Source organism: Streptomyces sp. CB00316, assembly GCF_001905595.1.
Lineage (GTDB): Bacteria > Actinomycetota > Actinomycetes > Streptomycetales > Streptomycetaceae > Streptomyces.
In genome coordinates this window covers 570931-792869 of sequence record NZ_LIXI01000005.1, presented here as the reverse complement: position 1 = coordinate 792869, position 221939 = coordinate 570931, and the positions used below count along the sequence as shown (strand labels likewise).

The 221939-nt window shown below is 71.0% G+C and carries 211 protein-coding genes, 1 tRNA gene and 3 pseudogenes (1 of these 215 running past the window's edge); 124 read left to right on the top strand and 91 right to left on the bottom strand.

Features of this window, described 5'->3' with window-relative positions; translation table 11 throughout:
* Positions 1 to 184: 184 nt before the first annotated feature.
* The 10 genes from rfbA (at position 185) to AMK21_RS18210 (ending at position 8906) form a co-directional block, all read left to right on the top strand.
* Positions 185 to 1057 carry a glucose-1-phosphate thymidylyltransferase RfbA gene (rfbA, locus tag AMK21_RS18255; RefSeq protein ID WP_073879213.1) on the top strand — a complete coding sequence of 291 codons (873 nt, stop codon included), beginning with the start codon at positions 185 to 187 and terminating at the stop codon, positions 1055 to 1057.
* Positions 1058 to 1078: 21 nt separating this feature from the next.
* Positions 1079 to 2053: a dTDP-glucose 4,6-dehydratase gene (gene rfbB, locus AMK21_RS18250; RefSeq protein ID WP_073879124.1), complete on the top strand. Its 975-nt coding sequence runs from the start codon at positions 1079 to 1081 to the stop codon at positions 2051 to 2053.
* A 32-nt stretch (positions 2054 to 2085) separates the two neighbouring features.
* A complete protein-coding gene (locus AMK21_RS18245; protein ID WP_073879123.1) occupies positions 2086 to 2349 on the top strand; it encodes a hypothetical protein in 264 nt (87 codons plus the stop codon).
* An 89-nt stretch (positions 2350 to 2438) separates the two neighbouring features.
* Entirely contained in the window at positions 2439 to 3713 is a 1275-nt protein-coding gene (locus tag AMK21_RS18240) for an activator-dependent family glycosyltransferase (protein WP_073879122.1), read from the top strand.
* 57 nt (positions 3714 to 3770) lie between these two features.
* The gene (locus AMK21_RS18235) at positions 3771 to 5030 is read left to right on the top strand and encodes a beta-ketoacyl-[acyl-carrier-protein] synthase family protein (protein WP_073879121.1); all 1260 of its coding nucleotides are present in this window, start codon (positions 3771 to 3773) and stop codon (positions 5028 to 5030) included.
* A gap of 103 nt (positions 5031 to 5133) precedes the next feature.
* Positions 5134 to 5529: a GntR family transcriptional regulator gene (locus AMK21_RS18230; RefSeq protein WP_073879119.1), complete on the top strand. Its 396-nt coding sequence runs from the start codon at positions 5134 to 5136 to the stop codon at positions 5527 to 5529.
* Positions 5526 to 6413 (top strand): ATP-binding cassette domain-containing protein, encoded by an 888-nt coding sequence (locus AMK21_RS18225; RefSeq protein ID WP_073879117.1) that lies wholly within the window; start codon positions 5526 to 5528, stop codon positions 6411 to 6413. Before AMK21_RS18230 ends, AMK21_RS18225 begins: the two co-directional genes overlap by 4 nt.
* Positions 6410 to 7126, top strand: coding sequence for a hypothetical protein (locus tag AMK21_RS18220; RefSeq protein WP_073879115.1), 717 nt, complete (start codon positions 6410 to 6412; stop codon positions 7124 to 7126). Before AMK21_RS18225 ends, AMK21_RS18220 begins: the two co-directional genes overlap by 4 nt.
* A gap of 110 nt (positions 7127 to 7236) precedes the next feature.
* On the top strand, positions 7237 to 8157 hold the full coding sequence (locus tag AMK21_RS18215) for an ABC transporter ATP-binding protein (RefSeq protein ID WP_374194624.1): 921 nt from the start codon (positions 7237 to 7239) through the stop codon (positions 8155 to 8157).
* Positions 8154 to 8906, top strand: coding sequence for an ABC transporter permease (locus AMK21_RS18210; protein WP_073879111.1), 753 nt, complete (start codon positions 8154 to 8156; stop codon positions 8904 to 8906). Before AMK21_RS18215 ends, AMK21_RS18210 begins: the two co-directional genes overlap by 4 nt.
* Before the next feature lie 80 nt (positions 8907 to 8986).
* Here the strand turns inward: AMK21_RS18210 and AMK21_RS18205 are convergent, their stop codons facing one another.
* Entirely contained in the window at positions 8987 to 10213 is a 1227-nt protein-coding gene (locus AMK21_RS18205) for a class I SAM-dependent methyltransferase (RefSeq protein ID WP_073879109.1), read from the bottom strand.
* A gap of 716 nt (positions 10214 to 10929) precedes the next feature.
* On the bottom strand, positions 10930 to 11118 hold the full coding sequence (locus tag AMK21_RS36105) for a hypothetical protein (RefSeq protein WP_234421965.1): 189 nt from the start codon (positions 11116 to 11118) through the stop codon (positions 10930 to 10932).
* A gap of 420 nt (positions 11119 to 11538) precedes the next feature.
* Here AMK21_RS36105 and AMK21_RS18190 point away from each other — a divergent pair, with 420 nt between their 5' ends.
* Positions 11539 to 12318, top strand: a complete 780-nt coding sequence (locus tag AMK21_RS18190; protein WP_073879107.1) for an RNA polymerase sigma factor — start codon at positions 11539 to 11541, stop codon at positions 12316 to 12318.
* On the top strand, positions 12297 to 13448 hold the full coding sequence (locus AMK21_RS18185) for a hypothetical protein (protein WP_420712513.1): 1152 nt from the start codon (positions 12297 to 12299) through the stop codon (positions 13446 to 13448). Before AMK21_RS18190 ends, AMK21_RS18185 begins: the two co-directional genes overlap by 22 nt.
* A gap of 212 nt (positions 13449 to 13660) precedes the next feature.
* Here AMK21_RS18185 and AMK21_RS18180 read toward each other — a convergent pair whose 3' ends face one another.
* Positions 13661 to 14653 carry a L,D-transpeptidase family protein gene (locus AMK21_RS18180; protein WP_079181190.1) on the bottom strand — a complete coding sequence of 331 codons (993 nt, stop codon included), beginning with the start codon at positions 14651 to 14653 and terminating at the stop codon, positions 13661 to 13663.
* Positions 14654 to 14859: 206 nt separating this feature from the next.
* Between AMK21_RS18180 and leuE the strand changes: the two genes are divergently transcribed.
* Positions 14860 to 15519, top strand: coding sequence for a leucine efflux protein LeuE (gene leuE / locus AMK21_RS18175; protein WP_073879101.1), 660 nt, complete (start codon positions 14860 to 14862; stop codon positions 15517 to 15519).
* Positions 15520 to 15637: 118 nt separating this feature from the next.
* On the opposite strand, the gene AMK21_RS18170 is transcribed toward leuE, so the two are convergent.
* Entirely contained in the window at positions 15638 to 16804 is a 1167-nt protein-coding gene (locus tag AMK21_RS18170; RefSeq protein ID WP_079181189.1) for an acyltransferase family protein, read from the bottom strand.
* Positions 16805 to 17054: 250 nt separating this feature from the next.
* On the opposite strand from AMK21_RS18170, the gene AMK21_RS18165 reads away from it, so the two are divergent.
* Together AMK21_RS18165 and AMK21_RS18160 are read left to right on the top strand one after the other, a co-directional pair.
* Positions 17055 to 18623: a hypothetical protein gene (locus AMK21_RS18165; RefSeq protein ID WP_073879099.1), complete on the top strand. Its 1569-nt coding sequence runs from the start codon at positions 17055 to 17057 to the stop codon at positions 18621 to 18623.
* A complete protein-coding gene (locus AMK21_RS18160) occupies positions 18620 to 20947 on the top strand; it encodes a glycosyltransferase (protein WP_073879098.1) in 2328 nt (775 codons plus the stop codon). Before AMK21_RS18165 ends, AMK21_RS18160 begins: the two co-directional genes overlap by 4 nt.
* A gap of 82 nt (positions 20948 to 21029) precedes the next feature.
* Here AMK21_RS18160 and AMK21_RS18155 read toward each other — a convergent pair whose 3' ends face one another.
* Positions 21030 to 22403 (bottom strand): polysialyltransferase family glycosyltransferase, encoded by a 1374-nt coding sequence (locus AMK21_RS18155; protein WP_073879096.1) that lies wholly within the window; start codon positions 22401 to 22403, stop codon positions 21030 to 21032.
* The gene (locus AMK21_RS18150) at positions 22400 to 23383 is read right to left on the bottom strand and encodes a glycosyltransferase family 2 protein (RefSeq protein ID WP_073879210.1); all 984 of its coding nucleotides are present in this window, start codon (positions 23381 to 23383) and stop codon (positions 22400 to 22402) included. Before AMK21_RS18150 ends, AMK21_RS18155 begins: the two co-directional genes overlap by 4 nt.
* 583 nt (positions 23384 to 23966) lie before the next feature.
* Here AMK21_RS18150 and AMK21_RS18145 point away from each other — a divergent pair.
* From AMK21_RS18145 to AMK21_RS18095, 11 genes are all read left to right on the top strand, one after another.
* Positions 23967 to 25349: a DUF6716 putative glycosyltransferase gene (locus AMK21_RS18145; protein ID WP_073879094.1), complete on the top strand. Its 1383-nt coding sequence runs from the start codon at positions 23967 to 23969 to the stop codon at positions 25347 to 25349.
* A 20-nt stretch (positions 25350 to 25369) separates the two neighbouring features.
* Positions 25370 to 26602: an acylneuraminate cytidylyltransferase gene (locus AMK21_RS18140; RefSeq protein WP_073879092.1), complete on the top strand. Its 1233-nt coding sequence runs from the start codon at positions 25370 to 25372 to the stop codon at positions 26600 to 26602.
* Between the two features lie 12 nt (positions 26603 to 26614).
* A complete protein-coding gene (locus AMK21_RS18135) occupies positions 26615 to 27550 on the top strand; it encodes an N-acetylneuraminate synthase family protein (RefSeq protein ID WP_073879090.1) in 936 nt (311 codons plus the stop codon).
* A gap of 10 nt (positions 27551 to 27560) precedes the next feature.
* Positions 27561 to 28595, top strand: a complete 1035-nt coding sequence (locus AMK21_RS18130; protein ID WP_073879088.1) for a hypothetical protein — start codon at positions 27561 to 27563, stop codon at positions 28593 to 28595.
* 177 nt (positions 28596 to 28772) lie between these two features.
* Positions 28773 to 30008 carry an amidohydrolase gene (locus AMK21_RS18125; RefSeq protein ID WP_073879086.1) on the top strand — a complete coding sequence of 412 codons (1236 nt, stop codon included), beginning with the start codon at positions 28773 to 28775 and terminating at the stop codon, positions 30006 to 30008.
* 174 nt (positions 30009 to 30182) lie between these two features.
* Entirely contained in the window at positions 30183 to 31226 is a 1044-nt protein-coding gene (locus tag AMK21_RS18120; RefSeq protein ID WP_073879084.1) for a BMP family lipoprotein, read from the top strand.
* 297 nt (positions 31227 to 31523) lie between these two features.
* Positions 31524 to 33107 (top strand): ABC transporter ATP-binding protein, encoded by a 1584-nt coding sequence (locus AMK21_RS18115; RefSeq protein ID WP_079181196.1) that lies wholly within the window; start codon positions 31524 to 31526, stop codon positions 33105 to 33107.
* Complete coding sequence (locus tag AMK21_RS18110; protein ID WP_073879080.1) at positions 33104 to 34219, top strand: ABC transporter permease; 1116 nt, start codon at positions 33104 to 33106, stop codon at positions 34217 to 34219. Before AMK21_RS18115 ends, AMK21_RS18110 begins: the two co-directional genes overlap by 4 nt.
* A complete protein-coding gene (locus tag AMK21_RS18105) occupies positions 34216 to 35478 on the top strand; it encodes an ABC transporter permease (protein ID WP_073879078.1) in 1263 nt (420 codons plus the stop codon). Before AMK21_RS18110 ends, AMK21_RS18105 begins: the two co-directional genes overlap by 4 nt.
* The gene (locus AMK21_RS18100; RefSeq protein WP_073879076.1) at positions 35475 to 35897 is read left to right on the top strand and encodes a cytidine deaminase; all 423 of its coding nucleotides are present in this window, start codon (positions 35475 to 35477) and stop codon (positions 35895 to 35897) included. Before AMK21_RS18105 ends, AMK21_RS18100 begins: the two co-directional genes overlap by 4 nt.
* 115 nt (positions 35898 to 36012) lie before the next feature.
* On the top strand, positions 36013 to 37290 hold the full coding sequence (locus AMK21_RS18095; protein ID WP_073879074.1) for a thymidine phosphorylase: 1278 nt from the start codon (positions 36013 to 36015) through the stop codon (positions 37288 to 37290).
* A gap of 97 nt (positions 37291 to 37387) precedes the next feature.
* On the opposite strand, the gene AMK21_RS18090 is transcribed toward AMK21_RS18095, so the two are convergent.
* Positions 37388 to 40729 carry a S8 family peptidase gene (locus AMK21_RS18090; protein ID WP_079181188.1) on the bottom strand — a complete coding sequence of 1114 codons (3342 nt, stop codon included), beginning with the start codon at positions 40727 to 40729 and terminating at the stop codon, positions 37388 to 37390.
* A 150-nt stretch (positions 40730 to 40879) separates the two neighbouring features.
* Here AMK21_RS18090 and AMK21_RS18085 point away from each other — a divergent pair, with 150 nt between their 5' ends.
* Entirely contained in the window at positions 40880 to 41248 is a 369-nt protein-coding gene (locus AMK21_RS18085) for an STAS domain-containing protein (RefSeq protein WP_073879072.1), read from the top strand.
* A 35-nt stretch (positions 41249 to 41283) separates the two neighbouring features.
* On the opposite strand, the gene AMK21_RS18080 is transcribed toward AMK21_RS18085, so the two are convergent.
* From AMK21_RS18080 to AMK21_RS18070, 3 genes are all read right to left on the bottom strand, one after another.
* A complete protein-coding gene (locus AMK21_RS18080; protein WP_073879070.1) occupies positions 41284 to 42321 on the bottom strand; it encodes a sigma-70 family RNA polymerase sigma factor in 1038 nt (345 codons plus the stop codon).
* A gap of 110 nt (positions 42322 to 42431) precedes the next feature.
* Positions 42432 to 43148 (bottom strand): L,D-transpeptidase family protein, encoded by a 717-nt coding sequence (locus AMK21_RS18075; RefSeq protein WP_073879068.1) that lies wholly within the window; start codon positions 43146 to 43148, stop codon positions 42432 to 42434.
* A 147-nt stretch (positions 43149 to 43295) separates the two neighbouring features.
* Entirely contained in the window at positions 43296 to 44606 is a 1311-nt protein-coding gene (locus AMK21_RS18070) for an MFS transporter (protein ID WP_073879066.1), read from the bottom strand.
* Between the two features lie 62 nt (positions 44607 to 44668).
* Here AMK21_RS18070 and AMK21_RS18065 point away from each other — a divergent pair, with 62 nt between their 5' ends.
* A complete protein-coding gene (locus AMK21_RS18065; RefSeq protein WP_073879064.1) occupies positions 44669 to 45622 on the top strand; it encodes a LysR family transcriptional regulator in 954 nt (317 codons plus the stop codon).
* Between the two features lie 107 nt (positions 45623 to 45729).
* Here the strand turns inward: AMK21_RS18065 and AMK21_RS18060 are convergent, their stop codons facing one another.
* Positions 45730 to 46491 (bottom strand): dienelactone hydrolase family protein, encoded by a 762-nt coding sequence (locus AMK21_RS18060; protein WP_073879062.1) that lies wholly within the window; start codon positions 46489 to 46491, stop codon positions 45730 to 45732.
* Positions 46492 to 46604: 113 nt separating this feature from the next.
* On the opposite strand from AMK21_RS18060, the gene AMK21_RS18055 reads away from it, so the two are divergent.
* Positions 46605 to 47759 (top strand): adenosine deaminase, encoded by a 1155-nt coding sequence (locus AMK21_RS18055; RefSeq protein WP_073879060.1) that lies wholly within the window; start codon positions 46605 to 46607, stop codon positions 47757 to 47759.
* Positions 47760 to 47893: 134 nt separating this feature from the next.
* Positions 47894 to 48196, top strand: coding sequence for a hypothetical protein (locus tag AMK21_RS18050; protein WP_073879058.1), 303 nt, complete (start codon positions 47894 to 47896; stop codon positions 48194 to 48196).
* Positions 48197 to 48320: 124 nt separating this feature from the next.
* On the opposite strand, the gene AMK21_RS18045 is transcribed toward AMK21_RS18050, so the two are convergent.
* The 5 genes from AMK21_RS18045 to afsQ1 all read right to left on the bottom strand — a co-directional run bounded on the left by AMK21_RS18045 (position 48321) and on the right by afsQ1 (position 52107).
* Complete coding sequence (locus AMK21_RS18045) at positions 48321 to 48527, bottom strand: PspC domain-containing protein (RefSeq protein ID WP_073879056.1); 207 nt, start codon at positions 48525 to 48527, stop codon at positions 48321 to 48323.
* A 94-nt stretch (positions 48528 to 48621) separates the two neighbouring features.
* Positions 48622 to 49194 (bottom strand): VanZ family protein, encoded by a 573-nt coding sequence (locus AMK21_RS18040; protein ID WP_073879055.1) that lies wholly within the window; start codon positions 49192 to 49194, stop codon positions 48622 to 48624.
* Between the two features lie 65 nt (positions 49195 to 49259).
* A complete protein-coding gene (locus AMK21_RS18035) occupies positions 49260 to 49895 on the bottom strand; it encodes a hypothetical protein (protein ID WP_073879053.1) in 636 nt (211 codons plus the stop codon).
* Positions 49892 to 51433, bottom strand: a complete 1542-nt coding sequence (locus AMK21_RS18030; protein ID WP_073879051.1) for a sensor histidine kinase — start codon at positions 51431 to 51433, stop codon at positions 49892 to 49894. The genes AMK21_RS18035 and AMK21_RS18030 overlap by 4 nt, the downstream gene beginning before the upstream one ends.
* Positions 51430 to 52107 carry a two-component system response regulator AfsQ1 gene (gene afsQ1 / locus AMK21_RS18025; protein ID WP_078533099.1) on the bottom strand — a complete coding sequence of 226 codons (678 nt, stop codon included), beginning with the start codon at positions 52105 to 52107 and terminating at the stop codon, positions 51430 to 51432. The genes AMK21_RS18030 and afsQ1 overlap by 4 nt, the downstream gene beginning before the upstream one ends.
* A 224-nt stretch (positions 52108 to 52331) precedes the next feature.
* Here afsQ1 and AMK21_RS18020 point away from each other — a divergent pair, with 224 nt between their 5' ends.
* From AMK21_RS18020 to AMK21_RS18005, 4 genes are all read left to right on the top strand, one after another.
* A complete protein-coding gene (locus AMK21_RS18020) occupies positions 52332 to 53123 on the top strand; it encodes a SigE family RNA polymerase sigma factor (protein WP_073879049.1) in 792 nt (263 codons plus the stop codon).
* A gap of 298 nt (positions 53124 to 53421) precedes the next feature.
* Entirely contained in the window at positions 53422 to 53934 is a 513-nt protein-coding gene (locus tag AMK21_RS18015) for a hypothetical protein (protein WP_374194622.1), read from the top strand.
* Positions 53935 to 54017: 83 nt separating this feature from the next.
* Positions 54018 to 56285 (top strand): hypothetical protein, encoded by a 2268-nt coding sequence (locus AMK21_RS18010; RefSeq protein ID WP_073879045.1) that lies wholly within the window; start codon positions 54018 to 54020, stop codon positions 56283 to 56285.
* Between the two features lie 61 nt (positions 56286 to 56346).
* Positions 56347 to 57360 (top strand): hypothetical protein, encoded by a 1014-nt coding sequence (locus tag AMK21_RS18005; protein ID WP_073879043.1) that lies wholly within the window; start codon positions 56347 to 56349, stop codon positions 57358 to 57360.
* 9 nt (positions 57361 to 57369) lie between these two features.
* Here the strand turns inward: AMK21_RS18005 and AMK21_RS18000 are convergent, their stop codons facing one another.
* Complete coding sequence (locus AMK21_RS18000; RefSeq protein WP_073879206.1) at positions 57370 to 58080, bottom strand: uridine kinase; 711 nt, start codon at positions 58078 to 58080, stop codon at positions 57370 to 57372.
* Positions 58081 to 58140: 60 nt separating this feature from the next.
* Here AMK21_RS18000 and AMK21_RS17995 point away from each other — a divergent pair, with 60 nt between their 5' ends.
* Entirely contained in the window at positions 58141 to 58563 is a 423-nt protein-coding gene (locus AMK21_RS17995) for a hypothetical protein (protein WP_073879041.1), read from the top strand.
* 72 nt (positions 58564 to 58635) lie between these two features.
* On the opposite strand, the gene AMK21_RS17990 is transcribed toward AMK21_RS17995, so the two are convergent.
* From AMK21_RS17990 to deoC, 3 genes are read right to left on the bottom strand one after another with little or no spacing between them, the layout of a single operon-like run.
* Positions 58636 to 59553 (bottom strand): aldehyde dehydrogenase family protein, encoded by a 918-nt coding sequence (locus AMK21_RS17990; RefSeq protein ID WP_073879039.1) that lies wholly within the window; start codon positions 59551 to 59553, stop codon positions 58636 to 58638.
* On the bottom strand, positions 59543 to 60982 hold the full coding sequence (locus tag AMK21_RS17985; RefSeq protein WP_073879037.1) for an aldehyde dehydrogenase family protein: 1440 nt from the start codon (positions 60980 to 60982) through the stop codon (positions 59543 to 59545). Before AMK21_RS17985 ends, AMK21_RS17990 begins: the two co-directional genes overlap by 11 nt.
* Before the next feature lie 6 nt (positions 60983 to 60988).
* Positions 60989 to 61936, bottom strand: a complete 948-nt coding sequence (gene deoC / locus AMK21_RS17980; RefSeq protein WP_073879205.1) for a deoxyribose-phosphate aldolase — start codon at positions 61934 to 61936, stop codon at positions 60989 to 60991.
* A 128-nt stretch (positions 61937 to 62064) separates the two neighbouring features.
* On the opposite strand from deoC, the gene AMK21_RS17975 reads away from it, so the two are divergent.
* Positions 62065 to 62709 carry a PH domain-containing protein gene (locus AMK21_RS17975; RefSeq protein ID WP_073879035.1) on the top strand — a complete coding sequence of 215 codons (645 nt, stop codon included), beginning with the start codon at positions 62065 to 62067 and terminating at the stop codon, positions 62707 to 62709.
* 78 nt (positions 62710 to 62787) lie between these two features.
* Here AMK21_RS17975 and AMK21_RS17970 read toward each other — a convergent pair whose 3' ends face one another.
* The 3 genes from AMK21_RS17970 to AMK21_RS17960 all read right to left on the bottom strand — a co-directional run bounded on the left by AMK21_RS17970 (position 62788) and on the right by AMK21_RS17960 (position 65896).
* A complete protein-coding gene (locus AMK21_RS17970; RefSeq protein WP_073879033.1) occupies positions 62788 to 64428 on the bottom strand; it encodes a phospho-sugar mutase in 1641 nt (546 codons plus the stop codon).
* Positions 64429 to 64529: 101 nt separating this feature from the next.
* Entirely contained in the window at positions 64530 to 65354 is an 825-nt protein-coding gene (locus tag AMK21_RS17965) for a purine-nucleoside phosphorylase (RefSeq protein WP_073879031.1), read from the bottom strand.
* A gap of 104 nt (positions 65355 to 65458) precedes the next feature.
* Positions 65459 to 65896, bottom strand: a complete 438-nt coding sequence (locus tag AMK21_RS17960) for a gamma-glutamylcyclotransferase (protein WP_015610940.1) — start codon at positions 65894 to 65896, stop codon at positions 65459 to 65461.
* 320 nt (positions 65897 to 66216) lie between these two features.
* Here AMK21_RS17960 and AMK21_RS17955 point away from each other — a divergent pair, with 320 nt between their 5' ends.
* Complete coding sequence (locus tag AMK21_RS17955; RefSeq protein WP_073879029.1) at positions 66217 to 67656, top strand: NAD(P)H-quinone dehydrogenase; 1440 nt, start codon at positions 66217 to 66219, stop codon at positions 67654 to 67656.
* Positions 67657 to 67862: 206 nt separating this feature from the next.
* Complete coding sequence (locus AMK21_RS17950) at positions 67863 to 68837, top strand: DeoR/GlpR family DNA-binding transcription regulator (RefSeq protein WP_073879027.1); 975 nt, start codon at positions 67863 to 67865, stop codon at positions 68835 to 68837.
* A 94-nt stretch (positions 68838 to 68931) separates the two neighbouring features.
* Here the strand turns inward: AMK21_RS17950 and AMK21_RS17945 are convergent, their stop codons facing one another.
* The gene (locus tag AMK21_RS17945; RefSeq protein ID WP_073879025.1) at positions 68932 to 69528 is read right to left on the bottom strand and encodes a TetR/AcrR family transcriptional regulator; all 597 of its coding nucleotides are present in this window, start codon (positions 69526 to 69528) and stop codon (positions 68932 to 68934) included.
* Positions 69529 to 69658: 130 nt separating this feature from the next.
* A complete protein-coding gene (locus tag AMK21_RS17940; RefSeq protein WP_073879023.1) occupies positions 69659 to 71413 on the bottom strand; it encodes an acetyl/propionyl/methylcrotonyl-CoA carboxylase subunit alpha in 1755 nt (584 codons plus the stop codon).
* A gap of 354 nt (positions 71414 to 71767) precedes the next feature.
* On the opposite strand from AMK21_RS17940, the gene AMK21_RS17935 reads away from it, so the two are divergent.
* Positions 71768 to 72205 (top strand): hypothetical protein, encoded by a 438-nt coding sequence (locus tag AMK21_RS17935; RefSeq protein WP_073879204.1) that lies wholly within the window; start codon positions 71768 to 71770, stop codon positions 72203 to 72205.
* A 27-nt stretch (positions 72206 to 72232) separates the two neighbouring features.
* On the opposite strand, the gene AMK21_RS17930 is transcribed toward AMK21_RS17935, so the two are convergent.
* The 4 genes from AMK21_RS17930 to AMK21_RS17920 all read right to left on the bottom strand — a co-directional run bounded on the left by AMK21_RS17930 (position 72233) and on the right by AMK21_RS17920 (position 74922).
* Positions 72233 to 72844, bottom strand: a complete 612-nt coding sequence (locus AMK21_RS17930; protein ID WP_073879021.1) for a nucleoside triphosphate pyrophosphatase — start codon at positions 72842 to 72844, stop codon at positions 72233 to 72235.
* A gap of 54 nt (positions 72845 to 72898) precedes the next feature.
* Positions 72899 to 73027, bottom strand: a complete 129-nt coding sequence (gene mmpB / locus AMK21_RS36665) for a morphogenic membrane protein MmpB (RefSeq protein ID WP_267893921.1) — start codon at positions 73025 to 73027, stop codon at positions 72899 to 72901.
* A 77-nt stretch (positions 73028 to 73104) separates the two neighbouring features.
* The gene (locus AMK21_RS17925; protein ID WP_073879019.1) at positions 73105 to 73311 is read right to left on the bottom strand and encodes an acyl-CoA carboxylase epsilon subunit; all 207 of its coding nucleotides are present in this window, start codon (positions 73309 to 73311) and stop codon (positions 73105 to 73107) included.
* A gap of 30 nt (positions 73312 to 73341) precedes the next feature.
* The gene (locus tag AMK21_RS17920; protein ID WP_073879017.1) at positions 73342 to 74922 is read right to left on the bottom strand and encodes an acyl-CoA carboxylase subunit beta; all 1581 of its coding nucleotides are present in this window, start codon (positions 74920 to 74922) and stop codon (positions 73342 to 73344) included.
* 208 nt (positions 74923 to 75130) lie between these two features.
* Here AMK21_RS17920 and AMK21_RS17915 point away from each other — a divergent pair, with 208 nt between their 5' ends.
* The 5 genes from AMK21_RS17915 to hutH all read left to right on the top strand — a co-directional run bounded on the left by AMK21_RS17915 (position 75131) and on the right by hutH (position 81265).
* Complete coding sequence (locus tag AMK21_RS17915; RefSeq protein WP_073879015.1) at positions 75131 to 76003, top strand: biotin--[acetyl-CoA-carboxylase] ligase; 873 nt, start codon at positions 75131 to 75133, stop codon at positions 76001 to 76003.
* A gap of 240 nt (positions 76004 to 76243) precedes the next feature.
* Positions 76244 to 77443, top strand: a complete 1200-nt coding sequence (locus AMK21_RS17910; RefSeq protein WP_073879013.1) for an adenylate/guanylate cyclase domain-containing protein — start codon at positions 76244 to 76246, stop codon at positions 77441 to 77443.
* A gap of 124 nt (positions 77444 to 77567) precedes the next feature.
* Positions 77568 to 78380: an enoyl-CoA hydratase/isomerase family protein gene (locus tag AMK21_RS17905; RefSeq protein WP_073879011.1), complete on the top strand. Its 813-nt coding sequence runs from the start codon at positions 77568 to 77570 to the stop codon at positions 78378 to 78380.
* 94 nt (positions 78381 to 78474) lie between these two features.
* Positions 78475 to 79629 (top strand): diguanylate cyclase domain-containing protein, encoded by a 1155-nt coding sequence (locus AMK21_RS17900; protein ID WP_073879010.1) that lies wholly within the window; start codon positions 78475 to 78477, stop codon positions 79627 to 79629.
* 76 nt (positions 79630 to 79705) lie between these two features.
* Positions 79706 to 81265, top strand: a complete 1560-nt coding sequence (gene hutH / locus AMK21_RS17895) for a histidine ammonia-lyase (protein WP_073879008.1) — start codon at positions 79706 to 79708, stop codon at positions 81263 to 81265.
* Between the two features lie 69 nt (positions 81266 to 81334).
* On the opposite strand, the gene AMK21_RS17890 is transcribed toward hutH, so the two are convergent.
* Positions 81335 to 81652 carry a hypothetical protein gene (locus AMK21_RS17890; RefSeq protein ID WP_073879006.1) on the bottom strand — a complete coding sequence of 106 codons (318 nt, stop codon included), beginning with the start codon at positions 81650 to 81652 and terminating at the stop codon, positions 81335 to 81337.
* 153 nt (positions 81653 to 81805) lie between these two features.
* Between AMK21_RS17890 and AMK21_RS17885 the strand changes: the two genes are divergently transcribed.
* Both AMK21_RS17885 and AMK21_RS17880 read left to right on the top strand, forming a co-directional pair.
* Positions 81806 to 82210, top strand: a complete 405-nt coding sequence (locus tag AMK21_RS17885) for a hypothetical protein (RefSeq protein WP_073879203.1) — start codon at positions 81806 to 81808, stop codon at positions 82208 to 82210.
* 236 nt (positions 82211 to 82446) lie between these two features.
* Positions 82447 to 83715 (top strand): L,D-transpeptidase, encoded by a 1269-nt coding sequence (locus tag AMK21_RS17880; RefSeq protein WP_073879004.1) that lies wholly within the window; start codon positions 82447 to 82449, stop codon positions 83713 to 83715.
* Here the strand turns inward: AMK21_RS17880 and AMK21_RS17875 are convergent.
* From AMK21_RS17875 to AMK21_RS17860, 4 genes and pseudogenes are all read right to left on the bottom strand, one after another.
* Entirely contained in the window at positions 83663 to 84382 is a 720-nt protein-coding gene (locus tag AMK21_RS17875; protein WP_234421964.1) for an ATP-binding protein, read from the bottom strand. The two genes, AMK21_RS17880 and AMK21_RS17875, sit on opposite strands and share 53 nt — an antisense overlap.
* On the bottom strand, positions 84379 to 84585 hold the full coding sequence (locus AMK21_RS36100) for a hypothetical protein (RefSeq protein ID WP_073879002.1): 207 nt from the start codon (positions 84583 to 84585) through the stop codon (positions 84379 to 84381). The genes AMK21_RS17875 and AMK21_RS36100 overlap by 4 nt, the downstream gene beginning before the upstream one ends.
* Positions 84545 to 84811: pseudogene (locus AMK21_RS17865) on the bottom strand (helix-turn-helix domain-containing protein); the annotation flags it as partial. The gene AMK21_RS36100 and the pseudogene AMK21_RS17865, both read right to left, overlap by 41 nt.
* Positions 84808 to 85410 carry an RBBP9/YdeN family alpha/beta hydrolase gene (locus AMK21_RS17860; RefSeq protein ID WP_073879000.1) on the bottom strand — a complete coding sequence of 201 codons (603 nt, stop codon included), beginning with the start codon at positions 85408 to 85410 and terminating at the stop codon, positions 84808 to 84810. The gene AMK21_RS17860 and the pseudogene AMK21_RS17865, both read right to left, overlap by 4 nt.
* A gap of 55 nt (positions 85411 to 85465) precedes the next feature.
* On the opposite strand from AMK21_RS17860, the gene AMK21_RS17855 reads away from it, so the two are divergent.
* Together AMK21_RS17855 and AMK21_RS17850 are read left to right on the top strand one after the other, a co-directional pair.
* A complete protein-coding gene (locus AMK21_RS17855; protein WP_073878998.1) occupies positions 85466 to 85816 on the top strand; it encodes a MerR family transcriptional regulator in 351 nt (116 codons plus the stop codon).
* Between the two features lie 899 nt (positions 85817 to 86715).
* The gene (locus AMK21_RS17850) at positions 86716 to 87129 is read left to right on the top strand and encodes a DUF1330 domain-containing protein (protein ID WP_073879202.1); all 414 of its coding nucleotides are present in this window, start codon (positions 86716 to 86718) and stop codon (positions 87127 to 87129) included.
* Here the strand turns inward: AMK21_RS17850 and AMK21_RS17845 are convergent.
* Positions 87072 to 87581 (bottom strand): RDD family protein, encoded by a 510-nt coding sequence (locus tag AMK21_RS17845; protein ID WP_073879201.1) that lies wholly within the window; start codon positions 87579 to 87581, stop codon positions 87072 to 87074. The genes AMK21_RS17850 and AMK21_RS17845 overlap by 58 nt on opposite strands.
* A 263-nt stretch (positions 87582 to 87844) precedes the next feature.
* Here AMK21_RS17845 and AMK21_RS17840 point away from each other — a divergent pair, with 263 nt between their 5' ends.
* From AMK21_RS17840 to AMK21_RS17825, 4 genes are all read left to right on the top strand, one after another.
* Positions 87845 to 88198, top strand: coding sequence for a hypothetical protein (locus AMK21_RS17840; protein ID WP_073878996.1), 354 nt, complete (start codon positions 87845 to 87847; stop codon positions 88196 to 88198).
* A 150-nt stretch (positions 88199 to 88348) separates the two neighbouring features.
* Entirely contained in the window at positions 88349 to 89740 is a 1392-nt protein-coding gene (gene gdhA / locus AMK21_RS17835) for an NADP-specific glutamate dehydrogenase (protein ID WP_073878994.1), read from the top strand.
* A 161-nt stretch (positions 89741 to 89901) separates the two neighbouring features.
* Positions 89902 to 90297, top strand: coding sequence for a helix-turn-helix domain-containing protein (locus AMK21_RS17830; protein WP_073878992.1), 396 nt, complete (start codon positions 89902 to 89904; stop codon positions 90295 to 90297).
* A gap of 36 nt (positions 90298 to 90333) precedes the next feature.
* On the top strand, positions 90334 to 91095 hold the full coding sequence (locus AMK21_RS17825; RefSeq protein ID WP_073878990.1) for an isocitrate lyase/PEP mutase family protein: 762 nt from the start codon (positions 90334 to 90336) through the stop codon (positions 91093 to 91095).
* Positions 91096 to 91132: 37 nt separating this feature from the next.
* Here AMK21_RS17825 and AMK21_RS17820 read toward each other — a convergent pair whose 3' ends face one another.
* On the bottom strand, positions 91133 to 91567 hold the full coding sequence (locus AMK21_RS17820; protein ID WP_073879200.1) for a VOC family protein: 435 nt from the start codon (positions 91565 to 91567) through the stop codon (positions 91133 to 91135).
* Positions 91568 to 91665: 98 nt separating this feature from the next.
* Complete coding sequence (locus AMK21_RS17815; protein WP_073878988.1) at positions 91666 to 92148, bottom strand: alpha/beta fold hydrolase; 483 nt, start codon at positions 92146 to 92148, stop codon at positions 91666 to 91668.
* Positions 92149 to 92244: 96 nt separating this feature from the next.
* Between AMK21_RS17815 and AMK21_RS17810 the strand changes: the two genes are divergently transcribed.
* Positions 92245 to 92961 carry a TetR/AcrR family transcriptional regulator gene (locus tag AMK21_RS17810; protein ID WP_073878986.1) on the top strand — a complete coding sequence of 239 codons (717 nt, stop codon included), beginning with the start codon at positions 92245 to 92247 and terminating at the stop codon, positions 92959 to 92961.
* A gap of 44 nt (positions 92962 to 93005) precedes the next feature.
* On the opposite strand, the gene msrA is transcribed toward AMK21_RS17810, so the two are convergent.
* Positions 93006 to 93671 carry a peptide-methionine (S)-S-oxide reductase MsrA gene (gene msrA / locus AMK21_RS17805; RefSeq protein ID WP_073878984.1) on the bottom strand — a complete coding sequence of 222 codons (666 nt, stop codon included), beginning with the start codon at positions 93669 to 93671 and terminating at the stop codon, positions 93006 to 93008.
* Positions 93672 to 93759: 88 nt separating this feature from the next.
* Positions 93760 to 94863, bottom strand: coding sequence for a hypothetical protein (locus AMK21_RS17800; RefSeq protein WP_073878983.1), 1104 nt, complete (start codon positions 94861 to 94863; stop codon positions 93760 to 93762).
* 66 nt (positions 94864 to 94929) lie between these two features.
* Here AMK21_RS17800 and AMK21_RS17795 point away from each other — a divergent pair, with 66 nt between their 5' ends.
* Positions 94930 to 96075 carry a cystathionine gamma-synthase gene (locus AMK21_RS17795; protein ID WP_073878981.1) on the top strand — a complete coding sequence of 382 codons (1146 nt, stop codon included), beginning with the start codon at positions 94930 to 94932 and terminating at the stop codon, positions 96073 to 96075.
* A gap of 61 nt (positions 96076 to 96136) precedes the next feature.
* On the opposite strand, the gene AMK21_RS17790 is transcribed toward AMK21_RS17795, so the two are convergent.
* The 10 genes from AMK21_RS17790 to AMK21_RS17745 all read right to left on the bottom strand — a co-directional run bounded on the left by AMK21_RS17790 (position 96137) and on the right by AMK21_RS17745 (position 103630).
* The gene (locus tag AMK21_RS17790; protein ID WP_073878980.1) at positions 96137 to 96328 is read right to left on the bottom strand and encodes a DUF1059 domain-containing protein; all 192 of its coding nucleotides are present in this window, start codon (positions 96326 to 96328) and stop codon (positions 96137 to 96139) included.
* Positions 96329 to 96398: 70 nt separating this feature from the next.
* Positions 96399 to 96611 carry a hypothetical protein gene (locus AMK21_RS17785; RefSeq protein ID WP_079181195.1) on the bottom strand — a complete coding sequence of 71 codons (213 nt, stop codon included), beginning with the start codon at positions 96609 to 96611 and terminating at the stop codon, positions 96399 to 96401.
* 44 nt (positions 96612 to 96655) lie between these two features.
* The gene (locus AMK21_RS17780) at positions 96656 to 97171 is read right to left on the bottom strand and encodes an RNA polymerase (RefSeq protein ID WP_073878977.1); all 516 of its coding nucleotides are present in this window, start codon (positions 97169 to 97171) and stop codon (positions 96656 to 96658) included.
* Positions 97172 to 97240: 69 nt separating this feature from the next.
* On the bottom strand, positions 97241 to 98869 hold the full coding sequence (locus tag AMK21_RS17775) for a fused response regulator/phosphatase (RefSeq protein WP_073878975.1): 1629 nt from the start codon (positions 98867 to 98869) through the stop codon (positions 97241 to 97243).
* Positions 98866 to 100263: a sensor histidine kinase gene (locus tag AMK21_RS17770; RefSeq protein WP_073878973.1), complete on the bottom strand. Its 1398-nt coding sequence runs from the start codon at positions 100261 to 100263 to the stop codon at positions 98866 to 98868. The genes AMK21_RS17775 and AMK21_RS17770 overlap by 4 nt, the downstream gene beginning before the upstream one ends.
* Positions 100260 to 101345 carry an ATP-binding SpoIIE family protein phosphatase gene (locus AMK21_RS17765; RefSeq protein WP_073878971.1) on the bottom strand — a complete coding sequence of 362 codons (1086 nt, stop codon included), beginning with the start codon at positions 101343 to 101345 and terminating at the stop codon, positions 100260 to 100262. Before AMK21_RS17765 ends, AMK21_RS17770 begins: the two co-directional genes overlap by 4 nt.
* Positions 101342 to 101764 carry an anti-sigma regulatory factor gene (locus AMK21_RS17760; protein WP_073878969.1) on the bottom strand — a complete coding sequence of 141 codons (423 nt, stop codon included), beginning with the start codon at positions 101762 to 101764 and terminating at the stop codon, positions 101342 to 101344. Before AMK21_RS17760 ends, AMK21_RS17765 begins: the two co-directional genes overlap by 4 nt.
* Positions 101761 to 102135, bottom strand: coding sequence for an STAS domain-containing protein (locus AMK21_RS17755; RefSeq protein WP_073878967.1), 375 nt, complete (start codon positions 102133 to 102135; stop codon positions 101761 to 101763). Before AMK21_RS17755 ends, AMK21_RS17760 begins: the two co-directional genes overlap by 4 nt.
* Entirely contained in the window at positions 102132 to 102983 is an 852-nt protein-coding gene (locus tag AMK21_RS17750; protein WP_073878965.1) for an STAS domain-containing protein, read from the bottom strand. The genes AMK21_RS17755 and AMK21_RS17750 overlap by 4 nt, the downstream gene beginning before the upstream one ends.
* Before the next feature lie 116 nt (positions 102984 to 103099).
* Positions 103100 to 103630: a MarR family winged helix-turn-helix transcriptional regulator gene (locus AMK21_RS17745; RefSeq protein ID WP_073878963.1), complete on the bottom strand. Its 531-nt coding sequence runs from the start codon at positions 103628 to 103630 to the stop codon at positions 103100 to 103102.
* A 157-nt stretch (positions 103631 to 103787) separates the two neighbouring features.
* Between AMK21_RS17745 and ilvA the strand changes: the two genes are divergently transcribed.
* From ilvA to AMK21_RS17730, 3 genes are all read left to right on the top strand, one after another.
* A complete protein-coding gene (ilvA, locus tag AMK21_RS17740) occupies positions 103788 to 105017 on the top strand; it encodes a threonine ammonia-lyase (RefSeq protein ID WP_073878961.1) in 1230 nt (409 codons plus the stop codon).
* A 125-nt stretch (positions 105018 to 105142) separates the two neighbouring features.
* Entirely contained in the window at positions 105143 to 106126 is a 984-nt protein-coding gene (locus AMK21_RS17735; protein ID WP_073878959.1) for an ATP-binding cassette domain-containing protein, read from the top strand.
* Complete coding sequence (locus AMK21_RS17730) at positions 106123 to 106986, top strand: ABC transporter permease (protein WP_073878957.1); 864 nt, start codon at positions 106123 to 106125, stop codon at positions 106984 to 106986. The genes AMK21_RS17735 and AMK21_RS17730 overlap by 4 nt, the downstream gene beginning before the upstream one ends.
* A gap of 99 nt (positions 106987 to 107085) precedes the next feature.
* Here AMK21_RS17730 and greA read toward each other — a convergent pair whose 3' ends face one another.
* Both greA and AMK21_RS17720 read right to left on the bottom strand, forming a co-directional pair.
* A complete protein-coding gene (greA, locus tag AMK21_RS17725; RefSeq protein ID WP_073878955.1) occupies positions 107086 to 107583 on the bottom strand; it encodes a transcription elongation factor GreA in 498 nt (165 codons plus the stop codon).
* Positions 107584 to 107784: 201 nt separating this feature from the next.
* Positions 107785 to 108201 (bottom strand): DUF4307 domain-containing protein, encoded by a 417-nt coding sequence (locus AMK21_RS17720; protein ID WP_073878953.1) that lies wholly within the window; start codon positions 108199 to 108201, stop codon positions 107785 to 107787.
* Between the two features lie 122 nt (positions 108202 to 108323).
* Between AMK21_RS17720 and mca the strand changes: the two genes are divergently transcribed.
* Complete coding sequence (gene mca, locus AMK21_RS17715; protein WP_073878951.1) at positions 108324 to 109205, top strand: mycothiol conjugate amidase Mca; 882 nt, start codon at positions 108324 to 108326, stop codon at positions 109203 to 109205.
* A gap of 1 nt (position 109206) precedes the next feature.
* Entirely contained in the window at positions 109207 to 109443 is a 237-nt protein-coding gene (locus AMK21_RS17710; protein ID WP_073878949.1) for a hypothetical protein, read from the top strand.
* 80 nt (positions 109444 to 109523) lie between these two features.
* Here the strand turns inward: AMK21_RS17710 and AMK21_RS17705 are convergent.
* Positions 109524 to 109754, bottom strand: a pseudogene (locus AMK21_RS17705) (hypothetical protein); the annotation flags it as partial.
* A 706-nt stretch (positions 109755 to 110460) separates the two neighbouring features.
* Here AMK21_RS17705 and AMK21_RS17700 point away from each other — a divergent pair.
* The 3 genes from AMK21_RS17700 to AMK21_RS17695 all read left to right on the top strand — a co-directional run bounded on the left by AMK21_RS17700 (position 110461) and on the right by AMK21_RS17695 (position 112519).
* Complete coding sequence (locus AMK21_RS17700) at positions 110461 to 111093, top strand: ScbR family autoregulator-binding transcription factor (protein ID WP_073878947.1); 633 nt, start codon at positions 110461 to 110463, stop codon at positions 111091 to 111093.
* Positions 111094 to 111248: 155 nt separating this feature from the next.
* Positions 111249 to 111336, top strand: a tRNA-Gln gene (locus tag AMK21_RS35125).
* Between the two features lie 100 nt (positions 111337 to 111436).
* A complete protein-coding gene (locus AMK21_RS17695) occupies positions 111437 to 112519 on the top strand; it encodes a ferritin-like domain-containing protein (RefSeq protein ID WP_073878945.1) in 1083 nt (360 codons plus the stop codon).
* 255 nt (positions 112520 to 112774) lie between these two features.
* Here AMK21_RS17695 and AMK21_RS17690 read toward each other — a convergent pair whose 3' ends face one another.
* The gene (locus AMK21_RS17690) at positions 112775 to 114280 is read right to left on the bottom strand and encodes an MmgE/PrpD family protein (RefSeq protein ID WP_073878943.1); all 1506 of its coding nucleotides are present in this window, start codon (positions 114278 to 114280) and stop codon (positions 112775 to 112777) included.
* A 434-nt stretch (positions 114281 to 114714) separates the two neighbouring features.
* Between AMK21_RS17690 and AMK21_RS17685 the strand changes: the two genes are divergently transcribed.
* The 6 genes from AMK21_RS17685 (at position 114715) to AMK21_RS17660 (ending at position 121326) form a co-directional block, all read left to right on the top strand.
* Positions 114715 to 115626 carry a class I SAM-dependent methyltransferase gene (locus tag AMK21_RS17685; protein ID WP_158070722.1) on the top strand — a complete coding sequence of 304 codons (912 nt, stop codon included), beginning with the start codon at positions 114715 to 114717 and terminating at the stop codon, positions 115624 to 115626.
* Positions 115616 to 116617, top strand: a complete 1002-nt coding sequence (locus AMK21_RS17680) for a diacylglycerol/lipid kinase family protein (protein WP_073878941.1) — start codon at positions 115616 to 115618, stop codon at positions 116615 to 116617. Before AMK21_RS17685 ends, AMK21_RS17680 begins: the two co-directional genes overlap by 11 nt.
* Positions 116614 to 118107: an MmgE/PrpD family protein gene (locus AMK21_RS17675; protein ID WP_073878940.1), complete on the top strand. Its 1494-nt coding sequence runs from the start codon at positions 116614 to 116616 to the stop codon at positions 118105 to 118107. The genes AMK21_RS17680 and AMK21_RS17675 overlap by 4 nt, the downstream gene beginning before the upstream one ends.
* 107 nt (positions 118108 to 118214) lie before the next feature.
* The gene (locus tag AMK21_RS17670) at positions 118215 to 119675 is read left to right on the top strand and encodes a DHA2 family efflux MFS transporter permease subunit (protein WP_073878938.1); all 1461 of its coding nucleotides are present in this window, start codon (positions 118215 to 118217) and stop codon (positions 119673 to 119675) included.
* Between the two features lie 97 nt (positions 119676 to 119772).
* Positions 119773 to 120474, top strand: a complete 702-nt coding sequence (locus AMK21_RS17665; protein WP_073878937.1) for an SGNH/GDSL hydrolase family protein — start codon at positions 119773 to 119775, stop codon at positions 120472 to 120474.
* 159 nt (positions 120475 to 120633) lie between these two features.
* Entirely contained in the window at positions 120634 to 121326 is a 693-nt protein-coding gene (locus AMK21_RS17660; RefSeq protein WP_234421963.1) for an SGNH/GDSL hydrolase family protein, read from the top strand.
* 111 nt (positions 121327 to 121437) lie between these two features.
* Here the strand turns inward: AMK21_RS17660 and AMK21_RS17655 are convergent, their stop codons facing one another.
* Entirely contained in the window at positions 121438 to 122073 is a 636-nt protein-coding gene (locus tag AMK21_RS17655; protein WP_073878935.1) for a TetR/AcrR family transcriptional regulator, read from the bottom strand.
* A 121-nt stretch (positions 122074 to 122194) separates the two neighbouring features.
* Positions 122195 to 122947, bottom strand: coding sequence for a ScbR family autoregulator-binding transcription factor (locus AMK21_RS17650; RefSeq protein ID WP_073878933.1), 753 nt, complete (start codon positions 122945 to 122947; stop codon positions 122195 to 122197).
* Between the two features lie 411 nt (positions 122948 to 123358).
* Between AMK21_RS17650 and AMK21_RS17645 the strand changes: the two genes are divergently transcribed.
* A complete protein-coding gene (locus tag AMK21_RS17645) occupies positions 123359 to 124132 on the top strand; it encodes an AfsR/SARP family transcriptional regulator (protein ID WP_073878931.1) in 774 nt (257 codons plus the stop codon).
* Positions 124133 to 124514: 382 nt separating this feature from the next.
* Here the strand turns inward: AMK21_RS17645 and AMK21_RS17640 are convergent, their stop codons facing one another.
* The gene (locus AMK21_RS17640) at positions 124515 to 125528 is read right to left on the bottom strand and encodes a bifunctional lysylphosphatidylglycerol flippase/synthetase MprF (protein WP_107429937.1); all 1014 of its coding nucleotides are present in this window, start codon (positions 125526 to 125528) and stop codon (positions 124515 to 124517) included.
* A gap of 299 nt (positions 125529 to 125827) precedes the next feature.
* Here AMK21_RS17640 and AMK21_RS17635 point away from each other — a divergent pair, with 299 nt between their 5' ends.
* Genes AMK21_RS17635 through fabI form a run of 14 tightly spaced genes read left to right on the top strand, consistent with a single transcriptional unit; the run spans position 125828 to position 137839 of the window.
* A complete protein-coding gene (locus AMK21_RS17635; protein WP_234421962.1) occupies positions 125828 to 127384 on the top strand; it encodes an aldehyde dehydrogenase family protein in 1557 nt (518 codons plus the stop codon).
* A gap of 34 nt (positions 127385 to 127418) precedes the next feature.
* Entirely contained in the window at positions 127419 to 128561 is a 1143-nt protein-coding gene (locus tag AMK21_RS17630; protein ID WP_073878929.1) for an acyl-CoA dehydrogenase family protein, read from the top strand.
* 11 nt (positions 128562 to 128572) lie between these two features.
* Positions 128573 to 129865: an aspartate aminotransferase family protein gene (locus AMK21_RS17625; protein ID WP_073878927.1), complete on the top strand. Its 1293-nt coding sequence runs from the start codon at positions 128573 to 128575 to the stop codon at positions 129863 to 129865.
* Positions 129858 to 130373 (top strand): type II toxin-antitoxin system RatA family toxin, encoded by a 516-nt coding sequence (locus AMK21_RS17620; protein ID WP_073878925.1) that lies wholly within the window; start codon positions 129858 to 129860, stop codon positions 130371 to 130373. The genes AMK21_RS17625 and AMK21_RS17620 overlap by 8 nt, the downstream gene beginning before the upstream one ends.
* Positions 130374 to 130376: 3 nt before the next feature.
* Positions 130377 to 130859 carry a hypothetical protein gene (locus AMK21_RS17615; protein ID WP_073878923.1) on the top strand — a complete coding sequence of 161 codons (483 nt, stop codon included), beginning with the start codon at positions 130377 to 130379 and terminating at the stop codon, positions 130857 to 130859.
* Complete coding sequence (locus tag AMK21_RS17610) at positions 130856 to 131419, top strand: flavin reductase family protein (RefSeq protein ID WP_073878921.1); 564 nt, start codon at positions 130856 to 130858, stop codon at positions 131417 to 131419. Before AMK21_RS17615 ends, AMK21_RS17610 begins: the two co-directional genes overlap by 4 nt.
* A complete protein-coding gene (locus tag AMK21_RS17605) occupies positions 131419 to 132378 on the top strand; it encodes a VlmB-like protein (RefSeq protein ID WP_073878919.1) in 960 nt (319 codons plus the stop codon). The genes AMK21_RS17610 and AMK21_RS17605 overlap by 1 nt, the downstream gene beginning before the upstream one ends.
* Positions 132375 to 133451, top strand: coding sequence for a fatty acid desaturase family protein (locus AMK21_RS17600; RefSeq protein WP_073878917.1), 1077 nt, complete (start codon positions 132375 to 132377; stop codon positions 133449 to 133451). The genes AMK21_RS17605 and AMK21_RS17600 overlap by 4 nt, the downstream gene beginning before the upstream one ends.
* Positions 133451 to 134470 carry a beta-ketoacyl-ACP synthase III gene (locus AMK21_RS17595; RefSeq protein WP_073878915.1) on the top strand — a complete coding sequence of 340 codons (1020 nt, stop codon included), beginning with the start codon at positions 133451 to 133453 and terminating at the stop codon, positions 134468 to 134470. Before AMK21_RS17600 ends, AMK21_RS17595 begins: the two co-directional genes overlap by 1 nt.
* A 45-nt stretch (positions 134471 to 134515) precedes the next feature.
* A complete protein-coding gene (locus AMK21_RS17590) occupies positions 134516 to 134755 on the top strand; it encodes an acyl carrier protein (protein WP_073878913.1) in 240 nt (79 codons plus the stop codon).
* Positions 134755 to 135993 carry a beta-ketoacyl-[acyl-carrier-protein] synthase family protein gene (locus tag AMK21_RS17585; RefSeq protein ID WP_073878911.1) on the top strand — a complete coding sequence of 413 codons (1239 nt, stop codon included), beginning with the start codon at positions 134755 to 134757 and terminating at the stop codon, positions 135991 to 135993. Before AMK21_RS17590 ends, AMK21_RS17585 begins: the two co-directional genes overlap by 1 nt.
* A gap of 30 nt (positions 135994 to 136023) precedes the next feature.
* Complete coding sequence (gene fdxA, locus AMK21_RS17580; RefSeq protein WP_073878909.1) at positions 136024 to 136350, top strand: ferredoxin; 327 nt, start codon at positions 136024 to 136026, stop codon at positions 136348 to 136350.
* Positions 136350 to 137069, top strand: a complete 720-nt coding sequence (gene fabG / locus AMK21_RS17575) for a 3-oxoacyl-[acyl-carrier-protein] reductase (RefSeq protein ID WP_073878903.1) — start codon at positions 136350 to 136352, stop codon at positions 137067 to 137069. The genes fdxA and fabG overlap by 1 nt, the downstream gene beginning before the upstream one ends.
* Positions 137069 to 137839 carry an enoyl-ACP reductase FabI gene (fabI, locus tag AMK21_RS17570; protein ID WP_073878901.1) on the top strand — a complete coding sequence of 257 codons (771 nt, stop codon included), beginning with the start codon at positions 137069 to 137071 and terminating at the stop codon, positions 137837 to 137839. Before fabG ends, fabI begins: the two co-directional genes overlap by 1 nt.
* A gap of 254 nt (positions 137840 to 138093) precedes the next feature.
* On the opposite strand, the gene AMK21_RS17565 is transcribed toward fabI, so the two are convergent.
* From AMK21_RS17565 to AMK21_RS17555, 3 genes are read right to left on the bottom strand one after another with little or no spacing between them, the layout of a single operon-like run.
* Positions 138094 to 138609, bottom strand: a complete 516-nt coding sequence (locus AMK21_RS17565) for an RNA polymerase sigma factor (RefSeq protein ID WP_073878900.1) — start codon at positions 138607 to 138609, stop codon at positions 138094 to 138096.
* Positions 138603 to 140852: a molybdopterin-dependent oxidoreductase gene (locus AMK21_RS17560; protein ID WP_073878898.1), complete on the bottom strand. Its 2250-nt coding sequence runs from the start codon at positions 140850 to 140852 to the stop codon at positions 138603 to 138605. The genes AMK21_RS17565 and AMK21_RS17560 overlap by 7 nt, the downstream gene beginning before the upstream one ends.
* Complete coding sequence (locus AMK21_RS17555) at positions 140846 to 142069, bottom strand: cytochrome P450 (protein ID WP_079181184.1); 1224 nt, start codon at positions 142067 to 142069, stop codon at positions 140846 to 140848. Before AMK21_RS17555 ends, AMK21_RS17560 begins: the two co-directional genes overlap by 7 nt.
* Positions 142070 to 142512: 443 nt before the next feature.
* Between AMK21_RS17555 and AMK21_RS17550 the strand changes: the two genes are divergently transcribed.
* The 4 genes from AMK21_RS17550 to AMK21_RS17535 all read left to right on the top strand — a co-directional run bounded on the left by AMK21_RS17550 (position 142513) and on the right by AMK21_RS17535 (position 147080).
* Positions 142513 to 144057: an acyl-CoA carboxylase subunit beta gene (locus AMK21_RS17550; RefSeq protein WP_073878896.1), complete on the top strand. Its 1545-nt coding sequence runs from the start codon at positions 142513 to 142515 to the stop codon at positions 144055 to 144057.
* A gap of 138 nt (positions 144058 to 144195) precedes the next feature.
* Positions 144196 to 144621: carboxyl transferase domain-containing protein (locus tag AMK21_RS17545; RefSeq protein ID WP_324613907.1), on the top strand; the 426-nt coding region annotated here is incomplete at its 5' end.
* 72 nt (positions 144622 to 144693) lie between these two features.
* Positions 144694 to 144897 (top strand): acyl-CoA carboxylase subunit epsilon, encoded by a 204-nt coding sequence (locus tag AMK21_RS17540; RefSeq protein ID WP_073878894.1) that lies wholly within the window; start codon positions 144694 to 144696, stop codon positions 144895 to 144897.
* A 164-nt stretch (positions 144898 to 145061) separates the two neighbouring features.
* On the top strand, positions 145062 to 147080 hold the full coding sequence (locus tag AMK21_RS17535; RefSeq protein WP_073878892.1) for a thioredoxin domain-containing protein: 2019 nt from the start codon (positions 145062 to 145064) through the stop codon (positions 147078 to 147080).
* A gap of 67 nt (positions 147081 to 147147) precedes the next feature.
* Here AMK21_RS17535 and trhA read toward each other — a convergent pair whose 3' ends face one another.
* Positions 147148 to 147852: a PAQR family membrane homeostasis protein TrhA gene (trhA, locus tag AMK21_RS17530; protein ID WP_073878890.1), complete on the bottom strand. Its 705-nt coding sequence runs from the start codon at positions 147850 to 147852 to the stop codon at positions 147148 to 147150.
* 209 nt (positions 147853 to 148061) lie between these two features.
* Between trhA and AMK21_RS17525 the strand changes: the two genes are divergently transcribed.
* Entirely contained in the window at positions 148062 to 149897 is a 1836-nt protein-coding gene (locus AMK21_RS17525) for a phosphoenolpyruvate carboxykinase (GTP) (RefSeq protein ID WP_073878888.1), read from the top strand.
* A 217-nt stretch (positions 149898 to 150114) separates the two neighbouring features.
* Here the strand turns inward: AMK21_RS17525 and AMK21_RS33745 are convergent, their stop codons facing one another.
* From AMK21_RS33745 to AMK21_RS17495, 6 genes are all read right to left on the bottom strand, one after another.
* Positions 150115 to 150819 (bottom strand): NPCBM/NEW2 domain-containing protein, encoded by a 705-nt coding sequence (locus AMK21_RS33745; RefSeq protein ID WP_234421969.1) that lies wholly within the window; start codon positions 150817 to 150819, stop codon positions 150115 to 150117.
* Positions 150820 to 151027: 208 nt separating this feature from the next.
* On the bottom strand, positions 151028 to 151423 hold the full coding sequence (locus tag AMK21_RS17515; protein ID WP_073878884.1) for a hypothetical protein: 396 nt from the start codon (positions 151421 to 151423) through the stop codon (positions 151028 to 151030).
* Positions 151424 to 151516: 93 nt separating this feature from the next.
* The gene (locus AMK21_RS17510; RefSeq protein ID WP_073878882.1) at positions 151517 to 152728 is read right to left on the bottom strand and encodes a pyridoxal phosphate-dependent aminotransferase; all 1212 of its coding nucleotides are present in this window, start codon (positions 152726 to 152728) and stop codon (positions 151517 to 151519) included.
* A gap of 272 nt (positions 152729 to 153000) precedes the next feature.
* On the bottom strand, positions 153001 to 153816 hold the full coding sequence (locus AMK21_RS17505; RefSeq protein ID WP_073878880.1) for an arylamine N-acetyltransferase family protein: 816 nt from the start codon (positions 153814 to 153816) through the stop codon (positions 153001 to 153003).
* Positions 153817 to 153851: 35 nt separating this feature from the next.
* Positions 153852 to 155471 (bottom strand): N-acyl-D-amino-acid deacylase family protein, encoded by a 1620-nt coding sequence (locus AMK21_RS17500; RefSeq protein ID WP_073878878.1) that lies wholly within the window; start codon positions 155469 to 155471, stop codon positions 153852 to 153854.
* Positions 155472 to 155505: 34 nt separating this feature from the next.
* On the bottom strand, positions 155506 to 156849 hold the full coding sequence (locus tag AMK21_RS17495) for an alanine racemase (RefSeq protein ID WP_420712512.1): 1344 nt from the start codon (positions 156847 to 156849) through the stop codon (positions 155506 to 155508).
* A 91-nt stretch (positions 156850 to 156940) separates the two neighbouring features.
* On the opposite strand from AMK21_RS17495, the gene AMK21_RS17490 reads away from it, so the two are divergent.
* Genes AMK21_RS17490 through AMK21_RS17480 form a run of 3 tightly spaced genes read left to right on the top strand, consistent with a single transcriptional unit; the run spans position 156941 to position 159294 of the window.
* Positions 156941 to 158122, top strand: coding sequence for a sugar kinase (locus tag AMK21_RS17490; RefSeq protein WP_073878874.1), 1182 nt, complete (start codon positions 156941 to 156943; stop codon positions 158120 to 158122).
* On the top strand, positions 158119 to 158877 hold the full coding sequence (locus tag AMK21_RS17485; protein ID WP_073878872.1) for an IclR family transcriptional regulator: 759 nt from the start codon (positions 158119 to 158121) through the stop codon (positions 158875 to 158877). The genes AMK21_RS17490 and AMK21_RS17485 overlap by 4 nt, the downstream gene beginning before the upstream one ends.
* A gap of 6 nt (positions 158878 to 158883) precedes the next feature.
* Positions 158884 to 159294, top strand: coding sequence for a RidA family protein (locus AMK21_RS17480; RefSeq protein WP_030561417.1), 411 nt, complete (start codon positions 158884 to 158886; stop codon positions 159292 to 159294).
* Positions 159295 to 159626: 332 nt separating this feature from the next.
* Here AMK21_RS17480 and AMK21_RS17475 read toward each other — a convergent pair whose 3' ends face one another.
* Positions 159627 to 160730: a class I SAM-dependent methyltransferase gene (locus AMK21_RS17475; protein WP_073878871.1), complete on the bottom strand. Its 1104-nt coding sequence runs from the start codon at positions 160728 to 160730 to the stop codon at positions 159627 to 159629.
* A 159-nt stretch (positions 160731 to 160889) separates the two neighbouring features.
* On the opposite strand from AMK21_RS17475, the gene AMK21_RS17470 reads away from it, so the two are divergent.
* The gene (locus AMK21_RS17470) at positions 160890 to 162191 is read left to right on the top strand and encodes an Nramp family divalent metal transporter (RefSeq protein WP_073878869.1); all 1302 of its coding nucleotides are present in this window, start codon (positions 160890 to 160892) and stop codon (positions 162189 to 162191) included.
* Positions 162192 to 162263: 72 nt separating this feature from the next.
* On the opposite strand, the gene AMK21_RS17465 is transcribed toward AMK21_RS17470, so the two are convergent.
* Complete coding sequence (locus AMK21_RS17465; RefSeq protein WP_079181182.1) at positions 162264 to 163994, bottom strand: chitinase; 1731 nt, start codon at positions 163992 to 163994, stop codon at positions 162264 to 162266.
* Between the two features lie 673 nt (positions 163995 to 164667).
* Between AMK21_RS17465 and AMK21_RS17460 the strand changes: the two genes are divergently transcribed.
* From AMK21_RS17460 to AMK21_RS17395, 14 genes are all read left to right on the top strand, one after another.
* Positions 164668 to 165534, top strand: coding sequence for a hypothetical protein (locus AMK21_RS17460; RefSeq protein WP_199863217.1), 867 nt, complete (start codon positions 164668 to 164670; stop codon positions 165532 to 165534).
* Between the two features lie 104 nt (positions 165535 to 165638).
* Positions 165639 to 166355, top strand: a complete 717-nt coding sequence (gene cpaB, locus AMK21_RS17455) for a Flp pilus assembly protein CpaB (RefSeq protein ID WP_073878865.1) — start codon at positions 165639 to 165641, stop codon at positions 166353 to 166355.
* Positions 166356 to 166363: 8 nt separating this feature from the next.
* Positions 166364 to 167665: an AAA family ATPase gene (locus tag AMK21_RS17450; protein WP_073878863.1), complete on the top strand. Its 1302-nt coding sequence runs from the start codon at positions 166364 to 166366 to the stop codon at positions 167663 to 167665.
* Positions 167666 to 167668: 3 nt separating this feature from the next.
* On the top strand, positions 167669 to 168121 hold the full coding sequence (locus tag AMK21_RS17445) for a TadE family protein (protein ID WP_073878861.1): 453 nt from the start codon (positions 167669 to 167671) through the stop codon (positions 168119 to 168121).
* A 3-nt stretch (positions 168122 to 168124) separates the two neighbouring features.
* Positions 168125 to 168535, top strand: coding sequence for a TadE/TadG family type IV pilus assembly protein (locus tag AMK21_RS17440; RefSeq protein WP_073878859.1), 411 nt, complete (start codon positions 168125 to 168127; stop codon positions 168533 to 168535).
* A gap of 75 nt (positions 168536 to 168610) precedes the next feature.
* The gene (locus AMK21_RS17435) at positions 168611 to 169948 is read left to right on the top strand and encodes a CpaF family protein (RefSeq protein ID WP_073878857.1); all 1338 of its coding nucleotides are present in this window, start codon (positions 168611 to 168613) and stop codon (positions 169946 to 169948) included.
* Between the two features lie 10 nt (positions 169949 to 169958).
* A complete protein-coding gene (locus AMK21_RS17430) occupies positions 169959 to 170903 on the top strand; it encodes a type II secretion system F family protein (protein ID WP_073878855.1) in 945 nt (314 codons plus the stop codon).
* A gap of 23 nt (positions 170904 to 170926) precedes the next feature.
* Complete coding sequence (locus tag AMK21_RS17425) at positions 170927 to 171814, top strand: DUF5936 domain-containing protein (RefSeq protein ID WP_073878853.1); 888 nt, start codon at positions 170927 to 170929, stop codon at positions 171812 to 171814.
* 84 nt (positions 171815 to 171898) lie between these two features.
* A complete protein-coding gene (locus AMK21_RS17420; protein WP_073878852.1) occupies positions 171899 to 173290 on the top strand; it encodes a sensor histidine kinase in 1392 nt (463 codons plus the stop codon).
* Positions 173291 to 173334: 44 nt separating this feature from the next.
* Entirely contained in the window at positions 173335 to 174213 is an 879-nt protein-coding gene (locus AMK21_RS17415; protein WP_073878850.1) for a response regulator transcription factor, read from the top strand.
* 204 nt (positions 174214 to 174417) lie between these two features.
* Positions 174418 to 174648, top strand: coding sequence for a hypothetical protein (locus AMK21_RS17410; RefSeq protein WP_073878848.1), 231 nt, complete (start codon positions 174418 to 174420; stop codon positions 174646 to 174648).
* A complete protein-coding gene (locus AMK21_RS17405) occupies positions 174648 to 175256 on the top strand; it encodes a pilus assembly protein TadG-related protein (RefSeq protein WP_073878846.1) in 609 nt (202 codons plus the stop codon). The genes AMK21_RS17410 and AMK21_RS17405 overlap by 1 nt, the downstream gene beginning before the upstream one ends.
* Before the next feature lie 29 nt (positions 175257 to 175285).
* Positions 175286 to 175906 (top strand): hypothetical protein, encoded by a 621-nt coding sequence (locus AMK21_RS17400; RefSeq protein ID WP_073878844.1) that lies wholly within the window; start codon positions 175286 to 175288, stop codon positions 175904 to 175906.
* A gap of 8 nt (positions 175907 to 175914) precedes the next feature.
* Positions 175915 to 176556, top strand: a complete 642-nt coding sequence (locus AMK21_RS17395; protein ID WP_073879189.1) for an OmpA family protein — start codon at positions 175915 to 175917, stop codon at positions 176554 to 176556.
* Between the two features lie 496 nt (positions 176557 to 177052).
* On the opposite strand, the gene AMK21_RS17385 is transcribed toward AMK21_RS17395, so the two are convergent.
* Entirely contained in the window at positions 177053 to 177652 is a 600-nt protein-coding gene (locus tag AMK21_RS17385) for a hypothetical protein (RefSeq protein WP_073878840.1), read from the bottom strand.
* A gap of 33 nt (positions 177653 to 177685) precedes the next feature.
* Positions 177686 to 179743 (bottom strand): hypothetical protein, encoded by a 2058-nt coding sequence (locus AMK21_RS17380; RefSeq protein ID WP_079181180.1) that lies wholly within the window; start codon positions 179741 to 179743, stop codon positions 177686 to 177688.
* Positions 179744 to 180026: 283 nt separating this feature from the next.
* Here AMK21_RS17380 and AMK21_RS17375 point away from each other — a divergent pair.
* From AMK21_RS17375 to AMK21_RS17365, 3 genes and pseudogenes are all read left to right on the top strand, one after another.
* Positions 180027 to 180620, top strand: a pseudogene (locus AMK21_RS17375) (hypothetical protein).
* A 97-nt stretch (positions 180621 to 180717) separates the two neighbouring features.
* Entirely contained in the window at positions 180718 to 181137 is a 420-nt protein-coding gene (locus tag AMK21_RS17370; RefSeq protein ID WP_234421961.1) for a hypothetical protein, read from the top strand.
* Positions 181138 to 181215: 78 nt separating this feature from the next.
* Complete coding sequence (locus AMK21_RS17365) at positions 181216 to 182415, top strand: hypothetical protein (protein ID WP_073878836.1); 1200 nt, start codon at positions 181216 to 181218, stop codon at positions 182413 to 182415.
* 3 nt (positions 182416 to 182418) lie between these two features.
* Here AMK21_RS17365 and AMK21_RS17360 read toward each other — a convergent pair whose 3' ends face one another.
* Positions 182419 to 182817, bottom strand: coding sequence for a DUF192 domain-containing protein (locus AMK21_RS17360; RefSeq protein WP_073878834.1), 399 nt, complete (start codon positions 182815 to 182817; stop codon positions 182419 to 182421).
* A gap of 124 nt (positions 182818 to 182941) precedes the next feature.
* Between AMK21_RS17360 and AMK21_RS17355 the strand changes: the two genes are divergently transcribed.
* The 3 genes from AMK21_RS17355 (at position 182942) to AMK21_RS17345 (ending at position 185238) form a co-directional block, all read left to right on the top strand.
* A complete protein-coding gene (locus AMK21_RS17355; RefSeq protein WP_073878832.1) occupies positions 182942 to 183766 on the top strand; it encodes a prepilin peptidase in 825 nt (274 codons plus the stop codon).
* 82 nt (positions 183767 to 183848) lie between these two features.
* Entirely contained in the window at positions 183849 to 184667 is an 819-nt protein-coding gene (locus tag AMK21_RS17350) for a class I SAM-dependent methyltransferase (RefSeq protein WP_073878830.1), read from the top strand.
* 127 nt (positions 184668 to 184794) lie between these two features.
* The gene (locus AMK21_RS17345) at positions 184795 to 185238 is read left to right on the top strand and encodes a hypothetical protein (protein WP_073878828.1); all 444 of its coding nucleotides are present in this window, start codon (positions 184795 to 184797) and stop codon (positions 185236 to 185238) included.
* Positions 185239 to 185306: 68 nt separating this feature from the next.
* Here AMK21_RS17345 and AMK21_RS17340 read toward each other — a convergent pair whose 3' ends face one another.
* Complete coding sequence (locus tag AMK21_RS17340) at positions 185307 to 186473, bottom strand: winged helix DNA-binding domain-containing protein (protein ID WP_073878826.1); 1167 nt, start codon at positions 186471 to 186473, stop codon at positions 185307 to 185309.
* Between the two features lie 357 nt (positions 186474 to 186830).
* The gene (gene mgrA / locus AMK21_RS17335) at positions 186831 to 187880 is read right to left on the bottom strand and encodes an L-glyceraldehyde 3-phosphate reductase (RefSeq protein ID WP_073878824.1); all 1050 of its coding nucleotides are present in this window, start codon (positions 187878 to 187880) and stop codon (positions 186831 to 186833) included.
* A gap of 222 nt (positions 187881 to 188102) precedes the next feature.
* On the opposite strand from mgrA, the gene AMK21_RS17330 reads away from it, so the two are divergent.
* From AMK21_RS17330 to AMK21_RS17315, 4 genes are all read left to right on the top strand, one after another.
* Positions 188103 to 188864 (top strand): isoprenyl transferase, encoded by a 762-nt coding sequence (locus AMK21_RS17330; protein ID WP_030561350.1) that lies wholly within the window; start codon positions 188103 to 188105, stop codon positions 188862 to 188864.
* Positions 188865 to 189232: 368 nt separating this feature from the next.
* On the top strand, positions 189233 to 190555 hold the full coding sequence (locus AMK21_RS17325) for a PhoH family protein (RefSeq protein WP_073878822.1): 1323 nt from the start codon (positions 189233 to 189235) through the stop codon (positions 190553 to 190555).
* 389 nt (positions 190556 to 190944) lie between these two features.
* Positions 190945 to 191667, top strand: a complete 723-nt coding sequence (locus AMK21_RS17320; protein ID WP_073878820.1) for a transglycosylase SLT domain-containing protein — start codon at positions 190945 to 190947, stop codon at positions 191665 to 191667.
* Between the two features lie 120 nt (positions 191668 to 191787).
* Positions 191788 to 193158 carry an AI-2E family transporter gene (locus AMK21_RS17315; protein WP_073878818.1) on the top strand — a complete coding sequence of 457 codons (1371 nt, stop codon included), beginning with the start codon at positions 191788 to 191790 and terminating at the stop codon, positions 193156 to 193158.
* Between the two features lie 81 nt (positions 193159 to 193239).
* On the opposite strand, the gene AMK21_RS17310 is transcribed toward AMK21_RS17315, so the two are convergent.
* Entirely contained in the window at positions 193240 to 193773 is a 534-nt protein-coding gene (locus AMK21_RS17310) for an alkyl hydroperoxide reductase (protein WP_073878816.1), read from the bottom strand.
* 10 nt (positions 193774 to 193783) lie between these two features.
* Positions 193784 to 194338 (bottom strand): peroxiredoxin, encoded by a 555-nt coding sequence (locus AMK21_RS17305; RefSeq protein ID WP_007452441.1) that lies wholly within the window; start codon positions 194336 to 194338, stop codon positions 193784 to 193786.
* A 134-nt stretch (positions 194339 to 194472) separates the two neighbouring features.
* On the opposite strand from AMK21_RS17305, the gene AMK21_RS17300 reads away from it, so the two are divergent.
* The gene (locus AMK21_RS17300) at positions 194473 to 195462 is read left to right on the top strand and encodes a hydrogen peroxide-inducible genes activator (protein WP_073878814.1); all 990 of its coding nucleotides are present in this window, start codon (positions 194473 to 194475) and stop codon (positions 195460 to 195462) included.
* Between the two features lie 59 nt (positions 195463 to 195521).
* On the opposite strand, the gene AMK21_RS17295 is transcribed toward AMK21_RS17300, so the two are convergent.
* From AMK21_RS17295 to AMK21_RS17275, 5 genes are all read right to left on the bottom strand, one after another.
* Complete coding sequence (locus AMK21_RS17295) at positions 195522 to 197924, bottom strand: ABC transporter permease (RefSeq protein ID WP_073878812.1); 2403 nt, start codon at positions 197922 to 197924, stop codon at positions 195522 to 195524.
* Positions 197921 to 198607, bottom strand: coding sequence for an ABC transporter ATP-binding protein (locus AMK21_RS17290; RefSeq protein WP_073878810.1), 687 nt, complete (start codon positions 198605 to 198607; stop codon positions 197921 to 197923). The genes AMK21_RS17295 and AMK21_RS17290 overlap by 4 nt, the downstream gene beginning before the upstream one ends.
* Complete coding sequence (locus tag AMK21_RS17285; protein ID WP_073878808.1) at positions 198604 to 199128, bottom strand: PadR family transcriptional regulator; 525 nt, start codon at positions 199126 to 199128, stop codon at positions 198604 to 198606. The genes AMK21_RS17290 and AMK21_RS17285 overlap by 4 nt, the downstream gene beginning before the upstream one ends.
* A 75-nt stretch (positions 199129 to 199203) precedes the next feature.
* Positions 199204 to 199479 (bottom strand): hypothetical protein, encoded by a 276-nt coding sequence (locus AMK21_RS17280; RefSeq protein WP_073878806.1) that lies wholly within the window; start codon positions 199477 to 199479, stop codon positions 199204 to 199206.
* A complete protein-coding gene (locus AMK21_RS17275) occupies positions 199476 to 200447 on the bottom strand; it encodes an SPFH domain-containing protein (protein WP_073878804.1) in 972 nt (323 codons plus the stop codon). Before AMK21_RS17275 ends, AMK21_RS17280 begins: the two co-directional genes overlap by 4 nt.
* 240 nt (positions 200448 to 200687) lie before the next feature.
* On the opposite strand from AMK21_RS17275, the gene AMK21_RS17270 reads away from it, so the two are divergent.
* Positions 200688 to 202928 carry a transglycosylase domain-containing protein gene (locus AMK21_RS17270; protein ID WP_073878802.1) on the top strand — a complete coding sequence of 747 codons (2241 nt, stop codon included), beginning with the start codon at positions 200688 to 200690 and terminating at the stop codon, positions 202926 to 202928.
* A 62-nt stretch (positions 202929 to 202990) separates the two neighbouring features.
* Here the strand turns inward: AMK21_RS17270 and AMK21_RS17265 are convergent, their stop codons facing one another.
* The 3 genes from AMK21_RS17265 to AMK21_RS17255 form a co-directional block, all read right to left on the bottom strand.
* Positions 202991 to 204892 carry a SpoIIE family protein phosphatase gene (locus AMK21_RS17265; RefSeq protein WP_073878800.1) on the bottom strand — a complete coding sequence of 634 codons (1902 nt, stop codon included), beginning with the start codon at positions 204890 to 204892 and terminating at the stop codon, positions 202991 to 202993.
* A 366-nt stretch (positions 204893 to 205258) separates the two neighbouring features.
* Positions 205259 to 205945, bottom strand: coding sequence for a DUF402 domain-containing protein (locus AMK21_RS17260; protein ID WP_073878798.1), 687 nt, complete (start codon positions 205943 to 205945; stop codon positions 205259 to 205261).
* A 116-nt stretch (positions 205946 to 206061) separates the two neighbouring features.
* Positions 206062 to 207477: a class II fumarate hydratase gene (locus tag AMK21_RS17255; protein ID WP_073878796.1), complete on the bottom strand. Its 1416-nt coding sequence runs from the start codon at positions 207475 to 207477 to the stop codon at positions 206062 to 206064.
* A gap of 107 nt (positions 207478 to 207584) precedes the next feature.
* Between AMK21_RS17255 and AMK21_RS17250 the strand changes: the two genes are divergently transcribed.
* Entirely contained in the window at positions 207585 to 209150 is a 1566-nt protein-coding gene (locus AMK21_RS17250; RefSeq protein ID WP_073878794.1) for a ricin-type beta-trefoil lectin domain protein, read from the top strand.
* A gap of 51 nt (positions 209151 to 209201) precedes the next feature.
* Here the strand turns inward: AMK21_RS17250 and AMK21_RS17245 are convergent, their stop codons facing one another.
* Positions 209202 to 210506: a M18 family aminopeptidase gene (locus AMK21_RS17245; RefSeq protein WP_073878792.1), complete on the bottom strand. Its 1305-nt coding sequence runs from the start codon at positions 210504 to 210506 to the stop codon at positions 209202 to 209204.
* A 524-nt stretch (positions 210507 to 211030) separates the two neighbouring features.
* On the bottom strand, positions 211031 to 212701 hold the full coding sequence (locus AMK21_RS17240; RefSeq protein ID WP_073878790.1) for a fumarate hydratase: 1671 nt from the start codon (positions 212699 to 212701) through the stop codon (positions 211031 to 211033).
* A 189-nt stretch (positions 212702 to 212890) separates the two neighbouring features.
* Here AMK21_RS17240 and AMK21_RS17235 point away from each other — a divergent pair, with 189 nt between their 5' ends.
* Positions 212891 to 213598, top strand: a complete 708-nt coding sequence (locus tag AMK21_RS17235) for a DUF1707 SHOCT-like domain-containing protein (RefSeq protein WP_073878788.1) — start codon at positions 212891 to 212893, stop codon at positions 213596 to 213598.
* A gap of 175 nt (positions 213599 to 213773) precedes the next feature.
* Positions 213774 to 214145 carry a WhiB family transcriptional regulator gene (locus AMK21_RS17230; RefSeq protein WP_015611061.1) on the top strand — a complete coding sequence of 124 codons (372 nt, stop codon included), beginning with the start codon at positions 213774 to 213776 and terminating at the stop codon, positions 214143 to 214145.
* A 65-nt stretch (positions 214146 to 214210) separates the two neighbouring features.
* On the opposite strand, the gene glpX is transcribed toward AMK21_RS17230, so the two are convergent.
* A complete protein-coding gene (glpX, locus tag AMK21_RS17225) occupies positions 214211 to 215242 on the bottom strand; it encodes a class II fructose-bisphosphatase (RefSeq protein ID WP_073878785.1) in 1032 nt (343 codons plus the stop codon).
* A gap of 184 nt (positions 215243 to 215426) precedes the next feature.
* Here glpX and AMK21_RS17220 point away from each other — a divergent pair, with 184 nt between their 5' ends.
* Complete coding sequence (locus AMK21_RS17220) at positions 215427 to 216023, top strand: DUF4245 domain-containing protein (RefSeq protein WP_073878783.1); 597 nt, start codon at positions 215427 to 215429, stop codon at positions 216021 to 216023.
* Positions 216024 to 216114: 91 nt separating this feature from the next.
* Here the strand turns inward: AMK21_RS17220 and AMK21_RS17215 are convergent, their stop codons facing one another.
* The 4 genes from AMK21_RS17215 to AMK21_RS17200 all read right to left on the bottom strand — a co-directional run bounded on the left by AMK21_RS17215 (position 216115) and on the right by AMK21_RS17200 (position 219870).
* Positions 216115 to 216705, bottom strand: coding sequence for a malonic semialdehyde reductase (locus AMK21_RS17215; protein WP_073878781.1), 591 nt, complete (start codon positions 216703 to 216705; stop codon positions 216115 to 216117).
* A 127-nt stretch (positions 216706 to 216832) separates the two neighbouring features.
* On the bottom strand, positions 216833 to 217090 hold the full coding sequence (locus tag AMK21_RS17210) for an exodeoxyribonuclease VII small subunit (protein WP_073878779.1): 258 nt from the start codon (positions 217088 to 217090) through the stop codon (positions 216833 to 216835).
* Between the two features lie 59 nt (positions 217091 to 217149).
* Positions 217150 to 218367 (bottom strand): exodeoxyribonuclease VII large subunit, encoded by a 1218-nt coding sequence (gene xseA / locus AMK21_RS17205; protein WP_073878777.1) that lies wholly within the window; start codon positions 218365 to 218367, stop codon positions 217150 to 217152.
* A gap of 93 nt (positions 218368 to 218460) precedes the next feature.
* Positions 218461 to 219870 (bottom strand): APC family permease, encoded by a 1410-nt coding sequence (locus AMK21_RS17200; protein WP_073878775.1) that lies wholly within the window; start codon positions 219868 to 219870, stop codon positions 218461 to 218463.
* Positions 219871 to 219959: 89 nt separating this feature from the next.
* Here AMK21_RS17200 and AMK21_RS17195 point away from each other — a divergent pair, with 89 nt between their 5' ends.
* Both AMK21_RS17195 and ppgK read left to right on the top strand, forming a co-directional pair.
* Positions 219960 to 221000, top strand: coding sequence for a 4-hydroxy-3-methylbut-2-enyl diphosphate reductase (locus AMK21_RS17195; protein ID WP_374198581.1), 1041 nt, complete (start codon positions 219960 to 219962; stop codon positions 220998 to 221000).
* A 46-nt stretch (positions 221001 to 221046) separates the two neighbouring features.
* Positions 221047 to 221784 carry a polyphosphate--glucose phosphotransferase gene (gene ppgK, locus AMK21_RS17190; RefSeq protein WP_073878772.1) on the top strand — a complete coding sequence of 246 codons (738 nt, stop codon included), beginning with the start codon at positions 221047 to 221049 and terminating at the stop codon, positions 221782 to 221784.
* 9 nt (positions 221785 to 221793) lie between these two features.
* Here ppgK and AMK21_RS17185 read toward each other — a convergent pair whose 3' ends face one another.
* Positions 221794 to 221939 carry the final stretch of a DUF6542 domain-containing protein gene (locus AMK21_RS17185; protein ID WP_107429941.1) on the bottom strand. 454 nt of this gene lie beyond the right edge of the window, so 146 of the gene's 600 nt are visible here — the last part of the coding sequence; its start codon lies off the right edge, out of view; the stop codon is at positions 221794 to 221796.

Below are 221939 nucleotides of genomic sequence, written 5' to 3'. Positions count from 1 at the left end.
CATGACCGGCAGCCACCAGCGCCCACGCCAGCGGGACCATGCTGTAGAAATGCGTGCGCACCGCATAGGCGGTGAAAAGTACGCGCATGCCGACCTCCTCGAATATGTGCATCGATGTTGACTCCAGGGCCGTCAATGGGGTCAACCTATGGGGAGACGTATATTATGCGTGAAGGGGTTGGCCGTGAAGGGAATAGTCCTCGCCGGGGGCACCGGCAGTCGCCTGATGCCCATCACTTCCGGAATTTCGAAACAGCTTCTTCCGATCTACGACAAGCCGATGATCTATTATCCGCTCTCCGTGCTGATGCTGGCGGGGATCAAGGACATCCTGATCATCACGGCGCCTGAATCGATGGGCCCGATTTCCCGTCTGATTGGGGACGGGCACCGTTGGGGAATCAACATCGGTTACGCCGAGCAATCGGAGCCGAGGGGAATAGCGGATGCCTACATCGTGGGTGCCGACTTCGTCCGGGACGAACCCTCTGCGCTGATTCTGGGAGACAATCTTTTCCACGGCGCCGGCTTCCAGGAGCTGCTGCGCGAATGTCGGAGGATGTCCCGGGGCTGTACGCTCTTCGGCTACCCCGTCGCCGATCCGGAGCGCTATGCCGTCGGTGAGGTCGACCGCGAGGGAAAACTGATCGGCATCGAGGAGAAGCCCACGCACCCGCGTTCCCGTAATGCCATCACGGGGCTGTACTTCTACGACAGCGACGTGGTGGAGGTGGCCCGTGGGCTGCGGCCCTCCGCCCGCGGCGAGCTGGAGATCACCGACGTCAACCGCGCCTATCTGGAGGCGGGAGCCGTGCGCCTCGTCGAGCTGGGACGCGGCTTCACCTGGCTCGACACGGGCACCTACCGGTCGCTGCTCGACGCCGGCCAGTACGTCCAGGTGCTGATGGACCGCCAGGGGGTGCGGGTCGCCTGCCTGGAGGAGATCGCGCTGCGCATGGGCTACATCACGGCCGACGAGTGCCATGCGCTCGGCGCCGCCATGCCCCAGGCCGGCTACGGGCGCTACGTGATGGAGACGGCGAAGGCGCTCGCGTGAGGCGCCGGAAAGGGTGACACCGTGAGAATACTGGTCACAGGCGGTGCCGGATTCATCGGCTCGCATTTCGTCCGATGCCTGCTGGGGGGCGGGTATCCCGGGCTCGAGGACGCACGGGTCACCGTGCTGGACAAACTCACCTACGCGGGTGGCCGACACAACCTCGATCCGTTCCTGGACGATCCGCGGCTGCGCTTCCTGCGGGGGGACGTATGCGACGGAGAAGCCGTGCGCGAGGCCCTGCGCGACTGTTCCGTCGTGGTGCACTTCGCCGCCGAGTCGCACGTGGACCGCTCCGTCGCGGACGCCGAGGCCTTCGTGCGGACGAACGTCCTGGGCACTCAGGTGCTGCTCCAGGCGGCTACGGAGGCGGAGCTGGACAGCTTCGTCATGGTCTCCACCGACGAGGTGTACGGCTCCATCGAATCGGGCTCCTGGGACGAGGACTTCCCGCTCCGCCCCAACTCGCCGTACTCGGCGTCGAAGGCGTCCGCCGAACTCCTCGCCCGGTCGTTCCACCACACCCACGGGCTGCCGGTCCGTATCGCCCGGCCGTCCAACACCTACGGTCCGCGACAGTTTCCCGAAAAGGTCATTCCGTTGTTCGTCACCCGATTGCTGGACGGCCGGAAAATCCCTCTGTACGGTGACGGCTCCCATGTGCGGGAATGGATTCACGTGGACGACCACTGCCGGGCGCTCGCGCTGATAGCTGTCAACGGCAGGCCGGGCGAGGCGTACAACATCGGTGGGGGCAAGGAGATATCGAACCTGGAACTCACCGGAATGCTGCTGGAACTGTCCTCGGCGGACTGGTCGAGCGTTCTCCGGGTCGCCGACCGAAAAGGGCACGACTTCCGCTACTCGGTCGATCCCGGGAAAATCTGTGGAGAACTCGGCTTCACTCCCTCCGTCGACATCGTCGAAGGGATGGCCGACACTGTGCGCTGGTATGCGGAGAATCGGCACTGGTGGGAACCGCTGGTGCGGAACTGATCACCCGAAAGTCAGGAAAAGGGAGCGCGGCAATGGACGTCGTACTGGACGAGGCATCGGTCAAGGCGGAGATCCGCACCTTCATCGAGCGCTACTACGCACAGGATCGGGACGCCGATTCGGTCAAGATGAGTGACCTCGACTCCTTCACTCTCATTCAGCTGTTGCTGCACATCGAGGACGCCCTCGACATAGTGGTGCTGGAGGAGCTGCACAACTTCCGCGGCGGCGGATTCGACGAATTCTCCGCCTTCGTCGTGGAGGTGGGTACGCAGAAGCCGGTGCACACCCCCTAGGCCGGCCCTCGTCCGGGCCGTTCTCGTTCCGGCTGTCCCGCCGGCGGGACAGCGTCCCCGCTCCTCTGCCGTCGGAGGTCTGTTCGCCCATGCGCGTGCTGTTCGCCCTCTATGCCGAGAAGACCCATCTGTACATCCAAGTGCCCCTGGCCCGTGCTCTGGTGGCTGCCGGTCATGAGGTGCGGGTGGCGTCCCAGCCCGAGTTGGTTCCGGAGATCACCCGTGCGGGGCTGACGGCGGTGCCGGTGGGCCGCGACCACGGCATGGGCCGTCTGCTGGCGATGCGCCCCGAGTGGAAGTCCCGGTTCGGCGGTGCCTCCTTGCCTCCGTTCGATGTTGCGGGTGCGGCGGAGGGGGAGGTGGATCTCGGGTATCTGCGGTCGGGGTACGAGGAGGTGGTGCCCTGGTGGTTCCGGCTGGTGAACGATCCGATGGCGGATGATCTGGTGGAGTTGTGCCGGTCGTGGGAGCCGGATCTGGTGGTGTGGGAGCCGGGGACGTTCGTGGGGGCGGTGGCGGCCCGGGTGTGTGGTGCGGCGCATGCCCGGATGACGTGGGGGGTGGATTTCTTCGGTTGGACGCGTGAGCGGTTCCTGCGGTTGCGGGCGTCGGAGGCGCAAGGGCCCGGTCCTGATCCGCTGGGTGAGTGGCTGGCGGGGCTGGCGGGCCGGTACGGGGTGGATTTCGACGAGGAGCTGACCGAGGGCCAGTTCACCCTGGACCAGTTGCCCGAGCCGTTCCGGCTGGAGACCTCGATCCCTTACGTGCCGGTGCGGTACGGGATCTACAACGGCCCCTCGGTGGTGCCCCGGTGGTTGTGGGAGCGGCCTGGGAGGCCCCGGATCGGTTTCACGCTCGGGCTTTCCGCGGTGGAGCGTCTGGCGGGCTACGCCGTCTCGGTGCCGGAGGTCGTGGAGTCGCTGGCCGCGCTGGATGTCGAGGTCGTGGCGGCGGTCCGGGGCTGGGAGGGGCCGGTGCCCCCGAACGTGCGGGTCACCGACTTCGTCCCGCTGGCCGCGCTCGTCCCCTCGTGCGCGGCGGTCGTGCACCACGGCGGGTTCGGCACGATCGGGACCACCGCACTCCACGCCACTCCCCAGCTCTCCCTGCCCGATCAGATGGACGCCATATGGCTAGCCCAGGGCGTGAGCTCCTACGGGGCGGGGATCGATCTTCCGGTGGAGGGGGTGTCGGGTGACGCGGTCGCGGCGGGGGTGCGGCGGCTGCTGGACGAGCCGTCGTTCACCGCCGGCGCGCGGCGTCTGCGGGAGGACCTGCACGCGATGCCCTCGCCGGCCGACGCCGTCCCCCGCCTCGTCGAACTCACCGAACACCACCGCCGAGGCCCGGTCGTCGCGGCCTGAGCCGACAGGAACCGCAGAGACGTGACCCGGCAGAGACCGGCAGAGAGGGGACAAGACATGAACGGTGTCCGGACGGACACGTCGCAGGACCGGCGCGTGGTGGTCACCGGCCGCGGAGCGGTCACACCGCTCGGGCCGAACTGGGCAGGCACCTGGGAGGGGCTGCTCGCGGGCCGGAGCGGAGTGGGCAAGGTCACCGGGTTCGAGGTCGACGACCTGCCCGTGCGCATCGGAGCGGAGGTGCGCGGCTTCGACCCTCTCGCCCACGTGGAGCGGCCCATCGTGCGACGTACCGACTGGACGATCCAGGCGGTGATCGCGGCAGCCCGCATGGCACTGGCGGAAGCCGGCTTGGAGGTGGACGACGTGCTCGCCCCGCGTGTCGGGGTCGCGGTCGGGTCGATCATCGGCTCCTCCCGCATCGCGTCTCGCAACGCGGCGGCGATGTCGGCGGAGGGCTACGGGGGAGTCAGCCCTCATGTCTTCCCGACGATGGGCGTCAGTGCGGCTGCCGAGGTCTGCCTCGCCGTCGGCGCCCGCGGTCCCTCCGCCGAGATGGTCGCCGCCTGCGCGACGGGCACCGTGTGCATCGGCGAGGCCGCGCGCTGGATCCGCGAGGGCCGCGCGGACGTGGCCGTCGCCGGGGGCATGGACGCCTTCGACAGGCTGGAGCTGGCCGCCGCGGCCCGCGCCCGGGTGCTGTCCCGCCGCACGGGCGACCCCGCTGGGGCATCCCGGCCCTTCGACCGGGACCGTGACGGGTTCGTCATGGGTGCCGGGGCCGGCGTGCTCGTTCTGGAGAGCGCGGAGCACGCCGTGAGGCGCGGTGCGCGGATCAGGGCCGAGATCGCGGGGTACGCGACCACGACCGACGCCCACCACCTGACGGCCCCCGCGCCCGACGGGGCGCAGATGGACCGGGCCATGCGGGAGTCGCTGGAGGCGGCCCGGGTGACCACCGCCGAGGTCGACTACATCAACGCCCACGGCACCGGGACGCTGCTGAACGACACGAGTGAGATGCGAGCCGTCCAGCGGGTCTACGGGGACCGGGCCGCACGTGTGCCGATCAGCTCCACCAAGAGCATGACGGGCCACCTGCTCGCGGCGGGCGGCGCCGTGGAGGCCGCGGTGATCAGCGAGGTCCTGGGCGCGGGGCTGGTGCCGCCGACCATCAACTGCGACGACCCCGAGTTTCCCGGCATCAACTTCGTTCCCCACAAAACTCAGGAGCACCAGGTACGGGTGGCGGTCAGCCATTCGTTCGGCTTCGGCGGCCACAACGCGGTGCTGGTCATGCGTCGATGGAACGCGTGAGCGAGCAGGAGGCCGACCGAGGGCGGTCCACTTGACAGAACGACCACCCTGGCTCTTAAGGTTCATTAGTCGAGTAGTGAACCAGAGGGGTAGGGAGGGTGGCATGTTCGACGAGAGATCACCGATCTACCTCCAGGTCGCCGACCGGGTACGTGCCGACATCGTCAGCGGCGCGTTGAACGGCGACCAGCCGGTCACGTCCACCACGCAGTACGCCACGTTCCACCGCATCAACCCGGCGACCGTCGCCAAGGCGTACCAGCAGCTCGTGGACGAGGGCCTGCTCTACAAGAAGAGGGGGATCGGCATGTTCGTCGCACCGGCCGCCCGGTCGGTCCTGTTGGGGCAGCGACGGGAGCGCTTCTTCACCGAAGTGGTCGACGCGATGGTCGACGAGGCGCGGACCATCGGGGTACCGCTCACCGAGGTCATCGACAGGCTGCGGCAGGCCGCGGTCGCCGACGAGGTGTACGGCACCGCGGGCCGGGCCGAGCGATGAGTGCCGCGGTCTCGGTCCGGAACCTGCGGCTCACCGTCGGCCGCCGCGTGGTCCTGGACGACCTCTCCCTGCACCTGGGCGGGGGCCGGATCTACGGCCTGATCGGCCGCAACGGCTCGGGCAAGAGCAGCCTGATGTCCGTTCTGGCAGGGCTGCGCCGTCCGGATTCGGGCAGTGTACGGATCGGGGGTGTGCCCGTCTTCGAGAACGAGGCCGCAGTCGGCAACGTCTGCCTGGTGCGCGGCCGGTTCCACTTTCCCGACGAGCTCGGCCGGGTGCGGGACGCGCTCCGCTTCGCCGCCGCGCTGCGGCCCGGCTGGGACACCGACTACGCGCGACACCTGACCGAACGCTTCCGCTTAGATGTGGACAAGCGCATACGGGCCCTCTCGGAGGGCGAGCGCGCCGCGGTCGGCGTCATCGCGGGACTGGCCTCCCAGGCACCGGTGACCATGTTCGACGAGGCGCACGCCGTCATGGACGTCCCGGCCCGGCACATCTTCTACGACGAGCTGCTCGCCAACTACATGGCGCATCCGCGCACCGTCATCGTCTCGACCCACCTGGTGGAGGAGCTGGGCTCCGTCTTCGAGGAGGTCGTGATGATCGACGGGGGAAAGCTGGTGGCACGCGGCGAGACGGAGGCGCTCCGAGCGCAGGGCTGTCAGGTCACCGGGCCCGCGGACCTGGTGGATTCCTTCGTCCAGGGGCTCCAGGTCCTCGACGAGCGGCTGCTCGGCTACACCAAGTCGGTGGTCGTCTTCGGCGAGTTGGGCGCCGACCGGCACGCCCGGGCCTGGGCCATGAACCTGGATCTGGGGCCCATCGGTCTGCAGGACCTCTTCAGCCACCTCATCCGCGACTTGGGGGAGGGCCGCCGATGAACACCGCTCCCGCATCGCTATGGCGTGGGACGGCTCTGCGCCTGCTGCTGCGCTACTGGGTGCGCGTCAGCTGTGTGGCGTGGTGCGTGCTGAGCGTGGTGGTCCTCGCCATGACCAGCGCGTCCGCGCTGCTGACCGAGCACGGGCCGGGCACCGATGGCGTGCTGCCGTCGTACGACGCCTGGGCCCGGACGTACTGCCTGGTGATCGGCGCCCACCTGACGTGGAGCAGCCTCCCGCTGTACGTGGCCAACTCCATGACCCGGCGGGCGTTCAGCCGGCAGGCGCTGGTGTTCGCGGTCGCCATCACGGGTTTCACCGCCGTGCTGTTCACCGTCAGCCTCGGCCTGGAGATCACCGTCTACGCCGCTGCCGGCCGGCCGCACGACTGGGGGATCGGTGCGCTGCCCTCGTATCTCCTGGAGAGCTGGCTGGTGCACCTGGTGTGGCTGGTGGGCGGGGCGTTCGCCGCCGCGTGTGTGTACCGGTTCTCCACCAGGGGGCTGCTGGTGGTGCCGTTCGTCACCCTGTTGATCTTTCCCGGAGACATCCTGCTGGGCCGCGGGACCGCCGCCCTGGGAACCCTGCCGGCCTTCGCCGAACAGCTGGCCATGGGGTGGGCGGTCCTGGGCCTCCTGGGCATCGTCGCCGTGGGGACGGTGCTGACCTGGCATCTGGTGCGCGACGTCCCCATCCGCCCTCCGACCAGATGACCCCTCGTCACGGCCCGGTGGATGGCGGACGGGCCGCGAACGCGTACGCGAAACGACCGAGACCGAGACCGAGAACGAGTAAGGAGACCGAGGCGATGGCCCTCATCGAAGTGGCCGGACTGAAGAAGTCCTACGGTGCGACCCAGGCCGTCAGGGGAGTGGACTTCGAGGTGGAGGAGGGAGAGATCTTCGGCATTCTGGGTCCGAACGGTGCGGGCAAGACCACCACGGTCGAGTGTGTCGCAGGCATCCGCACGCCCGATGCGGGCCGGATCAGTGTCCTCGGTCTCGACCCCCGCACCGATCGGGCGGAACTGCGGCAGGTGCTCGGCGTTCAGTTGCAGGAGAGCAGGCTGCCCGAGCGCCTGCGTGTGGGTGAGGCACTGGACCTCTTCGCGTCCTTCTACCGCCGACCGGCGGACCAGGGACGACTGCTGCACGACTTCGGCCTGCAGGACAAACGCAGAACGCCCGTCAAGGCGCTTTCCGGGGGCCAGCAACAGCGCCTGTCGATCGCCCTGGCCCTGGTGGGCAGTCCCAAGGTCGCCGTGTTGGACGAGCTGACCACCGGGCTTGATCCGCGGGGCCGCCGGGACACCTGGCAAGTGATCGAGCAGGTCCGTGACCGTGGTGTCACGGTGGTGCTGGTCACCCACTTCATGGAGGAGGCCGAGCGTCTGTGCGACCGGATCGCCCTCATCGACCAGGGCCGGATCGCCGCCCTCGACACCCCGGCCGCTCTCATCTCCGGTGTCTCGGGCGACCAGCGGCTGCGCTTTCGCAGCGCCGATGCCGTTGACCAGGCCGCCCTGTCGGAATTGGACGAGGTGGTCGGCGTCATCGTCGAAGGCCGGACGGTGACGGTCACCGGTAGCGGCGACGTGACCGGTGCGGTGGAGGCCGAACTGCGACGTCAGGGCGTGAGCACCGAGGGGATCCGGGCCGAGGCCACGACCCTTGAGGACGCCTATCTCAGCCTTACCGGCCGATCGCTCGGAGCCCACGCGGACAGCGAAGGAGCGGACGCATGAGCACTGCCAACGGATTCCTCCGACTGACCAGGATGCAAGCCGTCCTCGACCTGCGTGACGGTGCCCAACTGCTGCTGCCGCTCGGTCTGCCGCTGCTGATCCTGACGATGAACGCCATGGGGGACTCCGCGACCCGGCCCTCCCGGGACCACAGCGGGCGGACGTTCCTGGACGTCACGCTGATGCCGATGACCCTGCTCATGATCGTCAGCATGCTCGCGCTGATCTTCCTGCCGACGAACATGGCGCAGTCCCGCCAGCTCGGAGTGCTGCGGCGCCTCTCGGTCACCCCGGTCAGGCCCATCGCCCTGCTCGTCGCGCAGACGGTGACCAACCTGCTGACCTCCGTGCTGGGTATCGCCGTGGCCCTGCTGGTCGGAGCAGTGGCGTTCGACGCCGGAATGCCGGAGGACGTCCTGTCCTCCCTGATGGTCTTCGTACTGGTGGCTTTCGCCGTGTACGGGCTCGGGCTGCTGGTGGCCGCTCTGGCGCCGTCGCCCAACGTGGTGGTCGCGGCGGGGTTCGTGCTGTTCTTCGGCATGATGGCCATCGGGGGAGGCCTGGGCGACCCCGACAGCCTGCCGGCCGCCCTGCGGAGCGTGGGGGAGTATCTGCCCTACGGCGCGGGTCTCAACGCGTTGGGGGCGGCATGGGCCGGGGCGACACCCGAGCTGGCTCACCTGGCGAGCCTGCTGGTGGCGGGCGTGGCCGGTTCGGCGGTGGCCGCTGTGGCCTTCCGCTGGGAGTGAGCGCTCAACCGGGGAGCGGGCGGTGCGGTGCGGAGCCTCGTCCTGGCCCCGCGCCCGCGCCCGCCCCCGGGGCGCCGCAGTCACACCACGTGGACGTGGGGAACGTATCCGATCCACTGCCCGCCCGCCGCGCGGAACTCCTCCTCGTTCGCCATGATCTCCTCGGCGTGGTTCCAGGCGAAGAGCACCGCGTAGTCCGGGTACGGGGAGCGGAACTGCTCAGGGGGCATGACCGGGATGTGCGAGCCCGGGGTGAGGCGGCCCTGTTTGGCCGGGGTGCTGTCGCTGACGTACGAGAGCAGCTCCTCCCCGATTCCGCAGTAGTTCAGAACGGTGGCGCTCTTGGCCGTCGCCCCGTAGCCGACCACGTGCTTCCCTTCGTCCCGCAGCCGGCGCAGCAGGGAGACCAGTTCGTCCCTGCGGCTCTCCACGGCTGAGGCGAACCGCTCCAGAGTGGCGAACTCGGTCAGCCCCTGGGCTTCTTCCTCTGCGAGCATCCGCGCCACTTCCGCGGACGGCTGACGCGCACCGGCCCGGGCCAGGGTGTAGCGGACCTCGCCCCCGTGCACCGGCAGTCTCTCGGCGTCGACGAGTTCGAGACCGTGCCGGGCGGCCATCGTGCGCACCGAACGCAGGGTGAAGAAGTAGAAGTGCTCGTCGTAGATCTGGTCGAACGAGGTGCGTGCCACGATGTCGGCGAAGTAGGGGTCTTCGAAGACGAAGACACCATTCGGAGCCAACAGGGTGTGGACGCCGCGCAGAATCGAGTCCATATAGGGAATGTGGCAGAGGGTGTTGGCCGCGTAGATGACGTCGGCCGGGCCGTCGCCGGTGAGGATTTCGGTCGCCGTGGATTCTTCGAAGAAGTCCTTCCGGACCTGGATGCCACTGGCCGCAGCAACGTCCGCGACACTGCCTGAGGGTTCGACGCCCAGATGCCGGACCCCGGCTCCGGCGATCGTCTTCAGCATGACTCCGTCATTGCATCCCAGTTCCACGATGAAGGGATCGGGGCCGTTGAGTTCGGTTTCGAGGAATCTGCGGGCGACCTGGGTGAAATGCTCCTGCATCACACGGGAACCGGAGGAGTGGTAGGGGTACTCCGCGTTGAACATCTGATCCCGCGGAACCTCCTCCATCAGCTGCACCATCGTGCACGCCTCGCACATCCCCACGGCGAGTCGGTAGAAGAACTCCGGCTCGGTGGAGGTCGGCGCGACGAAGCGGTCGGAAAGCGGCTGCCTGCCGAAATCGAAGAACTCCCGGACTTCCCCGCCGCATATCTGGCACAAGGGCTTCTGCTGCATTCTGGTCTCCTCATCGGATAGACGGTTCGACGGATTGGGCGGCCCGACCCGGGTGCTCGCACTGAGGAAGTACATCGTTGCCCCGTGAAAAAGGGGTCTTTGTCGTACCGGAGGCTCTGAACCTGCGCTTCGGGGAGCTGGCCGGTGATTTCCGTGCCGGGCAGGATGGGCGCTGTGCTCGGCCGATGGGAAATCTGGGATCGGCGGCGAGTTTATACCGAATCCAGGATCGCCACTACAGGTTGCCGCAATTCCACTCGTCGGCCGCCCGCTCGTTCACGTTCCCGAGGTAAATGCCCTGAGCCCGGGCGGCGAGCCCACCGGCTCATCGCCACGACCGGCCCGCACGCTCTCCGGCACGAGCAGCAGGGGAACTCCGAGGGGACCGGGACCTGCGGCCCGTAGCAGGACCTGCCGGCCCATTCCGCCAAGATCAACGCCGCGCGGCGGCTGGGCTACGACCTCACTGCCCACCGCGCCCAGCAGATCAGCCTGGACATGCTGGAGTGGGCGGACACGGTACTTGCCATGGACGCCTCCGTTCTCGCCACCTTCCGGGCCCTCTGCAGTCCGGAGAACGAGAACAAACTCCGCCTCCACCCTGGCGACCGGGACGTGCCCGCCCAGATGGGCCAGCACGACGCTGCGTTCCACGAGCGCCGTGTGCTCATTGAAGCTGGCACCGTGCTCCACGTAGCCCACTGCGGGCCGCGCTGTTACTGGGCCGCTGCGGAAAGGATCACGTCCACGAGCCTTCCCGCGGCGACCGTGCGCCCTGACCGCTGCGGCCATCGTGGCCCGGCGCTCCAAGTCGTCGACGAGGGGCCGACCGCCTCGCGCAGCTGCCCGCCGGTGACCTCGCCGAGGAGGGCGACCGCCGCACCGGACTCCTCCAGCTCACGCAACGACGGAACACGGCTGGATCGGGTGAGCGCTGGAAAGTGCTGGTCACTGGGGTATCTGGCGTCCGAGAACGCGCTCACCCAGAAGAATGCGCTGACGCGTTGGTTACGTCGTTGGTCACAGAGGGGTTGGCTGGTCCACAAAGCGCCTGGTCAAGGGACCATATGTTGGAGCGACGACCGGGGCCGCCACCCCCCACAGGAGAGGCCCCGGCCGTCTTCCACGGGGTCGCAGCACGACCCCGTACTCATCTCAGCGCCGCGACTGCGTTTTCTGTCACACCGCCCCGAGGGCCGCGCATCGTTGCGACTTGTACAAGTCATGGACGCGACCCCCGCCGACCACGTAGCGTGCTGAGTCGCGCAGAGTGGCGCAGCAGTGGTGACCAGCTGCGATTGAGGACAGCGGGGCGGGTTGAGGGAGTGCTGGGGGACGACGCGGAGCTGACCGCCGCGGTGCTCGCGGCACAGGACGGGGACGAGGACGCCTTCCGTGCTGTGTACCGCGCTGTGCAGCCACGGCTGTTGGGCTACATACGGACGCTGGTGGGGGAGCCGGACGCCGAGGACGTGGCGTCCGAGGCCTGGCTCCAGATAGCGCGCGACCTCGACCGGTTCAGCGGGGACGCCGACCGCTTCCGGGGCTGGGCGGCCCGGATCGCCCGTAACCGCTCGCTCGACCATCTGCGGATGCGCAGCCGCCGCCCCGCGATCGGCGGCGACGAGACGGAGCTGACCGGCAGGCCCGCCGAGTCCGACACCGCGGGCGACGCCATGGAGGCGCTGGACACGGACCGCACGATGTCCCTCATAGCCCAGCTCCCGCGGGACCAGGCCGAGGCCGTCGTGCTGCGCGTGGTCGTCGGTCTCGACGCGAAGAGCGCCGCCGAGACCCTCGGCAAGCGCCCCGGCGCCGTACGGACCGCCGCCCACCGCGGCCTCAAGCGGCTCGCCGAACTCCTCGGTGCCGACCACCCGGACTCGCCCCTCCCCGCCGGTACGCCGGCTCCGGGCGGTGGCCCCGAAGGACCGGACCGGTCCTCGGCCCAGGGTTCCGGGAGCGACGCAGGTCAGGGCCAGGGAGGCGCCTCGGGGCTCGGTGCCGTACCCTCTCAGCGCCCCGGTAGGGGCGGTCCGGCAGCGCCGGCCGGGGTCACTCCCGGTGTGACGCATTCGCGACCGTGGACGCAGAGGGACATGTGATGGCCGACGAGCACTACGAGTGGCTCGACAAGGACGCGGCGGAGAGACTGCTCCGCGGCGAGCCGGTCGTACCCCTCGGCGACCAGGCCCGTGACGACGCCCTCCGGCTCGCCGAAGCACTCGGCGCGGCCCGTGCCGCCCGCCGTACCCCGGCGGGTGAACTCCCGGGCGAGGACGCGGTGCTCACCGCGTTCCGGCAGGCCACCCGCGCCGGCGGCGCACTCCCCGGGCAGCGCGGCACGCTGCGCTCCGTCCGCATCGCCGCCGCCCCCGCCGCGCCTCTGCGCCGCCCGCGCTGGAGCCGCCCGGTCCGCTTCGGCCTGGCCGTATCGCTCGCGGGGTGCGCGCTCGGCGGGGTGGCGGTCGCCGCCGGTACGGGGGTCTTCCCGGGCCCCTTCGGCGGTCTGGGCTCGCCCGCGCCCGCAGCCTCCGTATCCGCGGCGACCCCGGAACCCCTGGGGTCCGGGCTGCCCGCCGACGGCCCGTCCGCCGAGGCCCTGCCCTCCCCGCCCGACGACCCCGCACCGGTCTCCTCGCCCGGGAGCAGGCGGCCCGGCGCGTCCGAGGAGCCGACGGGAGTCGAGCCCGGCGGAACCGTACCCGAACCGGACGATGACCGCACCGGCGGCCGGAACCGTCCGGGCGGACCGGAGGGTTCCGGCGGATCAGGCGAATCGGGCGGCGGGGCCGGGCGCGAGGACGCCTCCAAGGATCCGGCGGGACGCGATGACCGCCCCGGTGGCGCCGGCGGCCAGGGCGACCAGGACGGCAACTGGCACGAGAAGTCGACCAAGGCCTGCAAGGCCTTCCGTGACGGCGCCCTCGACGAGCGGAGCCGGCGCCACCTGATCCAGCTGGCCAAGGGTGAGGAGAACCTGAAGCGCTTCTGCGACCGGCTCCTCGGCGGGGGCGGCTCCGGCGGGTCCGACGGCGGGGGCTCCTCCGGCGGCGGTGGGGACGACGACGGACCGGGCGACGGCGGCTCGCTGCCGCCCGTCTCCTTCGAGCCCGCCCCGCCCGCCCCGGACGGTGAGCGCCGGTCCGATGTCGGCGTACGGGCGGAGGCCGCGGTTCCGCTACGGCCGGCGACCCCCGCTCCGACCGCCCCGGCCGCCGTACTCACCCGCTGACCTGCGCCTTTTCCGTCCGCGTAAAGGTGCGCCGCCGACAAGTGTGACGTTTTTCGGGCGCCGGGCGCAGTACAGAGTGAGCCGACTGGTCATCGGCAGCGCGACGAGCCGGGGTTCCCCCCGTACCTTCGGCTCAGCGCATCGGCGCGGGCGGGACACGTTCCCCCGGTCCCGCCCGCGCCCTCTCCCACCCGAAGGTCCCGCACCCGGCCTCACCAGTAGATGACGACCTTGTCGCCGTTCTTCACCTGGTCGAAGAGGGCCGCGACCTTCGCCTTGTCCCGGACGTTCACGCAGCCGTGCGAGGCGCCGCCGTAGCCGTTGGCCGCGAAGTCGGCGGAGTAGTGCACGGCCTGGCCACCGCTGAAGAACAGGGCGTACGGCATCGGCGTGTCGTACAGCGTCGACACATGGTCCCGGGACTTCCAGTACACCGGGAACTCGCCCTCCCTGGTGGGCGTGTACTCCGAGCCGAAGCGCACGTCCATCGCGGAGACGACGCGGCCGTCGATCATCCACGCCAGGGTCCGGCTCTCCTTGCTGATGCAGAGCACCCGGCCGGTCAGGCACCGCTTGTCCGGCTTGGCGACTGGCCGCTCGGTCGGCGGGTCCAACTCGTCGGCCGTCGGCGTACGGGTCATGGCCAGCAGCTTCCGCCAGGTGACCGCGTCGGTGGAGCCGGTCGCCTCCGTGCCCCGCTTGACCTGGAAGGACCGGACGGCCTCGGCGGTGACCGTGCCGTAGTAGCCGGTGGGGGTGCGCCCGAAATGCCCGATCTGCCGCAATCTGGCCTGGAGCTCGCGTACTTGCGCCCCCTCGGAGCCGGCCCGCAGGAGGACCCGGGGAGTGGGGGCGGTGCTGGGCGCGGGGGAGGAGGGCGTGGGCGGTGGCGTGGTGACCGGTTCCGTGGGCGGGGGCGGAGCCGACGGGCTCGCGGGCGGGGTGGTGGCGGCCGGTACGTGGGTGGCGCCCCCGGTCGCACCCCTCCCGTCGTCGGTGGGCGAGGGCGCGGGCGGTGCGGTGGTCGCCCGGGCCGACGGCTGTCGCAGTGCGTCCGCTCCGGGGTCCTGCGGCCCGCACCCCACCGCCAGGGTGGCCATCGCGAGCACCCCGGCGGCGGCCACGGTGGCCGCCCGCCCGGAGCGCCTGCCGCCGCCCTCAATCCCGTACGCGCCGCTCGCCGCACCCACGTTGCTGTCCGCCATCCCCGCCATCCCCCCAGGCCGTGTCCGGCCGCCCGCCGTCCGATAGATCCGATGCGTCACCGGTGCTTCCCCTGACGGGATGCCCGTCGTGCCCGGTGGTCGAATCCTGCGCACGACGCTAGTGGCCCCAGGTCACGGCAGGACGGCCGAAAGGTCACGACGAGACGGCTGGGCGAGGTGGCGTACGGATGTGCGAAACTCCGTCCATGCTGGGTGTCACCGACCTTCCGACCTACCTCGCGGGCCTGCTGCTGATCGTTCTCCTGCCGGGCCCGAACTCGCTGTACGTGCTCTCCGTCGCCGCCCGGCGCGGTGTACGCACCGGGTACAAGGCCGCCGCGGGCGTCTGGACCGGGGACGCCGTCCTGATGACGCTCTCCGCGCTCGGCGCCGCGTCCCTGCTTCAGACCACGCCCCTGCTGTTCGCCCTCGTCAAGTACGCGGGCGCCGGCTATCTGACCTGGCTGGCGATCGGCATGCTGCGGGCGGCGGTGTCCCTGTGGCGCGAGCGGCACCAGCGCACCGCCGAACTGGCGGAGGCGGCCGAGACTCCCGCCGCGGGGGCGGAGAACCCTTACCGGCGGGCGCTGGTGGTGAGCCTGATCAACCCGAAGGCGATCCTGTTCCTGATCTCGTTCTTCGTGCAGTTCGTGGACCCCGGGTACGCCTACCCGGCGCTGTCGTTCCTGCTGCTGGGCACGCTGCTCCAGCTCGCCAGCTTCCTGTACCTCTCGGCGCTGATATTCGGCGGCACCCGCCTGGCCGCCGCCTTCCGTCGCCGCAAGAGGCTCTCGGCGGGGGCGACCTCGGCGGCGGGCGTGCTGTTCCTGGGGTTCGCGGCGAAGCTCTCGCTCAGCAGCGTCTAGAAGGCTCGGCGTTCACGCCACCTGACGTGCCGTCGCCCTCGGTGGCCCGCTGTCGGCGACCTGTCGTCGGCGCCGAGCCGTCGGCGCCCCTCGCCAGAGGCCCATCGGCGGCGGCTCGTCATCGGCGGCCAGCCGTCAAGGTCTTCCGCAGCAGCGGCGTGAAGCGTTGTTCCACATACCGGTGCAGCAACCACGCCAGCCCCAGCATCGCCGCCACGGTCAGCGTGAACGTGGCCCACGACGGCACGCCCAGGCCTTGGTGCAGGCCACCCACCACGACCCAGCCCAGGTGCTCGTGGACCAGGTAGAACGGGTAGGTGAGCGCTCCGGCAACCGTCAGCCACGGCCAGTCGATCCGGTTCAGGGCGCCCAGCGCGACGGCCGCGACGGCGGCGAACCCGGCCGTGACGATCAGGATGATCACCCCCGACGAACGGTCGGAGAAAGCGCCCGGGCCGCCCGGGCGCCACAGCTCGGCCACCGCGTAGTGCTGGCCCAGCAGCCAGCTGACCGCGACGATGCCCCAGGCCAGCCCGTCGCGGCGGTCCCGGTGGACCAGGTAGAGCCCGATGCCGCCGATGAAGTACGGGGCGTGCCGCGGCATCAGCAGCACGTCGAGGAAGGGTTCCCCCGAGGCCCGCGCGAGCGCCGCCGCCAGCGTCCACCCGGCGCAGAACAGCACCACCCGGCGCCGGTTCACCCCCGGCAGCACCACGCACAGGGCGAACAGCGCGTAGAACCGGACCTCGGCCCACAGCGTCCAGCACACCCCCAGCACCCGGTCGACGCCCAACGGCTGCTGCAGCAGTGTCAGGTTCAGCAGCGCGTCGCTGGGGGAGACCGCCTCGTAACCGACCACCGGCAGCGCGAACACCACGGTGACCAGCACGACCGCCGCCCAGTACGCCGGCAGCAGCCGCGAGGCGCGCGAGGCGAAGAACGCGAGCGGGGTGCGCCCCCATCCACTCATGCAGATCACGAAGCCGCTGATCACGAAGAAGATCTGCACCCCGAGGCAGCCGTAAGCCAGCCAGCCGTGGGCCGTGGGGAACTGCACGGCGGGCGAACTGCCCCAGGCCTCGGTGATCTCACCGCCGCGGCCCCCGTAGTGGTAACCGGCCACCATCAGCGCGGCGAGCAGCCGTAGCCCGTCCAGGGCGCGCAGCCGGAACTTCGGCCGGGGCACCGCCGTACGCGGCCGCTTCCCGGGCCCGGGGCCGTTCGGGCCGCGGGCAGGTGGGGCGGGCAGGGCCGCCGTCCTCGTCTCCTGCGGTGTGGTGGTCAAAGCCGCTCCCCTCTCCCAGCCGTCGTGCCGCGCCAGCGTAGAGCTGACGAGGGGTGCGGAACGCCCGGGAAGCGCGCCGTTTCCCGGCCCGACAGAGGGAGTTCATCCTTCGGTCGTCCAGGTTTCCTACGGTGACGCAGAACCGACAATCACTGCGCGGAACCTCACTCCGGGTCACCCCGGATGGAGCCCCGCCCCCGCGCGAGACCGAAGCCCCCTCCCCCCACGGGCACCAGACGCTTGGAGCGCCATGACGACAGCCCGCACCCGCTGGCCACGGCAACGTGACGCGGAGGCTCCGACAACCTCCGGAGAGCCGGTGGCCACCGCCCGGGTGGACGCCGTGGACCTGGAGACCTGCCTGAGTGCCTGTGCCGCGCACAGCACCAAGCTCGTCGCGAGCCTGGACCGGCGGCGCAACGCCCTGGCCGAGGCGCTCCGCAACTTCCTCGCCACCCATGCCGCGACCGTCCCGGCGACCTCGGGCACCAGTCCGCTGCCGCTGCTGCGGCGCCCGGCCAAGGCGTCGGCCAGCTCCGCGATGCTGCTCGGCGACGCGCTGATGGACCCGCTGCTCGCGGTCGGGAACAAGGCCCTGGAGTGCGGTTACGAGGACGAGACGAAGCTCGCCCTGATGGTCGCCGACACCGTGCTCACCCAGCGCAAGCGCTCTCGGGCCGGCTGGCGGCTGCGCGCCCGTGTGCTGGAGGCCATGGGCGCCGAGAGCGCCGCGGTCGCCGCGTTCGAGCGCTACCTCGAACTCACCGAGGAGGACGGCTTCGGCGTTGCCTCCAAGCTGGCCGGGCTCCGCGAGGGCGCCCGGCTCCAGGCGGAGCTGGTGCAGCGGCTCGCCGTCGGCTGCCCCGAGGCCCGGGAGTTCGCCGACGGCTCCGCCACCGACTCCTGGGCACAGGGCCTGGAGCTGCACGCCCGGGGCGCTTGGGACGAGGCCCGGCCGCTGCTGATCGGCACGCTGCTCGGCCAGATCGCGGCCGACGCCCCGGTGCGCGAGATCCAGCAGACGGTCGCGCACTACCTCGGCCTCCTCCGTGAGGAGGCCGGTGTCGTGGGCAGCGGGAGCGCGCCCATGGCCGGCCGGGCGCCCGCGGGCCCCGGCGACCCGTCCGCCCTCGCCGAGCTCACCGCCCTCACCACGCTCTACGCGGAGCAGCGCAGGGCCCGGATGCGCGGACCGGTCGACGACCCCACCTTCGGCGGCGTCCAGTGGCTCACCCTGGGTGAGTTCCGCAACCGAATCGCCGGGAAGTCGATCTGCCTGATCGCCAACTCCCAGCGGGTGGGCGACAGTTCGCTGGGCAAGGAGATCGACGACTACGACCTGGTGGTCCGCTTCAACTCGTACCGGATCGACCCGGTGGCCACTGGCCGGCGCACGGACATCCACGTCAGCATCCACAAGCACGGGTTCAACTGGGACCAGCACGTGGACACCCGGCTGATCTTCGGCGGCATCTCCGGCGACTGGAAGCACTCGCTGCGCAACCGGCTGGTCCCGGGCGCGCAGACCTACCTGGGGGACGAATCCCTGCGCTGGCCGGTGCGCGGCATAGGGCGCCTCGGCCGGGATGTGTGGCCGTCGATCCCCACCAGCGGCTTCAACATGCTCTGGCTGCTGGACTTCCTGGACGTGAGCCCTCGCCTCGACCTGATCGGCTTCGACTTCTACGAGAGCGGCGCCTACCGGCTGCCCGCGGCGATGCGGATGCCCATCACGTCCGTGCACGAGTACACCAGCGAGAAGGCGTGGGTCATGGAACGGGCCCAGAGCGTCACCGACACGAGGATCCGACTGCGATGACGATGCCCACCACCTCCACCGCCGCCCCCGTGGCGCCCGCGAACGCGCTGACCGGGAAGCGCCGCATCGCCTTCGCCAGCTTCGTGGACGAGAACTACCTACCCGGCTTTCTGACCCTGCTGCGCAGCCTCGCCCTGTCCAACCCGAACGTCTGCGAGGACTTCCTCGTCCTGCACGACGGCCTGCGTCCCGCCTCCGTCGCGAAGATACGCGCCCTGCACCCGCGCACCGACTTCCGCCGGGTGGACGCCGACCACTACGACTCGTACGCCAAGGGCGACCAGGACAACTACCTGGTGCGCAAGGCCTACTTCATCCTCGATGTGTTCCGGGTCCGCGACTACGACACCGTGATCACCCTGGACACCGACATGGTCGTCCTGGACGACCTGGGCGAGCTGCTGCGGCTGCGCGAGGGCCTGGCCGCCGTCCCGCAGTTCTTCTACGGCCAGCACAAGCTGAACAGCGGGCTGCTGGTCATCCAGCGCGAGTACCTGACCGACGCCTTCTGCGCCGAGCTGGACAGGGTCGGCCGGGCCGGTTCGTACGAGCTGGACAAGCACGACCAGGGCATTCTGAACGCCGTGCTGGACGGCGACTTCGTCCATCTGGACGCCCGCTACAACTTCGTCAAGCGGCGGCTCTCCGGCGACCTCCCGGTACCCGACGAAACGGCGATCCTGCACTTCACGGGCCGCCACAAGCCCTGGCAGGGCGGTGAGGCCGGCTACTCCGCGGCCGAGGCCCGCTGGCACGAGTACAACCTGTCCGACGCCGAGTTCCACGCCGCCTACCTCGCGGCAGGCGGCACCAAGCACCACGACCTGCTGGTCCACTACGGCACCCCCCACGTCAGGCGCACTGCCGACGTGGAGAGCGCCCGCAAGGTGGCCGCCGCCCACATCCTGGCCGGCGAGTACCAGGAGGCCGTCGACCTGCTCTCCCCGCTGCGCATCCCGGTCGAGGAGTCCTGGCCGCACGAGGTCCTCGGGCACGCCCTGATGAGCGTGTCCCGGTACGAGGAGGCCCGTGCCCAGTTGCTGCTGGCGGCCTCCGCGCCCAACCGGGCCGCGACCGCCTACGGACGGCTCGCCCAGATCGCCTGGATCCACGGCGACGACGAGGGCGCGTCCCGCCTCGCGCTCCAGGGGCTCGGCGTCGACCCGACGCACCGGGCGAACCGGTTGATGCACCTGCGCACCACAGGCCTCACCCCGCCCGTCGAGGGCCCCGCCTCCGGGCAGCTCGCCCATGTCGCCTTCTACATGGAGCGCCAGGGCAACGCGGGCGACAAACTGCTGCCCGAGAGCGTACGGCTGGCCTTCGGCCAGGACACCGGACCCGACCGCTGGCACTCGGTCCACGCCCACCGGCTCTTCGACGAGGCGGCCCTGGAGCGGGTCAACGCCCGGCGGGGTCTGGTCATCGGCGGCGGCGGACTCTTCATCCCCGACACCGCGCCGAACGGCAACAGCGGCTGGCAGTGGAACGTCTCCGACGAGCTGCTCGGGCGGATCGACGTCCCCGTCATGGTGTACGCGGTCGGCTTCAACGCCTTCGACGGCCAGGCGTACGGACACGGTCGCACGCGGTTCCTGTCCAGCCTGCGCAAGCTGGTGGAGACCTCCGCCTTCTTCGGGCTGCGCAACCACGGCTCGATCGAGAAGGTCCGGGAGCTGCTGCCGCCGGAGCTCCAGGACAAGGTCCGCTTCCAGCCCTGCCCGACCACAGTCACCCGGCAGCTGGTCGACGGCTGGCGCGATCCGGCCGAGCGCGAGAACACCATCCTGGTCAACGCCGCCTACGACCGGGCCGGCCTGCGCTTCGGCCATGACTACGGGCACTTCCTCGGCGAGATGGCCACCGCGATCACCGCGCTCGGCGAGCAGGCCGAGGTGAAGTGTGTGGCGCACTCGCTGGACGACGAGCGGATCGCGTTCGACCTGCGGCGCGAGCACGGCATCTCGCTGCCGGTCATCCCGATGTACGACTTCGACAACGACTCCATACGTGACGTCTACGCCCGGACGAAGCTGGTCATCGGCATGCGGGGACACGCGGGGATGATCCCGTTCGGCTGCGGCACGCCGATCATCAGCCTGATCTCGCATCCCAAGATGGCCTACTTCCTGGCCGACATCGAGCGACCCGAGTGGGGCATCTCCGTCCACGACCGCCACCTCGGCGCCCGCCTCACGGAACGGGCGACCGCGCTGCTGGCCGACCACGCGGCGTCCGTCGCCGATGTGCACGGCCGCCAGCAGGAGCTGTGGAAGGTCACCGAGGCCAATGCCGCGGACCTCCGGGTGATCGTGGGCCGGTAGCCCGCACGGCACGACGGTGGGGCGGGTCCGGAAACCGGGCCCGCCCCACCGTCGTGTCACCCGCCGTGCCGCGGGCGAGGAACTACCGCCGGGCCGCCCGCCGCAACGCCCGCGCCCGCCGGACCGCCCTGCGTACCGCCGCATTGCGCGGCAGGAACGAGAACTGGGCCGGCACCCCGCCCGGCAGCCCCAGCGATGTCAGCCGGCGCCGCTTGAAGTACCGCCAGGTCACCGGCGTGAGCCGGGTGGAGAGATACCGTTCCGCCGCCGGCCGCAGCCCAGGGTGCATCCTCGGCTGCATCGCGAACCCGACCGCCGTCACCAGCGCGGAGACCTCCCGCTCGGCGTCGTCCGCGGGCCGCTGCTCCTCGATCGCGGCCCGGTCGCCCAGCTCCGGCAGCAGCGCGTCCACCAAGGTGACCGGCACCCGGTTGCTGTTCTCGTACGGGGCGAGCCGTTCCAGCAGCCGCTCCGTACCGACCCGGGCGACCGGCAGCCCGTAGAACGCCGAGGCGGTGAGCAGCGCCGTCGAGAAGCAGCCCACCACCAGGGCCGGCCGCATCCGCTCGTAGAGCACCTCGGCGAGCACCGGAGCCCGCAGTATCCCGGTGTCCAGCACGGTCAGTTCCGCACCGAGCCGTGCCGCCTCCGCCTCCATCGACCGCGACCACTGGGCCGGGGCCGTCGGGTGCGGCTTGAACACCAGCCGGGTGTGGCCGAGGGTGACCGCACCCCGCATCATCCGCAGGTGCAGCTCCTCCTCCTCCGCGGCGGAGATCAGCCCCAGCGTGGACAGGTACTGCCCGAGCAGCAGGGCCGGTGCCTCGACGGACGGCAGCTCGGTGGGGGCCTGGGCCAGCTCGCCGAGCACCTTCAGGAAGCCCTCGGTCTCCACGACCAGCGGCTCCACACCGAACTCGGTCAGCAGCAGCGGCTTCAGCCCAGGCACCAGATCGAGGTGCAGCAGCCGCCGCACCCGCGTCCCGACCAGCGGATCGAGCTTGTTGCGGGTGGGCCCGTAGCTCATCAGCCCGTCGGCGTACACATCGATCGGGGCGCCGGTGAAGATTTCGGTGATGGCCATCGCCGGGTTGACCTGGATCGACTCGACGGCGAGCTCGACATCGTCCTCGCCCAGCTCCCAGGCCAGCCGCAGATGCCGCTCCCACAGGGGTACGTCGTCCGGGCGGGGGGACCAGCCGCTGGGGTGGAATGGGGCGATGGTCTCGTTCCAGGAGATCACGTCGTCGAACCGGCCGCGCAGCCGCTCGAAGCCCGGCATCGCGTCGAGGGCCGGGGTTGTTTCCGGGATGGCCGCGTTGTTGCAGACCACCAGTATCCGGCGGTCGGCCGGGCCGAAACAGCCGGTGTCCAGGGCGGCGGCGAGCGTGGCCGCGCCGTAGAGCGTGGATGCGGTGAAGAGCTGCGTGGTGCGGCGGGCGGGGGCGGTGCTCATGCCGTCGTCGCCTCCTTCGCGGCGACGGGCCTGCGCCGCAGCCGACGCAGGGACGTGGCGCGCATCACGTCCATCGAGTCGAGGACCTCGTCCAGCACGGCCTGCGGCATACGACCGAGCGCCTGCGAACTCTGTGACTTCAGCATGCGGGCCACCGCCGGTTCGAACCTCTCGATCGAGCTCATGTGATGGGAGATGATGGCGCAGTACGTGCGCACCGCCTTGGGCAGCAGCGCGTCGGCCTCGGGGTCCTCGGCCGTCTCCCGGACGACCTGGTCGAACGACCGGATGAAGTCGAGCTGGCGGACGTCACCGATCTGGGTCAGCGAGGAAGCCACCCCCCGCCGGTAGAAGATGCCCAGCGTGCTGAGCACCGCGAAGGACTCCGCCCGGCGATGCAGCCGCCAGATCCACGGCCGGTCCTCCGCCGTGCGCAGCCCGTCGGTGAAGTGCAGCAGCCCGCGGTCCAGCAGCCTGCGGTGGTAGAGGCCGGCCCAGGCGTACGGGTAGTCCACCGAGGTGGTCCGGTCGGCGGGCAGGATGGCCGTGCGCGGGTCGGTCACGGTGTCGCGCCTGCCGTGCGGGACGCGGTGGACCGTACGGTTGGCGCGCTCGACCTGGACATGATCGGTACGGACGAAGTCGCAGCCCAGGGCCTCGGTCCGGGCGAGCACCTCGGCGAAGTGACCGGGAGCGACCCAGTCGTCGCCGTCCAGGAAGGCGATGTACTGTCCGCGCGCTGCGTCGAGCCCGGTGTTGCGGGCCGCGGCCAGCCCCCCGTTCCGCTCGTGCCTGTGCACGACCGCCCCAGGGATGTCGCCCTCGGCGCGGCGAAGGACGTCCGCGGTCCCGTCGGTCGAGCAGTCGTCGACAAGGATGAACTCGAAGTCCTCACGGATATTGGCTCGAAGACTCCTGAGGGTGTCTGGCGCATATGTCTGCACGTTGAAGAACGGCACGATGACGGAGAGCTTAACCACGCGCATGACGCTAGGGCGGGCGGCGGCACGGATCTTGTCCCTGGCGGGTAATGCAGGTGAACGACGGCGGTCGAGGCGGTGAACCGGTGCTCCGGGTGCTCCGGGTGTTTCGGAGAGGAATCACCTGGAGCACCCGGGTTCCCGCTGGTGCCGGCCGCCCGGATCAGCTGCACGTCACCCGGGTCCACTGCTCCGTTCATACGGGGCATGGCGATTTCTCTCCGCTCAGCGGAATGGCGTTCATTTCGGGCCCGATTTCCGGGACCGCCGTGGAGAAGGGCAGTGCGATCGCGTGCGGACAAGGAGTTGATGAGCGATCGCCGACGCCTGGAACCTCCATGAACCCGCAGCTACGCCAGGTGAGTTGACCTGGAACGGGCCGCCTCGCCCCCTCCGGCTCTCCGTCCGCTTCCCTTCTCGCCCCACGGCGGGTGAACGGTGAATGGAATAGAGGTGAACCACCCGTCACAGAAGCGCTTTCGATGGATCCGGCCTGCCGAATCCCCAAGAGGCGGCTCGCTGTTAACCATTTGTTGCCGTCCCGTTGGGCCGCGCATCGAAATGGCTTCCTAACTTCTAGGACGTGCCCCCACGTACCAGCAGTACGGCCGATCCGGCCCGAACCCCCGCCGAGCCCCGCCCGGTTCTGCGGGTCGCCGTCCTCGCCGACTCCGACACCCGGTGGAAATGGGGCGCGCTCACCGCGCGCCGCCTGACCGCCGAGGCGGACGAGCGGGGCGCGCGCCCCGTAGAGGTCAGCGGGCTGCTGCTGCGCGGCCGGGCCACCCCGACGCCCCGCCAGCTCGCGGAGGTCGGCGAGGTCGGGATCGAGGCCGGGCGGGTCCGCGAGGTCACCGCGGTCGAGTTCCTGCACACCGTGCGCGACGAGGGTTACGACGTCGTCGTCCTCGCCCTCGTCGGCGGCGGCGTCCAGGCCATGCTGCACGGGCTGGCCGCACTGAACCTGGAGCGCCGCCCCGTCATCGTCACCGGATACGTCGGCGTCGTCTACGAGAAGCTCGCCGACGGCCTCCTGCTCCGCCACGGCGCGGACGTCGTCCTCGCCAACTCGGCCCATGACGCGGAGCGTTTCCGCGCGGTCTACGAGGGCGTGGGCGCCGACGCGTCGGCCGTCACGGAGGCCGCGCTGCCCTTCCTCGGCGGAGCCCCGTACCGCGCCGAAGAGGGCCGCGACACCGTGGTGTTCGCCGCCCAGCCCTCCGTACCGGCCTCCCGCGCCGACCGTACGTACCTGCTCCGCCGGCTCGTCGAGCACGCCCGGCTGCACCCCCGCCGCGAGGTGCTGCTCAAGCTGCGCTCCAAGCCCGGCGAGCACACCACGCACGTCGAGGAACTGCCCTACCAGAAGCTCGCGCAGAAGGTGCCCGGCGGGCTGCCGCCCAACTTCCGCCTGGTGTACGGGCACATGGGCGAGGTCCTGGACCGCACCGACCTCCTGGTCACCGTCTCCTCCACCGCGGCCCTGGAGTCCCTGCACCGCCGCATCCCGACCGCGATCCTCACCGATCTCGGTGTACGCGAACCCCTCGGCAACCACCACTTCGTCGGCTCCGGGCTCCTCACCTCCTGGGACCGGCTCGACGGCGGGTGCCGGCCGCGCCCCGACGGACAGTGGCTGGCCGGCCAGGGCGTCGCCGCCGACGGCTCGTACGGCACCGCCTACGACACCGCCCGCGCCAAGGTCACCGCACTGCTGGACGGCGGCCAACTCCCGCCCCCGGCCCCCTACTACACCCCCGCCACCGCCCCCGGCTACCTCCCCGGCATCCTCGCCCGCCACCACCTGGCCCCCGACGGCACGCCCCTGCCCGGCGCCGCCGCGCCGCAGGAGACCGGCCGGGTCCGGGGCGCGGTGCGGGAGACCGTCCGCAACGCGGCGCGCGGCGCCTACCGGCACGGCGTCCAGCGCGTCGCCCCGGTGATCCGCCGGATGGGGGAGCTGTGACCACCACCTCAGGAGCCTCGATGACACCGACCGTGCTCGCCGTGATCCCCGCCCGCGGCGGATCCAAGGGCGTCCCCGCCAAGAACCTCGCCGAGGTCGGCTCCATCCCGCTGGTGGCCCGCGCCGTCCGCGCGGCACTCGGCGCCCCCGAGGTCACCGACGTCGTCGTCACCACCGACGACGCGGCCATCGCCCGGGCCGCCCGCACCGCCGCGGCCGACCTCGGCGCCGCCGACCGGCTGCACTGCGTGGAGCGCCCCGCCGCCATCGCGGGCGACACCGCCACCAGCGAGGCGGCCGTCCTGCACGCCCTGGACGTCTACGAGGCCGAGCGCGCCCGGAGCGTCGACGTGGTCCTCCTCGTCCAGTGCACCAGCCCGTTCGTCTCCCGCGAGGACATCGACGGGGTGGCCCGGGCGGTGGCCCACGAGGGCGCCGACACGGCCGTCACCGTCGCCCCGTTCCACGGGTTCGTCTGGCGCGACGGGGCCGCGGTCGAGGAGGGCACGTACGGCGTCAACCACGACAAGTCCGTACGCCCCCGCCGCCAGGACCGCCCCCAGGACTACCTGGAGACCGGAGCCGCCTACGCGATGGACGCGGCGGGCTTCCGCACCCACCGCCACCGCTTCTTCGGCCACACCGCCCTGGTGGCCACCGACCCGGCCCGGGTGCTGGAGATCGACGACCCGCACGACCTGGCCCGCGCCCGCGCGCTCGCCCCGCTCCTGGACCCCTCGCCGCTGCCCTCCCTCGCGGACGTGGACGCGGTCGTCCTGGACTTCGACGGCACCCAGACCGACGACCGGGTCATGGTCGACTCCGACGGCCGCGAGACGGTCGCCGTCCACCGGGGCGACGGGCTCGGCATCGCCGCCCTGCGCAAGGCCGGCGTGCCCCTGCTGATCCTCTCCACCGAGCAGAACCCGGTCGTCGCCGCCCGCGCCCGCAAGCTCCAGGTACCCGTCCTGCACGGGATCGACCGCAAGGACGAGGCGCTCAAGCAGTGGTGCGGCGAGCAGGACATCGCCCCCGACCGCGTCCTCTACGTCGGCAACGACGTCAACGACCTGGGCTGCTTCGCCCTCGCGGGCTGGCCCGTGGCGGTCGGCAGCGCCCACGACTCGGTACGTGCCGCGGCGCGCGCCGTCACGACCGCCCCCGGCGGCTACGGCGCCATCCGCGAGATCGCGGCCTGGCTGCTGGGCCCCACCCTCACGACCACCCCTGCCCCCGCTGTCCCCACCACGTAAGGAAGCACCACCATGACCAGCACCTCCCGCCTGCGCACGTTCGGCACCCGTACCGCCGGACCCGGCAACCCCGTCTACATCACCGGCGAGATCGGCATCAACCACAACGGCGACCTCGGCAACGCCCTCGCCCTGATCGACGCGGCCGCCGAAGCCGGTTGCGACGCGGTCAAGTTCCAGAAGCGCACCCCGGAGATCTGCACCCCGCGCGACCAGTGGGACATCGAGCGCGACACCCCCTGGGGCCGGATGACGTACATCGACTACCGCCACCGCGTCGAGTTCGGCGAGGACGAGTACCGCGCCATCTCCGAGCACTGCGCCGAGCGCGGCATCGACTGGTTCGCCTCCCCGTGGGACACCGAGGCCGTCGCCTTCCTGGAGAAGTTCGACGTTCCCGCCCACAAGGTGGCCTCCGCGTCCCTCACCGACGACGAGCTGCTCCGCGCCCTGCGCGCCACCGGCCGCACGGTCATCCTCTCCACCGGCATGTCGACGCCGAAGCAGATCCGCCACGCGGTCGAGGTGCTCGGCAGCGACAACATCCTGCTCTGCCACGCCACCTCGACGTACCCGGCCAAGGCCGAGGAGCTCAACCTGCGGGTCATCAACACCCTCCAGCAGGAGTACCCCAACGTCCCGATCGGCTACAGCGGCCACGAGACCGGCCTCCAGACCACCCTGGCCGCCGTCGCCCTCGGCGCCACCTTCGTCGAGCGCCACATCACCCTGGACCGCGCCATGTGGGGCTCCGACCAGGCCGCCTCCGTCGAGCCGCAGGGCCTGACCCGCCTGGTCCGCGACATCCGCACCATCGAGGCCTCCCTCGGCGACGGCGTCAAGAAGGTGTACGAGTCCGAGCTCGGCCCGATGAAGAAGCTCCGCCGGGTCGCGGGCGTCGTCGCCGAGACCGGGAACGCGCCGGCACCCGAGCCGGTCGCGGTCTGAGCGCCGACCGGTGAACCTCGCCTTCGTCGAGAGCCCGGTCCAGCTCCTGAACGTCCTGGAGTGGACCTACGCCATGGGGGGAGACGACCCGGCCGCCACCACGGTCGTCGTCCTCCCCCCGGTCGACCCGATGTCGCGCGGCCAGCTGCGCAGGATGGCGGAGCTGGCCCGCGACGAGGGCGTCACCGTCCGCTGGCAGGAGGCGCGCGGGGACTCCGGCGCGCCTCTCAAGGCCCTGCGTGCCCTGGCCGGGCTGGTCAGGCGGGCGGATCACATCGTGATCGGCGACCCGTTCTCCCGCTATGTGCAGCTCCTGTTGACCCTGGTCCGCGCCGAGCGCCTCACGGTGGTCGACGACGGCACGGCGACCATGGAGTTCGTCACCCAGCTGGCCCGGGGCGAGCGGCTGACCCGCTGGCACCGCAAGGGCCGCGGCGGCCCCCGCGAGCTGATCCTGGCCCCGGTCACGGCCACCGCGCGGCGCCGCTTCACCCCGACGGCCCGGCGCGCGGTGGAGGTCTTCACCGCGATGCCGGTCGAGCCCCCGAAGGGCGTCGCTGTCACCGCCAACACCTTCGCCTGGACCCGCGCCCGCTTCGGCCCGCCGAGCGTCGGCAAGGGCGCCGACCTGGTGGGCACCTCCCTGGTCGAGACCGGGGTCGTCGACCCGGTCCCGTACCAGGAGGCGGTCGCGGCCCTGGCCCGTACCCACGGCGCCACCCGCTACTTCGCCCACCGCCGTGAGTCCGCCGAGAAGCTCCACGCCCTGGAAGCCGCCACCGGCCTGGAGATCGTCCGCCCGGACCTCCCCCTGGAACTCATCGCCCGCCGCGGCCCCATCGGCCACACGGTGGTGAGCTTCCCCTCGACGGTGGTCCACACCCTCCCGCTGGCCCTGGCCGGCACCGGCGTGAACGTCGCGGTCTGCGACATCGCCCCGGAGTGGCTCCGCACGACGGCCTCCCCGCGCGCGCAGGGGTTCCTGAGCGGGGTCACGGAGACGGCGCGGGGGGTGCAGCGGCTGACGTCGACGGCGCACGCCTAGGGGGCGACGGCGCACGCCCAGGGGGTGCCCACCGGCGAGGGAAGCCACCAGATATACCCACTGTCACGAGCCGTCACACACCCCCGTCCCGCCTTTTGTTCGCCTGTGCGGCTGAAGTTTTGTTGATCTGTGGCCAGTTGAGGGGCGAAGGGGCCTACCCTTCACAAGGTGAACCAGTTGAAGTCCCGTGCCTCCCGCCCCGAAGACCTGGTCGACCAGCCGGGAGGAGGTGGGCTGCCCGGCAGGCTCGGTGACGAGCTCCGGGCCGAGCTGATCGCCTTCCGCAGGGATCTGCACATGCATCCCGAGCTGGGCAACCAGGAGTTCCGCACCACCGCCGCCATCAAGGACCGGCTGGAGAAGGCCGGGCTGGAGCCGTGGGTGCTCGACGTGGGGACCGGGCTCGTCTGTGACGTGGGGGAGTGGGACGGCGTGACGCCCATGCTGGCGTTGCGGGCCGACATCGACGCGCTGCCGATCCCGGACACCAAGGCGGACGTCCCCTACCGGTCCACCGTGCCCGACCGGGCCCACGCCTGCGGCCACGACGTCCACACCACCACCGTGCTCGGCGCGGGCCTGGTCCTCGCCGCGCTCGACCGGCAGGGGCTCCTGCCGAACGCGGTACGCCTGGTCTTCCAGCCGGCCGAGGAGGTCCTCCCGGGCGGCGCGGTCGACGCGATCGAGTCCGGGGTGCTGGAGGGCGTCGGCCGGATCATCGCCGTGCACTGCGACCCGAAGGTGGACGCCGGGAAAATCGGGCTGCGCATCGGCCCCATCACCTCCGCCTGCGACCGCCTGGAGATCTCCCTCGACGGCCCCGGCGGCCACACCGCCCGCCCGCACCTCACCACGGACCTGGTCACCGCCGCCGCCCGGGTCGCCGTGGACGTCCCCGCGCTGCTCTCCCGCCGCATCGACGCCCGCTCGGGCCTCGTCCTCACCTGGGGCCGCCTCCACACCGGCCACGCCCCCAACGTCGTCCCGCAACACGCCGAGCTCTCCGGCACGGTCCGCTGCCTGGACCTGGACGCCTGGCGGGACGCGCCGGACCTGGTGCACGCCGCCATCGACGAGGTGGCCGGAATGCACCGGGCCAAGACCGTGATCAATTACGTACGCGGCGTTCCGCCCGTGGTGAACGACGCGGAGTCCATCGGCCTGCTGGACGCGGCGATGACCGAGCGCCGCGGTTCGTACGCGATCGAGGACACCGAGCAGAGCCTCGGCGGCGAGGACTTCTCCTGGTACCTGGAGCGCGTCCCGGGAGCCATGGCCCGCCTGGGGGTCCGGCCGCCCGGCGACACGCGCGGTCTGGACCTGCACCGCGGCAACTTCGACGTGGACGAGGAAGCCATCACCGTGGGGGTCGAGCTGTTCACGGCCGCCGCCCTGCTGGCCGGACGGTCTTAGGGCTGCCGTAACGAAGCGTTCGCGGTCCATCCGTGGACGTGCGCGACACCTCCTGTTCGCGACGATCCGATAACGGCTTCCGTACGTGCTCTTATCTGACATCTACGCGCGTTACGATCGCCGCGAAACCAGCGCCGGAAGAGGCGCTTCGGTCAGGTTTGAAGGAGCCTTCCCTTGCGCCGGATCACCAGGATTGCCACCGTGGGTGTCGCGTCAGCGGCCCTCGCGCTCTCCGTCACCGCGTGTGGCGGAAAAACGTCGTCGGACGCAGGTTCCGACGGTGACAAGGCCGCCATCGCGTACGACATCGGTGGCCGCGGCGACCAGTCGTTCAACGACGCCGCCTACGCCGGACTCGCCAAGGCGGAGAAGGACCTCGACATCAACGGCAGCGAGGCCGAGCCCTCCGACGGTGAGAGCGACGCCGACAAGGTGCAGCGCCTCACCGAGTTGGCCCGCTCCGGCAACAACCCGGTGATCGGCGTCGGCTTCGCCTACGCGCCCGCCATCAAGAAGGTCGCGCCGAAGTTCCCGAAGACCACCTTCGGAATCATCGACGACGCCTCGGTGACCGGCAAGAACATCGCCAACATCGTCTTCAACGAGGAGCAGGGCTCCTACCTCGCCGGCGTCGCCGCCGCCAAGGTCACCAAGACGAAGACGGTCGGCTTCATCGGTGGCGTCGAGACCCCGCTGATCAAGAAGTTCGAGGCCGGTTACGCCCAGGGCGTCAAGGACACCGACCCGACGGTGAAGGTGCTCCCGCAGTACCTGACCCAGCCGCCGAACTTCGACGGCTTCTCCAAGCCCGACCTCGGCAAGGCCGCCGCCCAGGGCCAGCTCGACAAGAACGCCGACGTGATCTACTCGGCCGCCGGTCTGGCCGGCTCGGGTGCCATCGAGGCCGCCTCCAAGGCGAAGAAGTGGAACATCGGCGTCGACTCCGACCAGTACAACCAGGCGGGCCTCGCCAACTACAAGGAGTCCATCCTGACCTCGGTCACGAAGGACATCGAGGACGCGGTCTTCAACCTGATCAAGTCGGTCAAGGACGGCAAGCCGCAGTCCGGTGAGATCCGCTACGGCCTGGACAAGGACGGCGTCGCCCTGTCGATGTCCAACCCCGCCTTCGCCGACATGAAGGACGTCATCGCCGCGGTCGACAAGGCCAAGCAGGAGATCATCGACGGCAAGATCACCGTCAAGACCGCCCCGTAACCAGGACGGTCGAGGCCGGTCCTGGTTTCCCAGGTCCTCCGGCAGGTTTCCCAGGCCCTGTCCGCCCGCCCCGCCGCACACCGGCGGGGCGGGCGGACAGGGCCCACCGGGCCCTCACCCCAGCAGTCAGAACAGCAGTACCGAAGAAGATCCGCCTTTCGCAGGCTCTCCCACCGGCCCCGGACCCCGCGTCCGGGCTGTGACGTGCGCCTGTGGTTCACGATTCGGCAGCTCTACGCGTGTAGACGGCCCTCCGGCGCGATAACTTCACCCCCTTCAGCCCCTCCGCCCCCGCTCCTGTCCGGCCAAGGAGAGTGCGTCATCAACGCGTCCAGCAGCCCCCCCGCCGTGGAACTGCACGGCATCACCAAGCGCTTCCCCGGCGTCGTCGCCAACCACGACATCGACATCACGATCGGCAAGGGCACGGTTCACGCCCTCGTCGGCGAGAACGGTGCCGGCAAGTCCACCCTGATGAAGATCCTCTACGGCATGCAGAAGCCGGACGAGGGCACCATCGCCATCAACGGTGAGCAGGTCTCCTTCTCCAACCCCGGCGACGCCATCGAGCGCGGCATCGGCATGGTGCACCAGCACTTCATGCTCGCCGACAACTTCACCGTCCTGGAGAACGTGGTCCTCGGCGGCGAGAAGCTGTACGGCATCGGCGCCGGCGCCCGCAGGAAGATCAAGGAGATCTCCGACGCGTACGGTCTCGGCATCCGCCCCGACGCGCTCGTCGAGGACCTCGGGGTCGCCGACCGGCAGCGCGTGGAGATCCTCAAGGTCCTTTATCGGGGCGCCCGCATCCTGATCCTGGACGAGCCGACCGCGGTCCTCGTGCCGCAGGAGGTCGACGCCCTCTTCGCCAACCTGCGCGAGCTCAAGGCCGAGGGACTGACCGTCATCTTCATCTCGCACAAGCTGGGCGAGGTGCTCTCGGTCGCCGACGAGATCACGGTGATCCGCCGCGGTACGACGGTGGGCACCGCCGACCCGGCCACCACCACGACCAAGCAGCTCGCCGAGCTGATGGTCGGCAGCGAGCTGCCCTCGCCGGAGACCCGCGAGTCCACGGTCACCGACGTGCCCATGCTGCGCGTGCGGGACCTCGCGCTCACGGTCACCGACCCCGACGGCACCGTCCGCGACGTCCTCGCGGGCGTCGGCTTCACCATCCACAAGGGCGAGGTCCTCGGGATCGCGGGCGTCGAGGGCAACGGGCAGACCGAGCTGATCGAGGCCCTGATCGGGATGCGCGACCCGGACGGCGGGGTGATCACCCTCGACACCGACGACATCTCGCACGCCCCCACCCGCAAGCGGCGCGAGGCCGGCATCGGCTACATCCCCGAGGACCGGCACCGCCACGGCGTCCTGCTGGACGCCCCGCTCTGGGAGAACCGCATCCTCGGCCACGTCACCGAGAAGCCCAACAGCCGCGGCTGGCTGCTGGACAACAAGGCGGCCCGCGCCGACACCGAGCGGATCGTGCGCGAGTACGACGTGCGCACCCCCGGCATCGAGGTCACCGCGGCCTCCCTCTCCGGCGGCAACCAGCAGAAGCTGATCGTCGGCCGTGAGATGAGCCACGCCCCCAAGCTCCTGATCGCCGCCCACCCCACCCGGGGCGTGGACGTCGGCGCGCAGGCGCAGATCTGGGACCAGATCCGCGAGGCCCGCCGCGAAGGGCTCGCCGTCCTGCTGATCTCGGCGGACCTGGACGAGCTCATCGGGCTCTCCGACACCCTGCGCGTCATGTACCGCGGCCGGCTGGTCGCGGACGCCGACCCGGCCACCATCACCCCGGAGGAACTGGGCACGGCCATGACCGGCGCCGCCACCGGTCACCTCGAAGGCTCGGAGGACGAGGCCCGATGAAGAAATTCGACAAGGACCGGCTGATCCTGGGCCTCGCCGGCCCGGTGCTCGCCCTGGTCGTGGCCCTCGCGCTGACGACCGTGGTGCTGCTGGCCTCCGGCCGTAACCCGTTCGAGCCGTACCGGATCATGTTCGACTCGGCGAGCTACGTCGACGTCCAGGTCCTGATCATCAACCAGGCGGGTACGTACTACCTCGCCGCCCTCGCGGTCGCCGTCGGCTTCCGCATGAACCTCTTCAACATCGGCGTCGACGGGCAGTACCGACTCGCCGCCATGATGGCCGCGCTGGTCGGCGCCAGCGTCAGCCTGCCGGGCCCGCTGCACATCGCGCTGATCGTGATCGTCGCGATGCTCGTCGGTGCCTTCTGGGCCGGTATCGCGGGCTTCCTCAAGACCACCCGCGGGGTGAGCGAGGTCGTCTCCACGATCATGCTCAACTCGATCGCCACCGCGCTGGTCGCCTGGCTGATCCTGCCGAAGAACTTCGGTGAGCAGCCCGCAGGCTCCAACAACCTCACCACCGGCGAGATCGCGGAGACCGGCTGGTTCCCGGGTCTGCCGATGGGCGACGGCGGGGAGATCTACGGCTTCACCTTCGTCGCCGCCGGCTGCGGCCTGCTCTACTGGTTCGTCCTCAACCGCACCCGGTTCGGCTTCGACCTGCGCGCCACGGGCGCCAGCGAGAGCGCCGCCCAGGCCTCCGGTGTGGACGCCAAGAAGATGATCCTCACCTCGATGCTGATCTCCGGTGCGGTAGCGGGCCTCGCGGGCCTGCCGACGCTGCTCGGCGACACCCACACCTACAGCCTCGACTTCCCCACCGGTATCGGCTTCACCGGTATCACCATCGCGCTGCTGGGCCGCAACAACCCGCTCGGCATCGCCTTCAGCGCCCTGCTGATCGCCTTCCTCGACAAGTCGTCGGCCTCGCTCGACCAGTTCGGGTACGAGAAGGAGATCGCCACGATCATGCAGGGCCTGATCGTGATCTCGGTCGTCGTCTCCTACGAGCTGGTACGCCGCTACGGCGTCCGCCGTCAGCAGCAGAAGGTCGGCGAGGAGCTCGCGGCCGGCCACGCCCTCACGACCGAGAAGGAGGCGGCCCTGTGAGCACCAGCAAAGTCACTGCCGCACGTCACGCCCCCAAGAAGGGCGGCCGCCGCAAGCTCACCCTGCCCGTCGTCCTGCTCATCATCGCGGGCGGCCTCGCCCTCGTCTCGCTCGTCCGCCTGATCAGCGGCGCCGACGACGTCACCTCGGTCGGCCAGGTCGCCGGCGCGCTGGAGCTCGCCGTCCCGATCGGCCTCGCCGGACTCGGCGGTCTGTGGGCCGAGCGCGCGGGCGTCGTCAACATCGGCCTCGAAGGCATGATGATCCTCGGTACCTGGTTCGGTGCCTGGGCCGGATTCCAGTGGGGCCCGTGGATGGGTGTCCTCTTCGGCATCCTCGGCGGCTGCCTCGGCGGCCTGCTCCACGCGGTCATCACCGTCACCTTCGGCGTGAACCACATCGTCTCCGGTGTGGCGATCAACATCCTCGCCGTCGGTGTCACCCGCTATCTCTCCAACTTCGCCTTCGACGGCGTGCAGGGCGGCTCCTCCAAGCAGTCCCCGCGCATCGACCCGATCGACAAGATCACCATTCCGGGGCTCTCGGACTGGATGCAGGACCTCCAGCAGCACCACTGGTTCCTGATCTCCGACGTCGCGGGCATCATCGGCGGCCTGGTCACCGGCCTCTCCCTGCTGACCCTGCTCGCGCTGCTGCTGATCCCGGCGACCTGGTGGATCCTGTGGCGCACCTCGTTCGGGCTGCGGCTGCGCTCCTGCGGCGAGTCCCCGGTGGCCGCCGAGACGCTCGGCGTCAACGTGTACAAGTACAAGTACATCGCCGTCACCGTCTCCGGCGGGCTCGCGGGCCTCGGCGGCGCGTTCCTCGCGATCGTCGCCACCGGCATCTACCAGGAGGGCCAGACCGGCGGCCGCGGCTACATCGGCCTCGCAGCCATGATCTTCGGCAACTGGATGCCGGGCGGCATGGCGCTGGGCGCCGGGCTCTTCGGCTTCACCGACAGCCTCAAGCTGCGCGGCGGCGCCGAGAACGTCCACGCGATGCTGCTCCTGCTGGCGATCCTGCTGGTCATCGCGGTGTTCTGGCAGCTCTACAAGAAGAAGTACGTCGCCGCGGTGATCTCGGCGGCCGTCTCGGCGCTGCTGTTCACCTGGTACCTGCTGACCGACCAGGTGCCGAGCCAGTTCGTCGACGCGGCCCCGTACGTCACCACGCTGCTGGTCCTCTCGCTCTCCGCGCAGCGCCTACGCATGCCGAAGGCGAACGGCGTGCCCTACCGGAAGGGCGAGGGCAAGTGACCTCGCCCGCCTCCGAACCCGCCACTCCCTTCGGTGAGGCCGACTGGGAGGTCCTGCGGGAGGCGGCCCGGGACGCGATGTCCCGGGCGTACGCCCCCTACTCGGGCTTCCCGGTCGGGGTCGCCGCCCGGGTGGACGACGGCCGCACGATCACCGGCTGCAACGTCGAGAACGCCTCCTACGGCCTCTCGCTCTGCGCCGAGTGCGGCCTGGTCTCCACCCTCCAGGCGACCGGCGGCGGCCGGCTGACCCACTTCACCTGTGTGGACGGCACCGGGTCCATCCTGGTGCCGTGCGGCAGGTGCCGACAGCTCCTGTACGAGTTCGGCGGCCCCGAACTCCTCCTGGAGACGCCCGACGGGCTCCGCACGCTGGACGAGATGCTGCCGCAGTCGTTCGGCCCGCAGCACCTCGGTTGAATCTGTAACACCCTGGTGGCCCTTCCCCTCCCGGAAGGGCCACCGCCATTCCCTCTCTCTATGCGCGTAGAGTCGCCATCGAACTCTTGCGTACGCACCGGCCGGAAGGACTCCCATGGACGCCATCTCCGTCATCCGCACCAAGCGGGACCGAGGCGAGCTGACCCCCGAGCAGATCGACTGGGTCATCGACGCGTACACCCGCGGCGAGGTCGCCGACGAGCAGATGTCCGCCCTCGCCATGGCGATCCTGCTCAACGGGATGAACCGCACCGAGATCGCCCGCTGGACCGCCGCGATGATCGCCTCCGGCGAGCGGATGGACTTCGCCGCACTCTCCCGCCCCACCACCGACAAGCACTCCACCGGCGGCGTCGGCGACAAGATCACCCTGCCGCTCGCCCCGCTGGTCGCCGCGTGCGGTGCCGCCGTGCCGCAGCTCAGCGGCCGGGGCCTCGGCCACACCGGCGGCACCCTGGACAAGCTGGAGTCCATCCCCGGCTGGCGGGCCCACATCTCCAACGAGGAGATGCTGCACGTCCTCGACACCACCGGCGCGGTCATCTGCGCCGCGGGTGACGGCCTCGCCCCCGCCGACAAGAAGCTCTACGCGCTGCGCGATGTCACCGGCACCGTCGAGGCGATCCCGCTCATCGCCAGCTCGATCATGTCCAAGAAGATCGCCGAGGGCACCGGGGCGCTCGTCCTGGACGTCAAGGTCGGCTCCGGCGCCTTCATGAAGACCATCGAGGACGCCCGCGAGCTGGCCTCCACCATGGTCGCGCTCGGCACCGACAGCGGGGTGCGGACGGTCGCCCTGCTCACCGACATGTCGACCCCGCTCGGCCTCACCGCGGGCAACGCGCTGGAGGTACGGGAGTCCGTCGAGGTCCTGGCCGGCGGCGGCCCCAGGGACGTCATCGACCTGACCCTCGCCCTCGCCCGCGAGATGCTGGACGCCGCGGGCCTCAAGGACGCCGACCCCGAGAAGGCGCTCGCCGACGGCTCCGCGATGGACGTCTGGCGACGCATGATCTCCGCCCAGGGCGGCGACCCGGACGCCACCCTCCCGGTCGCCCGCGAGCAGCACGTGGTGACCGCGCGCTCCTCCGGCGTCCTGACCCGCCTGGACGCCTACGACGTCGGCGTCGCCGCCTGGCGCCTGGGCGCCGGCCGGGCCCGCAAGGAGGACCCGGTGCAGGCGGGCGCGGGCGTCGAGCTCCACGCCAAGCCCGGCGACACCGTCACCGAGGGCCAGCCCCTGATGACGCTGCACACGGACACCCCGGAGAAGTTCGACTACGCACTGAAGGCCCTGCCCGACGCGTACGACATCGCCCCGGCCGGCACGTCCTTCGCGCCGCTCCCGGTGGTGCGGGAACGTATCGCGTAACGCGCGGGAACAAAGCGAGCGGCCCGCCGCACGGAGGAAGTTCCGTGCGGCGGGCCGCCGTTGCGTGCGGGATGAGTGAACTGCCCGCTCTATCGGGTCACTTGCCCAGGTACGCGCTGTAGATCCGCACCGTGGACTTGTTGCCCTTCTTGTCGGTGATGTTGGCGGCGAAGGAGATGGCCTTGCCCTTCGCCGGGTTCTTCACCGTGATCTTGCCCTTCTTCACGGTGACCTTCTTCCAGGTCTTGCCACCGTTGTAACTGACGTACGTCGTCAGCGCCTTGAGGTTCTTCCCGGCGGCCGAACCCTGCACCTTCACCGGCACGGAGACGGTCTTGCCCGCCTTCGCCCGGCCGTCGGCGGAGAGGGCGGGGGTGAAGCGGACGGTGGAGGCCGGGAGCTTCGCGCTCGCCTTCTTGGAGCGGAAGGAGAAGCTGACGTCGACCCGGGTGGAGAGGGCGCCGATCTTCGCGGTGTGCTTCACCGACGAGGTCAGCCTGTAGTCGGCGCTGCCCGCCGGGACCGTGAAGTAGTCCCAGCCCTGGAGCGGGTCCTTGTGCTGGGCGAACTTCTTCCCGTTGCGGTGGAGCACCGTGGTGACCGAGGAGAACTCCGGCGCGCCGTCGTTGCCCTTGCCGTCCGCCAGCAGCGGAAGGAAGCCGGAGATCTCGTTGCCGTCGCGGTAGACGCCGTCGTACCCGGTCAGCCGCGGACCGAAGACCCCGGTGTTCACGGTCTTCGTGTAGGACTTGCCGCCCTTGTAGGCGACGGGGTTCCCGAGGAAGTAGCCCGCCTCGTAGATCAGGTGGCCCTTCTTGTCCTTGCCGCCGATCTGGGCGAACATCAGGGCCCAGCGGGCCTTGTCGGTGGTGGCGACCCGGACCGTGCGGACGCCGGGCAGCGCCTGGTAGGCGGGCGCGCCGTACATCTGGTGCCCGCCCGGCAGTTCGGAGATGGGGGCGACCTCACCGGTCTTCTTCTTGACCGCGCCGACGCCCATGGTGAGCTTCACCGTGGCGAACTGGCTCGCCTTGTACTTACGGCTGAAGCCCGTGGCGAACTGGGTGACCTTGCCGCCGGTCGCGATGTTGTAGTCGCCCGCCGCGCCCTTGTTCCAGCTGCCCGCCCAGCGCTGGCTGAGCGAACCGTCGGTGACCTTCGGACCGACGTGAGCGGTGCGGAGGGTTCCCTTGCCGCCGACCGCCCAGCCGTAGGTGAGGTCGATCTGCTTGGTCGCGATCGTGTACTCGGTCTGGATGCCGCGGAGCTTGGTCCCCTTCACCGGCAGGGTGATGGCGGCCGGCTTGGTCCTACGGGCGTCCAGCGTGATCGTCGTGTTCTTCGTGACGCTCAGCTTCGGCTGGACGAGCCAGTCGACGTCCCACTTCTTCTTCGGATCCGTGACGACGCTGCTGTTCAGCACATAGGTGCCCTTGGGCACCCGCACCTTGGCCACGCCGTTCTTGAAGGCCGAGCCGAACGACGCGAAGCCGGCGTTGCCGCCCAGATCGTCCAGCGAGACGTCCGCGGTCGCCGGGACCTTGCCCGTGCGGCTGATCGCCTTCAAGGTGATCTCGTACGCCTCGCGCTCACGGTCGACCGCGGCCGCGGTGCGGACGCTCTGGCCGCCGCCGGTGGCCACGACGTACGCGGAGTACGCGCCCACCTCGGCGCCGCCGAGCCGGGTGTCGGCCGTCAGCGCCACCTCGGCGGTACCGCCCGCGGGCACGGTGACCTGCGGGGTGCCGAGGGTGAAGAAGCCGGCCGGGGCGGGCTTGCCCTTCGGGCCGGTGCCGGCGACCGTGAGGTCGAGGGTGACGTCCGCGGTGCCCAGGTTGCGGTAGGTGATCTTCTCGGTCACCGGGGTGTCGTCGGTGTGCGGCCACTGCTGGACGCCGAAGTTGACCGAGACCTGATCACTCACCACGGTCTGGGTGAGCGCCCGGTCCACCGCGATCCGGCCCGTGCCCTGCTGGAACGGGGTGTACGCGCCCGGCTTGGTGGAGGACGCCAGCACGCTCTTCAGCTGCCTGTACGTCCACTCCGGGTGCTGCTGCTTGAGCAGGGCCGCTGCGCCCGCGACGTGCGGGGTGGCCATCGACGTACCGGAGATGCTGAGGTAGCCGGCCGGGCTCTCGCCGACCTCCAGGGCGATCTCCGAGTCCAGGGCGGAGGCCGCCGTGATGTCCACGCCGGGGGCGGTGACATCGGGCTTGACCGCGCCGTCGCCGACGCGGGGGCCACGGCTGGAGAAACCCGCCAGCTTGTCCTTGTCGTCGACCGCACCGACGGTCAGCGCGGCCTCCGCACTGCCCGGGGAGCCGACCGTGCCCGCGCCGCTGCCCTCGTTGCCCGCCGCGATGGCGAACAGGACGCCCTTCGTGGCCGAGAGCTTGTTGACGGCGGCCTCCAGCGCGTCCACCTCGGGGGTGTCCATGCCGCCCAGGCTCAGGTTGACGACGTCGGCGCCCTGGGCGACCGCCCACTCCATCCCGGCCAGGATGCCGGAGTCGTCGCCGAACCCGTCGTCGCCGAGCACCTTGCCGGCCAGGAGCTTGGCGTCCGGGGCGACGCCCTTGAACTTCCCGCCCTGCTTGGCGCCCGAACCCGCGGCGATCGAGGCGACATGGGTGCCGTGACCGATGCGGTCCTTGAGGTCGGGCGAGGTGGAGAAGTTCTTCGCCTTGACGATCTTGCCCTTGAGGTCGGCGTGCGTGCCGTCCACCCCGGTGTCCAGGACCGCGATCTTGACACCCTTGCCGGTGTAACCGGCGCTCCAGGCGGCCTGCGTCCCGATCTGGGCGACGCTGCGGTCCAGGGTCACCTTGCGCTTGCCGTCCAGCCAGACGCGGTCGATGCCCGCCGCGGTGGTGCGCTGGGTGCCGCCCGCCTGCTCGCTGGTGAGCGCCTGCCACAGGTCCGGCGCGTCCGCCTTCGGCGTGGCGACCGACTGCGCGTTCAGCGACGTCAGGCTCCGGCCGATCCGGGTGGAACCCGCGTCCCGGACCTCCGCCTTCGCCCGGGAGCTCTGGGCGCCCCGGTAGCTGACGATGAGCCGCAGGTCCTTCTTCTGGGCCCGGCGGTTCTCCGGCCGGTTGAGCTCGGTGATGTCGAAGAGCCGCCGGTCGAGCTTGCCCGAGGCGATGAGCCGCTGGGCGTCGCCGGGTATGACGAGCGTGCGCCCGTCACGTATCTGCTTGTGCACCGGGATGCCGTCGCGTCCCTCCGCGGGCTGGAAGCCCACGACCCGGCCCTTGGCGTCCACGGACACCCGGTCACCGGTGATCAGCGTCAGCTGGTGCGAGGCCTTGCCCGCGGTGCCGGAGGCCTTGCCCGCGGCTGCGGACGGGACCGGCCGGGCGGCGGCGGGCGTGGTCATGCCCGCGGCGAGCGCGACGGCGGCGGCCGCGGCGACGGCCGGGACCCCCACCCTCTTCACGTGTGTGTGCAACTCTCCCCCTGGAGAATGAGGCGGTTCCTCTGAACCGTTCACTCAACCTAGAGGGGAAAATTCGTGAAGAGGTTCGCAAGAGATGTGTACGAGTTGTGAGTTGGGTCTCTCCGGGGAGGATCCCGCATCGGGACGGCGATGAGTTTCGGTCACCGGAACGGTCCTCCCGTCGTGGCAGCCATGAACCCGATCGTCCTCGTCGTCGCCGGACACGTCACCCGTGACGTCGTACCGGCCCTCTGCACGGAACTGGAGACCTTGCTGAACGACCCCCGAAGCGCCGCGCTCGACCCCGCCGCGCCGGTCGAGTGCGACGTGGGCGGCGTGGACCGGGCGGACCTGGCCCTGGTCGAGGCGGTGGCCCGGCTCACGCTCGTCGCCCGCCGGGCCGGGCGGCAGCTGCGGCTGCGCCGGGTGGGGCCCGAACTCCAGGGGCTGCTGGGCCTGGTGGGGCTGGCGGACGTGGTCGGCCTGGAGGGACCGGAGGAGCGGGTGCCGGGGCCGTGACCGACCGGGGCCGGTCAGCCCGCGTCCGTCACGGCTCAGCCCGCGTCCGTCACTGCCGGAAGCCGCTCGGGCAGGCCGAACAGAGGGAACCAGCGCTCCGCGTCCAGGAAGCAGTGCATCCCCGAGATCGCCCCGTCCCGGACGTCGATGACCTGGACCGCCCACGGTACGAAGCCGCCGTCCTCCGGGTCGGGCTTGTAGTGCGCGAAGCCGGGCGAGCCGTTGGCGGAGACGGGCACCAGCCGGGAGCCCGCGCACGCCGCGCCCATGGTGGTCATGAAGCCCGTGATGTCCGAAGTGCCCTGGAGCCACAGGTCGAACGGCGGCATCGTCATCACTGCGTCCTCGTGGAGCAGCGCGGTCAGAGCGGCCATGTCGTACCCCTCGAACGCGGTCACATAGCGCTCCAGAAGCTCCTGCTGCTCCTCGTCGAGCGGGCCCGCCGCGTCGGGGACCCGGCCCTCGTGCTCGGTCAGGGTGGCGCGGGCCCGCTGAAGGGCGCTGTTGACCGAGGCGACGGAGGTCTCCAGCAGCTCGGCGACCTCGGCGGCCTTCCAGGCGAGCACCTCACGCAGGATCAGCACGGCACGCTGCTTGGACGGCAGGCGCTGGAGGGCGGCGACGAACGCCAGGCGCACCGACTCCCGCGCCACGGCGGCCTCCGCCGGGTCCTGGACGGTGGGCAGGATGCGGCCGTCCGGCATCGGCTCCAGCCAGACGTTCTCCGGCCGGGGGCTGAGGGCGGCCTGGGCGAGCGGGGTCGGGCCCGTCAGATCGACCGGGCGGGCCCGCTTGTTGCCCGCGCTCAGCATGTCCAGGCAGACGTTGGTGGCGATCCGGTAGAGCCAGGAGCGCAGCGAGGAGCGGCCCTCGAACTTGTCGAAGTTGCGCCAGGCCCGCACCAGGGTGTCCTGCACCGCGTCCTCGGCCTCGAACGCCGAGCCGAGCATCCGGTAGCAGTACCCGGTCAGCTCGGTGCGGTGGCCTTCGAGCCGGGCCTCGACACCGCCCTCAACGGCTCCTTCGGCCCCAGCCCCCGCATCCGTGGCCGTCGTCGTGGTCAGATCGCTCATCGCTGCACCCCTGTCGCGCGGCCGCGCCGCGGCCTCCGTCACCCGGTCCGTCGGAAGCTACCCCAGGGCACTGACAACAGGGGTGGAAGGAGGCCTACGGCCCGCGTCGATCAGGTCCCGGGCTTGCGCCCGTAGACGTACACGTCGTCGCCGTTCTTCAGCAGTTTCCAGTATGCCTTCGCGTCGGCGGGGCGCATGTTGACGCAGCCGCCGGACCCCGGCGGGTTGTACATGGACTTGGTGACCGAGTGGAACGCCTGGCCGCCGTCGAAGAACTGCGAGTGCGGCATCCACACCTTGTAGATCGTCGACCAGTGCTTGATGTTGCGCCAGTAGATCTTCTTCGCGCCGGTCCGGGTCTCCGCGCCGTCGCGCCCTGTCCGCACCGGCACCGGGCCGTACTTCAGCTTCTTGCCGTCCTGGATCCAGCTCAGCTGCCGGGTCAGGTCGACGCAGGCTATGCGGCCCTTGTCGGTGGGACACTTCCCGGCCTTGTTCGGGTTCTTCCCGGCGGCCTTCTGGGCGTTCATCGTGTTCATCGTGCGCCAGGTCAGCGGGCCCGCGTACCCGATGGTGGGGGTGATCCCGTGGGCCTTCTGGAACTTCTGGATCGCCTTGCAGTCGGCCGCCGACTGCTTGCCGTCCACGGGCCGCTTCAGGAATTTCTCGACCTGCTTCTGGTACGGCCCGGTGGAGGTGGAGCAGGAGGCCGCCTGGGCCGCGGTGCCGGTGCCCAGGACCAGGGCGGGTGCCGCCACCAGCCCGGCCACGGAGAGCGCGACCCCACGTCGCAGTCGCCCTCCGGATACGTTCGCCATCACTCCCATGTGCCCCAACTCCCCTTCGCCCACAGTGGTTTTGTGGTTACGCCTGGTAGACGCGCGAAGGGGAGGGGTGGTTGCACGGGGCAGGTCTCGGTTGCGTCGCGTTCCGGAATGGCCGCAATCACGTTCTCCGGGACGAGCCCCGGAGGGTCACCGGGCCGCCGGCACCAGCGCCCGCCGCTCGGCCCGCGCCACCCGGGTCCCGTACAGGGTGATGGAGACGACACCGAGGACCGCGAGCAGGCCCAGCGCCACCGTCGCCGTCCAGCCGCCCGCGTGGAAGGCGACCGCGCCCAGCGTGCCGCCCACGCTGGAGCCCAGGTAGTACGCCGACTGGTAGAGCGCCGACGCCTGCGCCCGGCCGGTCGTCGCCGTCCGGCTCACCGAGGACGAGGCGACCGCGTGCCCCGCGAAGAACCCGGCCGTGATCAGCACCAGGCCCAGCAGTACGGATGCCAGCTGGTCGGCGAGCGAGAGCAGCAGCCCGGCCGTGGTCGTGGAGACCGCCAGGTAGAGCGCGCCCCGGCGACCGAGGCGGGCCACCAGGCGCCCGGCCGCGGCGGAGGAGACCGTACCGACCAGGTAGACCAGGAAGATCGACCCGATGATGCCCTGCGGCAGCGAGAACGGCTCCTCGACCAGCCGGTAGCCGATCACCGTGTAGACCGCGCCGAACACCGTCATGAACAGTGCGCCGATCGCGTACAGCCGCACCAGCAGCGGGTTGCCCAGATGCGTGGCGACGGCCTTCGCCAGCGCCTTCGGGTTCAGCGAACCGGGGGTGAAGTTGCGGGCCTTGGGGATCAGGAAGTGGAAGGCGACGGCGCACGCCACCGCCAGCAGGCCGACCGCCGCGAGCGCCGCGCGCCAGCCCCACAGCTGGGCGACCCAGCCGGTGAGGATGCGGCCGCTCATGCCGCCGATGCTGTTGCCCGCGACGAACAGCCCGATCGCGGCGATCAGCGCCCTGGGGCGGACCTCCTCCGCGAGATACGCCATCGCGGAGGCAGGCAGCCCGGCGAGCGCCGCGCCCTGGATCGCCCGCAGCGCGATCAGCCAGCCGATCGAGGGGGCGAACGGCACCAGCATCCCGACCAGGACCGCGACCGTCAGCGAGGCCGTCATCATCTGCCGCCGCCCGAACCGCTCCGACAGCGCGCTCAGCGGCAGCACGCACAGCGCCAGTGCGCCGGTCGCCGCGGAGACCGTCCAGCTCGCCTGGCCGGCGCTCACGCCGTACGAGGCGGAGATCGCGGGCAGCAGGGCCTGGGTGGAGTAGAGGAGGGCGAAGGCCGCGACACCTGCGGCGAAGAGCGCGAAGCTCATCCTGCGGTAGCCGGGGCGGCCGGGCTCCAGCCGCTCGGTGGCGGTGGGCGCGGCGGCGCGGGAGGTGATGACGGGGGACGACGGGGCAGAGGCATCCACGACGACGGTGGATGCCCCGGTATCGGCGGGAGGCATACGACGAACGTAGAGCGCCCTGTTTCATGCGTCCAATGCACGAAACCGCCATAATCGATCCCATGGCGCATCAACGCAGCTCACAGCCTCGGCTGTCACCGAGCAGTTACGAAGAAGACATCCGGGCCGTCCTCGCGCCCCGCCTCGCGTACTTCGAGGCGGTCGCCCGGCACGAGCATGTGACCCGCGCCGCACACGAGCTCGGCGTCCCGCAGTCCACGCTCTCGCGGGCCATGGTCCGGCTCGAAGCGGACCTGGGCGTCGCCCTGTTCGCCCGCAAGGGCCGTACCGTCTCGCTCACCCCGGCGGGCCGCACCTTCCTCGGCTCGGCCGAACGGGCCCTGGCCGAGGTGGAGAAGGCCGCCGACTCGGTCCGGGCGGACGCCGACCCCGCGGGCGGCCGGGTCTCCTTCGGCTTCCTGCACACCATGGGCTCCGAGACCGTGCCCGCCCTGATCCGCGGCTTCCGGGCCGACCACCCGAAGGTCCGCTTCCAACTCGTCCAGAACTACGGCGAGGCGATGATCGAACGGCTGCGCGCCGGGGGCCTCGACCTCTGCCTCACCTCACCCGTTCCCGACGCCCCCGACCTGGTCACCCGCCGCCTGGACGAACAGCGCCTGCGCCTGGTGGTGCCCGACGACCACCGCCTGGCCTCCCGCCGCCGCATCCGCCTCGCGGAGGCCGCCGACGAAACCTTCGTCACGCTCGAACCCGGCTACGGGCTCCGCCGCATCACCGACGACCTCTGCACGGAGGCCGGTTTCACCCCGCGCGTCGCCTTCGAGGGCGAGGAGGCCGAGACCCTGCGCGGCCTGGTCGCCGCCGGGCTCGGGGTGGCCCTCCTGCCGCCGCCCGCGGTCGCCCGCCCCGGCGTCGTCGAGCTGACGGTCACCGCCCCGCGCGCGGTCCGCGAGATCGGGGTCGCCTGGCTGGACGGCCACCCCGACACCCCGCCGGTCGCCGCGTTCAAGCGGTTCCTGCTCTCGCGGCGGGGGAATCTGCTGCCGGACTGACGTACTCCCCGGAAGCCGGCGGCAACATCGGATGATCCGGTAGGAGGGAACGGCTCGGCAGGGGAACGTACGGCCTGACGCCTTACGGGCTCCGCCCCGTACGGCGTTCAGTGCCGCAGCGACCGCCCGAAACCGGCCGCCAGCGGCATCCTCAGCCCCAGCGGCGGCGGTGCGGCCAGCGCGTCCTTGACCGGCCGGGCGTAGGACCGGGCGAAGAGCGAGCCGCGGACGAAGTCGGCGGCCAGCGCCACCACTTCGGAGCGGTGCTGGCGCAGCGCGTGCCCGTCCGAGTGGACCTCGAAGCGGCAGGTGTCCCGGTTGGACTTCTTCGCCCGTTCGGCCAGCCGGTACGACAGCTCCGGGTCCGTGCGCTCGTCGTTGGTGCCGTGCACGATGAGCACCCGCCGCCCCACGAGCTGCTTGACCGGCTCCGGCTCGGCGGTGGCGTGCTCCGGCAGCCAGGGGGCCATCGCCAGGACCGAGGTGACCGCCCCGTGCCCGGCGGCCCGCAGCGCCGCCCGCCCGCCCATCCCGTGGCCGACCAGGCACACGGGAACGTCCCCGTACCGCCGCTGGACCTCGTCGGCCGCCCAGGCGGCGTCCTCGGCCGGGTGCGCGTCGGTGTCGTTCCAGCCGCGGCAGCGGTAGCGCAGGACGTGCACCGCCAGCCCGTCGCCCTCCCCGGCGCGCGCCAGCGCACGGGCGAACGGCAGCTGGACCGCGTACGACAGGGGGGAGGGACGGCGCCGTGAGTCGGCCTCGCCGTTCGGGAGCAGCAGGACCACGCCGCTGACCTCGTATGGTGCTCCGGCCGTCGAGACGGCCCGTCCCAGCCTGGCGGCAGGCAGGGGGAGTGCGCGCTGTGCCATGACAGAACAGTCTCAGAAGGGCAGGTGTACTCCACCCGACTTTCCGGTCACTGTTACGCATCGACGGAAGGCGTCGCCCAGCGCTCTACGCGCGTAGGCGCTAGAGTGCCAAGATGACGAGCCAGACCCCGAATGTCCCTGATTCCGACCAGATCCGGCGCGCCCCCAAGGTGCTGCTCCACGACCACCTCGACGGCGGCCTGCGCCCGGGTACGATCATCGAGCTGGCCCGCGCGCAGGGTTACGACTCCCTCCCCGAGACCGAGGCCGACAAGCTCGGCATCTGGTTCCGCGAGGCCGCCGACTCCGGTTCGCTGCCCCGGTATCTGGAGACCTTCGCCCACACCTGCGCCGTCATGCAGACCCGTGACGCGCTCTTCCGGGTGGCCGCGGAGTGCGCCGAGGACCTCGCCGAGGACGGCGTCGTCTACGCGGAGGTCCGGTACGCCCCCGAGCAGCACCTGGAGGGCGGCCTGACCCTCGAAGAGGTCGTCGAGGCGGTCAACGCGGGCTTCCGTGAGGGCGAGCGCATCGCCCGGGCCAACGGCCACCGCATCCGCGTCGGCGCCCTGCTCACCGCGATGCGGCACGCGGCCCGCGCGCTGGAGATCGCCGAGCTCGCCAACAGCTACCGCGACCAGGGCGTCGTCGGCTTCGACATCGCGGGCGCCGAGGCCGGCTTCCCTCCCACCCGCCACCTCGACGCGTTCGAGTACCTCAAGCGGGAGAACAACCACTTCACGATCCACGCGGGCGAGGCCTTCGGCCTGCCGTCGATCTGGCAGGCCCTGCAGTGGTGCGGCGCCGACCGGCTCGGCCACGGGGTGCGGATCATCGACGACATCGAGGTCGCCGACGACGGCTCGGTCACCCTCGGCCGCCTCGCCTCCTACGTACGCGACAAGCGCATCCCGCTGGAGATGTGCCCGACGTCCAACCTGCAGACCGGCGCGGCCACCTCGTACGCGGAGCACCCGATCGGGCTGCTGCGGAAGCTGCATTTCCGCGTCACCGTGAACACGGACAACCGCCTCATGAGCGGGACGAGCATGAGCCGGGAATTCGATCTGCTGACCGACGCGTTCGGATACACGCTCGACGACATGCAGTGGTTCACCGTCAATGCGATGAAATCAGCTTTCATTCCTTTCGATGAACGTCTGGCGATGATCAACGAGGTCGTCAAGCCTGGTTATGCCGAGCTGAAATCCGAGTGGCTTTTCCGTCAGACCGCTGTGACCAGCGGTTCCGCTGCTGCCACGAGCTGACGTTCGGGATGTGGAGGATGGTCGGGAATCGAATTCCCGGCCATCTTTCGCGTGTCGGGATGTTTGCGGACGGGGTGGCGGCATGACTACCGTGCGGAGCCGCTCACATCCCCTTCCCCAAGGATGAATTCTTCATGAAGAAGACCGCTGCCAAGACTCTCGGTGTCGCCGCTCTCGGCGCCGCTTTCGCCGCTGCCGCCGCCGGGAGCGCCTCCGCCGCCCCCTCGCTGCCGCTCGACACCATGGCCGGTGCGCTCCCCGTCTCCACCATGGCGCTGGAGAGTGTCGCCACGGCGGCCCAGAACGCGCCGGTCCAGGAGACCGTCGGCAAGGTCCTCGGCGGCGACGCCACCGACGCCGCCGCCCCGGTCACCGGCCTGCTCGGCGGACTGCCCACCCAGGGACTGACCGCCAACGGCATCCCGCTCGGCGGCTGACCGTACCCGCCCAGGAACGACCGTGGGGCGCACACCCTGGATCAGGGTGTGCGCCCCACTGTGCTGCGCGTGCGGCTGTGCTGCGCGGTGCGTACGCCGACGCTCCTCCCCGTGGCCGGTCGTGTCACCAGGCCGTCGCGGACGAGGAGGACTTCTCCGAGGGCAGGAGCGCCCACAGGGCCAGATAGATCAGGAACTGCGGGCCGGGCAGCAGGCACGAGACGACGAAGATGACGCGCATCGTGCCGGCCGAGGTGCCGAAGCGCCGTGCCAGCCCCGCGCACACGCCGCCGATCATGCGGCCTTCAGTAGGGCGGACCAGTGCGGCCATGGTGGGCTCCTTCGCGAACGGTAGCGGTGGGAGCGGCTCTGTTCTGCTCCCGGTATATCCATGGTGCGCCCGCGAAGGAGGACAAAGCATCGCTCTACGGGGCGATGCCGACCCTGGTAATCGTCGGGGTCGAACCCCCAGAGGCCTCGTCCCTGAGACGGGTCTCCTGCCGGTACCGGGGCAGGTCCCGTACGCCCGGCACGCCCCGGCGGCGCAGCCGCGCCCGGCACACCGGGACGACCAGCAGATGGGCCAGGACCACACCACCGGTGTTCAGCAGCACCGAGTCGATGTCGACCACCTGGCCCGGCACCCCGGTCTGGCCCAGCTCGATGGCGAGCGAGATCAGCGCCCCGGCCGCCACCGTCCGCAGCAGCGACACCCAGGGCGAGACGAAGATCCGGCCCCCGGCCATCGGCAGCAGCACCCCGAGCGGGGCCAGCAGGAGCAGCGCCCCGCCGATCCGGCGCGCGGCCTCGCCCGGGCCGAGCGCGAGGTCGGCCCTGATCGAGGCGAGTGGCTCGAAGTTGGCGGCCGTGATCCAGGGCACGTCCAGCGGGCGCAGCGTCAGCCACCCGACGAACAGCAGATGCGCGAGGAGGAGAGTGACCCCCGCCGCGCGGAAGTGGATGACGGCCTGACCGTCCGAACCTTGACGCACGTCCACCAAGACGCCACGACCGGCAGGATCGGTTCCGTGACTTCGCCGGGGGCCTCGCGGTGTTCGGACGCTCAGTCCAGGTCGAGCACGTCCGGAGCGGTCCCGTCCTGCGGCCGTGCCTTCGTCTGCGAGGTGCAGAGATAGCCGCGCGGCGGGTACTCCCCGGGGCCGCCGAGGACCACCGAGCCCTTGGTGACCAGAGCCTCGTTCTCCGCGTACGTGCACACCAGCTGGGCCAGTGCCTCCTCCGAGAGGTCCTCGGGCTGGCTGCTCAGCCGCAGGGTGCCCGCCGGGTCGCCGGCGCGGGAGGGCTCCACCCGCAGCCCCGCCGGGACCGCCGTGGAGAACCCGGCCCGGCGCTCGCTCTCGGGCGGCGCCTGCTGCACCTGGGCCAGCAGGGCCCGGGCGGCCACCAGCGCGCCGGAGCCGGACGTGCCGGCCGGTACCGGCCGGTCCACGGTCACCAGCTGTGAGGCGCACACCAGGTACACCGGTGCCGCCACGCTGTCCGGGGACCGGGTCGTGACATCCGACGAGGGCAGCTTGCACGGCACCCGGGACGGCGCGGCCCCGGCGTCCACGGGCACGGACGTGGTCCGGATCCCGCACCCGGAGGCCAGCGCGACGGCCGCCAGCAGGGCGCCCAGTACGGCGACGGCCCCGCGCCGTCGCGGGGCACGCGGCAACGGCCGGACCACACCGGTCATGACGCCCCACCGTCCTCAATGTCGTCGCCCTGCCCGCTGCCGCCGTCCGCCCCGCCGCCGGTCAGCGCCGAGGCGTCGCGCGGCAGCCGCAGGACGAAGACCGCTCCGCCGTCGGGAGAGTTGGCGGCCGTGATGTCACCGCCGTGGATGTGCGCGTTCTCCATGGCGATGGAGAGCCCGAGCCCGCTGCCCTCCGAACGCGGCCGGGAGGCGCTGGCCTTGTAGAACCGGTCGAAGACGTGCGGCAGCACCTCCTCGGGGATACCCGGACCGTGGTCCCGTACCTCGATGACCAGCTCCTCGCCCTCGATCCGTACCCTGACCCCCACCGGCGAACCCCCGTGCTTGAGGGCGTTGCCGATCAGATTGGCCAGGATCACGTCCAGGCGGCGCGGATCGAGGCGGACCATCATGCCGCGCTCCGCGTCCAGGTCCACCGCGTCCAGCCAGGCCCGCGCGTCGATGCACGCGGTGACCTGGTCGGCCACGTCGACATCGTCCAGGACCAGGCGGGCGGTGCCCGCGTCGAAGCGGGTCACCTCCATCAGGTTCTCCACCAGGTCGTTCAGCCGCCGGGTCTCGCTGACCACGAGGTGCACGGCGGGCGCGATCATCGGGTCGAGGCTGTCCGCCTCGTCCTCCAGCACCTCGGCCACCGCGGTGATCGCGGTCAGCGGGGTGCGGAGCTCGTGCGACATGTCGGCGACGAACCGCCGGCTCGACTCCTCCCGCGCGCTCATGTCCGCGACCTTCTTCTCCAGCGAGCTCGCGGTCCGGTTGAACGTACGGGAGAGGTCGGCGAGTTCGTCCGTACCGGAGACGGTGAGCCGGGTGTCGAGCTTGCCCTCCCCGAGCTTGCGGGCCGCGTCACCGAGTCGCTGCACGGGCCGCAGGACCGTCGTCGCGGCGGCCTGGGCCAGCAGTGCCGAACCGATCAGCGCCAGGGTGGTGGCGATCCCCAGCGACCAGGCCAGCGAGTTGAGGTCCTGCCGCTCCTGGTCCAGGGACTTGAGCATGTACCCGGTCGGGCCGCCGCCGATGATCCGCGTACCGGCGACGAGGTACGGGGTGTCCGTGATGCTCGTCCGCTGCCAGAACAGGTGGTACTCGTGCTCGTTGTCCGAGTTCAGCGGCTGCTTGCGGGCCACCTGCTTCTGCAGCGAGTCCGGTACGTCGTCCCGGGTGAAGGTGTCCAGGTCGGAGAAGCCGACGATCGGCTTGCCGCGCTCGCGCTCGTCCACCAGCAGCACGCTGTAGCCGGGGCCGCCGGAGGCCATCTGCCCGGCGGCCCGCTGGAGGTCGTCCTTGGTGGGCCGCACCGGCAGCGCCGCCGCCGTGTCCTGCATCTGCCGCCGGAAGTCGTCGAGCGCGGTGTCCTGCGTACGGGTCAGCACGGCCTCGCGGTTGAGCCAGTAAGCGATCCCCGAGGCGGAGACCGCGGCGGTCAGCGCCACCAGCGCGAACACCACGACGAGCCGTAGCCGCAGACTGGTCCAGCGCAGCCCCGCGCGCAGGGACCGCTTGGTTCTCTCCGTCACTGAGGCGAGTCCAGCCGGTAGCCCACGCCCCGCACCGTACGGATCAGGGTCGGCGAGGACGGCACGTCCTCCACCTTGGCACGCAGCCGCTGGACACAGGCGTCCACCAGCCGTGAGTCGCCCAGGTAGTCGTGCTCCCACACCAGGCGCAGCAGCTGCTGGCGGGAGAGGGCCTGGCCGGGCCGGCGGCTCAGCTCCAGCAGGAGGCGCAGCTCCGTCGGCGTGAGCTGCAGATCCTCACCGCCCTTGGTGACGGTCATGGCGGAGCGGTCGATGACCACGTTGCCGAAGGTCGCCGAGTCGGTCGACTCGCGCTCACCGCGGCGCAGCACCGCCCGGATCCGGGCGTCCAGCACCCGGCCCTGGACGGGTTTGACCACATAGTCGTCCGCGCCGGACTCCAGTCCCACCACGACGTCGATGTCGTCGCTGCGCGCGGTCAGCAGAATGATCGGCAGCTGGTCGGTGCGCCGGATTCGCCGGCACACCTCGAAACCGTCGATCCCGGGCAGCATCACATCCAGCACGACCAGGTCGGGGCGCTGCTCACGCAGCAGCTCCAGGCCGTCCTCTCCCGTCGCCGCGGTGGCCACACGGTGGCCCTGGCGTGACAGTGAGAGTTCGAGGGCCGTGCGGATGGCGTCGTCGTCCTCGATCAGCAGCAGGAAAGGCACGAGCGTCATTCTGGCCCATGGTGGCGCTTCAGTTCGACCTGTGGCCCGGTCCCGTTGCCCGGACACGGCCGCGACCGCTGCCGGGCACGGCCGCAACTGCCCCTGTGACAGGCCTGTGACAGTCGGGGGACAGCGCGATGAAACTGCCCCGGCAAGCTCTTGGTCAGCAGGAAAACGCAGGGAACGAACGGACTTCACCGATCTCCACCGATAGGGGGCGCGAGATGAACGCACTGCACAGCACCAGCTCAAGCGCGGTTGTGACGCGTCTCCACGACGTCGGCCGGAGTGCGGAGAAGTCCGGTGCCACGAACGTGCGGGGGTGTGTCCGGGGGGCCGGGCGTCAGCACCTGCCGTCACAGTCGACTGCGGAGCAGGCGCGTAAGTCGTACATGACGGTGGTCGACGCCCCCACGGGGGAAAGCACGGGGAACAACGGGGGAAGCGCGTACGGGGAGGTCCCGGGGGACCGCACCCGGACGGAGACCGAGGCCGCCGAAGCGGCGTTCACGGCCTACGTCCAGGAGCGGCGGTCCTCCCTGTACGCAACCGCCTACCACCTGACCGGCGACCGCTTCGAGGCCGAGGACCTGTTGCAGAGCGCCCTCTTCTCGACGTACCGGGCGTGGGACAGGATCAGCGACAAGGCGGCGGTCGGCGGCTATCTGCGCCGCACCATGACCAACCTGCACATCAGCGCCTGGCGCCGGCGCAAGCTGAACGAATACCCGACCGAGGAGCTCCCGGAGACGGTGGGCGACACGGACGCGATGCGCGGCACGGAGCTGCGGGCGGTGCTCTGGCAGGCGCTCGCCCGGCTGCCCGAACTCCAGCGCACGATGCTGGTCCTGCGGTACTACGAGGGCCGCACCGACCCGGAGATCGCGTCGATCCTCGACATCAGTGTCGGCACGGTGAAGTCGAGCATCTGGCGGTCCCTCCGCCGGCTGCGCGAGGACGAGGTCCTCAGCTTCGGACGTGACGAGCAGGAGTCCTTCGGCGAGCTGGTGGCCTGAGGCGGCGGGGGAACGGGGGGACGGCCACTGCTTCGGGGGAGGCAAGGGCTACGGGGGAGCAGTGAAACGGGTCCGAGGGGGGCCCGGGGGAAACACGGGGGAAACGGTCCGTCGCTTCGGGGGAGGCGCCGGCCACGGGGGAAACGCAGCGGGGTCGTACGGGCCGGGGGGGCCTGTACGGCCCCGTTCGCTGTGCGCGGGCCGGCTTCGGTCCCACGTACGGGTGGCGGAAAAGGTGCTTGTTAGTCTGAGCGGATCACGTCAAGCGTGGGCGTTCGAGGGAACTCATGGGGGCCAAGTGAGCAGCGAGGCAGGCGATCGGACAGCGGAGGGCGGCGCGTCGGCCTCCATGCAGCTCAACGAGGCCCCGGACCCGTCGCCGCCTCCCGTGTACGGTCCCTTCGCTCCGGGGCAGGGCCCCAACTCCTCGGTCCAGGTCCCCTACGCCCCCGGATACACACCGCCGTTCGCGCCCGGCGCCCCCTCGCTGGCCACCGACCCGGCGCGCAAGAAGGCCGCGGCCGAGGCCATCCGTACGCGCATCAAGCCCCAGACCAAGAGCGCCGGCGAGTACGCGGACGAGGAGACCTCGGCCGCCGTCAAGGGGCTCGGCGCCAAGGACGGCGACGGGTGGGTCACCTCCCGCGCGCTGAAGGACGCGCACAAGACGTGGGGCGGGCAGGTGCGGTCCATGCTGGGCCGACTCGACGCGGACATCAACAGCTTGAGCGGCGCCCGTCGGAACCTCTTCGGGGCCGACGTGCAGGGCGGGCTGGGCTTTCGCCGGGTCTCCCCGTTCGACAACTTCTGACAGGTGCGGAGCGGGAAGAGCCGACTCGGCGCGTTCATCAGGCATTCCGGACAACAGGGATACCGGACAACGGGGACAAGGGCATGCCCACCTATCACGAGATCATGACGACGGACCTCTCCGCTCTCACCACGGCCGCGGACAAGTGGACCGGCATGGCAGGCGAGTTCGGCAAACAGGAGAAGGCGTACGAGAAAGAGGTCCAGGGCATCACGCTGGAGCGGACCTGGATCGGCCAGAGCGCGGACGCCGCCAACGCGCAGTTCCGGGTCATGCTCAACGAGTACCGGGCGGCCCAGACCCAGGCCAAGGCGATCGCCTCACTGCTGCGGGACGCGCACACCCAGTTCACCGAGTTCAAGAGCAAGCTCCAGACGGTGAAGGCCGACGCTCTCAAGGCCGACATGCTGATCTCCGACTCCGGCAGGGTCACCTTCGACATGTCGAGCCTGAGCGAGGGTTCCCGGACCGCCTACCACCACGACCCGGACTACCAGAAGTCCGTACGCGACGCGGTCGGCTCGTGGCAACGGGCGATCGACCGGCTGGTCGCGCAGACGTCGGACGCCGACGCCGGGGTCGAGATCGCGCTGAAGGCCGTGGTGAAGGACACCGACGCCACGGACGGCACCAGGGACGGCTTCAACGCCAAGGCGCTCGGCGACATCGAGACGTACGAGCTGCGCAACACCGAGGAGATAGCCGAGCGCCTGCTCGACGGCAAGAAGGTCTCCGACGCCGACCTCGCAGAGATGGACCGGGCGATGCGGGACCAGGCCGGCGACAAGGTCTTCGCCCAGTCCCTGCTGAACAAGCTCGGCCCGGAGGGCCTGGTCGGGCTGAGCGACGTCATGTCCGACCGGGAGCGGGACGGCGGGTCCTTTGCCGGTCAGTACACCAAGCTCCTCGGCGGACTGGCCAACACGGTCGCGACGGCCACCCAGGTTCCCGGCTCGATGGCGGACGCGGGCCCCGGCTCGGCGAAGTACCAGGCCTGGCTGAACAGCCCTGACGGCGCGTTCTACAAGAACTTCACCGAGGGCCTCAAGGAGGCCGGGGCCAAGAACTACGACTCGAAGACCAACCCGCTGTACGGCTACCGCCCGTTCGTCGAGATGATGACCCGGGCCGACCAGCCGTTCGACGACCAGTTCCTCAACCAGCTCGGCCACGACATGATCGCCGCCGAGAAGGACAACCGGGCCATCTTCGAACAGTGGGGCGGCAACCACCGCGAGGGCCGGGCCGACGCGCTCGACAGCCTGCTCGGTGTGATGAGCAAGAACCCCGACGCCGCCACCGCCTTCTTCGACCCGAAGATGGAGCACGGCCAGGCGCACCTGGACTACCTGGTGGGCAACGGGGACGACGCGCGGGAGTGGCCGAAGCTGAACACCGTGGCCGGCCCCCGGTTGATCATCGAGGACGACCCGCTCAGCCGCCACGGCCTGGGGCTCGCGCTGGAGGTCGGCGCGACGGGAAACGAGCCGGGTGCGCCGCTCGGCAAACCGGGGCCGCACAGCGAGGGGCAGGCCCGGGTCATGCAGGGCATCATCGCCGCGCTGGATCAGGGGACCAAGGGCGACACCGTCCCCGAGGCCCTCAAGGTGCCGCTCGGCCGTGTGCTGAACGACTACACGGCGGACACGCACGCCATCCTGGGCGGGTATGCGCCGGGCAGCCCGAGCGGCCTGGACGACGTCGAAGGATCGGGTGAAAGCGCCTCCATCACCAACGGCAAGGCCAGTCTGCTGCGGGTGATGCGTGGCGTGTCCGACGGTGTGGCCGGTGAGGACGCGGACGGGAATCCCATCAGGGTCTTCGACGCCCTCTACGAGGCGCAGCGCCAGTACGCGGTGGAGTACCTGGATACGGGCGACCGCGTTCCCCAGAGCAGCTTGACCGAGAATGTGACCGGCTGGGATGTCAGGTCACGTGACGTGGGACAGGCCTTCGGCGGCATGAACGCCATTGCCACGGACATGATCCTCGACGTCCGTGACGCCGAGATCGGGAAGATCAACGACCAGGCGCGTTACGGCTACCACGGTTTGGGGGCGGTGGCCAACATGATTCCGCAGGCTGGCGACATCGCGCAGCGGGCCGTGGACGCCGCCATGTACGAGTGGTCCGTCGGTGCCGCGGAGGAGGCGGAACTGGTGGCGAAGGGCCAGGTCAGCGAGAAGACGGCGTGGGGCATCACCAGCACGAACGGCCTCATCCAGGACTGGGCCGACACGCGTGGGGCCTCGAAGGAGAGCAACGCCGTCCGGAACGCCGTCCAGGAAGCGGGACAGAGCTACATCACCGGCCGTGAAGAAGCGTATTCGGCCCTGCGGACCAGGAAGTGAGCACGTGAGCACAGCAGGAGCAGCAGACCGTACGCGTCCGGCGTGGACGGTCTGGGCGGTCGTGGCCGCCGTGGTCGTGGTGATCGCGGGGCTGCTGCACGCCTGGCGCAACACCAACGTACTGACGGCGGACCGGCTCTGCGGGGACCTGGTCTCGGCGGAGAGGGTGGACGCTGTACTTCCGGGGTCCGGGCGTCTGGATGCCGAGGGGGACGGGCTGGATGACGACCTGACGGACACGAGGTGCAGGGTCGAGAAGTCGTCCGTCGTCCTCGGTTCCGCCGAGAGCCGGCTGACGGTGCGGCTCTGGGGGGTACGAGGCTACGATCCGCTGACGTTCGAGAGGGAGCCCTACCCGCCGGGCGCCTCGTTCTTCAGCGGCGAGGTGACCGGCGGGGTCGACGCGTACAAAGCGTGGGTCATGCTGCCCGAGAAGTGCTGGACCGACCGGCCGGTGGTTGCCGAGTTCAGCATCGACGAACCGGCTGCGGACCGCACGGCCTTCGCCGCCCTGGCCACCGACACCGTACGGACCATCGCGGCCCGGACCCGGTGCGGCGACCTCCCCGAGAAGCCCGGGACGCTCGTGCCTCCGCGCTCCGACGCCGCCCGCCCGGTCTCCGAAGGACAGGTGTGCGGCCTGGACGGCCTGACCGTGGCGGGCCAGGTGCCGACGGGGACGAAGGTGCTCGAAGAGGGGCAGCAGGCCCCCGCCGCCCTGTGGGCCTGCAAGCTGACTCTGGATGATGAGACGCGTGGCTTTGTCCGTTCGGACGGCTTCATGAAGTACTCCGCCACCCGAGACCCGCTGCTCATCGACGCCATGCGGAAGTCCCCGGGCACGGCCAAGGGCACGGCGCCGGACGGCCGGGAAGCCGAAAACGTCGACAAGGGTGCCGGATTCATCCTGCCCTGCGCTGACGGCGGCTCTCTCTACCTGGCGGTGGATTCGGGGCAGCAGTACCTGGAGGCGAGCAAGCGCCACGAGGACCTTCCGAAGCGGGACGCGTACGTCGCCCCCTTCATGAAGGCCGCCGCCAGAACCTTCGGCTGCGCGGCCCCGGAGGCCGGCTGAGGACCGGCCCTACTCCGGCGCCCCCACCGTCGCCCGGCGGCACCGCCCCGCCGCCGCGGCGGCGAAGCGCCCCAGCGCCTCCTCCTTGCCGCACGGGTGCGCCCCCAGCGCCGTCTGGCGGGCCACGATGCGGCGTTCGGCCCGCATCAGGCGCCAGCCGCGCCGCAGCAGGAACGGGACCGACTTGCGGCCCTCGCGCAGGTCCCGCACCAGGCGGCGGCGGAACGTGGTGGAGGGGCGGCCGCGCAGGCAGAGCGCGTCCGCCAGCAGGCCCAGTTCCTGGCAGCGCCCCACGATGTCCGCCGCGAAGATGCCCTCGGCCACGAAGAGCGGCGAGCGCTCGATGTGGAAGCCCTCGTGGCCCGTACGGGAGCTGGTGGCGATGTCGTACACCGGAACGTCCGTACGGCCCGACCGGCACAGCTCGGCGATGGCCGCCACCGCCGCGTCCGCGTCCCAGGACGCGGCGGAGTCCCAGTCGATGTCAAGGGAGCCGGGGACCCGGGGCAGCGTGGGGTCGTCGTGCTCCTTGTAGAAGTCGTCCAGACGCAGCACCGGGAGGCCGGTGCGGGCGGCCAGGACGGACTTGCCGGAGCCGGAGGGGCCCGCGAGCAGCACGACGCGGGTCGGGATCGGTTGGGAACGGGAACTCACAGAACAGAAGTGTGAGGCATTGACCCGCGCAGGGGACCACCCGGGCCTCCTGTTGGTATCCAGCATCACACCTCAACTACTCTTCGCGTACGGACGATTACCCGACGAGGTCGATCAGGTGGAAACATGGCACTTCACGCACGTAAGCCCGAACGCCGCGCCCTGCTGCGCGCCGGTCTGACCGTGACCGCGCTGGGAGCGGCCCTGGGGGCCGGTGCGGGCGCCGCCCAGGCCGCTCCTCAGCTACCCCCGGTCGCCGAGATCCCCGAGCAGGGCACCGCGGCCGTCCAGGCGGTCACCGAGAGCGCCGGGCCCGCGGTGACCAGCGCGCTCGGGACCTCGCTGACCAACAGCATCCGGCCCGTCACGAACCTCCAGCTGCACCCGCTGGCCAAGACCGGGGTGGACCCGCTGGACAACGCGGTCGGCACCCAGGTCGCCGACTTCCAGCCGGTGTCGACGGCGATCCTCACCGACCCCCTCACCAGCGGCGGTGCGATCGACGACCTGCCGGTGGTGGGGACGGTGACCCGGCTCGTCACGGGCTGACGCCTCCCGCACGCCGAAAGGGACCGCCCCGGTCGTGGGGGCGGCCCCTTTCGTGTACGACGGCGAAGAACGTCAGTACGACGAACCCGAGGCCCCCAGCGCACCTGTCGGGTGCCAGACCGTCTTGGTCTCCAGGAAGGCCGTCAGCCGGTGCGTGCCGGGCGCGGCCAGCCAGTCGGTGGACGCGTCCGAGCCGTCCGCCTCGGCGGGGAGGGGGCGCAGGACCCGCTTCAGGTTGTCCGCCGCCGCGATCTCCAGCTCCTCGGCCAGCTCCGCGCCGGCGCCGGTGAGGTCGATCGCGTTGACGTCCTGGTGGGCGGCGAGCGGGGCCGCCAGCTCCGCCGTGGCGCCGGACAGGATGTTGACCACGCCGCCGGGGACGTCGGAGGTGGCCAGCACCTCGCCCAGCGAGAGCGCGGGCAGCGGGGCGTCGGCCGAGGCGATGACGACCGCCGTGTTGCCGGTCGCGATCACCGGGGCGATCACCGAGACCAGGCCGAGCAGCGAGGACTTCTGCGGCGCGAGGACGGTGACGACACCGGTCGGCTCAGGCGTGGAGAGGTTGAGATACGGGCCCGCGACCGGGTTCGCCCCGCCGGAGATCTGCCCGATCTTGTCGGTCCAGCCCGCGTACCAGACCCAGCGGTCGATCGCCGCGTCGACGACGGCCGCCGCCTTGGACTTCGACAGCCCCTCGGACGCGGCGACCTCGCGGACGAACTGCTCCTTGCGGCCCTCCAGCATCTCGGCGACGCGGTAGAGGACCTGGCCGCGGTTGTACGCGGTCGCGCCCGACCAGCCGCCGAACGCCTTCCGCGCGGCCACGACCGCGTCGCGCGCGTCCTTGCGGGAGGACTGCGGCACGTTGGCGAGCCACTGGCCCTTGGAGTCCGTCACCTCGTACACCCGGCCGCTCTCGGAGCGGGGGAACTTGCCCCCGACGTACAGCTTGTAGGTCTTGAAGACGCCAAGACGGTTGCTATCGGACATCGAGGTACGCCTCCAGGCCGTGGCGGCCGCCTTCGCGGCCGTAGCCCGACTCCTTGTAGCCGCCGAACGGCGACGTGGGGTCGAACTTGTTGAACGTGTTGGCCCAGACGACGCCCGCGCGGAGCTTGTTCGCCACCGCGAGGATGCGGGAGCCCTTCTCCGTCCAGATGCCCGCCGAGAGGCCGTACTGGCTGTTGTTGGCCTTGGCGACCGCCTCGTCCGGGGTGCGGAACGAGAGCACGGAGAGGACCGGGCCGAAGATCTCGTCACGGGCGACCGTGTGGGCCTGGGTGACGTTGGTGAAGAGGGTCGGCGCGAACCAGTAGCCCGACGACGGCAGTTCGCAGGGGGCGGTCCAGCGCTCCGCGCCCTCCGCCTCGCCGGTCTCCACCAGGGCGGTGATCCGGGCGAGCTGCTCGGCGGAGTTGATCGCGCCGATGTCGGTGTTCTTGTCCAGCGGGTCGCCGAGGCGGAGGGTCGAGAGCCGGCGCTTCAGCGCGTCCAGGACCTCGTCCTGGACCGACTCCTGGACCAGCAGACGGGAGCCCGCGCAGCAGACCTGGCCCTGGTTGAAGAAGATGCCGGTGATGATGCCCTCGACGGCCTGGTCGATGGGGGCGTCGTCGAACACGATGTTCGCGCCCTTGCCGCCCAGCTCCAGCGTGACCTTCTTGTCCGTGCCCGCGACCGAGCGCGCGATGGCCTTGCCGACGGCGGTCGAGCCGGTGAAGGCGACCTTGTTGACGTCGGGGTGCGTGACGAGGGCCTCGCCCGCGTCCCCGTAGCCGGTGAGGATGTTGACGACGCCCTTGGGGAGTCCCGCCTGGCGGCAGATGTCCGCGAAGAACAGTGCGCTCAGCGGGGTCGTCTCGGCCGGCTTCAGTACCACTGTGTTGCCCGTGGCGAGCGCCGGGGCGATCTTCCACGCGAGCATGAGCAGCGGGAAGTTCCACGGGATGACCTGGCCCGCCACACCCAGCGGCCGGGGGTCGGCCCCGTATCCCGCGTGGTCCAGCTTGTCGGCCCAGCCCGCGTAGTAGAAGAAGTGCGCGGCGACCAGAGGGAGGTCCGCGTCGCGGGTCTCCTTGATCGGCTTGCCGTTGTCGAGGGTCTCCAGGACGGCCAGCTCACGGCTGCGCTCCTGGATGATCCGCGCGATCCGGAACAGGTACTTCGCGCGCTCGGAGCCGGGCAGCGCCGACCACTTCTCGAACGCCTTCCGCGCCGCCTTCACGGCCCGGTCCACGTCCGCCGCGCCTGCCTGCGCGATCTCGGAGAGCACCTCCTCGGTGCTCGGCGAGACGGTCTTGAAGACCTTGCCGTCGGCGGCCTCGGTGAACTCACCGTCGATGAACAGCCCGTACGAAGGGGCGATGTCGACGACGGAACGGGACTCCGGCGCCGGTGCGTACTCGAATGCGGATGCCATGGCGTATCAGTCCACCGTTACGTAATCGGGGCCGGAGTAACGGCCGGTGCTGAGCTTCTGGCGCTGCATCAGCAGGTCGTTGAGGAGGCTGGAGGCGCCGAACCGGAACCAGTGGTTGTCCAGCCAGTCCTCACCCGCCGTCTCGTTCACCAGCACCAGGAACTTGACCGCGTCCTTGGTCGTGCGGATCCCGCCGGCCGGCTTCACACCGATCTGGACGCCGGTCTGCGCCCGGAAGTCGCGGACGGCCTCCAGCATCAGCAGCGTGTTGGCCGGGGTGGCGTTGGTGGCCACCTTGCCGGTCGAGGTCTTGATGAAGTCCGCGCCCGCCAGCATCCCGAGCCAGGAGGCCCGGCGGATGTTGTCGTACGTGGACAGCTCACCGGTCTCGAAGATGACCTTGAGGCGGGCGGCCCCGCACTCGGCCTTGACGGCCACGATCTCCTCGTAGACCTTCAGGAACCGGCCGGAGAGGAAGGCCCCCCGGTCGATCACCATGTCGATCTCGTCGGCCCCCGCGGCCACGGCGTCGCGGACGTCCGCGAGCTTGATGTCCAGTGCGGCGCGGCCGGCCGGGAAGGCGGTCGCCACCGACGCCACCTTCACGCCGGAACCGGCGAGCGCGGCGGCGGCGGTGGCCACCATGTCGGGGTAGACGCAGACCGCGGCGGTGCGCGGGGTCGTGCGATCGAGCGGGTCGGGGTGGACGGCCTTGGCGGCGAGAGCCCGGACCTTGCCCGGGGTGTCCGCGCCTTCCAGCGTCGTCAGGTCGATCATCGAGATGGCGAGATCGATCGCGTACGCCTTGGCCGTCGTCTTGATCGAACGGGTTCCGAGGGCGGCGGCGCGCGCTTCGAGGCCGACGGCGTCGACGCCGGGCAGCCCGAAGAGGAAGCGGCGCAGCGCACTGTCGGACGCCGTCGCGTCGGAAAATGCGGGAGCAGTGGTGGGCATGGTCACCAGGGGAGCATATCTACGCGCGTAGCGACCTGTACAGGGGGCCGCGCCAACCGTGCGCATCGCCACACGTGCCCTTGGGGCAGATGACCCCACCTCCGGGTCGGTCAGGCAGAATCGCCCCCATGACGAGCCCCACACCCCCCGCAGAGCCGCAGTTCGCCGACCGGACCTACCGCTCGACATCCGCGCTGGTCTGCGGGGTGCTGCTCCTCGCACTGGTCGCCGTGATGGCCGGGGACGCCCTGTTCCGGGGCGAGGGACAGGCGCCGTGGCTGGCCCTGGCCGCCCTGCTCACCGCCGTACCGCTGATCGTGGCGTTCACCCTGCGGCCCGTCGTCTCCGTGAACGACGAGCGGATCCGCGTCCGCAACCCGTTCCGGACGATCCAGCTCCCCTGGACCGAGGTCGCCGACGTCCGGGCCGGCTACTCCTCCGAGCTGATCGCCGCCGGCGGCACCAAGTACCAGCTCTGGGCGGTGCCCGTCTCGCTGCGCGACCGCAAGCGGGCCTCGCGCGCGGCGGGCCGGGCGCCGCACAAGGACGCCTACGGCCGCTTCTCGCCGGGCGCGGCGGCCGACGCCCACCGGCACAGCGCTCCGCCCGTCGCGGCCGCCGACCAGACGATCATGGAGCTGCGGGGGCTCGCCGAGAAGGCGGGCGACCCGGCGGGCGAGGCCACCACGGGCGCGGTGCGCTGGGCGTACGAGGTGATCGCGCCGGCTGTCGCAGGGGTGGTGCTGTTCGTGGTGCTGGTGGCGATCGGCTGAGGCCCGCACACGCAGCGCACAAGGACCGGCCCCCTGCGCCTCTCTGCCAGGGGGCCGGTCCTTTCCCGTACGTACGCCTCAGATCCCGGCGGCCGCCGCCAGGTCCCGCTTGATCCCGGCGAGCAGCTCCGCGCCCCGCGCCCGCGCGGCGGGGAGGCCGGCGGCGCCCGCGACCGGGACGACGACCTCCAGGTAGCACTTCAGTTTCGGTTCGGTGCCGCTCGGGCGGACGATCACCCGGGCGCCCTCCAGCTGGTAGCGCAGCCCGTCGGTGGGCGGCAGCCTGTCCGTGCCCTGCGACAGGTCCTCGGCCGAGGTGACCGCGAGGCCGGCCAGGGCGGTCGGCGGCTGCTCGCGGAGCCGGGCCATGGCGTCCGCGATGACCGTCAGGTCCTCCACCCGCACCGAGAGCTGGTCGGTGGCGTGCAGGCCGTGGGCGAGCGCCAGGTCGTCCAGCAGGTCAAGCAGCGTGCGGCCCTGCTCCTTGAGTACGGAGGCGAGCTCGGCGACGAGCAGGGCGGCGGTGATGCCGTCCTTGTCGCGGACGCCCTCGGGGTCGACGCAGTAGCCGAGCGCCTCCTCGTACCCGTACCGCAGGCCGTCCACCCGGGCGATCCACTTGAAGCCGGTCAGGGTCTCCTCGTAGCCGAGGCCCGCCTTCTCGGCGATCCGGCCGAGCAGCGACGACGACACGATCGACTCCGCGAACACGCCGGAGACACCGCGCTCCACCAGGTGCGCGGCGAGCAGCGAGCCCACCTCGTCGCCGCGCAGCATCCGCCAGCCGCCCTCGGTGGCGGTGTCGGGCACGGCGACGGCACAGCGGTCCGCGTCCGGGTCGTTGGCGATGACCAGGTCCGGCGCCGCCCGGCGTGCGGTGGCGAAGGCGAGATCCATCGCGCCGGGCTCCTCCGGGTTGGGGAAGGCCACGGTGGGGAAAGCGGGGTCGGGCTCGGCCTGCTCGGCGACGAGCACGGGCGCGGGGAACCCGGCGCGCTCGAACGCGGCGGTCAGCACGGAGGTGCCGACGCCGTGCATCGCGGTGTAGACGGCGCGTGCGGTACGGGGGCTGCCGGGGGCGAGGACGGCGTCCGTACGGGCGAGGTAGGCGGCCAGGACCTCGTCGCCGAGGGTCTCCCAGCCGTCCTCGGGGCGTACGACGTCCGCCAGCGGGCCGACCGCGGCGATGGCGGCCGCGATCTCGCCGTCGGCCGGGGGCACGATCTGTGAGCCGTCGCCGAGGTAGACCTTGTAGCCGTTGTCGCGCGGCGGGTTGTGGCTGGCGGTGACCTCGACGCCGGCGACGGCGCCCAGGTGCCTTATGGCGTACGCCAGTACGGGGGTGGGGAGTGGGCGGGGGAGGACGGCGGCACGGAGTCCGGCGCCGGTCATCACGGCCGCGGTGTCGCGGGCGAAGTCCTCCGACTTGTAGCGGGCGTCGTAGCCGACGACGACGAGGCCGCCCTCCTGGCCCTGGGCCTTCAGGTACGCGGCGAGGCCCGCCGCCGCCCGGATCACCACGGACCGGTTCATCCGCATCGGCCCGGCCCCGAGCTCGCCGCGCAGTCCGGCGGTGCCGAACTGGAGCGTGCCCGCGAAACGGGCGGCGAGCTCCTGGGTGTCGCCCGCCTCGATGAGGGCGCCCAGTTCGCCGCGCGTCTCGGGGTCGGGGTCCTCGGCCAGCCAGGTCCTGGCCTGCGCGATGAGGTCGTGCTGCACGGGGTCCGCCTTTCGGGGTGTGCGGGGGTTGGAGGTGGAACGCCGGACGGGCTGGAGCAGAAGCCGGACGGGCTGTCGGTGGGCGGGGGGCCCGAGCAGGCCTAGATGCGGTCCAGCACCCGGGCCAGCAGCGCGCCCATCCGCGTCGCCGAGTCACGGCCCGCCTGGAGGACTTCCTCGTGGTTCAGGGGCTCGCCGGAGAGGCCCGCCGCCAGGTTGGTGACCAGGGAGAGGCCGAGTACCTCGGCGCCCGCCTCGCGGGCCGCGATGGCCTCCAGGACGGTGGACATGCCCACCAGGTCGCCGCCCATGACCCGGACCATGTTGATCTCGGCCGGGGTCTCGTAGTGCGGGCCGGGGAACTGGACGTACACGCCCTCTTCGAGCGTGTCGTCGATCTCCTTGCACAGCGCGCGCAGGCGCGGCGAGTACAGGTCGGTCAGGTCGACGAAGTTGGCGCCGACGATCGGCGAGGTCGCCGTGAGGTTGATGTGGTCGCTGATCAGCACCGGCTGTCCGGGGCGCATGCCCTCGCGCAGGCCGCCGCAACCGTTGGTCAGGACGACCGTCCTGCAGCCCGCGGCCACCGCCGTACGGACTCCGTGGGCGACGGCGGCGACGCCGCGGCCCTCGTAGTAGTGCGTGCGGCCGAGGAAGACCAGCGCGCGCTTGTCACCGATCTTGTACGAGCGGATGGTTCCGCCGTGGCCCTCGACCGCGGGCGCCGGGAAGCCGGGGAGCGCGGTGACGGGGAACTCGGCCTCCGGGGCGCCGAGTGCCTCGCCCGCGGGCGCCCAGCCGGAGCCCATGACCAGGGCGACGTCATGGGTCTCGGCGCCGGTCAGCTCGCGCAGGCGGGCGGCGGCCCCGGCAGCGGCTGCGTACGGGTCGCCCTGGATGTTGTCCGGAATAACTGATGCGTTCACGCGGAAGAGCGTAACCGCTGAATGCCTACGCGCGTAGATGTACCTGTGCAAAGAGTCGCCGGAGGGCCTTGTGGCTTCGCACGAAGAGCGGGGCCGCACCCCGCTCAGCAGGGGCGCTTGCGCAGGCCCATCACGTAGTCGTGCGGGGCGCCCGCGGACTCGGCGGCGTCCGCGATCTCGCCCAGGTAGCGCGCCGAGGGCAGGCCGCCCTCGTACCCGTTCAGCACATACATCCAGGCCGGCTCCTCGCCGTCCAGGGTGTGCACGCGGACGCGCATACGCCGGTAGATGTCGAGCCCGACGCCCTCCCAGCGGTCCATGGAGTCCTCGTCCATCGGCGCCAGGTCGTACAGCGCGACGAAGACCTGGGAGCGCGGCGCCTCCACCACGGTGGCCAGCGCCCCTTCCCAGCCCATCTGCTCCCCGCCGAAGGTCAGCCGCCAGCCGTTCAGCCAGCCGGTGCTGCGCATCGGGGAATGCGGGGCGCGGCGGGTCATGAGCCGCGCGTCGAGGTTGCCGGCGTACGCGGCGTAGAGCGACATGGGATCGAGGGTACGGGAGGGGGGCGCGGGAGTGCCGGTTCCTGTGACGAAGGCCGCGGCCGGGGGAGTGCCGGGCGGGGGTTCGAAGGGGCGTGCGGCCGGGCGATTCCCCCCGCCGCAAGGCTCCGCTCCCGTACGGCAGCGGCCTCCGTGCCCGTACCTCCGGAGCCCCGGCTCCCGTATGGAGGGCCCCGGGGCGAATCTGTTTGGCGCGTGCGGGACAATGGAGTACGTACTGCATCCCCCGGGGCGATCCCCCGGACCCCCGGCCGGGGCGGCAGACGGCCGGGGGATCGACACCCACGCGAGGCGGACTTTTCGTGACCCGGATCGTGATCATCGGCGGCGGCCCCGGCGGCTACGAGGCGGCTCTGGTGGGCGCCCAGCTCGGCGCGGAGGTGACCGTCGTCGACTGCGACGGCCTCGGCGGAGCCTCGGTACTCACCGACTGCGTGCCATCGAAGACTCTGATCGCGACGGCCGAGGTGATGACGACCTTCGACTCCTCGTACGAGGAGCTGGGGATCATCGTCGCCGACGACACGCCGCACAAGGAGCACGCCGCCCGGGTCGTCGGCGTGGACCTCGGCAAGGTCAACCGACGGGTGAAGCGCCTGGCGCTCGCCCAGTCCCACGACATCACCGCCTCCGTCACCCGGGCCGGCGCCCGCGTGATGCGCGGCCGCGGCCGGCTCGACGGGCTCCAAGCGGCCGACGGCTCCCGCCAGGTCGTCGTCACCGCCGCCGACGGCACCGAGGAGCGGCTGGCCGCCGACGCGGTGCTGATCGCGACCGGCGGCCACCCCCGTGAGATCCCGGACGCGCAGCCGGACGGCGAGCGCATCCTGAACTGGACCCAGGTCTACGACCTCGACGAGCTCCCCGAGGAGCTCATCGTGGTCGGCTCCGGTGTCACCGGCGCCGAGTTCGCCGGGGCGTACCAGGCGCTCGGCTCCCGCGTCACCCTCGTCTCCTCCCGCGACCGGGTGCTGCCGGGCGAGGACCCGGACGCCGCCGCCGTGCTGGAGGACGTCTTCCGGCGCCGCGGCATGAACGTGATGTCCCGCTCCCGCGCCCAGTCGGCCAAGCGCGTCGGCGACCGGGTCGAGGTGACCCTCGCCGACGGCCGGGTCATCACCGGCTCGCACTGCCTGATGGCGGTCGGCGCGATCCCCAACACCGCGGGCATGGGCCTGGAGGAGGCCGGCGTACGGCTGAAGGACTCCGGCCACATCCTCACCGACCGGGTCTCGCGCACCAGCGCCCCCGGTGTCTACGCGGCCGGTGACGTCACCGGGATCTTCGCGCTGGCCTCGGTCGCCGCGATGCAGGGCCGGATCGCGATGTACCACTTCCTCGGCGACGCGGTCGCCCCGCTGAACCTCAAGACGGTCTCCGCCAACGTCTTCACCGACCCGGAGATCGCCACCGTCGGCTACAGCCAGGCCGACGTGGACGCGGGCAGGATCGACGCCCGGGTGGTGAAGCTGCCGCTGCTGCGCAACCCGCGCGCCAAGATGCAGGGCATCCGCGACGGCTTCGTCAAGATCTTCTGCCGTCCCGGCACGGGGATCGTGGTCGGCGGCTGCGTCGTCGCGCCGCGCGCCAGCGAACTGATCCATCCGATCTCGCTCGCGGTCGACAACAACCTGACCGTGGAACAGATCGCAAAGGCGTTCACCGTCTACCCGTCGCTGTCCGGATCGATCGCAGAGGTGGCCCGGCAGCTGCACACCCGCAAGCTCACGGACGAGGGCTGACGACAGGGCAAGTCCGCCTGTTTGCCGGGGAATCCCGACATTCCCCGGCCCCCCGCCACTGCGGACGGGGGTGGTGACCGCTCGGCGATCACATCCGGACAACAGCGAAAGCTCCTATACCACTTGCGGGTCCGCCGGATGTACAACTTCCGTTATTCGGCGCAAACTGCTGAAAACTCACCGGCGGCCAGGTTACTGTCAGTTCCGTGTTCGCTGCAGAACGTCGTCAGTTGATCCTCGAAATGGTGCGTGCCAACGGGGCGGTATCGCTCCGTGAGCTCGCCCGCGTCGTCCAGACCTCCGAAGTGACCGTACGGCGGGACGTGCGGGCGCTGGAGGCAGAAGGACTCCTCGACCGCCGGCACGGCGGTGCGGTCTTGCCGGGCGGCTTTACGCGGGAGTCCGGCTTTCCGCAGAAATCCCATCTCTCCACCGCGGAGAAGACGGCCATCGCCGACCTGGCGGCCTCGCTGGTCGGTGAGGGCGAGGCCATCGTGGTCGGCGCCGGTACGACCACGCAGGAGCTGGCCCGCCGGCTCGCGCGGGTCCCGGGTCTGACCGTGGTCACCAACTCGCTGCTGGTCGCCCAGGCGTTGGCCCATGCCAACAGGGTGGAGGTCGTCATGACCGGCGGCACCCTGCGCGGCAGCAACTACGCGCTGGTGGGCAGCGGGGCCGAGCAGTCCCTCCAGGGGCTGCGGGTCTCCCGGGCCTTCCTCTCCGGGAGCGGCCTCACGGCGGAGCGTGGCCTGTCCACCTCCAACATGCTCTCGGCCAGCGTGGACCGGGCCCTCGTGCAGGCCGCCGCGGAGGTGGTCGTCCTGGCGGACCACACGAAGCTGGGCGCCGACACCATGTTCCAGACGGTGCCCACGGAGCTGATCACCCGCCTGGTGACGGACGAACCCCCGCTCCACGACGAGCGGGCCGCCGCCGAGCTCCAGGCCCTGGCGGACCAGGGCGTGGAGGTCACGGTGGCGGGCCCGGACGGGGACGCGTCGGCGGGCGAGGCTCCCTCCGGGGAGCGCCGGCCTCGCCGCGACATGCCGTTGCCGGGGCAGCGGAGGACGACGACGCGGAACGGAGGGCTGGGGCCGCAGCTGCGCAGCGCGTCGTCCCTGTCCGACCAGGCGTCGTCGTCGGGTGAGCGGGCCCGGGTGGCGGACCTGCGGCGGCGGTAGGGCCCGGGGCAGCGCCCCGGTTTTCGGGAAGGGGCCGCGCGGGGGAGGCCCCGCGCAGCGGCCCACCGACCGCGGCCCCCACCCGCCGCACGCCCTACTTCAACCCCCGCAACGTCAGCCGCAGCAGCCGCCCCGCCAGCTCCGGGTCATCCGGCGACTGCTCAGCGGCCAGCGCGATCGCGTTCGTCAGCTGCAGCAGGTCGTCGATCGAGACATCCGCCCGCACCGACCCGCTCTCCTGAGCCCGCCGCAACAGCCCCGCCCCCGCCTCCCGCAACGGCAGATGGCACTGGGCGAGCGCCGAAGTCTCGTCCTGCGAGGCCGACATGAGCGCCCGGGCCAGCCCGCGGTACTCACCCGCATGGGCGACGATCGCACCCAGCCAGTCCACCAGTGCCCGGCACGGAGCCTCGGCGCCCGCGAGGTCGCGGGAGCGGTCCAGGAGTGAGCGCAGGGCGTCCTGGAAGACCGCGTTCATCAGGGCGTGCCGGTGGGGGAAGTGCCGGTAGAGGGTGCCGATGCCCACGCCCGCCTGCCGCGCGATGTCCTCCAGCGAGGCATCCGTGCCGTGCTCGGCGAAAGCCGTACGGGCCACGCCGACCAGCCGTTCGTGGTTGCGGCGGGCGTCCGCGCGCATCGGCCGCTCCGGCGGCCGTGCCGCGCCCGTCCCGATCGAGATCGGCCCTGCCATGGCTCCCGCCCTCCCTCGGTTCCCGGGTCTTCCGTCCGTCCGTCGGGATCCAGGATGCCACTGCACGCGCAGGGGCCCGGCCCGCGTCCTTGACGACGCGGGCCGGGCCCCTCGGGTACGAACTGAGCCGTCAGTCCTTGATCTCGCAGATCACGGCGCCGGAGGAGACGGAGCCGCCGACCTCCGCCGTGAGCCCCTTGACGGTGCCCGAGCGGTGGGCGTTGAGGGGCTGTTCCATCTTCATGGCCTCCAGGACGACGACGAGGTCGCCTTCCTTGACCTCCTGGCCCTCCTCGACCGCGACCTTGACGATCGTGCCCTGCATCGGGGAGGCGAGGGAGTCGCCGGAGGCCGCGGAGCCGGCCTTCTTCGCCGCGCGACGCTTCGGCTTGGCGCCGGCCGCGAGACCCGTACGGGCCAGGCTCATGCCCAGCGAGGAGGGCAGCGAGACCTCCAGGCGCTTGCCGCCGACCTCGACGACCACGGTCTCGCGACCGGCCTCGTCCTCCGCGTCCGCGTCGGCGGGCGCGGCGAACGGCTTGATCTCGTTGACGAACTCCGTCTCGATCCAGCGGGTGTGGATGGTGAACGGGTCGGCGGTGAAGGCGGGGTCGGTGACGACTGCGCGGTGGAAGGGGATGGCGGTGGCCATGCCCTCGACCTGGAACTCGGCCAGCGCACGCGCGGCGCGCTGGAGGGCCTGCTCGCGGGTGGCGCCGGTGACGATGAGCTTGGCGAGGAGGGAGTCCCAGGCCGGGCCGATGACGGACCCGGTCTCGACGCCCGCGTCCAGGCGGACACCCGGGCCGGTCGGCGGAGCGAACGCCGTCACGGTGCCGGGGGCCGGGAGGAAGCCGCGGCCGGGGTCCTCGCCGTTGATGCGGAACTCGAAGGAGTGCCCGCGCACGGCCGGGTCGCCGTAGCCGAGCTCCTCGCCGTCGGCGATGCGGAACATCTCGCGTACGAGGTCGATGCCGGTGACCTCTTCGGTGACGGGGTGCTCGACCTGGAGGCGGGTGTTGACCTCCAGGAACGAGATCGTCCCGTCGGCCCCGACGAGGAACTCGACCGTGCCCGCGCCGACGTATCCGGCTTCCTTCAGGATCGCCTTGGACGCCGCGTACAGCTCAGCGTTCTGCGCCTCGGACAGGAAGGGGGCCGGGGCCTCCTCCACCAGCTTCTGGTGGCGGCGCTGGAGCGAGCAGTCACGGGTCGAGACGACCACCACGTTGCCGTGCTGGTCGGCCAGGCACTGGGTCTCCACGTGGCGGGGCTTGTCGAGGTAGCGCTCGACGAAGCACTCGCCCCGACCGAACGCGGCGACGGCCTCGCGGACGGCGGAGTCGTACAGCTCCGGGATCTCCTCCAGCGTCCGGGCGACCTTCAGTCCGCGCCCGCCACCGCCGAAGGCGGCCTTGATCGCGATGGGCAGCCCGTTCTGCTCGGCGAACGCGACGACCTCGGCGGAACCGGACACCGGGTCCGGGGTTCCGGCGACCAGGGGGGCGCCGGCGCGCTGCGCGATGTGGCGCGCGGCCACCTTGTCACCCAGGTCGCGGATGGCCTGCGGCGGCGGGCCGATCCAGGTGAGCCCGGCGTCCAGGACGGCCTGGGCGAACTCGGCGTTCTCCGACAGGAACCCGTAGCCGGGGTGGATGGCGTCCGCGCCGGAGTCCGCGGCGGCCTGGAGCACCTTGGCCATGTCCAGATAGCTGGCGGCCGGGGTGTCACCGCCCAACGCGAACGCCTCGTCGGCGGCCCGGACGTGCAACGCGTCCCGGTCCGGATCGGCGTAGACCGCGACACTCGCGATCCCCGCGTCCCGGCACGCCCGAGCAACGCGGACAGCGATTTCGCCACGGTTGGCGATGAGCACCTTGCGCACGATGACTCCCTCCTGGAAACAAGCTGAGTTTAGGGACTACCGACACGGCGCTACGACCCGTCCCCAATGGTGAGCTTGCCCACACGGAGTGTGATTCGAGGCTTGCCCCAGTAGTGAGATCCCTTGTGGCACCACGGTACGCCGGGTTCTACAACCGCACAGTAACTACCCGGTGTGGTGCAGGTCTCTGTCCTGAAGGTCAACGCCTCACGGCGTTTCTTTGTGGACTCCCTACGAACGGCCGAGGGATTCTTTGCGTGGCGTACGGGGCGGCCCGACCTCTTGTCCGAAGGAATACCGGTGAGTAAGGTCCGCGACACGCGCGTACCGCAGGTAACAGGGGGTGGCGCTTTGCTGCGCAGACCGGTGGCGATCGTGACCGCGCTCGTGCTGTCCGGGGAGGCGGTGGGCATCTTCGCCGTCAACGCCGTCCTCGCCACGGTCGCCGAGAACCAGAACATGTCCCTGGCGGGCATGGACCCGAAGGCCATGTCCACCGGGACCTGGGTGATGGGCGGGATCTTTGCCGTGCTGCTGGTCGGGTGCGGCCTGATCGCGCTGCTGGCCGGGGTCCGGGACCGCTCGCCGGGGCGGTTCGGGCGGATCGCGCTGATCGGCTGCGCGGTGGTGCACGGGGTGCTCGGGGCGGTGACCGTGGGGCTCGTGGGCTGGGCCGCGTTCGCCTGCGTGATGCTGGTGCTGGCCCTGCTGGTGTTCACCCTGCTCTCGTACGGGCCCGAGGGCCGCGCCGAGGACCGGGTGCGCGACGAGGCGGCCCCGGCGGCGGCCTGAGCCGCCGCCCGGCTCCCGCGGGGGGTCTCAGACCCACAACTCCGTCACGGAGATGTCCAGTTCGCCCAGCAGGCGGCGCAGCAGCGGCAGCGAGAGGCCGATCACATTGCCGTGGTCGCCCTCGATGGAGTCGACGAACGGCGCCGACCGGCCGTCCAGCGTGAACGCCCCGGCGACGTGCAGCGGCTCGCCCGACGCCACGTACGCGGCCACCTCGGCGTCGCTCGGCTCGCCGAACCGTACGACGGTGGACGCCGTCGCCGAGGTGTGGCGGCCCGAAGCGGTGTCGATCACGCTGTGGCCGGTCCGCAGGACGCCGGAGCGGCCGCGCATCGCCTTCCAGCGGGCGGTGGCCTCCTCGGCGTCGGCCGGCTTGCCGAGCGCCTCGCCGTCCAGTTCGAGGACGGAGTCGCAGCCGATCACCAGGGCCCCGGCCGCCTCCGGGCGCTCCGCGACCGCCGCCGCCTTGGCCCGGGCCAGCACCAGGGCCAGCTCGCCGGGGGTCGGGGCGGTCAGGGCGTCCTCGTCCACCCCGCTGACGATCACCTCGGGGGCGAAACCCGCCTGGCGCAGCAGGCCGAGGCGGGCGGGGGAGGCGGAGGCGAGTACGAGGCGGCGCTGATCAGTCATACCGGCCATCGTAGAAGGGCCCGGAGCCGGACCCGTACCCGCTGAGCCCCGTACCTAAGGGGCTCAGCGGGCGCCGAGCACGAACATGGCGACCAGCATCGCCAGGGCGAGCACGAAACCCGCGCGGCGCATCATGTCCTGGGCGTCGCGCAGTTCCTTCGGCGGCTCGTTCTCGGGGTCGGACCACAGCATGCTTCCGATCCTGCCCGCGCCGGGCGCCGATGCGCCTGAGTACGGGTACTCATGAGGCAGCGGCGCCCGGATGCGGCTCAGGCCGGCCAGTACGTCCTCGCCCAGGCCCGGGGGCCCGGCCGCGGGCGCCCCGTGCGGGCGATGCGGCCCGGGTCGGACCACTGCTCGGGCGGGACGGGCGCGCCGGACGGCACGGCGGCGCTCGCCGCGGCGCGGGCCTGGACCACCGCCAGGGCGGCGGCCAGCTCCTCGGGGGTCGGGTTGCCCCGTACGACCCTGATCATGGGCAGACCTCTCTGTGGCAGGGCGGGCGGCTACAGCGGGATGTTGCCGTGCTTCTTCGGGGGAAGTGATTCCCGCTTCGTACGCAGCTGACGCAGCCCCTTCACGATGTGGGCGCGGGTCTCGGACGGCATGATCACCGCGTCGACGTAGCCGCGCTCGGCCGCCACGTACGGGTTGAGCAGCGCGTCCTCGTACGCCGTCATCAGCTCGGCGCGCGTCGCGTCCGGGTCCTCGGCGGCGGCGATGGTGCGGCGGTGCAGGATGTTCACCGCGCCCTGGGCGCCCATGACGGCGATCTGGGCGGTCGGCCAGGCCACGTTCAGGTCGGCGCCCAGGTGCTTGGAGCCCATCACGTCGTACGCGCCGCCGAACGCCTTGCGGGTGATGACGGTGATCAGCGGGACCGTCGCCTCCGCGTACGCGTAGATCAGCTTGGCGCCGCGCCGGATGATGCCGCCGTACTCCTGGTCCACGCCCGGCAGGAAGCCCGGCACGTCGACGAAGGTGAGGACGGGCACGTTGAACGCGTCGCAGGTCCGGACGAAGCGCGCCGCCTTCTCGCTCGCGTCGATGTCCAGGCAGCCGGCGAACTGCATCGGCTGGTTGGCGACGATCCCGACCGGGTGGCCCTCCACCCGCCCGAAGCCGGTGATGATGTTCGGCGCGAACAGGGCCTGGGTCTCCAGGAACTCGGCGTCGTCCAGCACGTGCTCGATCGCCGTGTGCATGTCGTACGGCTGGTTCGCCGAGTCCGGGATGAGGGTGTCCAGCTCCCGGTCCTCGTCCGTGGTGGCGAGGTCCGCCTCCTCCGGGAAGGCCGGGGCCTCGGAGAGGTTGTTCGAAGGGAGGTAGGAGAGAAGGGACTTGACGTACTCGATGGCGTCCTTCTCGTCGCCCGCCAGGTGGTGCGCCACCCCGGAGGTGGTGTTGTGCGTACGGGCTCCGCCCAGCTCCTCGAAGCCGACGTCCTCGCCGGTGACCGTCTTGATGACGTCGGGGCCGGTGATGAACATGTGCGAGGTCTGGTCGACCATCACCGTGAAGTCGGTGATCGCGGGGGAGTAGACCGCACCGCCCGCGCACGGGCCGACGATCAGCGAGATCTGCGGGATCACCCCGGAGGCGTGCACGTTGCGGCGGAAGATCTCGGCGAAGAGGCCGAGCGCGGCCACACCCTCCTGGATGCGCGCGCCGCCGCCGTCGTTGATGCCGATGACCGGACAGCCGGTCTTCAGCGCGAAGTCCATGACCTTGACGATCTTCTCGCCGTAGACCTCGCCGAGCGAACCGCCGAAGATGGTGAAGTCCTGCGAGTACACGCAGACCGGGCGGCCGTCGACCGTGCCGTACCCGGTGACGACACCGTCGCCGTACGGGCGGTTCTTCTCGATGCCGAAGTTGGTGGAGCGGTGCCGGGCGAACTCGTCGAGCTCCACGAAGGAGCCCTCGTCCAGCAGGAGACCGACCCGCTCACGGGCCGTCAGCTTGCCCTTGGCGTGCTGCTTCTCGACCGCGCGGGCCGAACCCGCGTGCGTCGCCTCCTCGATACGGCGGCTCAGGTCCGCGAGCTTGCCCGCGGTGGTGTGGATGTCGCTCTGCGGCTCGGACATCGGGGGGCGGCTCCCTGCCTGGTCACGGGGACGACGAACGGTGGCGGTCACGGGGGGACTGACCGGTCGCCTGTCCGACTCTGCGGCTACTGGCTCGTAACCTCTGGTCACGCAACGCTCGTACGCGACTCTCCGGCTACTGACTCGTAGGGTATCGGCGCGCCTCCGGAAAGGCAGTGCGTCCTTTGCCACACCTAGGGTGGCTTGCATGACACCACCGGATGCGTCACACAACCGCTGGTCGGACCTGGACCGGCCGCCCCTGAACGTGACCGCGCTGCGCCGCGGGCTGCTGCGGCCCGAGTCGCTCTGGCGCGAGCTGGAGGTCGTGGAGACCACCGGATCGACCAACTCCGACCTCGCGGAGCGGGCCCGCTCCGAAGGCCTGGCCGAGGGCACGGTCCTGGTCGCCGAGGAGCAGACCGCCGGGCGCGGCCGGCTGGAGCGGAGCTGGACCGCGCCGCCGCGTTCCGGGCTGTTCTTCTCGGTGTACCTGGAGCCCGGTGACGACGTACCCGTGGAGCGGTGGGGGTGGGTGCCGCTGCTCGCCGGAGTGGCCGCCGCGGCCGGCCTCGCCAAGTCGGCGGGCGTCGACACGGCACTCAAGTGGCCCAACGACCTGCTGGTCACGGTGGAGGGGGAGGAACGCAAGGCCGGCGGCATCCTCGGGGAGTTCGCCGGGGACGGCATCGTGGTCGGCCTCGGCATCAACGTCTCGCTGCGCGCCGACGAGCTTCCCGCCCCCACCGCCGGTTCGCTCGCGCTCGCCGGAGCCGTCTCCACCGACCGGGAGACCCTGCTGCGGGCCGTCCTGCGCTCGCTGGAGCACTGGTACGGGGGGTGGAAGGGCGCCGGCGGCGACGCTGCCGCGAGCGGGCTCCAGGCGGCGTACGCGGCCGGGTGCGCGACCCTGGACCGGACCGTACGGGCCGAGCTGCCGGGCGGGAACTCGGTGGTCGGGCAGGCCGTGGCGATCGACGGCGACGGGCGCCTGGTGCTCTCCACCGACGACGGGCTCCAGCAGCCGGTGTCGGCCGGGGACATCGTGCACCTGCGGGGGGCGGCGGGCGGGCTGACCTGAGAATCCGGTCGGGGAACGGGGCGGAGAGCCCCTCGGTGCGCGCCGGATCCACCCGATGGCCGTACCGGTGGATACCGCGTTACCGGTGGATGTCACGCGCGACGCACCCGTATCGGGCGACCAAGGACGTGAGCTAGGGCACACCTGCCGTATTGTTGAGGCGATCCAGCGACAGACCACTGTTGGGCGATCAGCGACAGATCGGCAGGCAGTGCGCAGGGAACGGGCAGGAGGCGGCTGGTGACCGTCGGCGACACGACGTCCGGCGCGGGCGAGGAGCCCCCGTCGGACTCCTCGGTCCATGCCACCCCGCATCACGAGGTCGACCACACGGCCGAACCGACCGACGACCCCCTCGCGATCCGCCTCGAAGCGCTGATCCTCGGGGCCGACCGCCGCTACACCCCCTTCCAGGCCGCCCGCACCGCCGGGGTCTCCATGGACCTGGCCTCCCGCTTCTGGCGGGCCATGGGCTTCGCCGACATCGGCCAGGCCAAGGCGCTCACCGAGGCCGACGTCCTGGCCCTGCGCCGGCTCGCCGGTCTGGTGGAGGCGGGGCTGCTCAGCGAGCCGATGGCGATCCAGGTGGCGCGCTCCACCGGGCAGACCACCGCGCGGCTGGCGGAGTGGCAGATCGACTCGTTCCTGGAGGGGCTCACCGAGCCGCCCGAGCCGGGGATGACGCGTACCGAGGTCACATATCCGCTGGTCGAGCTGTTGCTGCCGGAGCTCCAGGAGTTCCTCGTCTACGTGTGGCGGCGCCAGCTGGCCGCCGCGACCGGGCGGGTCGTGCAGGCGGCGGACGACGACGAGATGGTGGACCGGCGCCTCGCCGTCGGCTTCGCGGACCTCGTCGGCTTCACCCGGCTGACCCGGCGGCTGGAGGAGGAGGAGCTCGGCGAGCTGGTCGAGTCCTTCGAGACGACCGCCGCCGACCTGGTCGCCGCGCACGGGGGACGGCTCATCAAGACCCTCGGCGACGAGGTGCTCTTCGCCGCCGACGACGCGGGCACCGCCGCCGAGATAGCGCTCCGGCTGATCGAGGCGATGTCCCAGGACGAGACGATGCCCGCGCTGCGCGTCGGCATCGCCCTCGGCACGGTGACCACACGCATGGGCGACGTCTTCGGAACCACGGTGAACCTCGCCAGCCGGCTCACCTCGATAGCTCCGAAGGACGCCGTCCTGGTGGACGGGGCGTTCGCCAAGGAGCTGGTCCGGCACGGGGACGCCCCGGAGTCGGAGGCCCAGGCCGCCGAAGAGGTCGCGGCCTCCGCCGAGCGGGCCCGGCTGGCCGAGAAGGAGGGCCGCGAGGCGGTCGAGGAGCCACCCCTGCCCACGTACCGCTTCGGGCTCCAGCCGATGTGGCAGCGGCCGGTGCGCGGGCTGGGCGTCGTGGAGCCGTGGCTGCTGGCGCGGAGGGGGAAGACGGGGTCCTGAGCCCCGCCTTCACGTGCTCGGGTCCGGCTCGCCCTGTCGGTTCCCCGTGCGCCCTGTCTAGGATCCCTGTCGACAACGCTCGTTAACCGGCGTTCACCGGCAGTCGACCGACAGGGGTGCAGTCATGACCGTCACGTCCGAGCAGCGGTTCGGGGAGTTCGTCGCCGTACGGCGGCACGCGGGCCAGGAGCACGTGGCCGAGCTGGTTCTCGACCGGCCGAAGGCCATGAACGCGGTCTCCACCGACATGGCCCGCTCCATCGCCGCCGCCTGCGAGGCGCTCGGCGCCGACCGGGACGTCCGCGTCACCGTCCTCACCTCCAGCCATGAGCGGGCCTTCTGTGTGGGCGCCGACCTCAAGGAGCGGAACTCCTTCACGGATGCCGAGCTGGTACGCCAGCGGCCCACCGCCCGGGCCGCCTACACCGGTGTCCTGGAGCTGCCGATGCCGACGATCGCCGCCGTGCACGGGTTCGCCCTCGGCGGCGGCTTCGAGCTGGCCCTCGCCTGCGACGTGATCGTCGCCGACGCCACCGCCGTGGTCGGGCTGCCCGAGGTGTCCGTGGGCGTCATCCCGGGCGGCGGCGGTACGCAGCTCCTGCCGCGCCGGGTGGGGGCGGCACGCGCCGCCGAGCTGGTCTTCACCGCCCGCCGGGTGGAGGCGGCCGAGGCGCGGGAGCTGGGCCTGGTGGACGAGCTGGTCGCGGCGGGCCGGGACCGGGAGGAGGCCCTCGCGCTGGGGGCCCGGATGGCCGCCAACTCGCCGGTCGGGCTGCGGGCGGCCAAGAAGGCGCTCCGGCTGGGGCACGGGCTCGACCTGCGGGCGGGCCTGGAGGTGGAGGACGCGGCCTGGCGGTCGGTGGCCTTCTCCGGGGACCGGGCCGAGGGCGTGGCCGCCTTCAACGAGAAGCGGAGCCCGCAGTGGCCGGGTGAGTGACGCGTCCGCCTCTCTGGCTGCCCGCCGCGTGACGCCGGAAATTAGGTGCGCATCAAACTGATCAAAAGGGAACAAATCTACATAAGCTGGATAAATGGGTGAAGACGATGCTCGGCTGAGGGCCGTGGTCTCGCTGGCGCAGACGATGGCCGCGGCCTACACGCCGCGCGAATCGTGGCGGGCGGCCGCGCTGGGGGCCTGTGAGGCGCTGGGCGGCAGCTTCGCCGCGCTCTCCGTGTGGGAGCGGGACCGGGGCAGGCTGCGGGTCCTGGTCAACGCGGGGCAGCGGGCCGAGGGGGAGGAGGAGTTCCCCGAGGAGGAGGCCTACCCGGTCCACGAGTTCCCGGAAATCACCGAGTTCCTGCACGAACGCTGGGCCGGCGGCGGTGAGCCCGACGCCTGGGTGGAGACCGCCGACGGTCTGCCCGGCGCGGGTGGCCCGGCCCGCGGCGCCCGCCCGTACTGCCACCAGCGGGTGGCGGCGCTGCGGCGGCGCGGCCGGGGCTGCTGCGTGGTCGCGCCGATCGTGCTGCACGGACGGGCCTGGGGCGAGCTGTATGTGGCGCGCCCGGCCGGGAAGCCGGTCTTCGACCGCGACGACGCCAACTTCGCGACCGTGCTCGCCGCCGTCGTGGCCTCCGGGATCGCCCAGACCGAACGGCTGGAGGAGGTCCGCAAGCTGGCCTTCACCGACCCGCTGACCGGCCTCGCCAACCGCCGGGCCGTCGACATCCGGCTCGACGAGGCGGTCGAGGCGCACCGTACCGCGGGGGTCGTGGTCAGTCTGGTCGTCTGCGACCTGAACGGCCTGAAAGCGGTGAACGACACCCACGGGCACGCGGTCGGCGACCGCCTGCTGGAACGTTTCGGCTCGGTGCTCTCCCTCTGCGGGGCGATGCTCCCGGACGCGCTGGCCGCCCGGCTCGGCGGCGACGAGTTCTGCCTGGTGGCGGACGGGCCCGAGGCGGACGACGTGGTCGGGGTGGCCACCGAGCTCTGCGACCGGGCGGCGGTGATCGAGCTCGGCAACGGGGTCGCCTGCGGGGTCGCGTCGACCGGCGACCCGATCGGCCCGGTGCGCTCGGCCCGCCGGCTGTTCCGGCTGGCGGACGCCGCCCAGTACCGGGCCAAGGCCGCCCGTTCGCCGCGGCCGGTGGTGGCCGGGCGGGACGGTGAGGTCATCCGGCTCGCCGACTCCCCGCCGAAGTCGGCGCACGACCGGCGCAGGCTGCGTGGCAACCGGCCGTAGGTGCCGGTGAAGCTGTAAGGGGCCCAGTGCTGAACCACTAGTGACATAGCGGGTTTCAATCCGTACGCTGCTGAATATGGATATGCACACTGTCGTGGTGGGGACGTCCGGAACCACCGCTGAGGACGTCGTCGCCGTGGCCCGCCACGGCGCCCGGGTGGAGCTCTCCTCCGCCGCCGTGGACGCGCTGGCCGCTTCCCGTCTCATCGTGGACGCGCTCGCAGCGAAGCCGGAGCCGGTCTACGGCGTCTCCACCGGCTTCGGCGCCCTCGCCAGCCGCCACATCAGCACGGAGCTGCGCGCGCAGCTCCAGCGCAACATCGTCCGCTCGCACGCGGCGGGCATGGGCCCCCGCGTGGAGCGCGAGGTCGTGCGCGCGCTGATGTTCCTCCGGCTCAAGACGGTCGCCTCCGGCCACACCGGCGTACGCCCGGAGGTCGCGCAGACCATGGCGGACGTGCTCAACGCGGGGATCACGCCCGTCGTCCACGAGTACGGCTCCCTCGGCTGCTCCGGCGACCTCGCGCCCCTCTCGCACTGCGCGCTCACCCTGATGGGCGAGGGTGACGCGGAGGGCCCCGACGGCACGGTCCGCCCGGCCGGCGAGCTGCTCGCCGCGCACGGCATCACCCCGGTGGAGCTGCGCGAGAAGGAGGGCCTGGCCCTCCTCAACGGCACCGACGGCATGCTCGGCATGCTGGTCATGGCCCTCGCCGACCTGCGTAACCTCTACACCTCCGCCGACATCACCGCCGCCCTCTCCCTGGAGGCGCTGCTCGGCACGGACAAGGTCCTCGCCCCCGAGCTGCACGCCATCCGCCCGCACCCCGGCCAGGGCGTCAGCGCGGACAACATGCTGCGGGTGCTGGCCGGTTCGGGGCTGACGGGGCGGCACGCCGACGTCACAGGCGACGCGCCCCGGGTGCAGGACGCCTACTCCGTACGCTGCGCCCCCCAGGTCAACGGCGCCGGCCGCGACACCCTGGACTACGCGGCCGTGGTCGCGGGCCGCGAGCTGGCCTCGTCGGTCGACAACCCGGTGGTCCTGCCCGACGGCCGGGTGGAGTCCAACGGCAACTTCCACGGCGCGCCCGTCGCGTACGTCCTGGACTTCCTCGCGATCGTCGCCGCCGACCTCGGCTCGATCTGCGAGCGCCGCACCGACCGCCTCCTCGACAAGAACCGCTCGCACGGCCTGCCGCCGTTCCTCGCGCACGACGCCGGGGTCGATTCGGGCCTGATGATCGCCCAGTACACCCAGGCCGCGCTGGTCAGCGAGATGAAGCGGCTCGCGGTCCCCGCCTCCGCCGACTCCATCCCGTCCTCCGCGATGCAGGAGGACCACGTCTCCATGGGCTGGTCGGCCGCGCGCAAGCTCCGTACCGCCGTGGACAACCTGGCCCGGATCGTCGCCGTCGAGCTGTACGCGGCGACGCGCGCCGTGGAGATCCGGGCCGCCGAGGGCCTCACCCCGGCCCCCGCCTCGCAGGCCGCCGTGGCCGCGCTGCGGGCGGCCGGCGCCGAGGGCCCGGGCCCGGACCGCTTCCTCGCGCCGGACCTGGCCGCCGCCGACACGTTCGTACGGGAGGGGCGTCTGGTCGCGGCCGTGGAGCCGGTCACGGGGCCGCTGGCCTGAGCCGGCCCCTTACACACACGAAGGGCTGCCGCACCGGGGGGTGTGGCAGCCCTTTTCGCGGGTACGGGCTCAGATCGCCGGGCGGGCTCCGGTCCCGGAACGGCGCACCGAGTAGGTCACGAAGCCGGCGCCGAGGCCGAGCAGCGCCGTGCCGCCGATCAGATACGGGGTGGTGTCCACCCCCGGTCCGGTCTCGGCGAGCTGCGGCGCTGCGGCCTCCTCGGCGGCGGGCTGCGCACCCTGGCCGGACGCCGTGCCGGACGCGGGGGCCACGCCGCTCTGCGAGGCGGTTTCGACGGTCGCGTTGGCCGACGGGACGAACCAGAGAGCGGCCAGCAGCGTTCCTGCGGCGGTGGCGGTCAGGAGTGTGCGACGAGTGACGGACACAGTTTCGATCCCCTTGCGACAACCATGAGTTAGCCCCGTGGACCGATGCTAAGCAAAGCAGCGGGTCGGAGGAAAGTCGTGGCCGGGATGAGCCATACGCTCCGGAGTATGAGCACAGAAGAGACATCCAGGTTTGTTCGCGTCCGGGTGGAGATGGTGCTGGAGGTCACCGACCTCGACGCCCTCACCGGCACCGCCCTCGAATCCATCGCCGCCGAGTACGGGGAGCCGGTTTCGGGCATCACCGAGAGCGACACCGCCGAGGAGCGGATGCATGCCGAGGCCACCGTCCGGGCAGACGGAGCAGAGGCCCTCGCCTCGCTGATCGACCCGTTCGACCTGGTCAACGAGGTGCCCGGGGTCGAGCTCGCGCAGGCCTCCTGGAGCAGCGAGAGCGTCGGCTACGACCCCGACGCGGAGGGCTGGGACGACGACGAGGATGACGAGGACGGCCCGTTCGTGGCCGAGATCGAGGACGACGAGGAGGGGTACGGCGACGCGGTCGCGCACAATGGGAGGAACGACGGCGAGGACGGTGACCTCGCGCAACGGGTCTGACGTGTGAGAACACCGGCCCCGGCCCCGCTTCACCGCGGACCGGGGCCGTGCTGTGCGGCAGTTCCGTATCCGGGCTCGACAGCGGGAACCACCGCCGGCGCAGCCGCGTCGATGAGTGGTGTTCCCCACATCCCTGGCGGATGTGGAACGGAGCACTCGTTCCGGGTGTTCTTGGAACATTGACGGGGAATCGCCGACTGGCGGCACCGTTCGGGGATTGTGGGGAATCGGCAACGATGGAGAAGCGTGTGATGACGGACAGCAAGCGGCGCAGGGGCCTCGCGGCCGTGTCCGCACTGCTTGGCGGCGTGCTGGTGCTTTCGGCCTGTACCGACGACGGCGGCGACAAGAAGACGGGCGCCGGAAGCTCGGAGTCGTCACGGGCGCAGGAGGTGGACGAGGCCGCGGCCGAGGACGCTTCCGAGGCGCAGATAGCGATCAAGCCCGAGAACGGCGCCACCAACGCCAGTATCAACAACGCGGCCCAGGTCTCCGTCGAGAAGGGCAAGCTGACCGAGGTCGTCATGACCACGGCGGACGGCAAGGCGGTCGAGGGCACGCTGGCGGCCGACGGTTCCAGCTGGAAGCCCGCCGGGCAGCTCGAACGCTCCACCACGTACAAGATCGACGCCACGGCGGAGGACGCGAAGGGCCGCAAGGCCCACGAGAACAGCTCCTTCACCACCGTCTCGCCCGACAACAGCTTCATCGGGAACTTCACCCCCGAGGACGGCTCCACCGTCGGCGTCGGGATGCCCGTCTCGATCAACTTCAACAAGCCGATCTCGGACAGGAAGGCCGTCCAGGACGGCATCACCGTGACCTCCAGCAGCGGCCAGGAGGTCGTCGGCCACTGGTTCAACGCCCAGCGCCTGGACCTGCGCCCCGAGAGCTACTGGCAGGGCGGCTCCACCGTCACGCTGAAGCTCGCGCTGGACGGCGTCGAGGGCGCGGACGGCGTCTTCGGTGTGCAGCAGAAGACCGTGACGTTCAAGGTCGGCCGCAACCAGGTCTCGACCGTCGACGCGAAGACCAAGATGATGACGGTCACCCGCGACGGCAAGACCGTCAAGACCATCCCGATCTCCGCGGGCGCGCCCGAGAACCCCACGTACAACGGCCAGATGGTGATCTCCGAGAAGCACAAGGAGACCCGGATGAACGGCGCCACCGTCGGCTTCACCGATGACGACGGCAAGGGCGAGTACGACATCAAGGACGTGCCGCACGCGATGCGCCTGTCCACCTCGGGCACCTTCATCCACGGCAACTACTGGGGCAAGGGCATCTTCGGCACCGCCAACACCAGCCACGGCTGCGTGGGCCTCGCCGACGTGAAGGGCGCCAACGACCCGAGCGCCCCCGGCGCCTGGTTCTACGACAACTCCATGGTCGGCGACGTGGTCATCGTCAAGAACTCCCCGGACAAGACCATCACCCCGGACAACGGCCTCAACGGCTGGAACATGGACTGGGCCCAGTGGAAGGCCGGCTCCGCCGCCTGACCCCCGCCCCTGATCCCCGCCTCACCCCCGTCCCCGCCCGAAGGCGGCGGCACCCCGGAACGCCGGGGGGCCGCCGCCTTCGGCGTGTGCGGGAACTTCTACAACGCCGTATCCAGCCCCGCCCGGACGCGGCGGAGAAACGCGGTATCGGGCCCCGGCGGGGCGGCGGCCGGCTGCCCCCGCGACGCTCGCCCCTCGACCGCTGCGGCAACGGCGGACGGATCGCCAGCTGGGCCCACACCGCCTTTCCGCCCGTGGTGCGGTAGGAACCCCATCGCGCCGCCAGCTCCTGTACGAGGAAGAGGCCGCGCCCGCCCCCGGAGTCATCGCCGACGTGCTGGAGCCGGGGCGGCTCGCTCGACACGTCCCATACCTCTACGACGACGCTGTCCCGAAGCCCCACCAGGCGGACGTGGACGAGGTCGAGCCGCTCCAACTCCTCCCACGCCAGCTTCGCTGCCACCACTCCGGTGACGGCGATGGCATTGGTGACCAGCTCCGAGGCGACGAGAAGGACGTCGTCCTCGATGAGGGCGGCCTGCCACTTGGAGAGGGCGAACCGCAGGAAGTGGCGCGAGGCGGAGACGGCCGACTGCGCGGCGACCAGCGAGAGTTGGTCGACGAAACGCACCTGCCTGGTCTGGTACGGCGCCGTCTGGCGCGTCATGAGCCGTCGTCCAGGCTGATGACCTCCGCGCCGCCGGTGGCGTAGGCGAGGTGCGTGAGCATGGCGTTCTGGAGCGATCGGTTGAGCGGTGGCCGGTGGTAGTTGTAGTGGATGTTCCAGACCGCGAGAGCGTCGCGGCGTTCATCCTCCAGACAGCCAGGTGCGGGCGGCAGACCACTCGTTCTCGCGTCGCATGTTCTCATTCCGGCTGACCACGTCTGCCGGAATCGCGGAGGGTTTGTGGTGTGGTGCTGAGGAGCGGTCCAGCAGACCAAGATCGCCGTGCTGGCGGTAGCGGTGCACCCACTTCGAAGCGGTCGCCCGCGAGATGCCCATCTCCGCGGTGACATGAGCGATCGGGCGTGACTTGCAGCGCTCCACAAGTCGACGTCGCCCCTCGGGAGAGAGTGGCGCGTTGCGGTGTGTCATCTCGTTCTCGTCAGCTCTCCGTCGGTCCTTCGGGACGATGTGATCGCCGCGAGGGCCGCGGGGAGCGACGTCACACCGTCGGACGCGAGGAAGTGGCCGGCTCCGGGAATGACCTGGGACGGTGCCCCCAGGAGATCGGCAAGGCGGTCGGTGTGGCTCGGTGGTACGTAAGGGTCCGCGTCCGACCGGATCAGGGTGAGTCTGTCGACGTGGTTGCGGATCCCGGCCAGATCCAGCGGCTTGCCGATGTGAGAGTCCAGCGTCGGAAGGGTCGGCAGCGTGTTGACGAATCCTGAGACGAGCACGAGCGCACCAAGACGCCACGGACCCGCCAGGGAGCAGAGATGGCGGAGGGCCGTGATGCAGCCGAGGCTGTGCGCCACCAGGGTCGAGCCCTCATCCGGCGCACCGACGCTGGCTGCCACGGCTGCCAGCCAGCGATCAGGGTCAGGCGCTTCGGAGTCCGGAAGGGCAGGAACGGTCGTAGGAATGCCACGGGCGTCGAGCTGCGCGGCCAGCCATCCGAACCAATGGTCCTCAGGTGTTGCGGCGTAGCCGTGGATGATCGTGGCCCGCTTCCGGGTTGTCTTCAGTGTCATGGCGCTGGACGGTAAGGCTTCACGTCAGCGTGAAGGTCAAATCACAGGAGGACCCGTGCGTATCAGCCAGCTCGCCGAGCTGACCGGGGTGACAGCGCGAGCGCTGCGCCACTATGAAGACTGCATGCTCCTGGTCCCCGAGCGCGACCGTAACGGCTACAGGGCCTACACCGATTCCGACATCGCGCGTGTGGCCCAGATCAAGACGATGATCGCCGCAGGCCTCGGGACCGAAACCATCCGCCGTTACCTCGATTGCGCTCGTTCGGGCGAGCACGGTGTGTCCCTCGAGATGTGCCCCGACCTTCGGGCCGAGCTGGATGCCCTGGCGCGACGCCTTGACGCCAAGGAAGCCTCGCTCAGGGACACGCGGCAGCGACTTTCGGCACTCGCCTCCGCTCGCTAGAGACGGGACATGCTGTCGTGGCAAACAGGACCTGCCCACACCAGCCGTGCATGGCCCGAACCGCTTCCCGTCTGGTCACATTCGTACAGCTCCACGCGCAGCCCGGCTAATGGCAACAACGTCATGGCCAGCAACATCTAGGTCACCCCGGTCGGCGGGGAGGACGCGGACGTCACTGGGCAGGAACCAGCTGCCCAGGATCTGTCCGCCCTGGACGACCCGGTTCGCGCCGCACAAATCGTCTCCACCGCGCTCGCTCATGGATCAGAAGGTCGATGCCCCGTTGAACTCCGGCCTGCGGGCGAGCCAGGTCATCACCCAGGCGACCGGTATCCCTGCGTATCGGGTTGCCGTGCCTTGCCCAGTGGATCCACACCTACACCCAGATCCGTATGCAGCTCCCCCAGCGCCGGTTCCAGTACGCCGTCCCCGGGCTCGGATGCCGGCACGCGGGCAACCTCACCCAGCGGGACGTCTGCCTTTCAGCGTCCGGTCGTGCCCACCGCCATCGGGGCGGAGCCCGCACTGCCGCCCGCGCTCCTCATCCCGGCCGACGATGCTGTACGCGCAGCCGCTGGCATCGGGATGCCGCCTCCCTCGACGGTGGCCGCATGACCATGCGTGACACCAAGGACATGTGCAACGGCCCTGTGCTCGTTTGCACTTACGGTGAGTTGGCCGCGTTCGAAGACGGCGTCGTGGACGGCGGTCCAAGCGGCCGCAGTACGAGCCTCCACACGTACTCGCAAGTGCGCCTGGTCAGGACAACTGGCCGGGCGCTTCGCTGTGCGGCCGCCGCCATGACCTCCGAGGTAATCGACGCCGTCCGCCCCGCCCGGCAGCATCGGAGGCGTCGCGGGGAGACTGCCCCGACGCCACCCACCCCGGAGGACCGGACCATGACCGCGTACGCCCTCGCCCACCTGCGCCCCGCCGACGGCCCCGTCGAGGACGAGGTGCTGAGCTACATCGAGCGCATCCAGGCCACCATGGAGCCCTACGGGGGCCGCTTCCTGGTGCACGGGGCCGAGGTGGAGGTGGTGGAGGGGCAGTGGCCGGGCGCGTTGGTCGTCATCGCCTTCCCGGGTACCGAGGAGATCCGTGCCTGGTACGCGTCCCCCGCCTACCAGGAGATCCTGCCGCTGCGCACCCGGCACATCGACGGTGACGTGATCATCGTCCCGGGCGTCGGCCCGGAGTACGACGCGTCGGCGACCGCTGCGGCGATGAGGGCGGCCCGGGACCGGGCGGGCGTTCAGCGCGGGGGCCAGGGGGCCCCTCCGCCCGTACGCCCCGCCACCGCCTCCCGGTAGTACCGCAGGTCGCTGCGGTGGACCTGGCGCACCCCCGCCAGGTCCGTGCACGGGGCGGCCGGGGGGCCGCCGCCGAGGCGTTCGCGGGGCGGTGGCTCGGCGGCGGCCGCCCGGCGGAGGTGGTGCCAGGGCTGGAGGGGGAGCCAGAACAGGCCGTAGAGCCAGCGCAGGACCAGGCGGCGGAACTCCGGGCGGCCTGCGTCGGGCAGGCGGATCACCCGTACGCCCATGATCAGCTTTCCGGCGCTCGCCCGTACGGCCATCGTGAGCAGCACCTGGTTGGCGAAGGACAGCACGGTGAGGTGACCGATGAGCACCGCCGCCGTCCGGCCCGCCCCCGCGCCCGCCGGGCCCAGGCAGAAGTGCACCAGCAGGCCGACGACCAGCAGGCACAGATAGCAGTCGAGCCCCACCGCCAGGTAGCGGCGCGTCTCTCCGGTGCCCCTGGGGATACGGGGCGGCCGCCCGGGTGCTCCGTACGGGGGTGGCTGCGGCCGCGCAGGGGCGGCGGCGGTCCGGCCGGATCCGTACAACAACCTTGGCTGATAAGGAGATTGCGTTCTCCGACGCCCCCGCGGCTTCGTCATGGGGAGCATCATGACTGATCGTCAGGCGAGGTGTCGCGGTTCCTGACGGGTAACCCCCTGCCCTGGCCGGACTTCACCGGTCCCTTACCGTGACGGGAACAGGCGCACGAGTACGCACGGGGGCGGCGATGGGATTCGACGGCACCATATGGAGGCTGCGGCGCGGCCCGGAACTCGTCGGGGAGATCGCCGTCGACGACCTCGACTTCCCGTGGCTGCACGGCCGGTTCATCCCCGGTCCGGCCTACGACGCCGGGACGCGCGAGCTCTTCGACCGTGAGCTGGCCCTCATGGAGCGGCTGGACGAGGACGAGAGCGACGAGAGCGCGGAGGCGTGGGAGGGGGTCTGCTGCGAGGTGAACCGCGCGCTCGTCCTGACCGGTCCGGAGGGGAAGGCCGTCGCCGAGTTCCTGCTGCACATCCAGGGAGACCGGGCCTGGTTCCGGTGGAGCGACGCCCCGTTCTCCGAGGAGGGGCTCTAAGGGGGCTGCGGGGGTCCGGAACGACCGGCATGTGGATGGGTGTCGAAGATCATCGGATGACGCGGGACAATCGGGGCGTACGACGTAGGCACCCCCCCCGGGACGGGGGCGCCGACGCGCACGAGCCGACCCACGGAAGGGCTTGATCAGATGCCGCTCACCCCCGACTCCGGCCGCGACCCTGTTCACACGCACGATGCGGCGAACCGGGTCATCGAGCCGCTCTACGCCGAGATCCTGCGGCGCAACCAGGGCGAGAAGGAGTTCCACCAGGCGGTCCGCGAGGTCCTGGAGACCCTCGGCCCCGTGCTGACGCAGCGCCCCGAGTTCGTGGACGCCCGCATCATCGAGCGGATATGCGAGCCGGAGCGCCAGCTGATCTTCCGGGTGCCGTGGGCGGACGACTCCGGCGACATCCACGTCAACCGCGGCTTCCGGGTCGAGTTCTCCAGCTCGCTCGGCCCGTACAAGGGCGGCCTGCGCTTCCACCCCTCCGTCAACCTCGGCATCGTGAAGTTCCTCGGCTTCGAGCAGATCTTCAAGAACGCCCTCACCGGCATGCCCATCGGCGGCGGCAAGGGCGGCGCGGACTTCGACCCCAAGGGCCGCTCCGACGCCGAGATCATGCGGTTCTGCCAGTCCTTCATGACCGAGCTCCACCGCCACCTGGGCGAGTACACCGACGTCCCCGCCGGCGACATCGGCGTGGGCGGCCGCGAGATCGGCTACCTCTTCGGCCAGTACAAGCGGATCACCAACCGGTACGAGTCCGGCGTCCTCACCGGCAAGGGCCTCGGCTGGGGCGGCGCCCAGGCCCGTACGGAGGCCACCGGCTACGGCACGGTCCTGTTCACCGCCGAGATGCTGCGCAGCCGGGGCGAGTCGCTGGAGGGCCAGACCGTCGCGGTCTCCGGCTCCGGCAACGTGGCCGTCTACGCCATCGAGAAGGCCCAGCAGCTCGGCGCGACCGTCATCACCTGCTCGGACTCCGGCGGCTACGTCGTGGACGAGAAGGGCATCGACCTCGCCCTCCTGAAGGAGATCAAGGAGGCGGGCCGGGGCCGGGTCTCCGACTACGCAGAGCGGCGCGGCCCGCACGCCCGGTTCGTGGCCGGTACGGGGGTGTGGTCGGTCCCTGTGGACGTCGCGCTGCCCTGCGCCACCCAGAACGAGCTCCACGAGGCCGACGCGCTCGACCTCGTACGCAACGGGGTGAAGGCGGTCGCGGAGGGCGCCAACATGCCCACCACGCCCGACGCGGTCCGGATCTTCCAGGAGGCGGGCGTCGCCTTCGCCCCCGGCAAGGCGGCCAACGCGGGCGGGGTCGCGACGAGCGCCCTGGAGATGCAGCAGAACGCGTCCCGGGACTCCTGGACCTTCTCCCACACCGAGGAGCGCCTCGCCGAGATCATGCGCCACATCCACGACTCCTGCCACACGACCGCCGAGCGGTACGGCAGCCCGGGCAACTACGTGGTGGGCGCGAACATCGCGGGCTTCGAGCTGGTGGCGGACGCGATGCTGGCGCAGGGGCTGATCTGACGACCGGCGACCGTACGGTCGTGGGCGCCACCGGTCCGGTCGGGGTTTCCCGCCGGACCGGTGGCGCCCCTGTCTGTCACGCACCTTCGCCCTCAGCAGATCCGCCCGGAGCGCAACGCTCGGGCCGTGCCTGGTCGGCGTACGGCTCCTAGGCTGGGGCGGTGACCATCCGAGCGACGAACCAGCCCCGCGCCCGTGTCATCCCGCTGCGCCCGTTCCCGACTCCCGGGCCCGTCCCGGCCCGGGAGCCGCTCTGGCGCGACCTCGTCGGGGACGTACTGCGGAGAGAACGGCTGTCCCAGGAGCGGACGTTGAAGGACGTGGCCGACGCCGGGCGGATCTCGATGGCCTACCTCTCCGAGGTGGAGCGCGGCCGCAAGGAGGCCTCGTCCGAGGTGCTGGCGGCCGCCGCGCGGGCGCTCGGGCTGAGCCTCGCCGATGTTCTCGCGCTGGCCCAGGGGGAGCTGATCAGGCTCTCCGGGGCGCGGTCCCGCACCGAGAGCCTCGGCGCCCGCCGCACCGGCCCCCCGACGGGCACCGTACGGCTGGCCGCTTGAGCGGATGGCCGGCCGATCCACGGGTACGGTCCCGGCATGGACTTTCGCACCACAGTTGAGCGCGCTCAGCGCCTGAAGCAGCTCCACGCCGACCACCAGCCGCTCGTGCTGCCGACCGTCTGGGACGCCTGGTCGGCCCGGACGGCGGCCGCCGCCGGGTTCTCCGCGCTGACGGTAGGCAGCCATCCGCTCGCCGACTCCCGGGGGGCGGAGGACCAGGAGGGGCAGACCTTCGAGGAGGTGCTCGCCGCGGTCAGGCCGATCATCGCGTCGGTCGGCATCCCCGTCTCCGTGGACCTGGAGGCCGGGTACGGGCAGAAGCCCGCGGACCTCATCGCCGGACTCGTCGAGGTCGGCGGCGTCGGTCTCAACATCGAGGACACCGTCCACTCCGAGGGCGGACGGGTGCGCACCACGCAGGAGCACGCGAGCTACATCGCGGGCCTGCGCGCGGCGGCCGACGACGCGGGCGTCCCGGTCTGGATCAACGGACGCACCGACCTCTTCCTGCACGCGGAGGACGCCGCCGCCGTCCTCGACGAGGCGATCGAACGGCTGCGGGCCCTGGAGCAGGCCGGCGCGGACAGCGTCTACCCGGTGAAGATCCAGGACAACGACGAGCTGCTCGCGGCGGTGACGGCCGCCGTCTCCGTTCCCGTCAACTCCACGGCCCACCCGGTCAAGCACGACCTTGAGCGGTTCCGCCGCCTCGGCGTCGGCCGGATCACCTACGGCCCGCTGCTCCAGATGGCGTTGTCGGACGCGATGAAGGACATGCTCGGCCCCTGGGCGCCGTAGGCCGTCCCGCCGCCGACGGCTGGACGGAACGGGGGCGTCAGTCGAGGCAGAACTCGTTGCCCTCGATGTCCTGCATCACGATGCACGACTCGTTCTGCTCGTCGGCGACCATCACGCGCTCACACACCGCGCCGAGCGCCACCAGCCGGTCGCGCTCGGCCTCCAGCGTGGCGAGCCGCTCCGCACCGACCAGCCCGGTGCCGGCCCGCACGTCGAGGTGGACCCGGTTCTTGGCGGTCTTGCCCTCCGGAACGCGCTGGAAGTACAGGCGCGGGCCGACCCCCGAGGGATCGGAGCAGGCGAACCACGCGTCCCGGTCCTCGGGAGGCAGCGAGCGGCTGTAGTCGTCCCAGGTCGCGAACCCCTCCGGCACCGGCGGCACTTCGTACCCCAGCACCTCGCACCAGAAGCGGGCGAGGCGCTCGGGCTGCGCGCAGTCGAAGGTGACCTGGACTTTCCTGAGTGTTGCCATCCGGGCACCGTAGTGGCGCGTGCCACCCCTCGGCATCCGGTTTTCCCGTCCGACGCTCGCGGCGCCCACGCTTGCCCGGTCCGCGAGCACCCGCACCTCTACGGGCGTCCGCCCACCTTCGCCCGGTCCGCGAGCGCCCGCACCTCCGCCGCGACCGCCGCGTGGCGCTCGCGCGGGATGTCGTGGCCGACGCCCGGCTGGAGGACGAGCCGGGCGTCGTGGATCGCCGCGGCGGTGGCCCGTCCTGCGGAGGGCTTGAGCAGCGGGTCGTCCGTACCGTGCAACACCAGTGTGGGGACGCGCAGTTCGGACAGGGGCGGGCCGCTCCAGCGGGCGCCGATCTGGCGGGACTGCGCGTCCGGGTCCGCGATGCCGGTGTCCACGTCGGCGCTGATGCGCTCCAGGGCCTCCGCCTCGTCGAACGGGTACCCCGGCGACGCGCAGAGCCGCGCCACCGCGAGCCGGGAGACGGCCAGCCCCATCACCAGGAGCAGCGGTTCGCCGTTTCGGCCCTGCTTGAGGCGGTCATGGGCCAGCTCGACCGGGCCGTTGCGGGCGAAGCGGCGTTCGGTCCAGGTCATGGCGGGCTCCTCGGGCGACGATTTACTGCGATCGATGTTCGCAATATTAGACTGCAGCCGTCCGAAGAGCTGAGGTGCGAGGGAAGGTGGTGGGGCGTGGCCGACCGCGAGACCCGGCCGACAACCGTGTGGTCACGCCCCGAACGGGGCGCGCGTGGACCCGCGCCCGAGCGGAGCCGGTACGAGATCACGGGGGCCGCCCTCGCCCTGGCCGACGCCGAAGGGCTGGCCGCCGTGTCGATGCGCGCGCTCGCGCAGCGGCTGGGCACCGGGCCCGCCTCGCTCTACCGCTATGTGGGGAGCCGTGACGAGCTGCTGGACCTCATGGCGGACGCGGTCGCGGGCGAGCTGGACCTCTCCGCCGCTCCCAGCGGCGACTGGCTCGGCGACCTCGTCGGCCTGGCCCTCCAGTCCAAGGCCGACCACGCCCGTCATCCCTGGCTCGCGGCACTGAACGACCGCCGGGGCGAGGTCCTCGGCCCGCACGCGATCGACTACCTGGACCACGCCCTGGCGGTGATGGCCCCCGCACCCGGTACGAGCCGGCAGAAGCTGGAGGCGATCGGCCTCCTGGGCGGCCTGGCCACGCTGTTCGCCCGCCGCGAGGCCATGGCGGCCGCCGGCGAGGCCCCCGGCGCCGGCGACCCGCCCGCCCAGGCGGCCCACCTCGCCGCCGTCGCGGCCGAGGGCCGCCACCCACACCTGCTGGCCGCCCTCACGACGGCGGGCCCGCCGCCTCCGGCGGGCCCGGCCGAGCGGGACGCCCTGTTCGAACGGTTGCTGCGCCGGCTCCTGCCCGCGATGCTCGGCTGACGTCCGCGCGCCGGTCGGCCGCCGCCCCGAGGGGGAAGGGCCCCTCAGCCCTCGACCGGAGCCACCCCGATCGGGCAGGACACCCCCGTACCGCCGATCCCGCAGTAACCGCCCGGGTTCTTGTCCAGGTACTGCTGGTGGTACGCCTCCGCCGGCCAGAACGGGCGGCCCTCGGCCGGGAGGATCTCCGTGGTGATCTCCTTGTGGCCCGACGCCGTCAGGACCTTCTGGTACGCCTCGCGGGAGGCGTCCGCCGCCGCTGCCTGGGCGGGGGAGTGGGTGTAGACCGCGGAGCGGTACTGGGTGCCCACGTCGTTGCCCTGGCGGAAGCCCTGGGTCGGGTTGTGGGACTCCCAGAACACCTTCAGCAGCTCCTCGTAACTGACGACGGCCGGGTCGAAGACGACGCGGACCGCCTCCGTGTGGCCGGTCAGGCCCGAGCAGGCCTCCTCGTACGTCGGGTTCTCCGTGTAGCCGCCCTGGTAGCCGACCAGCGTCGTCCAGACGCCCTCGGTCTGCCAGAACTTCCGCTCCGCGCCCCAGAAGCAGCCGAGCGCGAAGTCCGCCACCTCCAGGCCCTCCGGGTACGGCCCCACCAGCGGGTTGCCGAGCACGGTGTGGCGGGAGGGGACGGTGAATTCGGGGACGGGACGGCCGCGCAGGGCCTGCTCCGGGGTGGGGAGCTCGGGGGTGCGGCGGTTCGGGAACATGCGGGCGGCTCCTTTGGGGGCGGTGGGGGTCCGGTACGTACAACAAGGGACCCGGCGTTGGGATTCCGGGCGGACCGGGGGCGCGGGCTCAGTGCGGCAGCGTCGCCGGGGAGCCGCCGTTCGCCTCGTACCCCGCGACCGCCAGCGCCCGGTAGACCGTGTACTGGGCGGCCGGGTCCGGGTCCGCCGTCCACGGCAGCGCGCCCACGTGGCCGTCGATGAGGACCAGCTGGTGCATCGCCTCCGACCAGCGCTCCATGTGGACCAGGAAGAGCACCAGCAGATGGCGTACGTGGGCGAGCATCGGGTCGTCCGGGCGGGCCGCGTGCACCGCGAACATCGCGCCCTCGACCGCCTTCACCACCACCTGGCTGCGGTAGAAGCCCTGCACGAGGTTGACCTCCGGCAGGTGCTCGTACACCGCGAACAGCGGCAGCGCGGCCAGCAGCGAACCCTGCGGGGCGCGGGCGGCGGCGGCCGTGGCGAAGGCGTCGGCGTCCTTGCGGGAGCCGTGCCACTTCTCACAGTGGAAGTGCAGCGCCGCGATGTGCGCGCCCATGTGGGCCGGGGCCCGGTCGATGATCTTCGCCCAGAGCTGGTCGAACTGCTCGGGGGTGTAGCCCAGGCCCCGGGCCACCGCCAGCTCCACGATGTACGGCACCGGGTCGCCGGGCGCGAGCAGGGCCGCCTCGCCGCAGACCGTACGGGCCTCCTCCAGGATGATCCGGAAGTCGTCGCTCCCCGCCGACGAGGAGCGCCACGCCTGCTGCACCAGGAACTCCGCGTGCACCGCCGCCCCGCCCGCGTCCTTCGGGGCCTCCGCCCGCCAGGCGCGCAGCCAGGAGCCGCCCTTGCCCGGCTGCTGGGCCAGCTCCAGCGAGGCCGCGCCCGCGAAGGCCTGCACCCGCTGCCAGCGCACCTCGCCCTCCTTCGGCGTACCGGCGAGGAGCTGAGAGGCGGCGCGCCAGTCCTGGGTGGCCTGGACGACGTCGAGGACGTCCAGGAGGTCCTGGTCCGGGCCCGGCATCCGGACGTCCAGCTCCTCCTGGCGGGCGAAGCCGTACGTGTCGGGGTCGGCCGCGTCGGGCGAATCCGGGGCGACCTGGCGGATACCGCCCCGGCGGCGCATGACCCAGGGGCCGACGATCGCGGCGAGCATGCACATCGCGAGCAGGAACAACAGAATCTCCATGGACCCATTGTCCCCGGAGCGGCGAGTGGCCGGTAAGGCCGGTCACGACGAACTACGCTCGGGGCCATGAGCGACCAGCACAGCTTCGAGACTCTCGCGATCCACGCGGGGAACACCGCCGACCCCCTCACCGGCGCGGTGGTTCCGCCCATCTACCAGGTGTCCACGTACAAGCAGGACGGCGTGGGCGGACTGCGCGGCGGTTACGAGTACAGCCGCAGCGCCAACCCGACCCGGACCGCCCTGGAGGAGAACCTGGCGGCCCTGGAAGGCGGCCGCCGCGGTCTGGCCTTCGCCTCCGGCCTCGCCGCCGAGGACTGCCTCCTACGTACGCTGCTGACCCCCGGTGACCACGTGGTCATCCCGAACGACGCCTACGGCGGCACCTTCCGGCTGTTCGCGAAGGTCGCCGCGCGCTGGGGCGTGGAGTTCTCGGTCGCCGACACCTCGGACGTGGCGGCGGTACGGGAGGCGATCACCCCCCGCACCAAGGCGGTCTGGGTGGAGACCCCCTCCAACCCGCTGCTCGGCATCACCGACATCGCCGCCGTCGCCCAGGTCGCGCACCAGGCCGGGGCGCGCCTCGTCGTCGACAACACCTTCGCCTCGCCCTACCTCCAGCAGCCGCTCGCGCTCGGCGCGGACGTCATCGTGCACTCCACCACCAAGTACATGGGCGGTCACTCCGACGTCGTCGGCGGCGCGCTCGTCGTCAGCGACCCGGAGCTGGCCGAGGAACTGGCGTTCCACCAGAACGCCATGGGCGCGGTCTCCGGCCCCTTCGACGCCTGGCTCGTGCTGCGCGGCATCAAGACCCTCGCCGTCCGCATGGACCGGCACACCGAGAACGCCACCAAGGTCACCGACCTGCTGACCCGGCACCCCAAGGTCTCCCAGGTCCTCTACCCGGGGCTCCCCGAGCACCCCGGCCACGAGGTCGCCGCCAAGCAGATGAAGTCCTTCGGCGGCATGGTCTCCTTCCGCGTCGCGGGCGGCGAGGAGGCGGCGGTCGAGGTCTGCAACCGGGCCAAGCTCTTCACGCTCGGTGAGTCCCTCGGCGGCGTCGAGTCGCTGATCGAGCACCCCGGCCGGATGACGCACGCCTCCGTCGCGGGCTCCCTGCTGGAGGTCCCGGCCGACCTCGTCCGCCTCTCCGTCGGCATCGAGAACGGCGACGACCTGCTCGCCGACCTCACCCAGGCCCTGGGCTGACCGGCCGCCGTACGGCGACACACCCGGGCGCCCGCCGCTGAACGGCGGGCGCCCGCACGGGTCAGACGCTCACCCTCTCGTCCTCCAGCGCGGCCCGCACCTGGCTCCGCAGTTCGGGGCTGTCCTCATGACCGTGGACGGAGACGGCGTGCTCGCTCGCGGCGCGGACGACCTCGTCCTCCTCACCGGAAATGGTGAGTGAGCAGTTCATCTCGCTCGGGTACTTGCGGCAGTCGGCGATCTTCCGTGTCATGACGGCCTCCTCGGCTCGTACGACGTCCGACTCCTCCAGGATAGGCCGGTTCCCCGGGGCTCCGACACCGTCACCACCCCTCCAGCGGTGGTGTCACCTCCGCCGGTTCCGGCAGCCACGGCTGCTCGACCCCGGCCCACACCAGGAACACGGCGAACACCGCCCCCGCCAGCCACCAGGCCGTACGCCGCACCCCGCGCCGCAGACGCAGCAGCCGGGCGCCGCGCCGCGCGGCCCGGTCCGCCAGGCCGGCCGGCACCGGCGGGTGCGGCCCCCGAAGCATCCGGCGGACCTCCGCCGCCCTGCGGTCCTGGCCCCGGTCCCGGATCACGGTGTCGCCCCGGGAACGAACGACGAACCGGCGGCCGGACCTCCGCGGCCCGAACCGGCCGCCCCGCGCCCCGCCGAGCGCATCACCGCGATCGAGCGGTCGCAGACGGCCCGTACCCGGTCCGCCGGAAGGCCCAGCAGCGCCGCCGTCTGGTCCTCGCCGACCTCCTCGTACAGCCGCAGCACCAGCACCAGCCGCTCCAGCGGCGCGAGGCGGCCCAGCACCCCGCCGAGCGGGCGCCGGTGGCGCCAGGCCTCCCGGGCGAAGCGGACCGCGAGCTCCTGGCGGGTGCGGTGGTAGGGGTCCTCGCAGCGCAGCCCGTCCCACTCCGCGTAGGTGCGTGCCAGGGCCGCGGAGAGCAGCCGTTCGGCCCGTACGTTGGCGCCCGCCGGGGCTGCCGGCTCGGCGGTGAGCAGGGTCGCCGTGTGCAGCAGGCGGCCGCCCGCGCCCGCCACGAAGGCCTCGAACTCCTGGGCGCGGAGCCGGTCCCGGTGGGTCTGCCGCTCTCGCATGCAGCTCATCCGAGCCCTGGTGCGGTGCCCGGGTCAAGAGGGGCGACACACCGGGGCGGGCCCCCGCGGTCAGGCCGCCGGTTCCGGTCCCGGGCCCAGCGCGATGGCGAGCAGCGCGATGTCGTCCTCCTTGTCCTCCCCGAACGAGCCGAGGAGGGCGTCGCAGAGGGCCTCCAGCTCCCATGGCCCCTCCAGCGTCGCGGAGCGGAAGCGGGCAAGGCTGTCGTCGAGGTTCTCGGTGCGCACCTCCACCAGGCCGTCGGTGATCAGCAGGATGCGGGTGTCCGGGGCGACCGGGTGGACGCGCGCGGGCGGGTGCGGCAGCCGGAGGCCCAGCAGCGGGCCGTGCTCGTGGAGGTAGGCGGCGGTGCCGTCGGGGGCGAGCAGCAGGGGCGGGATGTGACCGGCGTTGGCGACGTGGATCCGGCTGCCGTGCGGGTCGACCAGGACGAGGCAGAGCGTCACGGTGAGGCCGGGCCGGGTGTGGGCGAGGAGGGCGTCGAGCCGCTCCAGCACGTGGTGCGGCGGGTGGCCCTCCAGGGCGTAGGCGCGAAGGGCGTGCCGGATCTCGCCCATGACCGTCGCGGCCACCAGCGAGTGCCCGGCCACGTCCCCGATGGCCAGGAGCAGCCCGTCCGGCGTCTCCAGGGCCTCGTAGAAGTCGCCGCCGATCTCCGCGTGGTCGGAGGCCGGGAGGTAGCGCACGGCGAGGGAGACGCCCGGTAGGGACGGCAGCCGGTCCGGCAGGAAGGTGCGCTGGAGGGCGAGCGCGAGGGCGTGCTCCTCGTTGAAGGTGCGCAGCGCCTCCAGGGCCAGCGCGCAGGCGTTGACGAGCTGCTGGAGGAGCTCGCGCTCGTCGGTGCCGCCGGCCGCTTCGGCGGGTACGGCGACGCAGACGGGCGGCCGGTTGCGCCTGGTCCGCGCCACCACCAGGACGACGTCCCCCTCGATCGGGTCGAGGGGCAGCAGCGCCTTCCACTGGCTGTGGGGCATCACCCGCACCTCGGCCCCGGTGTCGCCGCCGAGAGTGTACGAGGCCAGCCGGTCCAGCAGTTCGGAGCGGGCGGGCGAGGAGTGCGGGGCCGCACCGGGCCCCGTGGCGTGGCTGTGTACCGGCTGCCCCTGGGGGCTCAGGAAGATCGCGGTGGCGGGGCAGGACATGAGAGCGGCCGCGCCCCCGGTCGCCGCGGCGGCGAACGAGTGGAAGCCGACGGCCCGGTAGACGTCCAGGGTCGCCCGGTTGAGGGCGGCCAGCCGCAGGGTGAGACGCTCCGCCCGGCGCCGGGCCCGTACGTAGCGCAGGGCGGCCGTGACGGTGGCCAGGAACTCCGCCGGGTCGACGGGCTGGTCGAGATAGGCGTCCGCGCCCCGGCTCAGCCCCTCGGTGTGGTCCTCCGCACCCATGGCGACGGCGGAGACATGGATGACCGGCAGCGAGGCGGTGCGGGGGTCGCCCTTGATCCGTTCGCAGACCTCGAAACCGGACATGTCGGGGAGCTGGACGTCGATGACCGCGGCCTCGGGCAGGGGGGTGTCGCGCGCGCCGATCAGGGCCAGGCCCTGGGCTCCGTCGGCGGCGACGAGCACGGTGTGCCCGGCCCGTCTGAGCCAGCTGGTCAGCACATAGCGGTTGGTCTCGTCGTCGTCGATCACCAGGATGGTCCCCGGCGCGCTGTCACGTCGTGCTGTCTCGGTCACGCGTCGGCCTCCGGTGCGGGGGGTGCGGGCGGGGCGGCGGGCCGGTGGGGCAGCCGGACCTCGACGCGGGTGCCGACACCGGGGGTGCTGGACAACCTCAGGGTGCCGCCGAGGAGTTCGGTGAGCGCGCGGGCGTACGGGAGTCCGAGGCCGGTGCCCCGTTGGGCGCGCTGGAGCGGTCCGCGTACCTGGTAGAACTCCTCGAAGACCCGGGTCAGTTCGGACTCGGGGATGCCCACCCCGGTGTCCGCCACCGTGAAGGTCATCCACTGTCCGGCGGCCTCCGGGTCCACCGCGAACTCCAGCCGGACCTCGCCCTCCTCGGTGAACTTCAGGGCGTTCGACAGCAGGTTGCGCAGGATGCGGGTGAGCAGGGCCTCGTCGGTCACCGTGACCGGGAGCGTGCCGGGAGGGGGTGTCAGCAGGACGACGTCGCCCGGCATCCCCGTGGAGCGCATCACCGCTCCCAGCTGACCCACCAGGGCCCGCAGGTCCACCGGCGTGGCGACGATCTCCAGCTGGCCCGCCTCCGCCTTCGCCATGTCCAGCAAGTCGTTGACCAGCGAGAACAAGGTCTGCCCCGAGGCGTCGATGAGGGAGACCTGGCGACGCTGCTCCTCGGTGAGGGGCGCGGAGCCGGCCGCCAGCAGCAGCCGGGAGAGCGCGACGACCGCGTTCACGGGCGTGCGGAGCTCATGGCTGATGTTGGTCCAGAAGCGCGTCTTGGCCTCGCTGGTCTCCCGCAGCCGGTTCGACTTCTCCTCCAGCTCGGCGTGGAGGGCCACGACCCCGCTGTTGGTCTCCTCCAGCTCCTGCGACAGCTCGGTGTAGAGCGCCAGGACGCCCTGGTTGGTCTCCTCCAGCTCGTCGTTGAGCCGGCGCAGCTCCTCGCGCTGCGCCCGGGTCTCCTCCAGGGTGGCGATCAGGTCGCGGGTCTGCGCGCGCAGGTCGTCGGCGAGCGTCATGGGCGCGTGGCGGCGCAGCGCCTCCCGCACGCCCAGCCGGGCCGCCGGGGTGTCGGCCCAGCCGGCGGGCAACGCGTGTTCGGCGACGATCCTCTCCCGGGCGTCGGCGCTCTCGTGACGGACCCGGTGCAACAGGCGGGAGGCCGGTTCGAGATCGGGGCCCGCCTTCGTACCGCCGTTCCACTCGAAGACGACGGCCAGGACGGGTTCCGGGCCCTCCGGCAGGGTGAAGGCCACCGTCAGCCCGCCGCAGCCGAGCCGGTCGCGGCCGAGTTCGCTGAGCGCGGTGGCGATACGCACCTGGTCCTGGCGGTCCATGCCCAGGGCCTCGGCCGCGCTCTGGCCGATACGGCGCAGGGCGAAGACGTCCTGCGCCGTGGCCAGGCCGAACGCGGAGAGGGAGGAGGATCGCGCGGCCGACACCGTCACCAGGCCCCCTTGACGACCACGATCCCGGCGTCGTCACGGCGGACACCGGCCTCGCGCAGCAGCTGGCCCGCCATCACGGCCGGGGTGTGCCCGAGCAGCCCGGGCACGTCGTCCGCCTTCCAGCGTTCGGTCAGCCCGTCGGAGTGCATGACCAGCGCCCCGCCCGGCTTCAGCGGCAGCTCGAACGTCCGCAGACTCCGCATCTGCTGTCCGACGATGCCCGGTGCCGAGAGCAGGCCGTTACGGGAGTCGGGGCCGAGCAGGACGCCGCTCACGTTGCCGATGCCGCAGTAGAGGAGGCGCTGTGCGGAGGGTTCGATCCGGGCCACCGCGACCGCGCCGCCCCTGGTGCCGCGCAGCGCCGTGTGGATGTCGCGCAGCAGGCCCTCCGGGTGGCGCGCGGCGCTCCGCCGGAACGCCTTGACCGCGGCCTCTCCGGCGAGCGCGGCCATCGGCCCGTGTCCCAGCCCGTCGCAGAGCATGACGAGGATCGCCGGCTCCGGCGACGAGGCGGGCGGCAGAGCGCCGGACCGCGGATCGTGGTCGGTGCCGGGGTCCACGCGTACGGCCCAGGCGTCGCCGCACGTCGTCTCGCCGCTGATGGGCCGGGTCAGGCCGGAGGCCACGGAGGGCTGTCCACCGGCCCTCTCCGCCATGGCCTCACGGGCCCAGAACTGGGCGGCGATGACCGTACCCCGCCCCGGGACCGAGTGGATGTCGAAGACGTCGGCGAGCCGGGCGACCGCCCCGAGCCCGATGCCGAGCGTGCCCGCGGTGGACGTGCCGTCCGCGAGGGCGGCCTCCACATCGGCCATACCGGGGCCGGTGTCCACGGTGACGAACTCGACGCCGGCCCGGTCCGGGGTGCGCAGGACCCGTAGCAGCAGGGCTCCGTCGGTCGCGTGCCGCTGGAGGTTGGTCGCGGCCTCGGTGACCGCCAGGGCCACCTCCGAGGACCGGTAGGCCTCCAGGCCGATGCGGCGCGCCAGCGTCGCAGCCGCGCCGCGGGCCGCCGAGGGCATCTCGGGTTCGGCCCGGAACCAGGCGATGTCCTCGCAGTCGAGGACTCTGGGGGACGTCATCGTGACCACTTCACGATCGACACCGTGGTGCCCCGGCCCGCCTCGGTGTCGAGGAAGAACTCGTCGACCAGCCGGCGCGCTCCGCTGAGCCCGAGGCCCAGCCCGCCGCCCGAGGTCCAGCCGTCGGTCAGGGCGAGTTCGACGTCGGGGATCCCGGGTCCGGAGTCCTCGAAGACCGCCGCGACACCACGCCGCCCGTCCCGCTCCACCAGGCCCGCCCGCATCTGCCCGCCACCGCCGTACACCAGGGTGTTGCGGGCGAGCTCGCTGGCGGCGGTGATGAACTTCGTCTGGTCGACGAGGGACAGCTGGCACTGCTGCGCGTACGTGCGGACCTGCTGGCGTGCCCGTACGACGTCGTCGTTCTGGGCGATGCCCTGCTCCCGGGGCCCCTGTCCCTCGGCCCAGGGGATGTTCATCGCCGGTCCGCGCCGGCGGCGGACCGGCGCAGCAGCGCGAGACCCTTCTCCAGGTCGAGTGCGGTACGGACTCCGCCGAGCGAGAGGCCGAGCTCGACGAGGGTGATGGCGACGGCTGGCCGCATGCCCACCACGACGGTCTCGGCGTCGAGCAGCCGGGATATGGAGGCGATCGTGGCCAGCATGCGGCCGACGAACGAGTCGACGATCTCGACCGCCGTGATGTCGATGACGACGCCCCGGGCCGAGCGCGAGACGATCTGCTCCGCCAGGTCCTCCTGAAGGTTCAGCACCGTCTGGTCCTCCAGGTCCACCTGGATGGAGACGAGGAGTACGTCACCGATCCGCAGGACCGGAACCCGCTCGGTCATCGCCCGCCGCCCTGGTGTGCCACGAGGTCGATGCCCGACTTCTTCAGCGCGAGCTGGAGGGCGTCGGCCAGGGTCGCCTTGGTGACGATGTCACCGAACTCGATGCCCAGGGCCACGATGGTCTGCGCGATCTGCGGGCGGATGCCGGAGACCGTGCACTCCGCGCCCATCAGCCGGGCCGCCACGATCGTCTTGAGCAGGTGCTGGGCGACCTGGGTGTCGACGGCGGGGACGCCCGTGATGTCGATGATGGCCTGCTCGGAGCCGGTGTCCACCAGCGCCTGGAGGAGCTTCTCCATCACCACCTGGGTGCGGGCCGAGTCCAGGGTGCCCACGAGGGGCACGGCTATGACCCCGTCCCAGAGCTTCACCACGGGGGTCGACAGCTCCATGAGCTGGTTGGCCTGCGAGCTGATGATCTCCTCGCGGGTGCGGGTGTACGTCTCGATGGTGAACAGGGCCAGGTCGTCGAGGACCCGGCTCAGCCGCAGGTACCGGTCGGTGTCCTCGGCCGATCCGTCCCGCAGCGCCGGTTCGAACGCCTTCTTGAGCGCGAGCACGCTGACGGCCGTCTCGCTGGGCGTGAAGCCCTGGCGGGCCCGGTTGCGCGACAGTTCGGTCAGCAGCGCCCGGGTCTCGGAGAGGTTCTCGCCGCGGGCGTCCTCCCCGCCCTCGGTGAGGGCCTCCACGAGCGCCGAGTACAGCTCGCGCAGCTCCCGGTCGACCTCGGCCTTGCTGACGCGGCCCCTGAGCGACCCGACGACGCTGTCGATCCACTGGTCCACGACTCTCTCGCGATCGGCGGACAACAGTCCCGCCAGATCGCTCTTGCTGTCCTGCTCCGCCATCGCCTGGCACCCCTTAAAGATAAAAAGTATCCATCTGGCAACTCTTCGCGAAGCGTACGGCAAGGCCCCTGCCGCCCGGCGGGGGACAGGGGCCGAAGAGAGGCTTACGGGAAGGCTCAGTCGCTCTGCGGCGGCTGGTGGGCGGCCTGCCGGGCGGCCAGCGAACCGTTGAACCGGGTGAGCAGTGTGCAGAAGGTGTCCCGCTCCTCCTGCGTCCAGCCGTCCGTCACCTGCGACATCAGCTCGCGCCGCGAGGCGCGGACCTCCTCCAGGCGGGCCTGGCCGCGCGGGGAGAGCTGGAGCACGACGGCCCGGCCGTCCTCCGGGTGCGAGGTCCGCTTGACCAGCCCGGTGTCGACGAGCGGAGCCACCTGCCGGGTCACGGTCGAGGAGTCGATCCCCATGCCCGCGGCGAGCGCCTTGACGCCCATCGGGCCTTCCTTGTCCAGGCGGTTCAGCAGCAGGTACGCCGCCCGGTCCATCGAGTTGCGGACCTGGCCGACACCGCCGAGGCGGGTCTGCTCGGCACGGCGGGCGAAGACCGCCACCTGGTGCTGGAGGGAGTCCAGCAGGCGGTCGGGACCCGGGTGTTCGGGGGCGGCGCCCCCGGAAGGAGACGCAGCAGTCGTCATGTCCTGAGGGGGCATGGCCGGGGGCTCTCTTCGTGCGGTGTCGGATGGGTGGGGGACAGAGTACGCGGCCCCGGGGCAACGCGTACCAGTGCCGCACAAACCCGTGGACACCACCGCAGGCCGCCATGAGACAAGTCTGCCGCGACCGCTCCGAGCTGCAAGACTTGCGGGCATGACGTTCCGCGCGACCGCCCGACACCCGGCCCTGATCCTCGACGATGTCCGGGGCGCGCAGAAAATGCTGTCCGGGGTGGCCCGGGTGACCGCCCTGGAGGGCAGCCGTCATCTGAGCGAGCTGGTCGGCGCCCCCGTCCACCTCAAGTGCGAGAACCTCCAGCGCACCGGCTCCTTCAAACTGCGCGGCGCCTACGTGCGGATCTCCGGGCTCTCCCCGGTGGAGCGGGCCGCCGGGGTGGTCGCCGCCAGCGCCGGGAACCACGCCCAGGGCGTCGCGCTCGCCTCCTCCCTCCTCGGCGTACGCTCCACCGTCTTCATGCCCGTCGGGGCGCCGCTCCCCAAGGTCGCCGCGACCCAGGAGTACGGGGCCGAGGTGCGGCTGCACGGACAGGTCGTCGACGAGACACTGGCCGCCGCCCAGGAGTACGCGGAGCGGACCGGCGCGGTCTTCATCCACCCCTTCGACCACCCCGACATCATCGCGGGCCAGGGCACGGTCGGCCTGGAGATCCTGGAGCAGTGCCCGGAGGTCCGCACCATCGTCGTCGGCGTCGGCGGCGGCGGTCTCGCGGCCGGCATCGCCGTCGCGGTGAAGGCGCTGCGCCCCGACATCCGGATCGTCGGCATCCAGGCCGAGGGCGCCGCCGCCTATCCGCCCTCGCTCGCCGCGGGCCGCCCGGTCTCCCTGGACAACCCGGTCACCATGGCCGACGGCATCAAGGTGGGGCGCCCCGGCGACGTACCGTTCGCGGTGATCGAGGAGCTGGTCGACGAGGTCCGCACGGTCACCGAGAACGAGCTCTCCAGCGCGCTGCTGCTCTGCCTGGAGCGGGCCAAGCTCGTGGTGGAACCGGCCGGGGCGAGCCCGGTGGCCGCACTGCTCAGCGACCCGGAGGCGTTCCGGGGCCCGGTGGTGGCGGTGCTCTCCGGCGGCAACGTGGACCCGCTGCTCATGCAGCGCGTCCTGCGCCACGGGATGTCCGCCGCCGGACGCTACCTCAGCCTGCGGCTGCGGCTCACCGACCGGCCGGGGGCACTGGCCACCCTGCTGGCGGCACTGACCGTCGCCGACGCCAATGTGCTCGATATCAGCCATGTGCGCACCGACCCGCGCCTCGGCCTGACCGAGGTGGAGGTCGACCTCCACCTGGAGACCAAGGGCCCCCGCCACTGCGAAGAGGTCGAGGCGGCGCTGCGCGCCGAGGGGTACCGGGTCATCGGCTGACCGTCCGGTTCCCGACGGCTGGCCGGATCTCGTTATTCACCGCGCGGTGAGGCCCGGCGAATCCTAGGATCGCCCACGAAACCACGTGCGTGTACGTCATCCGCGAGCGATGGGGGAGTTCGTCCATGCCAGGTGCCATCCATGCCGAAGGTCTGGTGAAGACCTTCGGTGACGTACGAGCCCTGGACGGAGTCGACCTCGATGTCCCCGAGGGCACCGTCCTCGGGCTGCTCGGGCCCAACGGCGCGGGCAAGACGACCGCCGTACGGGTCCTGACCACCCTGCTGCGCCCGGACAGCGGCAGCGCTTTCGTGGCCGGGATCGACGTCCTGAAGAAGCCCAACGAGGTACGCCGCTCCATCGGGCTCTCCGGGCAGTTCGCCGCGGTCGACGAGTATCTGACCGGCCGCGAGAACCTCCAGATGGTCGGGCAGCTCTACCAGATGAGCGCCCGCGACGCGAAGGCCCGGGCGGGCGTCCTGCTGGAGCGGTTCAACCTCGCCGACGCCGCCGACCGTACGGCCAAGACGTACTCCGGAGGCATGCGCCGCCGCCTCGACCTCGCCGCCGCCCTGGTCGTATCGCCGCCCGTGATGTTCATGGACGAGCCGACGACCGGCCTGGACCCGCGCAACCGGCAGCAGCTGTGGGACGTCATCGAGGACCTGGTGGCGGGCGGTACGACGCTGCTGCTGACCACGCAGTACCTGGAGGAGGCCGACCGCCTCGCCAACGACATCTGCGTCATCGACCACGGCAAGGTCATCGCCCGCGGCACCTCCGACGAGCTCAAGGCCCGCACCGGCGGCGAGCGCGTCGAGGTCGTCGTGCACCGCCCGGACGAGATCGAGGCCGCCCGGTCCGTGCTGACCACCCTCGGCAAGGGCGAGGTCACCGTCGTACGGCTCTCGCGCAAGCTGACCGTGCCGGTGAGCGGCGGGGCCAAGCTGCTCGCCGAGATCATCCGCGAGCTGGACGGCGGCGGCGTGGAGATCGACGACATCGCCCTGCGCCGCCCGACCCTGGACGACGTCTTCCTCTCGCTCACCGGCCACGCGGCCGCGGCGGACGAGAGCGCGGACCCCGACGCCAAGGAGGAGACCCCGTGAGCGTCACCACCAAGGACGCCCCCGTCCTGGCCCCCCGCCCCTCCGGCGGCGTGGGCCAGTCGGTCAAGGACTCGCTCGTCGTCGCCAAGCGGAACCTGATCAGGATGACCCGGATCCCCGAGATGGTGATCTTCGGGCTGATCCAGCCGATCATGTTCGTGGTGCTGTTCACGTACGTCTTCGGCGGCTCCATCAGCATCGGCGGCTCCACCGACCCGCAGCTGTACAAGGAGTTCCTGATGGCGGGCATCTTCGCCCAGACCGTCACCTTCGCCACCGCGGGCGCCGGCGCGGGCATCGCCGACGACATGCACAAGGGGCTCATCGACCGCTTCCGATCGCTGCCGATGGCCCGGGGAGCCGTCCTCACCGGACGTACGCTCGCCGACCTCGTACAGACCACGCTCACGCTCGTCGTGCTCGCCGGTGTCGCCCTGATCGTCGGCTGGCGGACCCACGAGAACCTCGGCAAGGTGCTCTGCGGCTTCCTGCTGCTGCTCCTGCTCGGCTACGCGTTCTCCTGGATCGGCGCCCTCATCGGGCTCTCCGTCCGGACCCCGGAGGCGGCCACCTCGGGCGGGCTGATCTGGCTCTTCCCGCTGACGTTCATCTCGAACGCCTTCGTGCCGGTCACCGGCATGCCGACGTTCCTCCAGCACGTCGCCGAGTGGAACCCCTTCAGCGCCACGGTCGCGGGCGCCCGTGAGCTCTTCGGCAACACGATGCCCGGCGTGCCGAAGTCGGTCACCGGCGCGTGGCCGATGGAGCACCCGATCCTCGCCTCGGTCATCTGGTCGATCCTGATCATCGTGGTCTTCCGGACCCTGGCGGTCCGCAAGTACCGCTCGGCGACCGCCTGAGCCGGCCGGACGCGTACGCGTACGCGACGAACGACGCGGGACCCCGGCCCTTCGAAAGGGCCGGGGTCCCGCGTCGTGTGCGTCGTGGTGGGCCGGGTGTCAGCCCGTGTACGGCTTCGCGGCCAGGATCTTCACCGTGGCCGTCTTGCCGTTCGGCAGCTCGTACTCCGCTTCCTCGCCCGTGCGCTTGCCGTTCACGCCGATACCGAGCGGGGACTGCGGGGAGTACGTCTCGATGTCCCCGCTGGCGTACTCGCGAGAGGCGAGCAGGAACGTCGTCGTGTCGTCCTCGTCGCCGTCGAAGGCGATCGTCACGACCATGCCGGGCTCGACCACGCCGTCGTCGGCCGGCGCCTCGCCGACCTTCGCGTGCTCCAGGAGCTGGGTGAGCTGGCGCACCCGCAGCTCCATCTTGCCCTGCTCCTCCTTGGCCGCGTGGTACCCGCCGTTCTCCCGGAGGTCACCCTCCTCACGGGCCGCCGCGATCTTGACGGCGATCTCCGTGCGCGCGGGACCAGACAGGTACTCCAGCTCGGCCTTGAGCTGGTTGTACGCCTCCTGCGTGAGCCAGGTGACGTTTTCGCTGGTCTGGGTCACAGGTGCTCCTCGTCGGTGCTGGGAATACAAAGCATCGCCCTACCCGGAAGCATGTGCTTCCTCGGGTGGGCGAAACCACGAGCCTAACAATTCCCCAGGAAAAGGGGGAGAAGGTAAACCGTCACACGTCCGGGTGGACTACCCCGCCCTCGCAAGAGCGCAGGTCGCAGGGGGTGCGGAGGAGAGGGACGTGGGGAGAAGTCAGCCGGCGGGAGAGTCGCCGGCCGTGCAGCCCGTGAGCTCGACAGCGGTGGCCCGCGCCCGCGTCCGCATCACGACCAGCTCGTCGACCCGGCCGGCGCCCGGGCCGAAGCGGGTCTCCTTGCGGCCGACCTCGCTGCCGTCCTTGCTCAGCGCCCGTACGGTGCAGTAGCCCTCGACGTCGCTGTCCTTGCGCACTTCGAGGTGGGCCTCGGTCCGTACGTCGGAGACGATGTCGAACTTGATCAACTCGGCGCTGATGCCCTGGCCGGCCACGTATCCGAAGCCGATCCAGCCGACCACGCCGAGCAGCGCGACGCCCAGCACCGAACCGACGATCCTCAGCTTGCGGTCCGCCCGCTGATCGTCGGTCCTGCCGTACCGCCCCTGGGGCGTGGCTTCGCGAACCGCCGTCATGATCTTTCCCTCCGGTCCGGGCAACGAGGAATTTTCCGCCTCCCCGTTCGGTCACTATAGAAGTCGCCCGTGCGTCATCCGACCGCGCCCCACATCGCGACCACATCACTGAGGATCGAGCTTTGACTGAGCAGCTGCGACTGATGGCCGTTCACGCCCACCCCGACGACGAGTCGAGCAAGGGCGCGGCCACCATGGCCAAGTACGTGTCCGAGGGGGTGGACGTGCTGGTCGTGACCTGCACGGGAGGCGAGCGCGGCTCCATCCTCAATCCGAAGCTCCAGGGCGACGCGTACATCGAGAAGAACATCCACGAGGTACGCAAGAAGGAGATGGACGAGGCCCGGGAGATCCTGGGCGTCCAGCAGGAGTGGCTCGGCTTCGTGGACTCCGGGCTCCCGGAGGGCGACCCGCTGCCGCCGCTGCCCGAGGGCTGCTTCGCCCTGGAGGACCCCCAGGTCGGGGCGGGACGTCTGGTGGCGAAGATCCGCGCGTTCCGGCCGCAGGTCATCACCACGTACGACGAGAACGGCGGCTACCCGCACCCCGACCACATCATGACGCACACGATCTCGATGATCGCGTTCGACGGTGCGGCGGACGCGGAGGCCTTCCCGGAGGACGAGTTCGGGCCGGTCTGGGAGCCGAAGAAGCTCTACTACAACCAGGGCTTCAACCGGCCGCGCACCGTCGCGCTGCACGAGGCGCTGCTGGCCCGCGGCCTGGAGTCGCCGTACGGGGAGTGGCTGGAGCGCTGGAAGGAGTTCGAGCGGGTCGAGCGCACGCTGACCACGCACGTTCCCTGCGACGAGTTCTTCGAGATCCGTGACAAGGCGCTGATCGCGCACGCCACGCAGATCGATCCGGAGGGCGGCTGGTTCCGGGTTCCGATGGAGATCCAGCGGGAGGTCTGGCCGACCGAGGAGTACGAGCTGGCGAAGTCCCTCGTCGATACCTCCCTCCCCGAGAGCGACCTCTTCGCGGGCATCCGCGACAATGCCTGATATGTACGCGACCCAGGCACTGACGCACGTCGTCCCGCTCGCCGCCGAGCTCGACAAGAACAAGGTCACCCCCGGTGTCCTCGGCTTCCTCGTCTTCGCGGCCCTCGCCGTCGGCGTGTGGCAGCTGATGAAGTCGATGAACCGGCACATGGGGCGGGTGAACTTCGAGGAGGCCTCTGAGCCGGGGGCGGCCACGGCCGCCGAGGCCGGGGCCTTGGGGGGTTCCGCCGAGAAGTAGGCCCGGGGCCACGCGGCGCGGGCTCCGTCCTCCAACGCCGGACGGGCCGGAGCGGTCCCCGGACGGGCTGGAGCGGCCGGTCACGCGGTGGAGTGGGCCGGTACGCCCATCACCTCGCGGGAGTGGCGGGTCGGGGTGAGGCCGAGCCGCCACGCCTGCCGGCCGTCCGCCAGGTCCGTGCCCGGCTCCAGGGCCGCCGCGAACGCCTCCGCGCACCGCTCCAGCCCGGAGTCCCGGGACGGGTGGTGGGCGGCGGCGGGCTCCGGCGGCCTCTGCTGCGTTACCACCGTGCCCACCTCGCTGCCGCCCGGCCTCCTGCTCGCCGGCCGCCGACGGGGCCGCGGCGCCGAGGCCGGCCCACCGGCGCGAGCCGCCGCAGCAGCCGGCGGGCCGTCTCGTGCTGGTCGGTGTAGCGCAGCCACAGGGCCTCCTCCACCGGGGTCGGTCCGGCCACCCGCGCGTCGCGCCTCTTCCTCCGTGGTGCGCGCCGGCGTCCTCATCGTTTCCGCCCGATGACTGTCCCCCGTGTGGATCCCCCTGCGGACGCCCCTGCGCCCTGCGCTGCACCGCGTCCGACGCCACACCGCGTCCGACGCCGCGCTCTGATCCACCAGGAATAGTGGGACAGCCCTTGCGGAGGAAACGGGAACGAGCCAAACGGCGTCACGGGAGACCGACGGAATCGCGGGACGCGAGTACACTCGCGCGGGATTCCGCAAGGAGCCCTCAGGGTCCTTCACTCCGTCGGGACGCAAAGCAGCTCTCGCCCCACGGTCTATCCACCCAACGGCCGTGATCAGGCGGGAAGAACTCCATCAGTGTGGAAGCCCTCGTGGCTGGACAACGATCTGTACGGCAGCCGGGCGGAGCGGCTACGTTTCCGGATCTGCTTCACGGACGGCGATGTGCGACGTGCCGCTCCGAATTCCAGCGTGAGGCTTCTGTTGCGGCGGCTCTTGAGCGGCCCTGAACGTGAGCATATGCCAGGTGTGACGCCCGCAGAAAGAGAGTGAAGAGGTGCGGCAAGAGCGCGCGAAGAGGACGAGAAGACAGATCCTGGACGCGGCTGGCAAGCTGTTCGCCGCGCTGGGGTACGAGAGGGCGACGGTGGTCGACCTCCTCTCGCACTCCGGGGTGACCAAGGGGGCGTTCTACTTTCACTTCTCCTCCAAGGAGGATGTCGCCCGCGCTCTCTTCAGGGACCGGAGCCCGCGGCAGGGGCTGGTGGCGCCACAGGGGTTCCGGCTCCAGGAGCTCGTGGACGGACATCTCGTCCTGACCAGCAGACTACGCCACGACGCCCGTGAGCGCGGGTGCTTCCGGCTCTGCCTGGAGCAAGGGCTCGACGACGAACTGCGCAGAAGCTGGCTGCTCGAACGCATCGTGTTCAACGAGGAGTTGCTGACAGCGGCGAGGGAGGAAGGGGAGCTGTCCGCGCACGTGTCGGTGCGGGAGACGGCGGAGTTCCTGGTCAGTGCCTGCGTGGGGCTGCAGCTCATGTCCCAGACCGTCATCGACGACGCCGACACGGGCATGGAACGGCGGATCGCGCTCCTGCTGCGCAACGTCATGTCCGACATCGCTGTGCCGGCCGTCTACGCCGAACTGGACATCGACCAGGACCGGGGAATCAAGCTTCTGCAGATGTAGGAACTGCTCACCCCCGTTCCGCGTTTCCGCTGGGTGCGACAGGCCGCGGCGGTTGCGGGAAGTTAGCCGCGAGCTGCTGAGATTCGCGTCTCAGCGACATGTCAGAGCCGTCTGACACTGTTGTTCTTGTCACCGGGAGACACCGGTGGAGGTAAGGAGAGATTCCCGTAGCGGCCTAACGGGGCCCGGACTTGTTCCGGCCGGGGCTCTTGCCCCTCGCAGGTTCGAATCCTGCTCTCTCCGCTGCGCTTGCAAGACGCGGACGGCGATGTGTCCGGCGATGTGAACATCTCGCCGGACACGTCGCCGTGCAGCGCTCGTCGCGACCGCAGGAGACATTCTTATGGAACTCGCCTGGAACTTCCCCATGCAGGGCTCGAGTCGTTTCACATGGGAATACGATTCCGAGCGCGAAACCCTGATGAACCTCTACCAAAAGGGCAAGGACAAGCAGTGGGACAGCGCGAAGCGCATCGACTGGTCCCTCGAAGTCGACCCCTACGACGCCCTCGGAACTCCTGAGCACACGCTCGGCCTGTACGGCTCGAAGCAGTACTCCAAGCTCAACGTACGGGAGAAGCAGGAACTGCGGCAGCACATGGCGGCCTGGGAGTTCAGCCAGTTCCTGCACGGAGAGCAAGGCGCGATGATCTGTTCCGCGCGCATCGTGGAATCCGTCCCCGACATGGACGCGAAGTTCTATGCCTCCACCCAGGTCATGGACGAGGCCCGGCACGTGGAGCTCTTCTCCCGGTTCGTGCAGGAGAAGATCGAGATGACCTACCCGATCAGCCCTCACCTCAAGGAGCTGCTCGGCCAGGCCCTGGGGGACTCCCGCTGGGACATGCCCTATCTCGGCATGCAGGTCCTCATCGAGGGGCTCGCGCTCGCCGCCTTCGGGATCCTGCGGGACAAGACCACCAAGCCGCTGCCCAAGCAGATCCTCTCGTACATCATGCAGGACGAGGCCCGGCACGTCGCCTTCGGAAGGCTGGCTCTGCGGGACTACTACAAGAACCTGAGCAGTCAGGAACTGGCGGAGCGCGAAGAGTTCATCATCGAGGGCTGCTACCTGATGCGGGACCGGCTGCGGATGCAGGAGGTCTGGGAGAACCTCGGGTTCGACATGAAGGAGTGCATGGAGTACATGAACAACGGTCCGCGCATGCGGGCGTTCCGTTCCCTGCTCTTCACCCGCATCGTGCCGTGCGTCAAGGACATCGGCCTGTGGAGTCCCAGGATCCGGCAGGCGTACGACGACATGGGCGTCCTGGACCTCGCAGGCGCCGACCTGGTCAAGCTGATGGAGTCCGACGAACTCCAGGCCGAAGCCCTCGACGCGGAACGCCGTGAGATGGAGGCGAGGCGCGCCGAGGTCCACGAGGCCATCGCCGAGGGTGCGCTCAGCACGTCCGGCGGCAGCTGATTGCGGGAGCTTCCGTGCGGCGCGCTGGAACCGGGGGCCGCGCGGCGATGAGAGTGCGGGGCCGGTGCCGTCCACGACGGACCACCGGCCCCGCGCCGCTTCCGCGACGTCACTTCAGGTGAAACCGGTGCACCGCACACGCGGTTCTCCGGGCCGGGCCATGTTCCCCGTCTCCGGCACCGACAGTGAGGGGAGGGGCCCGGTGTGAGCACCGGGCCCCTCCCCTCGTCGTCCTCGACGGCCGGGCCGCGCGCCTCAGGAGGCGTTGTCGAAGATCAGTGTCAGCAGCCGGCCCACCTCGTCCGCCGACGCCTCCTCCAGGCGGTCGACACCGTCGGCGAACTCCTCCTGGCCCCCCGTGCCGAGCCACTTGTCCCGCACCACCCCCGCGATCGGCGGGCGGCCCTCACCGCCGACGGCGCCCATGGGCACCATCAGCTCCCGGCTGACGCTGCGCCCGTCCTTCATGCGTACGTGCACCCGTGCCCCGGTCACCTTGCGGGCGTCGCTGAAGTCCCGGCTCGGCGGCGGGAGTTCGCCCACCAGGTCGACGAGCCACTGCCCGTCGCCCTCCCAGCCCGCACCGAACTGCCGCAGCCACTCCTTGCCCCGTCCCCCGGCCTGCCGCAGCGCCTCGCCGAACGGCACCTCGCAGTGGAACAGCTCCCGCGTCATCTCCCGGTCCAGGCGAACGTCCATCCGGTCGGCGAGCGACCACCGCTCCGTGTCCTCGATCGCCTTCTCCGTGAAGTCGCCGGTGCTCAGCTGTCCCGTGATCAGGGCTGTGGCGAGGGTGTACCGCAGCGAGAACACCAGCGCGCTCACCGGGGACAGGGCGCCACGCAGGTACTCGGCGGCCCGGCGCTCCACCACCGCCGTGTACAGGGATGTGTCGACGCTGATCTCGTCGATGTCGGCGGCGCGCAGCGGACGGTCCGGCGAGGAAAGCTCCCGGTGCAGTTCCAGGCCCAGATCGATGGCGGAGTCCATGCCCGGCCCTCCGGGGTGCACTTTGAAGGACGTCGTGCGGGTGTGCCAGCGCGTGCCGAGCCCGGCCACCACGGCCTCGGGAAGCGCAACGGTGGCGAACCGGGAGAGGAACCCCTCCGGATGCTCGAGGATCACCGGGCTGCCCGCGAGGCCCACGGCCGACGCGTCACAGGCGTCGAGCCCCACGCGCACCGGGGTCGACGCGCCGAAGAGCTTGGCGTCGCCGTCGAGGAAGCCCACCGGCACGGTACGGGGAGGCAGCCCGAAGCCGAGGCCGAGTGTGTCCACCCACCGCTGCGCCGATGCGTTCTCGCCGCGCAGCCGCCCGGCTATGGCCCCGGTGACATGGGTGAACGCGGCGCTCTGGCCCCGGAAGGGCCCCAGCGTCGTGGCGGCGGTGATCCGCGCCGCCGTCTCGTTCGCGACGACGATCGAGGTGAGCAGTTGCTTCCCGGTGAGCCCTTGTCTCGTGGCGTACGCGAGGGGGACGGCCACGGTCGAGTTGGACAGATGGCCGGCGTAGGCCGTGTCGTCGAAGTGGAGCCAGGATCCGAGACCGGAGAGCACGAAGGCGGACCGGGCCGGGTCGTCCTGGAACGGTGCGCCGAAGCCCTGGACGAACCGTCGGCCCAAGGGGTGGTCGAGGCCGGCCCGCACGGCGGCCATCTGGGACAGGATCTGGTGTTTGGCGATGGTGACGACGTCGTCCGGTATCTCGTCGAAGCGCAGCGCGCTCGCCCATCCCGCCAGCTCTTCCGTGAGTGTCGTCACTGGGTCTCCCTCAATCCTCTCGGGTGCTCTCACGTCGTGCTTCGGTGCCTCTGCGTGTCTTACGCGCGAGAGGGCCCCACCCCTCATCCCGGCGGGCGGCAGGTGTTGTGATGCCGCCCCTGCCGTGGCTGTCGTCGTGCGCCCGCCAGGGATCACGGGACGGCTCCGAGCAACGCCGGCGCCGTCCGCCCGGAGCGGAAACGGCTGGTCGCGTGAGGGATTCCGGTGAGCCCGGGAGGGGGCCGTTCACCCGGGCCATGGCCGGCCTGCGAGCCTGCGACCGTCCCGTCCCGCCCACCCGAAGCAGCGAACCGGACATCACGTCGCGTGCCGCCGTCGCGGGTGGCCGAACTGTTTTGAGGGGTGCGGTGGCCGCCCGCGTAACAGGAGTGTTCGCCCCTCACCCGTACCCACATCTGAGCGAGGCATCTGCCGTGACAGCCGCACCTCCACCCACCCGGCTGCAGTCCGGGCACTCAAGCGAGACGGCCCACCTCACCGCGCGCGCCCGCGCCTCCGACGCCGTCATCGAGCCGGGCAGACGACTGCTGGGCGACACCTTCGCGCACCTGTTCGTCACCGTTCCCCCGCCCGTCACCTCGCAGGAGGCCCTCGGCCGACTGCAGCGCCTGGACCGGGCGCACGGCGGATTCATCGCTGAAATCCTGCTGCGTCAGCGCTACTTCGAGGATCTGGTTGCACTCGCGGTCGACGCGGGGGTGCGCCAGGTGGTGCTGCTCGGCGCCGGATACGACACCACGGCGCTGCGCTACACCGGCCCCGACACGGTGCGGTTCTTCGAGGTGGACCACCCCGCGACGCAGACGGCCAAGCTGGAGGCGCTCGCCGCGGCGGACCTCACGTCCCCGGTCACCTCGGTGCCCCTCGACTTCACTGCGGGCGCCTCGCTGCGCGCGGAGCTCACCGCGCACGGCTTCGACGTCGACACGCCGTGCGTAGTGGGGTGGTTGGGGGTGACGTTCTTCCTGCCGCCCGAGGCATGCCGAGCCACCCTCGCCGACCTGGCGGACACCGTCGCACCCGGCAGCCTGCTGCTCTTCGACTACATGGACGAGGCCGTGGTGGAGGGCACGAGCCCTTACGAGGGGGCCCTGGAGATGGCGCGCCAGGTGGCCGAACAGGGCGAGCCGTACATCAACGGCCTGACCCCGCACTCCGCCGCCGCCACGGTCCGTGACGCGGGATTCGAACCGGTGGAACAGCTGCGCGTGACCGACCTGGTCCGACGCTACGGCGGCAGCGACCCGTACTGCAGCGACGACGACTTCATGGGGCTGGTCACGGCGCGTCGCGCCGAACGGGAGGTGGGCGGCCATGGTGACTGACCGGAGCTGGGCGGCCCGCGCCCTGCTGATCGCCAACCCCCGGGCCGGGGCCCGCGACCGGCAGCGCATCGACCAGGTCGTCGCACACTGCGAAGGCCTGGTGCCGCACCTCGAAGTCGTACACACCGAATACCAGGGCCATGCCGAGGAGCGTGCCGCCAGGGCCGCCGCCTCGCACACTGAGGCGGTGATCGTGCTCGGCGGCGACGGCACGACCCGCGAGGTGGCGTCGGGTCTGGCCCGCTCGGGTCTGGAACAGCCCGGGGGACGGCGGCCCGCGATGGTCAACATCCCCTTCGGTACCGGCAACTCCTTCTACCAGGAGATCTGGGGTGACGCCCCCTGGCGCCAGGTCCTCGACCAGGCCCTGTCCGGCGAGCACCCCCATCTGCGCTGGGTGGACATGGCGCACATCCTGGAGATCGACGTCCTGGCGCTGCTCGGCGCGGGGGCGGGCCTGGTCGCGGACGCCCTGGAAGCGGCCCACGGCATGTTCGAGATTCCGGGCCGTGACCGGTACCAGCAGGCCGTCGCTCAGATCATGGGCACGTACACGCCGTACGAGGGCCGGGTGAGCGTGGACGGAAGGGTCGTCCACGAAGGCCCCGTCGCCCTGGTGAACATCGGCGGCGGCCGCTACCGGGCGGGCCGCTTCAAACTGCTGCCGCACTCGGTCATCGACGACGGCCTGCTCGACGTCTGCGTGGTGGGCGGTCCGATGGGCGTCCGCGAGCTGGCCGGACTGACCCGGGACGGCAGCCATATAGGGCGCCCCGGCGTTGTGTACGAGCGTGGCTCCCGCTTCGTCGTCGAGCGCACCGACGGCCGGCAGCTCTCCTTCGAGCACGACGGCGAACTCTGCACGGGCGAAGCCTCGCGCTACACCATCGACGTGCTCCCCGCCGTCCTTCCCGTCCTCGCCCCGCCGGCGCCGATGCAGGGCTCCCCGCGCGTGTCGAGCTTCGCGGAGCACGCCGAGGGCGTCGTATGAGCGGTGCGAGCGGCGGGGGTCCCACCCGGGCCCTCGCCCGGTGGACCGCGGGGCTGCGGTACGAGGACATTCCCGCTCGTCTCGGCCCGATCGTCACCAGCCAGGTCGTCTCCCACCTCGCGGCGGTCCGTGCCACCGCCGCGCACCCGGTGGGCCGCACCCTCCTCACGGCGTACGGCCCCCTCGACGCCGATGGCGATCCGGCTCGTACGGCCCATCTGATGGCGGCGTTGTCCTCCAGCCTCTATCTGGAGGACACCCTGTACGCGGGCCACGTCTCGCACGCCGCCGTCGGCGTCCCGGTGGCCCACCAGAGGCGCCAGGCGTTGTCCGGGCCCGCCCTGATCACCGCCGTGACCGCTGCCAACGAGGCTGCCGCCCGCGTCACCGCCGCCGGCACACTGGGTCCGTTCCGGGGCCAGTGGGCCGGCCACACTCATCTCGTGGCGGCCTGTGCCGCCCATCTGCACGGCGCGGGCGCGGACGCGGAGAAGCTGCTGAACGCCTGGGGCCTGGCGCTGGCCGCGCCCCCGCGCGCGCTGCGCCCCGCCGTGCTCGCCAGCGACGCGAAGGTGCTGTCCGCCGCCGCTCCCGTGCGCACGGCGATCGACGCCTGCGCCGCAGCGCTGGCCGGGCTGACCGGCCGCGACGACGTGATCGAGCATCCCGAGGGGCTCCTCGCGGTGTTCGCCGGGGCGGCCGTGCCCGAGCTCGTCGCGTACGGGCTCGGCGAGCGGTGGCACACCGAGACCCTCTCCTTCAAGCTGCTGCCCGTCGGTGTCCATCTGGACGCACTGGTCGAGTGCGCCGCCGAACTGCACCGCAGGCTACGCCCGGTGGGCCCGCTCGGCATCGCCTCGGTCGACGTCGCCGTGCCCAGGATGACCATGGTGATGAGCGGGCACGCGGACGGCTATGTGCGGGGCGCCGCCACCTCTCTGCCCGCCCTCAACCTCAGCGCCGGGTACAACGTGGCCACCGCTCTGCTCACCGGCGCCCTCACCGTCGCCGACCTCGCCCCGCCGGGGCTGGCCGAGGAGGGCCGCTGGCAGCTCGCAGAGCGGGTGCGGCTGTACGCGGACGAGGAGTTGAGCAGGCGGGGCGTGATGTCCACGGCCCCGGTCGGCGAGACCCTGCGCCACGCCGGGCGGCGCGCCCTGGAGTGGGAGACGGAGCTGCCCGGAATACCCATGGAGACGCTCTTGGAGGAGCTCGGTCCGCCCGCCGCCTCCTTCGAGGACTCCACGAAGATGCTGGGCTGCCGCATGACGGTGCGGATGCGTGACGGGCGCGAGGAGACCTGCGAGCTGGCCGCCGGGACAGGAGCCGTCGGGTCGGCCTCCTGGCAGGACCATCCGGCCCTGGTGCGCGAGAAGTTGCTGCGCACGGGCGTGGACGAGGCCGCGGCCGACGCACTGGCGCGTCTGGAGGACCTCACGGCCGGGGAGCTCTCGGAGGTGCTGCACGAGGTCTTGCGTCTCGCGGATTAATACCTACTGTTGGTATGTGAAGTGGGTCACGTCGTCCGGGGCTCGTTGACACCCTCTGTCGGGGCTAAATACATTCCTACCAACGGTATCTAAGAAAGGTGTGTCCCGTGGCTACTAGCGATGTCGGCGCTCCACAGCGACGGTCAGCAACGTCGTTACTGCTCCTGGCGTGCGGAGCCTCGTTCCTGGCAGTGCTCGACGTCACCGTCGTGAACCTCGCGATGCCCGACCTGCGCGAGGACTTCACGGACTCCGTGTTCCAGAGCCTTTCGTGGGTCATCACCATCTACGCGATCGTCTTCGCGGCCCTCCTCGCCCCGGCGGGACGCCTCGCGGACGCACTGGGCAGGCGCACGATCTTCCTCGCGGGCATCAGCGTCTTCACGGCGGCGTCGCTGCTGTGCGCCGTGGCGCCCAACCTCGACATCCTCCTCGTGGCCCGTGCGATCCAGGGGATCGGCGCGGCTGCGATGATCCCCGCCTCGCTCGCCATCGTGCTCATGGACACGCCGCCCGAGCGCCGCCGCGCGGCCATCGGCCAGTGGAGCGCCGCGGCGGCCCTGGCGGCGGCGGTCGGTCCCGCTGTCGGAGGCGTCCTGGTCGACAGCTTCGGCTGGCGCTCCCTCTTCCTGATCAACATCCCCTTCGGGCTGCTCTTCCTCTACGGCGCCGCCGCGATCCCGCGCACGACGACGGCCCCGGGCACCGAGCGCAAGCTCCCGGACGTCCTGGGCACGATCATGCTCGGCGCCGGTGTCGGCCTGTTCTGCCTCGGCATCAGCAAGGGCAGCGAATGGGGCTGGACCGAGGCCTCCAGCCTCCTCTGCGTCATCGTGGGCCCGATCCTGATCGCCCTGTGCCTGCTGCGCTCCGCCAAGCACCCGGCCCCCGCCCTGGAAGTCTCCCTGTGGCGCAACCGCACGTTCGCCCTGGCCAACGCCGCCGCGTTCTTCTACGGCATCGCGCTCTTCTCGTGGCTCCTGGTCGGCGTCCTGTACGTCACCCAGGTGTGGGGCTACTCCGAGCTGGAAGCCGGGCTCGCCATGACACCCGGCGCGTTCGCGGCGACCATCGTCGCCATGCGGGTCGGCAAACTTCCTCCCACGTACGGGCCGAGGCTCGCCACCGCAGGCGGCGCGGTCATCCTGGCAGGCACCGGCTTCCTGCTGGCCTTCACGCTCCCCGACCACTCGATGTTCCTGGCCTACTGGCTCCCGCTCGGCGTTCTGGCGGGTATCGGCATGGGCGCCATCACCACCGGGACGTCCACGGCCGCCGCGCTCTCGGTCTCGCCGCTGCGGTTCGCCGGGGCAACGGGCCTGAACCAGACGGCCCGGCAGATCGGCGGCGCCATCGGCATCGCGATCCTGGCCACCGTGGTCTCCGGCGCCCTCAAGGACATCGCCGACTTCGAGCGCATCTACCTGATCGCCGCCTGCGCGGCGACGGTGGTGGCCCTTCTCGGTCTCGGCCTCACCATCAAGCTGCCGCCGGCCCCGCCCGCCGCCACGCCCCCCGAGCAGGCCGCCGGCGAACAGAAGACCCCCACCACCGACGCCGCGAGCTGAGGACTGTCCCGCCGGGCCCGCCCTCCGGGCGGACGACGCGGGCTTCCACCGCACTTCCCAGGCCCAACAGCCGTCTCACCCGAAGGAGATGTCAGTCATGACGAGCACGGAGATGCCCTCGGACCGCACGCAGGAGCTGCAGGACCCGCACATCCTGACCGTGGAGGAGATCGCCGCCCAGCTCCAGGGCGCCCCCTGGACCCGGTACGCGGCCATCGGTGACAGCATCGTCGAGGGCACGCGCGAGCCCGTCGAGGGCTACGCCGACCTCAGCTGGGCCGATCGCGTCGCAGCCGGGCTGCGCCAGATCAACCCGCAGCTCGAATACCACAACTTCGGCGTGCGGGACCTCCCGGCAGCGAAGATCAGGGCCACTCAGCTCGACCCGGCGCTGGACTTCAAGCCGGACATCGCCATCGTGGTGGCGGGCGGAAACGACCTGCTGGGCAAGCACTTCGACACGGCGGCCGTCGAGACGGAGCAGGCCCGTATTGTCTCGGCGCTGCGCAGCCGGGGCTGCACCGTGGTGACGATGGGCCTGTTCGACAACACCTGGACGCCGTACGTCGCCGACAAGTACAAGGCGGTCATGAAGCAGCGGCTCCAGCAGTTCTCCGACCTCACCCAGGCGGTGACGCACCGGATGGGTGGCCTTCACGTCGACCTTCCCAGCCACCCCGCGGGCAAGGAGCCGATCTTCGCCACCGACGGCCTTCACCTCAACGTGCGCGGGCACGCGGTCGTCGCGACCGAAGTGATCCGCACGCTGGGCAAGCACCTCGCCGCCAAGAAGGCCTGAGCCGCCGCCTGAGAACCCCGGTCCCGGCGGGGCGTACCGTTCCCTCCCCGTAACGACACGCCCCGCCGGGGCCGCCGGCCGTCCGAAGCTCGTCCATGAAGGCCGGTCCAGGTCGCAAGACCAAGGTGAAGGACGCCGACGGAAGGAAGGTAGGACACCGTGGAAGCGCGCTCTGCCGACGAGCAGTACGACCCCTACTGCATTGCCCCGGACATGTCCACAGAGCTACTGGCGCAGGCGCCCTGGCGGCGGCTCGTCGTACTGGGCGACGCCATGGCGGAAGGGCCGGGGGAACCGTGCGAGGGGTATGACGACGCTTCCTGGGCGCACCGCCTGGCCGCCGCGCTGCGCACGGTCCATCCGGACCTGGCCTACCTCAACCTGGCCCAGCGGGACCCGGTCGCCGCCGAGGTGCGCGCCAGGCAACTCGGCAAGGCGCTGACCTTCCGGCCCGCACTCGCAGCCGTGGCCGCGGGCAGCAGCGACGTGCTGCGCGAGTCCTTCGACGCCGACGCGACGGAGGCGGAACTGGCGCGGATCATCGCGCCGCTGAGGGACGCGGGCGTCGAGGTGGTCATCCTCGCGCCGTTCGGCGGGGGCAGCACGGGAAACGTGCCCAGGGACGTCCTGCGCCGACGCCTGCGACTGCTGTCGGAGCGCACCTACGGCCTGGCGCTGCGCAACGGCGCGATCCACGTCGACCTGAGCGCCCACCCCGCCGAAGCCGACCCCGGCATCTTCGGTGCGGACGGCTGGCACATCAACGCACGGGGCCACGCCATCGCCGCCGCGGCGACGATCCGCCGCCTCGGCGTCCACCTCGGCGTGTACGGCCCGCTGTCCCTCGGCTGACGCCGCAGGGGCCCGGCGTCCCCGAGGAGCCTCCGCAGGCACCCACCCGGGCCGGCGACCGAGAGCCCACGAGGACGGGACTCCGGTAGGAGAACCCTCCGGCCGATCGGTCTACGGCTCCAACGTGGCGGGCATACGCCGGACGGAGTCGAAGAGGTGACGGAACTGGCGCAGGGTCGCTTCGAGGAGTCCGTCGGGATCGTCGGCGTGCGCCATGGCCATGGCGGCCTCGCACTGGGCGCCGTAGACCATCGAGGCCAGGGACTCGATCTCGTGCCGGTGAAACCGCCCTTTGCCCAAGGCCTGGCAGAGGCCGTAGAACATCATGCGCCGACAGTCGGCGCGGATTTCCCGCATCGCCTCCCACCCCAGCGCACCCGGCGCGTCAATGAGCGTGATGCGCTGGGTGCTGGGCTCCATGGAGCCGACCAGGAACTCCCGCATTCCCTGGAACAGTGCTTCCCAGGGGTCCTTGTAATGCGAGTATTTCTGGGCGATCGCACTGGAGAGGTCCTGCTGTTCGCGTTCGTACACCGCTCGGAAGAGTTGTTCCTTGTTCTTGAAGTGGTGGTAGAACGCGCCCTTGGTGACCTCGGCGGCGTCGCAGATGGCGTCGAGCGAGGTCGGGGTGTACCCGTCCTGGGCGAACAGCTTCCGCGCGGCGGTGAGGAGCTGTTGCGTGGTCGTGGAGGAGCGCTCCTGCTGGGTGCGGCGTCCGGTTCGCCGCGTCACCGTCTGCTGAGTCATGGTCCTGCGCTCCTCCCTTACGACCGGTTTTCGCCACCTGGGTCGCAGCTGACCGCGGCCGCCACGACGTTTCCCCTCGTGGGGGTCACCGTCCCGGCAGCGCGCACGTGAGTGATAGCCCTTAGGTTACGTACCGACAGTCGGAATCTGCAATGGGGGGCGACGTCCGTCCGGCCGGGGGGCGGCTCGGATGCGAGGGTTCCCTTGGCGGCTCACCGTCTTTCACGCCCCCCTGACCTGTGGTGGTCCGGGTCTCGTCGGCCGTCCCGGCGCTCGTGGCGAGCGCGATGCGGTCGAGAGCCTCGGGGGTCGCCATGCTCGGCAGCAGGTGACGCATGAAGGAGACCACCCGCTGCCCCAGATCAGCCTCGTCGGGCAGGAGCTGCGAGGCGATGTGGGCGCCGGCGAAGGCGCCCACCAGGAGTTCCGCGGCGTCTCCGGTGGCGACATCGGAACGCAACGCCCCTTGGCTGCCCGCCTCTTCGAGCAGCTGCCGGTAGCGTCCGGTCCAGACGAGATACGGACGCTGTCGTTGCGTCGTGTCAAGTCCTTGCTCCAGGCATAACCGGAAGCTGCCGCTCACTATGGGGTCGCTCTCCAGCTGGCGAGCTGTCGCCAGCGCTCGTTCCTTCAGCTCTTCGAGCTTGAACGGCAGCGGTCCCGCGGCGGCCGGGCGGGCGATCCACTCGTCCAGTACGGCGCTCGCCAGATGGCGCTTGGACGGGAAGTGGAAGTAGAACGCCCCCCTGGTGACACCCGCCCGCGCGGCGATGCCGACGCATGTCGCGGCCACGTAGCCGCGCTCGGAGAACTCCTCCGCCCCGGCCTCCAGGATGAGCCGACGGGTCCTGGCCGCCCGTTCCTGTCTGGTCACTGACTCTCCTCCTCAACCTGTCGATGAGTACCGCCATGACCAACGAGGCTTGAATCCGATGTTCAAGACGATTGGATCTTGGCTAATTCTTGTTCGAGTTGGCTCGAAATAGCTCTCACTTTGAATCGGAGGAAGGGTTGTGATCAAAACCAGCACGTGTGTATGTTCTGGGATCGATACAGAGTTCGACACATCGCTCGCTCAAGGTGATGCCGCATCCATCGGTCCGGAAAGGTTTAGCGGGCTCGTCCGCCAGGGCAAGCGGTTCATCCCTGACGGTTGCACGTTCCTCTGGGTATCAGGACTGCGATGCTCCATGTGTACTTGAGAATTCTTCTGGCGTTTCCGTGCGTGTGGCCGAGTTCAATGTAACACGTCCATTCATCAGTTCCGAACCGCGGGGGTTATAAGATGCGCATCGGGCTGCTCGGGCCATTGGTCGTAACCGATCAACGTATTCCGATCGGCATTCCAGGTGAGAAGCTCAGGGCTATTATCGCGACGCTCGCTCTCGCTTCCGGAATGACGGTCTCTTCCTCTGCTCTGCTTGACGAACTCTGGGGAGAGCAGCCGCCGCGCAGCGCGGCGAACTCCCTTCAAGGGCACATCGCCCGGCTGCGCCGGGCATTGGTGCAGCACAGCGGGAAAGAGGAAATACGGCATGTGATCCGGACATCGGGGTCGGGATACATGCTCGTGCTTCCGCCGGAGAACATCGACGCCTCACGGTTCATCCTGAACGTCGAACTGGCGAGCCGCGTGAAGGCCCGCGAGCCGGAGAAGGCGATCGTCCTCCTCACCAACGCCCTCGACACGTGGCGGGGGCCCGCGCTGCTCGACACCGGGCACGGCATGATCTGCCGCACCGCCGCCGCCCGGCTGGAGGAGACGCGGCTCATGGCCAGGGAACTCCTCGTCGAGGCCAAGCTCGCGCTCGGTGGCCACTACGAGGTGGTGTCGGAGCTGGAGCAGCTTCTCTCACGCCACCCGCTCCGGGAGCGGCTGTGCGAGCAGCTGATGATCGCCCTGTATCGATGCGGCCGCCAGGCCGACGCCATCGGCACCTTCCACCGGGTGCGCCAGCGGCTGTCCGCGGACCTCGGCCTGGAGCCGGGGCCGGGACTGCAGAGGACCATGTCCGAGATCCTGCGTCAGGGGCCCAGCCTGCTGCACGAGGTCGGCTGAGGGGATGGGGCGGGGTGGGCCGGCGGGCCGACCCCCGTGCGGCTCGTCGGCTCCGCGCCCGCAGCCCCGGGGTGCGAAGGGCGCGCCCGGCTCCGCGTTCACGACCTGCACGGCGCGGGCGGCCCGGACGTGGAGGCGCTCGCCCGTGGTGCCGTCGCCGCTGGGGCGGCGCTTCCGCCGGTCGCGTGGTTCAGCGTGCACCGGTCGCGGCCGGTCATCCACCGGAGCCGGGCTCCGGGGCGGCCCTGCTTGCGGCGCCCGGACCGTCGGCCGGGGGCCGGCGTCCGCCGCCCTGTGCGGGGAGGACGCCTCCGTCACGCGATCTCCGGCCGTAGGGCCGCGGAGGCGTCCGCCATCCGGGAGCCGTCCTGCACGGGAATGGTCAGATGGACTTGGTCACGCGCAGGACCTGCCAGATCGCCCCGAAGCTGGCGCCCCCCTGGAACGCCAGGTACTCGGGCAGTACCGAATGGGGTCCCCATTTCTCCTTGTAGGCCAGCTGTGTTGCGGCCGGATAGACCGAGCCCCCCTTCTCCGCGAGCAGCCGCATGAACTTCCCCGTCAGCGCGCTGTTGCCGGGGATTTCGCATGCGGGGTCGAGACCGGTGAACGGAGTGAAGCCGAAGTGCAGCCACTCGGCGCGCTCCTCGGTGAAACGCTCGATCGCCGCGGCGTTGATGGCCTCCATGACCCCCGGCATGACATCGGGAAGGCGCCGGCTCAGATCGTGCAGCCAGCCCGGGCGGCTGCCGTAGGCCGGGGAGTAGGAGATGTAGGCGACCGGCCTGTCCTCGATGAGCCCCACGAACAGTCGGCGGTACTCCTGTGCCGGGCCGCCCACCTGCCCCACCAGGAACTCGATCTCCTTGACGTGCTTGCCCTTCGAGCGCAGCCAGTGCCGGTCGATCTCCCCGATCCGGTTCCTGACGTCCTCGTCGTACGGCAGCTCGCGTACTTCGAGGCCGCTGCGTTTCGCCCTCGATATCTTGTTGCGCAGCTTCATGAACCTGGTGCCGCGCAGCGTGAACTCCGGCAGATGCACCGAGTACGAGGAGCCCACCTGGTTCACGGTGAATCCCGCGGCCGCGAACAGCCCGACGTCCGTCCGCTGGAGCTGGATTCCGACGATCTTGCGTCGCTGTGACCGCGCGTAACGCCCGAACTCCTCCAGCAGTGTGCGCTGCTGCTCCTCCGGGGCGAACACGCCGCCGAACTGGATGAAGTACCCGCCTGCCCGGCGATAGGTGATGAACCCTTGGCCGCTTCCTTCGAAGTGCTCGTTCCCCTCGTTGACCGCAAGGAAGGCGCTGGGGTTCTCGCCGTAATCCCGAATCGACTTGACAACTGACTCCAGTTTCCTCTGAGCGCCTTGAGGAGACTCCACCGACTGGCTCATCAGTCCACTCCATCGTCATATCGTCTATGCGTATGCGGGAATGTAACAGAAGGTTACGGTGAAATGCTGAAAAGCTTGTATCAGTGAGATCTAAGCGACCTATCAGAGCTTTCTGAAAGCATCGCTCACGAGGTTGGCTCCGACAGATTTTCGAACTATGAGGAGTGTCCGTGGGCAGTACACAGCTGTCTCGCCCGGTGTCGCAGAACCAATCTGCTCCGCCCCGAGAAACCGTTTCTCTGCGCACCTACCACTCTTATGTGGGGGGTGAGCCGCTGGAAAGTTCTGACTGGGTGTACGTGATCAATTCCAGCACCCTGCTCGATGATGTCTTCGCCAGCCTGACGCTCAAGCGGAAACTGGAACAGGGGCGCATCACGGCCGAGGACCGGCGCGACGTCGTCGTGGGGCGGGTCGCCAAGGCTGATCGGGCCACCGTTCAGCGGGCGATCGACGCCGCGGCAGGAGCCGCCCCCGCCTGGGGTGCGTTCCCCCTCGACGACCGCATCGGACGCTTCGGCGCGCTGCTGCACGGCAAGCTCGCCGAGCGGGCCGAGGAGATAGCGGAGATCCTGGTCCAGGAGGGGCATCCCCTGATGCTCGCCCAGTGGCAGGTCTCCGGGATGCTGGAGTGCTTCAGCCCCGAATCCATCGCGTTCTACCGCTCCCAGATGCTCCAGGAGTTCCACCGCGGTGAGCGGCGGCTCCAGGTGCGCCGGCGGCCCGACGGCGTGGTGTGCCTGAACCCGCCGCAGAACGCGCCGCTTTCGAGCGCACTGCTCGGCGTCACCGCCATCATGGGTGGCAACTCGCTGATCGTCCGCGCCCCGCGCAGCGGCCCGCTCGGCGTGATGTACGTGATGCAGGAGATCGTCGCCCCCGCACTCGACGAGGTGGGCGCCCCGCCGGGCACCCTCAACGTGGTCTGCGGAGATCCCGGCCCCATGCTCTCGGCCTGGCTCGCCAGCCCCGACGTCGACGACATCATCTACTTCGGCTCCAGCGAGAACGGCACCAAGTTCGAGGCGCGCTGCGTGGCCGAGGGCAAGAAGCCCATCCTCGAACTCGCGGGCAACGATGTCGTGACCGTCTGGAAGGACGCCGACATCGAGCTGGCGGCCGAGGCGCTCACCGAGAGCTTCTACGGCTCCGGGCAGCTGTGCATGATCCCCAACCAGGTCCTGGTCCACCCCGACGTGGCCGACGACCTGATCGCCTCCCTGGTCCGCAAGGTCGGCCACATCCGGCCGGGCTACCCGACCGAACCCGACGTACTGCTCACGCCCGTGCTGCGCAACGAGAAGTTCTTCAAGTGCCTGGACGACGCGCTGGCCAAGGGTGCCGAGCTGGCCTGCGGCGGGCACGCCATGCAGCTCGACGAGCGCCGCGATCCCAACGGCATCTTCCTGGAGCCGACCGTCATCGTCGTACGCGGCCTGGACCGCGCACGCGAGGTCGAAGCCGTGGTGCACGAGACGTTCTTCCCCCTGCTGCCCATCGTGGTCGCGGACCCGGAGCCCGACGACGAACTCCTCGAGCGTTTCATCGACTTCGTCAACTCCAACGCCTACGGCCTGCGCAACTCCCTGTGGGCCACGGACTCCCGGGTCGTGGACCGCTTCCTGGCGCGGGTGAGCAACGGAGGTCTGCTCAAGGTCAACGACTCCCACATCGGCTTCCTGCCCTGCCTGCCCACCCATGGCGGAACGGGACTGACCGGCGGCGTCTTCGGCGAGGCCAACTACCCGATCCTTCGAACCTCCCACGTCCAGGGCGTGAGCATCTCCACCGGCTCCCGTCCGCGTGACGCGGTCTTCGGAGCGTGGCGGACCCTGCGCGAGAAGAAGACCTCGTAGCCACCCCGCGTTCCGCCTCTGCGAAGGAGTTCCCATGCGTGCACTTGATGCCGCCCGCGACACCTGCGAGCGCTATCTGCCCGGACTGCTCGGCGCGCTCGCCAAGCACTCGCTCAACGACCTGGAGCGGCCCGACAGCCCCGCCATCGAGCTCTTCCGCTCGCACGGCGGATCCGCCCTGGTCATCCCCAAGACGTATTCGGGCCTCGGCGCGGGCCCGCTGGAAGCGGTCGAGGTGACCCGAGCGCTCGCCGCCGCGTCGCCGTCCCTCGCCGTGGCCACCACGATGCACCACTTCTCGGTCGCCACGCTCTTCTCGCTCGCCGGCAGCCTCCAGTCCAGTGGTGTCGAGTGGGCGCTGCTCGAGGGGATCGTGGAGCAGAACCTGCTGGTCGCCTCCGGCTTCGCCGAAGGCAGGCCGGGGCGCGGCATCCTCGCGCCGACCATGGAGGCCCGCCTGGACGAGGGGGGCAAGGGCTACCGCATCAACGGCTCCAAGAAGCCGTGCAGTCTCTCCTCCTCCATGGACCTGCTCACGGCGAGCGTCGCGCTGCCCGGACCGGACGGCACCAGTGAGATGGCCGTGCTGCTCGTGCCCCGCCAAACCGAGGGCGTGACCGTCCACCCGTTCTGGTCCAGCTGGGCTCTGGCGGGGGCGGAGAGCGACGAGATCCGCCTCACCGACGTGCTGGTCGACGAACAGCAGGTCATGCGGACCGAGCTGGGCGACGGTGGTGAGCTGGACGAGCTCCAGACCGTCGGCTTCATCTGGTTCGAGATGCTGATCTCCGCGTCGTATCTCGGCATCGCCAGCGCGCTCGCCGAGCGTGTCACCACCGGCGGGCGCGGCTCGGCCTCCGAGCGGGCGCAGTTGGTCACCCGCCTGGAGACGGCCGCCCTGCTGCTCGAAGGGGTGGCCCGGATGATCGAGGACGGAGAGACGGGCAACGCCGCGCTCGGCAAGTCCCTGGTGGCCCGTTACGGAGCCCAGGACGCCATCGGTGAGACCGTGCGCACGGCCGTGGAACTCCTGGGCGGGATGGCGTTCATCAGCAGCGGCGACGTCGGCTATCTGGCAGCGGCCTCCAACGGGCTCTCCTTCCACCCACCGTCCCGCTCCAGCTTCGCCGAGCCGTTCGTCGAGCACATCGGCGGCAAGCCGCTGCGACTGGCCTGAGGAGCCGACACATGACCACCACCACGGACTCGCCGGTCCACGACCGGGAGCACATCGGGCGGCTGTACCGCGCCAACCTCAGCAAGGGCCGTGCCACCCTCGGCGAGCTCTTCGGCGGCCACATCGAGACCGGCTCCGAAGGTGCCTGGATCCTCACCGACGACGGCCGTCGCTTCCTCAACTGCGGCAGCTACGGCGTGCTGATCACCGGCGCCCGGCACCCCACCGTCGTACGCCATGTCACCGAGCAACTGGGGCGCCATCCCGTCGCCAGCCGGGTCTTCCTCGAACCCCAGGCCGCCCTGGCCGCCGAGGCCCTGGCCGCCAGGGCCCCGGCCGGCCTGGAGCGGGTGCACTTCGCCTGCTCCGGAGCCGAGGCGGTGGAGACCGCCATCAAGATCGCCCGGACCCGGGGCAAGGACCAGCTGGTCGCCACCCACGGCGGATACCACGGCAAGACCATGGGGGCCCTCAGCCTGACCGGCAAGGACGTCTTCCAGGACCCGTTCCGCCCACTGCTGCCCGGCGTCCACCACGTGCCCTACGGGGACGCGGACGCACTGGAGGAACTCCTCAGGGCCATGCCGGGGCGGGCCTGCTTCGTCGTCGAACCCGTCCAGGGCGAGGCCGGGGTCGTACTGCCGCCCCCCGGCTATCTGCGCGCCGTGCAGGAGCTGTGCCGCACCTATGACGCGCTCCTCGTCCTCGACGAGATCCAGACGGGCCTCGGCCGTCTCGGCACCTGGTGGGGCGCCGACGCCGACGGCGTCACGCCCGACGTGCTGCTCGCGGGCAAGGCGCTCGGCGGCGGCATCCTGCCCGTCTCCGCGGTCATCGCGACCCCGAAGGCGTTCGCGGCCTTCGACAAGGACCCCTATCTGCACACCTCGACGTTCTCCGGAACGCCGATGGCCATGGCCGCCGTACGCGGCGCCCTCGCCGCCATCGAGGAGGACGGCCTCGTCGACCGCGCCCGCGATCTCGGTGCCGAGATGCTCACCACCGTCCGCGACATCGCCCAGCGGCACTTCGGTCCCGTGCTGCGCGAGGTACGCGGCCGGGGGCTGCTCATCGGGATCGAGTTCGCGATCCCCGGCCCCGCGGGCGATCTGCTCATCGAGCTGATCTCGCAGGGCGTGGTGGCCAACCACTCGCTCAACTCGCACCTGGTGATCAGGCTCACGCCGCCCGCCGTGCTCAGTGCCGCGGACACGCGCTTCCTGTACGAGGCATTCGACCGCGCCTGCCGAGCGCAGGCGGCCCGATACGTACCGACTTTCGAAGGTGACTCCGCCCATGCGTAGTGTTCACGTGGCCGTCGAGCTGTCTGGGACCGCACCGGCCAAGGGGTACGACCAAGTGAGGCAGTTCGCCCGCTACCCCGAGCTCGCTCCGGTGGTCCGTGCCGTGACCGTCCATGAGATCAGCGCCGACGAGGAGACCAGCGACTGGGAGGTCTACTTCCGCAACGGCATCCTGCGCTGGACCGAATCCGATCACTTCGACCCGGCCGGTCTGACGATCGCGTTCACCCAGCTCGACGGGGACTTCGACTCGTTCGAAGGGACCTGGCGCATCTCCGGCACCGAGAACGGCTGTGTGGTCGACTTCCGCGCCGAGTTCGACTTCGGCATTCCCAGTCTGGCCGGCATCCTCGATCCCGTCGCCGAACGGGTCATCAAGGAGACCATCGCCCGCGTCGTCATCGGGCTGTTCGGCGGCAGGGGAACCGTCGTCGGCGACGAGGCCCTGGCCCGGGCCGTGGCCCGGCCGCCGGTCGAGGCCCAGCTCGCCGGCGCACCGGTGGAGTGAGCCATGGACACCAAGAACCTGTTCATGACGCCCACCACGGCCCGCCTGGTACGCGCCGAGTACGCCCTCGGACTCGTCGTGTCCGTCGTTCTCTTCTTCACCCACCTCGACGAGATCCGCTGGTGGGTCGCGATCGGGCTGTTCCTCTACATCGACCTCATCGGCTACATCCCCGGCGCCATCGCGTTCCGGCGCAAGGGGCACGGTGACATCCCCAAGGGGTACTACCTGGCCTACAACGTCATGCACAGCCTGGTCACCCAGGGCCTTGTGGCGCTGGCCTGGATCTGGCTGTGGGGAGCCGAGTGGGCGCTGCTCGCCCTGGCCATCCATCTCTTCGGCGACCGGGCCCTGTTCGGGAACTTCCTCAAGCCGTTCGGACTGCGCTTCGAACCGGAGGCCCACCAGGCGTACCGCAGATTCCACAGCGAGTTCACCACCGCTGCCCCGACGGGCGGCAACGACGCGCTGCGCACGGTCACATGACGAGCTCCGCCACGGTACCGGCCGCCGTCCAGGCCGCGCTGAACGTCACGATGCGGCACTTCGTCACCGGCGTGACGGTCCTCACCTGCGGCGGCCCGGCCGAGGCCGAAGGGGTCACGGTCTCCACCCTGACCACGATCCCCGGCGACCCGCCCATGGTCTGCGTCGCCCTGCGCAGGGGCAGCCGGGGTCTCGGATCCCTGCTCGCCGCGCAGGCGTTCGTGGCCAACGGCCTGGCCGCCGACCACGAGTGGCTCGCCCAGCACTTCGCCCGGCGCAGTCGGCCCACGGGCCTCGCCCAGCTGCCGCTCCGGGCGTGGGCGGAGCCGTCGCCGCACGGCGCGCCACGGCTGCGGGGCGCCGTGTCCTGGCTCGAATGCCGGATCGAGCGGACGGTGGCCGCAGGCGATCACGAACTGGTGATGGCTCGCGTGCTGACCGGCGCCGCCACCGCCCGCACCCCCCTGGTCAACTTCGCCGGCGTGCTGCACGCAGGGCCGTCCTCCGCTCCGCACGCCGCGAACCCCGCCAATCCGATGCACACCGAAAGGAAGCAGTGATGACCTCCTCGAACATCCCCTCCGAGGCGGACTGGGAGCAGGCCCCCTCGCTCATGGACGGGGCACTGAGCCTGGAGCTCTCGGCGGCGACGTGCGATCTGGCGTACTGGTTGCGATCCGTCCCGCAGGGAACGCTGCGCGGCCGGATCCTCGGGCACGCCGACGACGTCCAGCCGCTGGACGTCGTACGGCAGGAAGGTCCGCTCAACGCTGCGATCAAGCAGGAACTGGCCTTCCGCTCCATCGCCGAGGAGAAGGCGACCCGCGCCATCGGCTACATGGTCGCCCTGGCACCCGACAACGACAGCATGGAGTTCTACTCCACCCAGCTGATCGACGAGGCGCGGCACGCGATGGTGTTCCGCAGCCACCTGCTGCAATTGGGCACCGCCCCCGACGACCTGCTCGCCGAGGTGGACCGGCTCGCCGCCGAGGACCGCGACTCCATCCTTGTGCCGCTGGAGAACTTCGGTCTCAGGGTGCTGCGCGACGAGCAGGACTTCATCGGCGGCGTCCTGGTCCTGACCGTCCTGGTCGAGGGTGTCCTCGCCCCCGCCGCGGAACTCAGCGAGCGCAAGTGGCGGGTCTTCGACCCGGCGGCCGCCGACATCGAGCGCGGCGCCGGCATCGACGAGATCCGCCACCTGACTGTGGGCAGCTCCATCCTGCGCGAGCACCTGCTCAAGCACCCCGAGGACAAGCCGCGACTGCTGGAGCTGATGGCAGAGGGCTACGAACTGTGGGGACGGTTGCCCACCACCGAGCAAGTGCTGCGCCGGGAAACGCTGTTCCAGAAGGGCATCGACGAACACGGCCACCTGCTGGGCGACTACGAGGCCTGGCCGGGGCGGCGACTGGTCGACACCACTCCCGAGGAGCGCATGGAGACCGGCAAGGCGTGGGCCGACAAGATGCAGCACACCCGGCTCGCCTACATGGGGCTTGAGGAGGCGATATGACGTCAACCGGGGCCGGTGCCGCCAGCGGCGCCGACAGCCCGACGGCCAGCTTCGACGAGGTCACCAAAGTCGTGAGACGGGCTGGCCTGATGGAACCCCAGCCCGTCTACTACGCGCTCAAGATCGCCGCCAATCTGCTGCTGCTCGCCGTCGGCTGGACCGTCTTCGCCCTCGTGGGCGACAGCTGGTGGCAGCTGGCCACCGCGGCCTTCCTGGCGCTGTGCTTCGGCCAGACCGACCTGGTCGGCCACGACGCGGGACACCGCCAGATCTTCCGCACCCGCAAGGGCAGCGACGTCATCGGGTACATCCACGGAAACCTCCTCACCGGGGTCAGCTTCGGCTGGTGGGTGGGGCATCACACCAAGCACCACAACTACCCCAACCACCTCTCCCTCGACCCCGACATCACACGTCGCCAGGTCATCTTCGACTCCAAGCACCGTACGAAGAAGACCGGCGCCGTGGCTCGCTTCATCGTGCGCCACCAGGCCTGGATGTTCTACGTGGTGATCATGATGGAAGGGCTGCGGATGCACCTTTCCGGGTACATCGCGGCCCGCATGGGCGTGATCAAGCGCCACGTGGTCGCCGACCTGGGTCTGCTGACCCTGCACCTGGCGGCCTACTTCACCGCCGTCTTCCTGGTCCTCCCGCCCGGCAAGGCCGTCGCGTTCATCGTCGTCCACCAGGCCCTGTTCGGGTTCTACATGGGTCTGCTCTTCGCGCCCAACCACAAGGGCCTGCCCGTACGCGACGGCGAGGCCGAGGAGTTGGACTGGCTGACCCGTCAGGTGGTGACCTCCCGAAACATCCGGCCGAACCGGGTCACCGACTTCTTCTACGGTGGCCTCAACTACCAGATCGAGCACCACTTGTTCCCCTCCATGCCGCGCCGGAACCTGCGCCGCTCCCAGCCACTGATCAAGGAGTACCTGGTCAGTCACGGAATGCCGTACGCAGAGGTGTCGCTGATGCGCTCCTACCTCGACGTGTCGGACTACCTCGGCGAGGTCGGTGACGAGGTCACCGCCCTGGAGCGGACCGCGCGACTCCAGGTCGGAGGCACCTGATGGCGGCGGCGCGCGCGGCGGTGGTGTGCGGTCTGGGCACCCACCTGCCCTCCCGTGTGGTCACCAACGCGGACCTGGCGAGGGAACTGGACACCTCCGACGAGTGGATCCGCAGCCGCACCGGGATCAGGCAGCGGCACATCGCCGAGGACGGCACGGCCACCTCCGACCTCGCCGTCGAGGCGGGCGGACGGGCGCTCAAGTCCGCCGCGACATCAGCCTGGACGGATGCGGTGGACGCCGTCATCGTGGCGACGAGTACCCCGGACCACTCCTGCCCGGCCACCGCGCCGGCGGTGGCGGCCCGTCTGGGCCTGGGCGTCGTGCCGGCCTTCGACGTGGCGGCGATGTGCACCGGCTTCCTGTACGGGCTGGCGGTGGGCGGCGGCCTCATCGCGGCCGGCACGGCGCACAGCGTCCTGGTGATCGGGGCCGAGACGTACTCCAGCATTCTCGACCCCGCGGACCGCTCCACCCGGGCGATCTTCGGGGACGGGGCCGGCGCCGTCGTCCTGCGCGAGGGCGATCCGGGGGAGCCGGGCGCGCTCGGGCCGGTGGTCCTCGGCAGCGATGGCACCGGAAGCCGGCTGATCCGGATCCCCTCGGGCGGCTCGCGCGACCCGATCCGCCCCGAGCACACGGAGCGAGCCGACCCGTATTTCCGTATGGAGGGCGCACAGGTCTTCCGCAGCGCGGTGGAACGGATGGCCGAAGCCTCCCTCGAAGCCGTGGCACGGGCCGGGTGGGCATGTGAGGACACCGACGTGTTCGTCGCCCACCAGGCCAACCTGCGCATCATCCACGCGGTCGCCGACCAGATGCGGCTGCCCCGATCGCGCTTCCCGGTCCATCTGGACAGGGTGGGCAACACCGCTGCCGCGTCCATCCCCCTGGTCCTCGCCGACGCTGTCAACGCGGGCACCCTGCGACCCGGGCACCGCACTGCGCTCGCCGCGTTCGGGGGCGGGCTGACGTGGGGCGCGGCCACCCTGACGTGGCCCGACATCACACCTGTCTGACTGTTCATCACCCATGTAGGCCATCACCTCGCAAGGAGTACCGCCATGAGCGACACCTACCCGCGTCTGGTCCAGCTGCTGGTCAAGAACTTCGGCTTCGAGACCGACGAGGTCGCCCCCGAGGACACCTTCAACAAGCTCGAACTCGACTCGCTGGCGCTGGTCGAACTGACCCTGACGGTCCAGCAGGAGTTCGGCGTCAAGCTGTCCGACGACGACCTCGGCGCCGAGGACACCCTCGGCCAGGCCGTGTCGGTCATCGAGAGCAAGCTGGTGGTGGCCTGATGCCTGGCTCCACCGGCCCGTTCGACGCGGCGGTCACCGGTATCGGGATGGTGACCGCGGCGGGGATCGGATCCCGGGCGTCCTGGGACGTGATCCGGGACCCCGGGGGCACGGTCGCCTCGGGGGTCCCGGCCCTCGACGGCCTCCCCGCCCACATCGGGTGCTGGATTCCCGACTACGACGCCGACAAGGCCATCGGCCGGCGCAAGGCGTGGCGCTACGACCGCAGCAGCCAGTTCGCCATCACCGCCGCCGCCGAGGCGGTCGCCGACAGCGGCCTCTCCCCGGGCGACTGGGACGGTGCCCGGGTCGCCGTCGTCCTCGGCAGCGGCATCGGCGGCGCCGCCAGTTGGGAGAAACAGCATCACGTCCTCCTGGACGACGGCCCGCTGAACGTGTCCCCGCTGCTGATCCCCATGCTGGCGGTCAACATGTCGGCCGGGTACGTGGCGATGGAACACGGCGCCCGGGGACCCAACTTCGTCACCGCCACCGCTTGCGCTTCCGGTACCACGGCCATCGGCATGGCACGCGAGCTGCTGCGCCAGGGTGTGTGCGACGTGGTGATCACCGGGGGCACGGAGGCGTGTCTGATCCCCTCGATCGTCACCGGCTTCAGCCAGATGGGCGCACTCAGCCGCCGACAGGACAACCCGCGTGCCGCATCGCGTCCCTTCGACGTCGACCGCGACGGCTTCGTCCCCGCGGAGGGCGCCGCCGTCCTCGTCCTGGAGCGCGCGGCCGACGCGAAGGCCCGAGGGGCCCGCGTGTACGCCAACGTCTGCGGATACGGTGCCTCCGCGGACGCCCATCACGCCACCGCCCCCGATCCCACGGGCGCGGGCGCCGAGATCGCCCTGCGGGCGGCCCTCGACGACGCCGGTCTCGCCCCCGACACAGTGGACCACGTCAACGCGCACGGCACGTCCACGCCGCTCAACGACGAGGCGGAGGCGAAGCTGATCCGCAGGGTTCTGGGGCAGCGGCCCGCCGTCACCTCCATCAAGGGCGTGGTGGGCCACTCGCTCGGCGCCGCCGGCGCCATCGAAGCGGCCGTCGCCGCCCTCACCATCAGCCAGGGAGTCATCCCGCCCACCGCCAACCTCGACAGCCAGGACCCCAAGATCGAGTTGGACGTCGTCGCCAAGACGGCGCGCACGGCCACCGTGGAGGTCGCCGTCAGCAATTCCTTCGGCTTCGGCGGCCAGAACGCCGTGCTCGCCTTCTCCCGGGCGTGACCCGCCCCCGACCCTGTGGATGAGATCCCCATGACGTACGTGATCGCCCAGCCCTGTGTCGACGTCAAGGACAGGTCCTGTATCGACGAATGCCCGGTGGACTGCATCTACGAGGGCCGGCGGGCCCTGTACATCCACGCGGACGAATGCGTCGACTGCGGGGCCTGTGAGCCGGTGTGCCCGGTGGAGGCCGTCTTCTTCGAGACGGATCTCCCCGCTCAGTGGCACGACTTCCACCAGTCCACGACCGAGTTCTTCGAGACCGTCGGCTCCCCCGGCGGCGCCGGCTCCTCGGGGCCGTACGACCATGACTCCGCGGTGGTGGCCGCTCTGGGACCACAGGGCGTGGCGCACTGATGGGCGGCCGCTCGATCCTCATCACCGGAGGGAACCGCGGCATCGGTCTGTCCGTCGCCCGTGCCTTCGCCGCGGTCGGCGACAAGGTCGCGGTCACGTACCGCACGGGCGACCCCGCGGATCTGAGTGCGGAGGGCTTCCTCCCCGTCCCGTGCGACATCACCGACGCCGAGCAGGTCGAGCAGGCCTACAAGGAGGTCGAGGAGCACCACGGTCCGGTCGAGGTGCTGATCGCCAACGCCGGTGTCGCCCGTGACCAGTTGCTGCTCAGGATGTCGGAGGAGGACTTCACCTCCGTGGTCGACACCAACCTCACCGGCGCGTTCCGGGTGGTGCGGGCGGCCACCCTCGGGATGCTGCGGGCCAAGAAGGGCCGCGTGGTGCTGATCTCGTCGGTGGTGGGGCTGCTCGGCTCCGCCGGGCAGGCGAACTACGCGGCCTCGAAGGCGGGGCTGGTGGGATTCGCCCGCTCGCTCGCCCGCGAGCTCGGGTCGCGCGACATCACCTTCAACGTCGTCGCACCCGGCTACGTCGACACCGACATGACACGGGTGCTGACCGGCGAGCAGCGGGCGCGGATCGTGGAGCGGGTGCCGCTGGGCCGGTACGCGCGCCCTGACGAGGTCGCGGCGGCGGTGGTGTTCCTCGCCTCCGACGAAGCCTCGTACATCACTGGAGCCGTCATCCCGGTCGACGGCGGAATGGGCATGGGGCACTGATGAGCGGAATTCTCCACGGCAAACGCATCCTGGTCACCGGCGTGCTCCTCGAGTCCTCCATCGCCTTCCACACGGCGCGCCTGGCACAGGAGCAGGGGGCGGAGGTCATGCTGACCGCGTTCCCCCGTCCCAGCCTCACCGAGCGCGTGGCCCGGCAACTGCCCCGACCGGTCGAGGTGGTCGAGCTGGACGTCGCGAACGAGGAGCATCTGGCCCGGCTGGAGGACGTGGTGCGTGCCGAGCTCGGAGGACTGGACGGCGTGGTCCACTCGATCGGCTTCGCTCCGCAGGACGCTCTCGGTGGGAACTTCCTGAACACACCGTTCGCGTCGGTGGCGACGGCGGTGCACGTGTCGGCGTACTCCCTGAAGTCGCTGACGATGGCGTGCCTGCCCCTGATGCCCGAGGAGGGCGGTTCGGTGGTCGGTCTGACCTTCGACGCGCAGTACGCCTGGCCGCACTACGACTGGATGGGCCCGGCGAAGGCGGCACTCGAGGCGACGTCACGGTACATGGCGCGGGATCTGGGCAAGCGGAACATCCGCTGCAACCTGGTGGCGGCCGGCCCGCTCAACTCCATGGCCGCGAAGTCCATCCCGGGCTTCACCGACATCGAGGGCGTGTGGAACCGCCGCTCCCCGCTGCAGTGGGACGTGGAGGACCCGGAGCCCGCGGGCCGTGGCGTGGTGGCGCTCCTTTCGGACTGGTTCCCCAAGACCACCGGCGAGATCGTCCACGTCGACGGCGGTGTACACGCGATCGGTGCGTGAGCCCTCCCTCCCTTCTCTCCCACGGACAGCGGTAACCGCCCCGTTCCCGGCGCTCGGCCGGGAACGGGGCGGTTACCGCGCGCTGTGGGGGCCGGCGGTCGCCGGACCAGGACGGTGACCCTCGTACGGGCACGGGGACCACCGGCGGTCGGGGGACCGGCACGGCCGCGCGGGGAGGCCCGTGCGGAGCCACAACGCGCACCGGGCGCCCTGAGCATGGGTCATGCTCAGGGCGCCCAGGGCGCGGTGACCCCTCACCCTACGGTCAGGCTCGCCCCGTGCCAGCGGCGGAGGCGGGCGCGGGCGCGGGTGAAGGCGCCCTCCGCGGCCTTGGTGGAGATCCCCAGGCGGCTCGCCGCCTCGCGAGTGCTGGTGCCCTCGATGCGGGCCAGGATGACCTCGCGCTCCCTGCCCTCGAGGCGCTGCACCTGCTGGAGCATCCAGGCACCCTCGGCGGCCGCGCAAGCCGCCTCCTCCGGTCCCGACGCGGTCTCCGGGGCGAAGGAACGCTGGTACAGGTACCTACGGGTGCGCTCTCTGCGACGGTAGACGTCCACGCACAGGCGCAGTGTGATCGAGGTGAGGAACGGCCCGACGCGCTCCGCGTCGAGGCCACGGTGGCCCGCCGCCCGCAGCAGCGCCTCCTGCACGCAGTCCTCGGCGTCCTGATGAGCCGCCAGGCGGACCCGGGCCAATCGGTACAGCCGTTCCTGATGGGGCAGCAGCAGCTCCCAGCGTTGGGCCAGGGGCAACTCGTCCGTACTCAGCACTGGTGCAGATCACCCCGCCCGGGTGAGACCTCCACCGGCACCGCGTTGAAGACCGCGTTGCCCGAGAGAGGGTCGACGACCAGTTCGTCGGTGAGCGCGTTCACGTTCACACCCGGCTCTTTCGCCGCATACGTCATCCGAGTGCCGTCCCGGCCGTGGCCCCAGCCGTGCGGCAGGCTCACCACGCCCGGGCCGACCCGGTCGGTGGGCTCGGCGAGCGCCACGACCGCGCCTGCCCTGCCCCGTACGGTCACCTCGTCACCGGGCCCGATGCCGAGCCGGCGGGCGTCCTCCGTGTTGACTTCCAGGGTGCAGTGGTTGGTACCGCCCGACAGCGCCGCGATGTTGTGCGTCCAGCTGTTGGTGGAGCGCAGATGGCGTCGCCCCACCAGCAGATAGCCGCCCTCCCCCCGCTCCCGCCGGCCCGCGAGGAACTCCGCGAGGCGGGGTATGTCGCCCGCGACCGGCTCGGGGAACAGCTCCACCTTCTCGGAGCCCACGATCTCCGCGAGCCGGGGTCTCAGCGGCCCGAAGTCCACTCCCTGCGGCCGCTCGCGCAGCGTCGCCAGGTTCATCCCGTCGGGACGCAGCCCGAAGGCGTCTCCGAAGGCGCCGAGCCGGATCATCAGGTCGATCCGGCGCTCCGTGCTGTCCTCCCCGGTCAGTTGCTCCTTGAGTTCCGCGGGGTCGCGGCCCGCCAGCGGGGATCCGGGCGTCGAGACCACGGCCGCGAGCGTCTTGTCGATGACCATCGAGTCCAGCGCGGCCGGGTCCGCCCCGGGTCCCGCACCGGAGAGGATGAGGGTGAGCTTGGCGAGGATCTGTGCCTCGCTCGGCCGACCCTCGTCGCGCGGCAGCAGCGGAGGGGAGTAGCGGGCCACCCGGCGCACCGCGAGCCGGGAGAGCACGATGTCGAAGTGCTCCGACTCCATGACGCGGGGCGGCGGCAGGATGACGTTCGCGTGCCGCGTCGTCTCGTTGACGTACGGGTCGACCGCCACCATGAAGTCCAGGTCCGCGAGCGAGCGGTCCAGCCGTTCGCCGTTGGGTGCGCCGAGCACCGGATTGCAGGCTATGGCCACCAGCGCCCGCACCTGCCCCTCGCCGGGGGTGTCGATCTCGTCGGCGAGGGTGGCCGCCGGGAACTCGCCGAGGATCTCCGGGAGTCCGCGCACCCTGCTGTGCCAGCGGCCCAGCTTCAGCGGCCCCGTCGGGCGCAGCGCGTTGTGCTGCGCCTCGCCGAACATCGCCCCGCCGGGCCGGTCCAGGTTGCCCGTGAGGGCGTTGAGCACGTCAACCAGCCAACTGGTCACGGTGCCGAACGCGGCGGCGGTGGTGCCCATGCGCGCGTACACGGCGGCCGACGGGGCAGCGGCCAGTTCACGGGCGAGGCCCCGGATGGTGGCGGGGTCCGTACCGCAGACGTCGGCCACTGCCTCCGGTGTGAACTGCGCCGCTGCTTCCCGGACGTGTTGTTCACCGGTGTACAGGCCGGGAGCGAGGGGGGAGGCAAGCCCCTCGTCGAACAGCGTGTGCACGAGTGCGAAGAGCAGCAGCGCGTCGGTTCCGGGGCGTATCACCACGTGCTGGTCCGCCACGTCCGCCGTGCGGGTACGTCGCGGATCGACCACCACGAGCCGCCCGCCGCGCGCCTTCAACGCCCGGATGCGGCCCGGCAGATCGGGTACGGTCCACAGGCTTCCGTTGGACACCAGCGGATTGGCGCCGAGGATCAGCAGGTGGTCGCTGCGGTCGATGTCGGGCACCGGGATCGCCCACGGATCTCCGAACATCAGCCCCGAGGAGACGTTCTTGGGCATCTGGTCGACCGTGCTGGAGCTGAAGACGTTGCGGGTCTCCATGAACTGGCGCATCACGGCCACGTGCAGCGGAATGCCGACCGTGTGGATCACGGGGTTGCCGTAGTACAGCGCCACCGCGTCCTTGCCGTGCTTCTCGGCCACCCGGCCGAGGCCGCGTGCCACTTCGGCGAAGGCCTCGTCCCAGGTGACCTCGGCGAACGTCCCGTTCGCCTGGCGCACCAGAGGTGCGTGACAGCGTTGGGGGTCCTGGTCGATATCGCCGAGGGCGATGCCTTTGGGGCATACGTAACCCTTGCTGAACACGTCGTCCTGGGCGCCGCGCACCTTGACGGCACGCCCGCCCTCGATGTCGATGCTGAGCCCGCAACCCGCCTCGCACAGGGGGCAGATGCGGTGATGGGTGGTAATGCCGCTCACCATATGACTGGGATCTCCTCGTAGCCGCCGAGGGCGGCGGTCATCCGCCAGCGCAGCTCCTCCGGGTCGACATTCAGGCGCAGGGTGGGGAAGCGGGTGAAGAGGGACTTCATGGCGATCTGCACCTCGGCACGAGCCAGCGCCGAACCCGCGCAGAAGTGCGTGCCGTAGGCGAACCCGATGTGCTTGTTGTCCTTACGGTGGACGTCGAAGGTGTCCGGGTCCTTGAAGACGGAGCTGTCGCGGTTGGCGGAACTGATGGGCGCGATGACCGCGGAGTTCGCCGGGATCGTGGTGCCGGAGAGCTCCACGTCCTCCAGGGTGATCCGGATGAACGTGCCGTCGCCCGGCGTGACGAGACGAATGATCTCCTCGCACGCCTGGTCCATCAGGGAAGGGTCCCTCCGGATGAGGGCGAGCTGATCGGGGTTGCGCAGCAGCAGCACCGCGCCACCGCCGGTGACGGTCACGGTGGTGTCGTGCCCGGCGAGCAGGAACATGACTCCGGTGCTGATCAACTCCGAGTGGGTGATGGACTGTTCGTGGTCCATCGAATAGACCAGCTTGCTCAGCAGGTCCTCACCGGGGTTTTCCCGCTTCTGTTCGACCAGCTGGGCGATGTAGTCGCGCATCTCGGTGTTGGAGCGCACGATCTCCTCGGCCGTGTACTTGGTGAGCGACATGAAGTGGTCGCACCAGGCACCGAAGAGATGCTGGTCCTCGTACGGAATGCCGAGCAGCTCACAGATGACCCGCAGGGCGAGGGGGCGTGCCAGGGTGGCGTTCAGGTCGACCGGGCCGGTCATCGCGGCCATGTCGTCGAGGAGTCCGTCGACGATCTCCTGGATGCGCGGGCGCATGGCCTCCGCGCGGCGCGGCGAGAACTCGCGGTTCGTCAGGTTCCGCAGTACCGAGTGGCGCGGCGGGTCCATGCTGATCAGGCTCGACGAGTCGGGCTCGACCAGCTGCGCGCGCGGAGCGCCGTCACGGAACAGCGCCTCGCGGCTGAACCGGGAGTCCGAGAGGACCGTCTTCACGTCCTCGTAGCGGGTCACCAGCCAGGCCGGGTGCCCAGTGGGCAGGCTGATGGGACAGACCGGCTCCTCGGCCCGTAGCTGCGCGTACTGGCACGGGGGCTCGTTGGGTGAGGTACGGGGAATCGGATACGAGTACTTCGGTTCGTGGGCGGCCGGTTGCCGGGCCTGTGTCGACTCCGCCATGGGCGGGTACTCCCTTCACTCGGATGAACTCGTCGGATACTGCCCGTACGTGATTCGTCGCTTACCTGCCTTCTTCGCTGCGCCCCGGAATTGTTCTGCGCTCCCTTTTCGCGGACTCCGGGATGTGGCGGAGAGGACAGGACTCCAACCCGCGCAGGATTGCTCCTCCGGGTGTTCTGGTCGATGCAGCGCCACGGTGTCAGATCGCTCTGGCAGTCCGCTTACAGATCGCTGAGATGGGCGTCTCAGCAGGTGTTTCATCTGTTCGACGACGCGGTCGCGACAGTGGGACGCGTCCTTCGCGAGCGCCGGACGACCACTGAAACGGGGGTCTCAGCGTGATGTCAGACGAACACTTCACAGTGGATCGAAGGTTGTCCGGCGTCGGACCGAAAAGGCGCGGAGAAGCGGAAAGTCGGAAAGGGTGAGGGAAACTGACTGATATGCGTGGCCGGGTGGCCGAACTGGTGGCTTTGCGCGAGCAGGCCGTGCGGGGCCCCGGTGAGCGGGCGACGCAGGCGCAGCATGCCAAGGGCAAGTTGACCGCGCGTGAGCGCATCGGGCTGCTGCTGGATGCGGGGTCGTTCAAGGAGGTCGAGCAGTTGCGCCGGCACCGGGCGACCGGGTTCGGTCTGGAGGCGAAGAGGCCGTACACCGATGGTGTCATCACCGGCTGGGGCACGGTCGAGGGCCGGACGGTCTTCGTCTACGCGCATGATTTCCGGATTTTCGGCGGGGCGTTGGGCGAGGCCCACGCGACGAAGATCCATAAGATCATGGACATGGCCATCTCGGCCGGTGCTCCCCTGGTGTCGTTGAACGACGGTGCGGGAGCCCGTATCCAGGAGGGCGTCTCGGCGCTCGCCGGGTACGGCGGTATCTTCCAGCGCAACACGCGGGCCTCGGGTGTCATCCCGCAGATCAGTGTGATGCTCGGTCCGTGTGCGGGCGGCGCGGCCTACAGTCCGGCGCTGACCGATTTCGTGTTCATGGTCCGTGAGACCTCGCAGATGTTCATCACCGGGCCGGACGTCGTGAAGGCGGTCACCGGTGAGGAGATCACCCAGAACGGCCTCGGTGGCGCGGACGTGCATGCCGAGACCTCCGGTGTCGCGCACTTCGCGTACGACGACGAGGAGACGTGTATCGCCGAGGTCCGCTACCTCATCGGGATGCTGCCCTCGAACAACCGGGAGAACCCGCCGACCGCTTTGAGTGACGACCCGGCCGACCGGCGTGGCGAGGTGCTGCTGGACCTGGTGCCGGCCGACGGCAACCGCCCCTACGACATGCACCAGGTGATCGAGGAGCTCGTCGACGACGGCGACTACCTGGAGATCCATGAGCGCTGGGCCCGTAACATCATCTGTGCGCTGGCCCGTCTGGACGGTCAGGTCGTCGGCATCGTCGCCAACCAGCCGCAGGCGCTGGCCGGGGTGCTGGACATCGAGGCGTCCGAGAAGGCCGCCCGGTTCGTCCAGATGTGCGACGCGTTCAACATCCCGATCGTCACTCTTCTGGACGTGCCCGGCTTTCTGCCCGGCGTGGACCAGGAGCACGGTGGGATCATCCGGCACGGCGCCAAGCTGCTGTACGCCTACTGCAACGCCACCGTGCCCCGGATCTCGCTGATCCTGCGGAAGGCGTACGGAGGCGCGTACATCGTCATGGACAGCCAGTCCATCGGGGCCGACCTCACCTATGCCTGGCCCACCAACGAGATCGCGGTGATGGGTGCCGAGGGTGCCGCCAACGTCATCTTCCGCCGCCAGATCGCGGACGCCGAGGACCCCGAGGCCATGCGCGCCCGCATGGTCAAGGAGTACAAGGCCGAGCTGATGCACCCCTACTACGCGGCCGAGCGCGGTCTGGTCGACGACGTCATCGACCCCGCCGAGACCCGCGAGGTACTCATCGCCTCGCTCGCCATGCTCCGCACCAAGCACGCCGACCTGCCCTCCCGCAAGCACGGCAACCCCCCGCAGTAGTCGCACCTGGGCAGTGGCGCGATCCGCCGCACGGTCCACGACACCCTGCCGAGAAGACGGAGACACCCCGCCATGAGCCTGACTTCCGCCGAGTCCGTCCTGCGCGTCGAGAAAGGCCACGCCGGCCCCGAGGAACTNGGGATCATCCGGCACGGCGCCAAGCTGCTGTACGCCTACTGCAACGCCACCGTGCCCCGGATCTCGCTGATCCTGCGGAAGGCCTACGGAGGCGCGTACATCGTCATGGACAGCCAGTCCATCGGGGCCGACCTCACCTACGCCTGGCCCACCAACGAGATCGCGGTGATGGGTGCCGAGGGTGCCGCCAACGTCATCTTCCGCCGCCAGATCGCGGACGCCGAGGACCCCGAGGCCATGCGCGCCCGCATGGTCAAGGAGTACAAGGCCGAGCTGATGCACCCCTACTACGCGGCCGAGCGCGGTCTGGTCGACGACGTCATCGACCCCGCCGAGACCCGCGAGGTACTCATCGCCTCGCTCGCCATGCTCCGCACCAAGCACGCCGACCTGCCCTCCCGCAAGCACGGCAACCCCCCGCAGTAGTCGCACCTGGGCAGTGGCGCGATCCGCCGCACGGTCCACGACACCCTGCCGAGAAGACGGAGACACCCCGCCATGAGCCTGACTTCCGCCGAGTCCGTCCTGCGCGTCGAGAAAGGCCACGCCGGCCCCGAGGAACTCGCGGCCATCACCGCCGTCCTGATGGCCCGCGCCGCCGCCCAGCCGTCCGCCCCCGCCCACCGCGGCCGCGACACGGCCCGCTGGCGCCGCCTGGAGCGCACGCCGGGCTTCCGCGCACCGCACAGCTGGCAGGGCTGACGCGCGGTCAGCACCGCCGATGACGGCGGCCGCGGCTCGCCCCGTCGACGGGGCGCCGTCGTGCTCGCCTGCCGTGTGGGCGTGAGCGGTGGCGGTGCGGCCGGATGAGCCAGGGTTCAGCGGGCCTCACCGATGGCGACGGGCACTGTGAGAGGCTGGATCGCATGAACCGGCTAGCTGGTGTGACCTCGCCGTATCTGCTTCAGCACGCTGACAATCCGGTCGACTGGTGGCCCTGGAAGCCGGAGGCTTTCGAAGAGGCACGGCGGCGTGACGTACCCGTTCTCCTGTCGGTCGGATACTCGGCGTGCCACTGGTGCCATGTCATGGCCCACGAATCCTTCGAGGACGAGACCGTCGCGGCCTACCTCAACGAGCGCTTCGTCGCCGTGAAGGTCGACCGGGAGGAGCGGCCCGACGTCGACGCCGTGTACATGGAGGCCGTGCAGGCGGCCACCGGGCACGGTGGGTGGCCGATGACCGTGTTCCTCACGCCGGACGCCGAACCCTTCTACTTCGGGACCTACTTCCCGCCCGAGCCCCGGCACGGATCGCCCTCCTTCCAGCAGGTGCTCGAAGGGGTGAGCGCCGCGTGGACCGACCGGCGTGAGGAGGTCGCCGAGGTGGCCGAGCGGATCGTCGCCGATCTGGCCGGGCGGTCGCTGGTCCATGGGGGCGACGGGGTGCCGGGGGAGGCGGAGATCGCGCAGGCGCTGCTCGGGCTGACCCGCGAGTACGACGAGCAGCACGGCGGGTTCGGGGGTGCGCCCAAGTTCCCGCCGTCCATGGCTGTGGAGTTCCTGCTGAGGCACTACGCCCGTACCGGGTCCGAGGGGGCCCTCCAGATGGCCGCCGACACCTGCTCGGCGATGGCCCGTGGCGGGATCTACGACCAGCTCGGCGGCGGGTTCGCGCGCTACTCCGTGGACCGCGAGTGGGTCGTCCCGCACTTCGAGAAGATGCTCTACGACAACGCGCTGCTGTGCCGCGTGTACGCCCATCTCTGGCGCACCACCGGATCCGCCGAGGCCCGGCGGATCGCTCTGGAGACCGCCGACTTCATGGTGCGGGAGCTGCGTACCACCGAGGGCGGCTTCGCCTCCGCGCTCGACGCCGACAGCGAGGACGCGGACGGCAAGCACGTCGAGGGCGCGTTCTACGTGTGGACGCCCGCGCGGCTGCGCGAGGTGCTCGGTGAGGAGGACGGGGCCTTCGCCGCCGCGTACTTCGGCGTGACGGAGGAGGGGACGTTCGAGGAGGGGGCTTCCGTGCTCCAGCTCCCGGGCGAGGCGCGCCCGGTGGACGCGGGGCGCGTCGCCGGCGTACGGGCCCGGCTGCTTGCGGCACGCGAGGAGCGGCCGCGTCCGGGGCGGGACGACAAGGTGGTCGCCGCCTGGAACGGGCTCGCCATCGCCGCCCTCGCCGAGACCGGCGCCTACTTCGACCGGCCCGACCTCGTCGAGCGCGCCACCGAGGCCGCCGACCTGCTGGTCCGGGTCCACCTGGGCGAGGTCGCCCGGCTGACCCGGACCTCCAAGGACGGGCGTGCGGGCACCAACGCCGGGGTGCTGGAGGACTACGGCGATGTCGCCGAGGGCTTCCTCGCGCTGGCCGCCGTGACGGGGGAGGGCGCCTGGCTGGAGTTCGCCGGGTTCCTGCTCGACATCGTGCTGGAGCAGTTCACCGGAGAGGGCGGGCAGCTCTACGACACCGCCCATGACGCCGAGCAGCTCATCCGGCGGCCGCAGGATCCGACCGACAGCGCCACCCCGGCCGGGTGGACAGCCGCTGCGGGGGCCCTGCTCTCGTACGCCGCGTACACAGGGTCCGAACCCCACCGCACCGCCGCCGAAGGCGCGCTCGGGGTCGTCAAGGCGCTGGCCCCGCGTGCGCCCCGGTTCATCGGCTGGGGGCTCGCGGTCGCCGAGGCGCTGCTGGACGGGCCCCGCGAGGTGGCCGTGGCCGGGCCGGTCGGCGGTGAGCTGCACCGTACGGCGTTGCTGGGCCGGGCCCCGGGTGTGGTCGTCGCGGCGGGCGAAGGGCCGGGCGCGGGAACCGAGTTCCCGCTGCTGGTGGACCGGCCGCTGGTGGGCGGGGAGCCGACCGCGTACGTCTGCCGGCACTTCGTGTGTGACGCGCCGACCACGGACGCGGCCGAGCTGGCGGTGAAGCTGGGCGGCTGAGAGCCGGGGCGATGAGAAGGGGGTCGGTCGCTGCGTGCGGCCGGCCCCTCACTCGTACCCGTACTGCCTATCCGTGCTGGTACGCCACCAGCGAGATGCCCACGTAATGCGCCGCGAACGCCGCCAGCGTCAGCGAGTGGAAGACCTCGTGGAAGCCGAACCAGCGCGGCGACGGGTTCGGCCGCTTGATGCCGTAGATCACGCCGCCCGCGCTGTAGAGCAGCCCGCCCACGATGACCAGCACCAGGACCGCGATGCCGCCCGTCCGCATGAAGTCGGGCAGGAAGAAGACCGCGGCCCAGCCCATCGCGATGTAGCACGGCGTGTAGAGCCAGCGCGGGGCGCCGACCCAGAAGACCCGGAACGCGATGCCCGCCGCCGCGGCCCCCCAGACCGCCCAGAGCAGGGGCCGTCCGGTGGATTCGGGCAGGAGCAGCAGGGTCAGCGGGGTATAGGTCCCCGCGATGATCAGGAAGATGTTGGCGTGGTCCAGGCGGCGCAGCACCGCCTCCCCGCGCGGGCCCCAGGTGCCGCGGTGGTAGACCGCGCTCACGCCGAAGAGCAGACAGGCCGTCGCGATGTAGATGGCGCACGCGATCCGGCCGCGGGTGCTGTCGGTCAGGGCGATCAGGGTGATCCCTGCGATCAGCACCGCGGGGAACATGCCGGCGTGCAGCCAGCCGCGCATCCGGGGCTTGACGGGGACGGGGTCGAGCTCGACAGGGCCTGTGGTCGCCCCGGTCGGGCTCGTGGTCGCGGCGGCGTCAGTCATATCCGCATGCTACCTACGCAACCGTAGGTAACGAATATGAGTGGCGATGCTCACGTGTGAGGCCCCCTGGACATATGGGCGAAACGGTCGGATGATCAAATGAGTGCGGTCGGCACCGGATGAGCGCCAGGGGATCGAAGGGTACGAAGCATCCGGGTCGCAGCCCCCACGGGGCACCTGACAACACACACCCTCATCAAGGAGCGATCGTGGCGCGCGACATCGCGGCTCCCCTCACTGTCCCCACCCACCACCAGGAGCTGATCTCCTGGGTCGACGAGATCGCAGCGATCACCCAGCCGGACCAGGTGGTCTGGTGCGACGGCTCCGAGGCCGAGTACGAGCGCCTGTGCGGGGAGCTCGTCGCCAAGGGCACGTTCACCAAGCTGGACGAGATCAAGCGGCCGAACTCGTACTACGCCGCGTCCGACCCGAGCGATGTCGCCCGCGTCGAGGACCGTACGTTCATCTGCTCCAAGGAGGAGAAGGACGCGGGTCCCACGAACCACTGGAAGGACCCCGCCGAGATGCGGGAGATCTTCACCGGTGCCGACGGCGTCTTCCGCGGCTCCATGCGTGGTCGCACCATGTACGTGGTCCCCTTCTGCATGGGCCCCGTCGGCTCGCCCCTCTCCGCCATCGGCGTCGAGATCACCGACTCCGCGTACGTCGCCGTCTCCATGCGCACCATGACCCGCATGGGCCAGGCGGTCCTGGACGAGCTGGGCACCGACGGCTTCTTCGTGAAGGCCGTCCACACTCTTGGCGCCCCGCTGGCCGAGGGCCAGGAAGACGTTCCGTGGCCCTGCAACACCACCAAGTACATCTCGCACTTCCCCGAGGACCGTGAGATCTGGTCGTACGGCTCCGGCTACGGCGGCAACGCCCTGCTCGGCAAGAAGTGCTACGCGCTCCGCATCGCCTCCGTCATGGCCCGAGACGAGGGCTGGCTCGCCGAGCACATGCTCATCCTGAAGCTCACGCCGCCGCGCGGTGAGTCGGAGGCCCCCAAGTACGTTGCCGCCGCCTTCCCGTCCGCCTGCGGCAAGACCAACCTCGCCATGCTGGAGCCCACGATCCCCGGCTGGACCGTGGAGACCATCGGCGACGACATCGCCTGGATGCGGTTCGGCGAGGACGGCCGGCTCTACGCGATCAACCCCGAGGCGGGCTTCTTCGGCGTCGCGCCCGGCACGGGTGAGCACACCAACGCCAACGCCATGAAGACCATGTGGGGCAACTCCGTCTTCACCAACGTGGCGCTCACGGACGACGGCGACGTCTGGTGGGAGGGCATGACCGAAGAGGCGCCCGCGCACCTCACGGACTGGAAGGGCAACGACTGGACCCCTGAGTCCGGCACGCCCGCCGCCCACCCCAACGCCCGCTTCACCGTCCCGGCCGGGCAGTGCCCGATCATCGCGCCCGAGTGGGAGGACCCCAAGGGCGTGCCGATCTCGGCCATCCTCTTCGGCGGTCGCCGCGCCTCGGCCGTACCGCTGGTCACCGAGTCCTTCGACTGGCAGCACGGCGTCTTCCTCGGAGCCAACGTCGCCTCCGAGAAGACCGCCGCCGCCGAGGGCAAGGTCGGCGAGCTGCGCCGCGACCCGTTCGCCATGCTGCCGTTCTGCGGCTACAACATGGGCGACTACATGAACCACTGGGTCAAGGTCGGTGCGGACAAGGCCGACCAGTCGAAGCTCCCGAAGATCTACTACGTGAACTGGTTCCGCAAGAACGAGGCGGGCGCGTTCGTGTGGCCCGGCTTCGGTGAGAACAGCCGCGTCCTGAAGTGGATCGTGGAGCGCCTGGAGGGCAGGGGCGAGGGCGTCGAGACCCCGATCGGCATCCTGCCGGCCAAGGGCGCGCTCGACACCGAGGGCCTGGACCTCTCCGAGTCCGACCTCGACTTCCTGCTCACGGTCGACAAGGAGGTCTGGCGCGAGGAGGCCGCCCTGGTCCCCGAGCACCTCAACACCTTCGGCGACCACACGCCCAAGGAGCTGTGGGACGAGTACCACGCGCTGGTGGAGCGGCTGGGCTGAGCCCAGCCCCTGAACCCCGCGGCCGGGTCCATCGGACATCCGCCCTGACCTGTGGGTACGACGACCCGCCGCGGTACGGGGCCTGTCATCACCGACTGCCCCGGGGCCGTCCCCGACCACGGACGGCCCCTCCGGCCCCCGGAACCCCCTCACGGGACGCTGGTGTCCCCCCTCACGGTTCCGGGGGCCGCCCCCGTTCCGGGGCGGAGGCCGGCGCTCAGCAGCCGCCCTTCTCCTCCGCTCCCGCGGTGAAGCGGGCATTGCCCCAGGCTCCGTAGCCGCCGGCCGGGTGTCCGCCGGCCTTCACCGTGTCGGTGACGAGCTTCAGCGCGCTCCTGCCCCTGACCGGGACGGTGATCTCGACGGCCTGCCGGTCCGAGAGCTGATGGGTCGCCACCTGCTCATCGTCGACGTAGACGGTGAAGCGCATGACGTTGCCGAAGGGCGGCGCCGTGTCCATGCCGGCCAGGGTGCTGAAGGTGTCCCACTCGGGGTCGATGGCGAACTCGAAGGTCTTGGTGGCCTGGAAGACATTCGTCCGGACCGTCAGGCTGGTCAGGCACTCGTGCCGCTCCCCTTGGTGGACCAGCGCCGCGGTACGGCTGCGCTTCTCGTCGATCTCGCTGATGTAGCGCACCTGGGGGGCGGTGGCGGGCGGTGGTGGGGAGTTCTCCGGACTGTCGGGCGTTCCCTCCGAGGTAGGCCACTGGCTCGCCGAAGCGCTCGGCGGGGGAGTGGGCGACGGCGTCCCGGCCGGAGGGGTGATGGATAAGGAAATGGACGGGGCCGGTGCTCCCGCGCTCTTGTCGTCGTCCCCACCCTGCGCCGTGGCCAGCTGAAAGACCCCCGCGATCAACGCGCCCGCGACTGCGGCAGCGACCGTCGCCCAGGCGGACAGCTTCGCGACCTTCCATCCATCCATCGTCACATCGAGCTCCTGGCGCACCTGAGAGGCGATCAGGTGACGTTCGGTCGCCTGATCGGCGGATCATAGGAGCCATCAGAATGCGGCAACCGGGCGCATTTGTCAGTCGTTGCGCTCAACCGGTGCGCAGGCGTGAGGAACGGCGTCCGAGGAGGAGGCCGTGGCGCCCGGTCCGCGCGCCGAGGCGGCACGCGGACCGGGGCCGTCAGTGGGCGCCGACCAGCTGCTCGGCGGCGGTGGAGGCGAGGGCCTCGGTGTGGGCGTCCATCCGCTGCGCGGAGAGGATGGCGGCGGTGGTGTCGGCGCGGGACGCGGCCACCACGAGCGCGCGGCCCGCCAGGGCGTGGGCGCGGCGGTGCAGGGACGCCGGGGCGGCGCCGGTCAGGGCGGCCTGCCGGGCGGGCGGGGCGCCGCGCAGCCGTGCCACCTGTTCGGCGATACGGTCGCCCGCCGGGGCGAGGCCGAGTTCGTCGGTGACCGCGAGGAGGGCGGCGAGGTGTCCCGCGAGCTGGATGTCCAGCTCCTCCTCGCGGCTCCGGTGCGGAAAGTCCGCGTCGTCGGCCGGGCTGTGGACCGATGGAGTGCGGATCGGCTCGTACATGGATGGCCTCCCGGTGATGCTGGGTATCCATCCTACATTGGATTGAGTCTAAGTTTACGCCCGATCCGGGCCCTGGTGCGGAGCGCGGTCGCCCTACGGCTGTCCGTAACCGTCCAGGAACGAGCCGATCCGAGTCATGGCGTCGGTCAGCTCCTCCGTCGCCGGCAGCGTCACGATGCGGACGTGGTCGGGCTCCGGCCAGTTGAACCCCGTCCCCTGCACGACCATGATCTTCTCGGCCCGCAGCAGGTCCAGGACCATCTGCCGGTCGTCCTTGATCTTGTAGACCTTGGGGTCGAGCCGCGGGAAGAGATACAGCGCCCCCTTCGGCTTCACGCAGGTCACCCCGGGGATCGAGGTCAGCAGGTCGTACGCCACGTCCCGCTGCTCCAGGATCCGGCCGCCCGGCAGCACCAGGTCCTCGATCGACTGCCGCCCGCCGAGCGCGGTGGCCACCGCGTGCTGGGAGGGCATGTTGGCGCAGAGCCGCATGTTGGCCAGGATCGTGAGCCCCTCGATGTACGAGGTGGCGTGCGCCTTCGGGCCGCAGACCGCCAGCCAGCCGGAGCGGAAGCCGGCCACCCGGTAGTTCTTGGAGAGCCCGTTGAAGGTCAGCACCATCAGATCGGGGGCCAGGGCCGCCGTCGGGGTGTGGGTCGCGCCGTCGTACAGGATCCGGTCGTAGATCTCGTCGGAGCAGACGATCAGGTTGTGGCGCCGGGCGATCTCGGTGAGACCGCGCAGCATCTCGTCGTCGTACACCGCGCCGGTGGGGTTGTTCGGGTTGATGATCACCAGGGCCTTGGTGCGGTCGGTGATCTTCCGCTCGATGTCCGCCAGGTCCGGCATCCAGTCGGCCTGCTCGTCGCACCGGTAGTGCACGGCCGTCCCGCCGGCCAGCGAGACCGACGCTGTCCACAGGGGGTAGTCCGGGGCCGGTACGAGCACCTCGTCACCGTCGTCGAGCAGCGCCTGCATCGACATCTGGATCAGCTCGGAGACCCCGTTGCCCAGGTAGACGTCCTCGACGTCGAGCTCGATCCCCTTGGTCTGGTAGTGCTGCACCACCGCTCGCCGCGCCGAGAGCAGGCCCTTCGCGTCCCCGTAGCCGTGCGCCCCGGCGAGGTTGCGCAGGATGTCCTCGAGGATCTCCGGCGGGCACTCGAACCCGAACGCGGCCGGGTTGCCCGTGTTGAGCTTGAGGATGCGCTGACCGGCCGCTTCGAGCCGCATCGCCTCCTCCAGCACGGGGCCCCGGATCTCGTAACAGACATTGGCGAGCTTGGTGGACTGGATGACCTGCATGCCCGCGAGCTTACGGCCGCGTTTCGCGCGGTGCGCGGAGATTGCGCCGTCCTCGCGACCCCCCCTCCCACCCGCCGCCGCGTCCCGGCTTCCATCGGCAAGGCCGCCCCGGCCCCGGACCGTGGGAAGGGCCGGTCCGGGCGGCGTCGCGGCTTGGAATGGGGCGTGAGCCGCCCGGCCGGGTGAGATGCGCCACGCGGCGGGCGGCCCGTGCGGCGGGGAGCCGGGTGACGGGGACTCCGGATGCGGGGGCGGTCCGGCACCCGGCGGGCTCAGGCAGGCAGCTGGGCGCCTTCTGGGACGCGGATGCCGAAGCTGTCCTCCAGCACCTGGTGGAGCTCGTCGGGGCCGGAGAGCAGCCGCTCCCTGATCGTGCCGTCCCCGGCCGTCTCGACCAGGTCGAGCCCGGCGAGCGACCGATGGGAGGAGTCGGGCAGGGCGCGCTGCGCGTACACCGCCTGCCGGAACGGTGAGTGCGGGCTGGTCGCGACGTACCAGTTGATCATCTCGAAGTCCGCGCCCTCGAACGGCTCCGCCGTGAAGGCGTACTGCGCCTCCCAGCTCCCGCCCTTCTCGGCCCGCAGCTCCCACATCTCCAGCGGCCCCTCGTGCGCCACCGTGGCGAGCCGGTGGCGGCGCGGAGCGTCGTACAGCTCCGCCCCCGCCACCAGCTCGATCGGCTCCAGCAGCGCGCCGATGCTGCCGAACCCGACATCGGCCACGTACGGGCTCGCCACGTCCGGCACGTCCACCCGCAGCAGTATGTGGCTGCGCGGCCGGATGTCGCCCGGCGCGGCGCCCAGCACCACCCGGGCGGCCAGCAGGGTCACGGTGAAGCCCAGCTGCCGCAGGACGGCGGCGAAGAGGGTGTTGTGCTCGTAGCAGTAGCCGCCGCGCCCACCGCGGACGAGCTTGGCCTCCAGATCGGCCACGTGCAGGGAGGGCGCCGAGCCGAGCACCGGATCCAGGTTCTCGAACGGGATGCCCAGGGCGTGCGCGCGGTGCAGGGACCGCAGCACCTCCACCCTGGGGCGGGGCTCCCCGGTCCAGCCGATCCTGGCGAAATAGGCGTCGAGGTCGAGTGTCATACCCCGACCGTACGCAGCCGGGGCCGCGCAGCGCCTCAGGCCGCCCCCGCGCCCCGGACCGCCCGGCCCGCAAGCACCGAGGTGCGCCTGCCGTCCTCGATGACGAACCGGCCGTCGATCAGGACGTGCGGGATGCCCACCGGCAGCGTGCGCGGCTCCTCGAACGTGGAGCCCGCCGCCACCGTCTCCGGGTCGAAGAGCACCAGGTCCGCGCGGTAGCCCTCGCGCACCAGGCCCCGGTCCGCCAGTCGCAGCCGGGCGGCCGGGCGCGAGGTCAGGTGGGCCACGCACTCCTCCAGCGAGAGGATGCCCAACTCCCGTGCGTAACGGCCCAGATACTGCGGGAACGTGCCGTACGCCCTCGGGTGCGGCTTGTCGCCCTGGAGGATGCCGTCGCTGCCGCCGGTGTGCACCGGGTGGCGCATGATCTGCTGGACGTTCTCCTCGTGGCCCACGTGCTGGAGGATCGTCGTCCCGAGCCGGTCCTCGGTGAGCAGCCGCCGCGCGGTCACCCAGGGCTCCTCGCCGCGCAGCCCCGCCGACTCCGCCACCGTACGGCCCACGTACTCGGCCAGGTGCGGTGCGCTGACGCCGGAGATCTCGATGGTGTCCCACTCGATCGGCACCCCGTGACAGCCGTCCGAGCCGAGCACCTCCAGGTGGTGCCGTATCGTCTCCGCGCTCTCCGGGTCCGCGAGCCGGGTGAGGGCCGACTCCGGGCCGCCCTCGCCCGCCCAACTCGGCAGCATGGCCACGAGCGTCGTGCAGCCCGGGGCGTACGGGTAGGTGTCGAGCGAGATGTCGGCCCCGGCGGCCAGCGCGCCGTCCAGCAGGGCGAGGAGGTCGGGTGCCTTGCCCTTGTTGACGCCGAAGTTCATGGTGGCGTGGGCGAGATGGAGGGCGCAGCCGGCGTTGCGGGTCAGCCGCACCATCTCCCCGTACGCCACCAGTGCGCCGGCCCCGTAACTGCGGTGGTGGGGGCAGTAGTAGCCATCGTGGCGGGCCACCACCCGGCAGAGTGCGGTGAGTTCGGCGTCGTCCGCGTACATCCCGGGGGTGTAGGTGAGCCCGGACGACATGCCCACCGCGCCCTCACGCATCCCCTGGTCCACCAGCTCCTTCATCCGGGCCAGCTCGGCGTCGGTGGCCGGGCGGTCGTCCCAGCCGACGGCGTACATCCGTACCGTGCCCTGCGGGATCAGGTAGGCGGCGTTGACGGCGATGCCCTGGCCGCCGAAGTTGCGGTCGAGGCGGTCCAGGTAGCCGCCGACGGTGCGCCAGTCGAAGTCGATGTCGGAGCCGTCGCCGTTCCAGCCGGTGATGGAGCGGCGGACCTCGGCGAGCGTACGGTCGTCGACCGGGGCGTACGACAGGCCGTCCTGGCCGAGCACTTCGAGCGTGACGCCCTGCGCCGCCTTCGCTCCGTGGTCCGGGTCGCGCAGCAGCGCCAGATCGCTGTGGGCGTGCATGTCGATGAAGCCGGGGGCCAGCGCGAGGCCGTCGGCGTCGACCGTACGGATGGCGGTGGGGCGGGGGCCGGGGGAGCCCTCGCGGTGGATCTCGGCGATCCGGCCGCCGCAGACCGCCACATCGGCGCGGTAGGAGGGCTCGCCGGTGCCGTCGACGACGAGCGCGTCGCGCAGGACCAGGTCCATGGGTGACCTTTCGGGGGCGGGAGGGGGCGGCTGCTCAGAAGAACGTGCGGATGTAGTCGCTGACCGTGCCGTCCGCCTCCACCAGCGGGATCAGCTGCCACTTGTCGAAGCTGGTGCAGGGGTGCGAGAGGCCCATGCCGACCCAGTCGCCGACCTCCAGCTCGGCGCCTTCCTCCGTCCGTACCCAGGTGTGCTGGTCGGAGAGGCCGGTGACCGTGATGCCGGTGGCGGGGCGGACCGAGCCGTCGCGGGCGGAGCGGACCACCTGCGCCTCGGGGAGATCGAGGTCGTACGCCGCGTCCCGCTTGCCCGCGTTCAGGAACGCCTGCTCGCCGGTCGGGCGGGAGACGACCTGCGCCCAGAGGCGGAAGGCGGGCTCCAGGGCACCCTCCCCGGGGACGCGGTTGAACGGGGTGAGGTGCTTGTAGTGGCCGTCGTCGTGCGAGACGTAAGCGCCGGAACGGAGCAACTTGAGCACGGGGGAGCTGAGTTCGGGGATCCCGGCGAATACGTCCGCCACCGCGTCGAACCAGGCGCTGCCGCCCGCGCTGATGACGATCTCCTCGGCGCCGGTGAACCGCTTCTCGGCATCGAAGGTGGCCGCCAGCGCGACGAGGCGCCGCAGCCATGCCCGCACGCGCTCCGGGTCCGCGTCCGGCACCTCGCCCTCGTACCCGGCCACGCCCACCAGGCGCAGCGACCCGGCCGCCGCCACCGCGTCGGCCACCGCCGCGCAGTCGGCCTCGGTCCGGGCGCCGGTGCGCGCGCCCTCGCCCGCGCCGAGCTCCACGACCACGTCGAGGGGGCGGGTGGCGCCCGACGCGCTCAGGGCCTCCTCCATCAGCTCGATCCCGCGCACGGAGTCGACGTAACAGATGAAGCGGAACTCCGGGTCGGCCGTCATCTCGCCGGCCAGCCAGCGCAGCGCGACCGGGTCGACCAGCTCGTTGGCGAGGAAGATGCGCCCGATCCCGTACGCGCGGTAGACGCGTGCCTGGTGCGGCACGGCGGCCGTGATGCCCCAGGCCCCGCGCTTCAGCTGGTCCGCGAAGAGCTGCGGGGCCATGGAGGTCTTGCCGTGCGGGGCGAACGCGAGGCCGTGGCGTTCCGCGTACGTCTCCAGCAGGGCGAGGTTGTGCTCGACCGACTCGGCGGAGAGGGCGAGGACGGGGGTGGTGAACCCGCCGGTGAAGAGGTTGCGGCGCTCGGCGGCCAGGGCTCCGACGGTCAGGCCCCCGGCGTCGGGCGGGAGCGCCTTGAAGCGGTGGTCGACGCGTTCTTCGGCGAGGCCGGCCGTGAGGGAGGCGGTGGGGGTGGTGGGGCGTTCGGCTGCCAAGGGGAGCTCCTCGAAGTCTGTTGCAACATGTGCAACACCCATTGCGTATATCGCTCAATGCTGTCTAACATCCGAGCCGATGCCCGGTCAATGGTGACCACCGGCCCGCACGCCGACCAGCGAGGAGCCTTCAGTGTCCGGACCCGCAGCAGGTACGGCCCGCGCCGCCGACGCGACCACCGATGTCGTCTGTCTCGGTGAGTCCATGGTGACGTTCCTGCCCTCGCAGCCCGGCCGCCTCGCCGACGTTCCGTCCTTCGGGCGGGGGATCGGGGGCGCCGAGTCCAACGTGGCCTGCGCGCTCGCCGCCGCCGGGCACCGGGCGGCCTGGGTGGGGCGGGTCGGAGCGGACGGCTTCGGTGACCACCTGGTCGAGACGATCGGGGGGTACGGCGTCGATACGTCGGCCGTGCGGCGGGATCCTGACCGGCCCACGGGCATCTACTTCCGTACGGCGACGGATCGCGGGGCGGGGGCGCACGAGGTCGCCTACTACCGGGCCGGGTCGGCGGCTTCTGCGATGTCGCCGGCGAATGTGCCGTACGAGGAGGTCTTCGCCGGGCGCGTCCTCCACCTCTCCGGGATCACGGCGGCGTTGTCGGCGGACTGTCTGGAGCTGCTGCGGGAGCTGACGGCTCCGCGCCCGGGCCGTCCGCTGGTGTCGTTCGACGTGAACCATCGGCCGCATCTGTGGCGGGGCGGCGGCGCTTCCGTGCTGCTGGAGCTGGCTCGCCGCTGTGACCTGGTGTTCGTCGGGGAGGACGAGGCGGAGGAGGCGTGGGGGATCGTGGGCGCGGAGGCGATCCGGGCGGCGCTGCCGGAGCCGTCGGTGGTGGTCGTGAAGCGGGGGAGCGCGGGCGCGACGGCGTTCTCGCGGCTCGGCCCCGGGCCCCGCTCCTCAAACGCCGGAGGGGCTGGGAACGGCCCGGCCTCGCCCTCCACGGAGGGCGGAGGGACTGTGGGTGCGCCGGCCTCGCGTTCGGCGGACGGCGGAGGGGCTGAAGGCGCCCTCGACACCGTCACGCCCGTCCCCGCCCTCCACGTCGACGTCGTCGCCGCCGTCGGGGCCGGGGACGCGTTCGCCGCCGGGTTCCTCTCCGCCACCCTGCGCGGCCTCCCCGTAAGGGACCGGGTCCGGCACGGTCATCTCATGGCCGCCGCCGTCCTCACCGTCCCCGGCGACCTCACCGAACCGCCCACCCGCGACCACGCCGACCGCCTCGTCGCCCTCGACGACGAGGCCTGGGAGAGACTTCGTCTCGGCCCCGGCTGGACCGCAGCCGACCGGGCCCCCGAGGAGGTACGTACGTCATGAGTCAGACCGTCGACCGGGCACTCAGCATCCTGCCGCTGCTCGCCCAGGGACCCGCCGACCTCGGCCAGGTCGCCGAGCGGCTAGGCGTCCACAAGTCCACGGCGCTGCGCCTGCTGCGTACGCTCCACGAGCACGGGCTCGTCTACCGCCAGCAGGACCAGCGCTACCGCCTCGGCGCCCGCCTCTTCGCGCTCGCCCAGGAGGCCGTCGAGAACCTCGACGTACGCGAGATCGCCCACCCCCACCTGGTCGAACTCAACGACCGGTGCGGGCACACCGTGCACCTCGCGGTGTACGAGGAGCAGGAAGTCCTCTACATCGACAAGGTCGAGAGCCGCTACCCGGTCCGGATGTACTCGCGGATCGGCAAGCCCGTCGCGATCACCGTCGCGGCCGTGGCCAAGCTGCTGCTCGCCGACCTCACCGAACCCGAGCGGCGCGCGATCGCCGAGAAGCTCGACTACCCCATGTACACGTCCCGTTCGACGCCCAACGCGGCCGCCTTCCTCAAGGAGCTGGCCGTCGTGCGCGAACAGGGCTGGGCCACCGACCTCGGTGGCCACGAGGAGTCCATCAACTGCGTCGGCGCCCCCATCCGTGGCGCGGACGGGCGGGTCGTCGCGGCCATGTCGGTGTCCGCACCGAACGTGGTCGTCACGGCCGAGGAACTCCTCACCCTGCTCCCGCTGGTCCGGCGCACCGCCGAGACCATCAGCCGGGAGTACTCCGGCACCAACCGACCCAAGAAAGTCTGATCAGCCATGACCGAGAAGACCGCCCTCACCCCCTCCACCCACACCACGCCGCCGGCGAAGTTCTCGCACGGCGTGCGGAAGGGGAACATCCTCCAGGTCGCCGGCCAGGTCGGCTTCCTGCCCGCCGTGGAGGGCCAGGCCCCGACCCCTGCCGGCCCCACCCTGCGCGAGCAGACCCTCCAGACCTTCGCCAACGTCAAGGCGATCCTGGAGGAGGGCGGCGCGAGCTGGGACGACGTGATGATGATGCGCGTCTACCTGACGGACGTGGACCACTTCGCGGAGATGAACGAGATCTACAACGCGTACTTCGCCGAGCAGAACCTCAAGGAGGCCCCCTCGGCCCGTACGACGGTCTACGTCGGCCTGCCCAAGGGGCTGCTGATCGAGATCGACGCGCTCGCGGTACTCAGCTGACGTTCCGGATCCACCGAAGGTCCAGACCCACTGACCGCCTGAACGCCTTGCCTCACCCGCACCACCGCTCCACCACGCCGTACGGCACGGCGCCCCGTCCCCCGGCGGCGCCGTGCCGCGCTCCCCCTGCCCTCCTCACCCCGCTCATCCTGATCCTCGCCGCGACGTTCTCCTCCATCGCGCTGGACCCTTCCACAAGCTCTCCGACAGGCTCCGAGCAGTGGATGCCCTAGTACGGGAGGAAGAGGGCGATCGTCAGGGCGACGAACGGGTTGCCGAAGAACTCGATCACCGACCGCAGCGATGGGGCCCGGTGTGCCCCGGTCCTTCGCTCAACTCCCCTTGCGCGCGACGTAGTAGACGTTCAGGATGTCGCCCTCCACCTCGCGCACCGCGACCTCCCCGAAGCCCGCCTCCTTCAGCATCCGCAGCGCGGTCTGCCGGCCCCACACGGTCCCCAGGCCCGCGCCGCCCTCGCCGAGCGAGACCGTCATGCAGTAGAAGACCGAGAAGGCGTAGAGCGTGGGGCCCAGCGGGAGGTCCAGGTTCTCCTCCAGCCTGCTGGAGGCGGCGATGTCCCCCATCAGGAACACCCCGTCGTCCCGCAGCGCACCGGCGACGGCCGCCAGGGTCTCCGCCGGGCGGGCCAGGTCGTGGATCACGTCGAAGGCGGTGATCAGGTCGTACGGCCCGGTCACCGCGGCCGCGTCCGCCAGGTCGAAGCGGGCGTTCGCGAGGCCCAGCCGCTCCGCCTCGGCCCGGGCCGCCGCGATGCCGCCCTCCGACATGTCCACCCCGCGGAACCTGCTGGCCGGGAACGCCCGCGCCAGCAGGTTGACCGCGTGCCCCTGGCCCGTACCGACATCGAGCACGTCCAGCCCGGCGCCCGAGCCCAGCCGCTCCGGCAGGCCGGGCACCAGCGGAATGATCGCGTCGACCAGCGCCGCGTCGTACACCCGCGCCGTCTCCTCGGCCTGAAGGTCCTGGAACTTCGGATACGAGGAGTACGGCACCCCGCCCCCCTCCCGGAACGCCGTGACCACCTCGTCCTCGACCAGCCCGATCAGGGCCAGGTCCTGGAGGAAGGAGGCCAGGTTGTCGGGCCCGGCGGCGCGGCACAGGGAGGCGGCGTGCTCGGGCGGCAGCCGGTACGTACCGTCCGCCGGGTCGTACGCGACGATCCCGCCCACGGTCACCCCGCCCAGCCACTCGCGCACATAGCGCTCGTCCAGCCCGGCTGCCCCGGCGATCTGCTCACTGGTCGACGCCGGCAGCTCCGCCATCACGTCGAACAGCCGCGTCCGGTGTCCGAGACTGCACAGATACCCCAGGCAGGAATCGTTGAGCACCTGCAGCATCCGTCCGGCGAACTGTTCCTGCCGGACCGGATCCATCGCCTGCTGAGCAGGGGGGCTCGTGGGACTTGTGTGGGTCATGTGAGACATGGCGCCTCCTTCGGAAGGCCACAGCGCGCCGCCGGAACCGCGCCCTTCCCCCGTATCCGCCGCCGACTGCCGACCGATGGGTCCCCACCCGATTTTACTGCCGTGCACGCCCTCTTGTGCTGACCCGCCGATTGCGCTTCCTTGATCGGCATGGCGGAGACAAGCGCAACCACAGAGACAGGGGAGCCGGCCTCCCGACCACGTAGATCCAGCTGGAAGTACATCGGCCCCGGCATCGTCGTCGCGGCGACCGGGGTCGGGGCCGGCGACCTGGTCGCGACGCTGGTCGCGGGCAGCAAGTTCGGGTACACCCTGATGTGGGCGGCGGTGATCGGCTGCGTGGTCAAGATCTCGCTCGCCGAGGCGGCCGGCCGCTGGCACCTGGCGACCGGGCGCACGCTCTTCGACGGCTGGCGCAGCATCGGTCCCTGGACCACGGTGTACTTCGCGATCTACGTCGTCGTCTGGGGCTTCATCTACGGCGCCACGGCCATGTCCTCCAGCGCCCTGCCCATCGTGGCGCTGTTCCCGGACGGCCCCGGGCTGAAGTTCTGGGCGATCGTCACCGGGCTGATCGGACTGGCCTTCGTTTGGTTCAACCGGTACGCCGTCTTCGAGAAGGTCATGACGGTCCTGATCGGCATCATGTTCGTGGTGGTCGTGTACGTGGCCGTCCGGGTCGTGCCGGACGTGGGGGCCTCGTTCGCCGGGCTCGCCCCCGCACTGCCGGACGGTTCGCTGCTCTACACCCTCGGGCTGATCGGCGGGGTCGGCGGCACGATCACCATGGCGGCGTACGGGTACTGGGTCAACGCCAAGGGGTGGAGCAACTCCTCCTGGATGAAGGTGATGCGGCTCGACAACCGGGTCGCCTACATCACCACCGGGATCTTCGTCGTGGCGATGCTCATCGTCGGCGCCGAGCTGCTGCACGCCTCGCAGATCGCCCTCACCTCCGGCGACCGCGGGCTGATCGACCTGGGCAAGGTGCTGGAGGACCGGTTCGGGGCGGGCACCGCGAAGCTCTTCCTGGTCGGCTTCTTCGCCGCGTCGTTCTCGTCGCTGATCGGCGTCTGGCACGGGGTGAGCCTGATGTTCGCCGACTTCGTGACGCGGTTCCGGGCCCCGGCGGGCCCTGAGGCGGAACACGCCGGTCCCGCCGTCGTCGACCGGCAGCAGCGGTCGCTGCCGTTCCGCGCCTATCTGCTCTGGCTGACCTTCCCGCCGATGACCCTGCTCTGGCTGGACGAGCCGTTCGGCCTGGTCATCGCGTACGGCGTGCTCGGCGCGTTCTTCATGCCCTTCCTCGCCCTGACCCTGCTGTGGCTGCTCAACTCCTCCCGTACGCCCAGAATGTGGCGCAACGGCCTGCTCAGCAACGGGATGCTGGCCCTGGCGGGGCTGCTGTTCATCGTGCTGTGTGTGCAGCAGGTGCGCGAACTCCCCTGGTGACCAGGCACCTCGAAACGCCGCAGCGCCGCCGGGGGAGCGGCGGCGCTGCGGGTTCGGGGTGGTGCGGTGGCGTTACGGCAGGCTGCGGACGTGCGGGCCGACCGCCTTCGACCAGGCGTTGCCGGCCGTCGCGTCCCAGTTGGTCGACCAGGTCATCGCGCCGCGCAGCGACGGGTAGGTCTTCGAGGGCTTGAACGAACCGCAGTTGGTGCCCTTGGCCAGGCAGTCCAGCGCGGCGTTCACGATCGACGGGGCGACGTAACCGCTGCCCGCGCCCCGGGTGGAGGCGGGGACACCGATGCCGACCTGGGACGGGTCGAGGCCGCCCTCCAACTGGATGCAGGCGAGCGCGGTGAGGAAGTCCACCGAGCCCTGCGAGTAGACCTTGCCGTCGCAGCCGAGCATCGAACCGCTGTTGTAGTACTGCATGTTGACGACGGTCAGGATGTCCTTGATGTTGAGCGCCGTCTTGAAGTACTCACCCGCCGTCGACTGCATGTCGATGGTCTGCGGGGCCATCGTGATGACGAGCCCGCTGCCCGCCTTCGCCGACAGCTGGCGCAGCGCCTTCGTCATGTAGGTGGCGTTGAGGCCGTTCTCCAGGTCGATGTCGACCCCGTTGAAGCCGTAGTCCTGCATCAGCGCGTACACCGAGTTGGCGAACGCGGTGGCGGAGGCGTCGTTGTCGACCCGCACGGTGCCGAGCTCGCCGCCGATCGAGATGATGATGTTCTTGCCCTGCGCCTGCTTGGTCCTGATGTCCGCGCGGAACTGGGCGTCGGTGTAGCCGTTCAGCCCGGCGGTGTCCAGCTTGAAGGTGACCGCGCCCGGCGTCGGCGTGGCGTCCGCGAAGGAGACCGCGATGATGTCGTAGTCGGCCGGGACGTCGGTGAGCTTCTGGACGGCCGCGCCGTTGTTGAAGTTCTGCCAGTAGCCGGTCACCGCGTGCTTGGGCACGGCGGGGCCGGGGCCGCCCGTGCCGGGCTTGGCCGTACGGGCGCTGACGGCGGCGGACCTGACCGACTCACCGGCCGCGTTGGTGGCGCTCACCGAGAACTGGTACGCCGTGTCGGCGGCCAGCCCCGTGACGGTCGCCGAGGTCCCGGTGGAGGTGGTGGCCTGCACACCGTCCCGGTAGACCTTGTAGCCCGTGGCGCCGGAGACCGCGTTCCAGGACAGGGCGACGGAGGACGTCGTCGTGGCGCCCGTGACGAGACCGGCGGGGGCCGCCGGGATGACCGGGCCGGGGCCGTCACCGCCGCCACCGCCGTCGGGGCCGGTCACCTCGACGTCGTCGGCGAAGTAGGCGGACTGCCCGTACCAGCCGTGGGTGTAGACGGTCACCGACGTGGTGTTGGCGCCGGTCCTGAAGCTCGTGGACAGCTTGGTCCAGGCGGTGGAGCCGGGCGTCCAGGTGGAGACGTCGGTCGTTCCGCTGCCGGTCACCCCGAGGTAGGCGTAACCCCCCTGCACCCAGGAGCTCAGCGCGTACGTCGAGTTGGGCTTCACGGCCACGGTCTGCGTGCACTTGGCGTTGTCCTGGCCGACCGGGGTGGCCTTCAGCGCGGACGTGCCGCTGCGCACGGGGGTGGAGACGGTGGCGCCGCTGCCGGCGGAACAGGACCAGTTGGCGAGCCCCGACTCGAAGCCCGCGTTCTTGGCGTTGTTGACGTCGGCGGCCTGGGCGGTGGAGACGAGTCCGGTGACGGTCAGGGCGCCCGCCGCGATGACTGCCATGGCGCCGCCGAGGAACGGACGGGAGTGGTGCCTTCTGCGTCTTCTGCTGCCTGCGGAGCGTTGCACGGGGGCCTCCGTGGGGAGTTGGTGGTGCGTGGCGGGGGTGGTGCGGCGGTGCGGGCGTGCCGGACGGGCGGCGCACGGCGGCGGGGATGGGGAAGGCCGTGCGGGGTGGAGCGGAAGCGGTCGTCACCGCTGGCGGATAAACTGGTCCAGACCAATCAAGTTGTCAAGACCTCTGGCAGTGAAAGGGCCTTCCGGAAGGGCGGGCGGTTGCTCGCGCGGAGGCTCCCGGATCGCCCGCGAGGTGCTCGGCAGAGCGCTCCGGGCCGAATTTTCTTTGCCGGAAGGCACCCCCGTGCCCCTAACGCGCTACCCGCACGGGTGATCTTGCCGAAGGTCTTCGTACCGTGACGAAACAGCCCGCCGAAATGATCCGGAACGCGCCCCTATCGGCCCTGACGTGCGGGAATGGAAGCGCGCCCGGATTCCGGATGGCCGGTTCGGTGACGCTCCGCAGTGGTAAAGAAGTTGACCGGAATCGATTTCGTCCTGTTTAGCACCCGACCCCCGTACGAACGGTGTTCGCATGATGACGCACTGGTCTCCGATAACTGTTCTCTGCCTGGTGAGACGTGGCTAAAGTGCTGAGGCAGGAGCACGGAGCAGGAGCGATTGCGGCCGACGTCTCGACGGCGGCCGGAGCCGAACGGGGAAGAGCGTGCCGACCGCGATAGCAGTGACGAGTGCAGATCTGGTGCTGCCGCCCACCGATCAGCAGACACCGACCGCGGCCCTGCTCCAGGCCCCCGAAGCCCAGGTCCTGGAGCTGGCGATCGGCGACATGCATCTGCTGCTCGAACAGCACGGATACGTGATCGCCCTCTACCCCTCCGGCATCCGGCCCGAGCACGAACGCCGGCTCCACTCCATCCGCTCGGTCCTGGAGAGCGACCGGATCGCCCTGGTCAAGGTCGACCTGCCGCCCCTCGGCGTGGCCGTACTCGTCCGCCAGCTGCGGCAGTTGTCCATCTGCGACTTCAGCCCCGGGGTCGTCGCCTCCGCCGCCCGGCTGCTGTCGCACTACATCTACGCGGGCGCCCTGCTCAACTCGGTCGCCAAGCTCGACCGGGTCCCGGTCAGCCTCAAGAGCCATGCCAGGTCCTGGGTCCCCGGCTCCCAGTTCGCCGTACTCGCCGGCCCCGAACCGCAGCTCATCAAGGTGGGCCCGGCCGCCGAACCCCTGGCCGGACCGGAGTTCCGTACGCATCTTCTCGTCGCCCAGGGGCAGTTGCAGTCGGACTGGGTACAGGAGACCCTCGCGCCCGCCTGGAAGGTCCAGGCCGTACACGAGACGCGTGTTCCCGCCGACTCCCCGCGTTGGTGGGGCACGGGAAAGCTGGTGGAGTTCGCCGCCCATCTCCCGGACCTCTCCGTGCTGTACCAGCTGGTCTCCTCCGTCCGCCGGGAGAAGTGCCACTGGTGCGAGATGGAACTCATCGGTGACCGCTGCGCCTTCTGTTCCGCACCGCTCGCCGCCCCCGAGAACCGCAGGCCCTCCAGCGGTGTCCTTCAGCTGGAAGCCGGCGAACGTTCCGGTCCCTAGGCCCGCCCGGCCCAGGCGTCCGGCCCCCGGCCCGTACCGCCTCATCGCGCATCCCTCTCTGTCCGCTGCCCCACGCATCCGATTCGAACGAGGTTGTCCGGCCCATGAACTCCCGCCAGCGCCGCGGCGTGATACTCCTGCTCCTGTCGGTCCTGTGTGCCTTCGGTGCCTTCGCCGGCGTGCTCTCGGTGATCAGTGATGTGAACTCCAAGGTCGGCCCCGAAGTGACCGCCTACCAGCTGAAATCCGACGTGGCCCCGTACACGGCACTGAACAGCGGTCAGTTCGAGAAGATCGCGATGCCCAAGCGCTGGCTCTCGGAGAACGCCGTGACCGACCTGCGGGAGGTCGAGGGCAAGATCGCCGTCACCCAGCTCCGCGGCGGCTCGCTGCTCCAGTCGGACATGATGGTGCGCAAACCCGAACTCCGCGCCGGTGAGCAGGAGATCGCCATCATGATCGACGCCGCCACCGGCGTCGCGGGCAAGATCACACCGGGCGCCACGGTCAACATCTACGCCACCTTCGCCGGCGAGCAGCAGCAGGAGAACGGCGACCCCGCCCAGTCCAAGGTCATCGTCTCCAACGCCAAGGTGCTGGAGGTCGGCAAGCTCACCGCACTGAACCCGAGCGGCGACGACCGGCGCACCCAGATGACCGAGGCCGTGCCGATCACCTTCGCCCTGAACACGCTGGACACCCAGCGCATCGCCTACGCCGAGTCCTTCGCGGAGCACGTACGTCTCGCACTCCTCGCCCCCGGCAGCGACGGCACCATCCGCCCGGGTGACCGCACCTACACCCTCGACAAGGACAAGTGAGGGACCGGATGACCATCAGAATCGTCCCGGCCGTGGGCGACCCCGACGCGGCACGCTCCCTCACCACCCTGCTCAGCCAGCTGCCCGACGCAGAACCGGCGGGCCCGGTCACCGACTCGACCCAGCTGATCGACACCCTGGCCCGCCTCGCGGGCGAGGCCCTGGACGAGCTGCCCGAAGTGGTGCTGGTGCACGAGCGGATCGGCCCGGTCCCGGCCCTGGAGCTGATCCGGGAGGTGTCCCTGCGGTTCCCCTCCGTCGGGGTCGTCATGATCACCACGGACGCCGGTCCCCACCTCTTCGCCGACGCGATGGACTCCGGAGCCCGCGGCCTGGTCACCCTGCCGGTGGGGTACGAGGAGCTCGCCAACCGGGTCCAGGCCGCGGCCCAGTGGTCCACCGGCGTACGCCGCCACCTCTCCTCCGCCGGCGACGTCTTCGCCGGACCCGGCGGCACGGTCGTCACGGTCACCGGCGCCAAGGGCGGCGTCGGCGCCACCGTCACCGCCATCCAGCTCGCCCTGGCCGCCCAGGCGTCCGGCCATACCGTCGCCCTGGTCGACATGGACCTCCAGACCGGCGACATCGCCTCCTTCCTCGACGTGCAGTTCCGGCGCTCGCTCGTCGACCTCGCCCTGATCAACGACATCTCGCCCCGGGTCCTCGCCGACGCCGTCTTCTCCCACTCCACCGGCCTCGCGCTGCTGCTCGCCCCCGGCGAGGGCGAACGCGGCGAGGAGGTCAGCGACCGTTCGGCCCGCCAGATCGTCAGCGCCCTGCGCTCCCGGTACGAGATCGTCGTCATCGACTGCGGCGGCCAGATGAACGGGGCCAACGCGGCGGCCATCGAGATGGCGGACACGGCCCTGCTGGTGACGACCCCGGACGTGGTCGCGGTGCGCGGCGCGAAGCGCGTCGTACGGATGTGGGAACGGCTCCAGATCCGCAAGGCCGAGGAGACCGTCACCCTCGTCAACCGCTTCACCCGCAACACCGAGATCCAGCCACCCCTGATCCAGAAGATCACCGGCACCCGGGTCGCCGCAGCGGCGGTCCCCGCCAACTTCAAGGAGCTCCAGGCCGCCGTCGACTCCGGCCGCCTGCACGAACTGGACGCCAAGAGCACCGTCAAGCAGGCCCTGTGGGGGCTGGCCGGAGAGCTGGGCATGGTCAAGCCGAGCGTGACCGCCAAGAAGTCCGGCGGCGTTCTGGCCAAGAGGAACAGCGGCACCTTCAAGAACGACCGGGGCTCGGTCGGACACCCGCGCCGCCGGCGCGGCGGGTCCGCAGACGCTGAGGGGACACGTTGAGCGATGACGACCACCACGAGGACAGCCCGCACCGGCATACGGGGGCTCAGGGGCCTTTGGGAGCGCCCCGGCCCCAGGCGTCTTCGGCGCCTGCGGGGAGATGACCGGGGACAGACCGCCGTCGAGTTCCTGGGCATGACCCCCTTCATCATCCTGATCATGCTCGTGCTCTGGGAGTGCGCCCTGATCGGCTACACCTTCAGCCTCGCGGGCAACGCGGCTGACGTGGGCGCGCGCAAGGGGAGCGGAGCGGAGTACGGGGCGGGCGCGGCGTGCCGGGCGGGTGCGCTGGAGGACCTGCCCGACGCCTGGTCGAGTGCGGCCCGGGTGAGCTGCGGCCCGGGCTCGGGCCTGTACGAGGCGAAGGTGACGCTCAAGGTGCCGGTGCTGGTGCCCGGCCTGTTCGACCTCGACATCCCCATCAAGGGCGAAGCCGGATCGGCGCTGGAGGACTGAGTGATGACGCCAACCGCCAACGCGTCGCTGAACACCCGGCAGCCGCGCCGGGGCCAGGAGCGGGACCAGGGCCGGGACCGCGGCCAGGTCGCCATGGAGTACCTCGGCTTCCTCCCCCTCCTGCTCCTCGTCGCCATGGGGGCCCTCCAACTCGGCCTCGCCGCCTACGCCGCCAACCAGGCGGGCACGGCCGCACGCGCCGGAGCCCGTACGGCGGCCAGCTACGACGCGCACGGCGACCCGCGGTCGACGGCCCGCAGCGCCATGAGCGGCTGGCTGGGCGACGGCGGGTTCCGTTACGGCCAGAGCGGCGGCCGGGACATCACCGTCACGGTCGAGGTCAAGGTCCCCCTGGTCGTCCCCGGCCTGGACGGCTGGTGGGCGAAGCGGAGCGCCACGATGCCGCGCGAGTAGCGCCACGGACGGCACGGACGCCAGGGGCCGGCCGGAGGAACAGCACCATCCGCGACACCGAGGAGAGTTGGGCAGATGAGCCTGCGGGCACGCATGACCGCCCCGGACGAGCACGGCGGCGCACGGGAGGACGGCCACATGGTGGCCACCTACCGGGCGAAGCTCCTGGAGGAGATCGACCTCGCGGAGATGTCCTCGTTGGCCGCCGCCGACCGGCGGGCCCGTCTGGAGCGCGTACTCGGCCACATCATCAGCCGCGAGGGCCCGGTCCTCTCCACCGTCGAGCGCTCGCAGCTGATCCGGCGCGTCGTGGACGAGGCGCTGGGCCTCGGCATCCTGGAACCGCTCCTGGAGGACGCGTCGATCACCGAGATCATGGTGAACGGCCCCGACCAGATCTTCGTCGAGCGCAGCGGCAAGGTCGAGCAGCTCCCGATGCGCTTCGGCTCGCACGAGCAACTGATGCAGACCATCGAACGCATCGTGTCGACCGTCAACCGCCGCGTGGACGAGTCGAATCCGATGGTCGACGCACGGCTCCCCAGCGGTGAACGTGTCAACGTGATCATCCCGCCGCTCTCCCTGACCGGCGCCACGCTCACCATCCGCCGTTTCCCGCGCTCCTTCACCCTCCAGGAGATGATCGGCTTCGGTTCGCTGGACGAGCAGATGCTGATCCTGCTCGCCGGGCTCGTCCAGGCCAAGTTCAACATCATCGTCTCGGGCGCCACCGGCACCGGGAAGACGACGCTCCTCAACGCGCTCTCCGGGCTGATCCCGAACACCGAGCGCATCGTCACCATCGAGGACTCCGCCGAACTCCAGCTCCAGCAGAACCATGTGATCCGGCTGGAGTCCCGCCCGGCCAACGTCGAGGGCAAGGGCCAGATCACCATCCGCGACCTGGTCCGCAACTCCCTGCGTATGCGCCCCGACCGCATCGTCGTCGGTGAGGTCCGCGGCGGCGAGTCCCTCGACATGCTCCAGGCGATGTCGACCGGCCATGACGGCTCGCTCGCCACCGTCCACGCCAACAACGCCGAGGACGCGCTGATGCGTCTGCAGACCCTCGCCTCGATGTCCGAGGTGGAGATCCCCTTCGAGGCGCTGCACGACCAGATCAACAGCGCCGTCGACGTGATCGTCCAGCTCACCCGGCACGCCGACGGCACCAGGAAGATCACCGAGATCGCGGTGCTCGACTCGCACGGGCGCGACCCGTACCGGATCGTCACGGCGGCCCGGTTCGACGGGCAGCCGATGGCGGCGGACGGCCGCATCCACGGCCGCTTCCAGTACCTGCCGCTGCCCCGCAGGGTCGCCGACCGTCTCTACATGGCGAGCCAGCCCATCCCGCAGGCGTTCGGCGTCGCGGAGAGCGCCGAACAGCTCGCCACCCGAGAGGCCAACTAGGTACCGAGCCATGGACAACGTCAACCTCCCCCTGGTCACCGTCGGCGTCACCCTTCTCGCCTGTGTGCTCGGCGTGATGGGCCTGTACGCCTACTCCGGCGGCAAGGCCGACCGCGACGCGCTCGTGGAGCGGCTCTCCCATGTCGGCCAGGTCCCCGAGACGGGCCGGCACCGCCGGTTCAGGGGCCTGGACCGGCGGCTGCGGGCCACCGCGCTCGGCCGGAAGCTGGAGCTGAAGCTCGCGGCGACGGGGATGGAGCTCACCCCCGGCGAGTTCTTCGTCTACGCGCTCCTCGCGATGGCCGGGCTGTGGATGATCGCCTCCTCCATGCTCGCGGCCTTCTTCGGTCCGGTCGCCGCGCTGATCGGCCTCTGGGGCACCAACGCCTTCCTGAACTGGCAGCGGACCAAGCGCACCGAACGCTTCATCAACCAACTGCCCGAGCTCTCCCGCATCCTGGCCAACGCCACCCAGGCGGGCCTGGCCCTGCGCACCGCGCTCTCCATGGCGGCGGAGGAGCTGGAGGACCCGGCGGGCGAGGAACTGGCCCGGGTGGCGCGGCGGTTGGCGGTTGGCGAATCCCTGGACGAGGCACTGAGCGAGCTGACCGACCGGCTGCCGTCCCGCGAACTGGTCGTCCTGGTGACCACGTTGGTCCTCTCCAACCGGGCGGGCGGCACGGTCGTCAGCTCGCTGCGCAACCTCACCGAGACGCTGGAGGAGCGCAAGGAGACCCGCCGTGAGGTCAAGACCCAGCTCTCCCAGGTCACCGTCACCGCCTACGCCGTACCGGCCTTCGGGATCGGCGCGATGCTCCTGATGAACGCGGTCATGCCCGGCGCCCTGGACCGCATGACCGGCGCCTTCATCGGCCAGGCCGCAGTGGTCGTGGCCATCGCCCTGTACGCGATCGGATTCGTGGTCATCCGCCGCCTGTCCCGTATCGACGTCTGACACCAGGAAGAAGGGGGACGGACATGGACCTGCTGCTAGCCCTGGTCGTCGGCCTCGCCGTCTACGGGGCCATCCACGGCATCCGGATGTACCGGGCCGACGCCAAACTCCCCGGCGACCTCGCCGTGGCGCTCGAATCCGGCTCCTCGCGCACCGGCGCGGTGGGCTCCGGCATCGACCGGCTCGGCATCCGCTGGGCCCCCATGGTGCTGCGGATGATGGGCCCCAAGGCGGTCAACAAGAAGCGCCGCCAGATCGACCTGGCCGGAAACCCCGGCGGCCTCACCATCGACCGTTACGCGGCCCGCCGTGCGGTCTACGGCGCGCTGGGCCTCCTCGGCGCCTTCTCGATGCTCCTGCGCGGCCAGCTCTTCCTCGCCCTCCTCATGGTGGCGTTCGGCCTGTTCTGGGTGGAGGCGGGGATCTGGTCGGCGATCCGGGTGCGCCGGGAGCACATCGAGCGCACCCTGCCGGACTTCCTCGACGTCCTCGCCGTCGTCGTCTCCGCGGGACTCGGCTTCCGGCAGGCGCTGGACCGGGTGGCGGAGAAGTACGAGGGCCCCTGGTCCGACGAACTGCGCATCACCCTGCGCCAGATGGACATGGGCGTAAGCCGCCGCCAGGCCTTCGAGGAGCTGCGCCGGCGCAACGACTCGGAGCAGGTCGCGATGTTCGTCACCACACTCCAGCAGGGCGAGGAACTGGGTGCGCCCATCGTCGAGACGCTCATCCAGATCGCCAACGACATGCGCCGAACCGACGCCCAGAACGCCCGCCGCAAGGCGGCCAAGGCGGTCCCGAAGGCGACGTTCGCGGTGACGTCGTTCCTGCTGCCGGGCACGCTCGTTCTCCTCACGGTCGGGTTCGTGTACGGGGCCGATGTCGACTTCTCGTTTCTCACGGGCGGCTGACATGAACGGCCGGAGGGGTGGGGACGACCGGGGCAGCGGACTCTTGCGGAGTTCTACGGAGCACGAGGCGGAGGTGACAGGAACATGGCATACCAACTGAGCGGTTCCCAGCCGGGTCTCACCGCCGACCTGACCCGGGCCCATGCCGGCACCCCGGCCGCCCCGGCCTTCGCCATCCAGGTCAACGCCCTCCAGGCCATGTGCCGCCAGGTCTTCGGCTTCCGGCTGGCGATGATCGCGATCGCGACCCCGTACGCCATCGGCCACACCGCCCCCGGCCTGCCCACCTGGTTCATCGGCTCGGCGGTCCTGGTCACCTTCATGGGCTCGTACGTCCTGTTCCGCGACTGGGAACGCTTCGGCCCCGTCCTCCTGCGCCACCCCTGGCTCCTCGCGGTCGACGTGGCCTTCGGCTCGCTCCTGCTGATCACGGCGACCCCCGAGTCGACCCTCGCGTACGTCACGGTCTGCACCCCGCTGCTGGCCGGCCTGGTCCAGGGCTGGCGGGGGGCGGCGGTGTTCGCGGCGCTCCAGGTGGTGATCGTCTTCAGCGTGTACACGAGTGTCCCGAAGCTGGAGGCGGGCGGGGCGACGGGACTGCTCCTGCCCGGCTTCTGCGTGATCGCCGGGGCGGTGGGGGTCACCCTGCGCAACCTGCTCCTGCGGTTCGGGACGGCCACCCAGGCGCTCACCGAGACCCGGGCGCGGCTGGCGGTGAACGAGGCGGTGGAAGGCGAACGCACCCGCCTGGCCCGGGAGATGCACGACTCCGTCGCCAAGACCCTGCACGGCCTGGCCCTGGCCGCCGACGGCCTGGCGCGCTCGGCCGACCGGATGGACCCGCCGACGGTCCGGCACCAGGCGGAACTGGTCGCCCGGGCCGCGCGCCGGGCCGCCGCCGAGTCCAGGGAGCTGCTCACGGACCTGCGCCGCGAACAGGGCCTGGAGGGCGGCGTGGACATCCTCACGGAACTGGCGGCCCAGGCGGGCGACTTCACCGCCCGCCACCCGTTGACGGCCACGTTCCGCCGCCTCGCCGAGGAGACCCCGGTCCCGCCCATCCCTCAGGCGGTGGCCCGCCAGCTCCTCACGGTCGCCTCGGAGGCCCTGGAGAACGCGCACCGCCACGCGGGCCCCACGTACCTGGTCGTCCTGGCCGGAGTGAAGGACGACGTGCTGCGCGTGAGCGTGTACGACGACGGCCGCGGCCTCCCCGCCGGAACCACCCTGGAGGGCCTACGCCGGGCGGGCCACTTCGGCCTGGTCGGCATGGTGGAGCGCGCGGCGTCGATCGGGGCCCGTATCCGGATCGGCCGGGGCAAGGCGGAGCGGGGGACGGAGGTACGGGTGGAACTCCCGCTGGCGGCGCTGGAGCCACCCCCGACGCATCCGCCCCCGCTCGCGCCGGCCCCGGACCCCGCACGCCTCCAGGCCCCCGCCCCCACCCCCCACGTGTCATCCCCGCGTCCCTTGTGACCCCCGTGATCCCCATGCCCCCGACCCGGAGAGGAGGCCGCCGCATGCCGGACGACGTCTTCGAAGCAGGACCCCCGCACCCCGCGACCGGTCCCCCCGCCCTGCCCCCCGCTCCCGCCACGGCCCGGCTCCGGGTGGTGGTGGCCGACGACAACCCCGTGGTCCGGGCCGGCCTGGGCGTCCTGCTCTCGGGCCGGGCCGACATCCAGGTCGTCGCGGAGGCGGCGGACGGCCGGGAGGCGTACGAGAAGACGCTCCACCACCGCCCGGACGTGGTCCTGCTGGACGTCCGTATGCCCGGCGTGGACGGCATCTCGGCGCTGCCGCACCTGGTGGGCATCGCCCCCGTACTCATGCTGACCTACAGCCGTGAGAGCGAGATCGTCCACGAGGCCCTGCGCCTGGGCGCCGGCGGCTACCTGGTGCACGGCGAGTTCACGGCGGACCAGCTGGTGCGGGCGGTACGGGACACGCGGAACGGCCGCGCCAACTTCACGGCCACGGCCGCCGACGCCCTGCTGGCCCATATGCGCCACGGCACGGTCCCGGGCCGCGCCACCCTGCCCGACGGCCTGGGCGCGGCACTCACGGCGGCGCCCGTCCAGACACCACCACAACAGCGCGAACATCCCGAAAGCCTTTCGCAACTGCAACCCCTTGTGGGACAGTCTTCTGTGACCGGGGGGTCGGTCTCTCCCCCCAACAGGCACCAGTACGGGCTGAGTTCGAGGGAGGTGGAGGTCATGGAGCTGATTGCGTCCGGAATGAGTAATCAGCAGATCGCCGCCACCTGCTTCATCAGCGAGAAGACCGTCAAGAACCACATCAACCGCATCTTCACCAAGCTCCACAGCACCAGCCGCAGCGAGGCGATCGCCCGCTGGCTCGGCACGGCCCCCCGGGACCCCGGACGGCACCCATGACCGGCGGGATGCCCAATGAGGGGGCCCAGGAGACCTTTTGGGCCCGGGAATGGGCCCACGGACCCTCGGAGCGTGCGGGGGTACCCTCCTATATTTCTCCCGTCGTTCCCGGCACCGGCCAGGAGGAAGCCGGTACCGGGAACGCCACCGCAGAAACGCCCGAGTCGGCCGGCAGACGGTCGGCCGAACCAGGAGGGGAACACCATGTCGGACATCACCCTGAAGACCGCCGTCCGCGTCAACGGCTGGGCCAACACGGCCGTCAGCGCCATCCAGAAGCGGTACGCGGCGAAGGACCGGGGGCAGACGGCGTTCGAGTACCTGGGCATCATTCTGGTGGTCGTGGCGATCATCGGCGCGATCGTGGCGACGGGCATCGGCGGGGCGATCTCCACGCGCATCAGCGGGCTGGTGGATTCCATCACCGCCCAGTGATGATCGGTCGTTCCCGCAACGACGGAGGGCAGGCTTTCCCCATCTACGTCATGATGGTGGCGGGCCTGCTCTTCCTCGCGTTGGCCTTCTTCGCTGTCGGCAAGGCTTCCGCCTTGCGCAACGGGTCTCAGGGTGCGGCTGACGCCGCCGCACTGGCCGCCGCTCAGAGCGCACGCGACGACTTCGGAACGGGGTTCTACGCCTCGCTCCCGGGCAACACGCTGGACCTCTTTATCGGCGCGCCTTTCGTTCCGCCCTGCTCCGAGGCCGAGCGGTTGGCCGACGCCAATGACGCCGACAAGACCCTCTGCATTCCGGACTACGGGCACCTGCGCGACCGGATCACGGTCGAGGTCAAGGGGCGCAAGCCGGTGGACTCGCCGGTCATCCCCGGCACGAAGAACACGTTCGCCAAGGCCAAGGCCACCGCGCTCATCGAGTTCCGCTGCCCCAATCCGAAGGCTGTGGACTTCAACAGTGACGGAGTCCAGGATCTCTTCATCTTCACGTGCCGGAACGGCAAGATCCTCGAGATCGCGCCGGGCAGCCCTCCACCATGGGAGAGCGTGAGCAGGACTCTCTTTGATGTGCGGTTGGTCGACCAGTGACAGCGAACGATGAGTAGAGGAATCCGATCATGAGCATTCGGCACACCACGACAGGCCGAAGGGTGCTGGCGGCTGCCGCTCTGACAGCCGTCTTCGGCCTGGCTCTCACCGCTTGCGGTGACGGCGGCGGTAGCGACGAGGCCCAGCAGGGCGGGGAGAACTCTGCCAAGCCCTCCGCATCCGCTACCCCTTCCACGGAAGAGAAGGGCGAACAGCAGCCGGACACCGCTGCCGGCGAGAATGTGGACCCGAATGTCAAGCTGGCAGAAGTCCGCGGTGACGGGCTGATCCTGACCATCCATCAGGCCAAGCGGGACTCAGGCGGCTTTGTCACCGTGCAGGCGTCGATCAAGAACGAGGGCACGCAGACGAAGAATACGACTGCATGGGCGGGCACCGAGTCAGCACTGCTTGCGAGGAACCCGAACTCGGTCGCCGGAGCCACTCTTGTCGACAAGGTTGGCAAGAAGCGCTATTACATCTTGCGTGACACCGAGAGCCGTTGCCTGTGCACGACCGGCATTCCGCCTCTTCTGGCCGGGAAGACCACTTCCGTGTTCATGCAGTTCCCGGCACCCCCGAACACGACGACGGAGGTCGACTTCACTCTGCCGACCTTCGCGACGACATCGGTAAAGATCTCCGGGTGACGGCCGACATGACGCACACACGCACCCGCACGAGGCCGGCGGCCTTGTCGGCCGCCTCGCTCCTGGTCGTCGCGAGTCTCACGCTGTTCGGGGCGACACCCGCCCTGGCCGACGACGGTCCCAGCGTCCCACCGGGCACGGAGGCCCAGTCGGTCCCGCCGGTCGAGGTCGACGCCAACGACCCGGACCTCAAGATGCCCGACGGCGGCACGCTGGGGCCCGCCAAGGTCCTCGACATCGTCCAGGTGGTGGAAGACCTGGGCGGCGAGGAGCGCCGTGAGGACAGCAACGCCGACATCAAGTTCGCGCTCCAGGCGGAAGTCCTCTTCGGCAAGGACAGCGCGAAGCTGAGCTCGGCCGCCAACGCCCGTATCGCCGCCATCGCCGACGAGATCAAGAAGCAGAACGCCACCAAGGTCCGCGTCTTCGGCTTCACCGACAACCTCGGCTCCTCCGCCCACGGCGACGTGCTCTCCAAGAAGCGCGCCGACGCCGTGCACGGGGTGCTCTCCAAGGCGCTCGGCCCCACCATCACGTACGAGATCCGGGGCTACGGCGAGCAGTACCCGATCGCCAGCAACAGCAACGAAGAAGGCCGGAAGAAGAACCGCCGAGTGGAGGTCTCCTTCCCTCGTGGCGAGGGCTCCTGACCTCCGGGCCTCCGTCGTTTCCGCTCTGTGGGCCACCGGGGGCCCGGCACCGCGAAGTGCTTGCGCGGTGCCGGGCCGCCGGTCGTGACAGCAGCTGGCCCTCCTTGCCGCCCTGCGATCGGACGCAGCCTGCTCGTCGCAGCGATGCGCACCCAGCGATCACCCGGCATGCCCTGCGCCTGTGAACCCTGGCGGCCTTGCTACCTGGAATGTTCGGAGGATGAAGCAGCTGTGCGGAAAGGGCGTTGTGGCGCGTACGGGGGAGTCGAGACAGTGGTGGTGGACACGGGTGCGCCGTTCGACACGTTGTACGCGGTGCAGCTGGGGGCGCGGGAAGACGGGGAGCGGGTCCAGGAGCTTCTGAAGCAGGCGAAATCAACCTTCAATGACGCGAAGCTATTCTGCGGCGTGCCCCAGCGTGCTGGACCGCCCTCCCCTGCGGAGGCCCCCCTTACCGGACCGCCTTCCTACAAGCTGGGGTCCGCCTAGGCACGCCCTACTTGACGGTGACCGACCCCACGAACGCGTCCAGGTCCCCCCCGTCCACCGCGCCCTTCACCGCGGTCAGCCGCACCACGAACGGCACGCCCCCCGAGTCCACCCCCGCCACCAGGACCCCCGTCATCGGAGTGCCCCTGTTCGGGGTGTCGTTCTGGCCGTCCGCCGTGAAGTCGTAGTCGATGCGGCGGGCGTCCAGGGCGCTCGAAGGGCCTGCCAGGCGGACGTCCTCCGTCGCCTTGCGGGTGGAGCCCAGGCCGATTCCGGCGCCTGCCGCGGCCGCCGCCTCGGCCGCGTCGCTCACGCCCGTGGCGAAGTTCAGCTGGACGGAGACCATGCCCGTGCGGATGCCGTCCTCCACCCTCAGGGCGACCGCCGCGTTGCTCCTGCTCCGCTCGGCCGCCGGCTGCTCCGCGTACCCCTGGCCCTTCGGGTAGCCGACGCTCAGGCTGTCCGTGTCCAGCGTGGACCAGCCCTCCGGGATCGAGGCTTCGCCCTCGGTGTCGTCGCCGCAGCCGGAGAGTGCCAGGAGGAGGGACAGGCCCAGAGCGGCCGTCGCGGCCCGCCTGCCCGCGTGGAGCCTTCTCGTCATCGTCATCGCCTCTCAGGTCCACCGTGTGCGCGGTGGACGTCAGTTCGCGCAGTAGCTGTACGGAAGATACGTGCGGCCGTCACCCCGCGGCGCCCCCAGGAACCGTGCGTCCGTCAGCGTCTCCTGCCTCTGCTCGTCGGAGAGGGAGAACCCGAGGCTCATCCCGAGCGAGATCTCGAAGCCGAACTCCTGCGCGTCCGTCTCCCCGAGGTAGCGCATCGTGCTGGACAGGCCGTCCTCGAACATGAGCCGTTCGAAGGGGTCGTTGCCCGTGGGGCGCGTCTCCATGCCGCGGTCGCCGAAGAGGTACGCGAACGGGGCGGTGTTGTCGCCCGAGCCGTCCAGCCACTGTTCGGCGACGGTCCGCTTCGCCTCGGTGGCCGCGTCGGTCTCCTTGCCGAAGACGATCGAGTTCGTCACCACGTCGATGCCGCTCTCGCCCGAGGGGTCCGACACGCTGCCCTTGCCTCCGCGCTTGTCGGCCCCCGTCTCGCCGTTGTCACCGCCCACTTCGACCTTCCCGGAGGGGGAGCCGGTCTCCACCGTCTGCGTCATGTCGATGCGGACGATCTTCCCGGTCTTCTGGTCGCGGGTGACGGTGATGGCCCCGGTGCGGTTCTGCTTGCCGCTCAACGTGCCCTTGAGCGGGCCCGTGTTGCCGCTGAGCTTGCCTTCCAGTTCGAGCTTGGCGGTGTACGTGTACGACTCGTTGCCGCCCACGTCGTCCTTGGCGATCGTCACCTCGGGCGAGAACGTGGCCTTTCCGCCCAGCTTGGCGCCGAGCTCGTCCTCGTCGCCGCCCTTGACGGACAGGCCCCCGTCCGCATAGGCGTTGAGGCCGACCGTCGAGTACGAGATCTTCTTGTCGCCGATCTTCCGCTCGATGTCTTCCTTCTTCTCCGCCCACTTCATGCCGGAGTACCAGTTGCCCCCGTACCCGCCACCGTGCTTGGTGGCGGTCTCCCACATCTTCATCTCCTCGATGTCGTCCCGCATCTTCTGCGCCTCTTCCTCGCTCGCGAAGATCCAGGTGTCACCGTTGGTGATCTTGATGCCGCCGCCGATGTCGATGTCCGCCTTGCCGAGCTTCCCGAGCTTCACGCCCGGCGTGCCGGCCGTGCCACCGGCGGAGGCCGCGTCGGTGAACGTCATGGAGACGACCTTGTCGCTCCCGTCGACCCTGCCGTCCCCGTTGACGTCGGTGTTGGCCTGGGAGACCTTCTGCTGGAAGCCGTACTCCTCGCCCCACTCGAACCAGCCGATCTTGACCTTGCCGCCCGCCTTGTCCGAGACGGACGAGATCTGGCACATCTTCGGCTCGTAGTCGGCGTCCGTCCTCGGCTGCGCCTCAGGGTCCCCGCCACCCGTGGTGCACGACCCGCCGCCCCCGGCCAGCGCACTGATCGCGCAGCGGATACGTTCCCCGATCTGCCCGCCGACCCCCGCCATCGCCATCGCGCCGATCAGCGTCACGACGAGGACCACGACACCCAGGTACTCCGTCGCCGTGGCGCCGCTGTCACGCCAGTTGTACGAGTACGTCGGCGGGGGAGCGGGCCGGGTGGCGCGCTCCTCCAGGAGCCGGTCGACGGCCAGGCCCGACGCCGCACCCGTGGCCAGCGCCACCACGGGCATCAGGACGCCCTCGATCCCCACGGCCTCCCACGAGACCGCGAAGCCGTACGCCAGACCGGCCGTCGGTACGGCCAGCGCGGCGAGCAGGTAGAGGGCGCGGGAGGCGCGGTGCTCGTCGGGGAGCATGCGGGCGGCGGCCAGGACGGTGAGCAGGGTGACGGCGAGCGCGGGGATGTGCAGCAGGGACAGCCGCCAGCCGAACGACTCCAACCGCGCCTCACTGCCGAGCAGTTCGAGCAGGACCCGGCTCGTCAGGAATCCGGCGCCGAGATACACCAGCGCGCCCGCCGCCCAGCTGCGGGTCAACGCGAAGAAGCGGCCGCCCGGTTCCGTGCCTGTCAGGGCGCCGGAGCCCCCTGCACCCCGGCGTCCTGACGGTATGTGGCCCGCGCGCCTGTCTCCCATGCCCCCGCCCCCGTCACCGCCACCGTTCACGGTGCACCCTCTCTTCGCGCCCGCCATCCGCAACTCGGCAACTCGGCACCTGAAAGCACTGTGTGTGCTGCCGGCCGGCCGTGAGCGTACGGCCGGGACACGTCCCCGGGCGCGGGTCCCCGGCCCCAAAGTCGGGCCCAAGTCGGCCGGGTGCGGCCTTTCGCCTCGCTCTTTGGGCCGCCCGTGGGTCCGTGGGCCCACGCCGCACCCGCCGGCCGCTCGGTACGCTCGGAGACGCCGATGGACCCTCACTCTTGCATTTGCGCACGCGAATTACTAGATTCATGTCGTCATGAGGGCGGGGGCGTCGATGAGTGCCGGTTTCTTCCACTCGTACCACCTGGGCTGGACCCGGCTGGACGCCGCGACGCTCCTGGGTGACCTGGAGGAGTAAAAGCTTCGCCCTGTGCATCCGGTGACCGGGCGGTCCGTGCTCGTCAGCCTGGACCACTTCTCGTCCGGCGCCCGTTCGCCCGTGACGCGGGAGCAGCTTCTCTCTCTTTCCGGTCTGCAAAGGCTCCAGAGGGTCGGTTTCCGGCTGTGGATGGACGAGGGACCCGATCTCCTCGTACGCATACGGCGTGCGCGCGGTGGCGTCGTCGCCGTCGAGTTCTCCGTGGGGGAGCTGCCGCCGGTGGAGCGGGAACGGGCGGTGAGCGCCGTCCGGCGGACCGTCGGCCGGGCCTGCGTGCTCTGCATCGGCTTCGTCGTCGACCGGAGCGGCGTGACGGCCGGCACCGACTGGGACGGGGTCGTCATCGAGGGCTCGGCGCCCCTCGACTGCTGGCCGGACGCCGTTGCCGTACGGGCGGAAATCGCCTACAGGCACCCGCAGTTGACTGTGATGGACGCCACCACGATCTCGCCCTGGAAGGTGTTCGGGAGTGCCGTCCCCAGCCTGTGAGCGCGGCGTCCGCATGTGCCCCGGGCATGGGTCCTCGGACCCAAGACGCCTGCCGGTGATGGGAGTTAGCGTCGGCCGTCGTAACCGATCAAGGAAGGTGACGACAGACGTGCAGACGGCGGAGCAACTGACGCTGACCGATGAGGAGTCCCGGCTCCTGCAACTGGGCCTGATCGAGTGGTGCGGCCCGGCGCGCTCCACGGAGGAGTTCGCCCTGGCCATGGGCTTCGGCGGCACGGAGGACCTCCACTACCGCTCGCTCCGGATCCGTGCGGCCCTGATCGCCCGTGAGGCGCTGGAGCCGATGGACTGGGCGCGGGCGCTCCTCGCCACCGAGCTGGCCTTCGCCAGTGACGTGGTCGGCTCCGGCTACGAGTGGTCCACCACGACCGGCTGGTCCGACGAGAGGACCGTCCGCGTCTTACGGTCCACCCAGCTGAAGCTGATCCGCACGGTCGCCCCGCTCGTCGGCCACGGCCTCGGCACCCGCCCGGCCCTCCGCCCGGCGATCGGCTGACGGCCACCGAGGACCGGGCCGCCTGGGGGCCGAGGCGCGGAGGGTCGGGACCCCCAGCCGGAGGAGACAATCGGCAATATGTCCGACCACCAGCTCCGTCCCCGGTTGCCCGGCGCCCCGGCCCCGCACCCCCGCGGCCCCGGCCCCCGCACGGCCGCCGCACTCCGGGCCGCCGCGCCCGCGCTCGCGGTCTATGCCGCCGTCCGGGCCCTCGGGCTCCTGGTCCTGTGGGCGGCCGCCCAGGCCTTTGGCAAGGACCCCCTGACGCGGCTCACCGGGCGCTGGGACTCCGTCTGGTACCAGCGCATCGCCGAGAACGGGTACGGCTACACCGTCACCCTCCCCGACGGCGCCCTCCACTCCGACCTGGCCTTCTTCCCCCTCCTCCCCGCCCTGGAGCGAGGGATCCGCGAGGTGACTTTGCTCACCCTCGGCGGCGCCGGCCTCCTGGTCGCCTGGACGGCCGGGCTGCTCGCCGCCTGGGGCATCTTCGCTGTCGGGGCGGAGCTGTACGGGCGGCGTACGGGGGTGGTGCTGGCCGCGCTGTGGGGCGTGTACCCGACGGCGTTCGTCCAGTCGATGGCGTACACGGAGACGCTCTTCACCTCACTGGCCGCCTGGGCGCTGTACGCCGTCCTCAAGGGCCGCTGGCTGGTGGCGGGCGCCCTCTGCGTCCTGGCGGGGCTCACCCGGCCCTCGGCCGCCGGCCTCATCGCGGCCCTGGCGATCACGGCCGGCGTCACCCTCGTACGGGAGTACCGCGCCGGACAGGGGATCGGCCCGGTGCTCCGCCGCAACACCCGGATGATCGCCGGGGTGGCGCTCGCCCCGCTGGGCTGGCTGGCGTACGTGGTGTTCGTCGCCGTACGGGAAGGCAGCCCGTTCGCGTACTTCGACGTCCAGGCGCAGTGGGGCAACAGCATCGACGGCGGCCGTGCGCTCGCCGCCTTCATCGCCGGGCTGCCGCTGCCCGCCGCCCTCGGGCTCTGCGCGGCGCTCGGGCTGCTCGGCTGGCTCGTGGTGCTCTGCGTACGGCAGCGGCAGCCGCTGCCCCTCCTCGTCTACGGCATCGCGATCGTCGTCATCTCGCTGATCGGCGCCGGGTACTTCGGCTCGCGGCCCCGCCTGATGATGCCCGCGTTCCCGCTGCTCCTCCCGCCCGCCGCCGCCCTGGCGCGGTTGCGGAGCGCGGAGCGGCCGGCCGCCGTCATCGCCGTACTGGCCTGCGCCTCGGCGGCGTACGGAGCCTGGACCCTGCTCGGCACGGGTCCTCCGTAGGCCCTACGGGGTGCCGGACGCGGGCCTTCCCCAGGACGTGCCTATCGCCCGCAACTCCAACCGGACGCCCGGCCGCACCCCCCACCGTTCCATCGCCCCCGCCTCCGCCTCCACCACATGGCGGGACCGCAGCCGGGGCAGGCCGAGGCGGCCGGGCCTCATCGTGCGGACCGCCAGCACGGTGAACTTCCGGTCCAGGTACGCCACATCGATGGCGAACCGCATCCGGAAGGTGTGCACGCTCCCGGCCGGCGTGAGCAGCAACGCCCCGTCGATCCCGTCCCGCCCCAGCAGCCCGCGCGTACGGGTCCGGTACGAGGCCGCTATCCGCAGCGGCACCTCCCGGGCCCCCGCGTCCCCGCCGACCGTCAGCGTCCCCTCGCCATCACGCCAAGTCCTCATGGGCACCGACCGTAGCCCTCGACGTCCACCCCTGGGTCCCGAACGGTCCCGAACGGTCCCGAACGGTCCGGAGTGGGCCCCAGGGCCCAAGCCCCCTGTCCGCGCGGCCGATTAGGGTCGTGGTGTGGACCTCGTGCTGCTCGCCGTCGCCGCTGTCTGGGGTGGTGCCACCGGACTGCTGATCCCGCGCGCCGCGTACCGGTTCGCCGTCGAACCCGAGGAGCCCTGGCGCACCGCCTGCCCCGCCGGGCACGCGTTCACCGGCCCGTTCGGCGGCTGGTGGGGCCCGGCCCGCTGCACGTCCTGCGCATCCCGCGCGCAGACCTCCGTACGGTACGGGGACGAGGCGGAAGCCCGTGTCCCGCACGGGGAGGAGGCCGAAGGAGACAAGCGCCCCACCCCTCTCCCGTACGCCCCCGGCGCCCTGGCCCCTCTCGTCACCGCCCTCGCCTGCGTCGCGCTCGCCGCCGCCACGGGGCCCCGGCCCGAGCTCGTCGGATGGCTGTTCCTCGGCCCGCCCGCGGTCCTCCTCGCCACCGTCGACCGCCGCGTCCACCGGCTGCCCGACCCGCTCACCCTCCCTCTGGCCGCCGCGGCCGTCCTCCTCCTGGGCGGGGCCGCCCTGCTCCCCGGACACGCCGGATCCTGGACCTCCGGGCTTCTCGGCGGGCTGGTGCTCGGCGGCTTCTACCTCCTGCTCTTCCTCGTCAACCCGAACGGCATGGGCTTCGGCGATGTGAAGCTGGCCCTCGCCCTGGGCGTCGCCCTCGGGTGGTACGGCTGGGAGGTGCTGTTCCTGGGAGGATTCGCCGGATTCCTGTTCGGCGCGGCGTACGGACTCGGCCTCGTCGTCCTGCGCCGGGCGGGGCGCGGGACCGCCATCCCGTTCGGCCCGTTCATGATCGCGGGGGCGCTCACCGGGGTGCTGCTGGGGGCCTTGACGGCCTGAGCGCCCGAGCGCGTACGCCCATGGGGGTGCGGGCGCCGGAATCCATTCGCGCCACCTGCCCCCGGCCTGGCACGATTCCCGTATGTCCGGACAGTCCCCTCCGCCCCCTCCGCCTCCCGCGCCCTTCTCCTCCCCCGCCTCCCGAGACCGGTTCGAGGCCCTCGTCGCCGAGGCCGGCTCCGTCTCCGTGGACGGGTGGGACTTCTCCTGGCTGGAGGGCCGGGCCACCGAGCAGCGCCCCTCCTGGGGATACGCCCGCGCCATGGCCGGCCGGCTCGGCGAGGCCCGCGCCGCGCTCGACATCCAGACCGGCGGCGGCGAGGTGCTCGCCGCCGCGCCGAAGCTCCCTCCGGTCACCGTGGCCACCGAGTCCTGGCCGCCGAACATCGCCCGCGCCACCGCGCTCCTGCACCCCCTCGGTGCCGTCGTCGTCGCGGACGCGGACGAGCCGCCGCTGCCCTTCGGGGACGCGGCCTTCGATCTGGTGGTCAGCCGGCATCCGGTGACCACCTGGTGGGAGGAGATCGCCCGGGTGCTCGCCCCCGGCGGTACGTACTTCTCGCAGCAGGTCGGCCCGGCGAGCGTCTTCGAACTCGTCGAGTACTTCCTCGGCCCGCAGCCGCCCGAGGTGCGCCGAGGCCGCGACCCGGAGGACGCGCGCGCCGCCGCGGAGGCGGCCGGGCTGGAGGTCGTCGATCTGCGTCCGGAGCGGCTGCGCACCGAGTTCTTCGACATCGGTGCGGTGGTCTACTTCCTGCGCAAGGTGATCTGGATGGTGCCGGGATTCACCGTCGAGCGGTACCGGCCCCAACTGGCCGCACTCCACCGGAAGATCGAGGAGGAGGGACCGTTCCTCGCCCACACCACCCGCTTCCTGATTGAGGCCCGTAAGCCCCTGTGACGTATCAGGGGGTGTCAACCTGCTTACCCCGGACGCCAGTTCAGCTTTGCCCGCCAGGCAACGCGATCGCGCGAGCCGCCGTCCTACACGGTGGGAGCAGGTCCAGCGAGGGAGACGGGGAGCGGACATGACGGTGGAGAGGGAAGAGTGCGGCAGCCCGGTCGGGCGCGCCCGGAGCGGCAACTCCGACTGGCTCACGGGTTCCCGGATCACCGCCGTGCAGGGGGTCTTCTACCGGCCCGAGGGGCGCGCTGGCGAGCCGGAGGCCGTGGAGTTCGTGATCGACCGGGGTCAGTCCGTCCTGCTGACCTGCACCTCCGACTGGACGTTATGCGTCACCCCGGGCGCCTGGCCGCTGCTGCCCGACTGGTGCGTACCGGCGATCCAGTGGCAGCACGCCCCGCTGACGCAGCTGCCGCCGGTGCCGTACGAGGGCGGCTGGACGGTCGTCGGAACGCTGGAGCGCAGGGACGGGCGCGGCGAGGTCCACGAGGCGGTGATCCGCTGCGCGGAAGGCGACTTCGTGGTCGCGGCGGGAGACACGCTGGCGGTCCGCTTCCACCCGCACTGAGGGGCCCCGCCGAGGGCCCCCGTTGAGTGGCGCCGCGGAGAGGGCCCAGTCGCCCCCGCCCCGCCCCCCTACGCGTGCGGCCCCACCGACACCACCCCCACCGTCAGCTCCGCCCGCCCCTCCATGATCGCGCCCACCCGCTCCACCTCGTGCTCCAGCGCCCGCAGCCGCCCCGCCCGCAACGGCTCCAGCGGCTCCACCGTCACCGTGATCCGCTTACCCGCACGGCGCTGGTGCCAGACGCCCGCGACCGTGCCGTCCACCAGCAGCACCGGGTAGTTCCCCGCCTGCCCGCCCGCGAGCGCCCGCTCGGAGGCCCGGCCGGGGAAGAGCCGCTCGCGGGGCTGCGAGGCGATGGTGAACGCGTCGAAGTAGGGGAGCAGGCGCACACCCCGTACCGGACCGGTCGGGAAGCCCGTGTCGCCCGCCACCACCCAGGCGGGCCCGGCGTCCTCGAACGCGACCTCCTCGATCGCCCCGGAACCGGCCAGCGAGGTGAACAGCCCTTCCGCCCACCGCTTCGGCGCGGCGAGCCAGCGGGCGAAGTGGGCCGGGGTGGCCGGGCCGTACGCGTACAGGTATCGCTCCACCAGCGCTGCCCGCGCCTCCGGCCCGGGCAGCGGGGCGCATCCGGGGTTCGTGTAGGCCGCCCGGCGGCCCCGGTTCGGGGCGTAGGCCAGCGCGCCCCGGTGTCCCGCCAGATGCAGGACCTGCCGCCAGCGCGGCCACATCTCCTGGAAGCCGGGCATCACCAGGTCCCCCGCCCACGGCCCGGTCCGGGCGACGACCTCCTCGGAGAGCTCGTCGACCGTGAGCTCCGCCCCGGTCAGCGCCGCCCCGATCGCCGCCACGACCTCCTCCACCTGCTCCGGGGTCATCCGGGCGTCCTTGGGGAACGGATTCGGGCCCGTCGGTACGGCGGAGAGCGCGCCGGTCCACAGCGGCAGGTCCGCCGCGGGCAGGAGGTGGACCGTGCCGCGCGGCCCGAACGTCTTGACCAGGCTCCGGTCGGTCCACAGAGCGGTGCGCACGTCCGTGCGCCTCAGGTCCTCGCCGCGCAGCCCCACCGAGAGCTCTGCCGCCGACAGCACCTGGGCGTGCGTACCGAGCATGGCGCCGACCGCTTCGGCGGGGGAGAGGCCGGGCGCCGGGCCCGACAGGTGCTGGCGGGCCAGCCTCCGGGCGTTCGCCTCGGGCCAGGTCACGGTCACGGTCGCACGGGCGCGGGTCGTCATGGAACGAACCTAGGGCCCCTTCAGGTCGGCTTCTGTCCGCAAGGGCGGCCGCCCCGCCCCCGCGTGGCGTCAAGTCCGCGCCGTTCCGCGCCCCCTCGACACCGGGGACGAATCCGGGCCGTGAGCCCTGGCCGACGGGCCTCCTCCCGGCCCCGTTACGGAGTCAGGCACATCCGGAGAGTAGTTGTGGAGTGGCGCGGCACGCGGCAGCACTTATGAAGGGTTATGGTGGAAACCCCCCCTCGGGCCGGTCCGTATCCCCCCACGGACCGGCCCGTTTTTTCTGCCCGGCCCCGGACCCTCACCCGCCGGAGTTCCCCCAAGCCCTCCGGGCCCCCTGAGCCCCGCGACCAGGCGTCAGCCGCGTCCGGCCCAGATGTTGGTGCCCTCGGTGTCCACGGCGAAGGCGTCGATCTCCTTCAGCTCCCCGGCCGTCAGCGCCGGTCCGGCCAGCGCCGCCACGTTCTCCTCCAGTTGCCGCACGCTCGACGCGCCGATCAGCGCCGACGTCATACGGCTGTCGCGGAGCACCCACGCGATGGCCAGCTGGGCGAGCGACTGGCCGCGGCCCTGCGCGATGTCGTTCAGGCCGCGCAGCCGGCGCAGGACCTCGTCCGAGAGCAGGCCCGGGTCCAGCGACTTGCCCTGGGTGGCGCGCGAGCCCTCCGGGATGCCCTTCAGGTACTTGTCGGTGAGCAGGCCCTGGGCGAGCGGCACGAAGGAGATGCAGCCCATTCCGGCCGCCTCCAGGGTGTCGAGCAGGCCGTCGTCCTCGATCCAGCGGTTGATCATGGAGTAGGACGGCTGGTGGATCAGGGCCGGGACGCCCATCTCCCGCAGCAACCCGGCCGCCTCGGCGGTCTGCTCGGCGTTGTACGAGGAGACGCCCGCGTACAGTGCCTTGCCCTGCCGCACGGCGGACGCCAGGGCGCCCATCGTCTCCTCCAGCGGGGTGTGCGGGTCGAAGCGGTGCGAGTAGAAGATGTCGACGTACTCCAGGCCCATCCGCTTCAGCGAGGCGTCGAGCGAGGACAGCAGGTACTTGCGGGAGCCCCACTCGCCGTACGGGCCGGGGCGCATCAGATAGCCGGCCTTGGTGGAGATGACCAGATCATCCCGGTACGGGGCGAAATCCTGCGCGAACAGCTTGCCGAAGTTCAGCTCGGCCGAGCCGGGCGGCGGACCGTAGTTGTTGGCCAGGTCGAAATGGGTGACTCCGAGATCGAAGGCGCGGCGCAGGATCGCCCGCTGGGAGTCCAGCGACCGGTCGTCGCCGAAGTTGTGCCACAGGCCCAGCGAGAGGGCGGGCAGCTTGAGCCCGCTGTGTCCGGTGCGGCGGTATCGCATCGTGTCGTAGCGCGTGTCGGCAGCGCGGTAGAGGAGGTCGGGGGAGAGGTAATCAGTCATTTTCCCTCCTTATCACGGAGTTGTGACAGACCGGGTTGGGCCCCCGTGACCCGATCGCAGTAATGTGGCGGCTTCGGGGAAAGCCGACGTGCGGCGCGGCTCGTACCCGCGCGGGTCCGTGCGGACCGCGCGGCGTTCCCCTGCGGGGGCGGACCCCGGATGACCCCCCGGCGACGGGGAGGGCGGGCCCCGTGCCCGTACGGAACCGAGAGGGTGAACTCAGTGAACTTCCGCGACCTGGTGTACAGGCTCTACGCGCGCCGGGTGGAAGGCCGCCTGGACCACGACCAGGTGCCGAAGCACATCGGGGTCATCCTCGACGGCAACCGCCGGTGGGCGAAGGCGTCCGGCGGCTCGGCCGTGCAGGGTCACCAGGCGGGCGCGGACAAGATCTCCGAGCTGCTCGGCTGGTGCAGCGAGACCGATGTCGAGGTCGTCACCCTCTGGATGCTCTCCACGGACAACTTCGACCGGCCCGAGCACGAGCTCAAGCCGCTCCTGGGCATCATCGAGAACACCGTGCGCAACCTCGCCGCCGACGGCCGGTGGCGCGTCCACCACGTCGGCACGCTCGACCTGCTGCCCGCCGAGACGCAGACGGTGCTCAAGGAGGCCGAGCAGTCGACGTCCCACGTCGACGGGATAATCGTCAATGTCGCGGTCGGCTACGGCGGCCGCCAGGAGATCGCGGACGCCGTCCGCTCGCTGCTCCTGGAGCACTCGGAGCGGGGCACGACCTTCGAGGAGCTGGCGGAGATCGTCTCCACCGACCTGATCTCCGAGCACCTCTACACCCGCGGCCAGCCCGACCCCGACCTGGTGATCCGGACGAGCGGCGAGCAGCGTCTGTCGGGCTTCATGCTCTGGCAGAGCGCCCATTCGGAGTACTACTTCTGCGAGGTCTTCTGGCCGGCCTTCCGCAAGGTCGACTTCCTGCGGGCGCTGCGCGACTACGCCGCCCGCCACCGGCGCTACGGGGCCTGAACGGCCCCCTCACCCGCGTTCCCCGACGGCTCCCCCATATAGGGGAGCCATCGCGCGTCCACCGGGACTTCTCCACACCGTGTCATATGCGGCGGCATGGCTTCGGGCCGAACAGGGAATACCCCTGACAGGTCGACATCCGGTCACCAACCAGGCGGATGTCGCATCCAAGTGAGCGGCGCCCAGTCCGCTCGCCCGGGAGGCCCTTTGCACACGAAGGACCGTAGACGCAGTCAGCCTGCGGCCGACGCGGAGGCCGCGGTCCGGCCCGAGCGCAGGGGCCCGATCCCGGTCCGTCCTCTCCCTTCGGGAAGCTCCGCGACCGTTCGTCGCACTCCCCGACCTCGTCCGAGGGGGTACGTCCTTCCGTGGTGACCAGCAGCAAGCGCCGCATGCCCGACAGGCGCACATACGTTCTCGACACCAGCGTCCTGCTGGCCGATCCCGGCGCCATGGCCCGCTTCGACGAGCACGAAGTCGTGCTGCCGATCGTGGTGGTCACGGAGCTGGAGGCCAAACGGCACCATCCGGAGCTCGGATACTTCGCCCGGCAGGCCCTGCGCCTGCTGGACGACTTCCGGATCCGGTACGGCCGGCTGGACGCCCCGATCCCGCTCGGGGATCTGGGCGGGACGCTCCGCGTCGAGCTCAACCACTCCGACCCCGGTGTCCTGCCCGCCGGATACCGGCTGGGGGACAACGACTCACGGATTCTCGCGGTCGCGCGCAACCTCCAGGCGGAGGGGTACGACGTCACGGTCGTCTCCAAGGACCTGCCCCTGCGGATCAAGGCCTCCTCGGTCGGCCTCCTCGCCGAGGAGTACCGCGCCGAACTCGCCATCACCGACTCCGGCTGGACCGGAATGACGGAGCTGTCCCTCTCGGGGGAGCAGGTCGACCTGCTCTTCACCGAGGAGACGCTCTACGTCCCCGAGGCCGCAGAGCTGCCCGTCCACACCGGCCTGGTCCTCCAGTCCGAGCGCGGCAAGGCGCTCGGCCGGGTGACGGCGGAGGGCGATGTGCGGCTCGTGCGGGGCGACCGGGAGGCCTTCGGGATCCACGGGCGCAGCGCCGAGCAGCGGATCGCCCTCGATCTGCTCCTCGACCAGGACGTCGGCATCGTCTCGCTGGGCGGCCGGGCCGGCACCGGCAAATCGGCCCTCGCCCTCTGCGCCGGCCTGGAGGCGGTGCTGGAGCGCCAGCAGCACAAGAAGGTGATGGTCTTCCGCCCGCTGTACGCGGTGGGCGGCCAGGAGCTCGGCTATCTCCCCGGCAGCGAGGCCGAGAAGATGAGCCCCTGGGCGCAGGCGGTCTTCGACACGCTCTCGGCGGTCGCCGGGCGCGAGGTCATTGAGGAGGTGCTGGGGCGCGGGATGCTGGAGGTCCTGCCGCTCACCCACATCCGCGGCCGCTCGCTCCACGACGCGTTCGTGATCGTGGACGAGGCGCAGTCCCTCGAACGCAACGTGCTGCTGACCGTGTTGTCCCGGATCGGGGCGAATTCACGCGTGGTGCTCACCCATGACGTGGCCCAGCGGGACAACCTCAGGGTCGGCCGGTACGACGGAGTCGTCGCCGTGGTCGAGAGGCTGAAGGGGCATCCGCTCTTCGCCCATGTGACGCTCACGCGTTCGGAGCGTTCGCAGATCGCCGCACTGGTGACCGAAATGCTGGAGGAAGGGCACATCTGACCCGCATGTCCTGTTGATGCCGCCCGGCGAGCCAAGCACTCTAGCCGGGCGGCATCATGTTGCGCCGTCATTTCCGCAGAAACGATGGCCCAAACGGAGTGTGAGCTTTCCCACGCGACAGGGAATTGCCCTGTGGCGTCCCTGTCCGGCAGAGTCTTGCTTCCGTCAGGCCCCGCATACGGCACTTGGGCACCTCCAGAGGCGCCACGCACCACACAACTCAACACGAGACGCCCGTATGCCGCCCGCGAGCACCACGCGGCGACCCCTCCACCGGGGTTGCCCAACGGGCCCGTGCCTCCCGTGACCCACGCAGTAGGGAGGCCAGCGCCAGGGGCACGAACGCGCCCGCGAGGTCACCTAAGCGGACGATGCTGGAAGGACACCATGTGAGCCGGATCTCGGTCCGGGGGTTCGCCGTGGCATCTGCCACTGCGGTCACCACCGTTGGCGCCGTCGTAGGCGTTGCTGCGGGCGGCGCACCTGCCGCCGACGACAACAACTTCGAGGCTGCCGCAGCCGACACCACGCTGCTCGCAGACATCCCCGCGGGCCAGCAGGCCCAGGTCCAGACCGCTTCGCTGACGCAGCAGGCCGATGCCCAGGCATCCGCGGCCGACTCCGCCGCGAAGAAGTCGGCCGAGGAGTCCGCCCGCCTGCAGGCCGCCAAGGACGCCAAGTCCAAGAAGGCCGCGGCCGAGGCGAAGGCCGAGGCCGAGCGCCAGGCCGCGGAGAAGGCGAAGAAGGAAAAGGAAGAGGCCGAGCGTGCCAGCCGGTCCTCCGTCCGCGACGCCTCCTCGTTCTCCGCGCAGGGCTCGTACACCGTGGCCCAGGTGCAGGCGATGGCCCGTCAGATGGTCCCGGCGGACCAGTTCCAGTGCTTCAGCAACATCGTGAACCACGAGTCGACCTGGAACTACCGTGCGACCAACCCGTCCTCCGGTGCGTACGGACTGATGCAGGCCCTCCCGGGCCACAAGATGTCCTCCGCCGGCGCCGACTGGCAGACCAACCCGGCCACCCAGATCAAGTGGGGCCTCAGCTACATGGACAGCCGCTACGGCTCCCCGTGCGGCGCCTGGTCCTTCTGGCAGGCCAACAACTGGTACTAGGGCGAACAGCCCTCCCGAGGCCCCCCACCGCGAACGCGGTGGGGGGCCTCGCGCGTGTACGGTCGCATCCGGCGATCCAGGGCAGCGCTGGGGAGCGAAGATGGGGGAAGGGAAAGAGACATGTCGAAACTACCGGGCTGGCTGGGCCGCTTCGGGTCCGAACTGACGGAGCTGGGCGCACGCCTGGAAGAGCGCCGGGAGCGCGCCGCCGCGGATGACGACCCCTTCGGAGTGAACGGAGCGGCCGACGCCGCCCCGGACGACCCCGGCCAGGTTCCCGCGCCCCCCACGTACGCCCCCTCCGTCGCCGCCAAGCCCGATCCCGTCGCCGCGATCCCGTGGGGGATGCGGGTCGCGGCCGAGGCGGGGTGGCGGCTGCTCGTCCTCGCCGGGACCCTCTGGGTGCTGATGCAGGTGATCAGCGCCATCCAACTGGTGGTCCTCGCCTTCTCCGCCGCCCTGCTCGTCACCGCGATGCTCCAGCCGACCGTCGTCCGGCTCAAGCGGTACGGACTGCCGCACGGGCTCGCCACCGCCGTGACGGCCGTGCTCGGGTTCGTCATCATCGGCCTGGTCGGCTGGTTCGTCGTGTGGCAGGTGATGGAGAACCTCGACACGCTCTCCGACCGGGTCCGCGACGGCATCGACGAGTTGAAGCGCTGGCTGCTGGACAGCCCCTTCCACGTCACCGAGTCGCAGATCAACGACATCGCCAAGAACCTCAACGACACCATCGGCACCAACACGGAGGAGATCACCTCCGCCGGGCTCCAGGGCGTCACCTTCATGGTGGAGTTCCTCACCGGCCTGCTGCTGGCGATGTTCTCCACGCTCTTCCTGCTCTACGACGGCAGGCGCATCTGGGAGTGGTCGCTGAAGCTGGTGCCCGCCGCCGCCCGCCCCGGGGTCGCGGGGGCCGGGCCGCGCGCCTGGCGGACCCTGACCGCCTACGTACGCGGCACGGTGCTGGTCGCCCTGATCGACGCCATCTTCATCGGCCTCGGCCTCTACTTCCTCAATGTGCCGCTCGCGGTGCCGCTGGCCGTGTTCATCTTCCTGTTCGCCTTCATCCCGCTGCTGGGTGCCGTGGTCTCCGGGGCGCTGGCGGTGGTCGTCGCGCTGGTCACCGAGGGCGTGTTCACCGCGCTGATGGTGCTGGTGGTGGTTCTGGCGGTGCAGCAGATCGAGGGCCACATCCTCCAGCCGTTCATCCTCGGCCGGGCGGTGCGGGTCCATCCGCTGGCCGTGGTCCTCGCGGTGGCGACGGGCGGCCTGGTCGCGGGCATCGGCGGCGCGGTGGTCGCCGTACCGCTGGTTGCCGTCGTCAACACGGTGGTCGGCTATCTGCGGTCGTACGCGACCCCCGCGCCGGTCGGCGGCCGGCGCGGGGCCACCGCGCTGGGAGGCGCCCCGACGTCACCGCCGACCCCGCAGGAGGTGGCGGACGGGCCCGTCACCCCGGCCGCGTCCCTGGAACCGCCGGAGAAGTAGGCGTACAGCGGACGGAGAAGAGCCCCGGGGACGGTCGGTCGTCCTCGGGGCTCTTCTCCGTATCAGGGGTGGTGCGGGTGACTACTCGGCGAGTACGGCCTCGGCGTCGAGGGTCACACCGACCGCCTGGATCACCGAGGCGACCTTGACGGCCTCCTGGATGGTCTCGCGGTCCACGCCGGCCTTGCGGAGCACCTGCTCGTGGGAGTCCAGGCACTGGCCGCAGCCGTTGATCGCGGAGACGGCGAGCGACCACAGCTCGAAGTCGACCTTCTCCACGCCCGGGTTGCCGATGACGTTCATCCGCAGGCCCGCGCGGAGCGTGCCGTACTCCGGGTCCGACAGCAGGTGCCGGGTGCGGTAGAAGACGTTGTTCATCGCCATGACGGCGGCCGCCGACTTCGCCGCGGCGTACGCCTCGGGCGACAGGTTGGCCTTCGCCTCGGGCTCCAGCTCACGCAGCACCCGCGGCGAACGCGAGGCGATCGCGCAGGCCAGCACGGTCCCCCACAGCTGTTGCTTCGGGAGGTCGCTGTTGCCGATGACCGAACCGAGGTTCAGCTTCAGGTCCTTGGCGAAGTCCGGTATGGCGGACTTGAGTTCATCGAGAGCCATGGGTATCAGCTCACTCGCCCGAGAGGAGGGCGACCGGGTCGAGGGTGTTCTCCCCCTTGGTCCAGTTGCACGGGCACAGCTCGTCGGTCTGCAGGGCGTCGAGGACCCGCAGGACCTCCTTGGGGTTACGGCCCACGGAACCGGCGGTCACCATCGTGAACTGGATCTCGTTGTTCTGGTCGACGATGAAGACGGCGCGCTGCGCGAAGCCGTCCTCGCCCTCGATGCCGAGGTCACGCATCAGCTCGTGCTTCGAGTCGGCCAGCATCGGGAAGGGCAGGTCGGTCAGGTCCGGGTGGTCCTTGCGCCAGGCGTGGTGCACGAACTCGGAGTCACCGGAGAAGCCGAGGACCTGGGCGTCGCGGTCGGCGAACTCCTCGTTCAGCTTGCCGAAGGCGGCGATCTCCGTGGGGCAGACGAAAGTGAAGTCCTTCGGCCACGCGAAGACGATCTTCCACTTGCCCTCGTAGGTCTTGTGGTTGATCTGCTCGAACTCCTTGCCGCTCTCCAGCGAAACACAAGCAGTCAGGTCGAACTCGGGGAACTTGTCACCGACAGTGAGCACGCGCTCTCCTTGCAGCGTTAGGAAATTCCCCTTTGGGGAGATTTCCTGAGGGTTGGACGAGATCCACCTTGGCACAGAGTGCATTGATCAGGGAAATAGCTACACTCGGGCGTGATGATCGGAGGTACCTATCAGTGGGCCAGGGAAAACCGGGCATACGCCCTCAGAAGCCGGCCAGGCAGTCCGCCAGGCAGCCCAGCCTGTCGCAGCTCCGCGCCTTCGCGGCGGTGGCGGAGCATCTGCACTTCCGGGACGCGGCGGCAGCGATCGGGATGAGTCAGCCGGCACTCTCCGGAGCCGTCTCCACCCTGGAGGAGGCACTGGGTGTCCAGCTCATCGAGCGTACGACGCGCAAGGTGCTGCTCTCGCCCGCGGGGGAGCGGCTCGCGGCGCGGACCGGAGTCGTGCTGGAGGCCGTCGCCGCGCTGATGGAGGAGGCGGAGGCCGCCCGGGCGCCGTTCACCGGGGTGCTCCGGCTCGGCGTGATCCCGACCGTCGCCCCGTATCTGCTGCCCACCGTGCTCCGGCTCGTCCACGACCGCTACCCGGACCTCGACCTCCAGGTCCATGAGGAGCAGACCTCCTCGCTGCTGGAGGGGCTCGCCGCCGGACGCCTGGACCTCCTGCTCCTCGCCGTGCCGCTCGGGGTCCCCGGGGTGAGCGAGATCCCGCTCTTCGACGAGGACTTCGTGCTGGTCATGGAGCAGGACCACTGGCTCGGCGGCCGCGCCGACATCCCGCGCGACGCGCTGCGCCAGCTGCCGCTGCTCCTCCTGGACGAGGGCCACTGCCTGCGCGACCAGGCCCTCGACATCTGCCGGGAGGCCGGGCGTACGGAGGGGGCGCCGGTCACCACGACCGCCGCCGGGCTCTCCACCCTCGTCCAGCTGGTCGCGGGCGGGCTCGGGGTGACCCTGCTGCCGCGCACCGCGGTGACGGTGGAGACCGCGCGCAACGACGCCCTGGCCACCGGGTACTTCGCCCACCCGGCCCCCACCCGGCGGGTGGCGCTGGCGATGCGGACCGGGTCGGCGCGGGGCGGCGAGTTCGAGGAGTTCGCCGCCGCGCTGCGCGGGGCGATGGAGCCGCTCCCGGTGCGGGTGATGGACGCCCCTGACGTATGAACGCGCGGGGGTGAGGCCGGACTTCGGGCCCGGCCGCACCCCCGCGGTGCCTGCTCCCGCTACTCCGTCCGCAGCCCGTCCGGCCGCATCAGCCGCCACAGCGAGGGCAGCGACAACGCCGTCACCAGCAGGATCAGCCCGGCCCCGGCCCCTGTCAGCGGCAGGAAGAGCCACCAGTCGGAGACGCTCTTGTCGACCATCCAGGCGAGCGTCGCGCCCAGCAGCAGTCCGCCCGCCACGGCCACCGCGAGGCCGAGGACCACGGGGAGCGCGGTCTGCCACAGGACCGACCAGCTCAGCGTCGTACGGCGGGTGCCGAAGGCGACCAGCACCGACAGCAGCCGTCGGCGCTCGCGCAACTGCTCCAGCTGGGAGACCAGCATCGAGGCGGCGATCAGCAGGAGCACCACACTCGCCCCGACCTGGAGGCCGGTCTGGATGCTGGCGTACTGCCGGTCGCGCTCCACGGAGTCGAGGGTGACGAAGCGCATGCCGGGATCGATCCTGGCCGCCGTGTTGCGCACGTGCTCGGCGACGTCCGGCACGCTCTTGTCGACCCGGATCTGGGCGGTGATCTGCGCGCCGGGCAGCTTGCCCGCGTCGATCGCCCCGGTGGTCGCCATGATCCCGTGGTGCGTGACGCCCATCGGGTCGGTGCGGCCCTCCACGGTCGGGGAGTCGGCGGGCAGCGTCCACCGCAGCGGCTTGCCGTCCCCGGAGCCGACCTCGACCACCTTGCCCTTGCGGGCGGCCCGGTCGACCCAGTCGGACATGTCCTCGTCGTCCGGCGGATGGACGACGAAGGTGTCGCCGTCCTCGCAGCCGCCGATCCGGGCCAGCTCGCGCAGGGTGGCGCAGGTGCCGATGGTGAGGGAGGTGGTGGGCGGGATGTCGTCCTCGGCGTAGACACCCGGCTTGGACGCGTACGCCTGCACCGAGCCGATCACCACCTCCACCCCCTCGGTGGCGCGGAACTTCTCGATGGCCGAGGTGGCCGCCGCGCCCGTGACGTCCTCGGAGTACGCGGCGAACTGGGCCCGCGAGGGGTCCTGGCCGGTCATCCGGTTGAAGTCGGCGTTCATCGAGGCGAACAGCATCTGCAGGGCGATCGCGCCCGCCACCGCCACCGTGACCCCGCTGACCGCTCGGGACGCGGCTCCGCTGCTCAACTGGAGCCTGCGGGTGGCGAGCTGCCAGGGCACCGGGCCGCCGCGCAGCCGGTTCACGCACGCCTCGACCAGCCACGGCAGCAGCAGGGCGAGCCCGACCAGCACCAGCACGGCACCCGTCGCGATCAGGTACGGATTGACGGGCGCGTACGTGTACGCGTCGACCCGGCCCGTGAAGCCGAGCACCGCCAGACCTGCGGCCGGCATCAGCAGGCGCCACCAGAGCCGGCGGCCCCGGTCACGGCCGCGGCGTACGACGCCGAGCGGTTCGATCACCACGGAGCGCATCGCGACCAGCGTGACGAGGGCGGCGGTGAGCGGCACCGCGACGGTGATCAGCACGGCGAGCAGGGGATCGGGCACCAGGTCCGCCGGGAACGCGCTGACGTCCCAGATCTCCACCGCGCCGACGAACTGCCGTCCCACCAGGAAGAAGGCCAGCCCGATCAGCAGCCCGAGGACCGCGCCGAACAGCGCCTCCCCGGCGGCGATGCGCCGGGTCGAGCGGATGTCGGCGCCGGCCAGACGCAGCGCGGCGAGCCTGCGGTCGCGCCGGTCGCCGCCGAACCGCACGGCGGTGGCGATGAAGATCGCGACCGGCACCAGCAGCACGACGCAGACCATGACGGTCAGCACGATCAGCAGCGGCGGCAGCGGATCGCCCTCGCGGGGGTCCCCGTACCCGGCGATCCGGTGGCCGCCCGAGGCGGGCGTCAGGGTGTCGCTGCCCGCGTAGTAGAGGAGTTCACCGGGCGAGCGCAGCCCGGCGTCTCGAATCGTGCCGGTGATCCCGTACGGCAGCCGCTCGCGCAGCAGCGCGTTCCCGGGGGCGGCGAGCAGCTCCTTCAGCGCGGGGGAGACCACCATCTCGCCTGCCCCCGGGAAGCGGTCGAGGCCCGGCGGGCGGACGGGCGCCGCACCGTCGGCGCGCATCAGATATCCCTCGATGGTGCGGTCGCGGTACTCGGTGGTCGTGTTGATCCGGACCACCGAGGTGTCCGACTTCACGGCGTTCGTGTCGGGTGAGTCGGAGATCCGCTTCTCGCTGCGCGCCTGGTCCCGGGCGGAGCGTTCGTCGAGCATGTGCGGTACGGAGGAGGCGAGCAGCAGCAGCGTGACCCCGAGGCCGACGCCGACCGCCGTCAGCAGCGTACGGATCCAGCCCTCGCGGCCTCCTGCGGCGGCGAACCGGATGCCGAGGCCGAGGTCCCGGAGGGTGGCCGCGCCGCGCGAGGGCGGCTTCGGGCGGTCCTGTGCGGAGGCGGGGGCGGTACGGGGGTCGAGCAGCGTCATACGGCGTGCTCCAGGTCGCGGGCCCGGCCGTCGCGCACGGTGACGTCACGGTCGGAGTAGGCGGCGACCCGGGCCTCGTGGGTGACCAGGACGACCGCGACGTTGGAGGAGCGGGCGGCCTCGGTGAGCAGCTCCATCACCCGCTCGCCGTTGAGGGAGTCCAGGGCGCCGGTCGGCTCGTCCGCGAAGATCACCTTCGGGGAGGCCGCCAGGGCGCGGGCCACGGCGACGCGCTGGCCCTGGCCGCCGGAGACCTCGCCGGGGCGCTTGGCACCGAGGCCCTCGACCTCCAGGCGCTCCATCCACTCGCGGGCGGTGCGCTCGGCGGCCTTGCGCTTCACGCCGTTCAGCCGCAGCGGCAGCGCGACGTTCTCCACGCAGGTCAGCTCCGGCACGAGCTGGCCGAACTGGAAGACGAAGCCGAAGTCGCTGCGGCGCAGGGCGCTGCGCTCGGCGTCCGACATCGCGGAGAGCTCGCGGCCGGCGTAGGTGATGGTGCCGGAGTCCGGGGTGATGATCCCGGCCAGACAGTGCAGCAGGGTCGACTTGCCGGAGCCGGAGGGGCCCATCACGGCGACGACCTCGCCGGGGTGCACGGAGAACGAGGCACCGTCCAGGGCGGGCGTCGCACCGTAGGTCTTGCGCAGGTCGTGCGCGGCGAGCAGGGAGCCTTCGGGGATCACGGGGCCACCACCTTGGCGAGCTGGCCGAGGCGGGCGGCGGTCAGTTCCAGCCACCGCAGGTCGGCTTCCAGGTGGAACAGGGCGTGGTCGCAGATCAGTTGGTCGGCGAGGTCGCCCTTGCGCTTGCGGTCCGTGAGGATGCGCATCATCCGCAGGTGCTCCGAGCGCTGGGAGTCCAGCAGGTCGGAGGCGCTGCGGTCGGTGAGGAGCGCCAGGACGACCTTGGTGTAGAGCGTCGACTGGAGGTACGGCTCCGGCTTCTCGGGCTGCATGAGCCAGCGTGAGACATCGGTGATCCCGGCGTCCGTGATGGCGTACCGCTTGCGCTCGGGCCCCCCTTCGCTCTCGACGCCGTCGACCTCGACGAGCCCGTTCTTCAGGAGCCGGGACATCGTCGCGTAGACCTGGCCGTAGTGGAGCGGGCGGTCCTGGCCGAACTTCTCGTCGAAGGTCCGTTTCAGGTCGTAGCCGTGGCGGGGGCCGGACTCCAGGAGCCCGAGGAGGGTGTGACCGATAGACATGAGAAGCACTGTACACCGGGTGTATACCTGGCATGTATACGTGTCGGAAAGGTGCCTCCTGGCCTGCGGGGCTCTCTAGGCGTCGGCTCCTGGCCGTGTCTCCGGCTCCGCCGGCGGCCGTTTCGGTGGCCGGCCCCGGCGGGCGATCGGCGCCGCCGACCCCGGCAGCCGCCCCGCCTCCTTCAGTGCCCGGCGCAGCAGGAACTCGATCTGCGCGTTGGCGCTGCGCAGCTCGTCGGAGGCCCAGCGGGCCAGTGCGTCGTGCACCGCGGGGTCCAGCCGCAGCAGCATCTGCTTGCGCTGCTGCGGCCGGGAGGCCGGCGTCCGCCGGGGAGGCGTCTGGTCGGTCACTGGTAGAGGCTGCCGGTGTTGAGGACCGGCTGGGCCGCGCGGTCACCGCACAGCACCACCATCAGGTTGCTGACCATGGCCGCCTTCCGCTCGGAGTCCAGCTCCACGATGCCCTGCTCGGTGATCCGGTCCAGGGCCGTCTCCACCATGCCCACCGCGCCCTCGACGATCTGCTTGCGGGCGGCGACGACCGCGCCGGCCTGCTGGCGCTGGAGCATGGCGGAGGCGATCTCGGGGGCGTACGCGAGGTGGCTGAAGCGGGACTCGATGATCAGGACGCCCGCGGCCTTCACCCGGGCGGTCAGCTCGACGGCCAGCTTCTCGGTGATCTCCTCCGCGTTGCCGCGCAGCGAGAGGCCCTCCTCGTCGTGGGCGTCGTAGGGGTACTCGATCGCGATGTGCCGGACCGCCGCCTCGGTCTGGGTGGCGACGAACTCCAGGAAGTCGTCGACCTCGAAGAGGGCCTGGGCGGTGTCCTCGACCTTCCAGACGACGATCGCGGCCAGTTCGATCGGGTTGCCGTAGGCGTCGTTGACCTTGAGGACGGCGGTCTCGTGGTTGCGGATCCGGGTGGAGATCTTCCGGCTGGAGGTCAGCGGGTTGATCCAGCGCAGCCCGTCGGCGCGGATGGTGCCGACGTACCGGCCGAAGAGCTGTATCACCCGGGCCTCGCCCGGAGCGACCATCTTCACACCGCTCATGCAGAAGAACGAGGTGAGGGCGAGGAGCGGTCCGAGGGTGAGGAAGAGGACGCCGACGACGGTGGCGCCGCTCCCGTTGATCACGGCGCCGCCGATGATCAGGCCGACCCCCGCCAGCACCCCGAGCACCGTCAGCAGCAGCCCCAGGCCACCCGGGATCGAATGCGCGGTGACCTCCGTGACCTGCGGCTCGGGCATGTCGGGGGCGTCGATGTCGAGTGCGTCCGCCGAGGCGTCCGGGCGGTGGCCGTCGTGCTGTGCGGTCATGGGATCCCCCGTTTGCTGCGGCTCGTGCCGCGCTGACAATGTGATTTCACATTAATGGTTCTCGCAACCTTGTGCACCCCTGAGGAGTCGGTTCCCTAGGGAACGGGTGCTGATTGTCACGTCCGGAAAAGACCGGATCGCTTGCCTTTCGTCCCTGCCGACGGTGTTAGCTGGCAGGTCTGAACGGAATCGGGTGAACCGAGCGAGCCGGTCGAGCAGAGAAGCGGGAGCAACACAGCAATGGGTCGAGCGGATGCGCGACGAGCTCAGGCGCGAGAGTCGCGCCGGGCTGCGAAGAGCGGCGGCATACGCAGACTCTTCACGTGGAAGAAGCTGCTGGGCACGTTCTTCGGGATCGTCCTGCTGGGCATGGGCGCCTTCGGTGCGCTCTACCTGTACGTCGACGTGCCCGCCCCCAACGCGCTGGCCGAACGGCAGAGCAACGTCTACCAGTACAGCGACGGCACGGTCCTCGCCCGGTCCAACAGCGGCGTCAACCGGCAGATCGTCGACCTGGCCCAGGTGCCCGAGGAGGTGCAGCACACCTTCGTCGCCGCGGAGAACAAGACCTTCTACGAGGACAACGGCATCGACCTCAAGGGCACGACCCGCGCCCTGCTGAACACGGTCAGCGGCAAGGGCAAGCAGGGTGGCTCGACCATCACCCAGCAGTACGTGAAGAACTTCTACCTGACGCAGGACCCGACGATCACCCGCAAGCTCGAGGAGCTGGTGATCTCGCTCAAGGTCGACCAGGACCAGTCCAAGGGGCAGATCCTCGCCGGATACATCAACACCGCCTACTACGGACGGGGCGCCAGCGGCATCCAGGCGGCCTCCCAGGCGTACTACGGCATCGACGCCAAGGACCTGAACGTCTCCCAGGGCGCCTACCTCGCCTCGCTCCTCCAGGCCCCCAGCCAGTACGACTGGGCCACCGCCACCGACACCGGCAAGCGCCTGGTCAAGGACCGCTGGGCCTACACCCTGAAGAACATGGTCGAGATGGGCTGGCTCACCGAGGCCGAGCGGGCCAAGCAGGAGTTCCCGGTCCCGGACAAGCCCAAGCCCGCCCAGGGCATGGAGGGCCAGACCGGCTATCTCGTCGAGGCGGTCAACAAGGAGCTCGACAAGCAGGGCATCTCCGCCGAGGACCGTGAGTCCGGCGGCTGGACGTTCACCCTCACCATCGATAAGAAGCGCCAGGAGCAGCTGGAGAGGTCGGTGGAGAAGGAGCTGGAGTCCAAGCTGGACCGCGAGGGCAGCAAGATCGACGCCACCGTCCAGGCCGGCGCGACCTCCGTCGACCCGAAGACCGGCAAGGTCGTCGCGCTGTACGGCGGCGAGGACTACGTCAAGCACTACATCAGCAACGCCACCCGCCAGGACTACCAGCCGGCCTCCACCTTCAAGCCGCTGGTGCTCGCCGCCGCCCTGGAGAACGAGTCGAAGACCCAGGGCGGCAACCTGATCGGGCTCAACACCATCTACGACGGCACCAGCAAGCGGCCCGTCGTCGGCAGCGACACCCCGTTCGCGCCGCAGAACGAGGACGACCGGAGCTACGGCCCGGTCTCCGTCCAGAAGGCGATGAACAGCTCGGTCAACTCCGTCTTCGCGCAGATGATCGTGGACGTGACACCCGCCGCCACCAAGCGGACCGCGCTCGCCCTCGGCGTACCGGACAAGAACTTCCCCGAGCGCCCCGCCGTCACCCTCGGCACCATGAACGCCTCCACCTGGGACATGGCCGGGGTCTACGCGACCCTCGACAACCACGGCCGCAAGGTCACCCCGCACATCCTCCAGTCCGCCGAGCACCGCGACCGTACGGTGAAGCCGGAGGCGCCCAAGAAGGAGCAGGTGATCAGCCGCGCGTCGGCCGACACCGTGACCTCAGCGCTCACCGGGGTCGTCACATCCGGCTCCGGCAGCGCGGCCAACACCTCCGCCTACCAGGCGGCCGGCAAGACGGGCACCTCGGAGGAGAACAAGTCAGCCTGGTTCGCCGGGTACACCCCCGAACTGACCACGGTCGTCGCCCTCTTCGGCGAGGGCGACGGCGGCCGCAAGCAGGTCTCCCTCACCGGTACGGCCAACTCCGGCCGGGCCAACGGCGGTGGCTTCCCGGCCCGGATCTGGGCGGACTACACCCTCGGCGCCCTCGGCGGCGGCTCGGACGCCAGGTTCGACCTCCAGGACGTGGAGCGCGGCGAGGTCCCGCCGCCACCCACCCCCCCGAAGACGCCGTCCGAGGAGCCCATCCCGTCCGAGGAGTCCACCCCGTCGAAGCCGCCGTCGAAGACCCCGAGCGAGACGCCCAGCGAGACCCCGTCCTCGCCGCCGCCGCCCTCGGCCCCGCCGACCACCACGCCGCCCACCGTCCCGCCCACCAAGAGCCCCGAGCTGCCGCCCGAGCCCGGGGAGAGCGACGGGCCGCCGGGCGAGCGGCCCGGCGGCGACGGACTCCTCGGGGAGTGACCACGCGCGCATGACGCAGAGGGGGGTGCCGACATCGGCACCCCCCTCCCGCGTACGTCAGGTCAGCTACGCGTCGCCATCTCGAACCAGACGACCTTGCCCGTCGACAGCCGCGTCGCGCCCCACCGGCGGGTCAGCCGGTTCACCAGGAACAGCCCGCGGCCGCCCTCGTCGGTCTCCCGCGCCCGGCGCTGGCGGGGCAGCTGTGGGGAGTCGTCGCCGACCTCGCAGCGCAGGATGTCCGTCCGCAGCAGCCGCAGCGTCACCGGCCGCTCCGCATAGCGCACCGCGTTGGTGACGACCTCGCTGACCAGCAGCTCCACCTCGTCGGACATCTCGTCCAGGCCCCACCGGCTCAGCGCCCGCCGGGCCAGCCTGCGGGCCCGGCCGGGGGCCGCGTCCTCCGGCTCCAGGTACCAGTACGCCACGTCGCTCGGCGCGATCCCGTCGAAGCGGGCGGCGAGCAGCGCGATGTCGTCGTCCCGGTCGCCCGGGCCCAGCATGTCGAGCACGTCGTCGCAGAGGGCCTCCAGCGGCGGCGCGTGGTCCGGGCCGGTGAGCTGCGCGGTCGCCGCGAGGCGCTCCCTCAGCTGCTCGATGCCCGTCCACACGTCCCGCAGCCGCGACTCGACCAGGCCGTCGGTGTACAGCAGCAGCGTGGCACCGGCCGGGGCGTCCAGCTCCACGGCCTCGAAGTCGACCCCGCCCACCCCGATCGGGGCGCCCGGAGGCACCCGCAGCACCTCGGCCCGGCCGCCCAGGTGCAGCAGCACGGGCGGCGGGTGGCCGGCGTTGGCGATGGTGATCCGGTGCGCGACCGGGTCGTACACCGCGTAGAGGCAGGTCGCCATGCGGTCGCTGCCGAGGCGTTGCGCCTGCTCGTCCAGGTGGTGGAGCACCTCCTGCGGCGGCAGGTCGAGCTGGGCGAGGGTCTGGGCCGTCGTCCTCAGCTGGCCCATGATCGCGGCGGAGGTCATGGAGTGGCCCATGACGTCCCCCACGACCAGGGCGACCCGGCTGCCGGGCAGCGGGATCGCGTCGTACCAGTCGCCGCCGACCCGGGCGGTCTCGGCTGCCGGGAGGTAGCGCGAGGCGAGGCGTACGCCGGTGGGCTGGGGGAGTGAGTCGGGGAGCATCGTGCGCTGGAGCTCATCCGCGATGTAGGCCTCGCGCCCGTACAGCACGGCCTTGTCGATGCCGAGCGCGGTGTGCGTCGCCAGCTGCGCGGCGACCAGCAGATCACTGGCCTCGAAGGGGGGCCGCTCGGTGGACCGTACGAAGACCGCCGCGCCGATGACCCGGCGGCGGCCGCGCAGCGGGGCGAGGATCGCCCGGTGGCCGGTGGGGACCGGACGCCCGGGCCCCAGCAGCTCGGGCAGCGCCGCCCGGGCCGCCGCCGAGTCGCCGAAGACCGGCCGCACCCCGCGCAGCACCTCGGCCAGCGCCCCGCCCGCCCGCACCTCGCACAGCTCGGCGGCGGGCATCAGGTCGGCCGTCGGGTCGGCGAGCAGCGGTCGCAGCCGCTCGCTCTCCGGGCCCGCCTCGCCGCCCTCCTCGTCGGTGTGCCGGAGCCGGTCGCTGCGGCGCAGCCGCAGCACGAACGGGCTCACCGGCCGCTCGTCGCCGACGGGCAGCGGATCGCGCAGGTAGACCAGGATCGCGTCGGAGAAGGTCGGCACGCTCGCCCGGCACAGGCCCAGCACGATCTCGTCCAGGTCTATGCCGCGGGCGATCCGCCGGGTCGCGGCCCCGACGAAGCGCAGCCGGTCGCCCTCGCGGCGGGTGGCCGCCTGCGCCTCGGCGACGGCGGCGGGTCCGGGCCCGGGGTTCGGCGCGGCGGCCGGCGACGGGATCGCGGCAGCCGCGGCCGCGGCCGCGGCGTCCTGCTGCCGGGGCCGGGTGCGCTCCTGCTGCCGTGCCGCGAGAGGCTGCCGGCCTTCGTGGGAGGTGGGATGCTCCGTCACGCGTGGGATTCCGTCCGTCCGGGCCGGTTGTATGAGGCAGTCGCCTCGTGGGGCGCCACTGTGCCCCGGCGACCGCGATGAGGACAACGGCTGTCTGCGGATGCCCCCGCACACGGGGCCGAAACCGTGCGTCCGCGAGTTGGCCGGAGGACGACGTTCCGCGCGGCGGCCGGTCTGCTCACGGCGAGGCGGCAGCGGGCAGCGAACACGTCTCCACCCCCTCGTGGTGGTCCTGCGACCGGGCGGTCCGTCCGGGTCCGTGGCCCGCCGTACCGCACGACCGGTGCGATGACTTGTGGTCAGATCCGGTGTGTCCCTCAGGGAGCCGGGCCTGCCGACCGGGCCCCGGGGGGTGCGTCCAGGGTCTCACGGCGGCATAGGGGCAGGGGTGCGGTCCCAGTCATCCGGCAGCGGTGGAACCCGCCACCGCGGATCGGGCCGCCAGTGCTCCCAGCCGTCCCGGAACGGCGAGCCCCACCCGGTGATCACCTCGACCGCCGCGCGGCCCGCCTCCCGGACCCCTGCGGCGGTCTCCCGGTCCATCAGACCGACGTGCTGCGCCTGGGCGAACTCGTCCTCGTCGAGCCACTTCCAGCTCCGGTCGGGGTTCACGGAGATGTCGAGAAAGTGATCCTCGGAATCTACTCCTCCGGACCACCGCAGACGCGGCTCCTCCAGGTTCACGTACCAGTTCCGGAAGAGCCAGCCCCGGTCCCAGAACAGCCAGACCGACCACGGGTCCCCGGGCCGGGCCAGCTTCAGCACGCCGGAGCCGAACCACCGGGAACGTGTGGTGGTGCGCGGTGCGGTGTAGCGGGTGGCGAGCGGCTCGGCGTGCACCTGGGTGCCGTCGGCCAGGACCGGCCGGACGCATTCGGTGCCGCTCGCCATCCAGACGGCGAGCAGCTCGGCGGTGTCCTGGACGACGGTCACCGGGCGGCAGATGTGCACGGGCGGGGCCCCGGGTGCCCGGTGGGCCCGGCCGTTGTCGCGGTAGCGCCAGAGGATCTGGTCCCCCGGCGCCCAGCGTGCGCACTCTCCCGTACCTGTCATGGATGGATCTTACGGAGCGTCCCCGCCCGCCCGCTGCGACTCAGGTCACCCGGTGTGCCCGGACGGCCGTGCGAGGGTCACCCGGGCGCCCCCAAGGGTCCCGGGCGACCCGTGCGTCACGGCCGTGTCATCCGCAACACGTCCAGCGCCTCGTCCAGTTGCTCCACGGTGAGGTCGCCGCGCTCGACGTAGCCCGAGGCCAGGACGGTCTCGCGGATCGTCGTGCCGTCCTTGAGGGACTGCTTGGCGACCTTCGCCGCCTCCTCGTATCCGATGTACTTGTTGAGCGGGGTGACCACCGAGGGGGAGGACTCCGCGTAGGCGCGGGCCCGCTCCACGTTGGCGGTGACGCCGTCCACCGTGCGGTCGGCCAGCAGCCGGGAGGCGTTGGCCAGCAGCCGTACGGACTCCAGCAGGTTCTTCGCGATGACCGGGAGCATCACGTTCAGCTCGAAGTTGCCGGCCGCGCCCGCCGTGGCGACCGTGGCGTCGTTCCCGGTGACCTGGGCGGCGACCATCAGGACGGCCTCCGGGATGACCGGGTTGACCTTGCCCGGCATGATCGACGAGCCGGGCTGGAGGTCGGGGAGGTTGATCTCGGCGAGGCCGGTGCGCGGTCCCGAGGCCATCCACCGCAGGTCGTTGGAGATCTTGGTGAGCGAGACCGCGATCGTGCGGAGCTGGCCCGAGGTCTCCACCAGCCCGTCCCGGGCACCCTGCGCCTCGAAGTGGTCGCGGGCCTCGGTCAGCGGCAGCCCGGTGGCCGCGGCGACCTCGGCGATCACGGCGGCGGAGAAGCCGGGCGGGGTGTTGATGCCGGTGCCCACCGCCGTACCGCCCAGGGGGAGTTCGGCGAGGCGCGGCAGGGAGGCGCGCAGCCGCTCCACGCCGTGGCGGATCTGCGCCGCGTAGCCGCCGAACTCCTGGCCGAGGGTGACCGGGGTGGCGTCCATCAGATGCGTACGGCCGGACTTCACGACCTCCGCGAACTCGGCCGATTTCCGTCCCAGGGATTCCGCCAGGTGGTCCAGCGCGGGGATCAGGTCGGCGGTGACGGCGGCGGTTGCCGCGATGTGGATGGAGGAGGGGAAGACGTCGTTGGACGACTGGGAGGCGTTGACGTGGTCGTTGGGGTGGACCTCGCTGCCGAGGCGCTCGGAGGCGAGGGTGGCGATGACCTCGTTGGTGTTCATGTTCGACGAGGTGCCGGAGCCCGTCTGGAAGACGTCGACCGGGAAGTGCTCGTCCCAGCGGCCCGACGCGACCTCGGCGGCCGCCTCCTGGATCGCGCCCGCGATGTCCGGATCCAGCACTTTCAGCTCGGCGTTGACCTTGGCGGCCGCGCCCTTGATCCGGGCCAGCGCCTCGATGTGCGCCCGCTCCAGACGCTGCCCGGAGATGGGGAAGTTCTCCACCGCCCGCTGGGTCTGCGCCCGCCACTTGGCGTGGGCCGGGACCTTCACCTCACCCATCGAGTCGTGTTCGATCCGGAACCGGGCAGAGCCGGACGTATCCGCCGACGTGTCGACCATCGTGTTTAAACCTCCTGCAAAAGATGAGCACGTGTCTTGTTCTATGTATTCCCAAGTCGCCTACCGGCCAGTAAATACCCGGGGTAACCACTCACCCGGGAGGCGCAATGAGGCGCACCAGGCTCAGACTTCGAGGGCTCCGCAGCCTTCGCCGGCTCCGCTGTACGGCCGCTGTCACCGCCGCGCTCGCGGTGGCCGCCACCACGATGGCGGTCGCCGGACCGGCCGGCGCGGCCGAGTCGGGTACCGGCACCAGCACCAGCACTATCGCATCGACTCCTCTCCCGCCCGCGCTGGAAACGATCCGGGCGGCCGAGGCCACCCGGCTGTACGGCAGCCCCGCCGAACGGCCGCTCGCCGAACGCAAGACCGGGCTGATCTCACTGGGCGACAGCGAGATCTCCGGCGAGGGCGTCGGCACCTACGACCCCGGCACCAACGGGCCGGACAACTGGTGCCACCGCTCACCTGAGGCCGCCATCCACCGCACGGGCATCGCGGCGGACGTCACGTACAACGTCTCCTGCTCCGGGGCCTATACCGGGAACATCAGAATCGGCGGAAACAAGCAGTACGCCGACGAGCTGGTGCAGAGCGACAGTCTGGCGATCAAGGCCCGCAACACCCGGATCAAGATGGTCGTCCTGGTCGCGGGCGCCAACGACGACCTCCAGTTCGGTCCGGTCATGACGGACTGCGTGGTCCGCTACATCACCCTCCAGGGCCCGTGCGAGCCCAAGTACGCGGGCGGCTGGCAGGCCCGCGTGGACGCCCTGGTCCCCAAGGTCGAGGCGACCGTCCGCGACCTGCGTACGGTGATGACCGGCGCCGGGTACGCCGACAGCGACTACAAGCTCGTCCTGATGGGCTACCCGAGCCCGATCGGCCCGGACTTCTACGACAACCCGAAGTTCCCCGGCAAGCTGATCTGCGGCGGCCTGGGCTACGACTCCGACACCGTCTGGGGCCGTAACACCGCCGTGCCCGCCTTCCAGGTGGGCATGCGCAAGGCGGCCGCCTCCACCGGAGCGGTCTACCTCGACAACTCCCGCCTCTTCCACGGCCACGAGGTGTGCAGCGAGGCTCCCTGGGCGCGCGGGCTCTACATCGACCTGAGCAAGCCCGGACTGCCCGACGAGAACTCCGTACGGCAGTCCTTCCACCCCAACGCGGCCGGCCACCGGGCCTTCGCCTCCTGCCTGACCCAGATGTACGGCTCCGGGCTGCGCGAGGCGAGCTGCGCCGACCCGGCGAGCACCGGCAACCCGGTGCTCCAACGGGCGGCCTGGGACGACGTGTTCACCCCGGTGAAGAACGAGGCCACCGGCACCTGTGTGGACGTCCCCGCCTCGGTGACCCGTAACGGCACCGCGATCGGCGGCTGGGACTGCCACGGCGGCCGCAACCAGAACTGGTGGTACGACGCCGGTACGCAGACCCTGCGCACCGCGCTGAGCCACGACCGGTGCCTGGACGTGTCGGGCGCCAAGTACAACCCGGGCGCCACGCTCATCGTGTGGGACTGCGCGGGCGCGGCCAACCAGAGGTTCGTCCGCCAGGCGGGCACCATCCGCCCGGCGGCCGCGACCGGGCTCTGTCTGACGCTGGCGGGGGCCAAGGACCCGCTGAAGCTCCAGACGTGCGACGGCAGCGCGAAGCAGCGCTTCGTGTAGGCGTCCGGCGCACGGTGGGTGGCGGGGGCGTCCGCCACCCGCCGTGCGCGGTCAGTTGCCCGTCATCACCGCGCCCAGGATCGCCGCCAGATACGCCGGGTCCTTCACCCCGCACAGCTCGCGCGCCGAGTGCATCGAGAGGCCCGGCACCCCCACGTCCACCGTGGTGACGCCGAGGCGGGCCGCCGTGAGCGGGCCGATCGAGGTGCCGCAGGGCATCGCGTTGTTGGAGACGAACGGCTGCCAGGGGGCGCCCGCCCGCTCGCAGGCGGCCGTGAACATCGCGATGCCGGTGGAGTCGGTGGCATACCGCTGGTTGACGTTCACCTTGACCGTCGGGCCGCAGTTGGGCAGTGGGCGGTGGTCGGGGTCGTGGCGCTCCGCGTAGTTGGGGTGCACCGCGTGCGCCATGTCGGCGGAGACGCAGAACGTCCCCGACAGGGCCCGCGACCGGTCCTCGTCGCTGCCGCCCCGGGCCGCGACCGAGCGCGAGAGCACCCGCTCCAGCAGCGGGCTCTGGGCCCCCGTCTCGGAACCGCTGCCGACCTCCTCGTGGTCGAAGGCGGCCAGTACCGGGACGAAGGACGGCTCGGTGACCCCGGTCGCGGCGTCCACCAGCGCGGTCACGCCGGCGTGCACGGAGACCTGGTTGTCCAGCCGGGACGCCACGACGAACTCGCGCTCGGCGCCCAGGTATCCGGGCGGCTGGATGTCGTGCAGCATGAGGTCCCAGCCCAGCACGTCTGCCGGGTCCTCCCCGGCGGCCGCCGCGACCAGCCGCAGCAGCTCGCCCTCGCGCGGGTCGCCCAGCGCCCAGATCGGGGCGATGTGGCGCTGCCGGTCCAGCGCCACGCCGTCGTTGACCGTGCGGTCCAGGTGGATGGCCAACTGCGGTACGCGCAGCAGGGGTTCGTCGATCTGGACCAGTCCGCTGCGCGGGGTGCCGTCCGGGCCGCCGCGCAGCGCGAGCCGGCCGGAGATGCCGAGGTCCCGGTCGAGCCAGGTGTTCAGCGGGACCCCGCCGTAGATCTCCACCCCGATCTGCCGCCACCCGGAGGAGCCGGTGTCGGGCGCGGGCTTGATCCGCAGGTTCGGCGAGTCGGTGTGGGTGCCGACGATCCGGAACGGGGTGTGCGCGGGCGCGCCCTCGGGGACGTACCAGGCGATCAGCGCACCGGCCCGGCTGACGAAGCAGCCGCCGGTCGCCCCGGTCCAGTCGTCCGTGCCGAGCAGCTCGCGGAATCCGGCCTTCTCCAGCCGCTGGGCGGCGCTCGCGACCACGTGGTACGGCGAGGGGCTGGCGGCGATGAAGGCGAGCAGGTCGTCGGTGTGGCTGCGGTGGGGGGCCGGAGTCATTCGGCGTCCGCCTTTCCGGAGTTCGGCAGTGGCTGCGCGGGCGAAGGGCCGCGGGGCACCGAAGCACCCGGCGGATCAGGCCGGTGGAGAATTTCAGGAACGTTCGACAACCCTTCGCGGTGCCCCCGCGCGGCGCAAGCCCGGAAGGCGGCGGGCTGCGGGAAAGCGGCGGTGCCGGACCGGCCATCCGCCGGGCGCGGTGACGGGGGCTCGCGGCCCCGGAGTGCGGGATGTTCCCTAACGCCTGTTCGCGCGGTGTCCGTTAGGGCGAGCTGACAGCGCCCGGCCCCTGGCGCCCGAGCGGCCTTCGCGACGGGCGGCAGCCGTGGGACGGGGCCCATCGCGCCTGTTCCGCACCCGATCGGGCAGGTGACCTCCGTTGTCGCGAGATTGGCTTGATATCGACGTACGGGGGCGTCTTCGCACCTGGAGGCGGCCCGAACCCGGCCCGAACACGCAGGAGGGGGCGCCCGTTCGGACGCCCCCTCCTCGTCGACTCCCTGTCGACCGCTTCCGGTGGCCGGTCAGCCCAGGCCGGGGCCCCGGACCGGAATGCTGGTGAACGTCGGCGCCGGGGCGGGCTCGGTGAAGAAGTCGTTGCCCTTGTCGTCGACCACGATGAACGCGGGGAAGTCCTCGACCTCGATCCGCCAGACCGCCTCCATGCCGAGCTCCTCGTACTCGACGACCTCGACCTTCTTGATGCAGTCCTGCGCGAGACGGGCCGCCGGGCCACCGATCGAGCCCAGGTAGAAGCCGCCGTGCGCACCGCAGGCGTCGGTGACCTGTTTGCTGCGGTTGCCCTTGGCCAGCATCACCTTCGAGCCGCCCGCCGCCTGGAACTGCTCGACGTAGGAGTCCATGCGGCCGGCCGTCGTCGGGCCGAAGGAGCCGGAGGCGTACCCCTCGGGCGTCTTCGCCGGACCCGCGTAGTACACCGGGTGGTCCTTCAGGTACTGCGGCATCTCCTCGCCCGCGTCCAGCCGCTCCTTGATTTTGGCGTGCGCGATGTCACGCGCCACGACCAGCGGGCCGGTGAGCGAGAGCCGGGTCTTGACCGGGTACTTGGTCAGCTCGGCCAGCACCTCGTCCATCGACCGGTTGAGGTCGATCTCCACGACGTCCCCGCCGGCCTCGTCGAGGTGCTCGTCGGTGGTGTCGGGGAGGAAGCGCGCCGGGTCCCTCTCCAACTGCTCCAGGAAGACGCCCTCGGCGGTGATCTTCGCGGTGGCCTGCCGGTCCGCCGAGCAGGAGACGGCGATGGCGACGGGCAGGGAGGCGCCGTGGCGGGGGAGCCGCACCACGCGCACGTCGTGGCAGAAGTACTTGCCGCCGAACTGCGCGCCGATCCCGATCTTCTGCGTCAGCTCGAAGACCTTCTCCTCCAACTCCTTGTCCCGGAAGCCGTGCCCCGTGGGGGAGCCCTCGGCGGGCAGCTCGTCCAGATAGTGCGCGGAGGCGTACTTGGCGGTCTTCAGCGCGAACTCCGCCGACGTGCCGCCGACCACGATCGCCAGGTGGTACGGCGGGCAGGCCGCGGTCCCGAGCGAGCGGATCTTCTCCTCCAGGAACTTCATCATGGAGGCCTCGTTGAGGACGGCCTTCGTCTCCTGGTAGAGGAACGACTTGTTGGCCGAGCCGCCGCCCTTCGCCATGAAGAGGAACTTGTACGCGCCGCCGTCGGTGGCGTACAGCTCGATCTGGGCCGGAAGGTTGGAGCCGGTGTTCTTCTCGTCCCACATGGTCAGCGGGGCCATCTGCGAGTAGCGCAGGTTGAGCTTGGTGTACGCGTCGAAGATGCCGTGCGACAGGGCCTCCTCGTCACCGCCCTCGGTCAGCACGTTCTGCCCGCGCTTGCCCATGACGATGGCCGTACCGGTGTCCTGGCACATCGGCAGGACACCCGCGGCCGCGATGTTGGCGTTCTTCAGGAGGTCCAGCGCCACGAACTTGTCGTTGGAGGAGGCCTCCGGGTCGTCCACGATCCGCCGCAGCTGCGCCAGGTGGGCCGGGCGCAGATAGTGCGAGATGTCGTGCATCGCCTCGGCGGCCAGCGTGCGCAGCGCCTCCGGCTCGACCTTGAGGAACGTACGGCCGTCGGCCTCGAAGGTGGAGACACCCTCGGCGGTCACCAGGCGGTACGGCGTGGTGTCCTCTCCCAGGGGGAGCAGATCGGAGTACGCAAACTCTGGCATTACGGCCATTCCTCACTCGGTGACAGCGGCTGACCTCCCTTGGGCAGCGCATCAACCAGGGTAGAACGCGGCATCCGTACCGGCCCTGTGAGGTAAGGCTCACCTGGAGGGCCCTCGTGGGGGGCCGGCCGGGAGGCGCGCCACCCGGAGGGGTAGTCGCGATCTATCGCGTTTGGGTACGCTGGGCCGGTGGACCTAGAGAAGCAGCCCCAGCAGCCCGCCCGGCCGGCCGCCCCGCCCGCCCAGGTCTCGCCCGCCGAGGCGGCGCCCGGCGACTCGATCCGCGCCTCCGACGCCGACCGCGACCGGACCGCGGACATCCTGCGCGAGGCGATGGCCGAGGGGCGCCTGACGGCGGACGAGCACGCGGAGCGGGTCGACCTCGTCTACCGGGCCAAGACCGTCGGTGAACTCCAGCCGCTGGTCCGCGATCTGCCCGCCGCCTCCTCGGGGGCCGCCTCGCGCCCGGCGCCGCAGCCGTACGCCTACGGCCCCGAGCCCCACGACGGCCCGACGGACAACCTCGTCGCGGTCTTCAGCAGCGCCACCCGCAAGGGCCGTTGGCGCGTCGGCCCCCGGACGAACGCCTTCTCGCTGTTCGGCAGCGTCGAGATCGATCTGACCGAGGCGCTTTTCAGCCAACGACTCACCGTCATCAACGCCACCTCCATCTTCGGCAGTGTCGAGATCCGGGTGCCGGAGAACGTCACGCTGCGCGGCAGCGGAACGGGCGTCCTCGGCAGCTTCGAGATCCGCACGCTGGAGTCGGTGGACCCGGAGGCGCCGGTCGTGGTCGTGAACGGCTATGCCGTCCTCGGCAGCGTGGAGGCCAAACCCAAGCGGGGTAAGTTCGTCGCGGACCTCCAGCGGCGGCTGCGCAAGCACCTCGGGCACTGAGAACGGCTCGGACGGCTCGGCGGACGCACGTTCGAGAATCAGCCAGAACGCCTCCCGGGGCCCTTGTCGCGCGCCGTGCGCCGGTGCCACTCCGTGCATAGGCGTACACGCAGCGGGTATGGACTGCTGCATCGTCTCTCGCTCGCGAAGCCGTAGCCGTCGTCAGGAGTAGACCGTGCTGCAACCGCCGCATCAGCCTCTGCAGGTCGCCGCCGTTCCTGCCCAGCGGACCCCCGCCCGGGAGGACGAGGCGGGCCCCTGGCACTCGGAGGCGGTGTGCCGCCGGGACGAAGCCGGGCTGTTCTTCGCCCCGTCGAAGGAGCCGACCGCCGCCCGACTGGCCCGTGAGGAGGCCGCCAAGCGGGTCTGCGCCCGCTGCCCGGTGATGGTGGCGTGCCGGGAGCACGCACTGATGCAGCCCGAGCCGTACGGGGTGTGGGGCGGCCTCACCGCCGCCGAGCGCCGGGTGGCGCTGGCCCGCCGGCGCCGGCGCGACATCGAGCTGACCGCCGCCGCACCGGCGGAGCGCATAGCCGCGGCGGGCTGAGACCTCGGCGGGGAGGGGGCGCGGGGGCCGTGGCCCCCGCGCCCCCTCGTTCACTCCTCCTGTTCCTACTTCGCGCGGTCGAAGTCGATGGCGCTGTAGGCGCGCAGCTTCGACAGCCGGTGGGTCGAGGAGATCGTCCGGATCGTGCCGGACTTGGAGCGCATCACGATCGACTCGGTGGTCGCCGTCTCCGCGCGGTACCGCACACCGCGCATCAGCTCACCGTCGGTGATCCCCGTCGCCACGAAGAACACGTTGTCGCCGCTGACCAGGTCGTCGGTCGACAGCACCCGGTCCAGGTCGTGGCCCGCGTCCAGCGCCTTCTGCCGCTCGGCCTCGTCCTTGGGCCAGAGCTTGCCCTGGATGACACCGCCGAGGCACTTTATGGCGCACGCCGAGATGATGCCCTCGGGGGTGCCGCCGACGCCCATCAGCAGGTCGACGCCGGTGCCCTCGCGGGCGGCCATGATGGAGCCCGCCACGTCGCCGTCGGAGATGAACTTGATGCGGGCGCCGGTCTCCCGGATCTCCTTGACGATGCCCTCGTGGCGGGGGCGGTCCAGGATGACGACGGTGACGTCCTCGGGCGTTGAGTTCTTCGCCCGCGCGACACGCCGGATGTTCACCGCCACGGGCGCGTCGATGTCGACGAAGTCCGCCGCCTCGGGACCCGTGACCAGCTTGTCCATGTAGAAGACCGCGGACGGGTCGAACATCGCCCCGCGGTCGGCGGCCGCCAGCACGGCGATCGCGTTCGGCATGCCCTTGGCGTTGAGCGTGGTGCCGTCGATCGGGTCGACCGCGATGTCGACCTCGGCGCCGGTGCCGTCGCCGACCCGCTCGCCGTTGAACAGCATGGGGGCTTCGTCCTTCTCGCCCTCCCCGATGACGACGACGCCGTTCATCGAGACGGTCGAGACGAGGGTGCGCATGGCCTTCACGGCGGCGCCGTCGGCGCCGATCTTGTCGCCGCGGCCCACCCAGCGCCCGGCGGCCATCGCGGCGGCCTCGGTGACCCGGACCAACTCCAGGGCCAGGTTGCGGTCGGGGGCCTCCGGGGAGACCTCCAATGGGGACGGCAGATGATGCTCGGACATCGGAGCGCACCTTTCTGTACGGCGACGACCGGATATGAGGGTGCTGTGACTCTATCGGTAGGTCGATAAAATGAGCAGTGCGGGTCACGCATGAGCGCCCCGGTCCGTGTCCCCGCCGCCACCCAGGGTCAGCGCCCACACCCGGCCCCACCCTGCGGCCGGGTGTTCCGGGCCGCGTGCCACCATGGATGCCGTGGCAGAGAGCAAGCGAGGCAAGCAGACGGCCAGGAACATGTTCCTGTCGACCGTGGTGACCGCCGCCTGTGCGGGCGTCATCTACATGTTCGTTCCGCACGACGAGAGCCTCGACCCGGTCAAGGCCGTCGACTTCACCGTGGAACTGGCGACGGTGCGCGTCGCCGCCCCCTACCCGGTCGCCGCGCCGGAGGGCCTGCCGGAGAAGTGGAAGCCGACCTCCGTCTCGTACGACGCCACCGCCGGCAAGGCCTGGCACATCGGCTTCCTCGACCCGGACGGCAAGTACGTCGCGGTCGAGCAGTCCACGGCCGCCGCACGGTCGTACGTCCCCCGGGTCAGCCAGAAGGCCAAGGACACCGGGACCACCGAGAAGGTGGCGGGCCGCGAGTGGCAGGTCTGGGAGGGTGACAAGTACGACGCCCTCGTTTTGCCGGAGAAGGGTCACACCACCGTGGTGACCGGCTCGGCCCCCAGGGAGCGGCTGGTGGAGATGGTCGAGGCGCTGAAGACGGAGCCGGCCGGGGGCCCGGTGCCCTCGGCTTCCGCTTCCGTGTCCGCCCCGGCTTCGCCGTCTGCTTCCTGACGGCGGCCTCCCTGGCTGTACGTACGCGAAGGGGCCCGGAACACGTGGTGCACATGGTGTTCCGGGCCCCTTCGCGTGGCCGCGTCGCCGCTCAGACGGTGGTGACGACCTCGTCGTAGGAGAGGCGCGGGCTGCGCGGGAACCAGGCGTCCTCGCCCGGCTTGCCGATGTTGACGACCATCAGCGGGGTGTGGTCGCCGTCCAGGAACTCCTTCTGGATGCCGGCGGCGTCGTAGCCGGTCATCGGTCCGGCGGCCAGGCCGGCGGCGCGGACGCCGATGATGAAGTAGGCGGCCTGGAGCGCGGCGTTGAGGCCGGCGGCCGACTCGCGGACCGGGCGCTCGGCGAAGAACATGTCCTTGGCCTGCGGGAAGTGCGGCAGCAGCGCCGGGAGCTCCTCGTGGAACTCGTTGTCGGCGGCCAGGATCGCGACCAGCGGGGCGGTGGCGGTCTTCGGGCGGTTGCCCTCGGCCATGTGCCGCACCAGGCGCTCGCGGCCCTCGGCCGAGCGGACCAGGACCAGGCGCAGCGGCGACTGGTTGAAGGCGGTCGGGCCGAACTTGACCAGGTCGTAGATCGCCTCGACCTGCTCGTCGGTCACCGGCTCGTCGGTGAAGGTGTTGGCGGTGCGGGCCTCGCGGAAGAGGAGGTCCTGGGCGGCGGGGTCAAGAACGAGGGACATCTGGGGTCAAACCTTCCGAAAGGGCGTGGGGGGACAACGCACTGACCGTAACGGAGAGGTAGGTTAACTTTCAACTAAAACCGGAGGGGAGTGATCCACTCCACAGCTCCTCCGGTTCTCCGAGTGCTCAGCCGTCGGAGCCCGGACCCCCGCCGGACTCGTCCTGCGGCCGGGCCAGCGCCGCGTCCAGCCGGGCCCGTGCGCCCTCCAGCCAGTGGCGGCAGATCCTCGCCAGCTCCTCGCCCCGCTCCCACAGGGCCAGCGACTCCTCCAGCGTCGTGCCGCCCGCCTCCAGCCGGCGAACCACCTCGATCAGCTCGTCCCGCGCCTGCTCGTACCCGAGCGTGCTCGTCGCGGCAGCCGCCGCCGTACCGTCGTCCGTCATGTGATCCACCCTAGGTCTGTCGTCTTCCGGTCCCACGCGCCCAGCCTCGTCACCGAGGCTCACCCGCCCCCGTCCACCCGCACCGTGAACTCGCCCTCCGACACCCGCGCCCGCAGCGGCTCACCGGGCGCCCCGGCCTCGTCGGGGGAGCGCACCACACGGCCGTCGGGCCGCTGGAGCACCGCGTACCCCCGCTCCAGCGTGGCGGAGGGAGACAACGAGACGACCCGGGCCCGGGTGTGCGCGAGCTCCGAGTCGGCCCGGTCCAGCAGATGGCCCAGCACCCGGCGGCTCCGCCCGACGAGCGCGTCGACCTCCGCCGCCCGCTCGTCCACCAGCCGCTGGGGCCGCTCCATCGCGGGCCGGCCCAGCGCGTGCGCGAGCCCCCGCTCCTCGCGGTCGAGGATCCCCCGTACGGTCCGCAGCGCCCGGTCCCGGAGCTGCTGCACCTTCTCCAGCTCCTCGCCCACGTCCGGTACGACCTTCTTGGCCGCGTCCGTAGGCGTGGAGGCGCGCAGGTCGGCCACCAGGTCCAGCAGCGGGGAGTCAGGCTCGTGGCCGATCGCGGAGACCACCGGCGTACGGCAGGCGGCGACGGCCCGGATCAGCTGCTCGTCGGAGAACGGCAGCAGGTCCTCCACGCTGCCGCCGCCCCGGGCCACGACGATCACGTCCACCTCGGGCAGCGCATCCAGCTCCTCGACCGCCTGGACCACCTGGCTGACCGCGTTCACCCCCTGCACGGCGGTGTTGCGGACCTCGAACCGCACGGCGGGCCAGCGGCGGCGGGCGTTCTCCAGGACATCGCGCTCGGCGGCGGAGGCCCGCCCGCTGACCAGCCCGATGAGCTGTGGAAGAAAGGGGAGCGGCTTCTTCCGGTCCAGTGCGAAGAGCCCCTCGGCGGCGAGAGACTTCTTCAGCTGCTCCAGCCGCACCAACAGCTCGCCGATGCCCACCGGCCGTATGTCGGTGGCCCGCAGCGACAGCTGCCCCCGGGGCGCGTACCACTCGGGTTTGGCGAGGACGACGACGCGCGCGCCCTCGCTCACCACGTCGGCGATCCGGTCGAACACCTGCCGGAAGCAGGTCACGCTCACCGAGATGTCGTGGGACGGGTCGCGCAGGGTCAGGAAGACGACCCCGGCACCCGGCCGCCGCGAGAGCTGGGTGATCTGCCCCTCCACCCAGATGGCACCGAGCCGGTCGATCCATCCGCCGATGAGGCGCGACACCTCACCGACGGGCAGCGGTGCTTCCGCGGACGTGTTGAGAGCCATGCGCCCGAGCGTATCGGGACGCACCGACAGTGACGGCGGTCCGAGAACGGAAGCTGTGCGGTCCACGACGGGAGGTGTGCGGCGAAGGCTCCTTCAGCGCTCCGCCCCGCGCTCCGTCCCGCGCCCGCCCGCCCCCTGCACCGCGAGGACCACGAAACCCACCGCCAGCCAGCACAGCCCCACCACCTGGGCGCTCGTCGTCGCCTCCACGATGACGGCGACCAGCGCCCCCGCACCGACCACCGGGAAGAGCACGTGCTTCCACCAGACAGGCGGCCCCGACATCCGGCGTACGACGAACCATCCGACCACCGACGCGTGCAGCAGCACGAACGCGGTCAGCGCCCCGATGTCCACCACCGACACCAGATGGTCGAGGCCGTCGTCGCGACGGGCCGCCCACACGGCGGCCACCAGCGTCACGATCGCCGTGCCCAGGATCGCCAGGCGCGGCACGCCCGACTTCGGGTCGACCTTCGCGAGGAGGTGCGGCAGCCGCCGTTCACGGGCCATCGCGAAGACCAGCCGCCCGGCGGCGGCCTGCCCCGCCAGCGCCGCGAACGCCGCACCGATCGCCTTGCTGACCGCCACCAGGTCGTGCAGCCAGGTCCCGACGGAGGCGTCGACCGCGTCGTAGAACGCCGACCCCTGGGCCGCCGGATCCGCCGCCAGCTCGTCCGAACTCATCGGCTCCAGCAGCGCAGCCAGGTAGGTCTGGGCGATGAACAGGAACCCCGCGAGCACCAGACAGAGCAGCACCGCCCGCGCCACCTTCCGCGACCCACCCGTCACCTCTTCGGCGAACGAGGCGATGGCGTCGAACCCCAGATACGACAGCACCGCCACCGACACCGCGCCCAGCACCGCCGCCATGGAGAACGCCGAGTCCCCGGTGAGCGGCGTCAGCCACCCGCGCTGCGCCCCGTCCCGTACGAGGACGACCACGGCCGACACCACGAAGACCAGCAGCACCACGATCTCCATGGCCAGCACGGCGAACCCGACCCGCGCGGCCGCCCGCACCCCCCACAGATTGAGCAGCGTGGTCACGAGCACGGCGATCGCGGTCCACACCCACCGCGACACCTCCGGGACCAGCGCGTTCATCGCGATCCCGGAGAAGAGGTAGGCGACGGCGGGGATCAGCAGGTAGTCGAGCATCGCCATCCACCCCGCGATGAACCCGGCCCCTTCCCCGAGCCCCTTGCGGGCATACGTGAAGACCGAGCCGGCGAAGGGGGCGACGCGCACCATCTGGGCGTAACTGAAGGCGGTGAACCCCATGACGACGGTGGCCACGATGTAGACGAGGGCCACCGACCCGCCGGACTTGGCGTCCAGGGTGCCGAAGATGCCGACGGGGGCCATCGGGGCGATGAACAGCAGCCCGTAGACGACCAGGTCCCGGAAGCCGAGGGTCCGCCGCAGCTTGCCCTCCTCGACGCTGCTCCCTGCCCCGCTGCCGCCTGCCGACCCCGTACCGCTCCCCGAGACAGACGTCATGAACCCTCCACAGTCACCGTCCGCTGCACCCGTCCAGCCATCAGTCTCCCGACCCGGGCGTCGTGGCGCCTGTTCGGTACGGCCTTACGATGGGACGCATGACTGCAACGCCCAGCCCGTCACCCGCCGCCACCCCGAGCGGAGGCACTACGCGCCGCAGTAACACCCGTCGTGTCCTGCTCGCCGCACCTCGTGGCTACTGCGCGGGCGTGGACCGCGCCGTGATCGCCGTCGAGAAGGCCCTGGAGCAGTACGGGGCCCCGATCTACGTCCGCCACGAGATCGTGCACAACAAGTACGTCGTGCAGACCCTGGAGAAGAAGGGCGCGATCTTCGTGGACGTCACCGCGGAGGTCCCCGAGGGCTCCATCGTGATGTTCTCCGCGCACGGAGTCGCGCCCACCGTCCACGCGGAGGCCGCCGAGCGCAAGCTCGCGACCATCGACGCGACCTGCCCGCTGGTCACCAAGGTCCACAAGGAAGCCGTCCGGTACGCCAAGGAGGACTACGACATCCTCCTGATCGGCCACGAGGGCCACGAAGAGGTCATCGGCACCTCCGGCGAGGCCCCCGACCACATCCAACTGGTCGACGGCCCCGATGACGTGGCGAACATCGAGGTCCGCGACGAGTCGAAGGTCGTCTGGCTCTCCCAGACCACCCTCTCCGTCGACGAGACGATGGAGACGGTGGGCGCGCTCAAGTCGAAGTTCCCCAACCTCCTCTCGCCGCCCAGCGACGACATCTGCTACGCCACGCAGAACCGCCAGATCGCGGTGAAGAAGCTGGCCGAGGACGCCGAGCTGGTCATCGTGGTCGGCTCCAAGAACTCCTCGAACTCCATCCGCATGGTCGAGGTCGCCCTCGACGCCGGAGCCGACGCCGCGTACCTGGTCGACTTCGCGAGCGAGATCGACGAGGCGTGGCTGGAGGGCGTGACGACGGTCGGCCTGACCTCCGGTGCCTCCGTCCCCGACGTCCTGGTCGACGGGGTCATCGAGTGGCTCGCGGAGCGCGGTTACGCGGACGTGGAGACGGTCAAGACGGCCGACGAGTCGATCACCTTCTCCCTCCCCAAGGAGCTCCGCCGGGACCTGCGCGCCGAGGCCGCCGCCCTTTCCGCCGAGTAGGCCGGGTAGCAGGGCACGGCGCCCGGCCTGCCCGTACGGTGTTTCCATGGAGATCTTCGGCGTGGACATCGGCGGTTCAGGGATCAAGGGCGCTCCCGTGGACCTGGACCGAGGGGACCTGGCGCAGGAGCGCCACAAAGTGCTGACACCGCATCCGGCCACGCCCGACCGCGTGGCCGACTGCGTGGCCGAGGTCGTCGGCCACTTCGACTGGTCGGGCCCCATCGGGATCACCTTCCCGGGCGTCGTCACGGACGGCGTCACGCGCACGGCGGCCAATGTCGACAAGGGCTGGATCGACACGGACGCCCGCGCCCTGCTGGGCGAGCGGGTCGGCCAACCGGTGACGATCCTCAACGACGCGGACGCGGCCGGGGTCGCGGAGATGACGTTCGGCGCGGGCCGGGGCCGTAAGGGCACGGTCATCATGCTGACCCTGGGTACGGGCATCGGCAGCGCCCTCTTCGTCGACGGCCGCCTCGTCCCCAACACCGAGCTCGGCCACCTGGAGCTGCACGGGCACGACGCGGAGAAGCGTGCCTCCACGAGGGCCAAGGAGGACGAGGACCTCAGCTGGCAGCACTGGGCGCACCGGGTGCAGAAGTACCTGCTGCACGTGGAGATGCTGTTCTCGCCCGAGCTGTTCATCATCGGCGGCGGGGTGAGCCGCAAGGCGGAGAAGTTCCTGCCGCTGATCGAGAAGGTCCGCGCGGAGATGGTCCCGGCGGAGCTCCAGAACAACGCGGGGATCGTCGGCGCGGCGATGGCGGCCGCGGGGAGGTAGGGGGCGGCGCTACCTGCTGGCGCGGGGGCGCTCGGCACGCCCGGCCGGCGCGCCCGCCGCGTCGACCTTCTTGGGCGCCCGGCTCGCGGGCCGGGGGGCCTTCTCCGCTCCCGTACGCCCCTGGGCCAGCAGATACCGCCGCCGGGCCCGCAGAT

What these genes read in the sequence shown, in the direction of transcription:
- AMK21_RS18245 (WP_073879123.1), top strand. Translation starts at nt 2,086, where the DNA reads ATGGACGTCGTACTGGACGAGGCATCGGTCAAGGCGGAGATCCGCACC.
- AMK21_RS18240 (WP_073879122.1), top strand. Translation starts at nt 2,439, where the DNA reads ATGCGCGTGCTGTTCGCCCTCTATGCCGAGAAGACCCATCTGTACATC.
- AMK21_RS18235 (WP_073879121.1), top strand. Translation starts at nt 3,771, where the DNA reads ATGAACGGTGTCCGGACGGACACGTCGCAGGACCGGCGCGTGGTGGTC.
- AMK21_RS18230 (WP_073879119.1), top strand. Translation starts at nt 5,134, where the DNA reads ATGTTCGACGAGAGATCACCGATCTACCTCCAGGTCGCCGACCGGGTA.
- AMK21_RS18225 (WP_073879117.1), top strand. Translation starts at nt 5,526, where the DNA reads ATGAGTGCCGCGGTCTCGGTCCGGAACCTGCGGCTCACCGTCGGCCGC.
- AMK21_RS18220 (WP_073879115.1), top strand. Translation starts at nt 6,410, where the DNA reads ATGAACACCGCTCCCGCATCGCTATGGCGTGGGACGGCTCTGCGCCTG.
- AMK21_RS18210 (WP_073879111.1), top strand. Translation starts at nt 8,154, where the DNA reads ATGAGCACTGCCAACGGATTCCTCCGACTGACCAGGATGCAAGCCGTC.
- AMK21_RS18205 (WP_073879109.1), bottom strand. Translation starts at nt 10,213, where the DNA reads ATGCAGCAGAAGCCCTTGTGCCAGATATGCGGCGGGGAAGTCCGGGAG.
- AMK21_RS18180 (WP_079181190.1), bottom strand. Translation starts at nt 14,653, where the DNA reads ATGGCGGACAGCAACGTGGGTGCGGCGAGCGGCGCGTACGGGATTGAG.
- leuE (WP_073879101.1), top strand. Translation starts at nt 14,860, where the DNA reads ATGCTGGGTGTCACCGACCTTCCGACCTACCTCGCGGGCCTGCTGCTG.
- AMK21_RS18165 (WP_073879099.1), top strand. Translation starts at nt 17,055, where the DNA reads ATGACGACAGCCCGCACCCGCTGGCCACGGCAACGTGACGCGGAGGCT.
- AMK21_RS18160 (WP_073879098.1), top strand. Translation starts at nt 18,620, where the DNA reads ATGACGATGCCCACCACCTCCACCGCCGCCCCCGTGGCGCCCGCGAAC.
- AMK21_RS18155 (WP_073879096.1), bottom strand. Translation starts at nt 22,403, where the DNA reads ATGAGCACCGCCCCCGCCCGCCGCACCACGCAGCTCTTCACCGCATCC.
- AMK21_RS18140 (WP_073879092.1), top strand. Translation starts at nt 25,370, where the DNA reads ATGACACCGACCGTGCTCGCCGTGATCCCCGCCCGCGGCGGATCCAAG.
- AMK21_RS18135 (WP_073879090.1), top strand. Translation starts at nt 26,615, where the DNA reads ATGACCAGCACCTCCCGCCTGCGCACGTTCGGCACCCGTACCGCCGGA.
- AMK21_RS18110 (WP_073879080.1), top strand. Translation starts at nt 33,104, where the DNA reads ATGAAGAAATTCGACAAGGACCGGCTGATCCTGGGCCTCGCCGGCCCG.
- AMK21_RS18095 (WP_073879074.1), top strand. Translation starts at nt 36,013, where the DNA reads ATGGACGCCATCTCCGTCATCCGCACCAAGCGGGACCGAGGCGAGCTG.
- AMK21_RS18085 (WP_073879072.1), top strand. Translation starts at nt 40,880, where the DNA reads ATGAGTTTCGGTCACCGGAACGGTCCTCCCGTCGTGGCAGCCATGAAC.
- AMK21_RS18080 (WP_073879070.1), bottom strand. Translation starts at nt 42,321, where the DNA reads ATGAGCGATCTGACCACGACGACGGCCACGGATGCGGGGGCTGGGGCC.
- AMK21_RS18075 (WP_073879068.1), bottom strand. Translation starts at nt 43,148, where the DNA reads ATGGGAGTGATGGCGAACGTATCCGGAGGGCGACTGCGACGTGGGGTC.
- AMK21_RS18070 (WP_073879066.1), bottom strand. Translation starts at nt 44,606, where the DNA reads ATGCCTCCCGCCGATACCGGGGCATCCACCGTCGTCGTGGATGCCTCT.
- AMK21_RS18065 (WP_073879064.1), top strand. Translation starts at nt 44,669, where the DNA reads ATGGCGCATCAACGCAGCTCACAGCCTCGGCTGTCACCGAGCAGTTAC.
- AMK21_RS18060 (WP_073879062.1), bottom strand. Translation starts at nt 46,491, where the DNA reads ATGGCACAGCGCGCACTCCCCCTGCCTGCCGCCAGGCTGGGACGGGCC.
- AMK21_RS18055 (WP_073879060.1), top strand. Translation starts at nt 46,605, where the DNA reads ATGACGAGCCAGACCCCGAATGTCCCTGATTCCGACCAGATCCGGCGC.
- AMK21_RS18050 (WP_073879058.1), top strand. Translation starts at nt 47,894, where the DNA reads ATGAAGAAGACCGCTGCCAAGACTCTCGGTGTCGCCGCTCTCGGCGCC.
- AMK21_RS18045 (WP_073879056.1), bottom strand. Translation starts at nt 48,527, where the DNA reads ATGGCCGCACTGGTCCGCCCTACTGAAGGCCGCATGATCGGCGGCGTG.
- AMK21_RS18035 (WP_073879053.1), bottom strand. Translation starts at nt 49,895, where the DNA reads ATGACCGGTGTGGTCCGGCCGTTGCCGCGTGCCCCGCGACGGCGCGGG.
- AMK21_RS18020 (WP_073879049.1), top strand. Translation starts at nt 52,332, where the DNA reads ATGAACGCACTGCACAGCACCAGCTCAAGCGCGGTTGTGACGCGTCTC.
- AMK21_RS18010 (WP_073879045.1), top strand. Translation starts at nt 54,018, where the DNA reads ATGCCCACCTATCACGAGATCATGACGACGGACCTCTCCGCTCTCACC.
- AMK21_RS18000 (WP_073879206.1), bottom strand. Translation starts at nt 58,080, where the DNA reads ATGCTGGATACCAACAGGAGGCCCGGGTGGTCCCCTGCGCGGGTCAAT.
- AMK21_RS17995 (WP_073879041.1), top strand. Translation starts at nt 58,141, where the DNA reads ATGGCACTTCACGCACGTAAGCCCGAACGCCGCGCCCTGCTGCGCGCC.
- AMK21_RS17990 (WP_073879039.1), bottom strand. Translation starts at nt 59,553, where the DNA reads ATGTCCGATAGCAACCGTCTTGGCGTCTTCAAGACCTACAAGCTGTAC.
- AMK21_RS17985 (WP_073879037.1), bottom strand. Translation starts at nt 60,982, where the DNA reads ATGGCATCCGCATTCGAGTACGCACCGGCGCCGGAGTCCCGTTCCGTC.
- deoC (WP_073879205.1), bottom strand. Translation starts at nt 61,936, where the DNA reads ATGCCCACCACTGCTCCCGCATTTTCCGACGCGACGGCGTCCGACAGT.
- AMK21_RS17975 (WP_073879035.1), top strand. Translation starts at nt 62,065, where the DNA reads ATGACGAGCCCCACACCCCCCGCAGAGCCGCAGTTCGCCGACCGGACC.
- AMK21_RS17960 (WP_015610940.1), bottom strand. Translation starts at nt 65,896, where the DNA reads ATGTCGCTCTACGCCGCGTACGCCGGCAACCTCGACGCGCGGCTCATG.
- AMK21_RS17945 (WP_073879025.1), bottom strand. Translation starts at nt 69,528, where the DNA reads ATGGCAGGGCCGATCTCGATCGGGACGGGCGCGGCACGGCCGCCGGAG.
- AMK21_RS17930 (WP_073879021.1), bottom strand. Translation starts at nt 72,844, where the DNA reads ATGGCCGGTATGACTGATCAGCGCCGCCTCGTACTCGCCTCCGCCTCC.
- mmpB (WP_267893921.1), bottom strand. Translation starts at nt 73,027, where the DNA reads ATGCTGTGGTCCGACCCCGAGAACGAGCCGCCGAAGGAACTGCGCGAC.
- AMK21_RS17925 (WP_073879019.1), bottom strand. Translation starts at nt 73,311, where the DNA reads ATGATCAGGGTCGTACGGGGCAACCCGACCCCCGAGGAGCTGGCCGCC.
- AMK21_RS17920 (WP_073879017.1), bottom strand. Translation starts at nt 74,922, where the DNA reads ATGTCCGAGCCGCAGAGCGACATCCACACCACCGCGGGCAAGCTCGCG.
- AMK21_RS17915 (WP_073879015.1), top strand. Translation starts at nt 75,131, where the DNA reads ATGACACCACCGGATGCGTCACACAACCGCTGGTCGGACCTGGACCGG.
- AMK21_RS17905 (WP_073879011.1), top strand. Translation starts at nt 77,568, where the DNA reads ATGACCGTCACGTCCGAGCAGCGGTTCGGGGAGTTCGTCGCCGTACGG.
- AMK21_RS17900 (WP_073879010.1), top strand. Translation starts at nt 78,475, where the DNA reads ATGGGTGAAGACGATGCTCGGCTGAGGGCCGTGGTCTCGCTGGCGCAG.
- hutH (WP_073879008.1), top strand. Translation starts at nt 79,706, where the DNA reads ATGGATATGCACACTGTCGTGGTGGGGACGTCCGGAACCACCGCTGAG.
- AMK21_RS17885 (WP_073879203.1), top strand. Translation starts at nt 81,806, where the DNA reads ATGGTGCTGGAGGTCACCGACCTCGACGCCCTCACCGGCACCGCCCTC.
- AMK21_RS17880 (WP_073879004.1), top strand. Translation starts at nt 82,447, where the DNA reads ATGGAGAAGCGTGTGATGACGGACAGCAAGCGGCGCAGGGGCCTCGCG.
- AMK21_RS17875 (WP_234421964.1), bottom strand. Translation starts at nt 84,382, where the DNA reads ATGACGCGCCAGACGGCGCCGTACCAGACCAGGCAGGTGCGTTTCGTC.
- AMK21_RS36100 (WP_073879002.1), bottom strand. Translation starts at nt 84,585, where the DNA reads ATGAGAACATGCGACGCGAGAACGAGTGGTCTGCCGCCCGCACCTGGC.
- AMK21_RS17860 (WP_073879000.1), bottom strand. Translation starts at nt 85,410, where the DNA reads ATGACACTGAAGACAACCCGGAAGCGGGCCACGATCATCCACGGCTAC.
- AMK21_RS17850 (WP_073879202.1), top strand. Translation starts at nt 86,716, where the DNA reads ATGACCGCGTACGCCCTCGCCCACCTGCGCCCCGCCGACGGCCCCGTC.
- AMK21_RS17840 (WP_073878996.1), top strand. Translation starts at nt 87,845, where the DNA reads ATGGGATTCGACGGCACCATATGGAGGCTGCGGCGCGGCCCGGAACTC.
- gdhA (WP_073878994.1), top strand. Translation starts at nt 88,349, where the DNA reads ATGCCGCTCACCCCCGACTCCGGCCGCGACCCTGTTCACACGCACGAT.
- AMK21_RS17825 (WP_073878990.1), top strand. Translation starts at nt 90,334, where the DNA reads ATGGACTTTCGCACCACAGTTGAGCGCGCTCAGCGCCTGAAGCAGCTC.
- AMK21_RS17820 (WP_073879200.1), bottom strand. Translation starts at nt 91,567, where the DNA reads ATGGCAACACTCAGGAAAGTCCAGGTCACCTTCGACTGCGCGCAGCCC.
- AMK21_RS17815 (WP_073878988.1), bottom strand. Translation starts at nt 92,148, where the DNA reads ATGACCTGGACCGAACGCCGCTTCGCCCGCAACGGCCCGGTCGAGCTG.
- msrA (WP_073878984.1), bottom strand. Translation starts at nt 93,671, where the DNA reads ATGTTCCCGAACCGCCGCACCCCCGAGCTCCCCACCCCGGAGCAGGCC.
- AMK21_RS17800 (WP_073878983.1), bottom strand. Translation starts at nt 94,863, where the DNA reads ATGGAGATTCTGTTGTTCCTGCTCGCGATGTGCATGCTCGCCGCGATC.
- AMK21_RS17795 (WP_073878981.1), top strand. Translation starts at nt 94,930, where the DNA reads ATGAGCGACCAGCACAGCTTCGAGACTCTCGCGATCCACGCGGGGAAC.
- AMK21_RS17790 (WP_073878980.1), bottom strand. Translation starts at nt 96,328, where the DNA reads ATGACACGGAAGATCGCCGACTGCCGCAAGTACCCGAGCGAGATGAAC.
- AMK21_RS17785 (WP_079181195.1), bottom strand. Translation starts at nt 96,611, where the DNA reads ATGCTTCGGGGGCCGCACCCGCCGGTGCCGGCCGGCCTGGCGGACCGG.
- AMK21_RS17780 (WP_073878977.1), bottom strand. Translation starts at nt 97,171, where the DNA reads ATGCGAGAGCGGCAGACCCACCGGGACCGGCTCCGCGCCCAGGAGTTC.
- AMK21_RS17765 (WP_073878971.1), bottom strand. Translation starts at nt 101,345, where the DNA reads ATGACGTCCCCCAGAGTCCTCGACTGCGAGGACATCGCCTGGTTCCGG.
- AMK21_RS17760 (WP_073878969.1), bottom strand. Translation starts at nt 101,764, where the DNA reads ATGAACATCCCCTGGGCCGAGGGACAGGGGCCCCGGGAGCAGGGCATC.
- AMK21_RS17755 (WP_073878967.1), bottom strand. Translation starts at nt 102,135, where the DNA reads ATGACCGAGCGGGTTCCGGTCCTGCGGATCGGTGACGTACTCCTCGTC.
- AMK21_RS17750 (WP_073878965.1), bottom strand. Translation starts at nt 102,983, where the DNA reads ATGGCGGAGCAGGACAGCAAGAGCGATCTGGCGGGACTGTTGTCCGCC.
- AMK21_RS17745 (WP_073878963.1), bottom strand. Translation starts at nt 103,630, where the DNA reads ATGCCCCCTCAGGACATGACGACTGCTGCGTCTCCTTCCGGGGGCGCC.
- ilvA (WP_073878961.1), top strand. Translation starts at nt 103,788, where the DNA reads ATGACGTTCCGCGCGACCGCCCGACACCCGGCCCTGATCCTCGACGAT.
- AMK21_RS17735 (WP_073878959.1), top strand. Translation starts at nt 105,143, where the DNA reads ATGCCAGGTGCCATCCATGCCGAAGGTCTGGTGAAGACCTTCGGTGAC.
- AMK21_RS17720 (WP_073878953.1), bottom strand. Translation starts at nt 108,201, where the DNA reads ATGACGGCGGTTCGCGAAGCCACGCCCCAGGGGCGGTACGGCAGGACC.
- AMK21_RS17710 (WP_073878949.1), top strand. Translation starts at nt 109,207, where the DNA reads ATGTACGCGACCCAGGCACTGACGCACGTCGTCCCGCTCGCCGCCGAG.
- AMK21_RS17695 (WP_073878945.1), top strand. Translation starts at nt 111,437, where the DNA reads ATGGAACTCGCCTGGAACTTCCCCATGCAGGGCTCGAGTCGTTTCACA.
- AMK21_RS17680 (WP_073878941.1), top strand. Translation starts at nt 115,616, where the DNA reads ATGGTGACTGACCGGAGCTGGGCGGCCCGCGCCCTGCTGATCGCCAAC.
- AMK21_RS17675 (WP_073878940.1), top strand. Translation starts at nt 116,614, where the DNA reads ATGAGCGGTGCGAGCGGCGGGGGTCCCACCCGGGCCCTCGCCCGGTGG.
- AMK21_RS17665 (WP_073878937.1), top strand. Translation starts at nt 119,773, where the DNA reads ATGACGAGCACGGAGATGCCCTCGGACCGCACGCAGGAGCTGCAGGAC.
- AMK21_RS17655 (WP_073878935.1), bottom strand. Translation starts at nt 122,073, where the DNA reads ATGACTCAGCAGACGGTGACGCGGCGAACCGGACGCCGCACCCAGCAG.
- AMK21_RS17645 (WP_073878931.1), top strand. Translation starts at nt 123,359, where the DNA reads ATGCGCATCGGGCTGCTCGGGCCATTGGTCGTAACCGATCAACGTATT.
- AMK21_RS17640 (WP_107429937.1), bottom strand. Translation starts at nt 125,528, where the DNA reads ATGAGCCAGTCGGTGGAGTCTCCTCAAGGCGCTCAGAGGAAACTGGAG.
- AMK21_RS17630 (WP_073878929.1), top strand. Translation starts at nt 127,419, where the DNA reads ATGCGTGCACTTGATGCCGCCCGCGACACCTGCGAGCGCTATCTGCCC.
- AMK21_RS17625 (WP_073878927.1), top strand. Translation starts at nt 128,573, where the DNA reads ATGACCACCACCACGGACTCGCCGGTCCACGACCGGGAGCACATCGGG.
- AMK21_RS17620 (WP_073878925.1), top strand. Translation starts at nt 129,858, where the DNA reads ATGCGTAGTGTTCACGTGGCCGTCGAGCTGTCTGGGACCGCACCGGCC.
- AMK21_RS17615 (WP_073878923.1), top strand. Translation starts at nt 130,377, where the DNA reads ATGGACACCAAGAACCTGTTCATGACGCCCACCACGGCCCGCCTGGTA.
- AMK21_RS17610 (WP_073878921.1), top strand. Translation starts at nt 130,856, where the DNA reads ATGACGAGCTCCGCCACGGTACCGGCCGCCGTCCAGGCCGCGCTGAAC.
- AMK21_RS17605 (WP_073878919.1), top strand. Translation starts at nt 131,419, where the DNA reads ATGACCTCCTCGAACATCCCCTCCGAGGCGGACTGGGAGCAGGCCCCC.
- AMK21_RS17600 (WP_073878917.1), top strand. Translation starts at nt 132,375, where the DNA reads ATGACGTCAACCGGGGCCGGTGCCGCCAGCGGCGCCGACAGCCCGACG.
- AMK21_RS17595 (WP_073878915.1), top strand. Translation starts at nt 133,451, where the DNA reads ATGGCGGCGGCGCGCGCGGCGGTGGTGTGCGGTCTGGGCACCCACCTG.
- AMK21_RS17590 (WP_073878913.1), top strand. Translation starts at nt 134,516, where the DNA reads ATGAGCGACACCTACCCGCGTCTGGTCCAGCTGCTGGTCAAGAACTTC.
- AMK21_RS17585 (WP_073878911.1), top strand. Translation starts at nt 134,755, where the DNA reads ATGCCTGGCTCCACCGGCCCGTTCGACGCGGCGGTCACCGGTATCGGG.
- fdxA (WP_073878909.1), top strand. Translation starts at nt 136,024, where the DNA reads ATGACGTACGTGATCGCCCAGCCCTGTGTCGACGTCAAGGACAGGTCC.
- fabG (WP_073878903.1), top strand. Translation starts at nt 136,350, where the DNA reads ATGGGCGGCCGCTCGATCCTCATCACCGGAGGGAACCGCGGCATCGGT.
- fabI (WP_073878901.1), top strand. Translation starts at nt 137,069, where the DNA reads ATGAGCGGAATTCTCCACGGCAAACGCATCCTGGTCACCGGCGTGCTC.
- AMK21_RS17560 (WP_073878898.1), bottom strand. Translation starts at nt 140,852, where the DNA reads ATGGTGAGCGGCATTACCACCCATCACCGCATCTGCCCCCTGTGCGAG.
- AMK21_RS17555 (WP_079181184.1), bottom strand. Translation starts at nt 142,069, where the DNA reads ATGGCGGAGTCGACACAGGCCCGGCAACCGGCCGCCCACGAACCGAAG.
- AMK21_RS17550 (WP_073878896.1), top strand. Translation starts at nt 142,513, where the DNA reads ATGCGTGGCCGGGTGGCCGAACTGGTGGCTTTGCGCGAGCAGGCCGTG.
- AMK21_RS17540 (WP_073878894.1), top strand. Translation starts at nt 144,694, where the DNA reads ATGAGCCTGACTTCCGCCGAGTCCGTCCTGCGCGTCGAGAAAGGCCAC.
- AMK21_RS17535 (WP_073878892.1), top strand. Translation starts at nt 145,062, where the DNA reads ATGAACCGGCTAGCTGGTGTGACCTCGCCGTATCTGCTTCAGCACGCT.
- trhA (WP_073878890.1), bottom strand. Translation starts at nt 147,852, where the DNA reads ATGACTGACGCCGCCGCGACCACGAGCCCGACCGGGGCGACCACAGGC.
- AMK21_RS33745 (WP_234421969.1), bottom strand. Translation starts at nt 150,819, where the DNA reads ATGGATGGATGGAAGGTCGCGAAGCTGTCCGCCTGGGCGACGGTCGCT.
- AMK21_RS17515 (WP_073878884.1), bottom strand. Translation starts at nt 151,423, where the DNA reads ATGTACGAGCCGATCCGCACTCCATCGGTCCACAGCCCGGCCGACGAC.
- AMK21_RS17510 (WP_073878882.1), bottom strand. Translation starts at nt 152,728, where the DNA reads ATGCAGGTCATCCAGTCCACCAAGCTCGCCAATGTCTGTTACGAGATC.
- AMK21_RS17505 (WP_073878880.1), bottom strand. Translation starts at nt 153,816, where the DNA reads ATGACACTCGACCTCGACGCCTATTTCGCCAGGATCGGCTGGACCGGG.
- AMK21_RS17500 (WP_073878878.1), bottom strand. Translation starts at nt 155,471, where the DNA reads ATGGACCTGGTCCTGCGCGACGCGCTCGTCGTCGACGGCACCGGCGAG.
- AMK21_RS17495 (WP_420712512.1), bottom strand. Translation starts at nt 156,849, where the DNA reads ATGGGTGTTGCACATGTTGCAACAGACTTCGAGGAGCTCCCCTTGGCA.
- AMK21_RS17485 (WP_073878872.1), top strand. Translation starts at nt 158,119, where the DNA reads ATGAGTCAGACCGTCGACCGGGCACTCAGCATCCTGCCGCTGCTCGCC.
- AMK21_RS17480 (WP_030561417.1), top strand. Translation starts at nt 158,884, where the DNA reads ATGACCGAGAAGACCGCCCTCACCCCCTCCACCCACACCACGCCGCCG.
- AMK21_RS17475 (WP_073878871.1), bottom strand. Translation starts at nt 160,730, where the DNA reads ATGACCCACACAAGTCCCACGAGCCCCCCTGCTCAGCAGGCGATGGAT.
- AMK21_RS17470 (WP_073878869.1), top strand. Translation starts at nt 160,890, where the DNA reads ATGGCGGAGACAAGCGCAACCACAGAGACAGGGGAGCCGGCCTCCCGA.
- cpaB (WP_073878865.1), top strand. Translation starts at nt 165,639, where the DNA reads ATGAACTCCCGCCAGCGCCGCGGCGTGATACTCCTGCTCCTGTCGGTC.
- AMK21_RS17450 (WP_073878863.1), top strand. Translation starts at nt 166,364, where the DNA reads ATGACCATCAGAATCGTCCCGGCCGTGGGCGACCCCGACGCGGCACGC.
- AMK21_RS17445 (WP_073878861.1), top strand. Translation starts at nt 167,669, where the DNA reads ATGACGACCACCACGAGGACAGCCCGCACCGGCATACGGGGGCTCAGG.
- AMK21_RS17440 (WP_073878859.1), top strand. Translation starts at nt 168,125, where the DNA reads ATGACGCCAACCGCCAACGCGTCGCTGAACACCCGGCAGCCGCGCCGG.
- AMK21_RS17435 (WP_073878857.1), top strand. Translation starts at nt 168,611, where the DNA reads ATGAGCCTGCGGGCACGCATGACCGCCCCGGACGAGCACGGCGGCGCA.
- AMK21_RS17430 (WP_073878855.1), top strand. Translation starts at nt 169,959, where the DNA reads ATGGACAACGTCAACCTCCCCCTGGTCACCGTCGGCGTCACCCTTCTC.
- AMK21_RS17425 (WP_073878853.1), top strand. Translation starts at nt 170,927, where the DNA reads ATGGACCTGCTGCTAGCCCTGGTCGTCGGCCTCGCCGTCTACGGGGCC.
- AMK21_RS17420 (WP_073878852.1), top strand. Translation starts at nt 171,899, where the DNA reads ATGGCATACCAACTGAGCGGTTCCCAGCCGGGTCTCACCGCCGACCTG.
- AMK21_RS17415 (WP_073878850.1), top strand. Translation starts at nt 173,335, where the DNA reads ATGCCGGACGACGTCTTCGAAGCAGGACCCCCGCACCCCGCGACCGGT.
- AMK21_RS17410 (WP_073878848.1), top strand. Translation starts at nt 174,418, where the DNA reads ATGTCGGACATCACCCTGAAGACCGCCGTCCGCGTCAACGGCTGGGCC.
- AMK21_RS17405 (WP_073878846.1), top strand. Translation starts at nt 174,648, where the DNA reads ATGATCGGTCGTTCCCGCAACGACGGAGGGCAGGCTTTCCCCATCTAC.
- AMK21_RS17400 (WP_073878844.1), top strand. Translation starts at nt 175,286, where the DNA reads ATGAGCATTCGGCACACCACGACAGGCCGAAGGGTGCTGGCGGCTGCC.
- AMK21_RS17395 (WP_073879189.1), top strand. Translation starts at nt 175,915, where the DNA reads ATGACGCACACACGCACCCGCACGAGGCCGGCGGCCTTGTCGGCCGCC.
- AMK21_RS17385 (WP_073878840.1), bottom strand. Translation starts at nt 177,652, where the DNA reads ATGACGATGACGAGAAGGCTCCACGCGGGCAGGCGGGCCGCGACGGCC.
- AMK21_RS17380 (WP_079181180.1), bottom strand. Translation starts at nt 179,743, where the DNA reads ATGGCGGGCGCGAAGAGAGGGTGCACCGTGAACGGTGGCGGTGACGGG.
- AMK21_RS17365 (WP_073878836.1), top strand. Translation starts at nt 181,216, where the DNA reads ATGTCCGACCACCAGCTCCGTCCCCGGTTGCCCGGCGCCCCGGCCCCG.
- AMK21_RS17360 (WP_073878834.1), bottom strand. Translation starts at nt 182,817, where the DNA reads ATGAGGACTTGGCGTGATGGCGAGGGGACGCTGACGGTCGGCGGGGAC.
- AMK21_RS17350 (WP_073878830.1), top strand. Translation starts at nt 183,849, where the DNA reads ATGTCCGGACAGTCCCCTCCGCCCCCTCCGCCTCCCGCGCCCTTCTCC.
- AMK21_RS17345 (WP_073878828.1), top strand. Translation starts at nt 184,795, where the DNA reads ATGACGGTGGAGAGGGAAGAGTGCGGCAGCCCGGTCGGGCGCGCCCGG.
- AMK21_RS17340 (WP_073878826.1), bottom strand. Translation starts at nt 186,473, where the DNA reads ATGACGACCCGCGCCCGTGCGACCGTGACCGTGACCTGGCCCGAGGCG.
- mgrA (WP_073878824.1), bottom strand. Translation starts at nt 187,880, where the DNA reads ATGACTGATTACCTCTCCCCCGACCTCCTCTACCGCGCTGCCGACACG.
- AMK21_RS17315 (WP_073878818.1), top strand. Translation starts at nt 191,788, where the DNA reads ATGTCGAAACTACCGGGCTGGCTGGGCCGCTTCGGGTCCGAACTGACG.
- AMK21_RS17310 (WP_073878816.1), bottom strand. Translation starts at nt 193,773, where the DNA reads ATGGCTCTCGATGAACTCAAGTCCGCCATACCGGACTTCGCCAAGGAC.
- AMK21_RS17295 (WP_073878812.1), bottom strand. Translation starts at nt 197,924, where the DNA reads ATGACGCTGCTCGACCCCCGTACCGCCCCCGCCTCCGCACAGGACCGC.
- AMK21_RS17285 (WP_073878808.1), bottom strand. Translation starts at nt 199,128, where the DNA reads ATGTCTATCGGTCACACCCTCCTCGGGCTCCTGGAGTCCGGCCCCCGC.
- AMK21_RS17275 (WP_073878804.1), bottom strand. Translation starts at nt 200,447, where the DNA reads ATGACCGCACAGCACGACGGCCACCGCCCGGACGCCTCGGCGGACGCA.
- AMK21_RS17270 (WP_073878802.1), top strand. Translation starts at nt 200,688, where the DNA reads ATGGGTCGAGCGGATGCGCGACGAGCTCAGGCGCGAGAGTCGCGCCGG.
- AMK21_RS17260 (WP_073878798.1), bottom strand. Translation starts at nt 205,945, where the DNA reads ATGACAGGTACGGGAGAGTGCGCACGCTGGGCGCCGGGGGACCAGATC.
- AMK21_RS17255 (WP_073878796.1), bottom strand. Translation starts at nt 207,477, where the DNA reads ATGGTCGACACGTCGGCGGATACGTCCGGCTCTGCCCGGTTCCGGATC.
- AMK21_RS17250 (WP_073878794.1), top strand. Translation starts at nt 207,585, where the DNA reads ATGAGGCGCACCAGGCTCAGACTTCGAGGGCTCCGCAGCCTTCGCCGG.
- AMK21_RS17245 (WP_073878792.1), bottom strand. Translation starts at nt 210,506, where the DNA reads ATGACTCCGGCCCCCCACCGCAGCCACACCGACGACCTGCTCGCCTTC.
- AMK21_RS17240 (WP_073878790.1), bottom strand. Translation starts at nt 212,701, where the DNA reads ATGCCAGAGTTTGCGTACTCCGATCTGCTCCCCCTGGGAGAGGACACC.
- glpX (WP_073878785.1), bottom strand. Translation starts at nt 215,242, where the DNA reads ATGTCCGAGCATCATCTGCCGTCCCCATTGGAGGTCTCCCCGGAGGCC.
- AMK21_RS17220 (WP_073878783.1), top strand. Translation starts at nt 215,427, where the DNA reads ATGGATGCCGTGGCAGAGAGCAAGCGAGGCAAGCAGACGGCCAGGAAC.
- AMK21_RS17215 (WP_073878781.1), bottom strand. Translation starts at nt 216,705, where the DNA reads ATGTCCCTCGTTCTTGACCCCGCCGCCCAGGACCTCCTCTTCCGCGAG.
- AMK21_RS17210 (WP_073878779.1), bottom strand. Translation starts at nt 217,090, where the DNA reads ATGACGGACGACGGTACGGCGGCGGCTGCCGCGACGAGCACGCTCGGG.
- xseA (WP_073878777.1), bottom strand. Translation starts at nt 218,367, where the DNA reads ATGGCTCTCAACACGTCCGCGGAAGCACCGCTGCCCGTCGGTGAGGTG.
- AMK21_RS17200 (WP_073878775.1), bottom strand. Translation starts at nt 219,870, where the DNA reads ATGACGTCTGTCTCGGGGAGCGGTACGGGGTCGGCAGGCGGCAGCGGG.
- AMK21_RS17195 (WP_374198581.1), top strand. Translation starts at nt 219,960, where the DNA reads ATGGGACGCATGACTGCAACGCCCAGCCCGTCACCCGCCGCCACCCCG.
- ppgK (WP_073878772.1), top strand. Translation starts at nt 221,047, where the DNA reads ATGGAGATCTTCGGCGTGGACATCGGCGGTTCAGGGATCAAGGGCGCT.